Annotated in this window: 219 protein-coding genes and 7 pseudogenes (1 of these 226 cut by a window edge); 115 read left to right on the top strand and 111 right to left on the bottom strand. The window is 69.1% G+C overall.

Annotation, left to right across the window (positions count from 1 at the left end):
- Positions 1 to 822, bottom strand: partial view of an NYN domain-containing protein gene (locus PV734_RS27450; protein ID WP_319292493.1) — the 5' portion only. Its footprint begins 78 nt before the window's first position; only the first 822 of its 900 coding nucleotides appear in the window; it begins with the start codon at positions 820 to 822; its stop codon lies beyond the left edge, outside the window.
- A 210-nt stretch (positions 823 to 1032) separates the two neighbouring features.
- Between PV734_RS27450 and PV734_RS27445 the strand changes: the two genes are divergently transcribed.
- The gene (locus tag PV734_RS27445; protein ID WP_006374340.1) at positions 1033 to 1185 is read left to right on the top strand and encodes a hypothetical protein; all 153 of its coding nucleotides are present in this window, start codon (positions 1033 to 1035) and stop codon (positions 1183 to 1185) included.
- Between the two features lie 120 nt (positions 1186 to 1305).
- On the opposite strand, the gene PV734_RS27440 is transcribed toward PV734_RS27445, so the two are convergent.
- From PV734_RS27440 to PV734_RS27430, 3 genes are all read right to left on the bottom strand, one after another.
- Positions 1306 to 1911 carry a MarC family protein gene (locus tag PV734_RS27440; RefSeq protein ID WP_006374338.1) on the bottom strand — a complete coding sequence of 202 codons (606 nt, stop codon included), beginning with the start codon at positions 1909 to 1911 and terminating at the stop codon, positions 1306 to 1308.
- A gap of 78 nt (positions 1912 to 1989) precedes the next feature.
- The gene (locus PV734_RS27435; RefSeq protein ID WP_319092123.1) at positions 1990 to 2847 is read right to left on the bottom strand and encodes a PHP domain-containing protein; all 858 of its coding nucleotides are present in this window, start codon (positions 2845 to 2847) and stop codon (positions 1990 to 1992) included.
- A 279-nt stretch (positions 2848 to 3126) separates the two neighbouring features.
- Entirely contained in the window at positions 3127 to 3768 is a 642-nt protein-coding gene (locus tag PV734_RS27430; protein WP_319092124.1) for a DUF6758 family protein, read from the bottom strand.
- A gap of 210 nt (positions 3769 to 3978) precedes the next feature.
- Between PV734_RS27430 and PV734_RS27425 the strand changes: the two genes are divergently transcribed.
- Positions 3979 to 5256 (top strand): MFS transporter, encoded by a 1278-nt coding sequence (locus PV734_RS27425; protein WP_319092125.1) that lies wholly within the window; start codon positions 3979 to 3981, stop codon positions 5254 to 5256.
- Positions 5257 to 5390: 134 nt separating this feature from the next.
- Here the strand turns inward: PV734_RS27425 and PV734_RS27420 are convergent, their stop codons facing one another.
- Positions 5391 to 5996, bottom strand: coding sequence for a suppressor of fused domain protein (locus PV734_RS27420; RefSeq protein WP_319092126.1), 606 nt, complete (start codon positions 5994 to 5996; stop codon positions 5391 to 5393).
- Between the two features lie 539 nt (positions 5997 to 6535).
- Here PV734_RS27420 and PV734_RS27415 point away from each other — a divergent pair.
- Both PV734_RS27415 and PV734_RS27410 read left to right on the top strand, forming a co-directional pair.
- Positions 6536 to 7660, top strand: coding sequence for a magnesium and cobalt transport protein CorA (locus tag PV734_RS27415; protein WP_319092127.1), 1125 nt, complete (start codon positions 6536 to 6538; stop codon positions 7658 to 7660).
- A gap of 42 nt (positions 7661 to 7702) precedes the next feature.
- On the top strand, positions 7703 to 8254 hold the full coding sequence (locus PV734_RS27410) for a hypothetical protein (RefSeq protein WP_319092128.1): 552 nt from the start codon (positions 7703 to 7705) through the stop codon (positions 8252 to 8254).
- 198 nt (positions 8255 to 8452) lie between these two features.
- Here PV734_RS27410 and PV734_RS27405 read toward each other — a convergent pair whose 3' ends face one another.
- Positions 8453 to 9163, bottom strand: a complete 711-nt coding sequence (locus PV734_RS27405; RefSeq protein WP_415924274.1) for a hypothetical protein — start codon at positions 9161 to 9163, stop codon at positions 8453 to 8455.
- Positions 9164 to 9429: 266 nt separating this feature from the next.
- On the opposite strand from PV734_RS27405, the gene PV734_RS27400 reads away from it, so the two are divergent.
- The 3 genes from PV734_RS27400 to PV734_RS27390 are packed head-to-tail and all read left to right on the top strand — an operon-like array spanning position 9430 to position 12581.
- Positions 9430 to 10797: a magnesium transporter MgtE N-terminal domain-containing protein gene (locus tag PV734_RS27400; protein ID WP_319092130.1), complete on the top strand. Its 1368-nt coding sequence runs from the start codon at positions 9430 to 9432 to the stop codon at positions 10795 to 10797.
- Positions 10787 to 11404, top strand: a complete 618-nt coding sequence (locus PV734_RS27395) for a DUF1003 domain-containing protein (protein ID WP_319092131.1) — start codon at positions 10787 to 10789, stop codon at positions 11402 to 11404. The genes PV734_RS27400 and PV734_RS27395 overlap by 11 nt, the downstream gene beginning before the upstream one ends.
- A 43-nt stretch (positions 11405 to 11447) precedes the next feature.
- Positions 11448 to 12581: an Mrp/NBP35 family ATP-binding protein gene (locus PV734_RS27390; RefSeq protein ID WP_319092132.1), complete on the top strand. Its 1134-nt coding sequence runs from the start codon at positions 11448 to 11450 to the stop codon at positions 12579 to 12581.
- A 127-nt stretch (positions 12582 to 12708) separates the two neighbouring features.
- Here the strand turns inward: PV734_RS27390 and PV734_RS27385 are convergent, their stop codons facing one another.
- From PV734_RS27385 to sigE, 5 genes are all read right to left on the bottom strand, one after another.
- Positions 12709 to 13368, bottom strand: a complete 660-nt coding sequence (locus PV734_RS27385; RefSeq protein ID WP_319092133.1) for a hypothetical protein — start codon at positions 13366 to 13368, stop codon at positions 12709 to 12711.
- A 219-nt stretch (positions 13369 to 13587) separates the two neighbouring features.
- Positions 13588 to 14037: a sec-independent translocase gene (locus PV734_RS27380; RefSeq protein ID WP_319092134.1), complete on the bottom strand. Its 450-nt coding sequence runs from the start codon at positions 14035 to 14037 to the stop codon at positions 13588 to 13590.
- A gap of 209 nt (positions 14038 to 14246) precedes the next feature.
- Positions 14247 to 15920 carry a trypsin-like peptidase domain-containing protein gene (locus tag PV734_RS27375; RefSeq protein ID WP_319292491.1) on the bottom strand — a complete coding sequence of 558 codons (1674 nt, stop codon included), beginning with the start codon at positions 15918 to 15920 and terminating at the stop codon, positions 14247 to 14249.
- 143 nt (positions 15921 to 16063) lie between these two features.
- Positions 16064 to 17059: an anti-sigma factor gene (locus tag PV734_RS27370; RefSeq protein ID WP_319292489.1), complete on the bottom strand. Its 996-nt coding sequence runs from the start codon at positions 17057 to 17059 to the stop codon at positions 16064 to 16066.
- The gene (sigE, locus tag PV734_RS27365; protein ID WP_319092137.1) at positions 17056 to 17829 is read right to left on the bottom strand and encodes an RNA polymerase sigma factor SigE; all 774 of its coding nucleotides are present in this window, start codon (positions 17827 to 17829) and stop codon (positions 17056 to 17058) included. The genes PV734_RS27370 and sigE overlap by 4 nt, the downstream gene beginning before the upstream one ends.
- A 200-nt stretch (positions 17830 to 18029) precedes the next feature.
- On the opposite strand from sigE, the gene PV734_RS27360 reads away from it, so the two are divergent.
- Positions 18030 to 18728, top strand: a complete 699-nt coding sequence (locus tag PV734_RS27360; protein ID WP_319092594.1) for an O-methyltransferase — start codon at positions 18030 to 18032, stop codon at positions 18726 to 18728.
- A gap of 127 nt (positions 18729 to 18855) precedes the next feature.
- On the opposite strand, the gene PV734_RS27355 is transcribed toward PV734_RS27360, so the two are convergent.
- Entirely contained in the window at positions 18856 to 19023 is a 168-nt protein-coding gene (locus tag PV734_RS27355; protein ID WP_003966491.1) for a DUF3117 domain-containing protein, read from the bottom strand.
- A 381-nt stretch (positions 19024 to 19404) separates the two neighbouring features.
- Here PV734_RS27355 and PV734_RS27350 point away from each other — a divergent pair, with 381 nt between their 5' ends.
- On the top strand, positions 19405 to 20208 hold the full coding sequence (locus tag PV734_RS27350; RefSeq protein ID WP_319092595.1) for an enoyl-CoA hydratase/isomerase family protein: 804 nt from the start codon (positions 19405 to 19407) through the stop codon (positions 20206 to 20208).
- Positions 20209 to 20250: 42 nt separating this feature from the next.
- Here the strand turns inward: PV734_RS27350 and PV734_RS27345 are convergent, their stop codons facing one another.
- Both PV734_RS27345 and PV734_RS27340 read right to left on the bottom strand, forming a co-directional pair.
- A complete protein-coding gene (locus PV734_RS27345; RefSeq protein ID WP_319092138.1) occupies positions 20251 to 20841 on the bottom strand; it encodes a DNA-3-methyladenine glycosylase I in 591 nt (196 codons plus the stop codon).
- On the bottom strand, positions 20838 to 21188 hold the full coding sequence (locus tag PV734_RS27340) for a DivIVA domain-containing protein (protein ID WP_319092139.1): 351 nt from the start codon (positions 21186 to 21188) through the stop codon (positions 20838 to 20840). Before PV734_RS27340 ends, PV734_RS27345 begins: the two co-directional genes overlap by 4 nt.
- Positions 21189 to 21404: 216 nt before the next feature.
- Here PV734_RS27340 and folP point away from each other — a divergent pair, with 216 nt between their 5' ends.
- Entirely contained in the window at positions 21405 to 22265 is an 861-nt protein-coding gene (gene folP / locus PV734_RS27335; RefSeq protein WP_319292487.1) for a dihydropteroate synthase, read from the top strand.
- Between the two features lie 218 nt (positions 22266 to 22483).
- On the opposite strand, the gene PV734_RS27330 is transcribed toward folP, so the two are convergent.
- A complete protein-coding gene (locus PV734_RS27330; protein WP_319092141.1) occupies positions 22484 to 23242 on the bottom strand; it encodes a TIGR00730 family Rossman fold protein in 759 nt (252 codons plus the stop codon).
- Between the two features lie 126 nt (positions 23243 to 23368).
- Positions 23369 to 24448 (bottom strand): succinyl-diaminopimelate desuccinylase, encoded by a 1080-nt coding sequence (gene dapE, locus PV734_RS27325; protein WP_319092142.1) that lies wholly within the window; start codon positions 24446 to 24448, stop codon positions 23369 to 23371.
- Between the two features lie 162 nt (positions 24449 to 24610).
- Here dapE and PV734_RS27320 point away from each other — a divergent pair, with 162 nt between their 5' ends.
- Both PV734_RS27320 and PV734_RS27315 read left to right on the top strand, forming a co-directional pair.
- A complete protein-coding gene (locus PV734_RS27320) occupies positions 24611 to 25600 on the top strand; it encodes a heavy metal transporter (RefSeq protein ID WP_319092143.1) in 990 nt (329 codons plus the stop codon).
- Between the two features lie 319 nt (positions 25601 to 25919).
- On the top strand, positions 25920 to 26240 hold the full coding sequence (locus PV734_RS27315; protein ID WP_319092144.1) for an ATP-binding protein: 321 nt from the start codon (positions 25920 to 25922) through the stop codon (positions 26238 to 26240).
- A 93-nt stretch (positions 26241 to 26333) separates the two neighbouring features.
- On the opposite strand, the gene PV734_RS27310 is transcribed toward PV734_RS27315, so the two are convergent.
- A complete protein-coding gene (locus tag PV734_RS27310; RefSeq protein ID WP_319292485.1) occupies positions 26334 to 27425 on the bottom strand; it encodes a bifunctional succinyldiaminopimelate transaminase/glutamate-prephenate aminotransferase in 1092 nt (363 codons plus the stop codon).
- Positions 27426 to 27550: 125 nt separating this feature from the next.
- Positions 27551 to 27877, bottom strand: coding sequence for a ferredoxin (gene fdxA, locus PV734_RS27305; protein WP_319092146.1), 327 nt, complete (start codon positions 27875 to 27877; stop codon positions 27551 to 27553).
- Positions 27878 to 28018: 141 nt separating this feature from the next.
- Between fdxA and PV734_RS27300 the strand changes: the two genes are divergently transcribed.
- Both PV734_RS27300 and PV734_RS27295 read left to right on the top strand, forming a co-directional pair.
- Complete coding sequence (locus PV734_RS27300) at positions 28019 to 29020, top strand: GNAT family N-acetyltransferase (protein WP_319092147.1); 1002 nt, start codon at positions 28019 to 28021, stop codon at positions 29018 to 29020.
- Positions 29021 to 29036: 16 nt separating this feature from the next.
- Positions 29037 to 29900, top strand: a complete 864-nt coding sequence (locus tag PV734_RS27295) for a transglutaminase-like domain-containing protein (protein ID WP_319092148.1) — start codon at positions 29037 to 29039, stop codon at positions 29898 to 29900.
- Positions 29901 to 30029: 129 nt separating this feature from the next.
- Here the strand turns inward: PV734_RS27295 and PV734_RS27290 are convergent, their stop codons facing one another.
- The 7 genes from PV734_RS27290 to mshB all read right to left on the bottom strand — a co-directional run bounded on the left by PV734_RS27290 (position 30030) and on the right by mshB (position 37648).
- A complete protein-coding gene (locus PV734_RS27290; RefSeq protein ID WP_319092149.1) occupies positions 30030 to 30647 on the bottom strand; it encodes a response regulator transcription factor in 618 nt (205 codons plus the stop codon).
- Positions 30644 to 31834, bottom strand: coding sequence for a sensor histidine kinase (locus PV734_RS27285; protein WP_319292483.1), 1191 nt, complete (start codon positions 31832 to 31834; stop codon positions 30644 to 30646). Before PV734_RS27285 ends, PV734_RS27290 begins: the two co-directional genes overlap by 4 nt.
- Positions 31831 to 32571: an ABC transporter permease gene (locus tag PV734_RS27280; protein WP_319292481.1), complete on the bottom strand. Its 741-nt coding sequence runs from the start codon at positions 32569 to 32571 to the stop codon at positions 31831 to 31833. Before PV734_RS27280 ends, PV734_RS27285 begins: the two co-directional genes overlap by 4 nt.
- A complete protein-coding gene (locus PV734_RS27275) occupies positions 32568 to 33497 on the bottom strand; it encodes an ABC transporter ATP-binding protein (RefSeq protein WP_319292479.1) in 930 nt (309 codons plus the stop codon). Before PV734_RS27275 ends, PV734_RS27280 begins: the two co-directional genes overlap by 4 nt.
- A gap of 141 nt (positions 33498 to 33638) precedes the next feature.
- A complete protein-coding gene (locus PV734_RS27270) occupies positions 33639 to 36107 on the bottom strand; it encodes a hypothetical protein (RefSeq protein WP_319292477.1) in 2469 nt (822 codons plus the stop codon).
- 156 nt (positions 36108 to 36263) lie between these two features.
- A complete protein-coding gene (locus PV734_RS27265) occupies positions 36264 to 36767 on the bottom strand; it encodes a DUF6113 family protein (protein ID WP_319292475.1) in 504 nt (167 codons plus the stop codon).
- A complete protein-coding gene (gene mshB, locus PV734_RS27260) occupies positions 36764 to 37648 on the bottom strand; it encodes an N-acetyl-1-D-myo-inositol-2-amino-2-deoxy-alpha-D-glucopyranoside deacetylase (RefSeq protein WP_319092155.1) in 885 nt (294 codons plus the stop codon). Before mshB ends, PV734_RS27265 begins: the two co-directional genes overlap by 4 nt.
- A gap of 731 nt (positions 37649 to 38379) precedes the next feature.
- On the opposite strand from mshB, the gene PV734_RS27255 reads away from it, so the two are divergent.
- Positions 38380 to 39879, top strand: coding sequence for a hypothetical protein (locus PV734_RS27255; protein WP_319292473.1), 1500 nt, complete (start codon positions 38380 to 38382; stop codon positions 39877 to 39879).
- Between the two features lie 61 nt (positions 39880 to 39940).
- Positions 39941 to 40432, top strand: coding sequence for a hypothetical protein (locus PV734_RS27250; protein WP_319292471.1), 492 nt, complete (start codon positions 39941 to 39943; stop codon positions 40430 to 40432).
- A gap of 295 nt (positions 40433 to 40727) precedes the next feature.
- On the opposite strand, the gene PV734_RS27245 is transcribed toward PV734_RS27250, so the two are convergent.
- The 5 genes from PV734_RS27245 to PV734_RS27225 all read right to left on the bottom strand — a co-directional run bounded on the left by PV734_RS27245 (position 40728) and on the right by PV734_RS27225 (position 43690).
- Complete coding sequence (locus PV734_RS27245) at positions 40728 to 41033, bottom strand: type II toxin-antitoxin system PemK/MazF family toxin (RefSeq protein ID WP_319292470.1); 306 nt, start codon at positions 41031 to 41033, stop codon at positions 40728 to 40730.
- A complete protein-coding gene (locus PV734_RS27240) occupies positions 41030 to 41233 on the bottom strand; it encodes a toxin-antitoxin system HicB family antitoxin (protein ID WP_319292468.1) in 204 nt (67 codons plus the stop codon). The genes PV734_RS27245 and PV734_RS27240 overlap by 4 nt, the downstream gene beginning before the upstream one ends.
- A gap of 122 nt (positions 41234 to 41355) precedes the next feature.
- Positions 41356 to 41973 carry a Uma2 family endonuclease gene (locus PV734_RS27235; protein WP_319092160.1) on the bottom strand — a complete coding sequence of 206 codons (618 nt, stop codon included), beginning with the start codon at positions 41971 to 41973 and terminating at the stop codon, positions 41356 to 41358.
- Positions 41970 to 42980, bottom strand: a complete 1011-nt coding sequence (locus tag PV734_RS27230) for a helix-turn-helix domain-containing protein (RefSeq protein ID WP_319292466.1) — start codon at positions 42978 to 42980, stop codon at positions 41970 to 41972. The genes PV734_RS27235 and PV734_RS27230 overlap by 4 nt, the downstream gene beginning before the upstream one ends.
- 161 nt (positions 42981 to 43141) lie before the next feature.
- Entirely contained in the window at positions 43142 to 43690 is a 549-nt protein-coding gene (locus PV734_RS27225) for an ATP-binding protein (protein ID WP_319292464.1), read from the bottom strand.
- A 169-nt stretch (positions 43691 to 43859) separates the two neighbouring features.
- Between PV734_RS27225 and PV734_RS27220 the strand changes: the two genes are divergently transcribed.
- From PV734_RS27220 to PV734_RS27195, 6 genes are all read left to right on the top strand, one after another.
- Positions 43860 to 44735: a helix-turn-helix transcriptional regulator gene (locus PV734_RS27220; RefSeq protein WP_319292462.1), complete on the top strand. Its 876-nt coding sequence runs from the start codon at positions 43860 to 43862 to the stop codon at positions 44733 to 44735.
- On the top strand, positions 44732 to 44944 hold the full coding sequence (locus PV734_RS27215) for a DUF397 domain-containing protein (RefSeq protein ID WP_319292460.1): 213 nt from the start codon (positions 44732 to 44734) through the stop codon (positions 44942 to 44944). The genes PV734_RS27220 and PV734_RS27215 overlap by 4 nt, the downstream gene beginning before the upstream one ends.
- A 209-nt stretch (positions 44945 to 45153) precedes the next feature.
- Positions 45154 to 45471: a hypothetical protein gene (locus PV734_RS27210; protein WP_319292458.1), complete on the top strand. Its 318-nt coding sequence runs from the start codon at positions 45154 to 45156 to the stop codon at positions 45469 to 45471.
- Positions 45472 to 45543: 72 nt separating this feature from the next.
- Positions 45544 to 46866, top strand: coding sequence for a hypothetical protein (locus PV734_RS27205; protein ID WP_319292456.1), 1323 nt, complete (start codon positions 45544 to 45546; stop codon positions 46864 to 46866).
- A gap of 35 nt (positions 46867 to 46901) precedes the next feature.
- Positions 46902 to 47540: a hypothetical protein gene (locus tag PV734_RS27200; protein ID WP_319292454.1), complete on the top strand. Its 639-nt coding sequence runs from the start codon at positions 46902 to 46904 to the stop codon at positions 47538 to 47540.
- Positions 47537 to 48145, top strand: a complete 609-nt coding sequence (locus PV734_RS27195) for a hypothetical protein (RefSeq protein WP_319292453.1) — start codon at positions 47537 to 47539, stop codon at positions 48143 to 48145. Before PV734_RS27200 ends, PV734_RS27195 begins: the two co-directional genes overlap by 4 nt.
- Positions 48146 to 48605: 460 nt before the next feature.
- Here PV734_RS27195 and PV734_RS27190 read toward each other — a convergent pair whose 3' ends face one another.
- From PV734_RS27190 to PV734_RS27180, 3 genes are all read right to left on the bottom strand, one after another.
- A complete protein-coding gene (locus PV734_RS27190) occupies positions 48606 to 48896 on the bottom strand; it encodes a hypothetical protein (protein ID WP_319092169.1) in 291 nt (96 codons plus the stop codon).
- The gene (locus PV734_RS27185; RefSeq protein WP_319092170.1) at positions 48893 to 49258 is read right to left on the bottom strand and encodes a DUF6247 family protein; all 366 of its coding nucleotides are present in this window, start codon (positions 49256 to 49258) and stop codon (positions 48893 to 48895) included. The genes PV734_RS27190 and PV734_RS27185 overlap by 4 nt, the downstream gene beginning before the upstream one ends.
- Positions 49259 to 49542: 284 nt before the next feature.
- Positions 49543 to 49737: a hypothetical protein gene (locus PV734_RS27180; RefSeq protein ID WP_006375723.1), complete on the bottom strand. Its 195-nt coding sequence runs from the start codon at positions 49735 to 49737 to the stop codon at positions 49543 to 49545.
- A gap of 174 nt (positions 49738 to 49911) precedes the next feature.
- On the opposite strand from PV734_RS27180, the gene PV734_RS27175 reads away from it, so the two are divergent.
- The 6 genes and pseudogenes from PV734_RS27175 to PV734_RS27150 form a co-directional block, all read left to right on the top strand.
- Positions 49912 to 52029, top strand: coding sequence for a S9 family peptidase (locus tag PV734_RS27175; protein WP_319292452.1), 2118 nt, complete (start codon positions 49912 to 49914; stop codon positions 52027 to 52029).
- 402 nt (positions 52030 to 52431) lie between these two features.
- Positions 52432 to 53460, top strand: a complete 1029-nt coding sequence (locus PV734_RS27170) for an ABC transporter permease (RefSeq protein ID WP_319092172.1) — start codon at positions 52432 to 52434, stop codon at positions 53458 to 53460.
- Positions 53461 to 53626: 166 nt separating this feature from the next.
- On the top strand, positions 53627 to 55411 hold the full coding sequence (locus PV734_RS27165) for an ABC transporter substrate-binding protein (RefSeq protein WP_319292451.1): 1785 nt from the start codon (positions 53627 to 53629) through the stop codon (positions 55409 to 55411).
- A gap of 164 nt (positions 55412 to 55575) precedes the next feature.
- Positions 55576 to 56559: an ABC transporter permease gene (locus tag PV734_RS27160; RefSeq protein ID WP_319092174.1), complete on the top strand. Its 984-nt coding sequence runs from the start codon at positions 55576 to 55578 to the stop codon at positions 56557 to 56559.
- 28 nt (positions 56560 to 56587) lie between these two features.
- Positions 56588 to 57655 carry an ABC transporter ATP-binding protein gene (locus PV734_RS27155; RefSeq protein ID WP_319292450.1) on the top strand — a complete coding sequence of 356 codons (1068 nt, stop codon included), beginning with the start codon at positions 56588 to 56590 and terminating at the stop codon, positions 57653 to 57655.
- Between the two features lie 30 nt (positions 57656 to 57685).
- Positions 57686 to 58168, top strand: a pseudogene (locus tag PV734_RS27150) (Uma2 family endonuclease); the annotation flags it as partial.
- A 128-nt stretch (positions 58169 to 58296) separates the two neighbouring features.
- Here PV734_RS27150 and PV734_RS27145 read toward each other — a convergent pair.
- The 8 genes from PV734_RS27145 to PV734_RS27110 form a co-directional block, all read right to left on the bottom strand.
- Complete coding sequence (locus PV734_RS27145; RefSeq protein WP_319092178.1) at positions 58297 to 58674, bottom strand: VOC family protein; 378 nt, start codon at positions 58672 to 58674, stop codon at positions 58297 to 58299.
- A 173-nt stretch (positions 58675 to 58847) separates the two neighbouring features.
- The gene (locus PV734_RS27140; RefSeq protein ID WP_319292449.1) at positions 58848 to 59978 is read right to left on the bottom strand and encodes an oligopeptide/dipeptide ABC transporter ATP-binding protein; all 1131 of its coding nucleotides are present in this window, start codon (positions 59976 to 59978) and stop codon (positions 58848 to 58850) included.
- 13 nt (positions 59979 to 59991) lie between these two features.
- Positions 59992 to 61053: an ABC transporter ATP-binding protein gene (locus PV734_RS27135; protein WP_319092180.1), complete on the bottom strand. Its 1062-nt coding sequence runs from the start codon at positions 61051 to 61053 to the stop codon at positions 59992 to 59994.
- Positions 61054 to 61069: 16 nt separating this feature from the next.
- Entirely contained in the window at positions 61070 to 62047 is a 978-nt protein-coding gene (locus PV734_RS27130) for an ABC transporter permease (protein WP_319092181.1), read from the bottom strand.
- Between the two features lie 111 nt (positions 62048 to 62158).
- A complete protein-coding gene (locus PV734_RS27125) occupies positions 62159 to 63952 on the bottom strand; it encodes an ABC transporter substrate-binding protein (RefSeq protein ID WP_319092182.1) in 1794 nt (597 codons plus the stop codon).
- Positions 63953 to 64054: 102 nt separating this feature from the next.
- Positions 64055 to 65101, bottom strand: coding sequence for an ABC transporter permease (locus PV734_RS27120; protein WP_319092183.1), 1047 nt, complete (start codon positions 65099 to 65101; stop codon positions 64055 to 64057).
- 406 nt (positions 65102 to 65507) lie between these two features.
- Positions 65508 to 67415, bottom strand: coding sequence for a translational GTPase TypA (gene typA / locus PV734_RS27115; protein ID WP_319092184.1), 1908 nt, complete (start codon positions 67413 to 67415; stop codon positions 65508 to 65510).
- Between the two features lie 147 nt (positions 67416 to 67562).
- Positions 67563 to 69851, bottom strand: coding sequence for an ABC transporter family substrate-binding protein (locus PV734_RS27110; RefSeq protein ID WP_319292448.1), 2289 nt, complete (start codon positions 69849 to 69851; stop codon positions 67563 to 67565).
- Between the two features lie 351 nt (positions 69852 to 70202).
- Here PV734_RS27110 and PV734_RS27105 point away from each other — a divergent pair, with 351 nt between their 5' ends.
- The 4 genes from PV734_RS27105 to PV734_RS27090 are packed head-to-tail and all read left to right on the top strand — an operon-like array spanning position 70203 to position 74106.
- Positions 70203 to 70493, top strand: coding sequence for a hypothetical protein (locus PV734_RS27105; RefSeq protein ID WP_319092186.1), 291 nt, complete (start codon positions 70203 to 70205; stop codon positions 70491 to 70493).
- A 20-nt stretch (positions 70494 to 70513) separates the two neighbouring features.
- Entirely contained in the window at positions 70514 to 71368 is an 855-nt protein-coding gene (locus tag PV734_RS27100; protein ID WP_319092187.1) for a hypothetical protein, read from the top strand.
- Between the two features lie 18 nt (positions 71369 to 71386).
- Entirely contained in the window at positions 71387 to 73327 is a 1941-nt protein-coding gene (locus PV734_RS27095; protein ID WP_319092188.1) for a fumarate reductase/succinate dehydrogenase flavoprotein subunit, read from the top strand.
- The gene (locus PV734_RS27090) at positions 73324 to 74106 is read left to right on the top strand and encodes a succinate dehydrogenase/fumarate reductase iron-sulfur subunit (RefSeq protein ID WP_319092189.1); all 783 of its coding nucleotides are present in this window, start codon (positions 73324 to 73326) and stop codon (positions 74104 to 74106) included. The genes PV734_RS27095 and PV734_RS27090 overlap by 4 nt, the downstream gene beginning before the upstream one ends.
- Here the strand turns inward: PV734_RS27090 and PV734_RS27085 are convergent.
- Genes PV734_RS27085 through PV734_RS27075 form a run of 3 tightly spaced genes read right to left on the bottom strand, consistent with a single transcriptional unit; the run spans position 74101 to position 75452 of the window.
- Positions 74101 to 75147 carry a phosphotransferase family protein gene (locus PV734_RS27085; protein ID WP_319292447.1) on the bottom strand — a complete coding sequence of 349 codons (1047 nt, stop codon included), beginning with the start codon at positions 75145 to 75147 and terminating at the stop codon, positions 74101 to 74103. The genes PV734_RS27090 and PV734_RS27085 overlap by 6 nt on opposite strands.
- The gene (locus PV734_RS27080; RefSeq protein ID WP_319292446.1) at positions 75144 to 75308 is read right to left on the bottom strand and encodes a hypothetical protein; all 165 of its coding nucleotides are present in this window, start codon (positions 75306 to 75308) and stop codon (positions 75144 to 75146) included. Before PV734_RS27080 ends, PV734_RS27085 begins: the two co-directional genes overlap by 4 nt.
- A 6-nt stretch (positions 75309 to 75314) precedes the next feature.
- Complete coding sequence (locus tag PV734_RS27075) at positions 75315 to 75452, bottom strand: hypothetical protein (RefSeq protein WP_319292445.1); 138 nt, start codon at positions 75450 to 75452, stop codon at positions 75315 to 75317.
- Positions 75453 to 75619: 167 nt separating this feature from the next.
- Between PV734_RS27075 and PV734_RS27070 the strand changes: the two genes are divergently transcribed.
- Positions 75620 to 77179 carry a hypothetical protein gene (locus PV734_RS27070; RefSeq protein WP_319292444.1) on the top strand — a complete coding sequence of 520 codons (1560 nt, stop codon included), beginning with the start codon at positions 75620 to 75622 and terminating at the stop codon, positions 77177 to 77179.
- 142 nt (positions 77180 to 77321) lie between these two features.
- On the opposite strand, the gene PV734_RS27065 is transcribed toward PV734_RS27070, so the two are convergent.
- The 6 genes from PV734_RS27065 to PV734_RS27040 all read right to left on the bottom strand — a co-directional run bounded on the left by PV734_RS27065 (position 77322) and on the right by PV734_RS27040 (position 84141).
- Entirely contained in the window at positions 77322 to 80060 is a 2739-nt protein-coding gene (locus tag PV734_RS27065; RefSeq protein WP_415924270.1) for a SpoIIE family protein phosphatase, read from the bottom strand.
- A gap of 310 nt (positions 80061 to 80370) precedes the next feature.
- Positions 80371 to 80802 (bottom strand): ATP-binding protein, encoded by a 432-nt coding sequence (locus tag PV734_RS27060; protein WP_319292443.1) that lies wholly within the window; start codon positions 80800 to 80802, stop codon positions 80371 to 80373.
- A gap of 212 nt (positions 80803 to 81014) precedes the next feature.
- Entirely contained in the window at positions 81015 to 81413 is a 399-nt protein-coding gene (locus PV734_RS27055) for a (deoxy)nucleoside triphosphate pyrophosphohydrolase (RefSeq protein WP_319292550.1), read from the bottom strand.
- 98 nt (positions 81414 to 81511) lie between these two features.
- Positions 81512 to 81694, bottom strand: a complete 183-nt coding sequence (locus PV734_RS27050; protein ID WP_006379588.1) for an SPOR domain-containing protein — start codon at positions 81692 to 81694, stop codon at positions 81512 to 81514.
- A gap of 354 nt (positions 81695 to 82048) precedes the next feature.
- Positions 82049 to 82801, bottom strand: a complete 753-nt coding sequence (locus PV734_RS27045) for a GntR family transcriptional regulator (RefSeq protein WP_319292442.1) — start codon at positions 82799 to 82801, stop codon at positions 82049 to 82051.
- A 113-nt stretch (positions 82802 to 82914) separates the two neighbouring features.
- Positions 82915 to 84141 carry a DUF4190 domain-containing protein gene (locus PV734_RS27040; protein WP_319292440.1) on the bottom strand — a complete coding sequence of 409 codons (1227 nt, stop codon included), beginning with the start codon at positions 84139 to 84141 and terminating at the stop codon, positions 82915 to 82917.
- 200 nt (positions 84142 to 84341) lie between these two features.
- Between PV734_RS27040 and PV734_RS27035 the strand changes: the two genes are divergently transcribed.
- Complete coding sequence (locus PV734_RS27035) at positions 84342 to 85457, top strand: pyridoxal-phosphate dependent enzyme (protein WP_319092197.1); 1116 nt, start codon at positions 84342 to 84344, stop codon at positions 85455 to 85457.
- Here the strand turns inward: PV734_RS27035 and PV734_RS27030 are convergent.
- From PV734_RS27030 to PV734_RS27015, 4 genes are all read right to left on the bottom strand, one after another.
- Positions 85446 to 86318 (bottom strand): SDR family NAD(P)-dependent oxidoreductase, encoded by an 873-nt coding sequence (locus tag PV734_RS27030; RefSeq protein ID WP_319092198.1) that lies wholly within the window; start codon positions 86316 to 86318, stop codon positions 85446 to 85448. The two genes, PV734_RS27035 and PV734_RS27030, sit on opposite strands and share 12 nt — an antisense overlap.
- Before the next feature lie 159 nt (positions 86319 to 86477).
- Positions 86478 to 86663, bottom strand: coding sequence for a hypothetical protein (locus PV734_RS27025; protein ID WP_319092199.1), 186 nt, complete (start codon positions 86661 to 86663; stop codon positions 86478 to 86480).
- Between the two features lie 134 nt (positions 86664 to 86797).
- Entirely contained in the window at positions 86798 to 87028 is a 231-nt protein-coding gene (locus PV734_RS27020) for a DUF5133 domain-containing protein (RefSeq protein WP_319092200.1), read from the bottom strand.
- A gap of 323 nt (positions 87029 to 87351) precedes the next feature.
- Positions 87352 to 88749, bottom strand: coding sequence for an alpha/beta hydrolase (locus PV734_RS27015; RefSeq protein ID WP_319292438.1), 1398 nt, complete (start codon positions 88747 to 88749; stop codon positions 87352 to 87354).
- Between the two features lie 348 nt (positions 88750 to 89097).
- On the opposite strand from PV734_RS27015, the gene PV734_RS27010 reads away from it, so the two are divergent.
- On the top strand, positions 89098 to 89718 hold the full coding sequence (locus PV734_RS27010; RefSeq protein ID WP_319092202.1) for a TetR family transcriptional regulator: 621 nt from the start codon (positions 89098 to 89100) through the stop codon (positions 89716 to 89718).
- 301 nt (positions 89719 to 90019) lie between these two features.
- Here PV734_RS27010 and PV734_RS27005 read toward each other — a convergent pair.
- The 6 genes and pseudogenes from PV734_RS27005 to txtA all read right to left on the bottom strand — a co-directional run.
- Positions 90020 to 90199 (bottom strand): annotated as a pseudogene (locus PV734_RS27005) (helix-turn-helix domain-containing protein); the annotation flags it as partial.
- Positions 90200 to 90417: 218 nt separating this feature from the next.
- A complete protein-coding gene (gene txtC / locus PV734_RS27000; RefSeq protein WP_010350601.1) occupies positions 90418 to 91605 on the bottom strand; it encodes a thaxtomin biosynthesis cytochrome P450 TxtC in 1188 nt (395 codons plus the stop codon).
- 62 nt (positions 91606 to 91667) lie between these two features.
- Positions 91668 to 91745, bottom strand: a pseudogene (locus tag PV734_RS45895) (BBE domain-containing protein); the annotation flags it as partial.
- A 635-nt stretch (positions 91746 to 92380) separates the two neighbouring features.
- Positions 92381 to 92578: a thaxtomin biosynthesis NRPS accessory protein TxtH gene (gene txtH, locus PV734_RS26995; protein ID WP_010350602.1), complete on the bottom strand. Its 198-nt coding sequence runs from the start codon at positions 92576 to 92578 to the stop codon at positions 92381 to 92383.
- An 89-nt stretch (positions 92579 to 92667) separates the two neighbouring features.
- Positions 92668 to 97134, bottom strand: a complete 4467-nt coding sequence (gene txtB / locus PV734_RS26990; protein ID WP_319292436.1) for a thaxtomin non-ribosomal peptide synthetase TxtB — start codon at positions 97132 to 97134, stop codon at positions 92668 to 92670.
- A gap of 47 nt (positions 97135 to 97181) precedes the next feature.
- A complete protein-coding gene (txtA, locus tag PV734_RS26985) occupies positions 97182 to 101558 on the bottom strand; it encodes a thaxtomin non-ribosomal peptide synthetase TxtA (RefSeq protein WP_046706285.1) in 4377 nt (1458 codons plus the stop codon).
- A gap of 1569 nt (positions 101559 to 103127) precedes the next feature.
- Here txtA and txtR point away from each other — a divergent pair.
- The gene (txtR, locus tag PV734_RS26980; RefSeq protein WP_319292434.1) at positions 103128 to 104078 is read left to right on the top strand and encodes a cellobiose-binding transcriptional regulator TxtR; all 951 of its coding nucleotides are present in this window, start codon (positions 103128 to 103130) and stop codon (positions 104076 to 104078) included.
- 578 nt (positions 104079 to 104656) lie between these two features.
- On the opposite strand, the pseudogene PV734_RS26975 reads toward txtR, so the two are convergent.
- A pseudogene (locus PV734_RS26975) lies at positions 104657 to 104914 on the bottom strand (zinc ribbon domain-containing protein); the annotation flags it as partial.
- Positions 104915 to 106242: 1328 nt separating this feature from the next.
- Between PV734_RS26975 and txtE the strand changes: the two are divergent.
- Together txtE and PV734_RS26965 are read left to right on the top strand one after the other, a co-directional pair.
- Positions 106243 to 107463, top strand: a complete 1221-nt coding sequence (gene txtE, locus PV734_RS26970; RefSeq protein ID WP_319292432.1) for a 4-nitrotryptophan synthase — start codon at positions 106243 to 106245, stop codon at positions 107461 to 107463.
- A gap of 63 nt (positions 107464 to 107526) precedes the next feature.
- Positions 107527 to 108699, top strand: coding sequence for a nitric oxide synthase oxygenase (locus PV734_RS26965; RefSeq protein WP_060890801.1), 1173 nt, complete (start codon positions 107527 to 107529; stop codon positions 108697 to 108699).
- A 333-nt stretch (positions 108700 to 109032) separates the two neighbouring features.
- Here the strand turns inward: PV734_RS26965 and PV734_RS26960 are convergent.
- From PV734_RS26960 to PV734_RS26940, 5 genes and pseudogenes are all read right to left on the bottom strand, one after another.
- Positions 109033 to 109484, bottom strand: a pseudogene (locus tag PV734_RS26960) (hypothetical protein).
- Positions 109466 to 109750, bottom strand: coding sequence for a hypothetical protein (locus PV734_RS26955; RefSeq protein ID WP_010352781.1), 285 nt, complete (start codon positions 109748 to 109750; stop codon positions 109466 to 109468). The pseudogene PV734_RS26960 and the gene PV734_RS26955 overlap by 19 nt, the downstream one beginning before the upstream one ends.
- 372 nt (positions 109751 to 110122) lie before the next feature.
- Entirely contained in the window at positions 110123 to 110701 is a 579-nt protein-coding gene (locus tag PV734_RS26950) for a hypothetical protein (protein WP_046912624.1), read from the bottom strand.
- Positions 110702 to 110800: 99 nt separating this feature from the next.
- Positions 110801 to 112081, bottom strand: coding sequence for a tyrosine-type recombinase/integrase (locus tag PV734_RS26945; protein WP_050399610.1), 1281 nt, complete (start codon positions 112079 to 112081; stop codon positions 110801 to 110803).
- A gap of 36 nt (positions 112082 to 112117) precedes the next feature.
- A complete protein-coding gene (locus PV734_RS26940) occupies positions 112118 to 112300 on the bottom strand; it encodes a helix-turn-helix domain-containing protein (RefSeq protein ID WP_046912625.1) in 183 nt (60 codons plus the stop codon).
- A 1292-nt stretch (positions 112301 to 113592) separates the two neighbouring features.
- Between PV734_RS26940 and PV734_RS26935 the strand changes: the two genes are divergently transcribed.
- A complete protein-coding gene (locus tag PV734_RS26935; protein ID WP_319292428.1) occupies positions 113593 to 114156 on the top strand; it encodes an ATP-binding protein in 564 nt (187 codons plus the stop codon).
- Between the two features lie 2594 nt (positions 114157 to 116750).
- A complete protein-coding gene (gene gltX / locus PV734_RS26930; protein ID WP_046912628.1) occupies positions 116751 to 118118 on the top strand; it encodes a glutamate--tRNA ligase in 1368 nt (455 codons plus the stop codon).
- 11 nt (positions 118119 to 118129) lie between these two features.
- Here the strand turns inward: gltX and PV734_RS26925 are convergent, their stop codons facing one another.
- The 8 genes from PV734_RS26925 to PV734_RS26890 are packed head-to-tail and all read right to left on the bottom strand — an operon-like array spanning position 118130 to position 126855.
- Positions 118130 to 119122: a glycosyltransferase gene (locus tag PV734_RS26925; RefSeq protein WP_319292427.1), complete on the bottom strand. Its 993-nt coding sequence runs from the start codon at positions 119120 to 119122 to the stop codon at positions 118130 to 118132.
- The gene (locus tag PV734_RS26920) at positions 119119 to 119724 is read right to left on the bottom strand and encodes an HD domain-containing protein (protein ID WP_319292425.1); all 606 of its coding nucleotides are present in this window, start codon (positions 119722 to 119724) and stop codon (positions 119119 to 119121) included. Before PV734_RS26920 ends, PV734_RS26925 begins: the two co-directional genes overlap by 4 nt.
- Positions 119721 to 121448: a carbamoyltransferase C-terminal domain-containing protein gene (locus PV734_RS26915; RefSeq protein ID WP_319292423.1), complete on the bottom strand. Its 1728-nt coding sequence runs from the start codon at positions 121446 to 121448 to the stop codon at positions 119721 to 119723. Before PV734_RS26915 ends, PV734_RS26920 begins: the two co-directional genes overlap by 4 nt.
- A 23-nt stretch (positions 121449 to 121471) precedes the next feature.
- A complete protein-coding gene (locus PV734_RS26910) occupies positions 121472 to 122284 on the bottom strand; it encodes a radical SAM protein (protein ID WP_319292421.1) in 813 nt (270 codons plus the stop codon).
- Positions 122285 to 122299: 15 nt separating this feature from the next.
- The gene (locus PV734_RS26905) at positions 122300 to 123400 is read right to left on the bottom strand and encodes a hypothetical protein (RefSeq protein WP_319292419.1); all 1101 of its coding nucleotides are present in this window, start codon (positions 123398 to 123400) and stop codon (positions 122300 to 122302) included.
- Positions 123397 to 124518, bottom strand: a complete 1122-nt coding sequence (locus tag PV734_RS26900; protein ID WP_319292417.1) for a GTP 3',8-cyclase MoaA — start codon at positions 124516 to 124518, stop codon at positions 123397 to 123399. Before PV734_RS26900 ends, PV734_RS26905 begins: the two co-directional genes overlap by 4 nt.
- The gene (locus PV734_RS26895) at positions 124505 to 125497 is read right to left on the bottom strand and encodes a D-2-hydroxyacid dehydrogenase (protein ID WP_319292414.1); all 993 of its coding nucleotides are present in this window, start codon (positions 125495 to 125497) and stop codon (positions 124505 to 124507) included. The genes PV734_RS26900 and PV734_RS26895 overlap by 14 nt, the downstream gene beginning before the upstream one ends.
- Positions 125494 to 126855: a glycosyltransferase family 4 protein gene (locus tag PV734_RS26890; protein ID WP_319292412.1), complete on the bottom strand. Its 1362-nt coding sequence runs from the start codon at positions 126853 to 126855 to the stop codon at positions 125494 to 125496. Before PV734_RS26890 ends, PV734_RS26895 begins: the two co-directional genes overlap by 4 nt.
- Positions 126856 to 127373: 518 nt before the next feature.
- Between PV734_RS26890 and PV734_RS26885 the strand changes: the two genes are divergently transcribed.
- Together PV734_RS26885 and PV734_RS26880 are read left to right on the top strand one after the other, a co-directional pair.
- A complete protein-coding gene (locus tag PV734_RS26885) occupies positions 127374 to 128870 on the top strand; it encodes a LacI family DNA-binding transcriptional regulator (protein WP_319292410.1) in 1497 nt (498 codons plus the stop codon).
- A 135-nt stretch (positions 128871 to 129005) separates the two neighbouring features.
- A complete protein-coding gene (locus tag PV734_RS26880) occupies positions 129006 to 129650 on the top strand; it encodes a DUF6886 family protein (RefSeq protein ID WP_319292409.1) in 645 nt (214 codons plus the stop codon).
- Here the strand turns inward: PV734_RS26880 and PV734_RS26875 are convergent.
- Complete coding sequence (locus PV734_RS26875; RefSeq protein WP_319292407.1) at positions 129570 to 130316, bottom strand: haloacid dehalogenase-like hydrolase; 747 nt, start codon at positions 130314 to 130316, stop codon at positions 129570 to 129572. The two genes, PV734_RS26880 and PV734_RS26875, sit on opposite strands and share 81 nt — an antisense overlap.
- 419 nt (positions 130317 to 130735) lie before the next feature.
- Between PV734_RS26875 and PV734_RS26870 the strand changes: the two genes are divergently transcribed.
- The 10 genes from PV734_RS26870 to PV734_RS26825 all read left to right on the top strand — a co-directional run bounded on the left by PV734_RS26870 (position 130736) and on the right by PV734_RS26825 (position 142057).
- Positions 130736 to 131974, top strand: a complete 1239-nt coding sequence (locus tag PV734_RS26870; RefSeq protein ID WP_319292405.1) for a helix-turn-helix transcriptional regulator — start codon at positions 130736 to 130738, stop codon at positions 131972 to 131974.
- Between the two features lie 109 nt (positions 131975 to 132083).
- Positions 132084 to 132524 carry a hypothetical protein gene (locus tag PV734_RS26865; RefSeq protein WP_319292402.1) on the top strand — a complete coding sequence of 147 codons (441 nt, stop codon included), beginning with the start codon at positions 132084 to 132086 and terminating at the stop codon, positions 132522 to 132524.
- Positions 132524 to 132718 carry a hypothetical protein gene (locus PV734_RS26860; RefSeq protein ID WP_319292400.1) on the top strand — a complete coding sequence of 65 codons (195 nt, stop codon included), beginning with the start codon at positions 132524 to 132526 and terminating at the stop codon, positions 132716 to 132718. Before PV734_RS26865 ends, PV734_RS26860 begins: the two co-directional genes overlap by 1 nt.
- Positions 132719 to 132928: 210 nt before the next feature.
- Positions 132929 to 133930 (top strand): hypothetical protein, encoded by a 1002-nt coding sequence (locus PV734_RS26855; RefSeq protein ID WP_319292399.1) that lies wholly within the window; start codon positions 132929 to 132931, stop codon positions 133928 to 133930.
- 178 nt (positions 133931 to 134108) lie between these two features.
- Positions 134109 to 135548 carry an amino acid permease gene (locus PV734_RS26850; protein WP_319292549.1) on the top strand — a complete coding sequence of 480 codons (1440 nt, stop codon included), beginning with the start codon at positions 134109 to 134111 and terminating at the stop codon, positions 135546 to 135548.
- On the top strand, positions 135548 to 136975 hold the full coding sequence (locus PV734_RS26845) for a glutamine synthetase family protein (RefSeq protein ID WP_319292396.1): 1428 nt from the start codon (positions 135548 to 135550) through the stop codon (positions 136973 to 136975). The genes PV734_RS26850 and PV734_RS26845 overlap by 1 nt, the downstream gene beginning before the upstream one ends.
- A gap of 211 nt (positions 136976 to 137186) precedes the next feature.
- Positions 137187 to 138071, top strand: coding sequence for a phosphotransferase (locus PV734_RS26840; protein WP_319292394.1), 885 nt, complete (start codon positions 137187 to 137189; stop codon positions 138069 to 138071).
- A 64-nt stretch (positions 138072 to 138135) separates the two neighbouring features.
- A complete protein-coding gene (locus PV734_RS26835) occupies positions 138136 to 139182 on the top strand; it encodes a phosphotransferase (RefSeq protein ID WP_319292392.1) in 1047 nt (348 codons plus the stop codon).
- Between the two features lie 198 nt (positions 139183 to 139380).
- Positions 139381 to 141351 carry an ABC transporter ATP-binding protein gene (locus tag PV734_RS26830; RefSeq protein WP_319292389.1) on the top strand — a complete coding sequence of 657 codons (1971 nt, stop codon included), beginning with the start codon at positions 139381 to 139383 and terminating at the stop codon, positions 141349 to 141351.
- A gap of 142 nt (positions 141352 to 141493) precedes the next feature.
- Positions 141494 to 142057, top strand: coding sequence for an HD domain-containing protein (locus tag PV734_RS26825; protein ID WP_319292387.1), 564 nt, complete (start codon positions 141494 to 141496; stop codon positions 142055 to 142057).
- Between the two features lie 7 nt (positions 142058 to 142064).
- Here the strand turns inward: PV734_RS26825 and PV734_RS26820 are convergent, their stop codons facing one another.
- Both PV734_RS26820 and PV734_RS26815 read right to left on the bottom strand, forming a co-directional pair.
- On the bottom strand, positions 142065 to 142532 hold the full coding sequence (locus PV734_RS26820; RefSeq protein WP_319292385.1) for an NUDIX domain-containing protein: 468 nt from the start codon (positions 142530 to 142532) through the stop codon (positions 142065 to 142067).
- Positions 142519 to 143289, bottom strand: coding sequence for a helix-turn-helix transcriptional regulator (locus PV734_RS26815; protein WP_319292383.1), 771 nt, complete (start codon positions 143287 to 143289; stop codon positions 142519 to 142521). Before PV734_RS26815 ends, PV734_RS26820 begins: the two co-directional genes overlap by 14 nt.
- 87 nt (positions 143290 to 143376) lie before the next feature.
- On the opposite strand from PV734_RS26815, the gene PV734_RS26810 reads away from it, so the two are divergent.
- From PV734_RS26810 to PV734_RS26765, 10 genes are all read left to right on the top strand, one after another.
- A complete protein-coding gene (locus tag PV734_RS26810) occupies positions 143377 to 144069 on the top strand; it encodes an HAD family hydrolase (RefSeq protein ID WP_319292548.1) in 693 nt (230 codons plus the stop codon).
- A 151-nt stretch (positions 144070 to 144220) separates the two neighbouring features.
- On the top strand, positions 144221 to 145315 hold the full coding sequence (locus PV734_RS26805) for a hypothetical protein (RefSeq protein ID WP_319292381.1): 1095 nt from the start codon (positions 144221 to 144223) through the stop codon (positions 145313 to 145315).
- A complete protein-coding gene (locus PV734_RS26800) occupies positions 145315 to 147372 on the top strand; it encodes a hypothetical protein (protein ID WP_319292379.1) in 2058 nt (685 codons plus the stop codon). The genes PV734_RS26805 and PV734_RS26800 overlap by 1 nt, the downstream gene beginning before the upstream one ends.
- Positions 147369 to 148442, top strand: coding sequence for an enolase C-terminal domain-like protein (locus PV734_RS26795; protein WP_319292377.1), 1074 nt, complete (start codon positions 147369 to 147371; stop codon positions 148440 to 148442). The genes PV734_RS26800 and PV734_RS26795 overlap by 4 nt, the downstream gene beginning before the upstream one ends.
- The gene (locus PV734_RS26790) at positions 148424 to 148867 is read left to right on the top strand and encodes a hypothetical protein (RefSeq protein WP_319292554.1); all 444 of its coding nucleotides are present in this window, start codon (positions 148424 to 148426) and stop codon (positions 148865 to 148867) included. The genes PV734_RS26795 and PV734_RS26790 overlap by 19 nt, the downstream gene beginning before the upstream one ends.
- Positions 148864 to 149532, top strand: coding sequence for an HAD family hydrolase (locus tag PV734_RS26785; protein WP_319292375.1), 669 nt, complete (start codon positions 148864 to 148866; stop codon positions 149530 to 149532). Before PV734_RS26790 ends, PV734_RS26785 begins: the two co-directional genes overlap by 4 nt.
- Positions 149529 to 150323: a class I SAM-dependent methyltransferase gene (locus tag PV734_RS26780; RefSeq protein WP_319292373.1), complete on the top strand. Its 795-nt coding sequence runs from the start codon at positions 149529 to 149531 to the stop codon at positions 150321 to 150323. Before PV734_RS26785 ends, PV734_RS26780 begins: the two co-directional genes overlap by 4 nt.
- Positions 150320 to 151150 (top strand): creatininase family protein, encoded by an 831-nt coding sequence (locus tag PV734_RS26775; RefSeq protein ID WP_319292371.1) that lies wholly within the window; start codon positions 150320 to 150322, stop codon positions 151148 to 151150. Before PV734_RS26780 ends, PV734_RS26775 begins: the two co-directional genes overlap by 4 nt.
- Positions 151134 to 151901 carry a phytanoyl-CoA dioxygenase family protein gene (locus PV734_RS26770; protein WP_319292369.1) on the top strand — a complete coding sequence of 256 codons (768 nt, stop codon included), beginning with the start codon at positions 151134 to 151136 and terminating at the stop codon, positions 151899 to 151901. Before PV734_RS26775 ends, PV734_RS26770 begins: the two co-directional genes overlap by 17 nt.
- 32 nt (positions 151902 to 151933) lie before the next feature.
- Positions 151934 to 152584, top strand: coding sequence for an L-threonylcarbamoyladenylate synthase (locus PV734_RS26765; RefSeq protein WP_319292367.1), 651 nt, complete (start codon positions 151934 to 151936; stop codon positions 152582 to 152584).
- Positions 152585 to 152645: 61 nt separating this feature from the next.
- Here the strand turns inward: PV734_RS26765 and PV734_RS26760 are convergent, their stop codons facing one another.
- From PV734_RS26760 to PV734_RS26750, 3 genes are all read right to left on the bottom strand, one after another.
- Positions 152646 to 153239, bottom strand: a complete 594-nt coding sequence (locus tag PV734_RS26760) for a hypothetical protein (RefSeq protein WP_319292365.1) — start codon at positions 153237 to 153239, stop codon at positions 152646 to 152648.
- The gene (locus PV734_RS26755; protein WP_319292362.1) at positions 153229 to 154425 is read right to left on the bottom strand and encodes an MAB_1171c family putative transporter; all 1197 of its coding nucleotides are present in this window, start codon (positions 154423 to 154425) and stop codon (positions 153229 to 153231) included. Before PV734_RS26755 ends, PV734_RS26760 begins: the two co-directional genes overlap by 11 nt.
- A 727-nt stretch (positions 154426 to 155152) precedes the next feature.
- On the bottom strand, positions 155153 to 155647 hold the full coding sequence (locus PV734_RS26750) for a helix-turn-helix domain-containing protein (protein WP_046912658.1): 495 nt from the start codon (positions 155645 to 155647) through the stop codon (positions 155153 to 155155).
- 670 nt (positions 155648 to 156317) lie between these two features.
- On the opposite strand from PV734_RS26750, the gene PV734_RS26745 reads away from it, so the two are divergent.
- The 11 genes from PV734_RS26745 to PV734_RS26695 all read left to right on the top strand — a co-directional run bounded on the left by PV734_RS26745 (position 156318) and on the right by PV734_RS26695 (position 165204).
- Entirely contained in the window at positions 156318 to 157367 is a 1050-nt protein-coding gene (locus PV734_RS26745; RefSeq protein WP_319292360.1) for a hypothetical protein, read from the top strand.
- Positions 157364 to 158119, top strand: coding sequence for an ATP-binding protein (locus PV734_RS26740; protein ID WP_319292358.1), 756 nt, complete (start codon positions 157364 to 157366; stop codon positions 158117 to 158119). The genes PV734_RS26745 and PV734_RS26740 overlap by 4 nt, the downstream gene beginning before the upstream one ends.
- 133 nt (positions 158120 to 158252) lie before the next feature.
- Positions 158253 to 158876 (top strand): WhiB family transcriptional regulator, encoded by a 624-nt coding sequence (locus PV734_RS26735; RefSeq protein WP_319292356.1) that lies wholly within the window; start codon positions 158253 to 158255, stop codon positions 158874 to 158876.
- Positions 158873 to 160525 carry a hypothetical protein gene (locus tag PV734_RS26730; protein ID WP_319292354.1) on the top strand — a complete coding sequence of 551 codons (1653 nt, stop codon included), beginning with the start codon at positions 158873 to 158875 and terminating at the stop codon, positions 160523 to 160525. The genes PV734_RS26735 and PV734_RS26730 overlap by 4 nt, the downstream gene beginning before the upstream one ends.
- Positions 160522 to 160713: a hypothetical protein gene (locus PV734_RS26725; protein ID WP_046912663.1), complete on the top strand. Its 192-nt coding sequence runs from the start codon at positions 160522 to 160524 to the stop codon at positions 160711 to 160713. Before PV734_RS26730 ends, PV734_RS26725 begins: the two co-directional genes overlap by 4 nt.
- Positions 160714 to 160813: 100 nt before the next feature.
- On the top strand, positions 160814 to 161047 hold the full coding sequence (locus tag PV734_RS26720; RefSeq protein ID WP_319292352.1) for a hypothetical protein: 234 nt from the start codon (positions 160814 to 160816) through the stop codon (positions 161045 to 161047).
- 110 nt (positions 161048 to 161157) lie between these two features.
- Positions 161158 to 161676: a plasmid mobilization protein gene (locus tag PV734_RS26715; protein WP_319292350.1), complete on the top strand. Its 519-nt coding sequence runs from the start codon at positions 161158 to 161160 to the stop codon at positions 161674 to 161676.
- Positions 161677 to 161692: 16 nt separating this feature from the next.
- Positions 161693 to 163420, top strand: a complete 1728-nt coding sequence (locus PV734_RS26710) for a relaxase/mobilization nuclease domain-containing protein (protein ID WP_319292348.1) — start codon at positions 161693 to 161695, stop codon at positions 163418 to 163420.
- Between the two features lie 80 nt (positions 163421 to 163500).
- Positions 163501 to 163926 carry a hypothetical protein gene (locus PV734_RS26705; RefSeq protein ID WP_233443722.1) on the top strand — a complete coding sequence of 142 codons (426 nt, stop codon included), beginning with the start codon at positions 163501 to 163503 and terminating at the stop codon, positions 163924 to 163926.
- Between the two features lie 95 nt (positions 163927 to 164021).
- Complete coding sequence (locus PV734_RS26700; protein WP_319292346.1) at positions 164022 to 164702, top strand: hypothetical protein; 681 nt, start codon at positions 164022 to 164024, stop codon at positions 164700 to 164702.
- Positions 164703 to 164796: 94 nt separating this feature from the next.
- Positions 164797 to 165204: an HIT family protein gene (locus PV734_RS26695; protein WP_319292344.1), complete on the top strand. Its 408-nt coding sequence runs from the start codon at positions 164797 to 164799 to the stop codon at positions 165202 to 165204.
- A gap of 21 nt (positions 165205 to 165225) precedes the next feature.
- Here PV734_RS26695 and PV734_RS26690 read toward each other — a convergent pair whose 3' ends face one another.
- The 5 genes from PV734_RS26690 to PV734_RS26670 form a co-directional block, all read right to left on the bottom strand.
- Entirely contained in the window at positions 165226 to 166119 is an 894-nt protein-coding gene (locus PV734_RS26690; RefSeq protein WP_046912668.1) for a hypothetical protein, read from the bottom strand.
- A gap of 49 nt (positions 166120 to 166168) precedes the next feature.
- The gene (locus tag PV734_RS26685; RefSeq protein ID WP_319292342.1) at positions 166169 to 166531 is read right to left on the bottom strand and encodes a hypothetical protein; all 363 of its coding nucleotides are present in this window, start codon (positions 166529 to 166531) and stop codon (positions 166169 to 166171) included.
- Between the two features lie 143 nt (positions 166532 to 166674).
- Positions 166675 to 167424: a DUF317 domain-containing protein gene (locus PV734_RS26680; protein ID WP_046912670.1), complete on the bottom strand. Its 750-nt coding sequence runs from the start codon at positions 167422 to 167424 to the stop codon at positions 166675 to 166677.
- A 15-nt stretch (positions 167425 to 167439) separates the two neighbouring features.
- Positions 167440 to 167745 (bottom strand): hypothetical protein, encoded by a 306-nt coding sequence (locus PV734_RS26675; protein WP_233443721.1) that lies wholly within the window; start codon positions 167743 to 167745, stop codon positions 167440 to 167442.
- A gap of 111 nt (positions 167746 to 167856) precedes the next feature.
- Positions 167857 to 168210, bottom strand: coding sequence for a DUF317 domain-containing protein (locus tag PV734_RS26670; protein ID WP_046912687.1), 354 nt, complete (start codon positions 168208 to 168210; stop codon positions 167857 to 167859).
- 366 nt (positions 168211 to 168576) lie between these two features.
- Between PV734_RS26670 and PV734_RS26665 the strand changes: the two genes are divergently transcribed.
- The 4 genes from PV734_RS26665 (at position 168577) to PV734_RS26650 (ending at position 177164) form a co-directional block, all read left to right on the top strand.
- Positions 168577 to 172845 (top strand): hypothetical protein, encoded by a 4269-nt coding sequence (locus PV734_RS26665; RefSeq protein WP_319292338.1) that lies wholly within the window; start codon positions 168577 to 168579, stop codon positions 172843 to 172845.
- A 431-nt stretch (positions 172846 to 173276) separates the two neighbouring features.
- Positions 173277 to 173717 (top strand): hypothetical protein, encoded by a 441-nt coding sequence (locus PV734_RS26660; RefSeq protein WP_050399602.1) that lies wholly within the window; start codon positions 173277 to 173279, stop codon positions 173715 to 173717.
- Between the two features lie 356 nt (positions 173718 to 174073).
- Complete coding sequence (locus tag PV734_RS26655) at positions 174074 to 174220, top strand: hypothetical protein (protein ID WP_199813379.1); 147 nt, start codon at positions 174074 to 174076, stop codon at positions 174218 to 174220.
- Between the two features lie 313 nt (positions 174221 to 174533).
- Complete coding sequence (locus PV734_RS26650) at positions 174534 to 177164, top strand: valine--tRNA ligase (RefSeq protein WP_319292335.1); 2631 nt, start codon at positions 174534 to 174536, stop codon at positions 177162 to 177164.
- A gap of 64 nt (positions 177165 to 177228) precedes the next feature.
- Here the strand turns inward: PV734_RS26650 and PV734_RS26645 are convergent, their stop codons facing one another.
- Both PV734_RS26645 and PV734_RS26640 read right to left on the bottom strand, forming a co-directional pair.
- Complete coding sequence (locus tag PV734_RS26645; RefSeq protein WP_046912673.1) at positions 177229 to 177501, bottom strand: hypothetical protein; 273 nt, start codon at positions 177499 to 177501, stop codon at positions 177229 to 177231.
- Between the two features lie 251 nt (positions 177502 to 177752).
- Positions 177753 to 178096, bottom strand: a pseudogene (locus PV734_RS26640) (dihydrofolate reductase family protein); the annotation flags it as partial.
- Between the two features lie 825 nt (positions 178097 to 178921).
- Between PV734_RS26640 and PV734_RS26635 the strand changes: the two are divergent.
- From PV734_RS26635 to PV734_RS26625, 3 genes are all read left to right on the top strand, one after another.
- Positions 178922 to 179416, top strand: a complete 495-nt coding sequence (locus PV734_RS26635; RefSeq protein ID WP_050399601.1) for a hypothetical protein — start codon at positions 178922 to 178924, stop codon at positions 179414 to 179416.
- Entirely contained in the window at positions 179413 to 181848 is a 2436-nt protein-coding gene (gene fxsT / locus PV734_RS26630; protein WP_319292332.1) for an FxSxx-COOH system tetratricopeptide repeat protein, read from the top strand. The genes PV734_RS26635 and fxsT overlap by 4 nt, the downstream gene beginning before the upstream one ends.
- A gap of 1111 nt (positions 181849 to 182959) precedes the next feature.
- Positions 182960 to 183256, top strand: coding sequence for a hypothetical protein (locus PV734_RS26625; RefSeq protein ID WP_046917773.1), 297 nt, complete (start codon positions 182960 to 182962; stop codon positions 183254 to 183256).
- A gap of 530 nt (positions 183257 to 183786) precedes the next feature.
- Here the strand turns inward: PV734_RS26625 and PV734_RS26620 are convergent.
- Positions 183787 to 184680: a GntR family transcriptional regulator gene (locus tag PV734_RS26620; RefSeq protein WP_319292330.1), complete on the bottom strand. Its 894-nt coding sequence runs from the start codon at positions 184678 to 184680 to the stop codon at positions 183787 to 183789.
- A gap of 873 nt (positions 184681 to 185553) precedes the next feature.
- Between PV734_RS26620 and PV734_RS26615 the strand changes: the two genes are divergently transcribed.
- Both PV734_RS26615 and PV734_RS45890 read left to right on the top strand, forming a co-directional pair.
- Positions 185554 to 186042: a DUF6233 domain-containing protein gene (locus tag PV734_RS26615; protein WP_046917774.1), complete on the top strand. Its 489-nt coding sequence runs from the start codon at positions 185554 to 185556 to the stop codon at positions 186040 to 186042.
- 62 nt (positions 186043 to 186104) lie between these two features.
- Positions 186105 to 186236, top strand: a complete 132-nt coding sequence (locus tag PV734_RS45890; protein ID WP_373413176.1) for a hypothetical protein — start codon at positions 186105 to 186107, stop codon at positions 186234 to 186236.
- Positions 186237 to 186701: 465 nt separating this feature from the next.
- Here PV734_RS45890 and PV734_RS26605 read toward each other — a convergent pair whose 3' ends face one another.
- Entirely contained in the window at positions 186702 to 186863 is a 162-nt protein-coding gene (locus PV734_RS26605; protein ID WP_159026228.1) for a hypothetical protein, read from the bottom strand.
- 234 nt (positions 186864 to 187097) lie between these two features.
- On the opposite strand from PV734_RS26605, the gene PV734_RS26600 reads away from it, so the two are divergent.
- Positions 187098 to 188234: a hypothetical protein gene (locus PV734_RS26600; protein ID WP_159026229.1), complete on the top strand. Its 1137-nt coding sequence runs from the start codon at positions 187098 to 187100 to the stop codon at positions 188232 to 188234.
- A 406-nt stretch (positions 188235 to 188640) separates the two neighbouring features.
- Here the strand turns inward: PV734_RS26600 and PV734_RS26595 are convergent, their stop codons facing one another.
- On the bottom strand, positions 188641 to 189600 hold the full coding sequence (locus PV734_RS26595; protein ID WP_319292326.1) for a collagen binding domain-containing protein: 960 nt from the start codon (positions 189598 to 189600) through the stop codon (positions 188641 to 188643).
- Positions 189601 to 189832: 232 nt separating this feature from the next.
- Here PV734_RS26595 and PV734_RS26590 point away from each other — a divergent pair, with 232 nt between their 5' ends.
- Complete coding sequence (locus PV734_RS26590) at positions 189833 to 190075, top strand: hypothetical protein (protein ID WP_319292324.1); 243 nt, start codon at positions 189833 to 189835, stop codon at positions 190073 to 190075.
- Between the two features lie 262 nt (positions 190076 to 190337).
- On the opposite strand, the gene PV734_RS26585 is transcribed toward PV734_RS26590, so the two are convergent.
- The 21 genes and pseudogenes from PV734_RS26585 to PV734_RS26485 all read right to left on the bottom strand — a co-directional run bounded on the left by PV734_RS26585 (position 190338) and on the right by PV734_RS26485 (position 204603).
- Positions 190338 to 190586: a hypothetical protein gene (locus PV734_RS26585; protein ID WP_319292322.1), complete on the bottom strand. Its 249-nt coding sequence runs from the start codon at positions 190584 to 190586 to the stop codon at positions 190338 to 190340.
- Positions 190587 to 190784: a hypothetical protein gene (locus tag PV734_RS26580; RefSeq protein ID WP_225966874.1), complete on the bottom strand. Its 198-nt coding sequence runs from the start codon at positions 190782 to 190784 to the stop codon at positions 190587 to 190589.
- Between the two features lie 41 nt (positions 190785 to 190825).
- Positions 190826 to 191692, bottom strand: coding sequence for a DUF317 domain-containing protein (locus PV734_RS26575; RefSeq protein WP_053847063.1), 867 nt, complete (start codon positions 191690 to 191692; stop codon positions 190826 to 190828).
- A gap of 40 nt (positions 191693 to 191732) precedes the next feature.
- Positions 191733 to 192413 (bottom strand): HAD family hydrolase, encoded by a 681-nt coding sequence (locus PV734_RS26570; RefSeq protein WP_046917778.1) that lies wholly within the window; start codon positions 192411 to 192413, stop codon positions 191733 to 191735.
- A complete protein-coding gene (locus PV734_RS26565) occupies positions 192410 to 193570 on the bottom strand; it encodes an MFS transporter (RefSeq protein ID WP_319292318.1) in 1161 nt (386 codons plus the stop codon). Before PV734_RS26565 ends, PV734_RS26570 begins: the two co-directional genes overlap by 4 nt.
- The gene (locus PV734_RS26560; protein WP_319292547.1) at positions 193567 to 194787 is read right to left on the bottom strand and encodes an ATP-grasp domain-containing protein; all 1221 of its coding nucleotides are present in this window, start codon (positions 194785 to 194787) and stop codon (positions 193567 to 193569) included. The genes PV734_RS26565 and PV734_RS26560 overlap by 4 nt, the downstream gene beginning before the upstream one ends.
- 102 nt (positions 194788 to 194889) lie before the next feature.
- Positions 194890 to 195219: pseudogene (locus PV734_RS26555) on the bottom strand (hypothetical protein).
- Between the two features lie 47 nt (positions 195220 to 195266).
- Entirely contained in the window at positions 195267 to 196508 is a 1242-nt protein-coding gene (locus PV734_RS26550; RefSeq protein WP_046918742.1) for an MFS transporter, read from the bottom strand.
- On the bottom strand, positions 196505 to 197056 hold the full coding sequence (locus tag PV734_RS26545) for a hypothetical protein (protein ID WP_319292316.1): 552 nt from the start codon (positions 197054 to 197056) through the stop codon (positions 196505 to 196507). Before PV734_RS26545 ends, PV734_RS26550 begins: the two co-directional genes overlap by 4 nt.
- Positions 197053 to 197931 (bottom strand): winged helix-turn-helix transcriptional regulator, encoded by an 879-nt coding sequence (locus tag PV734_RS26540; RefSeq protein ID WP_319292314.1) that lies wholly within the window; start codon positions 197929 to 197931, stop codon positions 197053 to 197055. Before PV734_RS26540 ends, PV734_RS26545 begins: the two co-directional genes overlap by 4 nt.
- A 33-nt stretch (positions 197932 to 197964) precedes the next feature.
- The gene (locus tag PV734_RS26535; protein ID WP_319292312.1) at positions 197965 to 198390 is read right to left on the bottom strand and encodes a hypothetical protein; all 426 of its coding nucleotides are present in this window, start codon (positions 198388 to 198390) and stop codon (positions 197965 to 197967) included.
- Between the two features lie 9 nt (positions 198391 to 198399).
- Entirely contained in the window at positions 198400 to 198843 is a 444-nt protein-coding gene (locus tag PV734_RS26530) for a hypothetical protein (protein ID WP_319292310.1), read from the bottom strand.
- Positions 198840 to 199313 carry a hypothetical protein gene (locus PV734_RS26525; protein WP_319292308.1) on the bottom strand — a complete coding sequence of 158 codons (474 nt, stop codon included), beginning with the start codon at positions 199311 to 199313 and terminating at the stop codon, positions 198840 to 198842. The genes PV734_RS26530 and PV734_RS26525 overlap by 4 nt, the downstream gene beginning before the upstream one ends.
- Positions 199314 to 199423: 110 nt before the next feature.
- Positions 199424 to 199768 (bottom strand): SH3 domain-containing protein, encoded by a 345-nt coding sequence (locus PV734_RS26520; RefSeq protein ID WP_046918738.1) that lies wholly within the window; start codon positions 199766 to 199768, stop codon positions 199424 to 199426.
- 194 nt (positions 199769 to 199962) lie between these two features.
- Positions 199963 to 200682 carry a hypothetical protein gene (locus PV734_RS26515; protein WP_319292305.1) on the bottom strand — a complete coding sequence of 240 codons (720 nt, stop codon included), beginning with the start codon at positions 200680 to 200682 and terminating at the stop codon, positions 199963 to 199965.
- A 59-nt stretch (positions 200683 to 200741) separates the two neighbouring features.
- Positions 200742 to 201440 carry a hypothetical protein gene (locus PV734_RS26510; protein ID WP_319292302.1) on the bottom strand — a complete coding sequence of 233 codons (699 nt, stop codon included), beginning with the start codon at positions 201438 to 201440 and terminating at the stop codon, positions 200742 to 200744.
- 30 nt (positions 201441 to 201470) lie between these two features.
- Positions 201471 to 201797, bottom strand: a complete 327-nt coding sequence (locus PV734_RS26505) for a GNAT family N-acetyltransferase (RefSeq protein WP_233443786.1) — start codon at positions 201795 to 201797, stop codon at positions 201471 to 201473.
- 158 nt (positions 201798 to 201955) lie between these two features.
- A complete protein-coding gene (locus PV734_RS26500; RefSeq protein WP_319292299.1) occupies positions 201956 to 202549 on the bottom strand; it encodes a hypothetical protein in 594 nt (197 codons plus the stop codon).
- On the bottom strand, positions 202546 to 203034 hold the full coding sequence (locus PV734_RS26495) for a type II toxin-antitoxin system RelE family toxin (protein WP_046918734.1): 489 nt from the start codon (positions 203032 to 203034) through the stop codon (positions 202546 to 202548). Before PV734_RS26495 ends, PV734_RS26500 begins: the two co-directional genes overlap by 4 nt.
- Complete coding sequence (locus PV734_RS26490; RefSeq protein ID WP_402270346.1) at positions 203031 to 203678, bottom strand: DUF4913 domain-containing protein; 648 nt, start codon at positions 203676 to 203678, stop codon at positions 203031 to 203033. The genes PV734_RS26495 and PV734_RS26490 overlap by 4 nt, the downstream gene beginning before the upstream one ends.
- 169 nt (positions 203679 to 203847) lie before the next feature.
- A complete protein-coding gene (locus tag PV734_RS26485) occupies positions 203848 to 204603 on the bottom strand; it encodes a DNA-methyltransferase (protein WP_046918732.1) in 756 nt (251 codons plus the stop codon).
- A gap of 536 nt (positions 204604 to 205139) precedes the next feature.
- Between PV734_RS26485 and PV734_RS26480 the strand changes: the two genes are divergently transcribed.
- The 31 genes from PV734_RS26480 to PV734_RS26330 form a co-directional block, all read left to right on the top strand.
- The gene (locus PV734_RS26480) at positions 205140 to 206249 is read left to right on the top strand and encodes a C40 family peptidase (protein ID WP_319292295.1); all 1110 of its coding nucleotides are present in this window, start codon (positions 205140 to 205142) and stop codon (positions 206247 to 206249) included.
- A gap of 197 nt (positions 206250 to 206446) precedes the next feature.
- Complete coding sequence (locus tag PV734_RS26475; protein ID WP_319292292.1) at positions 206447 to 206812, top strand: hypothetical protein; 366 nt, start codon at positions 206447 to 206449, stop codon at positions 206810 to 206812.
- Between the two features lie 282 nt (positions 206813 to 207094).
- The gene (locus tag PV734_RS26470; RefSeq protein WP_319292546.1) at positions 207095 to 207376 is read left to right on the top strand and encodes a DUF6112 family protein; all 282 of its coding nucleotides are present in this window, start codon (positions 207095 to 207097) and stop codon (positions 207374 to 207376) included.
- Complete coding sequence (locus PV734_RS26465; protein WP_319292289.1) at positions 207376 to 208059, top strand: hypothetical protein; 684 nt, start codon at positions 207376 to 207378, stop codon at positions 208057 to 208059. The genes PV734_RS26470 and PV734_RS26465 overlap by 1 nt, the downstream gene beginning before the upstream one ends.
- Before the next feature lie 40 nt (positions 208060 to 208099).
- Complete coding sequence (locus PV734_RS26460) at positions 208100 to 209458, top strand: SCO6881 family protein (protein ID WP_319292285.1); 1359 nt, start codon at positions 208100 to 208102, stop codon at positions 209456 to 209458.
- An 85-nt stretch (positions 209459 to 209543) separates the two neighbouring features.
- Positions 209544 to 211016: an SCO6880 family protein gene (locus tag PV734_RS26455; protein ID WP_046918701.1), complete on the top strand. Its 1473-nt coding sequence runs from the start codon at positions 209544 to 209546 to the stop codon at positions 211014 to 211016.
- A 7-nt stretch (positions 211017 to 211023) separates the two neighbouring features.
- Positions 211024 to 211332, top strand: coding sequence for a hypothetical protein (locus PV734_RS26450; protein ID WP_319292281.1), 309 nt, complete (start codon positions 211024 to 211026; stop codon positions 211330 to 211332).
- Between the two features lie 57 nt (positions 211333 to 211389).
- Positions 211390 to 211845 (top strand): DUF6238 family protein, encoded by a 456-nt coding sequence (locus PV734_RS26445; RefSeq protein WP_046918699.1) that lies wholly within the window; start codon positions 211390 to 211392, stop codon positions 211843 to 211845.
- A gap of 24 nt (positions 211846 to 211869) precedes the next feature.
- The gene (locus PV734_RS26440) at positions 211870 to 212421 is read left to right on the top strand and encodes a hypothetical protein (protein WP_319292277.1); all 552 of its coding nucleotides are present in this window, start codon (positions 211870 to 211872) and stop codon (positions 212419 to 212421) included.
- Positions 212422 to 212470: 49 nt separating this feature from the next.
- Complete coding sequence (locus PV734_RS26435) at positions 212471 to 213988, top strand: ATP-binding protein (RefSeq protein ID WP_319292273.1); 1518 nt, start codon at positions 212471 to 212473, stop codon at positions 213986 to 213988.
- Positions 213989 to 215085: 1097 nt separating this feature from the next.
- The gene (locus tag PV734_RS26430) at positions 215086 to 215571 is read left to right on the top strand and encodes a hypothetical protein (protein WP_192781735.1); all 486 of its coding nucleotides are present in this window, start codon (positions 215086 to 215088) and stop codon (positions 215569 to 215571) included.
- A 23-nt stretch (positions 215572 to 215594) separates the two neighbouring features.
- On the top strand, positions 215595 to 216125 hold the full coding sequence (locus PV734_RS26425) for a hypothetical protein (protein ID WP_319292269.1): 531 nt from the start codon (positions 215595 to 215597) through the stop codon (positions 216123 to 216125).
- Between the two features lie 43 nt (positions 216126 to 216168).
- Positions 216169 to 216864, top strand: a complete 696-nt coding sequence (locus PV734_RS26420) for a hypothetical protein (RefSeq protein WP_319292266.1) — start codon at positions 216169 to 216171, stop codon at positions 216862 to 216864.
- A complete protein-coding gene (locus PV734_RS26415; RefSeq protein ID WP_319292263.1) occupies positions 216861 to 217406 on the top strand; it encodes a hypothetical protein in 546 nt (181 codons plus the stop codon). The genes PV734_RS26420 and PV734_RS26415 overlap by 4 nt, the downstream gene beginning before the upstream one ends.
- A 96-nt stretch (positions 217407 to 217502) precedes the next feature.
- On the top strand, positions 217503 to 218048 hold the full coding sequence (locus tag PV734_RS26410) for a hypothetical protein (RefSeq protein WP_319292260.1): 546 nt from the start codon (positions 217503 to 217505) through the stop codon (positions 218046 to 218048).
- 52 nt (positions 218049 to 218100) lie between these two features.
- Complete coding sequence (locus PV734_RS26405) at positions 218101 to 218850, top strand: glycosyltransferase (RefSeq protein ID WP_319292545.1); 750 nt, start codon at positions 218101 to 218103, stop codon at positions 218848 to 218850.
- Positions 218850 to 219377: a hypothetical protein gene (locus PV734_RS26400; RefSeq protein WP_319292258.1), complete on the top strand. Its 528-nt coding sequence runs from the start codon at positions 218850 to 218852 to the stop codon at positions 219375 to 219377. Before PV734_RS26405 ends, PV734_RS26400 begins: the two co-directional genes overlap by 1 nt.
- Before the next feature lie 704 nt (positions 219378 to 220081).
- The gene (locus PV734_RS26395; protein WP_319292255.1) at positions 220082 to 220573 is read left to right on the top strand and encodes a hypothetical protein; all 492 of its coding nucleotides are present in this window, start codon (positions 220082 to 220084) and stop codon (positions 220571 to 220573) included.
- Between the two features lie 455 nt (positions 220574 to 221028).
- Positions 221029 to 221382, top strand: coding sequence for a hypothetical protein (locus PV734_RS26390; protein ID WP_046916649.1), 354 nt, complete (start codon positions 221029 to 221031; stop codon positions 221380 to 221382).
- A gap of 1175 nt (positions 221383 to 222557) precedes the next feature.
- The gene (locus PV734_RS26385) at positions 222558 to 223055 is read left to right on the top strand and encodes a hypothetical protein (RefSeq protein WP_319292252.1); all 498 of its coding nucleotides are present in this window, start codon (positions 222558 to 222560) and stop codon (positions 223053 to 223055) included.
- Between the two features lie 105 nt (positions 223056 to 223160).
- Positions 223161 to 223580, top strand: a complete 420-nt coding sequence (locus PV734_RS26380; RefSeq protein ID WP_319292249.1) for a hypothetical protein — start codon at positions 223161 to 223163, stop codon at positions 223578 to 223580.
- Entirely contained in the window at positions 223577 to 224359 is a 783-nt protein-coding gene (locus PV734_RS26375; protein ID WP_319292246.1) for a hypothetical protein, read from the top strand. Before PV734_RS26380 ends, PV734_RS26375 begins: the two co-directional genes overlap by 4 nt.
- A gap of 8 nt (positions 224360 to 224367) precedes the next feature.
- Positions 224368 to 225249 carry a relaxase/mobilization nuclease gene (locus PV734_RS26370; RefSeq protein WP_319292243.1) on the top strand — a complete coding sequence of 294 codons (882 nt, stop codon included), beginning with the start codon at positions 224368 to 224370 and terminating at the stop codon, positions 225247 to 225249.
- 30 nt (positions 225250 to 225279) lie between these two features.
- Entirely contained in the window at positions 225280 to 226032 is a 753-nt protein-coding gene (locus PV734_RS26365; protein WP_319292239.1) for a hypothetical protein, read from the top strand.
- Positions 226029 to 226688: a hypothetical protein gene (locus PV734_RS26360; protein ID WP_319292236.1), complete on the top strand. Its 660-nt coding sequence runs from the start codon at positions 226029 to 226031 to the stop codon at positions 226686 to 226688. Before PV734_RS26365 ends, PV734_RS26360 begins: the two co-directional genes overlap by 4 nt.
- A gap of 35 nt (positions 226689 to 226723) precedes the next feature.
- On the top strand, positions 226724 to 227119 hold the full coding sequence (locus PV734_RS26355; protein ID WP_319292233.1) for a hypothetical protein: 396 nt from the start codon (positions 226724 to 226726) through the stop codon (positions 227117 to 227119).
- 42 nt (positions 227120 to 227161) lie between these two features.
- Complete coding sequence (locus PV734_RS26350; RefSeq protein ID WP_319292230.1) at positions 227162 to 227941, top strand: DUF317 domain-containing protein; 780 nt, start codon at positions 227162 to 227164, stop codon at positions 227939 to 227941.
- A 273-nt stretch (positions 227942 to 228214) separates the two neighbouring features.
- Entirely contained in the window at positions 228215 to 228604 is a 390-nt protein-coding gene (locus tag PV734_RS26345) for a hypothetical protein (protein ID WP_046919609.1), read from the top strand.
- On the top strand, positions 228601 to 229416 hold the full coding sequence (locus PV734_RS26340; RefSeq protein WP_319292228.1) for a DUF317 domain-containing protein: 816 nt from the start codon (positions 228601 to 228603) through the stop codon (positions 229414 to 229416). The genes PV734_RS26345 and PV734_RS26340 overlap by 4 nt, the downstream gene beginning before the upstream one ends.
- Before the next feature lie 52 nt (positions 229417 to 229468).
- Positions 229469 to 229840 carry a hypothetical protein gene (locus PV734_RS26335; protein WP_319292226.1) on the top strand — a complete coding sequence of 124 codons (372 nt, stop codon included), beginning with the start codon at positions 229469 to 229471 and terminating at the stop codon, positions 229838 to 229840.
- 84 nt (positions 229841 to 229924) lie between these two features.
- The coding region (locus PV734_RS26330) for a DUF317 domain-containing protein (protein ID WP_319292223.1) at positions 229925 to 230686 on the top strand (762 nt) is incomplete at its 3' end.

Here is a 230686-nt window from a genome sequence, read left to right as displayed (position 1 = left end):
CTGGAGCAGCCCCTCCGCCTCGACCAGCAGATCCTGGTCGACGGACCCGGGAAGATACGGATGCCCGGGCAGCAGCTCGACCAGCGCCTCACGCCCCCGCGCCGCCAGCCACTTCGCCGCGATCTGCGCGCCCACGAACCGCACGTCCTCGCGCGTGGGCCGCGCTCCACCCGACCCCTCGTAGGGCGCCGCGGTGCGCCGGGCGACGTAGGGCTTGAAGAAGTCGAGGTCGAACGTGCGCTGGCTGTCGACCTCCCACAGCAGCGGCTCGGCCTGGTTGCGGCCGTCGGGCGCCTCGATGCCCCACAGATGGACGCGCGCCCCGTACCCCTGCGCCGCCTCGACCGCCGACACCAGGTCCTCGTCACCGCCGATGAGCGCGGCGTCGCTGATCGCGCGGTGCCGGGCCAGGGACTCCAGGTCGGTACGGATCAGCGAGTCGACGCCCTTCTGCTGGTTGTTCGCGTTGAGGTTGCCCAGGCGAACCTTCACATCGGGGAGTTCCGCGATGGACTGCTGTTCGATGGTGTGGATGCGGCGCCGGGCACCGTCGTACCAGTAGACCCGCAGCAGCCGGCTGTCCGCGAAGATCGTGCGAGCCTTGTCGATGAGCGCCTCGATGAGACCCTCCGCGTCCAGCTCGTAGGAGCGGCGGTCCTCGGTCCCGGCTACGAGCCGTCCCGCCGCCGCGTACAGATAGCCCGCGTCGACGAAGATCGCATGGGTCGAGGGCGTCTTCGCCACCTCGGTGAGCATGCGGTGGAGCAGCTCGTTCGTACGGTCGATGCGGGCGCTCAGCTCCGCTTGGTCGTCGTTGTTCATATACCTCCATTGTCTCGGCGGTCACGCTTCGAACACAACCGGTCCCGGTCAGTCTCCTGAGACCCTTCGGCGCGCGGTTTTAACCTGCCGGTAGTTAGACGTGCGAAAAATTTCTTTAGCGTAGGGAATGTTCGTAACACGCGGGTAGTTGACTAGGTACGTAACCAAGTAGTTCTCCTCAGGAGGATGACCAGACGAAGGGAGAAGCCCATGCGCTTCGAAATCATGCGTCTCGACGACGTCGACGGAACCCCCGTGGACAGTACGGTCGTGGACGCCGCCTCCGTCAACCGGATCGTGCAGCAAGCAGCCTCGATAGGGCAGCGCCTCTGGATCCGCCCGGCCGACACCTCGGCCTCATAACGCGCGGACGACGCTCGCCCACAAAGACGAGCAGACTTCAGAACCCCCGTACGGCACCGATGCCGTGCGGGGGTTCTGCGTAGCCGCACCGGCTCCGCGTACGGGCCCGGGACGCGGCCGTCAGCTCTGCTGGATCACCTGGGTGATGCCGTTGATGATCTGCTGCACGGCGATCGCCGAGAGCATCATCCCCGCGAGCCGGGTCACCAGGACCACGCCCCCGTCCTTGATGACACGGATGATCAGCAGCGAGTACCGCATGACCACCCACAGCACGACATGGACGGCCAGGATCGCTGCCCACACCGACACCTGCATGGCCACGCCGTCCGCCTTCTGGACGGCCAGGATGACCGACACGATCGCGCCGGGCCCGGCGAGCAGGGGCATGCCGAGCGGTACGAGGGCGACGTTCACGTCCTTGGTCTGCTTGGGCTCGTCCGTCTTGCCGGTGAGCAGGTCGAGGGCGATCAGCAGGAGCAGCAGTCCCCCGGCGATCATCAGGGCGGGCACAGAGACATGCAGATAGTCCAGGATCTGGTGCCCGAGCAGCCCGAACACGGTGATCACACCGCCGGCCACACAGACGGCCTGGAAGGCCATCCGCTTCTGTACGCGGGCGGGCCGGCCGGCGGTGAGCGCGAGGAAGATCGGGGTGATCCCGGGGGGATCCATGATCACGAAGAGGGTGAGAAAGAGCGAGCCGAAGACAGCGACGTCGAACATGGGTGAGCGAGCCTTGCGTAGAGGGGGACGCGGGGAGGGGGAACGGTGAAGAAAGGGTCAGCCGGACCGGCCGAGACCTCAGGCTCCGCCGGTCCCGGGTACCGGGAACGCCCCGGTGGCCCGCCGAGTGATCTCCCCGTACACCTCGGGATCCGTCGTGTACTCCCCGAGGACGCAGGTCTTGCGGCTGCCGTGATAGTCGGAGGAGCCGGTACCCAGCAGTCCCAGTTCCGCCGCGAGGCCGCGCAGTCGCGCCCGGGTCTCCGGTTCGTGGTCCATGTGGTCGACCTCGATGCCGTCGAGCCCGGCGGCGGCCAGCTCCGCGATCGCGGACTCCGGGACCGTCAGCCCCCGCTTGCTCGCGGCCGGGTGCGCGAACACGGCCACCCCGCCGGCCCCCTTGATCAGCCGCAGCGCCTCGAAGGGGTCGGTCTCGTGCTTCGGTACGTAGGCCCGGGCGCCGTCGGCCAGCCAGTCCCCGGTGAAGGCGTCGTTCACGGTCGGTACGACGCCCAGCTCGACCAGCGCGGTCGCGACATGGGGCCGGCCCACGGAACCGTCACCGGCGATCCGCGCGACCTGCTCCCAGGTGATGGGCACGCCCAGCTCCCGGAGCTTGGCCACCATCCCCTGGGCCCGCGGCACCCGGTCGTCACGCACCAGCTCACGCTCGGCGAACAGCGCGGGCTCCTCGGGGTCGAACAGGTAGGCCAACATGTGCATGCTGACCCCGTCGAGCCTGCAGGACAGCTCGGCCCCGGTGACCAGCGTGAGCCCGGCGGGCAGCGCGGCGATCGCCTCGGCGTACCCCCGGGTCGTGTCGTGATCGGTCAGCGCGACGACGTCGAGGCCGGCTGCGGCGGCGTTGCGCACCAGCTCGGCGGGCGTGTCCGTACCGTCGGAGGCGGTGGAGTGGCAGTGCAGATCGATGCGCACGGTGCGGACTCCAGGCGACGACGGGACGGACAGGAACGCGTCAAGCATAGCGGCCCCGAGGGCCTGCCTGTCACACCCGAACTTGACATGAGCCCCTTACAGAAGCGGACCCCATCAGGGGCGCGGGGAACTGCGCGACAAGCCCCCACGGACCGACACCCGGCCATCCACCCCAGACACCCAGAGCCCCCGGGAACCCCAGAGACACCTGAAGATCCGACTCACCCCAGACAGCAGACACCAGACACCCCGCACCCAACCGACAGAACCACGTCAGGGCTAAGGCCGAAGCAACCGGGGCGACAGCGCCCCGCAAGGCACCAACTCCACCTCGGCCCCCGCGTCCCGCAGATCCGTGAGCACCAGCTCGTCGTACATCAGCAGCCCGGACTGCTCGGGCCACACCACCGCCCACAGCCACAGCCCGAGCGCCTCGCCCGCGAACACCGCACGGTCGTCGGGCCCTCCCGCGACATGCCACAGCGGAGTGGGTCGCCCCGCCGCCAGCACCTTCGCCTCGGCGGGCTTCTCCACGTTCATGTACGGCCCCGGGTCGGGCCCGTCGATCCCCGCATACCGCGCGCCGAGTCCGACGCCGAGTTCCTCGGCGACCAGGATCAGCTCGCCCATGCCCCCGAGCGGGCCGGGACCCGTGCAGGCCACCGCCGTCGCACGGCCGCCGCTGCGGTCGTCGCCCGCGCAGCCCACGCCCGTGAAGAGCCAGCCGACCGGCAGCGGCCAGGGCATCCACACGGGCACCTGGGTGCGGTGCACCACGACACTGAGGGCCTCGACGCTGGGCGGGATCACGGGCTGCAGCGGATGCACCGTCCCGTGCGCATCGCACTGCCAGGAGTCGGCAAAGAGGCCGGGAGCCCTGACCCGGCCACCACACTTCGGGCAACTGGGTTCGCCCCTCATAGAGCCCCACGGTCCTCCCCGTCCCAGCTCCCGTCAAGGACGATCACCCGTCCGGAGTGCACGATTTTCCACCCCTTCCACCAGCCTTCCATCAGCCTTCCATCAGATGAAATTAGATGTAGCTTGCATTAATTAGCGATGCTAACTTACTATGTGCATATACCAACGACCCATCCGCGGGTTGGGCCCGCGAGTCGTGAAGGAGCAGGCATGTACAGCAGCGCAACGAACACCGGAGCGGGAAGCACGGGAGGCCCCGCCGAAGCGGATCCCTTCGACGCGGGAGCCGGTGGGCTCCTCCGGCAGCCGAAGGCCGTCTGGGCGACCGCCGGCGCGTCCGTCGTCGCCTTCATGGGCATCGGCCTCGTCGACCCGATCCTGCCGTCCATCGCCAAGGGCCTGGACGCCACGGCGGGTCAGGTCTCCCTGCTCTTCACGTCGTACTTCCTGATCACCGCCGTGGCGATGCTGGTCACCGGCTTCGTGTCCAGCCGGATCGGCGGCAAGAAGACCCTGCTGGTCGGCCTCGCGCTGGTCGTGGTCTTCGCGGGTCTGGCCGGCACCTCGGGCTCGGTCGCCGAACTGGTCGGCTTCCGGGCAGGCTGGGGCCTGGGTAACGCGCTCTTCGTCTCGACGGCCCTCGCGGTCATCGTCGGGGCGGCGGCCGGCGGCAGCGCGGCGGCGATCCTGCTGTACGAATCCGCCCTGGGCCTCGGCATGGCGTGCGGCCCCCTGCTGGGCGCGCTGCTGGGCAACGCCAGCTGGCGCTACCCCTTCTTCGGCACCGCGTTCCTGATGGCCGTCGGCTTCCTGTGCGTCACGGTGTTCCTGAAGGAACAGCCGAAGCCGGCCCGGAAGACCTCACTGCTCGACCCGATCAAGGCGCTCGGCCACGGTGGCCTCGCCTCCGCCGCGATCTCGTCCTTCTTCTACAACTACACGTTCTTCACCGTGCTGGCCTTCACCCCGTTCGTGCTCGACATGACGCCCTACAGGTCCGGGGCCGTGTTCTTCGCGTGGGGTCTGCTACTGGCCGTGTCGTCGGTGCTGGTCGCTCCGCGGCTGCAGCGGCGGTTCGGATCGCTGACGGTGCTGGGTGGCTCGCTGGTGCTGCTCGCCGCGGACGTGCTGGTCCTCGGCTACGGCAGCCACACCGTCGCCGTCGTCTGCACGATCCTGTCCGGCGCGTTCATCGGCGTGAACAACACGGTGTACACGGAGCTGGCGCTCGGGGTCTCCGACGCTCCCCGGCCGGTCGCCAGCGCCGGTTACAACTTCGTGCGGTGGTTCGCGGCGGCGGCTGCCCCGTTCTTCGCGCCGAGGATCGAGGAGTGGAGCGACATCCACATGCCGTTCGTGGTCGCGGCGGTCACCGCGGTCCTCGGCGCGGCCGTGGTCGTCGTACGGCGGAAGTCGCTCACCCACGAGGTGGAGGAGCTGGAGGTGCGGCACGCCGCCGAGGACGGTGTGGGTGTCTTCGCGAGTTGAGCACGGTGGTTGCCTGCGGGCCGGTGGGGGCTTGTCGCGCAGTTCCCCGCGCGCCTTAAGGGGCCGCGCTGCCCAACTGGCTTCTTTCCGGCGCCGGTTGGTGACATCTGTCACTCCGGAGTCGAAGGTGAGGGTCAGTCCAGGGGGACGGACCTGCGGGACGGGTCCCGCAGGTCCGTCCCGTTCGTGAGCCAGCGTTCCTGGAGGGCCTGGGCACCGTGGACGCGCTTCCAGGCGGCCTCGTTCGCGGTCATCGGGAGCAGCGGCAGGAAGCGCACCGGGTCCAGGGGCGCGTCGAGTTCCAGGTCCTCGACCAGGCCGCCCGGTTCCGCGACCAGGACCGAGGTGAAGGGCGCCCCCGGCCACAGCGGCTCCCCGACGTCGAGCGAGGCGCCGGGGGCCACGATCACCCCCTCGACCTGCGGGGACGCGGCGAGAACCGCGAGCGGGCGCAGCAGCTTGTCGGTGTCGGCGAGGCCGGCCCGGACGGAGATGACCAGTTCGGCGCGCGGGCCCTTCACCGGGTCGGCGAGCAGCGCGGCGGGATCGGCCATCGGCTGCGCGGACATGCCGAGGGTGGCGTAGCGGACGATCTCCCCGTCCTCCCCGTCCCGGTCCTGGCCGGAGAAACGCAGCACCTCGACGCGGTCCGTACCGAGGAAGGTGACCGCGGCGCGCGCGTCCGGTTCGCCCAGCGTCGTACACAGCCGGGCCTCGACCAGAGGAAGAACATCAGACATGCCGCGAGCATAGAACTCGTCAGTTACGGGCAAACGCGCACCTTGACAGTTCAGTCGACTGTTACCCTAGGCCGGGTTCGGGGCAGCACGCAGATGGGGGTACCACCCAGGCCGTCAGGGCACTGGGGGAGTAGCGATCGAGTCCCGGCACCGCAGAAGTTCCCCCTAGGGGGCTCCCCTTGAAGGGGAATGGATCGTCCCTCACGAGGGACCGGCCGGAGGAGGTGGGGCTGCAATGGATCGAAGTCATCCGTGCAGTAGCACCCGCTCTTCCGCCCGCTGATGTAGTTGCTCCGGCTTCTACGGCTGGCTGTCACCTCTCGCATTCGCGTCATCGCGGAAGAGCACTTGGTTTCGTTTTGCCTGATCCATGTGATCTGAGTCAGTTCTGAATCAGCAGCGAAGCTCACCACCGCGACGGTGCGGTGCTCCCCGCTTTGTGGACGGTGCCAAACATCCTCAGTCAGGACGTCCCCATTCCGGGCAGTTCCAGCCGTTGTCGGCGGTCTTTCGTTGCCTGTAGCGAAGGAACCTGCCACATGTTGATGATCCACAACCTGCGTGCCGCCGTCCGCCCGTCCCGTCCTTCCCTGCGCAAGGAGGGCAGCGGTTACGACACCACCCGCGACCCCTCGACCCCCTCCGCCGTCGTCGACTGCGCCGTCTACCGCGACGGCGCCCGGGTCGACAACCCGAACCCCTCGAAGGCGCTCACCCCGCACGAGGCGCTGCGCAAGGTGCGCCGCGACGGCGGCTTCGTGTGGATCGGTCTGCACGAGCCGACGGAGGCCGAGTTCTCCGGTATCGCCAGCGAGTTCGGGCTCCACCCGCTCGCCGTCGAGGACGCGATCCAGGCCCACCAGCGGCCCAAGCTGGAGCGGTACGACGACACCCTCTTCACCGTCTTCAAGACCATCCACTACATCGACCACACCGAACTCACCGCGAGCAGCGAGGTCGTGGAGACCGGCGAGGTGATGTGCTTCACCGGACGGGACTTCTTCATCACCGTCCGGCACGGCGGCCAGGGTTCCCTGCGCGCTCTGCGCCGCCGCCTCCAGGACGACCCCGAGCTGCTCGCCAAGGGCCCCTCCGCCGTACTGCACGCCATCGCCGACCATGTCGTCGACGGCTATGTCGCGGTCGCGGACGCCATGCAGGACGACATCGACGAGGTCGAGACAGAGGTGTTCTCACCGGGCCGCAAGGGCACCCCGCGCGGCACGGACGCCGGCCGGATCTACCAGCTCAAGCGTGAGGTGCTGGAGTTCAAGCGGGCCGTCTCGCCGCTCCTGCGGCCCATGCAGCTGCTGAGCGAGCGCCCGATGCGGCTGATCGACCCCGACATCCAGAAGTACTTCCGCGATGTCGCCGACCACCTGGCCCGGGTCCAGGAACAGGTGATCGGCTTCGACGAGCTGCTCAACTCGATCCTCCAGGCCAACCTCGCCCAGGCGTCCGTCGCGCAGAACGAGGACATGCGGAAGATCACGTCCTGGGCGGCGATCATCGCCGTACCGACGATGGTGTGCGGTGTCTACGGCATGAACTTCGACTACATGCCGGAGCTGCACTGGAAGTTCGGCTACCCCGTGGTCATGACTGCCATGATCGGCATGTGTGTGGGCATCCACCGCACGCTGAAGCGCAACGGCTGGCTGTGACGGCGGGCCGCACCGCCGAGGGGCATCGCTACCCTTCTGCCCATGACTGACACGCTGCTCGACCGGGCCCTCGTCGAGGAGGCCACCAAGAAGTCCGGGCTCATCTGGGTCAAGGGCAACGGTGTGCCCGCGCTGCATGTCCCGGGCCACGGCATCCCGGCCCGTGCGATGTGGCACGTCTGGCACGAGGGCGCGGCCGTCCTGGTCGGCGACGGGCCCGGTGAGCAACCGCTGCCCGGCCTCGTCGAGGGGGCCGACGCGGAGGTCACCGTACGCAGCAAGGACAAGGGCGGGCGGCTCCTCACCTGGCCGGCGACGGTCGAGGAGCTGGCCCCGCACTCCCCGGAGTGGGAGGCCGCGGTCGCCGAGCTGAAGGGGAAGCGGCTGAACGCCCCGGACGGGGAGGCCATGCCGGACCGGTGGGCGCGTGAATGCCGGGTGGTGCGGTTGGTTCCGCGCGCCGGGGAAACGCGCCCTCTGCCGGACGGCTCGCTGTCGGCGCCGCCGCTGCCGAGCCCGGCGACGACTCGGGAGCCGATCCCGGCGGGGTTGCCGCGGCTGCTGTTCCGTAAGCGGAAGCGCTCCGCGGGGTAGGCGGTTCGTAGGTGGTTCGTTCACCGCGGCCCGGGGGGTGCTGGTCGCGTAGTTCCCCGCGCCCCTAAAGAAGCGCCCTGCTGTTCCGTAAGCGGAAGCGCTCCGGGGGTACGTGGTTCGTTCGCTGCCGCCCCGCGGGTGCTGGTCGCGCAGTTCCCCGCGCCCCTGAACGGCGCCTTGCCGCGCCGGAATTCATGATCAGGACGTCGGTAGTTGTTGGCCGTAGTCGACCGTCTCGTCCTTCGACGGTTCCTTCAGGGGGAAGTCCTTGCCCCAGTCGCTCAGGAGCAGGGTGCCCGCGCCGCCCGCGCGGACGAGGCGCAGGGGGTAGGGGGAACCCTCCAGGGAGACGTCCAGGGTGCCGCCGGAGCCCTCGTCGCCGGTGATGCGGATCGTGCGGACGCCCGACTGCGTGTGGTGGCCGTCCGTGGCGAGGCTGCCGTGCAGGGTGAGCAGGCCGTCCAGGAGCACGTCCTTGTCGGTGAACCCGCTGAACTTCTTGTACGAGGGGTCGCCCGTCGGCACCTTCACGAAGAGGCCCCCGAGCTTCGCCGCGGCTGCCGTGTCCGAGCCGCCGGTGTCGCCCTTGCCGCTGTCCTCCTCGTGGCTCCAGAACGCGGCGTCGGCCTTCAGGAACAGGTGCTCCCCGACCCGCAGCAGCCGGAACGTCGCCCCCTTCGCGGTGACCGAGCCGGTGCCGCCGTCGCCCTTGAGGCGCATGTCGAGGGTGTAGGTGGTCCCGCTGGTCACCACGGTCCCGGAGAGCCGTACGGCGTCGGCGGAGGCCGCCGCCGTGCGCGTCTTGGTCTGGATGGTGCCGGCCGGGAGTTTGCCGACCCCGTTGGTGCCCTCGTCCGGGTCGGTGCCGCATCCCGTCAGCCCTGTCCCCGTCACGAGCAGGGCGCACATCGCGCTCACCAGTCCGGCGCTGCGGGTACGGCCACGGGTCATCGCAGACACAGGTGGGGCTGCCTCTCGTACGGGTGTCCTGAGGGGGTGTGGACGGCAGCGTACCGGTGCCGTCGGCCCCCGGCGGAGCCAGTCCGTCCGGACCCCCCACCAGGGCGCGGCGGAACGGGACGGGCTAGCCTGAAGCGCACCCGAGCAGGCAATTCGGAACCCCTGGACGCAATCGACGCGCTCCCCGCAGCGCACCCCGAGGCAGGAGGCGTGGCATGGCCGCAGGCTCACCCCGTGTCTTCGTCTCGCACCTCGCCGGTATGGCCGTCTTCGACCCGAACGGCGACCAGGTGGGCCGGGTGCGCGACCTCATCGCGATGCTGCGCGTCGGCAACCGGCCGCCCAGGCTGCTCGGCCTCGTCGTCGAACTCACCACCCGGCGCCGCGTCTTCATGCCCATGACCCGCGTCACCGGCATCGAGTCCGGCCAGGTCATCACGACGGGCGTGCTGAACGTCCGGCGCTTCGAGCAGCGCCCCACCGAGCGGCTCGTCCTCGGCGAACTCCTCGACCGGCGCGTCATCCTCGGCGAGACCGGCGAGGAGGTCACGGTCCTGGATGTGGCGGTACGACAGCTGCCGGCCCGGCGCGACTGGGAGATCGAGCGGGTGTTCGTACGGAAGAAGGGCCGCGGCGGTGCCTTCCGACGCAGCAACGGCGAGACGCTGACCGTCGACTGGTCCGCCGTCACCGGCTTCTCCCTGGAGGAGGACGGACAGGGCGCCGAGAGCCTCCTGGCCACCTTCGAGCAGCTGCGCCCGGCCGACCTCGCGAACGTCCTGCACCACCTCTCCCCCAAGCGGCGTGCGGAGGTGGCCGCCGCCCTCGACGACGACCGGCTGGCCGACGTACTCGAAGAGCTGCCCGAGGACGACCAGATCGAGATCCTCGGCAAGCTCAAGGAGGAGCGCGCCGCCGACGTCCTGGAGGCGATGGACCCGGACGACGCCGCCGACCTGCTCGGCGAGCTGCCCGAGGAGGACAAGGAGCGGCTGCTGAGCCTGATGCAGCCCGCCGACGCCGCCGACATGCGCCGGCTGATGGCCTACCGGGAGGACACCGCGGGCGGTCTGATGACGACCGAGCCGATCGTGCTGCGCCCGGACGCGACCGTCGCCGACGCGCTGGCCCGGATCCGCGAGCCCGACCTCTCCCCCGCGCTCGCCGCCCAGGTGTACGTGTGCCGTCCGCCGGACGAGACGCCGACCGGCAAGTACCTGGGCGCCGTCCACTTCCAGCGGCTGCTGCGCGACCCGCCGTACACCCTGGTCGGTTCCCTCGTCGACGACGACCTGCAACCGCTCTCGCCGGGCGCCGAACTGCCGGTCGTCGCCGGTTTCTTCGCGACGTACGACATGGTGGCGGCGCCCGTGGTCGACGAGAGCGGGTCGCTGCTGGGCGCGGTGACCGTGGACGACGTCCTCGACCACATGCTGCCCGAGGACTGGCGGGAGACGGAGTTCCACCTCGACGAGGCCGGGAACGAGACCGGCAACGACAGCGAGCGTGAGGGCGTGGATGACGTCGACCCAGAGAGGGAGAGCGACGCCGAGGCCGAGGAAGCGGGTGACCATGACTCCTGAGCGCGAGACGGGCACCCGCGAACGCGCGGCCACCGGCGCCACGGCGGCCTCCCGTCCCCGGGTGCGCCTCGACCAGCCGCGTGCGCCCCGGCGTCGGCTGCTGCCCGAGTACGACCCGGAGGCCTTCGGACGCATGTCCGAACGCATCGCGCGTTTTCTCGGCACCGGACGGTTCATCGTCTGGATGACCGTCGTCATCATCCTGTGGGTGGTGTGGAACGTGAGCGCGCCGGCCGACCTGCGCTTCGACCACTACCCGTTCATCTTCCTGACGCTGATGCTGTCGCTCCAGGCGTCGTACGCGGCCCCGCTGATCCTGCTCGCGCAGAACCGGCAGGACGACCGCGACCGCGTCAACCTCGAACAGGACCGCAAGCAGAACGAGCGGTCGATCGCCGACACGGAGTACCTGACCCGCGAGATCGCCTCGCTGCGCGCCGGTCTCGGCGAGGTCGCGACGCGGGACTGGATCCGTTCCGAGCTCCAGGATCTCGTCAAGGAGCTGGAGGAGCGGTACGCGGAACGGCACGAAGACGGGCCCCACTCCGGCAAACCCGGTGTATTCCCGGCAGAACGGCCGCGGGGGCGTGACGCAGAAGACCGGTGACGGGCTTTCCGGGTGCGGTGCGCGGCCCCGTACCATCGGGGTCATGGCTACGGAAGACGCGGTGCGTGAAGCACTGGCGACGGTGAACGACCCCGAGATCCAGCGACCCATCACCGAACTCGGGATGGTGAAGTCGGTGGAGATCGGCGCGGACGGGGCGGTCGCGGTCGCCGTGTACCTGACGGTCTCCGGCTGCCCGATGCGCGACACGATCACGAAGAGCGTGACGGAGGCGGTCTCGCGGGTCGAGGGTGTCACGCGCGTCGACGTCGAGCTGGACGTCATGAGCGACAACCAGCGCAAGGAACTGGCGTCCGCCCTGCGCGGCGGCCAGGCCGAGCGCGAGGTCCCCTTCGCGAAACCGGGCTCCCTGACGCGCGTGTACGCGGTCGCGTCCGGCAAGGGCGGCGTCGGCAAGTCGTCGGTCACCGTCAACCTGGCGGCGGCGATGGCCGCCGACGGCCTCAAGGTGGGTGTGGTCGACGCCGACATCTACGGCCACAGCGTGCCACGCATGCTGGGCGTCGAGGGGCTTCCGACCCAGGTCGAGAACATGATCATGCCGCCGTCCTCGCACGGCGTGAAGGTCATCTCCATCGGGATGTTCACCCCGGGCAACGCCCCGGTGGTCTGGCGCGGCCCGATGCTCCACAGGGCCCTCCAGCAGTTCCTGTCGGACGTGTTCTGGGGCGACCTGGACGTGCTGCTGCTCGACCTCCCGCCGGGCACGGGCGACATCGCGATCTCGGTGGCCCAGTTGGTCCCGAACGCCGAGATCCTGGTCGTGACGACGCCTCAGCAGGCGGCGGCCGAGGTGGCCGAGCGGGCGGGCGCCATCGCCGTGCAGACCCACCAGAAGATCGTCGGCGTGGTCGAGAACATGGCCGGCCTGCCCTGCCCGCACTGCGGCGAGATGGTCGACGTCTTCGGTACGGGCGGCGGCCAGAGCGTCGCGGACGGCCTCACCAGGACGACGGGAGCGACGGTGCCGGTCCTCGGCTCCATCCCGATCGACGTCCGCCTGCGCGAGGGCGGCGACGACGGCAGGCCGGTCGTCCTGACGGACCCGGACTCCCCGGCGGGCACCGCGCTGCGCGGGATCGCGGGCAAACTGGGCGGCAGGGCACGAGGCCTGTCGGGCATGTCCCTGGGAATCACCCCGCGAAACAAGTTCTGACAGGGGTCGACAGGGGCCGTTCAGGGGCGCGGGGAACTGCGCGACAAGCCACGACGGCGCAGGCACCCGCCACACAACCTCATGCCCCACAACGAAGGGGCGCCGCAAACAAACGGCGCCCCAACTCTCACGCGTACTCGCCAATATCCTTGATCACGGCGAAGCCGAGCCCGTACGCGCTCATCCCCCGCCCGTACGCCCCCACGTGCACGCCCGCCTGGGTCGACCCGGCGAGAACCCAGCCGAACTCGGACTCCCGGTAGTGGAAGGGCGTCGGCACCCCGTCGACCGGCAGGGAGAGGGTGGACCAGTCGTCGCCGGCGAGATCGTCCGCGAGGACCCACGCCGTCTCGGTCTGCTGGTCCAGCCAGTCGTCGCGGAGGGTGTGGTCCATCTGGCCGGGCCAGGTGAAGGACAGCAGCCCAACCCCCGCCAGCCAGGCCGCCGACGAGACCGAGGTGGCCTCCAGCAGTCCCGTCCCGTCCGCACTGCGCCGTACGGGGTTGGCGGCCACGGTGACGACCACCGCGAACCGCTCCTTGTCCTCGCCCATCGCCTCGTGCCGCACGGAGGGTTCGTCGCCGTGCCCGATCGAACCGTGCTCGACGGCGCCGTCGGCCGCCGTACCCACCTGCATCAGCCAGCGCGGTCCCGTGAAGGCCTCGTCGAGGCCGTACCAGGGGAAGGGCGCCAGCAGATAGCCGTCGACCGTGCGCCGGGCGGAGGGGACCTGTTGTCCGCCCTCCGCGGCCGGCGCCTGTGCGCCCACCCGACTTGTCGTCTCCATGTACCCGGACGCCTCCTCGTTCTCGTCGGACCGGAGCGGCCCGCCCCCCTTCGGGCGGCGTTGTTCGCCCATGTACGGCCCCACAACAACTCGGCAGCATATCCACACCGATCCGAGCAGCAGGGAAAGCGCCCGGCGCGCGGGCCGCGCAGACGGCCTTATCGGGCCGTCCGGGGCCCGGTCGGAGTATGAATCACGTCACGCGCGGGCCTGCGACGGTCAGGTTGCGTCCGCGTCGAAGGGCGGGCGCTCGTCCGGCTCGGGCTTCTTCGTCATGTCGACGGTGCCGCCCGAGGAACCGGCGGAACCGGCCGACAAGGACGGGGACGAGGAGGACGAGTCGGACTCGCGGCTGTGCACCGCGTCCGTGACCTCGGCCATCTCCTTCTTCAGGTCGAAGCCGTTGCGGATCTCCTTGAGCCCCAGCTCGTCGTTGTCCAACTGCTTGCGGATGAACGTCTTGGGGTTCAGGTCCTCGAACTCGAAGTCCTTGAACTCGGGGCCCAGCTCCGAGCGGATGTCCTGCTTCGCGCTGTCGGAGAACTCCCGGATCTTGCGGATGGTGCGCGTGACGTCCTGGATCATCTTCGGAAGCTTCTCCGGACCGAAGACGAGCACAGCGAGGAGCACGAGCGTCACCAGCTCGAGCGGTCCTATGTCATTGAACACCTGAAGCTCCTTGCGATGTCCTCGGTCCTCGGCCCTCGGTGGTCCGTGCGGTCTTCGCGGTCTTCCGTGGTCCGGGCCGGTTCCACGGTACCCGGCCATCCTGTCCCACCGGTACCGTCCGGGGGGCCAAGAGTGGGTGTACGCGACCGGTTTTCCGGGATGTTTGCCTAATGGGAGCCAGTACGACCCCTCCACCTGTGAGGTTTCTGTCAGTTGCCGTCGGCGGAGCCCAGAACGAGGGAGATCGTCCGCTCGGTGCCGCCGCGCACCAGGGACAGTTCCAGCCGGTCGCCGGGGCGGTGGGCGCGGATCCTGACGATCAGTTCCTCGCCGGAGTGCACGCGCCGTCCGTCGACCCCGGTGATGACGTCGCCTGCCGCCAGGCCCGCCCGGTCGCCGGGACCGCCGATGGTGACCGCGGGCCCGCCGTCGTTGCCCTTGGTGCCCACACGGGCACCGTCGCCGCCGTAGTCCATGTCGAGGCTGACGCCGATGACGGGGTGGGTCGCCCTACCGGTGTTGATCAGTTCCTCGGCGACACGCCTGCCCTGGTTGACGGGGATGGCGAACCCGAGCCCGATCGACCCGGACTGAGCCCCCTCCGGACCCGAGGCGCCGTCGGCGGAGCGGATCGCGGAGTTGATGCCGACGACCCTGGCCTCGGCGTCGAGCAGTGGCCCACCGGAGTTGCCCGGGTTGATGGACGCGTCGGTCTGGAGCGCGTCGACGTACGACACGTCGCCGCCGTCCCCGCTCCCGCCACCGGCGGTGATGGGTCGTTCCTTGGCGCTGACGATGCCGGACGTGACGGTGTTGGCGAGGTCGAAGGGTGCCCCGATGGCGACGACGGGATCACCGACCCGCACGTTGTCGGAGTTCCCGAGGACCACGGGCCGGAGTCCGTCGACCCCGCTCACTTTGACGACAGCGAGGTCGTATCCGCTGTCCCGTCCGACGATCTCGGCCTCGGCGGTCTCGCCGCCGCTGAAGGTCACCGTCACCTTGCCGTCCGCGCCCGCGGCCTCGACGACGTGGTTGTTGGTGAGGATGTGTCCCCGGCCGTCGAGCACGAACCCGGTGCCGGTGCCCTCCGCTCCGGCGCCGCGCACATGCAGTGTCACCACGCTGGGCAGGGCACGCGCTGCGATCCCGGCCACGCTGTCCGGCGCCCGCCCGAGGGACTCGTCCGTCGCGGCCTGCGACAGCCGGACCCGGTCACCGTCCCCGCGATGGCGCTCCAGATACGAACCGACGATCCCTCCGACGCCCCCGGAGAGCAGCGCGAGCACCAGGGCCCCGCTGACGAGCCCCCGCTTCCGCGCCCCCGGCCGGCCACCGGCGGGGACGGCCCCGTTCTGCTGGAGAGGGGCGTCCGCACGAGCCGCCCACGGGTCGTAGCGCCGCCAGGGGTCCTCGGCGGGCGTCAGCGGCTCCGCTACGGCCGTGTCGTGCGCCGGGGTCGCCTGGGCCGCCGCCGGGTGCCGGACGGGCGGAGCGGGCGCCCAGGGGCCGGGATGGCCGTACGGAGGCGTGCTGTAGGGATCGCTGGGGGGATCGGAGGGATCGGCATCGTGGGCGGAACGGGAGTCCGCCTCGACGGCGGGTACGGCTTCGGGCACGCCGACAGGCAGCGGAAGCCCGAAGTCCCCGTCGTATCCGTCTCTGTCGTCATCGGCACCGTTGGCACCCTCGGCGTCGCGGACGTCTCCCTCGGCCTGGCCGCGCATCGCGCGAGGCCGCTCCAACTCGAAGTCGCCACCGGCACCGGCACCGGTGTCAGTCCCGGCGCCGGCTTCGGCCGAGTCCGACGTCTCCCGACCGGGCGTCGGCTCCCCGCCGGACCGGCTCCACCAGTTGGCCTTCGCGGGCTTCCCCTCGTTCATGCTCTCCCCACACCTGGCCCGCCCGACAGCTCGTCGGCGGTGTCCGCGGGGTCACTGACGCGGTGAACCACCGCTCCACCGACCGCTGTTGCGCGAACCGCCGATACGCGGTCCGCACCTCGGATTCAACCAGGTTCGTGGGGTCAGCGGACCGCGTCCGGCGTGGACGGGGACGGTGGGTAGGACGAGTCGGTCGCGGGCGCGACGAGCAGGCCCCGGAGCGCCGCCTCGGGCGCCGTCGACCAGGCGGTCAGGGCGACCTGCGGGGTTTCCAGCGGGCGTATGAGCGGGGACAGCACCGCGGCCGCGGCCACCACCGGCGCGGTCAGCGGATGCATGGCCGCACGCTCCCGGCTCCCGGAGGGCGGTGCCGGGATGCCCGGCAGCAGCGGCGCGGACGCCTCTGTCGACGCCACCGGCGTCTGGCCGAACGTCCCCTGGCCCATTCCCTGCGAGAACAGCGGACCGACGGAGCGGCGCCGCTGGTTGTCGGGCGCCGTCGAGGTCCCACCGCCCTGCGGTCGCATCGGCGTCACGTTGCTGCCGCCGGAGGTGCCCCGGGCGTCCGTCGTGTCGCCGGGCACGCCCGTCGACACCCCGCCCAGCGCGATCGCCGCCAGCGACACCGCACCGGCGGCGGCGAACGCGAACCGCAGTCCGCGCGAGGACGACCGGTCGGCGTCATGACGGCCGACGTCATGGATGCGGAAACCGCGGCCCGGCGTCGGCGGGAGCACGGAGGTGTGCGGGCGGGCCGGAACGTACCCGAAGCCCTCCCCCTTCACTCCGAAGACTCCTGAGCCGACTCCTGGGCCCCCGGGGAACCCGGAGAGTCCGTCGGTGAATCCTCCCCCGCCCAGCGGTGAGCCGCCGGAGTCGGAATCACCTCCTCCGGGGAGGCCCTGCAGACGGGCCAGGAAACTCTCGGAGGGCGGTGGCGGGGCCATCTCCGCGAACACGTTCTTCAGACGGCGCTGTGCGTCGGCCTCCGACTTGCACTTCGGACAGGTGGCCAGGTGCGCCAGGACGCGCTCACGCGTCTCATGACCGAGTTCTCCGTCCACAAGGGCGGAGAGCCGGTCTCCCAGATGCTGCTCGGCGAGCCGACGCTCGGCCGAGTACGGCCGTGATCCACTCACGCGCCCGCGCCCCCTCCTCCCAGCGCGGCCACCCGTGGCACCGCGAAGCGACGCTCGGCACGGGCCTCCGGAGAGCGGTGCGCGAGGGCCTTGCGGAGCTGGGAGCGGCCTCGGTGGATACGGGAGCGGACGGTGCCGAGCTTCACGCCGAGAGTCGCGGCGATCTCCTCGTACGACAGTCCCTCGATGTCACAGAGGACGACGGCGGCGCGGAACTCGGGCGCGAGGGTGTCCAGCGCCTGCTGGACGTCCGCGTCGAAGTGCGCGTCGTTGAAGACCTGCTGCGGGGACGGCTCACGGCTGGGCAGTCGCTCGGCCGCGTCGTCGCCGAGGGCGTCGAAGCGGATGCGCTGCTTGCGGCGGACCATGTCCAGGAAGAGGTTGGTGGTGATGCGGTGCAGCCAGCCCTCGAAGGTGCCGGGCGTGTACGTCGACAGCGAGCGGAAGACGCGGACGAAGACCTCCTGTGTGAGGTCCTCGGCGTCGTGCTGATTGCCGGTCAGACGGTATGCCAGGCGGTAGACGCGGCCGCTGTGCGTGCTGACGATCTCCTCCCACGAGGGCGGAGTCCACGCCTGCCCGTCCGCGTCGGTGGAGAAGGTCGCGGTCTGGGCTCGGTCAGCGGCGTGGCTCGGGTCAGCAGCAGTCTTGTTCACGGATTTCGGCCTACCCGCTGATCCGAGAAGGCGCCTCAGCGCTCCTCCCCGATCCACAGGCGCAGCCGCACCTCCCCTGTCGGCTCTGGTGGTGTCCAGTGGAGCCCCTACCATAGCCACCTCGCCCGTTAGCTCCGGATAAGCGGTTTTACGAGGAATTGATGTGCGCCGATCCGGGTCCCACGGCCGCGTCAGAACCTGCACGGCGTTGCCGCTGTTCTCGGTGTTTCCGGTGTTCTGGTCCATCCGCTGGTCCCCCATGTCTCACCCTGTCGGTCCCACCTCGTCCCGCACCCCTTTGAACGACTGGTCCCATCTGCGGGTTCCCGAGCTCAACGGATACAGTCACGCCCAGGCAACCGCGGGGACAGGAGAGGGTCATTACCGGCAACCGGCAGACGAGCTGGGCGTTCGCCGACGCCTTTGTCGCCGAGGACGAGGCACTGCGCTGGGCCCGTGACCGGGCCCGCGAGGCAGGGCTGCGCTCGGTGGCGCCCAGCACGGGCGCCGCGCTACGGCTGCTGGCCGCCTCCGTGGACGCGAAGGCGGTGGCGGAGATCGGGACCGGGACGGGCGTCTCGGGCATGTATCTCCTGCACGGCATGCGCCCGGACGGAGTCCTGACGACGGTCGACCCCGAGCCGGACCACCAGCAGTTCGCCCGCCAGGCCTTCCGCGCGTGCGGCTTCGCCAGCAACCGCGCCCGTTTCATCCCGGGCCGCGCCCTGGACGTGCTGCCCCGGCTCGCGGACGCGGGCTACGACCTCGTCTTCTGCGACGGTGACCGGCTGGAGAGCCTGGACTACCTAGCTGAATCGTTGCGTCTGCTCCGTACGGGTGGTCTGGTGGTCTTCGAGGGCGTCTTCGCCAACGGCAGGACGGTCGATTCGGGGCCCCAGCCCACCGAGGTCATACGGCTGCGGGAGCTGCTGCGCGCGGTGCGCGAGAGCCAGGAACTGGTGTCGTCCCTGCTGCCGGTGGGCGACGGCCTGCTGTGCGCGGTCAAGCGCTGAGCCCTGCCGGCCTCGACACGGCGGAATGGCACAACAGCGGAACGACGAGACGACGGGCAAAACAGTGCCCCGGCACCGTACGTTCACGATGCCGGGGCAGCTGAAAGGGTATGGACGCGTCCGCGCGTCAGCCGACGACCTTCTTGAGGGCATCGCCCAGCGCGTCGGCCTCGTCAGGGGTCAGCTCGACGACGAGTCGACCGCCGCCTTCGAGCGGAACGCGCATGACAATGCCCCGCCCCTCCTTTGTCACCTCGAGCGGGCCATCGCCCGTCCGCGGCTTCATGGCCGCCATGCTCGTTCCCCTTCCTGAAACCAGCTCATCGTCGCCGACGGCCCCTTGGGAGGGCACGCGCTTCCCCTCATGAGAGGCACGTCACCGGCATCGAACACATTGCTTCCCAGCCATTATCCCGCATCTCAGGACCCTATGACCAACATCAGTCGGCATCGCTTGGGCAACGCGCGCGATCAAAACCACTCAATTCGGCGATGTGACTGCGATACTTCGCCGCCGCGCCGGCTCCCGGCCGACCACTGCCGAGCCGGGATTCTTTGACGCAGGTCACATGACCGGCTCTCTCCTCGGCGCGTGATCTCCGCCATGCTGTCATGGGACGAGTACGTACTGATCAGTACGCAGGACGACGCAGCCGCGACACCGGAGGGGACCCCCATGGCCGACACCGTGCTCTACGAGGTGCACGACGGGCTGGCGACGATCACGCTGAACCGCCCCGAGGCGATGAACGCGCTGAGCATCGCGACCAAGGTCGCGCTCCGGGAAGCGGTCCAGGCGGCGGCCACGGACGACGCCGTACGGGCGGTACTGCTGACCGCCGCCGGCGACCGGGCGTTCTGCGTGGGCCAGGACCTGAAGGAGCACATCGGGCTCCTGGCCGCCGACCAGGAAGCCGGTACGGGCGAGACCATGACGACGGTCCGCGAGCACTACAACCCCATCGTGCGGGCGCTCACGAGCATGCCCAAGCCGGTGGTGGCGGGCGTGAACGGCGTCGCGGCCGGGGCCGGCTTCGGCTTCGCGCTCGCCGCCGACTACCGGGTCGTCGCGGACACCGCGGCCTTCAACACGTCGTTCGTGGGCGTGGCCCTGACCGCCGACTCGGGCGTCTCCTGGACGCTCCCGCGCGTGGTGGGCCCCGGCCGGGCCGCCGACCTGCTGCTGTTCCCGCGCAGCATCAAGGCGCAGGAGGCGTACGAACTGGGCATCGCGAACCGGGTCGTCCCGGCGGCGGAACTGCGGGCCGAGGCCGAGAAGACGGCACGGGCGCTGGCGGACGGCCCGACGGTGGCGTACGCGGCCCTCAAGGAGGCCATGGCGTACGGCTTCACCCACTCCCTCGCCGAGACCCTGGAGAAGGAGGACGAACTGCAGGCCCGCGCGGGCGCGTCGGAGGACCACGCGATCGCGGTGCAGGCGTTCGTCAACAAGGAGAAGGCGAAGTTCCTGGGGCGCTAGCCGTACTTGCCAAGGAAGCCGGAGCACGGCCAGGAGCGTCGCCTACGGGGCGCTCCTCGCCACGCACGTCTCCAGATGGTCGTCCACCAGACCGCACGCCTGCATCAGCGCGTACGCGGTCGTGGGGCCGACGAAGCGCAGGCCGCGCTTCTTCAGGGCCTTGGACAGCGCGGTCGACGCGTCGGTGACCGCCGGTACGTCGGCAAGGGTCCGGGGAGCGGGCCGGGAGGCCGCGTCCGGGGCGTGGGACCAGATCAGCTCGTCCAGCTCCCCCGGGGCCCAGTCGGCCAGCACGCGCGCGTTGGCGATCGTCGCGTCGATCTTCGCGCGGTTGCGGATGATGCCGGCGTCGGCGAGCAGCCGTTCGCGGTCGGCGTCCGTGAAGACCGCGACGGACGAGATCTTGAAGTCGGCGAAGGCGGTACGGAAGCCCGCCCGGCGGCGCAGGATGGTGATCCAGGAGAGGCCGGACTGGAAGGCCTCCAGGGAGAGCCTCTCGAAGAGGGCGTCGTCGCCGTGGACGGGGCGGCCCCACTCCTCGTCGTGGTACGCCACGTAGTCCTCCGTGGACAGCGCCCAGGGGCAGCGCAGCGCCCCGTCGGGGCCGGCCAGGGCCGTGCCCGCGTCGCTCACTGCGCGTTCCCCTCGACCGGCTTGTCCATGGTGATGCGCGGCGGGGCCTGGGCACCGGCCAGCGCGGACTCCAGGTGGGTGATTCGGGCGTCCCGTTCGGCGAGTTCGGCACCGAGGCGGGCGAGGGCGTCGTCGACGTCCGACATGCGGTAGCCGCGGGCCGCGACCGGGAACCGGAGGGACTCGACGTCGTCGCGGCCGACCGGGCGGTCGAGCGGCAGGAGGTCCTGGAGCTGCTCGGGCGCGGCCTCCGGCAGGACGGCGCTGTCACCGCCGCCCACCACGGCCAGCGTCACCGCGGTTACCACGACGGCGAGCGCGACGACCAGGAACAAGAACATCAACATCGCTGGGTCCCCACGGGATTCGGATGGATCGGGTCGGTCGGGTTGATCGGATGAATCGGGTCGATCTGAAGTGCGGTGCCTGATGCGGCAGGGTCCGATCGTGCCATGCGAGTCTGGCAGTTAGGGTCGCAGGCGGCCGAATACAGGGCTGATTGCCTGGCCGGGCACAGGGGCGGCACGGGAAACTCACGAGGACACGAGGAGAGGTCACAGGCGATGCTCAGACTGGGAGGGCGTGAGTTCGGCGCGCACGAGCCGGTGATCATGGCGATCGTGAACCGGACCCCGGACTCCTTCTACGACCAGGGAGCCACCTTCCACGACGAGCCGGCGCTCGCGCGCGTGGAGCAGGCGGTGTCGGAGGGCGCCGCCATCATCGACATCGGCGGCGTGAAGGCGGGGCCCGGCGAAGAGGTGACGGCGGCCGAGGAGGCACGGCGGACGGTCGGCTTCGTGGCGGAGGTACGGCGCCGCTTCCCCGAGGTGATCATCAGCGTGGACACCTGGCGGGCCGAGGTGGGCGAGGCCGTGTGCGAGGCCGGCGCGGATCTGCTGAACGACGCGTGGGGCGGCGTGGACCCGCGCCTCGCGGAGGTCGCGGGACGGTTCGGGGTGGGGCTGGTGTGCACGCACGCGGGCGGTGCGGAGCCTCGGACGCGTCCGCATCGGGTGGCGTACGAGGACGTCATGGCCGACATCCTGCGGGTCACCGTCGGGCTGGCCGAGCGGGCGGTCGCGCTGGGGGTGCCTCGGGAGTCGGTGCTGATCGATCCTGGGCACGACTTCGGGAAGAACACGCGGCACAGTCTGGAGGCGACGCGGCGGCTGGGGGAGATGGTGGAGACGGGGTGGCCGGTGCTGGTGTCCCTGTCCAACAAGGACTTCGTGGGCGAGACGCTGGACCGGCCGCTGAAGGAGCGGCTGGTGGGGACGCTGGCGACGACGGCGGTGTCGATGTGGCTGGGCGCGCGTGTGTACCGCGTCCACGAGGTCGCGGAGACCCGGCAGGTCCTGGACATGGTGATGTCCATCGCGGGCCACCGGCCTCCGGCGGTGGCCCGGCGGGGGCTGGCGTAGGACGTTTCTCGCCCCCGCCGCCCCTACCCGTTCCCATCCTCGGGGGCGCTGCCCCCGAACCCCCGCTCCTCAAACTCCCCCAGAGGGGGGACCCCCAAGAGGCTGACTACCAGCCCGTCCGGCGTTTGAGGACGAGGCCGTTCAGGCCGAAGCGGGGGTCTGGGGGCGCAGCCCCCAGAGATGGGCGGGGCGAAACAACCCCCCGCCGAAGCCCAGCGCTAGCGCCCCGCCTCCTTGGACACCAGTGCCACCGCCTCGTCCACGTCGTCCGTGACGTGGAACAGCATCAGGTCCTTCTCCGACGCCTTGCCCTGGGCGATCAGCGTGTTCGTCAGCCAGTCGACCAGGCCGCCCCAGTACTCGCTTCCGAACAGGACGATCGGGAAGCGCGTGACCTTCTGCGTCTGGACGAGGGTGAGCGCCTCGAAGAGTTCGTCCAGGGTGCCCAGGCCCCCCGGCAGGACCACGAAGCCCTGCGCGTACTTCACGAACATCATCTTGCGGACGAAGAAGTAGCGGAAGTTCAGGCCGATGTCGACGTAGGGGTTGAGTCCCTGCTCGAAGGGCAGCTCGATGCCCAGCCCCACCGAGACGCCCTTCGCCTCGCACGCGCCCTTGTTGGCCGCCTCCATCGCCCCCGGGCCACCGCCCGTGATCACCGCGAACCCGGCCTCCACCAGGCCCCGTCCGAGCCGGACGCCCGCCTCGTACTCCGGGGAGTCCGCCTTCGTCCGCGCCGAGCCGAACACGCTGATCGCGGGCGGCAGTTCGGCCAGGGTGCCGAAGCCCTCGATGAACTCCGACTGGATGCGCAGCACCCGCCAGGGGTCCGTGTGGACCCAGTCGGAGGGGCCGCCCGCGTCGAGGAGACGCTGGTCGGTCGTGCTCGCCTGGACCTGCTCGCGCCTGCGCAGCACCGGTCCGAGCCGCTGCTCCTCCGGGGGTCGCTTCTTGTCCTCGGGGTTGCCGTTGGACATGGCCGCTCCCTTCCTCCACCAACTGTCGTTCCACCTCAGCGTAGATCTCCGCCGGTTACGGGCGGGGGACGTGAGGATGTCCGCCGTGAAGCGCCGCTTCCCGGCGACGCCGGAACCCTTGCCGGGTCATGACGTCAGCCAGGCCCGCAACCGTTCCTCACCGGCCAGGATCTTTCCGGTTTCCACCCGTTCGTCCCGCTTGTGGGCCAAGTGCGGGTTTCCCGGGCCGTAGTTGACCGCGGGGATACCGAGCGCGCTGAAGCGCGACACGTCCGTCCAGCCGTACTTGGGCTGCGGGGTGCCGCCCACCGCCTCGATGAAGGCCGCCGCCGCGGGGTGGGAGAGACCCGGGAGGGCGGCGCCGCTGTGGTCGTCGACCACGAACTCCGTGACCCCGCAGTCCGCGAAGACCTCCCGTACGTGCGCGAGCGCCTCGGCCTCCGAACGGTCGGGCGCGTAGCGGAAGTTGACCGTCACCACGCACTCGTCGGGAATGACGTTGCCCGCCACCCCGCCCCCGATCCGGACGGCGTTCAGTCCCTCCCGGTACTCCAGGCCGTCGATCACCGGGTAACGCGGCTGGTACGAGGCCAGTTTGGCCAGGATCGGCGCCGCCGCGTGGATCGCGTTGGAGCCCATCCAGCTACGCGCCGAGTGGGCCCGCTCCCCCGACGTCTTCAGCAGCACCCTCAACGTGCCCTGGCAGCCGCCCTCCACCTGGCCGTCGGACGGCTCCAGCAGTACCGCGAAGTCGCCCTCCAGCCAGTCCGGGTGCGCCTCGGCCACGTGCTTGAGGCCGTTCAGCTCGGCCGCGACCTCTTCCTGGTCGTAGAAGACGAAGGTGAGGTCCCTGTTCGGTTCCGGCACCGTGGCCGCGATCCGCAGCTGTACCGCGACCCCCGACTTCATGTCGCAGGTGCCGCAGCCCCACAGAACCCCGTCGTCGTCCAGCCGCGACGGCACGTTGCCGGCGATCGGGACCGTGTCGATGTGGCCGGCCAGGATCACCCGCTGTGCGCGGCCCAGGTTCGTCCGGGCGACGATGTTGTTGCCGTACCGCTCGACCGTGAGGTGCGGGAGGGCGCGCAGGGCGCTCTCGATCGCGTCGGAGAGGGGCTTCTCGCTGCCGCTCTCCGACGGGAAGTCGACGAGCCACGCGGTCAGGAGAGCGGCGTCCAGCGTGAGGTCAAGCGGGGTATCGGCCATGCCGACGACCCTAACTCGCCGTCCCGCCACCCCGCCGCGCACCGCCCCAGCACCCCCGCACCGCGCCACCGCGCCGTCCCACACCGTCTCTTCACCCGCTTCCGAACCCCGTCCTCACCCGACACGCGACCCACACTCCCTACTCTCCAGTACCTTGTACGGATGCCGGAGCCGTCCCCTACTCGCACTCGTCGTGGCCGCCTTCTCCGCCGTGGGGCGTCCTTCGTGGTCCTGCTCGCCGTCGCGGGCTATCTCGCGGTGCAGTACGTCACCGGCGGCACCGGGGATCCGGCCTGCGAGGTCGTCTCGGCGGGCGGCGACGGAGCCGCGTACGAGTTCACGCCGGAGCAGGCGGTCAACGCGGCGACGATCACCGCGGTCGGCACCGCGCGCGGGCTGCCCGAGCGGGCCGTCGCCATCGCGCTGGCGACCTCGCTCCAGGAGTCGGGGCTGCGCAACATCACCCATGGCGACCGGGACTCGCTCGGCCTGTTCCAGCAACGGCCCTCGCAGGGCTGGGGTACGGCGAAGGAGATCCTGGACCCGACCTACTCGGCGGGCGAGTTCTACGACCATCTCGTCAAGATCTCCGGCTACGCACACCTCCCCCTCACCGAGGCGGCGCAGCGCGTGCAGCGCAGCGGCTATCCGGAGGCGTACGCGAAGCACGAGCAGGACGCCACCCTGCTGGCGGCGGCCCTGACCGGCCGCGCGGCGGCCACCCTGACCTGCGAGGGCCGCCAGGAGACCACCACGGCCGGCGGCACGGACGCCGTACGGGCCGCGCTCGTACGGGACTTCGGCCGCGACGTGCTCGCGGTGGCCGGGGCCGAGGTGCGCCGCAAGACCGCCGCCACCCCCACGCCGACCCCCACACCCGCCCGCACCGAAACGACGGCCACCGACCGGCGGACCGTGACGATTCCGGTGCCCCCGGACACCGACCTGGCCGCCGGGACGACGGTCCGCGAGCGTGGCTGGCAGCTGGCGCACTGGGCGGTGGCCAACGCCTCCGCGCTGCACATCGAGAACGTGTCGTACGCGGGCCGCCGGTGGACGGCCGGCAACACCGACAGCGAGTGGCGTCCGGTCGGGACGGCGAAGGGCTCGGGCGGGGGCACGGACGCGGTCCGGATCGTCACCACCCAGTAGCACGCACAGGGGTGCGGGATGTCACCCGTACGGGTTACTCCTGTCGCATTCCGGCGAGAGTCTGCGCGGGTTTGCGCCGGGGCACTCCCCCATCCGCACACTGTCCGTCGGAACCCTTGCGAACAAAGGGCTGCAACGCGTCACAGGGATTCACCCGACTTTCGGACCGGGCGGCTTTTGCCCGTTTTTATCCGCAGCCGATAATGCGACGCATTGCCAACTCTTTGCGTTGGGGCGCCGCAACCTTCAGGGGCCTTCGAGCGGTAGTCACTGCGTCCGAGTCCGGACGATCAACAGTCAACCGAAACTCAGGAGCAACATGTCCCTCCCCCTGACCCGCCGGATCGCCCGTGCAGCGCTGCTCGTCGCGGCGGGAGCGGCAGCCGGGGTCGGTGCGGCCGGCGCCGCCAGCGCGGCGCCCGCCGGGCTGCCCGCCACCCCGAGCCTGGGTGGCCTGACCGCCCTGGACACGGCGAGCGCCACCGACGCGGTCACGAAGTCCGTGCCGGCGCCCGGCGCCGACCTCCTCGGCAGCACCACCAAGACCGCCACGAAGGGCGGCCTGCCGACGGACGCGCTCCCCACGAAGGGCCTGCCGGGCGCCGGTCAGCTGCCCCTTCAGGGCCTGCCGCTGGGCTGACCGGAGCAGCGGTGACCAGGTGATGGCGGAGGGGCCCGGGGATCTCCCCCGGGCCCCTCCGTCGTACGGCTGCCAATGTGCGGGACGGGTCGGCTACAGACGGGCGACCGCAGCCGCCACCCGCTCGTCCGTCGCCGTGAGGGCCACGCGGACGAACGTCTCGCCCGCCGTGCCGTAGAAGTCGCCAGGCGCGACCAGGATGCCCAGGTCGGCGAGGTGGGCGACGGTGTCCCAACAGGACTCGCCCCGGGTCGCCCACAGGTAGAGGCTGGCCTCGCTGTGCTCGATACGGAAGCCGTGCCGCATCAGGGCCTCACGCAGGGCCGTACGACGGGCCACGTACCGTTCACGCTGCTCGCGTACGTGTGTGTCGTCGCCGAGCGCGGCCACGACCGCGGCCTGGGTGGGCGCCGAGGTCATCATGCCGCCGTGCTTGCGGATCTGCAGCAGCGGGCCGAGGACCTCCGGATCGCCGGCCAGGAAGGCGGCGCGGTAGCCGGCGAGGTTGGAGCGCTTGGAGAGGGAGTGGACGGACACGATCCCCTCGTAGGAGCCGCCGCAGACGTCCGGGTGCAGCACGGAGACCGGGTCGACCTCCCAGCCCAGCTCGATGTAGCACTCGTCGGAGAAGATCAGCACGCCGTGCTCGCGGGCCCAGGCGACCGTCCGGGTCAGCTCCTCCTTGCTCAGTACCCGGCCCGTGGGGTTCGAGGGCGAGTTGAGCCAGAGCAGCTTCAGGTTGGTGGGGTCCAGCTCGGTCGGGTCGTCGTAGACCTCGTACTCGGCGCGGGCCAGCCGGGCACCCACCTCGTACGTCGGGTAGGCCAGGCGGGGGTAGGCGACCTTGTCGCCGGGGCCCAGGCCCAGCTGTGTCGGGAGCCAGGCGACCAGTTCCTTGGAGCCGACGATCGGCAGGACGTGGTGGTGGGTGACGCCCCGGGCGCCAAGGCGCCGTTCGACCCAGGCGGTGAGCGCGTCGCGCAGTTCGGGCGTGCCCCAGACGGTGGGGTAGCCCGGCGAGTCGGCGGCCGCGACCAGCGCCTTCTGGATCAGCTCGGGGACCGGGTCCACCGGCGTGCCGACCGACAGGTCGACGATGCCGTCCGGGTGTGCGGCGGCCGTCTTCTTGTACGGCTCCAGCTTGTCCCAGGGGAAGGTGGGGAGGCGGTCGGAGACTGCGGACACGGGATCTCGCTCACTTTCGGGTACGTACCTGCGTACGGCAAACGCCTCGGTCCCGTACGGCGATCACATGACGGGAGTGATCAGGCCGTACGGGACCGAGGCGGCACAGGTTCTGCGGGCCGCTCTCAGCCGTTCTGGTTCTGCGGCGGCAGCGCGGCGATGAAGGGGTGATCACGCTCGATCAGCCCCAGCTTGCTGGCGCCACCGGGCGAACCCAGCTCGTCGAAGTACTCGACGTTCGCCTTGTAGTAGTCCTTCCACTCCTCCGGAGTGTCGTCCTCGTAGAAGATGGCCTCGACCGGGCAGACCGGCTCACAGGCCCCGCAGTCGACACATTCGTCCGGGTGGATGTACAAGGACCGGGAGCCCTCGTAGATGCAGTCGACCGGGCACTCTTCAATGCACGCCTTGTCCTTGACGTCGACACAAGGCTGCGCGATGACGTAGGTCACGCTGTCGTTCCTCCTCGATAGGGCGCTGGCGAGCCGTCTTCAGGCTCCGCCACCTGGCGCGCGGGAGCGCGGCGTCGTCGATGCCCACACCTAGTATCTCCGTTCCCGAGCATGATCCATACAGGAGGGGTGAACTGACCTGTGGAAATCTCCGCGGCAGGCCGTCTTGAGGTCCGTATTACCGCTGCTGACGTGGGCAAACGTGTCTCTGTTCGACGGCTGAACGAAGAAGCTCCCGGTAATGAGAAGTTCACCGACACGGTCGGAGTTCTCACATCATGGGACGAAGACGCCGGTGTGCTTCTGATCACACGGCGGAACGGGGAGCGTGTTCGGGTCGCGGAAACGTCCCTGGTGGCGGGCAAGGTCGTCCCGGCGGCCCCCGCCCGTCGCCGCGGTCCGGCCGCCTCGTACGAGGAACTGGCGCGGGTCTCCGCACGGGCCTGGCAGCCGGTGGAGAGCGAGCGGCTGGGCGAGTGGGAGTTGCGGGCCGCCTCCGGCTTCACCCGGCGGGCCAACTCGGTGCTGCCGGTCGGCGACCCGGGACTGCCCCTGGACGAGGCGCTGACGACCGTACGGCGCTGGTACGGCGAGCGCGGACTGCCCGCCTACGTCCAGACCGCCACCGGCGCCGAGGGCACGCAGGAGCTGCTGTGCGCCGAGCTGGAGGAGCGCGGGTGGACGCGTGAGGTGACGGCCGAGCTGTGGGTCGGGGGGCTGGCGCCCGTCGCCGATCTCGGCACCGGCGCGGCGGAGGTCGTGCTGTCCCGGGAGGCCGACGAGGCGTGGCTCGCGCGGTACCAGCGCAAGGGCGTGAGTGACGTGGCCCTGGCGGTGCTGGGCAGCGGCCCCTCTGTGTGGTTCGCGACCGTGCCGGGGGGCGAGGGGGAGGCTCCGGCCGCCATCGGGCGGTGTGTCGTGGACGGGCGCTGGGCCGGGTTCGCCGCCGTCGAGGTGGATCCCGGCAGGCGTCGGCAGGGGCTGGCCTCGGCTGTCATGGCCGCGCTGGCCGAACGGGCGCTGGCGGAGGGCGCGTCGGCCGCCTGGCTCCAGGTGGAGGCCGACAATACGGGGGCACGGGCCCTCTACGCCGGGATGGGGTTCGCGGCACATCACTCCTACCATCACTATCGATCGGCGTGAGAGGGCAGGGACTGTCATGCGTTTCCCTCATCCCCCGCCATACCCTCCGGAGCCCGGGCGGTCCGCCGAGCTGCGGCGGCTGTTCGCCGACGAGGCCAGGTCGGGGCAGCCCGACCTGACGACGCTGTGTCTGCTGATGGGCTCGGTCGCGGACAGGGCGCTCGACGAGGCGGGCGTGGACGCCGTGCAGATGGAACTCGACCGGCTGGCCGGGCAGTTGCCGTTCCGGCCGGGCGGGCCGCGCGCCTGGGCGACAGCCCTGCGTGAACTCCTGGGCGAGCGCCACGGGTTCCGGGGCAGTCCCGCCGACTACCAGCGACTGGAGTCCTCGCTGCTGCACGAAGTGCTGGTGCGGCGGCGGGGGTTGCCGATCCTGCTGTCCGTGCTGTGGATGGAGGTCGCCCGGCGGGCGGGGGCTCCGGTGCACGGGGTAGCGCTGCCCGGTCACTTCGTCGTGGGGTTCGGGCCGGTTGACGAGCAGGTGCTCGCCGACCCCTTCGACGGCGGGCGGGTGCTGAGCGGGAGCGACGCGGAGCTGCTGGTGGCGGGGGCCACCGGGGAGGCGTTGGAACCGTCGATGCTGATGCCCGCCGATCCGCTGGATGTGATGCTGCGGGTGCTGAACAACGTGCGGGCGTGGGGTGCGGCGCGGCCCGAGCGGTCGGAAGTGTCCCTGTGGGCGGTGGAGTTGGCGTTGCTGCTGCCTTCGCATCCGGCCCGGCTGCGGTACGAGCGGGCTCAGTTGCTGGTGCGGCGGGGGGAGTTCGTGGCGGGGGCGGCCGAGCTTGAGGGATACGCCGAGATCGTCTCGACGTTCGATCCACCGGCGGCGGAGCGGATGCGGGGGCAGGCCCGAGCGGCTCGAGCGCGGCTGAACTGAGGGTTGCTTTCTTGGTTCGTGGGCGAGCGCGGGTGCGTTGTGGCTGGTCGCGCAGTTCCCCGCGCCCCTAGGTCGGTCCCCGCGGCCCTTGTTGGTAGGTGAACCTGCCGCCAATCCAGCGAAAGCCCTCTACAACCAGCCCTTCTCTCTCGCTATCCGTACCGCCTCCGTTCTGTTTCTCGCCGTCAGTTTCTGGATGGCGGTGGAGAGGTAGTTGCGGACCGTGCCCTGGGAGAGGTGCAGGATCGTCGCCAGCTCGGCGTTGGTCGCGCCGTCCGCCGCCGCGCGCAGCACCTCGCGTTCGCGGTCCGTCAGCGGGTTGGCTCCGTCCGCCAGTGCGGCTGCCGCCAGGGTCGGGTCGATGACACGTTCCCCGGCCAGCACCTTGCGTACCGCTGCCGCGAGTTGGGCGGCGGGGGCATCCTTGACCAGGAAGGCGTCCGCCCCGGACTCCATGGCGGCGCGGAGGTAGCCGGGGCGCCCGAAGGTCGTGAGGACGACCAGCTTCAGGGACGGGAACTCCCGGTGGAGCTGGGCCGCCGCCTCGATACCGGTCGCGCCCGGCATCTCGATGTCCAGGAGGGCCACGTCCAGATCTGCGTGGGCACGGGCGGCCGGCAACACCTCGTCGCCGCGCGCCACTTGGGTCACGACCTCGATGTCCGGCTCCAGGCCGAGCAGCGCGGCCAGCGCCTCGCGGACCATCGACTGGTCCTCCGCCAACAGGACCTTGATCATGCGGGTCATGAAGCGGATCCTACGTCCGCCGCGTCCACCGAGTCCGCGGCGGCCGACGTGGTGCCCGTCGGCACCCTGGCCACCAGCCGGAAGCCGTGTTTCGTGCGGGACGTCTCCAGGGAGCCGCCCGCCTTCTCCAGACGTTCCGCGAGGCCGGTGAGACCGTTGCCGGGAGTGCCGGTCGAGCCGCCGCCCGGGCCGTCGTCCTCGACGGACAGTTCGAGCACCGGGCCGTCCAGGGTCTGCCGGCTCAGCACCTCCACCGTGCAGCGCCGGGCCCCGCTGTGCCGTACGACGTTCGTCACCGCCTCGCGCAGCGCCCAGGCGAGGGCGGCCTCCGCCTCCTCGTCGGCGTCGGCCCGGACCGGGTCCGTGGGCAGGGCGGCCGTGATGCCCGCCGCCGTCAACGCGACCTGCGCGCCGGCCAGTTCACCGGCCAGCCGGGGACGACGGTAGCCGCTGACCGCCTCCCGGACGTCGACCAGGGCCTGGCGGCTCACCTGCTCGATGTCGGCCACCTGCTGGGCCGCCTTCTCGGGGTGGGCGGGGAGCATCCGGCCCGCCAGTTCGCTCTTCAGGGTGATCAGGGAGAGGGAGTGGCCCAGCAGGTCGTGCAGGTCCCTCGCCAGCCGCAGCCGTTCCTCGTTCGCCGCCAACTGGGCGACCGTGGCCCGGGCCTCCCTCAACTCGATCGTCGTGCGCACGAGTTGCCGTACGCCCGCCATGGCGGCGCCACCGAGCAGGGCCGGGACGATGAGGCCGGACAGATAGGAGTGGCCACCGGGGACCACCAGCGCGACGGCCGTCATCAGGGCCGCGTTGGCGGCGATCGCCCAGCGGGACATCCGGAGCGGCAGGGCGGCGCCGGACGAGGTGGACACGTACACGAACAGGACGAGCCACTCGCGGCCCAGGGAGAGTGCCATGACGGTCGACTGGACCGCGAGGAGCGCCAGACACGCCGTCACCAGGCGGGTCGTCTCGCCGCGGCCCGTGCGGAAGACCATGGCCGCGTACCAACCGACGAAGGCCACCAGCCCCAGCCAGCCGACGACCTGTGCGCCCGTGCTGTGGCCGCCGTGGAGGAGGTCACCGGCCGGGGCGCCCAGATAGAACAGCCAGATGCCGATCCAGAGGGACTTCACCACTCGCTGCCTGCGGGTCCGCGGGGGCTGCCCGATGCCGATGCTGCTCACGCCTTCAGCGTGTCCTTCCGGTACAGCCAGGCCGCGCCGCCCGCGAAGAGGACGAACGAGACGGCCAGGATCGCCACATCCTTCATCTGCGGGGCGTCACCCAGCTCGATGGAACGTCCCAGGGCAGCGTACGCGTGCGTGGGCAGCCACTTCGCGATGTCCTGCAGCCAGCCGGGGAAGGTGGTCGTCGGCATCCACAGGCCGCCGAGCATGGAAAGGCCGAAGTAGACGATCATCGTGATCGGGCGGACCGCGTCCCCGCTCGCCAGGTAGCCGATGGCCACTCCGAGCGCGGCGAAGACGAGGCTGCCGACCCAGATCGCCCCGGTGAGCGCCAGCCACTTCCAGGCATCCAGGCGTACGTCCTTCACGGCCGCCGCGACGACGAAGACGATCACGATCGACGGGAGGCTGATCACGGCCGCGCTCGCCGTCTTCGCCAGTACGTAGCCGCGCCCCGGCAGCGGGGTGAGCCGCAGCTGCCGTACCCAGCCGCTCTCGCGCTCCTTGGCGATGCGCTCGCTGTTGCCCATCAGGACGGCCGTCAGGGCACCGAAGGAGGCCATGGAGACCATGAAGAAGGTCGGCAGGTTGAGGTCGGTGCCCGTCACCTTCGTGGTGCTGTCCGCGCTGCCCGCGATCAGCAGGAACAGCGCGGAGGGGTAGATCACCGAGAAGAACAGGAACTTGCGGTTGCGCAGGGCCCGGGTGATCTCGAGTCGGATGAGGTCGTTCATGCTGTGCGCGCCTCCTCGGCTGCGGCGGTGAGGGTGACGAACGCCTGCTCAAGGCCCAGGCCGGCCACTTCGAGGTTGCGCGGGTAGAGGCCGAGCCCGTACACGGCGTGGACGGTCGCGTCGGCGTCGGAGGACTGGATGCGGACGGTCTGCCCCGACACGTCGAGTGCGGTGAGGAAGGGCAGGGTCCGCAGGACCGTCTCGTCCACCGGGGTCTCTTCCGTCTCCAGGTCGAAGGAGATCCGGCGCGCGCCCGCCTTCGCCTTGATCTCGGCGGCCGTGCCGTCGGCCAGCAGACGGCCCCGGTGCAGGACGAGGACGCGGTCCGCTATCGCGTCCGCCTCCTCCAGGTAGTGGGTGGCGAACAGGACGGTACGGCCCTGGTCCGCCTGCTCGCGCATGGTCGCCCAGAAGGCCTGGCGGGCGGTGACGTCCATGCCGGTCGTGGGCTCGTCCAGGACGATCAGGGCGCTGTCCCCGGCCGTGGCGAGCGCGAACCGGACGCGTTGTTCCTGGCCGCCGGACAGCTTGTTGACCTTGCGGTCGGCGAGCTGGGTGATCCCGGCCCGGGAGAGGACCTCACCGACCGGGAAGGGGCGCGGGTGCAGACCGCAGACCAGCGACACGAGCTCGCGGACGGTGACCTCGTCCATCAGACCGCCGCTCTGCAGCATGGCGCCGACGTGCCCGCCGACGATGGCCTCCCTGGGGCTCCTGCCGAGGACACGGACGGTGCCGGTGTCGGGCTGCTTGAGGCCGAGGAGCAGGTCGAGGGTGGTCGACTTGCCGGCTCCGTTGGGGCCCAGGAGGGCCACGGTCTCGCCGGGCCGGAGGGTGAGCGCGAGCCCGTCGACGGCCCGTACCTCGCCGTAGCTCTTCGTGACCTGGTCGAACTCGACCACGGTGGTGGTTTCCATGAGGTCCATCGTGGCCGCGGGCCGGGCCCGCCCGGCAGTGCCGGGGGGCCTGACTCGCGGATGACAGATGTCATGTACTAGGGGCGCGGGGAACTGCGCGACCAGCCCCCACCGGGCCGCGGCAAAAGAACCGCGTACCCGGCGGAGCTCTTACGTGGGGTTCGTCTCGATGATCCCGACCCGGTTACTGCTGCTGACCAGCGCGGGGCGCATCGCGCCGATCACGTCCTCGACGGTGACCGGGGTCTTGTTGCCGTTGCCACGGGCGATGAGGACCTGGTCGAAGGTGGCGCCGTACAGCTCCTTCAGCGCGACCTTGTCGTACGCCTCGACGAGCTTGCCGTTGATCGGCTTCACCTGCAGGAACTTCCACAGGGAGTTCTTCGGACTGAACTCCACCTCGGGCACGCCGGTCTCCACGCGGACGGTGACGTTGGCGGACATCGCCGGGACAGCGAACTCCTTCATCATCCGGTCGACCTCGGCGTTCGAGATCGTCGGCTCCTGCGACTTGGTGGGCACCTGGACCGGCGTACTCGTGCCGCTCTCCACCTGGCTGCGGTAGGCGTTCTCCACCGACTCCACGGCCGCGGCGGCGTCGATGCCCTTGCCTGCCTTGCCGTAGACGGCGACGGCCTTGCCGGACACGAACTTGATCGTGCCGTCGCTCGCCGAGCCGCTTCCGCCGGCCACCCGCTGGAGTGCGGCGGCGAGCTTCTCCTCGTCGACCGGCAGGACGGGATCCACGACCCGCTGCTGTCCGAAGAGCGAGCCGACCACCGACATCGGGTTGTAGTCGCTGACGGCCGCCGCCCGGACCGTGGCCTGGGTGTCGAACTGGAGCCCCGCCTGGTCCGGCCTGAGCTCGACCGTCTTGCCGTCGACGGACAGCTTCAGCGGCTGGTTCATCCGCTTGTCGAAGGCGTCGTCGAGCTTCTTGACGGCGTCGTCCCGGGTGCCGCCGCCGATGTCGACGCCGAACACGGTGGTGCCCTTGGGCACGTCGGAGTGGTTCATCAGCAGCCCGGCGCCGTAGGCGCCACCGGCGACGAGGAAGACGGCGGCGAACAGCAGCGTCAGCTTGCTGCGGCCCTTCTTCTTCGCCTTCTTCTTGCCCTTGGGAGCGGCAGCGGCGGGCGTGTTGGGCGACACCGGCTCGGGCAGCTTCGGCGGGGTGTGCGGAAGCGGTCCGTCGGAGTGGGTACCCGGCCCGAACGGGGAGTTCCGGTCGGTCGGGACGACGGGCATGCCGCTGGTGAGGGTGGAGCTGGAGATGTTGTCGACGGAGCCGCCGTAGCCGCCGGCGCCCAGGTCGGGGGCGTGCTTCTGCGGGGTCAGGATCGCGGTGTCGTCGCTGAGCCCGCCGGCGAGCCGACCCGTGCCGGAGACACTGGCGGCGGAGGGGCTGCCCACGACGGGCGGGACGACCGGGCCGTCTCCGGTGACGGGACCGCCGGTCGGACCGGCGGGGCCGCGCCGACCCGGAGCGCCGGGCGCACCGGGCCCACCGAAGCCGTTCTGACCGTTCTGGCCGTTCTGGCCGCCGAAGTCACCGAAGTCGTTCGGCGCCGTGAAGTCGTTCTGGGCCGAGAAGTCGTGCTGGGGGCCGAATCCACCGGCCTGCCCACCGAAACCGCCCTGCCCGCCCTGACCGCTCTGCCCGTTCGGTCCGGCCTGCCCGTTGGGGCCGCCCTGACCGCCCTGACCGCCTTGGCCGCCCTGCCCGTTGTCCGAGAAGAACGGCAGGTCGTCGCGTCGCGGTTCACCACGGCCGTCGACCGTCCCGGCTCCGGCGCCCGGTCCGCCCTGGTTACGTGGGTTGCCGCCCGGCGGGTAGGAAGACGCGCCCGAGGGGCCCGCCCCGACCGCCAGTGCCCCGGTCACGTCGAAGGAACCGGTGCCGCCACTGTGCCCGGGAGCCACGGGACCGGCGCCGGTGGCACCGCCGAGTCCGGCACCCTTCGTACCGCCACCGCTGCTGGGACCACCGGCGGCGCGGGGGCCGCCCGCGTTGCCCGCGGCGCCCATGACGCCCAGTCCGGGGCGCGAAGAGCCCGTGGAAGGGCCGCTGTTGGGACCACCGGGGCGTGAAGCGCCCGCCGGTCCCGTGCCGTTGGGGCCGCCGGGGCGGGGGCCCGCCGGTGCGGGGCCCGAAGCGCCGGGCATACCCGCCCCGTTGCTCGGGCCGCCGCCCGGACCACCCGCGGGCGCACCGGACTTGCGCGGCGCGAACCAGTCGCTGGTCTTCTCCCCGGGCTGGCCCGGGGCTTCTGCGGAGGGCTCCGCGACACCGTTGGACGGGGGCGCGTCCGGCGTTCTGCCGTCGCCTCCCGTCCGGGGCCGCGCATGGGTCCCGGTGGTCTCGGAGGACTCGGTGTCCGCGACGGGCGTCCGCACGACGACAGGCGGAATCGGCCGGGATCCGGGGATGTTGATCCGGATCCGGGTCGTCAGCGTGGTCTCGGTCTTGGGTCCGTCCGGCTCCGCGGCCGAACGGCCCGCGTCCGCACCGCCGTCGGACGACGCCATGGGCGTGCCGTACGGCGGTGTCCCCGAGGGGTAGGCGGCACCTCCGCGCCCGTTGGGCCCGGAGGACGGACTGTCAGTTTCACGACTCAAGGCAGGTTCTCCCGGTTGGCTCCGCCGCCCGACGCGACCTCACGCGGACAGCTCGGCGGCGCGCACCACCATACTGGCCACGTCTGGCGCGTATCCCACGACCGCCGGAGAAACCATCACCGGACCCCCACGCGGTTGCGGCGGCGAAGTAGTACGTCACTTGCCAAGTCGGACGGTGGGGCCGTCCGGTTGCCGCGTCCGGGCGAGCGTGGCACACATCACAGCGACAGCCATGCCACCGAGGAGGAAGAGGTAGGAACCGACTCCTGCGGCGAACAGGAAGTCCCCTTCCGGGCGGCTGGCGGTGAGCAGGACGACGGCGACCATCCAGCCGGCCGCCGGCGCGACCGCCCCGGCGCGGGCACCGACGGCACGCGCCCCGCCGAGGAACAGGCCGGCCGCCCCCACCAGCGCGAGCAGCAGCCCGCCCGGGAACCACGCGGCCTGGACGAGCACGCCGGCGGCCCCTACGACGGCTCCGAGGACGAACAGGCCCAGGTAGCCCGCCGCACGCCCCGCAGAGGGCGCCACGAGCGGCTGGGCGAGCACACTGCCGCCGTCTCCCCCGGCGCCCGCCCCCGCGCCCGCTCCAGTCCCGGCTCCGGCCTTTCCGCGCGCTTTGCCCGCGGGGATCTTCCCGTTCGCACTGTTCGCACTCATCGCACACCGGCCTCGGTGACCGGGTCGGACACCCCGTCGAAGAGATCCGTCTCACGAACCGAACCGTGTTCGCCTCGCTCCCCCCGCACCAATTCGTAGTACTCGTCCACGAAGAGCGGCTGGGCCTGCTGGTTGGAGAGTGCGAACCAGGGCTCGGCCACCTCGATCTGCGTCGCGTGGGCGCGCATCGCGGCGGCCTTCGCGGCGGCGTACGCGGTGCCGTCGACGGCCGTTGTGACGAACTCCGCGTCCACGACACCCGGTACGTCGTCGATCACCCCGGCCTTGACGAAGGGCAACCCGGGCAGCGCCTCCCGGAGACGGGCGAAGCCCTCCTCGGCGACCGGGCGGGGAACCCGGTTCCAGTACACCTTGGCCACACTCCAGCCGGCCTCGGCGGCCAGCTCCACCGCGCGCATGGTGACGCGGTGGGCCTGGATGTGGTCGGGGTGGCCGTAGCCGCCGTCAGGGTCATAGGTGACAACGACCTGGGGCCGGACTTCGAGGATCACCTCGACGAGGTACCCGGCCGCCTCGTCGACGTCCGCCTGCCAGAAGCAGCCGGGGTCGTCGTTGTCGGCGAGCCCCATCATCCCGGAGTCCCCGTACCGGCCGGGTCCGCCGAGCAGCCGGTGATCGTCGACACCGAGGGCGCGCATCGCCGCCGCCAGCTCCCCCAGCCGGTACTCGCCGAGGGAGGCACCGGTGAGATGCGCGAGCTCGGGCGGAATGACCTCGCCAAGCTCACCGAGGGTGCAGGTGACGAGGGTCACCCGGGCCCCCTCGGCCGCGTACCGGGCCATGGTCGCGCCGTTGTTGATCGACTCGTCGTCCGGATGCGCGTGCACCAGGAGAAGACGCCGGTCGGGCAGTTCCGTCATGGGGTCACTTTACGAGGCGCGGGGGTGCGGGCCGATCGGGCCTGCCTGGCGGTCGGCCCTCTGGGCAACGCGGCAGGCCGGTTGTCGGGATCTTCCGGTCGGCGATGGTGACGTCCTTGCCCTGGACGAAGCCCTTGCGGGTGGCGTAGGTACCGCACCGACTGAGGGGAGGCTCCCGGCCTCGGGCAGGTGGCGGAGGGCATGACTGCGCCCAGCGGCGGTCCGGAGGGGACCAGGACCACCGACCGGAGTGAAGGCAGATCCTGCGGCCGTACCCGGCCCAGCGCCCGCAATACCGTCATCGGCTTCGCCTCTGGCATCAAAGTCGCGACCACCAACGGGAGTTCGCTGCGGACGCTGTTCGGACCCCACACCCGGCCGTCGGCGCGGTCACCCGTGACCGGGGCCTCACGAGGCACGGAGAACTTCTGAAACTGCGGCGGGATCCGGCGATTTCTGCAGGACTTGAGCACAATTTGAGCTCACCGGCAAAGCGAGTTGACCTCTATGGCAAAACGATCCCCAAGATCGTTGACCCTTAAAGTTTCGCCGGGTTAGCTACAAGTCAAGCGACGGACAGCAGACCAGTGCGCGAGGCGGGGGCACATTCAAGGGCGATCAGCCGCGCTCGCCGAACTTTACAGCCGCATTTCGTACGGCTCACTTGACCCATCGGACGACCCGGAAAAGCCGGGGGCGTCCATAAATTCGGGGATTCGGGGATTTCCTTCATGTCCAAAATATCTGGCAGACGACTGACTCTGGCCACTGCACTCAGTGTCGTCGCCACCTCGGCCGTGGTTGGCCTGGGAATGGCCTCACCGGCTCACGCCGTCTGCACGCAGAGCACCACCGAGTCCCCGGGCTGCGGCAGCACCAGCAGCCCGAGCCCGACCACAACGACGGACGACAAACCCACGGACGGCGGGGCACTGCCCTCGAGCGGACCGATCATCACCGCGGCGCCCAGCCCCGGCACCCTGGCTCCCGTGTCCGGCGCCGCGACGGTCAAGGGGGTCTTCACCCTGGGCAACGGTTCACCGCTGGCCGGCGCCACGGTGACCCTGACACCAGTGGACGAGGTGCCGGCAGACGGCAGCACGATCACACCGACGACAGTGGGCACGGCGACCACGGCATCGGACGGCAGCTGGTCGTTCACCCTGCCATCGACCCTGCCGGGCAAGTTGCAGTCCTACGCGGACGACAACGGAGGCGTGCTCTCGCTGGAGGCGTCTTTCTACGGCCAGGCCGCGGACGGCACGCTGCTGACCGGTACCGACTACGTGGATGCCGGAGTGGCCACTGGTTCCGCGACCACGGAGGGGTCTGCCGCGGCTCGCACCGAGACGTCGGACACCGTGGCGATCCACCCCGACGCGGACGGGACGGTGGTGACGCCAGCCGACTCGACCCTGATCGACAGCGCGGACACCGCAGACGGCTCGAACAATACGAACAGCGCTTCCGGTACAGCTGTGAACACCTGGCAGTCCGCGGACGGCACATCGACCACCGGCTTTACCCCGGATGTCGTCGGAGGAGTCGACTACAGCGCCGTGAAGCCGAAGCTCGGCGGGGGCTGCATACCAAGCAAGCACGTCATCAAGCAGCACGACTACTACACCGCCGTCGGCGAGGCGCACGCGTACTACGACACCACCGCCGCCTTCGAGTACAACAACACCCTGTCGAGCACCTGGGGTGTGGCGACCAGCGTCGACGGAGAGCACTGGTCGATCACCGGAAAGGTTTCCCGCAAGAGCAGCACCGGCCACGCCGTCGGCTTCGCGAATCAGGGGCCACACTGGGCCAAGCGATTCCAGATTCCGGTCGAATACCAGGACGTCGACCACCAGGTAGCCTGCCCCGAGGGCAAGGTCACACATTCATATTCCATTCTGCCGGTGAAGTACGACATTCCCTCCGGAGGCGCGGTGGCGAGGTACGGTGCCGATGTCAGCTCCAAGGACGGGCTGACGGCTTACCGGAATTCCAATCCGGCTTATCGAGCACGTCTGGACCAGAAGCAGTACGCGTCCATCACCTCCGGCACCTCCGTCACCATCGGCTATGCCGCCAAGGTTTTCGGGGTGACGATCAGCCTCGACACCGAGTACGGCACGTCGCACTTCCAGAAGATCACTGCGGGATCGGGCAGTGAGGAGCACGACATCTGGGGCGCCAAGGGCAAGATTTCAGGGAACCCCGGTGTCATCTACTCGTACTAGCCGCCGCGTTCGTGCCCGGGCCCTCGCCGTGACAGCCCTGCTGTCCCTTTCGGCAGGTTGCGTGGGTGCCACGGGCGGCGGGGCAGCCTCGGGGACGGCGCTGCAGGCGGAGGGACCGGGAACGACCGGCTCCCTCGGATACTCGGACGTGAAGGTCGGCGACGTATACCGCATGGCCTTCCCGCTCACCAGGAACATCTCCAAGCAGCCCGTCTCCGTTACCGGGGTCAGGATCCTGGACATCCCGGCTGGTGTGAAGATCCTCGGGTACGGCGTCTACTCGGTGAAGGACACCCCCGGCTACCTGCTGGGCTACCACGAGACCAGTCCCCCCGTCGCCGGTTCCGTGGACCCCGCCAAGTACCCGAACTACGCCGGGCATCCGTACACCATCAAGGCGAAGGTGCTCAGCGACAAGTACGCGATGGTACGGATCAAGGTCACCGGAAAGGTGACCACGCCTCTCTCGGGCTGCGAGGCGGATTACACCCAAGGCGGCCGGTCCTACCATCAGACCCTGACCTGCAAGTTCGGGCTCGACATGGCTGAATGAGCTTGACGGCACGGCCTCCCCCTCTCGCATCACCCACGCGTGATGCCCTGCTCCGACGGCCGGGGCGGGGCGTCACGCGCGCCCATGAAGCGGTGGCCTGGTGCCGGCTTCGTCCGGGGCGGAACCCAGTTCCCGAGAGCTTCCCGAGCCGTGACCGGACCCTCGTGCTCCAGCCGGTTCTTCGCCTTACGCAGCTGGGTGATCTCCCGGGTAGCGGCTACAGAGCGGCGTCTCGATGTGCGCCGTTCGTCATACCGGGCATCGGATCGCGCGCTGTCGCATTGGGACCAGGGCCCTACAGTCCGAGAACGGAGCGAATGGCACGCTCGATGCGCTCCATCGTCTCGGGCGTCACCGCGCCCAACTGCTTGGCGTTCTCGAAGCGCCGGGCGGCGTACTGGGTGATGTTCACGGGAACGGCGACCGCTTGCACCGGATCGGTGATCGGCACGGAGACCAGTGTGTCCGGGTAGGCGCCTGCTGGATGCAGGAGCAGACACACGGCCGCCTGGAACTTCGTATTCACCTCGTCGATGGAAAGCACCACGACCGCACGAGTGGCCTCGCCGATCGGAACCTCCCAGACGGAGCCTCGCTTCAACGGATGTCCCTCGCCGGATCGTCGTCACCGGTGTCGACCAACAGCGCACCTTCACTGTCCACAGCCGCCAGCGCCTCCCGCAGTGTCTGCTCGCGCAGAGTGCGGACCATGTAGGCGTTCAGCGAAAGCCCCGCGTCAGCCGCGGCCTTGCGCACTTCGACGTCGAGATCATCTGGTATGCGAACTGTGAATACACTCATGCCACCACTGTAGTCGTCGCACCATGCACCGCGAAGGCGATTCCGGCGACGTCTGATCGACAGTCGCGGCCACGACCGAGGTCCGCCCCCGGTCTGCTGCTGCCCAGCGGACGTCTGCGCGTTCAGAACTCGCACCCCGGGGATTCCTCGTCGCGGTAGCGCGGCAGCCCGGTGGTCGGGATCGTCCAGTCGGCGATGGTGACGTCCTCGCCGTAGACGAAGTCCTTGCGGGTGGCGTATCGGGGGCCGCCGGGAGTGGGGTGAATGTCGGTGAGGACGGCGCCGCTGCCGGTGCGGGGGTCGAAGATCGCGTAGGCGGGGATGCCGATAAGGGGATAGTCGCGCGTCTTGCCGAGCCAGTCGTTGGCCGGGTTCGAGCTGGATACGACTTCGATCGCGGCGATGAGCGTACGTGGGTCGAACGCCCCCTCGCCTTCCATGCCCGCCTCGGCGATCAGCATGACGTCCGGATGGCGCATGATGCCCTCGGGTTCGTCCTCCACGTCCGGGGTCCCGGTGTGGGCGACGAGCCCTTCCGGCATGACCTGCTCGAGTCTCCTCCGCAGGCGCGCCACAGTCAGTTCGTGGGGACCATTGGGCCGCAGCAGGTCGTGGACGATCCCTTCCTTGGTGACCTCGAATTTCCCGGGAAGCATGTCGTCCATCGCCTGAACGAAGTCCCGCATGGTCCGGTACACGTGGGATGCGCTTCGCTGCGCGCCGTCCGGGCCGGTGGTCATCGCACTCGTTCCTCGTTATTTGCCTGCCCGGTGGGCCTCATGAGATCGGATCGGCAGTCGCGACAGCGACCCGGCCCCGGCGCGCGGAAAGCACGCTCGCAGCCGTCGCAGGTCTGCAACGGGCTCCGGACGGCCGGTGTCGATGCCACCGGTGCGCGGTACGGCGCCGGAGGCGGCAGCTGGGCGGTGAGGCGGTGGGCCAGGAAGGCAGCGGGGCGGCGCATGCCTTCGGGTGGCAGGTCACGGGTCAGCGCGTGCCGTACGGCGGTGGGGCTGGCGTCGCGCTCCAGCCAGGCGGCGACGCCGGGCGCGAGGTGGGCCGTGTCGCAGACGGACAGCAGCATGTCGGGGTCGAGGCGACGGAGGCCGGCGAGGAGCTCGGTGGCCGCCTGAAGGAGACCCTCCCCCTTGTAGGCGGGCTGCGGTACGGCGGGGAGGGGCTTGCTTGGGGTGCGCTTCTTCGGCGGGCCGGGGGCAGCGGTGGTGGGGTGCGCGGGTCGGGCGGGAGGTTCGGGGATGGGGTCCTGGTCGGCGGGAAGTCCCGGCTCGGGATCCGGGTTGGGCTGCGGCTGCGGCTGCGGCTCAGCGCGGAGACCAGCGGCGCGATGGCGTTCAGGCTGGTTGCAGGAGGTCGTACGGGTGACGATCCGGCCGTCCGGGACGCGTTCGCGTGAGCGGCGCAGATAACCGTGGGTCTCCAGTTCGCGCAGGGCTGCGGCGATACGGTCCGCCCCCTCGGGGAACTTCCTGGCGAGCGTCTTGATGTCGACGAGGGCACCGGCAGGCAGCGACTGGATGTGTACGGCCAGCCCGATGGCGAGCAGCGACAGCTCGGGGTGCTGGGCGAGGTGGTTGCCGATCACCGTGAAGCGGGTGTCGTGGCGGGTGTTGTCGTGGACGACGCCGGAGACGCCGGAGGCGTTGGAACTGGATCGCCGGTGGGGGCGGTTGTTGCCCGAGCCACGGGCTTCGGGATGCGGGGGCACGCTAAGGTTTTTGGTATCCATCGGGAAGCCCTAACTTCCTTGGTGGTCAGGCCCTCGCATTGGGATGCCAGTCCCGGCGAGGGCCGTCGCATGTCTGCGGTTGTCTGTGATGTCGGTGATGGTGCTGCTGCGCTGAGCGTAGGGCAGGCAACCGGGAACGAATCCAGCCGAGTTGGCGATGTTCACTCGGGAGAGTGACGGGGCCCGACAGCAGGCGGGAGGGGGTGGGTTTGGTACCGGTTCTTTCCCTCTTGTGTTTCTTGGAAAAGAGCGCCGACGCCACCGAAGCACCCGCCGCCGGGTTCCGGTACGACGTCGACTTCCGCCCACACCGTTTTGCGTGGACGTAGCCCCGGACCCCACCCCCAGCGGTCGGCGAGCGCCTCGACCAGGAGCAGGCCCCGCCCCGACTCCGCGTCGTCGGAGGGACGTTGAGGACTGGGCGAAACGTCCCCACAGGTATCGGTCACCTCGATGCGCAGGGTGACGCCGATGACGTACATCGTGAGCCGGAAGTCCCGCCCCGGGACGCGCCCGTGGGTGACGGCGTTGGCTGCCAGTTCGGCCACGACCTGTCGCGCCGGGTCCACCGGCAGCCCCCAGGAACGCAGTTGCTCGGCGGCGAGCAGCCGGGCGAGACGGGCCCCACGGGGCGTGGGAGAGAGCCGCACGCTGAAGTTGCGGAAGCTGTAGCCGGGTTGAGCCTCAGAGGCGGCGGTTTCTTGGTTCACGTCACTCAGAGTGGCCGAATGAACCTACCGTGAGCAGTGACTCTGCCGATGCGTACGGTGACTGTCCGGAGCTTGTCCGGTCGTGTCCGGGCTGTCGGAACGGAGCGTACGGGTAGGGCGGGGGACAGTGCGGGAGCACCACAGCGCGGTACGACGGAGGAGCGCGGGCATGAGCGTGGACAGCGACGCGGGGCGACTCAAGACCGAGGCGGACGAGCCAGGTTGGGAGGTGGACCCGGACGACGAGTGGGGCGTGGCGGTCGTGGAGACGGTCGGGCGCCAGCTGAAGCTGCGCAGGGAGGCAGTGGGAATGCGCGCCGCCGACTTCGGAGCGGCCCTCGGGTACGGCGAGGACCTGGTCTACAAGATCGAGGGCGGCAAGCGGATCGCCCGCCCCGAGTACATGGACAAGGCCGACGAGGTGTTGGGGGCGGACGGCCTGATCTCCGCCATGAAGGAAGACTTGGAGAAGGTCCAGTACCCGAAGAAGGTTCGAGCGTTGGCGAACATGGAGGCGAAGGCGGTGGAGCTTCAGCTCTACGACCCGCTGAACATCCACGGCTTGCTGCAGACCCCGGAGTACGCCCGCACGCTACTGATGATGCGGCGCCCCGCGTACACCGCAAGCGAGGTGGAGCGGTTCTTCGCCGCGCGCGTGGCCCGCAAGTCGGTCTTCGAGCGGGATCCGGCGCCTGAACTCGGGTTCGTGGTGGAGGAGTGGACACTACGGCGTCCGCTTGGAGGGAAGGCTCTGCTGCGCCGTCAGCTCGAACACCTTCTGGAGACGGGACAGTTGCGAGGCACCGAGCTTCAAGTGATGCCGATGGACCGCGAGGAGCACGCCGGTGTGGACGGCAGCATCGAAGTGCTGAAGTTCGCGGACGGTTCGGCGGTGGGGCGTTCGCCCGCACTGGCAAACGGCCGACCGGTCTCCGATGCGAGGCAGCTCCGTATCCTTGAACTGCGCTACGGCATCATCCGAGGCCAAGCTCTCACCCCGCGTGAGTCCACGGCCTTCCTCGAACAACTGCTGGGGGAAACATGAACCGCGACATCACAACCGAGGGCGCCTCCGGCCCGGCATGGTTCAAGAGCAGCTACAGCAGCGGCAGCGAGGGCGACTCCTGCGTCGAGATCGCGGTCACCCCCGGTACCGTCCACGTTCGCGACTCGAAGAACGCAGAGCGCGGTCCTCGCCTAGCCTTCGCGCCCGCCGCCTGGTCAGCCTTCGTGCCGTACCCGACCGAACGCTGACCAACTCGCCACGTGGACGCAGCGAGTCGGCACGAAACCCGTTTCCCTGCAGTTCGGCGACGCCTCCACGTCGGCGTAGGCGACAGGTTTGCACGGCTTACGATCCCGCTGCTCAACAGCCACGGGATGCGCCGGCTGCCCAACCCGTAAGATCTTCGCTCATTCCAGCCGATCGGCTGATTCCGTCAGATCGACGCAACGGGGGTGCCATGTCAGGCGAAGGCGAGCGCGCTCGGCTCGATCTCGACGTGATCAGAGGAATGGGTACGGGGCTCAGCAATGTGAAGAAGGCGTTCGACGGAATCGAAAAGCTTGGGCAATACCTGGAGTATTTCGGCGACGGCGATCTCGCCGATAAATTCGAGGACTTCGTGGACAACTGGGAGATCAGCCGCGGGAAGTTGGCGGAAGAGGTCGGCGCGATGGCTGAGATCACCAAGGCGGCGGCGCAGGCGTACGAAGATATTGATCACCAGCTGGCTGAGGCGATCCGGGGCGCCCAGAGCTCCAAGAAAAAGGGGAAGTAGTTCATGGGGGGACGTCCTCGCGACTGGCATCCGGTGGCGGAAAGGGATCCCATTCCTGGAGATCCTGACCAGATGGCGTCGTTGGGCAGGAAACTACGCAAGACTGCAGATGAACTTGAGCGTCAGATCAAAAATCTGAAAGCTATTACTGAAGTTGACGCCTGGGACAGCAAGGCCGGCAAGGAGTTCCGGGAGAGGGCCAAAGGCAACACCAAGAAGCTCGAAGCCGCCTTCAAGAGGTACGACACAGCGGCTGATGCCATCGGTACCGAGGTGACAGAAGTAGGCGGTGGCTACCAGGACAGGCTGCATGCCGGACCCAAGAACTACGCTTCCGACCTGAACCGCGCCCAGGAGATCGCCGACGCAGCGCTGAAGGATGCTCGGGACGCGGAAGAGCGCAAGGGCACGGCGCAGAAGACCCTGGCCAACCTGTCCGACAAGGACGGGAAGAAGGACGACGACACCGCCAAGGAGCAGCGCAAGAAACTGGAGTCCCAACTGGATGCCGCCGGGGGCGAGATCGAGGCGGCTCGGGAGAAGATCGGCGAAGCCAAGCGGATCAGGGATGATGCGGCGAAGCGTGCCCGCGACTCCCTCGATGCCGTCATCAACCATGACTCCCTGAAGGACGGCTTCTGGGACACGTTGGTCAAGACGATCGCCGACGTCACGTCTGTCATCGCCACGGTGTGCGGGATTCTCTCACTGGTTGTCGGCTGGATCCCCGTGATCGGGCAGGCGCTGGCCGGCGTCCTGGGCGCCATCGCGATGATCGCCACATTGATCAATTTCTTGGCGACCTTCGTGATGGTCCTCCAAGGGAACGCCGAATGGCTGGATCTGGGAATGTCCGCACTCGGATTCCTGCTGATGGGCGTCGGCAAGGGATTCTCCAAGATCGCCGGGAAGTTCGCGAAGGGTGCACTCGGCAAGTTGGGCAGGGCCGGGACTGCCAGTACCGCCCGCCAAGTGGGCCGAGCGAACAAGAACCTCAGGAAACTGTCCGGAAAGTCTTTCAAGCTCGGCAAGGGTGACGCGTGGAAGTCAATGAAGGAGCCCTTCACCGAGCCGTTCTCGAAGAGCGCGTGGAGTAACAACCTCAAGATCCTGAAGCCCGGAAGCGGCAACTACGTCGCGGCACGCAACGAAATCACGGCGCGTGGCGGAGGAAAGTTCTTCACGGGGTTGGGAAAGTCACTCTCCATCGCCGATCCCGGTGTGGCCTCCGACCTCAAGTCCATCAAAATGGGCACCTCGGCGCTCGGCGGTCAATTCGACACCAACGCTGTCAACGCGATCTCCAAGACTGCCAGCCGTATGTCCCTGGTCGGCGCCGGTATTACGCTGGGCGGCTTGGGCCTGGACAGTAACCTCAACCCGCTCCTGGGCTGAGCCCAGCGACCACACCAAGGCGCGAAAGGAACAACATGACCACACCGGAAAGTGGCGCCCCACTGATCGAAGGCTTCGAGTGTCAAATCGACTTTCAGCCTGGATGGATCGACCTGACACTCAAAGAGGGCACGAAGGCCGAAGCCAAGGCGCTGGCCACGGAAGTTGTCAACAGGCTCAATCCACTCGCTCTGGAAATCGAGAAAAGCGCGGTCTTCGACGACATGGTCGAGCGGGCCGTGGACCTGAACGACGACGCCCCCTCCCTCGTGGCGGCCTACTACGCCGAGAACGGCGAGGCTCTCGCCAATCTCATGGTCGACTCCTACGGCGACGAGGGTGTGGATCGCCCCACCCCGGAAGAGGTTCAGCCGCTGCTCCTGGAGTGGGAGAACGCCGAGCCCAAGGGTGAACCACAGGTGACATATCTGGAGTTGCCCGCCGGCCCAGCCGTTCGTGTGCAGTCGATGCTTCAGGTGAAGCGCATGTTCGGCTTCGGACGGAAATTGACTGAATTCATCAAGTACGCCGTTTTCCCACACGGCATGAAGAGTCTCATTGTCGTGACGGTGACGTGGGAGGCGGTCGCCCGCACGGAGGAAATCACGGAGCTGGCCGACGAGGCGGTCCAGACCCTGCGGATCACCCCGCTCACCTCCGGAGACACCGAGTGAAGACATCCGACGAGTTCACCTCTCCTCCCCAGGACTACAACGTCGTCGTGCCGGACGGCTGGTTTCAGCTCGCGCTGGATCCCGATGACCGGGATCGAGGCATCGTCGCCCTGGCTGATCGGCAGTTCCGCGGTGTGGACAACGCTCCTCATTTGAAGGAGCAGTTCATGCGGGATCTACAGAAGCAGGCGAAAAACGCGTACAAGGTCGGCGGCACGGAGCTCTACATCTCCACCCTCGCTATCGGACCTGTGCCGCTGGCATCGTCCCTGCTGATCAGTGTTCCGGCGCCTGACGAGTGGCCCAAGTGCTCGGATGCCGAGGAACTCGCGGAACATCTGGCCGATCAGAACGACGATGACACCCAAGTAGGCGTTGTCGAGCTGGCCGTGGCGGGCAAGGCGGTGCGCCAGCGCCGCAGGGCGCCGGCTGCTCCTGAGGCGCAGATGGGCAACACCCTCCCGACGACGACGCTCACGTACTACGTACCCATTCCCGCCACCAGTCGCTGGCTGATATTGAACTTCTCCACACCGATAGATCCTCTGGCGGACCAGATGGTGGCGCTGTTCGACACGGTGGCAGGGACGCTGCACTGGGGCTGAGCCGATGGCGGTGAAGCAGCGCGAAGCGTCCCGGCTGCGTGAAGGACTCGGGATCGCCGGGTTCGCGCTCATGGCCGGCCCGCATGGAGAGGTGTGGATCCCACGCATGGCTCGCTCCGCCGCGACGGCTGTCTGCTGGGGCGGGGCGCTGGCATCCCTGAGCTGTGTACTGGGGTCTCTGCCTGGCAGGAACTGCCCGTCGTGCAAGGCATTGCCTACATCCCCGGTACAGGCAGCTCGCTCATCGCGTACGCGAGCACCACGGCCGTCGTCGGGTGGCTCGTCCACCGTGTGAGCAACGCGCGAGTCGAGGAGTGTCGGGCGCGAGAGCGCGAACGTGTGCGCAAGAAGGGGAAGGGTAGAAGCCGTGCGGCGACACGGCACGGGTAGGCAGTTGCGGGACTCGGCATGCCAGACCGAACGCTGACCGACTCGCCACCCGGACGCGGCGAGCCCGGCCTCACAGGTTGACGCGCTTGACGTATACGCGCTTGCGGTACTCAACGACCTGGTACCAGACGAGGATCGTTCCGGTGCTGTAGGTGCGTAGCCGCATGGGGTTCTGGTCCTCGTCGAGGCGGCCCTCCGGGCCGAGACCGTATGCGGCCAGGTCTGCCAGCGCAGATGCGATGACAGCGACGGCCTCCCGGTCTGGGGCCTTCATGCCGCCGACAACCCACTCGGCGTCAGGGTCGTACTCCCAGGCCCACCCGGTGATGTCGTCCTCAATGCCTTCTTGTCGTTCGTTCACCGCAGAGCGACTCCGGCCTCCTCCGATGCCGTGTCGAGTATGCGGGTGACTGCGGCCTGGGCCTGCCGGAAGGCGGCCTCCGGGGCGCTCGGATCGGCGATGACCTGCTCGGCGTCGCGCATCATGCGCGCCTGCTCAGGGTGACGCTCGATGGCGACGAGTGTTGCCCACTTCTCCAGGAACAGCCTCATGGGTGTGGTGGACGAGAGCTGGATGGCCTGGTCGAAGGCCGCACCGAGGTCGCGGTCGAACTCGGGAAGCCGCGCGAGCGCGATCTGCTTGACGGCTTCGCGCAGGGCATCGCGAGTGGTCGGCGGCTGCGGGATGAGCGGTGGCCGTGTCTCGGCGTGCTGTGCACTCATGCGTGTTCCCTTCAACGCTGCTCGCCACGACCCTAGCCGCCCCCACATGCGGAGGGCGAGCTGTTCTCAAGGCCCGGCATCCAGGACGCCGACCGCCTGAACGGCAAACCGCGTTTCAGCGCCTCGCGAGCGATCAGGTCCCCGTAGGACCTGTGGTCACCAGCGCGCCAGGGAAGCGGAGCAGGTCCGCCGGGGTCGGCTCCGGTCACGCACCCACCGGAGCCCATCGGCTTCCACCCCGACCCACCGGCAGCCCACCCAGGCGCTGCCCAGCGGACCCGGCGTCAGAACTTCAGGTCGCCGATCATGCCCGCGATGCTTGTCGTCAGGTCGCTGATCGTCGGGGCGAAGGTCGATGAGGCCATGTAGAACCCCAGCAGCATGCACACAACCGCATGGCCTCCCTTGAGTCCTGACTTCTTGATCAGCAAGAAGACGATGATCGCCAGCAGCACTACCGCCGAAATCGAGAGCGCCACGGCGGCTCACCTCCAAAGGGCCCAGGGACCGGGGGTCGGACTATGGGGGCAGTAAATCCATACAGTGGCCAGCAGGTTCATACCCACTCGCCGCCAGTGATCATAACTATTCGCCCGCGCGCATCGGTCGGCGCACGGCCGCACAAGGGGGCGCATGGCCAATATGGTCGAGCCATGACTACCGAGCCCGTCTCCTTCCCCCGTCGGCACGCCCGAACCCAGCGGTTCACGTTCGGGGCGCCCCGCGCCTTCAGCGTGGCGCCCGACGGTTCACGGGTCGTCTACCTGCGTTCCTCCGCCGGCACCGACCGGGCGAACAAGCTCTGGGTGCTCGACCTCCCGGACGGCGGCGAGCGCGTCGCAGCCGACCCGTTCGCGCTTCTCGGCGGGGCCGGCGAGAAGCTGTCCGCCGAGGAGCGGGCGCGTCGGGAGCGCAGCCGTGAGGGCAGCGCCGGGATCGTCGGTTACGCCACCGACTCGGCCGTCGAACTGGCCGCCTTCGCCTTGTCCGGGCGGCTTTTCGTGGCCGAACTACAGGCCGGGACAGTGCGCGAGATCCCCGCTTCGAGGCCCGTTCTCGACCCTCGCCCCTCCCCCGACGGACGGCTCCTCGCGTACGTCGCGGACGGCGCCCTGCGCCTCACCGACCTGGCCGGCGAGCAGTCCCGCGTACTCGCGGAGCCCGAGTCGGAGACGGTGACGTACGGGCTGGCCGAGTTCATCGCGGCCGAGGAGATGGACCGTTCACGCGGCTTCTGGTGGTCCCCGGAGTCCGACCGGCTGCTGGTCGCGCGGGCCGACGACGCGCCCGTGGACCGCTGGTGGATCTCCGATCCGGCGCATCCGGAACGGGAACCGCAGCGGGTCGCCTATCCGGCTGCGGGCACCCTGAACGCGGACGTGCGGCTCTTCGTACTCACCCTCGAAGGGGTGCGCACCGAGGTTGTCTGGGATCGGAGGACATACCCGTACTTGGCGCGTGTGCACTGGTCAGGGGCGGGGGCGCCGCTGATTCTGGTGCAGTCGCGGGACCAGCGCGGGCAGCTCTTCCTGGCCGTGGACCCGGACACGGGGGCGACCCGGATGGTGCACGCGGAGGAAGATCCACATTGGCTTGATCTTTTCCCTGGTGTGCCCTGCTGGAGCCCCTCCGGACAGCTCGTGCGGATCGCCGACGAGGGCGGCGTCAGGGTACTGGCGGTTGGTGAACGGCCCCTGACGGGCGCCCAGTTGCACATCCGGGCGGTGCTGGACGTCACCGCCGACGACGTCCTTGTGTCGGCGTCGGCAGGTGAGGCGGCCGTCGGCACCGAGATCGGCGAAGTACACGTCTATCGAGTGAACGAGCTCGGACTGGAGCGCGTCTCGCAAGAGCCCGGCGTGCACTCGGCGGTTCGCGCCGGGGGCGTGACCGTACTCCTGTCGGCGGTGCCCGACCGGCCGGGGGTCCAGGTGCAGGTGCTGCGCGACGGGAAGAAAGCGGCGACCGTCACCTCGTACGCCGAAGACCCCGGTTTGTCCCCGCGCATCACCCTCATCGAGGGGGGCGCACGCCGAATTCCATGCGCCCTGCTTATGCCGTCCGACTACGACGGCGTCACTCCCCTCCCTGTCCTCATGGACCCCTACGGTGGCCCGCACGGCCCCCGCGTGGTCGCCGCGCACAACGCGCACCTCACCTCGCAGTGGTTCGCCGACCAGGGTTTCGCGGTGGTCGTCGCGGACGGCCGGGGCACCCCGGGACGCTCGCCGGCCTGGGAGAAGGCGGTGCACGGGGACCTCACCGTCTCCCTCGACGACCAGATCGAGGCCCTGCACAGCCTCGCCGAACACCACCCGCTCGACCTCTCCCGGGTGGCGATCCGGGGCTGGTCGTACGGCGGCTGGCTCGCGGGGCTGGCGGTGCTGCGGCGTCCGGACGTCTTCCACGCGGGCATCGCGGGCGCCCCGGTGACGGACTGGCGGCTGTACGACACGCACTACACGGAGCGGTACCTGGGCGACCCGGCCACGGCACCGGAGGCGTACGCCAACAGCTCACTGGTGACGGAGGCCGGGCTGTCCTCGCCTGCCGAGCCGCATCGCCCACTGATGGTCGTCCACGGCACCGCCGACGACAACGTGGTCTTCGCGCACACCCTGCGCCTGTCCTCGGCCCTGCTGGCCGCGGGCCGCCCGCACGAGGTGCTCCCGCTGTCGGGCGTCACCCACATGACCCCGCAGGAACAGGTCGCGGAGAACCTGCTCCTGCTTCAAGTGGACTTCCTGAAGCGGGCGTTGGGGCTCGCGTAGGTCCCGCACAAGTCCCGCGCCGAGCTGGTGCGGGCACGGCAACGGGCCGGGGCTACATGGCGAGCCCCGGCCCGTTTACGGCACCCGCACGGCCGTACGTTCCTCAGAGTGGCCCGTCCATATATCGAGACCGGGTCGGCGAAGTTGCCTGCGTGTTAACGCGATTCGCGTGCTTTTGTATGGTTATTTCCATTCGTCGGCAAGATCGTCCCGGATTCCGGATCACCTCGACACCGCTCCGCCTCACCTCCGACGCCGCTCCGGCTTCCCTCCCGCTTTGGTCATGGCCGTCCAAAGCCGACCCAAGTGGCGGCCCACCCCTGAGTCAAAGGGCAAAAGTCCAGATCAAAGGCGTCAACAAAACATTGACGGCGGCTGAAGCGGCGCTGAAAAGTCCCCAATGTGACCTCGTCTATACCTTCCGCCACCGCACCCCAGGTGACGGCCGATTCCGGAGCCGTTCCGCCGACGCCCACCGCGCCGGCCCGCGGCGGCACCGGCCGCTCGCCTGGCCGGATCGCCTGGCTGCGCTTCCGCCGCGACCGCACCGGTGTCGTCTCCGCCGTCGTCGTCGTGGTGTTCTTCGTCGCGGGCATCGGAGCCCCGCTGATCTCCAAGATCTACGGCAAGGACCCGTACACCACGTACGGCCAGAACGGCACCGGCCTGCTCAACGAGTTCGGCTTCCCGATCCGGCCCAACGGCGGTATCAGCGGCGACTTCTGGTTCGGAGTCGAGCCCCAACTCGGCCGGGACGTCTTCACCCTGCTGCTCTACGGCATCCGCAACTCGCTGCTCATCGCCACGGTGACGACCCTGCTGGTCACCCTGTTCGGCATCGCCGTCGGTCTCACGGCCGGCTATCTGGGCGGGCGGATCGACAGCTTCGTCGGCCGGGTCATCGACATCCTGCTGGCGTTCCCCTCCACCCTGTTCTTCATCGCCTTCTGGCCGGTGATGATCTCGATCTTCGTGTCGCCGGAGGAGAACACCCCGACCTGGCTGACCGTCGTCAGCCTCGTCTCCGTGATGACCGCGTTCGGCTGGGCACCCCTCGCCCGACTGCTGCGCGGTGAGGTACTCGCCCTGCGTGAAAGGGAGTTCGTCGAGTCCGCCAAGGTCACCGGGGCCTCTCCGGCCCGGATCGTCTTCAAGGAACTGCTGCCCAACCTCTGGACGCCGATCCTCATCCAGGCCACCCTCGCGCTGCCCATGTACGTGACCACCGAGGCGGCGCTCGCCTTCCTCGGGGTCGGGCTCAGCGACCCCACGCCCGACTGGGGCGTCATGATCCAGCGCGGGGCGCAGGTCTACCAGAACGACATCACGTACATGCTCTTCCCCGGTCTGTCGATGGTGATCTTCGTGATCGCCTTCAACCTGCTCGGCGACTCCGTGCGCGACGCGCTGGACCCGAAGATCAGGCGCTGAACAGCGGCCCGGCCACCGCCCGCACCGGCACCACCTCGTACTCCGCGCCCCGCAACCCGCACCCCGCAACCCGCACCCCGCAACCCGCACCGCAGAAATCCGGAAACACCGGAACAACCGGAACCACCGGGAACACCCCTTCTCCCTGATTCAGGCAGGACAACCCATGTCTCTCTCCCGCAGAAACTTCGTCATCGCCACCACGGTCGCCGCCGGCGGCTCCATGGCCCTGTCCGCGTGCAGCAGCGGTGGTGGGGGCGGTGGCGGCACGTCGGGGGGCGGCGCGGCCGGGACCAGCAAGTTCGCGTCGGTCAGCATCGGCACCGCGAAGGACTCCACGGGGCCCGCGCCGGAGATCCCGGGAGCGAAGAAGGGCGGCACGATCCGGCCGATCGGCCCGCAGGACTTCTCGCACCTCGACCCGCAGCGCATCTACTACTCGTGGAACTCCGAGATCGGCAACCTCTACATCCGCTGTCTGACCGGCTACCGCATCGACGGCGGCGCGATGAAGCTCGTCGGCGACCTCGCCACCGACACCGGCACCATGTCGGACGGCGGCAAGACCTGGACGTACACCCTGAAGGACGGCCTGAAGTGGGAGGACGGCAGTGAGCTGACCGTCGAGGACGTACGGCACGGCATCGAGCGCGGCTTCGCCAGCTTCACCACCGAGGGCGCCACCTACCTCCAGGCCGCGCTGACCGGCACCAACGACTTCCGCTCGGTCTACAAGGGCCCGTACGACGGCAAGCACCTCGACTCGGTCGTCACGGACACCGCGAAGAAGACAATCACCTTCCACCTCAAGACGGCCCGCCCTGACCTCAACTGGACGCTGGCCATGCAGTCGTACGGAGCGGTGTCCGCCAAGCACGACACCAAGGAGAAGTACGACAAGGACCCGTTCTCCTGCGGGCCCTACCGGCTCTCCGCACACTCCGTCGACAAGTCGCTGACGATGGTCCGCAACACCCACTGGGACCCGGCGACCGACCCGATCCGCAACGCCTACCCGGACTCCTTCGCCTTCGAGTTCGGCCCCGAGGCCCTGCAGAGCACCGACCGGCTGATCGCGGACTCCGGGACCGACCAGTACGCGATCATGGCGTACAGCGGGGTGCCCGCCGAGCGCATCCAGAAGGTACTGACGACGCCCGCGCTGAAGAGCCGTACCGTCGACGGACTCCTCACGGGTCTGTACTACTACGCCATCAACTGCAAGCGGATCACCGACCTGAAGGTCCGTCAGGCGCTCAACTACGCCTGGCCGTTGCAGCAGATCCGGACGATCTACGGCGGCCCCTCCGCCGGCGACTACGCGACCACGATCCTCGGCCCGGACATGGCCGGCCGGGTGAAGTTCGACATCTACGGCAAGCTCACCAAGCCGCAGGGCGACACCGCGAAGGCCAAGGCGCTGCTGAAGGAGGCCGGCAAGCTCGGCCAGAAGATCGTCTACACCTACCCGCAGGGCGGCAACGACGCCTACGAGAAGACCAAGGTCGTCATCGCCAACGCCCTGAAGGAGGCCGGTTTCGACCCGGTGGTCAAGCCGGTGGAGTCGACCAGCTACTACGACCAGATCCAGCAGATCGACAACTCGTTCGACGTGATGTGGTTCGGCTGGTCCCCCGACTGGCCCACCGGCTACACCATGCTCCAGCCCCTCTTCGACGGCCGGGTGATCGCCAACGGCGCCAACAACGTCTCCCAGCTGAAGGTGAACTGGGTGGACGCCGCGATCGACAAGGCCGCCGCCATCACCAACCCGACGCAGGCCGACGCGGCCTGGGCGGCCCTGGACAAGGAGCTCATGGAGAAGGAGGCGCCGATCATCCCCGAGACCTACCAGCGCCGCTTCTACCTGTACGGCAGCAAGGTCGGCGGCACCGAGTACGACCCCCTCAACTCGTCGTTCGTCCTCTACAAGCTGTACGCGAAGTCGTAGGTCGTTCGCTTTCTGCGGGCCCGTGGGGGCTGGTCGCGCAGTTCCCCGCGCCCCTGTCGGGGCGCCCCCAGGGGCACCCCTCACCCGCCCACCCGACCACCCCCGGCACCGGTCCCGCCCACCAGGGACCGGTGCCGGGGGTTCCGCCAGGGAATCCGATCGCCATGTACCGCTTCATCCTCCGCCGGACACTCAGCGCGCTGATGATCCTCCTCGTCATCAGCGCGATCACCTTCGTCCTCTTCTACGTCGCCCCGCGCGACCCGGCCCGCAGCGCCTGCGGCAAGCTCTGCACCCCGGAGACGCTCGCGCTCGTCCGGCGCAACCTCGGCATCGACGACCCGCTGCCGGTGCAGTACTGGCACTGGCTGGCCGGCGTGTTCGTGGGCCGCGACTACGCGGGCCTCGGCCACTGTTCGGCGCCCTGCCTGGGCTACTCCTTCACCAACCACGAGCCGGTCCTCGGCCTGATCACCAACCGCTTCCCCACCACCCTGTCCCTCACCCTGGGCAGCACGGTGGTGTTCGTGGTCCTCGGTGTCGGTACGGGCATGCTGGCGGCGGTGAAGCAGGGCAAGGCGCTGGACAAGATCGCGTCGTCGGTCTCGCTGATCGGCTCGTCCCTGCAGATCTACATCGTCGGCGTGGTGGCCATGTACTACCTCTCCGACCAGTGGGGCATCCTCCCCCGCCCTCAGGACAGCATCGGCTTCAGCCAGGACCCGGTGGCCTGGTTCAAGGGCCTGCTGCTGCCCTGGTTCGTCCTCGCGATCATCTTCACCGCCAACTACACCCGGATGACCCGCTCCCAGCTCGTGGAGACCCTCGCCGAGGACTACGTCCGTACGGCCCGCGCCAAGGGACTGTCCCGCCGGACGGTGTTCTTCCGGTTCGCCTGGCGGGGCGCGATGGGCCCGATCGTCACGATCCTGGGCCTCGACATCGGCTATCTGCTCGGCGGCGCGATCATCACGGAGGAGACCTTCGGCCTGCACGGCATCGGCGCCCTGTCCATCAAGGCCGTACGGGACAACGACCTGCCGCTGCTGCTGGGGGTGGTCCTGGTGGCCGCAGCGGCGATCGTCGTGGCGAACATCGTGGTGGACGCGGTGTACGCGCTGATCGACCCGCGGATCAGGCTCGCGTAGGAACACCCCGATGACCCCGATGGCCTCGATGCCTGAGCCGACCGCCGCCGCGGTCGCGGTCGCGGTCCCCGCCGCCGATCCCTTCCTGTCCGTACGGGACCTGAAGGTGCACTTCGCCACCGACGACGGGGTGGTACGGGCGGTCGACGGCCTCTCCTTCGACGTGGGGCGCGGCCGGACCCTGGGCATCGTCGGGGAGTCCGGCTCGGGCAAGTCGGTGACGAACCTGGCGATCCTGGGCCTGCACGACCGTACGCGGACGACGCTGGCCGGGGAGATCGTGCTGGACGGCAGGGAGTTGCTGACGGCGCGGGAACGGGAACTGGAGAAGCTCCGCGGCAGCAAGATGGCGATGATCTTCCAGGACGCGCTGTCGTCCCTGTCGCCGTTCCACACGGTGGGCCGGCAGATCGCCGAGACGTACGCCAAGCACACGGGCGCGTCCCGCAGGGAGTCCAGGGCCCGCGCGATGGAGATGCTGAGGCGCGTGGGCATCCCGCGGCCGGCACTCCGGGCGGACGACTACCCCCACCAGTTCTCGGGCGGCATGCGCCAACGGGTCATGATCGCCATGGCGTTGGTCTGCGACCCCGAACTCCTCGTCGCCGACGAACCGACGACCTCCCTGGACGTCACCGTCCAGGCCCAGATCATGGACCTGCTGGGGGACCTCCAGCAGGAGTTCGGCACGTCGATCGTCTTCATCACCCACGACCTGGGCGTCATCTCCCGTATGGCGGACGACATCCTGGTGATGTACGGGGGCCGGGCGGTGGAGCGAGGCACCCGCGCCGAGGTACTGAGGACGCCTGAACACCCGTACACCTGGGGCCTGCTGGATTCGGCGCCCACCCTGACCGCCCCGGTCGACGTCCCGTTGTCCCCGATCCCGGGCACACCCCCGTCACTCCTCGACCCGCCCCCGGGCTGCGGCTTCGAGCCGCGCTGCGCGTTCCGGGAGCAGGTACCGACGGGCCGCTGCGCGACGAAGCGCCCACTCCTGCCCCGTGCACCCGCCCATGGCGCGGCCTGCCATCTGACGCCGGCGCAGCGCGGGCAGTTCTACCTGGACTACGTGGGCGCGGACGCGAGATGACACGGGGGGCCTGATCGCTACGCCCCGGGCATGGACTACGTGAAGATGCGCGCGATCGCCGAGAAGCTCACGGCCTTCGCCGAATCTCTCGAAGGGACTTGGAAGGTCGAGATCGGCCCTTCGGGCCCCTTCCTGACCATGGTGAGCCCGTCGAAACGTCGCGAGGGTACGGTCCGCCGCATCCGCACCCAGCTGGACGAGCAAGTCCTCGCCACGCACCCCGGCTACATCTGCGCGAACGGCCCCGTGATCGAGCACCCGGCCACAAGCCGCATGCGCCGGCCGGACGCCGTCGTCATTCCCGAAGACGTCCTCGACGAGGAGGGACTCGCCGTCGACGCGACCCAGGTGCTGGCGGTCATCGAAATCGTCCCGCCGTCCAGCCCGGACAGTGGCTACGGCTACGACTACGGCGAGAAGCTGACCGAGTATCCCGCGATGGGCATCGCCCACTACATGATCGTCGATCCCCGCACGGGCACCATCGAGGTGCACTCCGACCCGTGCAAGGGCCGCTACGAGCGCGGGGACCGCTACATCTTCGGCGACTCGGTGCCGGTCGGTCCATGGACCGTGGAGACCGACGCGTTCCGTCGCTACGGGAAAGCCGGCAACGAGCCCGCGCTGAACGCCCCCGACGGTCAGCCCAGCTCTCCGCGCTCCACGCAGAACTCGTTGCCCTCCGGGTCAGCCATCAGCACCCAACCGCCGCCGTCCGGCCTGCGGTGGTCCGCGACGACCCGGGCCCCGAGGGAGGCCACCCGCTCGACCTCCTCGTCCCTGGTGCGCCCGTGCGGTCGCAGGTCGAGGTGCACGCGGTTCTTCACCGACTTGCCCTCCGGCACCCGGATGAACAGCAGTGTGGGGCCGCCTGCCGGGTCCTTGATCAGCGCCTCGGGGTCGCCGGGCTTGTCGTCGTCGGCCAGCGGGCGGCCGAACACCGCGCTCCAGAAGAGGCCGAGGTCGTAGGGGTCACCGGTGCAGTCGAAGGTGATGTTGTGGATCGTGGGAAAGGACAACGAGGCCTCCGGGCCATATGAGGGACACAGCACAGCAGCTGTGAGGGTCCCGGACCCGGCACCCGCCTGTCGAGCGAATAAGCACCACGCGAAAACACGGACGCGACCGGGGGCAGGAGCACACGGCTCCGCCCCCGGTCGCGCACGTCAACAGCGGTACGCCGTCGTCGTCACTACTTACCGACGGAGTCCTCCGTGGCGTCCGTCTCCAGCGCCTTCAGCGCCGGGTCCAGGACGACGTCGGCGTCACGGGCCTCCGTCGTCGGGTCCTCCGGGAAGTGGCAGGCCGTCAGATGGCCCTCACGGTTGCCGGAGATCTGGACCAGCGGGGGCTCCTCGCTCGCGCACTTGTCCTGCGCCTTCCAGCAGCGCGTACGGAAACGGCAGCCGGACGGCGGGTGGATCGGCGAGGGGACGTCACCGGCGAGGCGGATGCGCTCGCGGCCCTCCGTCTCGTCGTCCATCGCCACCTCGGGGACGGCGGACAGCAGAGCGTGCGTGTACGGGTGACGCGGGCGGTTGTAGATCGAGTCCCGGTCGCCGACCTCGACGATCTTGCCGAGGTACATCACCGCGACCCGCTGCGAGAAGTGCCGCACGATGGCCAGGTCGTGGGCGATGAACAGGAACGCGATGCCCATCTCCTCCTGGACCTTCTTGAGGAGGTTGACCACCTGGGCCTGGATGGAGACGTCCAGCGCGGAGACCGGCTCGTCCGCCACGATCAGCTTCGGCTGCAGGGCGAGCGCGCGGGCCACCCCGATGCGCTGACGCTGACCGCCGGAGAACTCGTGCGGGAAGCGGTTGTAGTGCTCGGGGTTGAGCCCGACCAGCTCCAGCAGCTCCCGGACCCGCTTCTCCCGGCCGCCCGACGGCTCGATCCCGTTGACCTCCATCGGCGCCTTGATGATCGTACCGACGGTCTGGCGCGGGTTCAGCGAGCTGTACGGGTCCTGGAAGATCATCTGGATCTCGGACCGGACCGGCGCCAGCTGCTTGCGCGAGGCGTGCGTGATCTCCTGGCCGGAGTACGTGATCTTGCCGCCGGTCGGCTCCAGGAGGCGGGTGATGAGCCGGCCGGCGGTCGACTTGCCGCAGCCCGACTCGCCCACCATGCCGACGCTCTCGGCGACACCGATGGTCAGATCGATGCCGTCGACCGCCTGGACGGCGCCGACCTTCCGCTTGATCGGGAAGCCGCCGTAGATCGGGAAGTGCTTCGTGAGTCCCTCGACCTTGAGCAGTTCCTCGGTCGACGTACCGGTGGAATCCTGCTGTGTGGGGAGGGTGAGGTTGTCGCTCATGTCTCGGTGCTCCCTAGCGCAGCCGGGGCTGGATCTTGTCGATGAAGATGGTCTGCTTCTGCTCCGCCGACAGATGGCACGCGGAGTCGCGCCCGGCTCCCAGCGACGGCCGTACGTCGGTGCAGAGGCTGCCCGACACCTCGCTGGTGAACGCGCAGCGGGGGTGGAAGGGGCAGCCCGAGGGCGGGTTGAGCAGCGAGGGCGGCGAGCCGGGGATCGGCATCAGCGCCTCGTCGATGTCACCGTCCAGGCGCGGCATGGAGGTGAGCAGACCCCAGGCGTACGGGTGCTGCGGCGTGCGGAGGACTTCCTTCACGGAGCCGCGCTCCACGGCCCGGCCGGCGTACATCACCAGCAGGTCGTCGGCCATGTTCGAGATGACGCCGAGGTCGTGCGTGATGAAGATGATCGCGGAGCCGAACTCCTGCTGGAGGTCCTTGAGCAGGTCCAGGATCTGGGCCTGCACCGTCACGTCCAGCGCGGTGGTGGGCTCGTCGGCGATCAGCAGGTCGGGGTCGCACATCAGCGCCATGGCGATCATCGCGCGCTGGCGCATACCGCCGGAGAACTGGTGCGGATAGTCGTCGAAGCGCGTCTTGGGCTGCGGGATGCCGACCTTCTCCAGCATCTGCACGGCCCGGTCCTTGGCCTCCTTCTTGGAGGCGCCGGTGTGCTTCATGTAGGGCTCGGACAGCTGGCGGCCCACCGTGTAGTACGGGGAGAGCGCGGTCAGCGGATCCTGGAAGATCATCGCCATCTTGTTGCCGCGGAGCTGTTCGAGCTCCTTCTCCGTGGCGGTGACGAGCTCCTTGCCGTCGAGGATGATCTCGCCGTCGACGGTCGTGCTCACCGGGTTGTGCAGGCCGAGGATCGTCAGGTTCGTGACGGACTTGCCCGATCCCGACTCACCCACGATGCCCAGGGTCTTGCCGCGCTCGACGTCGAAGGAGAGTCCGTCGACCGCCTTGACGATGCCGTCCTCGGTGGAGAACTGCACCTTGAGATCGCGGACCGAGAGAAAGCTGTCCGGACCGGTCGGGGCCGGTGCGCCCTCGGGCTTGGTCAGTGTGGTCACGGTGGTTCTTTTCTTCCTAGGAGAGCCGGACGCGCGGGTCGATATAGGCGTACACGATGTCGGTAAGGATGTTCAGGAGCAGGATGAAGAAGGCCCCGAACAGCATGACGCCCATCGTCAGCGGGAGGTCCTTCTGGACCGCGCCGTCCACGGCGAGGCGGCCGATTCCCTGGAGGGAGAAGGTGATTTCAGTGACGACACCGCCGCCGAGCAGGGCGCTGATGTCGATGCCGAGCACGGTGACGATCGGGATCAGCGAACCGCGCCAGGCGTAGCGGAAGAAGACGTACTTCTGTGACATGCCCTTGGCGCGGGCGGTGCGGACGTGTTCCTCCGCGAGCTGCTCGATCATCGAGGCGCGCGCCATACGCGTGTACTGCGCGGTGAAGATGGTGGCCATGACGACCATCGGGATGGAGAGTCCGACGAGCCAGCCGATCGGGTCCTGCGTGATCGGCACGTACTTGGGGTCTTCCATCCAGCCGGTCTGGTAGACGAGGACGATCAGCGCGATCGGGCCGAGGAAGTAGATCTGGAACGAGCTGAGCACCATCGACGAGCCGGTGGCGACCTTGTCGACCAGGGTGCCGCGCTTGTAGGCGGAGATCATGCCGGCGCCGAGCCCCACGACCAGGAAGACGACCAGCGCGCCGACCGTCAGCGACAGGGTCAGCGGGAAGCGGTCCATGATCGTGTCCCAGACCATGTCGCCCGAGTAGAACGACTGACCGAGGCAGGGTGCGGAGCAGTGGCCGGTCGGGAAATCACGGCCCATCACGATGCCGGACATGAAGTCCCAGAACTGCTGCGCGATGGGCAGATTGAGCCCGAGCGCAGTACGGATGTCCTCGAGTCTCGCGGGCGTACAGTCCTTGCCACAGGCCAGTGAGGCGTAGTCGGAGGGCGCGGCGACGAACAGGAAGAACGTGACGGCGCCGATCAGGAAAAGAGTGACGACGGCACCGACCGTGCGCCGGAGGATGAACTGAAACATGGCGGGGGGCTGCTCTCTGCGGAGACGTGCGGAGTCGGGATGGGACCGGATTCACGGAACCGCGGGGGTGCGCTCCGCCTGGTGCGCACCCCCGCGATCAGCCGTAGCGAGTTACGACTTCAGGAACAGTCGGGTGACGTCGATGTAGCTCGACTCGGTGCTGTAGCGGGCACCGCCGATGTTCGAACCGTAGAGCTGGAACTGCTTGGTGTACCAGAGCGGAGCGGCCGGGTTGACCTTCTCCAGGATGTAGTGGTGCGCTTCCGTCCAGGTCTTGGAGGCCTCGGTCGGCTCCTGGGTCAGGGCCTTCTTGATGAGCTCCTGGACCTTCGGGTCGTTGATGTGCGAGTAGTTCGGCGCACCGTCGGCGACCTGGTCACCGTCGTAGATGGGCGTGATGACGGTGGCGGCGGACGGCCAGTCCTGGCCCCAGCCGGAGATGTAGATGTCGTACGGGTTCTTGACCTTGCCGATCTGCTCGTAGTAGCTCGCGGAGTCGACCTCCTTGGCCACCACGTCGATGCCGATCTTGGTCAGCGCGTCCTCGATCGCGACCTTGCGCTTCTGGCCGGCCTCGGAGCTGGAGTAGGCGAAGACGAGCTTCTTCTCGGCGGCCGGAACGTCCTTGAGGAGCTCCTTGGCCTTCGCGATGTTGCCCGCCGGCGTCTTCAGACGGCCGTAGGGGTCGTAGCTGGCCTCGTAGCCCGGCAGGGTCGGGGCGAACAGGTTCGGGGCCGGGTCGCCACCGTAGGCGCCACCCTCACCCGCGATGAGCGACTTGGAGTTCACGCCGTAGGTGATCGCGTCGCGGACCGCCTTGTTCTTCACCCGGTCCAGGTTGAACGTCAGCGTCATGACGTAGGGCTGGTAGCCCTTGATCGTGCGCTTGTTGACGGCCGGGTTGCTGATGACGTCCTGGATCTGGGTGGCGTCGACGGAGCCGGTGAACTGGATCGCGCTCTTGGAGTCACCCTGGTCGGCGATGAGCCGGCTGGTCTGGGTGGACTCGGTGACGCCGAAGTCGAAGTTGAAGCCGTCGACGTACTGGTGCCGGACGGCGTCGGTCTTCGGGTCCCAGTTCGTGTTCTTGACGAGCTTCATGGACTTGCCGGCCTTGTACTCGGCGATCTTGTACGGGCCGGTGGCGACGGGGGCCGTGTCGTACTTCGCCTTGGTGTCGCCCTTCGCGGGGACGACCGAGTAGCCGGGCATGGCCAGCGTCTGCGGCAGGTCCGGACGCGGCGTGTCGAAGTGGAAGATGACCGTCTTCGGGTCCGGGGTGTCCAGAACCGTGGCCGGCAGGTGCTTGGAGCCGAAGCCGCCGTCCTTCAGCGCGTCGCGGTACTTCGGGCCGCTCAGCCAGGTCTGCAGGTAGGTCGGGCCGTCGAAGATGAACGCGGCGTACTGGCGCTCGACGGTGTGACGGATGTCGGCGGACGTGATCACGTTGCCGTTCTGGTCCTTCACGCCGTCCTTCAGCGTGTACGTCCAGGTCTTGCCGCCGTCCGAGGACTTGCCCGAGTCGGTCGCGAGGTCACCGACGACGGACGTGCCGCCCTTGCCGTCCTCCTCGAAGTTGGTCAGACCGCGGAAGAGCAGGTTGGCGGCCTGGCCGGCGTCCGAGACGTAGATCTGGCCCGGGTCCAGGTGCGAGAGGCCCGCCTCCTGGTAGACCTGGATGGTGCCACCGCTCTTGGCGCCGGGCACCTCCTCGGCGGGACCGGTCGACGCGGCCGCGTCACCGTAGACGACCGCCTTCGACTGCTCGGAGGCCTCCGCCTGGTCCTTCTTCGAGTCCTTGCCGGAGCTGCCGCCCTTGTTGTCGGAGCAGCCGGTGAGCGCAAGCGAGCCGGCCGCGATGGCGACCACGATGGCCTGCGTTCTGCGCGAGTTGAACGACTTCATGAGGCTGAAGCACCTACCTGTCGATTGTTATCCATGAGTACTGCCTGACGCCCGGCTGGTAGGCCGACGCGGGGGCGGCAGTCACCCCCCACCAATGGACGATCAGCGCCCTGACTTGGGGTCGAACGCGTCCCGAACGGAGTCCCCGAGGAGGTTGAAGCACAGGATGAAGATCACCAGTGCCGTGCCCGGGAAGAACATGAACGCCGGATCCTGCTTGGCGTATCCGGCGGCGGCGGCGAACAGCCGCCCCCAGTCCGGGGTGGGTTCGACGAACCCGACACCGGCGAACGAGAGGAATGCGATGGTCAGAATGGTGCTGGGCAGCTGGTACGTGAACTGCACCAGGATCGGCGAGACCACGTTCGGCAGGATCTCCTTGCGGACGATCCGCATCGGCGAGGCTCCGGAGACCTTGGCGGCCTCCACGAACTCGCGCTCACGGAGCGACAGCACGGTCGAACGGACCAGGCGGGCCATGCCCATCCAGCCCAGCACCCAGAGAACGATGAGGATCGCCAGCGCGCGGAAGTACGTGGGGGTCTCTTCCTGCGGGTCGACGAAGAACGCCGTGACCACCGGCATGAACGCGATGAAGAACAGCTGTGAGGGGAAGGAGAGGAAGAAGTCCGTGACCCGGCCGACCCAGTAGTCGACCCGGCCACCGAAGTAGCCGCCGACGAGACCGATGAACACACCGGTGACCATCACCAGCACGGTCACGGCCACCGCCATGAACAGCGAGGTACGCATGCCGTACATGAGCATGGCGAACAGGTCACGGCCGTACTGCGGCTCCACACCGAACCAGTGGGTACCCGAGACACCGCCGAAGTAGCCGAGCGGCAGCCCGAAGTCGTCCAGAACAGGGCGGTCCGCGTACGTGGGGTCCTGGCCGTACAGCGTGTAGGGGTTCGTCCCGCTGAGCTTGGTGAGCAGCGGTGCCGCGAGGGCGATGACGAAGTAGAAAATCACTACCACGGCACAGATCACGCCGGTACGGTCACGCTTGAAGCGCTGCCACATCAGCTGCCCGGGAGAACGACCCTCGAGCTGCTTCGGGCCCTTGACGGGCTCGGTGTTCGTATCGAGCTCGGGGTCCAAGGCGATCGAGGGCCCGGAGCCATCGGCCTTGGCTGGACTGGTCATGTGTGTTCTTCCCCCGGGGGGTTGGAGAGCTGAGCGCAGCACAGATACCGGCGGGTTCTGTGGTTTGGGGGAACTTTCGCCAAGTAAGTCAACGCGCGTCAAGGCCGGAAGGCATAGGGATCTCCCTACCGTCGAAATTTTGAGCAAAAATTGCAAAGATTGACACCTGCGCGCGCTTGACACGTCAAACAGTAAATCCACCAAACGGACATAAAGGGATGGGTTTCTGTTTACATGTCCGAAACTTGATCGTTGGTTCACCGGTATGCGAACAGCGTCGCACAGCGCGCGGACAGGGATTCCGACAGGGGGACGAACCTGTACGCGGCGGGGCAACGCGGACATGCCTGAGGCCCGGCCCCCGTCTACGGGAACCGGGTCCTCATGACATCACATCGTCGCCGGGTCAGCCGTGCTTGGCGCGGCTCGCGGTGCGACCGCGCTCCTTCTGGTCCAGCACGACCTTGCGGATACGCACGGCCTCAGGAGTCACCTCGACGCACTCGTCGTCGCGGCAGAACTCCAGGGACTGCTCCAGGGAGAGCTTGCGCGGCGGCACGATCGCCTCGAACGAGTCGGCGGCGGCCGAGCGCATGTTGGTGAGCTTCTTCTCCTTGGTGATGTTCACGTCCATGTCGTCGGAGCGCGAGTTCTCGCCGACGATCATGCCCTCGTACACCTCGGTGCCGGGGTCGGTGAACAGCACACCGCGCTCCTGGAGGTTCGTCATCGCGAAGGCGGTGACGGCGCCCGAGCGGTCGGCGACCAGCGAACCGTTGTTACGGGTCGTCAGCACGCCGAACCACGGCTCGTGGCCCTCGTGGATGGAGTGGGCGATGCCCGTGCCGCGCGTACCGGTGAGGAACTCGGTACGGAAGCCGATGAGACCGCGGGAGGGGACGACGAACTCCAGCCGGACCCAGCCGGAGCCGTGGTTCGACATGTTGTCCATCCGGCCCTTGCGGACGCCCATGAGCTGCGTGACCGCGCCCATGTGCTCCTCGGGCACGTCGATCGTCATGCGCTCGACGGGCTCGTGGACCTTGCCGTCGATCACCTGGGTGACGACCTGCGGCTTGCCGATGGTCAGCTCGAAGCCCTCACGGCGCATCTGCTCGACCAGGATGGCGAGCGCCAGCTCACCACGGCCCTGGACCTCCCAGGCGTCGGGACGCTCGGTGTCGAGGACCCGCAGCGAGACGTTACCGATCAGCTCGCGGTCGAGACGGTCCTTGACCTGGCGGGCCGTGACCTTGCGGTCCTTGACGACGGCCTTGGCGTCCGCGCCCTTGCCGGTCGCGCCGCGGCCGACCATCGGCGAGGTGTTCGTACCGATGGTCATGGAGATCGCCGGCTCGTCGACCGTGATGAGCGGCAGCGCGATCGGGTTCTCGGGGTCGGCGAGGGTCTCGCCGATCATGATGTCCGGGATACCGGCGACGGCACAGATGTCACCGGGGCCGGCCTTCTCGGCGGGCTTGCGGGTGAGCGCCTCGGTCATCAGCAGCTCGGTGATGCGGACGTTGGACATCGTGCCGTCACGCTTGATCCACGTGACGGTCTGGCCCTTGCGCAGCTCACCCTGCTCGACCCGGAGCAGCGCGATACGGCCGAGGAAGTTGTCGGCGTCCAGGTTGGTGACGTGCGCCTGGAGCGGGGCCTCCTCGTCGTACGACGGGGCCGGGACGTGCGACAGGATCGTGGAGAAGAACGGCTCCAGGCTGTTGCTGTCCGCCGGGACCGTGCCGTTCTCCGGCTTGGTCAGCGAGGCGACACCGTCACGCGCACACGCGTAGACGATGGGGAACTCGATCTGCTCCTCGTCCGCGTCCAGGTCCAGGAAGAGGTCGTAGGTCTCGTTGACGACCTCGTCGATCCGGGAGTCCGGGCGGTCCGTCTTGTTGATGCAGAGGATGACGGGCAGGCGCTGCTGGAGCGCCTTGCGCAGGACGAACCGGGTCTGCGGCAACGGCCCTTCGGAGGCGTCGACGAGCAGAACCACGGCGTCCACCATCGACAGACCGCGCTCGACCTCACCGCCGAAGTCGGCGTGGCCGGGGGTGTCGATGATGTTGATGGTGATGACGTCCCCCCCGCTCTTCGGGTGGTACTTCACCGCCGTGTTCTTGGCGAGGATCGTGATGCCCTTTTCACGTTCCAGGTCGTTCGAGTCCATCATGCGGTCGTCGAGCGACTCGGCGGCGTGCGCGGCGAAGGCACCGGCCTGCTTCAGCATGGCGTCGACGAGGGTCGTCTTCCCGTGGTCGACGTGGGCGACGATGGCGACGTTGCGGATGTCGTGGCGCGTGGCCATATTGCGGCGTACTCCCGGCTTGAGTGGATGGCCTGCGCGTACATCTGTGTTACGCGGACCCTGCCGGGCTGAACATGCCACGGCCTTACCCCATCGTACGGGCCCGGCGCGGTAGGGGCTCGCCGGGCCGTACGGGTGAGGCGACCGTCACGGTCGGGGTGAGGCCTTGCTGCCCGCTGTCACGCCCTTCTTCAGGAAGCCCATGTCCTCGTAGAGGGGAGTCTGGAAACCGAAGGCTCCCACGTTGGCGACGTTCTTCCGCACGGCCGTGAGCTGGGGCCGCTGGAAGAGCGGGATGGAGCCGCCGGCCGCCCAGATCCGGGCGTCCGCCTTCCGTACCAGCGAGGCCGACTTGCCCTCGTCCAGGGTGGAGATGGCCTGGTCGAAGAGCTGGTCCACCTGGTCGGTGCCGACGCGGGTGTAGTTCTGCTCGACGTTGAGCGACCCGTCGGCGGCGGGCACCGGCTTGGCGTAGATGGGCCGCGCGTCGGTGGCGGGGAAGGCGGACGCGGGCCACGAGTACAGCGCCAGGTCGTACTGGCCGCCGGCGATGTGATCCTTGAAGTAGCTGTCGTCGGACACCTTGGTGACGGCGGTACGGATACCGACCCGGTCCAGCATCCGCGCGATCCGGTCGCCCACGGCCCGCAGGGTGGCGGACCCCGGCCCCGAGGGCAGCACGAACCGCAGGGTCAGCGGCTTGCCGTCCTTGGCGAGCGCCCCGGCCGCCCCGGCGGGAGCGGGCGTGCCCTTGGGCGCGTAGGCACCGGGCGCACCGCCCTGCTCGGGGTGCTTCCGGAGCGACCGCTTGCCGTCCTGGGCGAGATTTTCCTTGCCCGCGCCGTCCTGGTGCCCCTGGTGGCCCTGGGGGTCCTGAGGGTCCTGGTGGTTCTCACGGACGGGCTCGCCGTACGGCTTGTCGTCGTCGCCGACGACATAGGTCCCGTCGTCGGCGCCACTGTCCTTGCCGTCGTCCTGGGAAGCCTTGGGCTTGGGCTTGGGCTTGGGCTCGGCGGACTGGCCGCCGGTCTTCCTGCCCGCTGCCCCTGCGGCCTTCTCACCGTCCTTCTTCGTCGGTTTCCCGAGCGGGCCGCCCCGCACCCACCCCGCGTCGGCGAGCAGCGCCTCGGCCTCGTCGGTGTCCTGGCCGCCGAGCGCGCCGCTGTTGTCGGCGTAGGCGACCTGTCCGGAGAGCGCGAGATGACTGCCGACCGGTACGGCGGGCAGCCCCAGCGGCTTGAGTACGAGGCCGACGAGCTCCTCGCGGTCCAGCGCACGGGCGACGGCCCGCCGGACCCGCTCGTCGGCGAGGGGGCCGTCGGAGCCGTTGAGAGCAAGCTGTGTGTAGGCCGGTTCGAGGGACTTGCGCACCTCGAACGCGCTGAGCGCCTGCTGCTGCTCGGCGTACTTGGTGACCGCGTCCCGCTGCTTGCGCCGGGCGCTGCTCTCCGCCCCGGCGGCCTGGTCGTCGGAACCGTGCGCGAGGGCCCAGGAACGCAGGGCGCGGGCCGGGGTGAGCGCGGCGCCGGGGCCCTGGAGAGGGGTGGCCTTGCCGCGTGCGGCGAGCACGATGCGCTCGGCCTCGGCGGGATCGATCTCGGCCACGTCGACCTTGCCGCCGGCGAGCGCCTCGGCGCGTTTGTCGCGGGGGACGGCGTGCAGCACGATCCCGTCGAGCCGGGGAGCACTCCCCCACCAGCGCGGGTTGCGGACGAGGACGACGTCGCCCTCCGCCTTGGCGACCTTCTTGAGGTTGAACGGCCCCGCGGTGACCTTGAGCTTGCGCCGCGCCCCGTCGTTGAAGGAGTCCGGGGTCCCCATGACGTCCTTGGGGTACAGGGGCGAGAACAGCGACTTCCAGTCGGCGTAGGGCCGACTGAAGGTGACCTTGACCTCAAGGTCGTTCGCGCCGCGCTGCACCTTCTCGATGCGGTCGTACCCGGCGTTGCGCGCGGTCCAGTACGCCGAGTCCCTGCCGGACAGGGCACGCCACTGGGCGGCGAAGTCGGCGGCGCCGATCTCCCGGCCGTCGCTCCAGACGGCCTGTTGGTTCAGTTTGTAGAGGACGACCTGCTTGGGCTCGGTCTCGACGACCTTGGCGGACTCCAGGAAGTCCGCGTTGCGCTTGGCCCGCCCGTTCGCGTCGAGCCGGTACATCGACGGCAGCACGGCCTGCGCGACACGGGTGGTCGTCGCATCGGCGTCCGCCTGGAAGGTGTTGAGCGTCTCCGGTACCGAGTCCACGGCCCAGCGCAGGGTGCCGCCGTCGGCGAGCAGGGCTCGGTCGGCGGGCGCGATGTCCTGCCCGGCGAGCGGCTTGCTGTCTTCTTCCTGGTCACCGCTGCACGCGGTGAGCAGGGGTACGGCGAGTACGCCGGCGGTGAGGAAGGCGACCGAGCGCGTCACCGCGCGCAGTCCGACGCCGTGGTGGGACATGAGGTCTACCTCCGGTGGCGCGTTAGTTGGCTGATCAGATGTACGGCCACTGAAGAGGAAAGGGTTCGGCAGCGGAGGACGACACGGCGGCGGGGGCCACGAAGCCCAACCGTTTGGCGCAACAACATTTCCGCATTTCCAGCCCGTCCGGCGATTGAGGACAAGCGCCTTCAGCGCGGCCGGGGGCTGGGGGCGGAGCGCCCAGGACGCGCACCCCAACGCACCCCCGCGCCCCCCTTCCCCCAGCCAATCCGTGCACACCGCTTCCCACCGACAGGTGTGACACGCAACACTCTCAGGCGCATGAACGTCTCCACCCAGGGCCGAGCCGCCCGGAAGTGAGGTCACCTCATGTCCGTGCACGACGAACTGACGTCAGTACAGCGCTGTCTGGACGACCTGTTGCGTTCGATGGGCCGCCTGGAACAGCAGATCGGCAAGGGCGGTCTCGAAATGCGCCGCCTCCGCAGCGACGCCAACCACCTGCGCGAAAGCCTCGCCCTGCTCCGCGAGGCCGCCCCCGCGCTCGCTCAGCCCCGGCGCCCCGACCTCGTGACGATCCCCGACACCCCGTACGACAACAGCCTGTGGACGGACTCGGACGACGAAGGACTCGGCGCCCGCGACCGCCACGCCCCCTGAGAATCCGACCGGAGTTCTCCTTGGCCACTGAAACCGGTACCGACAGCGGTACCGATCCGAATTCCGACACAGACCCCCTTCCGAAAGGCGGCGTACGGACCCCCACGCGCGCCGCCATCGACGCCCCGCATCTGCGGACCGACCGCTGGTGGCTGGCGCCCGCCGCCACCGCCGCCGGTCTGCTGGCGTTCATCGTGTACTCGACCTGGCGGGCGTTCGCGAACGCCGACTACTACTCGGCCCCGTACGTCTCGCCGTTCTACTCGCCCTGTCTGGCGGACAACTGCGCGCCCATGCGGCACGGGCCCAACGCCGACCTCTTCGGCGGCTGGTGGGGCATCTCCCCCGCGATCATCATCCTGATCTTCCCGCTGGGCTTCCGTCTGACCTGCTACTACTACCGCAAGGCCTACTACCGCGGCTTCTGGGCCTCCCCGCCCGCCTGCGCGGTGGCCGAGCCGCACAAGAAGTACACGGGTGAGACGCGCTTCCCGCTGGTCCTGCAGAACATCCACCGCTACTTCTTCTACGCGGCGCTGCTGGTCGCCTGCATCCTCACCTACGACACGGTGCTCTCCTTCCGCGACGAGCACTACAACTGGGGCCACATGGGCCTCGGCAGCCTGGTCTTCCTGCTCAACATCACGCTGATCTGGGCGTACACGCTCTCCTGCCACTCCTGCCGGCACATCGTCGGCGGCAAGCTCAAGCACTTCTCCAAGCACCCCGTGCGGTACCGCGCCTGGCAGTGGGTGGGGAAGCTGAACGCCCGTCACATGCAGCTCGCCTGGGCGTCGTTGGTGAGCGTGGGGGTCGCCGATTTCTACGTGTACCTGGTCGCCTCCGGCGCTTTCGATGATCCGCGCTTCTTTTAGATTGGGAGGTGCCTTCTGATGTCCGTGGTCGATCGGCAGGAATGGGACGTCGTAGTGGTGGGCGCCGGCGGTGCCGGACTCCGCGCCGCCATCGAGGCACGCGAGCGTGGCGCCCGTACGGCGGTGATCTGCAAGTCCCTGTTCGGCAAGGCGCACACCGTGATGGCCGAGGGCGGGATCGCCGCCGCCATGGGCAACGTCAACTCGGGTGACAACTGGCAGGTCCACTTCCGCGACACCATGCGCGGCGGCAAGTTCCTCAACCAGTGGCGGATGGCGGAGCTGCACGCCCAGGAAGCCCCGGACCGGGTCTGGGAGCTGGAGACCTGGGGCGCCCTCTTCGACCGCACCCGCGACGGCCGGATCTCCCAGCGCAACTTCGGCGGCCACGAGTACCCGCGGCTCGCGCACGTCGGCGACCGCACCGGACTCGAACTCATCCGCACCCTCCAGCAGAAGATCGTCTCCCTCCAGCAGCAGGACAAGAAGGAGACCGGCGACTACGAGTCCCGGCTGAAAGTCTTCCAGGAGTGCACGGTCACCCGGGTCCTGAAGAACGGCGACGTCGTCTCCGGTGTCTTCGCCTACGAGCGTGAAACGGGCCGTTTCTTCGTCCTGGAGGCTCCGTCCGTGGTCATCGCGACCGGCGGGATCGGCAAGTCCTTCAAGGTGACGTCGAACTCCTGGGAGTACACCGGCGACGGCCACGCGCTGGCGCTGCTCGCCGGGGCGCCGCTGCTCAACATGGAGTTCGTGCAGTTCCATCCCACGGGCATGGTCTGGCCGCCGTCCGTGAAGGGCATCCTCGTCACCGAGTCCGTACGCGGCGACGGCGGGGTGCTGCGCAACTCCGAGGGCAAGCGGTTCATGTTCGACTACATCCCGGACGTCTTCAAGGAGAAGTACGCCCAGTCGGAGGCCGAGGGCGACCGCTGGTACGAGGACCCGGACCACAACCGCAGGCCCCCCGAGCTGCTCCCCCGGGACGAGGTGGCCCGCGCCATCAACTCCGAGGTCAAGGCGGGCCGGGGCTCCCCGCACGGCGGTGTCTTCCTGGACGTCTCGACGCGGATGCCGGCGGAGGTGATCCGGCGCCGACTGCCTTCCATGTACCACCAGTTCAAGGAGCTGGCGGACGTCGACATCACCGCCGAGGCGATGGAGGTCGGGCCGACCTGCCACTACGTGATGGGCGGTATCGCGGTCGATTCCGAGTCCGCCGCCGCACGCGGCGTACCGGGCCTCTTCGCGGCAGGTGAGGTCGCGGGCGGGATGCACGGCTCCAACCGGCTCGGCGGCAACTCCCTCTCCGACCTGCTGGTGTTCGGCCGCCGTGCGGGCCTGCACGCGGCCGAGTACGCGAACTCGGCCGCCGCCCGTTCCCCCGTGGACGACGACCAGATCGACGCGGCGGCCGCGGAGGCCCTGCGCCCCTTCTCGGCGGAGGAACCGACCCCGAGCGGGGAGGCCGGCCGCCCGGCGGAGAACCCCTACACCCTCCACCAGGAGCTCCAGCAGACCATGAACGACCTGGTCGGCATCATCCGCCGCGAGGGCGAGATGGCACAGGCGCTGGAGAAACTGGCCGAGCTGCGGGTACGGGCCCACCGGGCCGGAGTCGAGGGACACCGCCAGTTCAACCCGGGCTGGCATCTCGCTCTCGACCTGCGGAACATGCTGCTGGTCAGCGAGTGCGTGGCCCTGGCGGCGCTGGAGCGCACCGAGTCGCGTGGCGGCCACACCCGTGAGGACCATCCGGTGATGGACCGCGGGTGGCGCAACGTGAACCTGCTGTGCCAACTCTCCGATCCAGCCGCCGGGTTGGCGGCCACGGACCCGGTGACCGGCCTGATCGCCCTCACCCGCGAGACCACCGAACCCGTCCGTCCCGACCTGCTCGCCCTCTTCGAGAAAGAGGAGCTGGTCAAGTACCTCACCGACGAGGAGCTCTACGAGTGACCAGCAGCGTGAGCAGCAGTTACGAGGCCCACTTCAAGGTGTGGCGCGGTGATGTGAAGGGCGGCGGGCTCAAGGACTTCGCGGTCGAGGTGAACGACGGCGAGGTGGTCCTCGACATCATTCACCGGCTGCAGGCGACCCAGGCCCCCGACCTCGCCGTCCGCTGGAACTGCAAGGCGGGCAAGTGCGGTTCGTGCTCGGCGGAGATCAACGGGCGTCCCCGGCTGCTGTGCATGACCCGGATGTCGGTGTTCACCCGCGAGGAGACGATCACCGTGACTCCCCTGCGGGCCTTCCCCGTGGTCCGGGACCTCGTGACCGACGTCGGGTTCAACTACACCAAGGCCCGCGAGGTCCCGTCCTTCGTGCCGCCGGACGGAGTGGGCCCCGGCGAGTACCGGATGATGCAGGAGGACGTGGACCGGTCGCAGGAGTTCCGCAAGTGCATCGAGTGCTTCCTGTGCCAGGACACCTGCCATGTGGTCCGCGACCACGAGGAGAACAAGCCCGCGTTCGCCGGTCCGCGCTTCCTGATGCGGGTCGCGGAGCTGGACATGCACCCGCTGGACGCGGCGGCGGAGTCCGGCCTGGACCGCAAGCGCACCGCCCAGGACGAACACGGCCTCGGCTACTGCAACATCACCAAGTGCTGCAGCGAGGTGTGCCCGGAGGGCATCCACATCACGGACAACGCGCTGATCCCCTTGAAGGAACGAGCAGTCGACCGCAAGTACGACCCGCTGGTGTGGCTGGGCTCGAAGATCAGGAGGCGGTCATGAGTTCCGGGGGCTCGTGAGGATGCCGATGAGCTGTTCGAGGCTGTGTTCGGCGATCCCGCGCATGAAGGCGGGGTCCGGGAACGCGCCGACGTCCAGCAGCCGCAGCGGGCCGGTCGCCAGGGAGAGGTGCATGGCGAGCCGGTAGAGGAGCAGCCGGTTCGGGTCGAGGTCCGGGACAGCCAGGCTCTCGTACTGCCTGTCGTGCAACCTGTCGTACAGCGTCCCGAACCGCTGGCGCAGGAAGACGTGCTCCCACTCGGCGTCGAAGTAGAGCAGGCCTTCGATGTCGATGAGCGCCGGTTCGCCGTCCGGGGTCACCAGGACGTGGTCCGGGCCGAGTTCGCCGTGGATGAGGGACAGCGGGCCGGTCCGGGGGCGGACCTCGGCGGCCAGGTGCCGTACCAGCGCGGCCAGTTCGCCGTGCAGGGCGGCGGCTCGCGGCTGCCGTACGACGAGGTCGTCCAGGTCGTGCAGGGCGCGGTCCGTGATGATCCGCTCGCACGAACTCCCGTGGGACACCCCGCCCCGGTCGACGAGGCCGACCTTTCCGAGGCGGGGTCCTGTGGTGCTGTGCAGCACGCCGAGCAGGTCGCCGAGCCGGTCCAGGACCCGGGCGCCGGTCTCCGGGTCGCGTGCGAGCAGCACCTCCAGGTCGCCGCCGCCCGGGTGTCCCCGTACGTCCTCGACGACCGCCGCGTCCGCCGGGAGGTGGGTGTGCGCGGGGTCGGCGTACAGGAGGCGCGGGGTGCGGACGCCGACGGCCGTGAGGCGGTCGTGGGACGCGGTGAACAGGTCGAGGCCGGTGGCATGGGCGAGGGGGTCGCGGTGGTCGATCGGGCCGGCGTCCCAGAAATCCTCGTCCGGCGACCAGACGTACGCGATCACCGTCGTGCCGTCGTCGAGGGCAAGCCGGTAGACGCCCTTCTTGCTGCCGCCGCGCACCCGGGTGACTCCGGTGAGGAGACGGTTTCGGCCGAGGGCGGCGCGGGCGAGGGGCGCGAGGTCGGCGATCGTGAGCTGCCTGCGGGTCGTGCCGGTCATACGTCGAGGCGGGAGCGCGAGGACAGCAGCTGGAAGTAGGAGCCCGCCGCCATCGACAGCACACCCGTGACTGCGACGGCGCCGCCGAGGTGAGGGATGCCGTCGAACACGTCCAGCTCCCCCCACGACATGAGCAGGAACATGCCCGTACCGAACAGCATCGCTCCCTAGCCCCACAGTTCGGGGCGCAGAGTCCTGCGCCGCAGCCAGGGCAGCAGCCAACCGCTTCTGACCGCCACCGCACCGCAAACGACCAGGCCACCCTGCAACAGCGCGGCCGTCCCCCACAGGAACCAGTGCAACATTCGCCCCCCTCGAACACGTCTGCGGGGACCTTACCCATTCCTACTCTCCCGCCACCCCTGCCCCTCCCCGGTCGCGCACCCGCGATCACCCCCATACGCTCACAAACGTGACGCCCTCCCTTACCAGGGGCCGGCCTCGGCGAGCCGCGTCCCACATACCCGTGCGCGTGGCCCACACCGCCCTGGGCGGGGTGATCGGAGTGATGTGGCTGGTGCTGCCCGGGGTGACGGCCGACCCCGAGGGGTACGAGGTACCCGTGTCGGCGGTCGGCAGCGCGCCGGCCCTGTCCCCCGCCTCGGTCCCTTCGGCCGCCGCCGCCCCGGAGGAGGAGAGTTCCACCGGCGATCTGGTCCTGCCCCTCGTGGTGGCGGGTGCGGCGGTCGCGGTGGCCGCGTACGGCTACACCCGCCGCAGACGCCGTGCCAAAACCCCCACGACGCCCTCGGCCCTGCCTCCTGTCGCGCGGGCCACGACCCCCGAACTCGACCGGCAGGCCCGCAAGTCGCTGGTCGCCGCCGACGACAGCGTACGCACCAGCCGCGAGGAACTCGGCTTCGTGCAGGGGCTGCACGGGAGCGACGCGGTCGCGCCGTTCACGGAGGCCGTGCGTTACGCCGAGGCCGAGCTGTCGGCCGCCTTCCAGCTGCGTCAGGCGTACGACGACAACCCGGCGGACGTCTCCACGGCCACCCTCGACGAGATCGTCGCCCGCTGTGTGGACGCGGGTCGGCGGTTGGACGCGGAGGCCGCCGGGTTCGACCAACTGCGCGCTCTGGAGCAGGACATGAGCGGTGCGCTCCGGCACGCCGAGGTGCGCTTCCGGGAGCTGACCGGTCGTACGAGTGCCGCGGAGGCAACCCTTGCCGACCTCGGCGAGCGGTATGCGCCGACCGCCCCGCTCCTCGTCGCCGGCCAGGTCGAACAGGCCAAGGACCGGCTGGTGTTCGCCACGACCGGCCTCAACCGGGCCCGTCAGTCCGCCGATCTGGCTCACCTCGACCGGGCTGTGCTGCAACTGCGCGCCGCCGAGGGCGCGATCGCGCAGGCCGAGGTGTTCGTGGACGGCGTCGACCGCCTCGCGTCCGCGCTGGCCGCCGCCGCGCAGGCGTTGCCCGAGGCGCTGGACGAGGCGGAGGCGGCCGTCGTGGAGGCACGGGAGCGGTTGGCGGAGGGTGCGACGGAGGGGGTGCCCGTCGGCGCCCTGGAGGGTCATGTGAGCCGCGCCCGGGCCACCCTGTCCGCCGTACGGGAAGAGGCCGCCGCCGGGCCCTACGACCCCCTGGAGGCCCTGCATCGGGTCGCGGTGGTGTCCGCGCCCCTCGGGACGGTGCCCGGCGCCGTCCGGCTCGTGGCTCGCCGGGCCACCGACGCCGCCGACGGTTTCGTGGGCACGCACCGGGGCGCGGTGGGCGCCGAGGCCCGGACCCGGCTTGCCGAGGCACGCCGGCTGCTGGACCGGGACCCCGCGGAAGCCGACATCTTCGCCCGGCAGGCCCGGGAACTGGCCGAGCGGGACGTCCGCGCGCACGGCAATCCGTACGGCGGGCGGCCCGAGCACACGAACGGGGTCGCCGGAGCGGTGCTCGGCGGGATCCTGCTCGGCGATCTGCCGGACGCGGCGGCCGAGGCGCTGACCGGGGGCGCGCCGGGTTCGTTCGGCGGGCCGGCCACACGTGCGCGGCGGGGCCTGGCTCCGCCGCGTAAGAACTCGCCGGGAATCCCGTAAGAGGGCCTGAGCGGGCCGAGGCGACGGGGCCGCAGGCCCCTCCAAGGGGCGCGGGGCTGTGACATTTGCGGCTCCGCCACGTGGGCGCGACAAGCCACGACGAACCCGCAGGTTCCATACAGCCGAACCCGGCAGGGCCTCGTCAGAACAGACTCAGCAGTGCCTCCGCCGGGTCCGCGAGAACCGTTCCCGCGTCCGGCAAGGGAAGCTCGAACCACACCGTCTTCCCCCGGGGGGTCCGGCGGGAGCCCCAGGCCGCGCTGAGCAGGCCGACCAGTTGGAGGCCGCGTCCGCCCTCGTCGGTGTCGCGGGCTCGGCGGCGGCGCGGCTGGACGAGACCGGCGTCCCACACCTCGCACACCAGCATGCGGTCGAGAAGGAGCCGGAGCCGGATCTCGCCCTCGCCGTAGCGAAGGGCGTTGGTGACCAGCTCGCTGACCAGCAACTCCGTGGTGTCGATGAGGGGTTCGAGGCCCCAGGCGGTGAGCTGGGTGCGCGTGTACTCGCGGGCGCGGCCCACGCTGCGCGGTTCGCGCGGCAGGGTCCAGTCGCCGACGGAGTCCTCCGGCAGTCCTTGGACACGTGCCATCAGGAGGGCGATGTCGTCCTCGCCGTGGTGGGTGTCGAGGGTGCTGAGGACGTGGTCGCAGACGTCCTCCAACTGCGGGGAGGGGTCGCGGAGGGCGCCGACGAACGCCTGCAGGCCCTCGTCGAGCGGGTGGTCGCGGGATTCGACCAGTCCATCCGTGTAGAGCGCCAACAGCGAACCTTCGGGTAGTTCGACCTCCACCTCCTCGAAGGGCTCACCGCCGACGCCGAGCGGCATGCCCGGCGGCACGTCGAGCATCAGCGCGTCCTCGCCGGGTTCGACGAGCACGGGCGGCAGATGTCCGGCGTTGGCGAAGGTGCACCTGCGGGTCACCGAGTCGTAGACCGCGTAGATACAGGTCGCGAGGTACACCTCGGAGAGGTCGGCGTCGCGGGGCTGGCGGGCGGCACGGGTGGCCTGCTGGACGCCGCCGGGCGTGCCGAGGCCGCGCGCGATCTCGTCCAACGCGGAGAGGACCTCGGCCGGTTCGAGGTCGAGGAGTGCCAGGGTGCGGACGGCGGTACGGAGTTCACCCATGGCGACGGCGGCGCGCAGCCCTCGTCCCATCACGTCGCCGACCACCAACGCGGTGCGGTTGCCGGGGAGTTCGATGACGTCGAACCAGTCACCGCCGACCTCGGTGGCCGCGTTGCCGGGCAGGTAGCGGCAGGCGATGTCGAGGCCGGAGGCCTCCGGGTCGCCCGGCGGCAGCAGGGAGCGCTGGAGGATCAGCGCGCGCTCGTGCTCACGCCGGTACAGCCGGGCGTTGTCGATACTGACGGCGGTCCGCGCGGCCAACTCCCAGGCCAGCGCCCGGTCCCGCTCCCCGAACGGCTCGCTGCCCTTCGTACGGGAGAACTGCGCGAGGCCTACGACGGTGTCGTGGGCGACCATCGGGACGGCCAGCGTGGACTGGATGGCGCCGTTGTCCTCGGCGGGGACGAGCTGTGGGCGGGCGGTGCGCAGGGCGTCCGCGCAGGGCGAGTTGAACGGGAAGTGGTGCACTGCGCCCATGGAGACCGGATCCCCGCCGCCCGCGAAGGGCGCGTCGGAGACGGCGCTGGCGAAGGCGACGCGGCGCAGTTCGGCGCTGCCGTCTGCGAGCCCGGGCGGGGTCTCGTCGCCGGCCAGCAGCCCCTGGTAGAGGTCGACGGTCGCGAGGTCGCAGAAGCCGGGGACGACGACGTCGAGCAGTTCGCGCGCCGTCGTCTCCAGGTCCAGGGAGTTCCCGATGCGGGAGCCGGCCTCGTTCAGAAGGGCGAGATTGCGCCGTGCGGCGGCGGCCTCGCGGGCGGCGGCGCGGCGGGCGGTGATGTCGAGGCCGAGCCAGGCCACGCCGATGGGGCGGCCGGTGCCGCTGTGCACGCGGTACAGGTTGATCGACCAGTGCCGGCGCTCGTCGGAGCCGGGCACGAGGCCGGTGATGTGCATGTCCGTTATCGAGTCACCGGTCTCCAGGACCCGGCGGAGCGTCGCCGACACCCGCTCGGCCTCGGGAGAGATCAGGTAGTCGTACACCCCGCGACCCCGGTGGTCATCGACCGTGCCGCCGTAGATGGAGGCGAAGCGCTCGTTGGCGCGCCGGACCCGGAGATCGGTGTCGATCAGCAGGAAACCGAACGGCGATTGGCCGAAAATCGCCTGCGAGGCGGCAAGGTCGGTCTCGATCTGACGCAGCGTACGGACATCGACGACGATGCATACGGCGGCCTTCTCGCCCTCCTCCGTGCGCGTCGGCATCACATAGACCTCGGCGAGCCCCTCGCGCCGGCCCTCCTCGCCCAGTTCGGGCGCGCGGATGCGGAACGGGACGACGCCGGTCCACTCCCGGCCGTCGAGGATCTCCGCCATCTTCCGCTGGCCCCGCTCACGCAGATCGGGGTCGATGAAGGCCTCGATGGGGTCCATGCCCACGGCCCGCGCGGCGGAGATGCCGAAGATCTTCTCGGCACGCAGGCTCCACTGGTCGACGAGACCGTCGGCGCCGATGGAGAACGACGCCACCTTGATGTAGTCGTAGATCGAGCCGGGTGGGCTGCTCTGCCACATGGGGTCACCTGTCACATCACGCGCGTGGTCCTGCGCGGTGTCACGTGTCGTATCGCGCACCGGATCGCCCATGGTGCCACGCGTGGTTTCACGTGTCGCATCGCGTATCGCGTCCCCGTCGGCGGGACCCCTGACACCCGACGCACGGCGTGGCACACCGGCCGCGGAGTCACCCGTGGCCCTCGCACTCGCGCCGCCCGACGGGTCCTTGGACTCCGCGGCCTTCGCTGGTATCTCGCTCACGCGAACCGTCCCCTCCAGCTCACCGCGTCCGGCACCAGTCACCGGGGGCGGCTGCCCGCAGTATCCAGCACTACGGCGCCCCACAACACGGTGTTCACGATCACAGGACGATCCCGATGGTTTTCGGACCGGCCCGCGACAACACTCCCAGTCTTCTAACCAGGGGACCACCGGTCGAACCCCGATCCATGACAACTGCCAGTGGCCTGAACCACATGGTCGACAGAGCGGGGGCGGACGTACAGCCGCGGTTCACTCCGGCGCACGGTTCGCGGTCGTCACCGTGCCGGGTTCCCCGCTCGGTCGGATCTCATCCCGGCACCGACAGTTCGAACCACACCGTCTTGCCCGCGTCGGCCGGGCGGGTGCCCCAGCGACTGGAGGAGTGGGCGACCAGCTGGAGCCCTCTGCCACCCTCCTCGTCGGGGCGGGCGGCGCGCTCACGGGGCGGGTCGGGCAGCGGGTCGGAGACCTCCACCAGCAGCGTGGCGGCGCTCCCGACGGGCCGCACCAGCCGTACCCCGATGGGCCCCGTGGCGTGCCGCAGCGAGTTGGTCACCAGCTCGCTGACCAGCAGCGCGGCGAGATCACCGAGGGAGTCGAGCCCCCAGCCGCACAGCTGTCCGCGGACGACCGCGCGAGCTCCACGGACCGCGCCGGGCTCAGCGGGAAAGCTCCACTCGGCACAGTCGCCTTCGGTGTCGATCACGCCGATCACTTCCCAGGCCAGCGACCCACACATGTCCGTTTTCGTGGGGTTAATGGGCACATACCCGGTATTCGGTGTCGATTACCGCCCTTGAGGGCGCACTGTGGCACGAACGGCGTACGGGGCGCGCACATCAGGCGCCCCACAGACCCCACACGCCCCACGAGCCCGCACACAAATCCGCTTCGGCTCACGCATCGACGCGCGCCCGCACCTCACGGCGACCTCGCTTCGACCCGCGAGCGTCACCCCAGCCGGAGGGCCGCTTCCCGCACCGCCGGTACGTCCTGATCCAGCCAGTCCACGTCCCAGATCTCGGCCGGGGCCAGCCAGCGCAGTTCGTCGTGGTCCTGGAGGGACTTCGGCTCGGCCGAGCCGGCCTGGAGCCGCGCGGTCCAGACACACAGGACATACGGCGCCCGCAGCGGCCACTCCCCGGGGATGCGCTCGACGGGTTCCGCGTCGACGCCCAGTTCCTCGCGCAACTCGCGCACGAGGGCGTCCTCCGGCGCCTCGCCCGGTTCGACCTTGCCGCCGGGCAGCTCCCAGCGGCCGGCCAGCTCGGGGGGCGCACTGCGGCGGGCGGCGAGGAGGAGTCCGTCGCGCAGCAGGGCGGCGCCCACGACCACGACCCGCTCGGCCACGCACTCCGGCTCAGCCGCCGTTCGCGCCACTGAATCCGCCACCGAATCCGCCGCCGGTTCCGTCCGTTCCGTCATGGCCGGAGCCTACGGGAGCCGGATCACCGGGTTCCGTTCTGCCCGATCCGCTCGACCCAGTAGAGCTGTTTGTGGCCGCGCTCGTCGAGGCTGTCGGCGATCTTCTGGGCCTCCGCACGGGTCGCGTACCGGCCCACGCGGTAGCGATTGCCGTTGTCGTCCTGCCGTATGACGAGCCAGGGAAGAGTGATCGTCCCGTCGCTCATGGCGCCCCTCCACTTCCCGCCCCCGGCTTGCGCCGCGCCCCACCCGCTAAGGAAACCGCAATCCGCATATGCCCGACCCTACGCCTAACCTTCACGCAGCGAATACGGCTTTTCACAAAGAGGTACGCCAACCGGCCAGGGGTGAGGGGCGCACGACATCGAACGCGCCGTCGAAAGAGCACGGTGTGTCCGGTCAGCGGCACACCGCGCCCCTTGGGACGACCTGCGAGAACGGCCAGAATCCACCGGCCCGGTGGGCTGCGGTGGTCGGCGGGGCGGCGCGGCAGGGGGAGCGCTCGGGAGATCAACCGCCCCCGGGTGTGGGCTACTTCACCAAGTCCGGGGGCGGCGGGGTCACTTCACCGGCAGGTGGTACGCCACCTGGTAACGGTCCGCGGGGATCACGACGTCGGCCGTCTCGACCGGACGCCCCGAGGCGTAGTACGTGCGCTGCACGACGATCACCACATGCCCGGGCACCCCGCCCAGCGCGTGCAGTTCCTCGGCGAGGCCGGGGCGGGCGCCGACCTCCTCCGTGACGTTGTCGACGATCACGTCGATGGCCGCCATGCGCTCGACGACACCCATCCCGCCGAGCGGGCCCTCCTCGGGCAGCATCACCGGTGTACGACCCGTGACGGCCAGGGGCTCCCAGGAGGTGGACAGCATCATCACCTCGCCGGCGTCCCGGAAGACGTACTTCGTGCACATCACGCGGTCACCCGGCAGCAGGCCGAGCCGCTCGGCGACGACCCCGCTCGCCGCCACCTGCGCGCTGCTGGACTCCCAGGTGCCGCGCGCCTCGGCGTCGGCCTGCTCCTGGCGGAACGGTGTGGCGCCACCGACCGGACGGAAACCGGAGCGGGCGATCCGGCGCGGCACGGGACGCTCACGCACATAGGTGCCCGATCCGGAGCGGCCCTCGACGAGGCCCTCGGCCATGAGCACCTTGCGCGCCTCCAGCGCGACCGTGTCCGAAACGCCGTACTCCTCCCGGATCCTGGCCTGGGAGGGAAGACGGGTGTGCGGTGGGAGTGAACCGTCGACGATCTGCTTTCGTAGATCACCCGCGACACGCAGGTAGGCCGGCTGCTCACCGAATGCCACGGGCCGCTCCCATCAGGTTGTACAGACAGCAACAGCCTGGCAACCATGGGTTGTGACATGCAAGCGAAGGCCAGGGAATCACTCGATGTGATGACACTTCCCGCCGACAAACATCACACCTCGATCCCGGCGTCCCCTTCCCCGCCGCTCCCGGTACCCCCCTCGCCGCCACCGCTGTCACCGCTCGACTCGTACGGAGGCGGGGTCGTCGCCAGCCCCAGGGCCTTGCGCGGGGTGACCGTGCGGTCCACGTCGAGCAGCTCGCTGCCGGTGTCGTAGTGGTCGTAGAAGGTGTCGGCGTCGGTCGCCCGGGCCGCCGCGGCCCAATCCTCGCGTGCGCCGCGCAGGTCCTTCACCAGCGCCGCGACGCTGGGTGCGGCGGTGGCGGCGAACCGGTGCGCGGTGAGCAGACGCGTCTGCTCGTCGAGGGCGTTCGTCACCCGCTGGGCCCACTTCTTGTGCCCCGGCAGGTCGTCCTCGACGAACTCCGCGTCGGGCGCGGTGTCCATCGCCGTGTTGAGGATGTGGGCGGCCTTGAGGTACGTCAACTGGTCGGCGTCGAGCGTCGTCTCGTCCCTGCGCAGCGAACCGGTGAGGCTGCCGTTCGTGTCGACGTTGCCGAAGACGCAGGTCACCTCGTGGTCGCCGAGGCTCCAGCTCTGGCGGGTCGGGGTGAGGTAGTAGACGTCGACGTCGTCGGGGACGGCCCACGCGTCCATCGCGTACCGGTCCTCAAGGGCGTAGCACTTGTCGTCGGCGACCTCCGTGACGCGGTCGTCGCCCGGGTAGGCACCGGCCGGCATCCGGAAACTGGCGAACACCTCGCCGTCGTGCGCTCCGGAGCAGGGGACGGGGTCGACGTCGTACGCCAGGCCCTCCAGGGAGCCGTCCAGGGAGTCGAAGCAGTCGCCCTTGGTGAGGGAGAAGCTGCTGTTGTCCTCCTTCGCGGCGTCCTTGAAGCCGTCCCAGGCGGCGGACAGACCGCCGGTGGCGAGCAGCAGGGTCCAGAGCAGGAGCCCGACGGTCGACAGCGCGGATCCGGTGATCGCCATGCCCTTTCCGCGCTCGCCCCTCTTCCGGATCTGCACGAGCGCGACGATTCCGAGGATCAGACCGACGGCGGGCAGGAAGCAGAGGATGCCGAGGACGAGGGAGGCGATGGCGAAGCCGTTGACGGGGGTCGGGCGGTTGTACGGGGAGTAGCCCTGGGCCCAGGAGGCGTAGGGGCCTTGGGGGTACTGCTGGGGGTACTGGGCGTGAGCCTGGGGGTGATGCTGGGAGGGGCCCGGATACGAGGGGTACGACGGCTGATCGGGTCCAGGGGGCGGGGGTATGGCCACGAGTGCCGGGCTCCTCGTCGGGTGATGTGAACTGGCGTGCGACTTGGCGCATGGTAAGGGAGTTTCACCCCCGCCGTCCCTACCTGTCCCGTCCCTGGAGACCGCCGTTCCCGGGCAGGCTGGACGTGCGGCCCCGCGCGGGACGGACGCGGCGAACAGACGGGCAGGTGGGAAACCCCCCACCCAACTACGCTGCGTATATGACCCCACTGCCGGACTGTTACTGCCCCGTGGACGGCACCCGTGTCCCCGCAGGCACCCTCGCCTGGTGCTGCCCCCTGTGCCGAGGCCCCCTGGACCTCGATTTCGCACCCACCCCGGCGCCCCTCAAGTCCCTCACCGGCAGGGTCAACTCCCTCTGGCGCTACGCGGAGACACTCCCCCTGACCACCCCCACCACCACTCTCGGCGAGGGCCGCACCCCTCTCGTGGAGCTGCACGACGGCGTCTCGGCCAAGCTCGACTTCCTCATGCCGACCCTCTCCTTCAAGGACCGGGGCGCGGTGCTCCTGGCCGAGCTGGCTCTCCGGCTGCGGCCGGACCAGGTGGTCGCCGACAGCAGCGGCAACGCGGGTACGGCGATCGCCGCGTACTGCGCCCGCGCCCGGCTGCCCTGCACGGTGTACGTCCCCGAGGGCACCTCCGCGAAGAAGCTGGAGCAGATCGAGGCCCACGGGGCGAGGGTGCGGGTGATCGACGGTGACCGGGAGGCCGCGGCGGCGGCAGCGCGCGAGGCGGCGGACGCGCCGGGCACGTTCTACGCCTCCCACGTCTACAACCCGTACTTCCTGCACGGCACGAAGACGTACGTCCACGAGCTGTGGGAGGACATGGGAGGCCGTCTCCCGGACGTCGTCGTCGTGCCGGTCGGCAACGGCACCCTGTTGCTGGGCGCGGCGCTCGCCGTCGCCGAGCTGCACTCGGCGGGGCTGATCGACCGACGGCCCGCCCTGTACGCCGTCCAGTCGGCGGCGGTCGCCCCGCTGGCCCACGCCTGGGCGGAGGGCGCGACCGACCTGACCGGCAGCACCCCGCCCCCGCCGGAGCCCACCCTCGCGGAGGGCATCGCGATCCCCGCCCCGCCCCGGGCCCGCCAGATCCTGCGCGCGGTCCGTGACTCCGGCGGCACGTTCCTGACGGTGACGGAGGATCAGATCCGGCACGCGCAGCGGGACCTGGCGTCCCAGGGGCTGTACGTGGAGTCGACCGGCGTGGCCTGCTGGGCGGCGGTACGGGACGGGGCGCTCGGGACCCGGACGGCGGTGGTGCCGTTGTGCGGGGCGGGGCTCAAGACGGGCCTGGCGTCACCGGCCTGACAGCCGGTCACCCGCGGTTCGGTCGTCGTCGAAACCGGTCGCCCGCGCGCGCTTCTCCCAGCCGACGACGTCACCCCGTACCTGCTCCAGATGACCGAGTACGCCGGTGACCGCGTCGTCGCCGAGGGGCAGGCGCAGCGGGGCGTGCTCGGCGTCGGCGTCCAGGGCGGCGAGGATCAGGGCCGCCGCCTTCGCCGGGTCGCCGCTCTGGGCCCCGTCGTCCGCCGCGACCATCCGGCGGGTCGCGCCGACCGTACCGGTGTAGACGCCCAGGTCCCGGCTGGCGCCCGCTCGGCCGCGGTCGAACAACTCGGTCCGGAAAGCGCCCGGTTCGACGATCAGCACCTTGATCCCGAACTGCCGGACCTCCGCCGCGAGCGCCTCGGACATGCCCTCCAGCGCGAACTTCGTCGCGCTGTACGCCCCGAAGCCCGGGGCGGATAGCTGCCCGCCCACGCTGCTCATCTGCACGATCGCGCCCGACCCCCGCTGTCGCATGTGCGGCAGCACGGCCCGTACGAGTGCGGCGGGCCCGAACACATGCAGGGCGAACAGGTCGCGCAGTTCGGCGTCGGTGGTCTCCTCGACGGCTCCGACGTGCGTACGTCCCGCGTTGTTGACGAGCACGTCGATCCGCCCGTGCCAGGCGAGGACGTCCTCCACGGCGGTCTCGACCGCGGCCAGATCGGTGACGTCCAGGCGCAGTGCCTGGACCTGCCTGGGGTGGGCGGCGACGAAGGCGTCCAGCGCGCCCGTCCGCCGCGCGGCGCCGACGACCACGTCGCCCGCGGCTACCGCCGCTTCGGCGATCGCCCGCCCGAAGCCACTGCTCGCACCGGTGATGAACCAGACCCTGCTCATGAGGTCAGCCCTCCCGTTAGACCACTGTCCGTCACTGCGCCAACCCGCTCGGATGCGGGGGCAGCAGCCTAGACGGACAGCGACTTCCATCGGGTGACGTACACCTTCACAAGGCCGAAAATGGGACCCGGGGCTGTTGGCGGGGCGGCCCCAGGAGGCTCAGTCCACACCCCTGACGACGTTCCCCTCGGTCCCCGGCCAGGTCTCGCCGACGTCCCCCGCCTCTCCGTCGAGCGTCGCCCGCACGCACGTGCGCAGGCCGGATCCGCGCAGTCGGCGGGCCCTCGCCCAGCCGGTCTCGGCCCTGCGGTCGGTGGTCCTCGTCTCCTTGACTTCCGCACTCACGGTGCTTCATCTTCCTTCTGCGTCCGGCCTGATGGGGGCCGGGTAGGTCTGCTGTCACCGGTTGGTTCGCCCGGTCATGTCCCCGGGTCCCCCTCCACCCCAGCGGGAAACTCTCGTCGCCCGCTCGTGCCTTCTCAGGTGTCGGCTCCTACGGCGTGCGCCTCGGCCCGGGTGCCCGAAAGGCGGCGGCGGGCGGCTGTCAGGGCGGCGGCGACATCGCGGGTGCCGGTGGCGACGCACAGGGTGTAGGAGACGTCGTTCAGCCGCTGAAGCAGTTGGGCGCCGCCCTCCTGGGCGTGGCGGGCCCGCAGGGCTTCGTACCGCTGAAGCAGGTCGGCGAGGACGGTGGGGTGGGCCATCAACACGAGAGCTCTCCCTTGACGAGGCGGGGGGGGTACGGCGGGAGGGCTCCGGGTGACACGCAGCCGAGGGCAACCGCTTGTCGGCCGCTCCCGCGGTGGGCCTGTGATCCCAAGCACCTGCGAAACCAGGTGCCCCGGGCCCCACCCCTCAAACAGGCCCGGAGGAAACCAGGTGCTGTCACCACGCACCTGCGCGGCTTCGACCGCACCCACCACGAGGGTCCGCGGTGAGGGCCGGCCCGAGGAGGCCCGCGAGTCGAGGCTGTCGTCGGTGCCCGCCAAGGCCGGGGGCACGCTCCCGAGCGAACGCGCCCCGGCCTTCCTCGTCAGTGCCGAGCCGTCGGGTGCGCCGATCCGTCGCGGCCGACCGACAGTTGTGCCGGGCGGTACGGGATGTACGCGGCCCCGTCCAGACCGAGCGCGGTGGCCGACTTCTGGAGCGCGGCCGGGGTCGCGACCTCGTCCCAGCGGCCGGTGTCGACGCGGTGTTCGAGGGCGTGCAGGGCGGCCACGGTCTCGGCGGTGGTGAACACGCAGTGGCCCTGCCGCTCGACGTAGGCCTGCCGCAGCAGCGCACCGTCACCGGAGGCGCGCACACGGGCGGCGAAGCGGGTCTCCTGTTCCACCGGGACGAGGTTGTCGGCGGTGGTGTGGACGTCGAGCAGGGGTACGTCGAGCCCCTGCCCCGCGGAGGACGTCCGCTGCGCGGTGCGGACGGCGGCGGGATCGGCGGTGATGGTGGCACCGGCGGTCAGTGTGCGCAGGTCGGCGCGCAGGTCGAGACCGGCCGCCTGGTAGAGGGCCCGGACCTGGGGCGCGTGCTGGGAGTCGGAGAGCAGGTCGGCGTAGTCGACGCCCCGGTTCCAGGAGTTGTTGCCGCCGACGGACTGCTCGATGGCGTACCGGCCACCCTCGACGAACGACAGGATGCCCTGCGCGAACCACGCGTACTGCTGCTCCTGTTGCCCCGCCCAGTCGGTCGCGGCGGGCCGGTCCTTCCCGGGCGCCCACGCGGGGAGGTTGAGGAAGGCGGCGGCCAGCGCGATCCGGGCGCGGCCCCGCGGGGTGGCCTGGGCCGCGTTGACGGCCTTGGAGAGCAGGTCGGCGGTGGTGGCGGCCTCGGCGGAGGTGCCGAACCGTACGAGCTTCACGTCCTGTCCGGGCAGCAGCAGACGGGCGATCGTGTACTCGGCGTCCAGCTGGTAGTTGTCCAGGTCCGTGGCGCCGGCGACCAGCCCGCACTGACCGAGCGCGCCGTCGATACGCCCGCCGCCGTCCCTGGCCAGCTGAGCGTTGACGAGCCCGCCCATCGAGCTGCCGATGGCCAGCGTTCGCGAGGGCTTGCCGATCTTCGCGGTGACGGCGTCGATGGTGGCGAACTGGTCGCGTGCGGCGCTCTTCAGGGCCCACATGGAGCCGCCCGGGTCGTACGACGATCCGGCCAGCGCATAGCCCTTGGCGAGCAGTTCCACACGTACGGCCTCGGTGGGGGCGTTCCTGGCGACGAGGGTGCCGAAGCCGTGGCTGAACACCAGCAGGGTGCCGTTCCAGTCGTCGGGCACGTCCGCGATCCAGGTGGCGCCGTCGGAGAGGGTGCCGGTGAGGTGGCCGGAGACCGCCGCGTCCTCGTCCGGCTGGGCGGCGGAGGAGGGGAGGGTGGTGAGGGCGACTGACGTCAGCGTGGCGACAACGGCGAGGGCGATGCGCGAGCGGGTACCGGACATGGGCGGGCTCCTTGCGTGGGGGAGGGAGGGGGGCCTACGGAGCGGGACCGGAAGTCTGCGAACAGATACTCAGCGCACTGAACGAAGACGTGCAGGAATGTAGGGCCGATTTCTTGCGGCCGTCAAGATAATGCACAACCTTGTTCGGCGGTTGGCTCGAACACGTCGACACAGCCGCGGTCCGCATCGAGCGGACCCGGAGAACGGAGAGGCCGAGTACCGCGGGGCTCTTCAGCGGTCGCCGCGCCGCCACCGACCTACCGCCGATCGCGGAGCGCCCCGGGCAGCAGGCGCTCGTTTCCGATGAACGAATCCAAACCGAACCGTTTGGCCGCCTATCGTGTCCCTATGCCTCGCTCCGCCGTCTCCCGTAAGACCCCGAACTCGCCCACCGCCGACGCCCGACAGCGGATCCTCGCCGCGGCGAAGGAGGAGTTCGCCCGGTACGGCATCGCCGGCGCCCGAGTGGACCGCCTCGCCAAGCAGGCGCGGACCAGCAAGGAACGGGTCTACGCCTACTTCAGCAGCAAGGAGGCCCTCTACCACCACATCACCGAGCACGAAACGGCCGCGCTCATCGAGGCCACCCGTATGGACCCGACGGACCTGCCTGGCTACGCCGGCATCCTCTTCGACCACTTCACGGCCCACCCGGACCACTATCGGCTCATCACCTGGGGCCGCCTCGAACTCGCCGACGGTGAAGCCGACAGCGACACGGCCGACCCCATGCTGACCACCATCACCGGCAAGGTCGAACAGCTCCGCGACGCTCAGCGCGCCGGCCTGCTCGACCCCGCCTGGGATCCGGTCGACGTGCTCGCCCTGATCAACCAGATCGCCACCACCTGGGCAGGCCAGCCCGAGATCGGCGCCGCCGCGGCCCAGCTGGCCACGGACACCTCCGTCGGCGCACGCCGCGCGGCCCTGGTCACCGCCGTCGAGCGCCTGTTCCCCCGCCCACACTGAACCCGACCAGTCCTCGGCGACGGCGAGCAGTTCACCGGCCGGCCCTGCGAGAGGGTGCGCCGTTGACGGATCACACCAGGACGACGACCGGAGCCACGGCACGGGAAGAGCCCGGGGCCCGACTCCGAAGAATCGGGCCCCTTACGACCTGCGGGTTCGCCAGATCAGCGACGTAGTGACGCGTCGGCCGCTACACGTTGAAGCGGAACGTTAACAGTAAGGCTCTCACCTGCGTAAACGGGGTTCTGAGAGATTCCAGTCAGCACAGAATCAGCACGGCCCCCCGAGGACCGTCTTCTACCTCGACGGCGTCGACCACCGAGCCCTTGGCCGGACGCTCGCACTTCGGCGGCCGGTCGCTGGCCAATGCTCGCTTGACCGTGTTCTTCGAGATGCCCAGATGCCTCGCGATCGCCCGGACCTGCATCTGCTCGGCCCGGTGCAGCCTGCGAATCTCCGCCCAGTCCTCCACGCAGATCACCCTCTCCCTCCTGACCTCAGATCAAGATCAGGTTCGGGCGAAGATCACCAAGTGGGTCACTGTCGGCCCTCCGTGGCCCTGGCACTGATAGTGATCCAGAACCAGGATTCGAGCGACGCCGAGAGGCGGGCGCGCCGGTATGACCGCCCGCTGCGCCGCTCCCTCGGCCGACGCGTCGTAGGCACGTGACACTGGTGCTCGCCTCGCGGCAGGCCCGGTCACCAGGTCATGGGCAGCTCATGGATGCCGTAGGTGGCCATGTCGTGCCGGAACGGCAGGTCTTCCAGAGCGCAGGCGAGCCGCATGCCGGGCAGCCGTCGGATCACCGCGGGAATGGCCTCCTGGAGTTCGACTCGGGCCAGTGCCTGGCCGACGCACTGGTGGGGTCCGTAACCGAAGCCGACATGGGGCACGGACGGGCGGTCGAAGTCGAGTTCGTCCGGGTTCGGGAAGACACTCTCGTCCCGGTTGGCCAGGGGGAGTGCCGCCACCACCATCTGGCCGGCCCGCACCGTGACGCCGCCCACCTCGACGTCCTCGGTGGCGATCCTGCCCAGTCCGAGCTGCGAGACGGTGTGATAGCGCAGCAACTCCTCGACGAGCAGGGGTATCCGCTCCGGGTGTTCGTGGACGACGGAGAACTTCTCCGGCTGCAGTGCATAACTCACCAAGGACAGCGAGATGGTGCTGGCCGTCGTGTCGTAGCCCCCGACGATGAGCATGAGGATCACGCCGATGGTCTCGTGGAAGGTGAGCTGCTTCTCCTGGTACGGGCCCGTCACCAGGCGCCGGATCAGGCTGTCCTCGGGCAGTTCGGAGGGGTCCTGGACGAGCCCGCCGATGTACTCGCCGAGTGTCCGGAACACCTCGGCACCTTCGTCCTCGCTCCCCACCGCCGAGACCACGCCCTTGACGCATCGGGTGAGCAACGCGCGGTCCTCGGCCGGAATCCCCAGCAGCCGGAAGACGGTCGCGGACGCGACCGGTACGGCGAAGGCCTCGAGCATGTCCTGGGGAGGCGCGGTCTCGGCGAGCCCGTCGAGCACACCCTGGACGATCTCGCGGATCGCGGGGCGCAGCAGCTCGATGTGCTTGGGCAGGAACTCGCGTGCGATGGTGCCCCGCAGGCGCCGGTGATCAGGATTGTCGGTGCGTACGAACGGCGGTGCCGCGGCCTGCGACTGGAGCGTCGGAGTGAGTTCGGTGAAGTTGGGTCGGCGCGAGTCCGAGCTGAACCGCCTGTCCTGCAGCACGGTCCGCACATCCTCATACCCGGAGAACACGTGCGCCGGCGTGCCGTTCCACAGACCGACCTTCGCCACCGGGCAGGACTTGGCCTCCGGGTAGATGTGATAGGGCTCCAACGGCGAGTTCGCCGGGTCGACCTGGGTGGCCGGAGATTCCATGGTGTCGTTTCCTTTCCAAGACCGCAGGCCTGGGCCGTGCGGCGTCGTGACGGCGTCTCGCGTCATACCGCCTGGTCGAAACTGAAGAAGCGGTCCGGGTCACAGGCCGCCTTGACCCGGGAGAGCCGGGCGGCGTTGTCGCGGTAGTACTCACGTCAGTCCTGCAGGTCCGGCTCGGTGAATCCGCCGTAGGTGCCGCAGACGCCGGCGCTGTGCGACGCGGTCGGCTGCCCAGGAAGTACTGCGCGCCCAGGTGCCAGGACGCCGTCGCGGCCGGGTCGACGCGGCCATCACACGCTTGTGACCGCTGCGCGCGCCGTCCGTGAACACGCCGAGGACGGCGTCTACGACAGAACCGGCGACGGGTGCGGAATGGAGGTCACCCTTGATGGCGGCGGAGCCGACACGTGGCAGGCGCGCTCCTTCCCGGGTGCCCACCCGATGGCAGGCACGAACCCTCGTCGGCACCTACGCCGGACTCGCCGGGTTTCCGGAAGGTCTCCAGCATCGCGCGGAGACAGTCCGTCTCCGTCGTCCGGCGTTCGGCTGGGTGGGGCACCGACGTGCCCCACCCAGCCGGTCCAGCACCGCCCAAGCGCTTCGCCCGGCCCCGGCCGGCCTTCGGGACCACCACCGGAGCCGGTGCGGCGTCGGTGCCGTACGAGACCATCGGCAGGGACACCACGTCCTCGGAATCGGCGGTCGCCCAGCCGAGCCAGCCGTAAACGGCCCGGTTCTCGGCGACCCGTGGCCCCGCTCGATGTTATTGGCCGGGTCATTCACGGACGGACGCCGGGCGCATGTCCGTCCATTCCTTCTCGATGTACTCAAGGGCGCTTCCGCGGGGGCTCGGCCCGCTCACGGAACGCCACCCGGAGGGGATGTCGGCGAAATTCGGCCAGAGTGAGAACTGGCCTTCCTCGTTGCGGAGCACATGGAACTGCCCGTCATGGTCGTCGAAGGGTGAGGGCACGGTGAATTTCTCCTAGTCGGCAAAGAGGGCCCGGCACCGGGAATTGACGGTGCTTTCGGTGGCTTTCGCGATGATTCGGGGTCGGACGGCTACGGCCGTGGTGAGAAGGCCCGCCGTTCCGGCTCGGTGAGGATGTCCAGGGTGTGAAGGCGTGCGTCCGGGTCGCGGACCGCGGCGGACAGCAGCAGGAGATACCGCTCCAGGAGCAGTTCGACTGTCTCCTGGGAGAAGAGGTCCGAGCTGTACTCGGTACGGCCGGTGAGGCCCTGGGCGAGGCCGGCGCTGTCCCGGCTCTCGTCCCAGTTGAACATCAGATCGAAGCGGGCCGTTCCGGTGTTCGGGGGCGGTTCGGGGGTGAGGGTGACGGAGTCGGCCCGATGGCCGTCGCCGGGCGGTGCGTGCAGGACGAGGGCCGTCTGGTAGAGCGGGTGACGTGCCGGGTGGCGTGCCGGGTTGACGCGATCCACCACCTGGTCGAACGGGACCTCCTGGTGGGTGAAGGCGTCGAGGTCCACGGCCCGGGTCCGAGCGAGCAGGGTGCGGAACGTCGGGTCGCCCGAGGTGTCGACGCGAAGGACGACACTGTTGGCGAACAGCCCGACGAGGTCGTCCAGCGCGGGGTCCGTGCGCGCCGCGGCAGCGGTGCCGACGACGATGTCGGTGCCGCCGCCCAGCCGGGTCAGCAGTGCCGCGAGCGCGGCGTGCAGCACCATGAAGAGCGTCGCGCCCGTCTCCCGCGCGCAGTTGAGCAGTTCCTGATGGAGGGAGGCTTCGACGTGGGTGTGGACGGTGTCGCCACGATAGGTAGGTCTGGCCGGACGGCTCCGGTCGGCCGGCAGCCGCGTCTCGACCGGAAGACCGCGCAGCGTCCGCTCCCAGAAGGCGAGCTGGCGCCCGAAGCCGCTGCCGCGGTCCTGCGCCTCGGCTGCTTGCTCGTTGTGCCATACGGCGTAGTCGCGATAGTGAACCGGCAGCGGCTGCCACTGCGGGGCCCGCTGCCCCAGCCGCGCCCGGTAGGCGTGCGCCAGGTCCGCCGTCAGGGGGGCCAGCGACCAGGCGTCCACGGTGATGTGGTGCATCAGGAGCAGGAGCGTGTACCGGTCCTGTCCGTGCCGGAACAGGCGTGCGCGCAGGGGAAGGTCCGTCCTGAGCTCGAAGGGTTCCGCCGCGGCCCGCGCCAGGTGGCCGGCCAGACGGTCTTCGGCGGCGTCGGTCTCATGAAGGACCACCGCGGCGTCCTCGGGGGCGAGGACCCGTTGGCGGGGGCCGTCACCGTCATCGGGGAAGACGGTACGCAGGGGTTCGTGACGAGCCACGACGTCATCGAGTGCGGTCCGCAGCGCCCCGGTGTCCACCCGGCCCGTGATCCGCAGGCAGTACGGCACGTTGTAGATCCGGCTCGCGGGTCCGCCGAGTTGGTTGATGAACCACATGCCGTACTGGCTGTGCGAGAGCGGCACCGCCGCGTGGTACTCGTCGCGGCAGAGCAACAGCGGGCGGAGCCTGCTCGCCGGAGCGGTACGCCCGGCCAGGCCCTCGACGGTCGGTGTCTCGAAGATCCAGGCGATCGGAACATCGACTTCGAGGTGTTTCGCGATACGGCCGACGAGGCGCGTGGCCAGTAGCGAGTTGCCGCCCAGGGCGAAGAAGTCGGCGTCCCTCGGCACCCCGGGCAGGCCGAGCACATCGGCGAAGAGATTGGCGAGGATCTCCTCGCGCGGAGTGCGGGGCGCCTGCCCGTCAGCCCGCGGGAACAGGGCGGGAGGGGGCAGCGCCGCGCGGTCGAGCTTGCCGTTGACGGTGAGGGGGAGCGACGCGATGCGTACCACGGCGCTGGGCCGCAGGTACGCGGGGAGCCTGGCGGCCAGATAGCCGGGGAGCTTGCCCATCAGGGCGTTGCCGGTCCGGTGCGTGGTCGGCTGGTTGGCGTGGTCACCGGGCGACGTCCTGCCGCTGTCGGCGGACTCCGCCAGCGGGACGGCGCCCGGTTCACCGCCCACGGGTGTGAAACAGGCGTCCAGTCGCGTGGGGTCCTGCGCCGACCACGTGAGGTGGACCTCGCAGCCGGCGCCCCCGCCCAGGGCGTGCAGTTCCTCGGGGTCGATCCCTGCCGCCGGTTCTTGCAGCAACCGCAACGGCTCGTCGAGCGACCGGGCCGTGGTCAGCGCCGTCGCGGCCGATGCCTCACCGAGGATCCGGCTGTTCGGCACGCCGCGCAGCAGCAGCGACGTGCGGGTGCGGGCCAGCAGGCCGGACAACTCCTGCAGTCCGCTTACATCCGTGCCCCAGGTCAGTGTCTGCGCGTCCGGCGCAGCGGTACCGGTTTCCACCGGCTCCTTGATGAGCACCGCGTCGTACCGGTAGCGGGTCAGTTCGTTGTGGTGCGTGCCGCGCTGCACCGCTGTGCGTACCCCGCGGAGCTGCGGGATCCACCGGGGTACCGCGGCGAAGAACGCGGGGTCGAGGAGCAACTCCTTCTCATCCACCAGGTCCTGCTCGACCGCCGCGCGGACGGCGGAGGCAGAGGCTTCCCGCCGGGTGGCGGAGCGCAGCCGGACGGCGCTGCGCAGCGGGCGCAGCAGACGCAGGTGCCGGATGTCGCCGACGAACACCCGGCCGCCCGGCGCCAGCAGGCGTGCCGCCTCGCCCAGGACGCTCACCAGGTAGTCGGCCGACGGAAAGTACTGGATCACCGAGTTGAGGACAACGGTGTCGAAGTACCCCTCGGGGAGGCCGGGGAGGTCGTGTGCGGGACCGTGCAGCAGGTGGACCTTCTCCCGCAGCACCGGGTCGACGTCCACCTTCTTGCCGAGTGTCTCGATCACCTCGGCGGAGAAGTCGGTGGCCCAGTACGCCTCGCAGTCACCGGCGAGGCGGGACAGCAGCAGCCCGGTGCCCACGCCGATCTCCAGTACCCGGCGCGGTCGCAGGGCACGGATGCTGTCGACCGTGGCGTCCCGCCAGGCTTGCATCTGAGGCACGGGAATGGGCTCGCCGTCGTAGGTGCTGTTCCAGCCGCTGAAGTCCTCCCCCAGGGGGAGCGCTCCCACTGCGCTGTAGACCTCGTCGTAGAGCCGTTGCCATTCCTCGACGTGCTCCGAGGTGGTGTCGTCGGCCTGCCGCACGGCCGGGTGGTCCGGCACGACATAGGCGACGAGCCTCTGGTCTCCCGGAGTGTCCTCCCGGACCACCACCGCGGCCTGCGCGACCTCGGGATGGTCGCGCAGCACGGCTTCGACCTCGCCGGGCTCCACTCGGAAACCCCGTATCTTCGCCTGGTCGTCGACCCGGCCCACGAACTCCAGTTGCCCGTCGTCACGCACCCTCACCCGGTCGCCGGTCCGGTACATCCGCTCGCCCGGCGTCCCGAAGGGGTCGGCCACGAACCGCTCGGCGGTCAGCGCGGGCCGCCCCAGGTACCCGCGGGCCAGCCCCGCTCCGGCGATGTGGATCTCTCCGACCGCTCCCGGCGGTACCGGCCGGAGCCGCTCGTCGAGGACGTGGATGCGGGTGTCCGAGAGCGGACGGCCGATGGGCGGGATGCCTGCCCCGGCCAACGGTCCGCTCATGGTCGCGGAGACGGTCGATTCGGTCGGTCCGTACGCGTTCACCAGCAGCCGGCCCGGCGACCAGCGGCGCACCAGCTCGCTGTTGCAGGCCTCGCCCACATTGACGACGGTGGCCCCGGCGGGCAGAGCGCCGTCCGGCAGGGCGGCGAGCGTGGAGGCCGGCAGGGTGAAGTGGGTGATGCCCTCCTCGGCGGCGAGCGCACTGAACTCCGGTCCGGGCAGGAGCCGTTCACGCGGTGCGACCACCAGCGTGGCGCCAGTGAGCAAGGCCATCGACACGTCCCAGAAGGCGCCGTCGAAACTCGGCGAGGAAAAGAGCAGCAACCGGCTGGACGACCCGATCCCCAGGTCCCGCGCATGGCTGCCCACCAGGCTGGCGATGCCGTGGTGGGTGAGGACCACTCCTTTGGGAGTACCGGTGGAACCCGAGGTGTAGATGACATAGGCCGGATGCCGGGTCCGGAGCGGGGCGCCGCGTTCGTCGTCCGCCACATCCGCCGCGGAGCAGTCGGCCAGGGTCCGTACGACGGCCGGGTCGTCCAGCACCACCGTGCGGGAGGCCGCCTCGGCCGGCAGCTCGGGCTCGATGTCACTCCTGGTCAGCACCAGCATGGGAGCGGCGTCGGCGAGCATGAACGCCAGCCGCTGCGGAGGATAGTCCGGATCCATCGGGAAGTAGCCGGCGCCCGATTTCAGTACGGCCGCCACGGCCACCACGAAGTCGGTCGAGCGCGGCAGGGCGAGACCGACCAGGCTCTCCGGGCCGGCGCCACGTGCGATGAGCAACCTGGCGAGGCGGTTGGCCCGCCGGTTCAGTTCGGCGTAACTCAGCCGCTCGCTCGCGGAGTTGATCGCGGTGGATTCGGGGGCGGCGTCGACACGGGCTTCGAAGAGCTGTCCCCATAGGCCGGGGGTGAACTCGGGGCCGGCCTGGGCCCCGGCGGGCGAGGCCGTGGTGCGGCTTCGCCCCGGCGGCAGCATGGACATCGAGTGGACCTCACAGATGATGGGATCGGACGGGCTGGCCCTGGGAGTCACTGCAGTGGGAGGTCCTGGACGCGGAGATCGGGATCCTTCAACAACAGGGACAGCACGACTTCGTACTGCTGGGCGAGCCGGACGACCGTGTCGTCGCGCAGCAGCCCGCTCTGGTACTGGATGTGGCTGCGCAGCGTCCCGCCGTCCGCGGCGGAGGTCAGATGCTCCACGGTCCACAGCACCGGATAGCGGGCGGATTCGCTCGCCGGCCGTGGGCCGGGACTGATGGTGAGGCCCGGCAGGTCGGCCGGCGGCGCTGCGACCGTGCGCAGGACGAGTGACACCTGGGGCGGTGGCACGTCGGCCAGGCGCTCGAAGAGCAGGTCCTGGTGGGCATAGGCACCGAGATCGGTCACGCGGACCCGGTCCAGCAGTTCGCGGAAGGTGGGGTTGCCCGACGTGTCGGTGCGCAGCGCCAAGGTGTTGGCGAAGAGGCCCACCAGCGGTTCGAACTGGGTGTCGGTCCGGCCGGCCACCGCGGTCACGACGGTGACGTCCCCTCCTGCTCCCCTGCGGGCGAGCAGTGCGACGAGCGCGGCGTGCAGGATCATGAAGACGGTGACACCGTGCTCACGGGCCGCGGCTGTCAGCACCCGGTGGCCGCCGACTTCGAGCGGAAGATCGAGGGACCTGCCGGCAAAGTCCTGCTGGGCCGGCGCCGGGCTGTCGGTCTCCAGGACCGGCCTGTCGTCGGCACCGTGCAGCGTCTTCCTCCAGTACTCCGCCTGGCGCAGCGCGACGTCGCTCGGGTCGTCCGTGGCGCCGAGCAGCCGGCGCTGCCAGGCGACGTAGTCGAGGTAGCCGAAGGACAGCGGCTCCCACTGTGGTGCGCGCCCCTCGGTCCGGGCGCGGTAGGCGCGGACCAGGTCCTCCAGCAGGGGGCCGAAGGACCAGCCGTCGGCGGCGATGTGATGCATGACCAGCAGCAGTACGGACTCGTCCGGGCCGAGCGTGAACAGTACGGCCCGCAGCGGGATCTCGGTCTCGAGGTCGAAGTGGCGGCGGGCGGCGTGCGCGAGATCCTCGGACAGCCGCTCGGGCGTGGTCCTGGTCTCCGTCCATGGGATGTCGTCCGCGGTGGCTTCCGTGATCACCGCACACGGACCGCTGCCGTCGTCCTGGACGAGCGTGCGCAGCGGAACGTGCCGGGTGACGACATCGGCGAGGGCGGCGCGCAGTGCCTCGGCGTCGACGGCACCGGTCAGCCGCTGCGACAGCGGCACGTTGAACATGTCGCGACACAGGCTTCGGCGGTACTCGTGCCACATCTGCATCTGCTGGGCCGACAACGGCGCCGTGCTGCCGGAGGCGTACTCGCTCGGCACAGGCAGCGGCCTGGCCTCGTCCCCCGCGTCGAAGCGGGCGGCGAGCGCGCCGACGGTGGGCGACTCGAACAGCCACGACAGCGGCATCTCGGTGTTCAGGCGCCGCCGGACCTCGGCGGCGAGTCGGGTGGCCAGCAGGGAGTTGCCGCCGACGGCGAAGAAGTCGCTGTCGGCTGTGACGTCGGCTGTCGCGAGTACGTCGGCGAAGATCGCCGCCAGTACCTCCTCGCGGGCGGTCCTGGGCGGACGTCCCGAGGCATGGGCGGCGCGCCGCGGCCGGGGCAGGGCGCCGCGGTCGAGCTTTCCGTTCACCGTGACCGGCAGCCTGTCGAGCGGGACGAAGACCTCCGGGACCATGAAGGCCGGCAGCTTCGCCGCGACCTGCCCGGGAAGAGAGGCCATCGTCTGGGAGTCGGGGCGGGCGAACGCCGGCCTGTTGGTGAACCGGGCCGGGGAGAAACCGTCCGGCTCCGCGTCGGTCCGGGGGGCGGGACGCGGCACGAGCGCTCCGGCGCGTGTGAAGGAAGCGTCGATCAGGGCGTCGTCCTCGGACGACCAGGTGCAGTCGACCCGGTAGCCCAGTTCCGCGCCCAGCCGGCGCAGGTCCTCCGGTGCCACGCCCGCCGGAGCCTGCCCCAGGGACAGCACCTCGTGCAGGGGGCGCCGGTCGAACAGCGCGAGTGTCGCGGCATGCTCGCCGGCCACCCGGCCGTTGGGGATCCCGGTGACGCACAACCGCTCCGGTTTCCCACGACGCAGCCGATCGGCGACGTCGGCCAGGCTCGCCATCTCGCCGTCCCACCGCAGTCGCACGACCGGCCCCGCGTCGTCCGTGGGCCCGGTGTCATCGGCAGGCCCGGCATGCTTGCGCAGCACCACCTCGTAGCGATAGCGGCTGAGTTCGTTGTCGTACCCGCCCCGTTTGAGCGTGCACGACTCCAGCGTCATACCGGGCAGCGCGCCGACGGCCGTCGTGAAGAACTCCGGGTCCACGAGCAGTTCCTTCTCCTGCGCCATGGCCCGGTCGATCGCCGCGCAGACCGTCTGCGGAGTGTCGGTGTGCGTGGCCGCCGCCAGCAGCCCCCCGGCGTGGAAGGTGCGCAGCAGACGAAGGTTACGGACGTCGCCGAGGAACACCGCGCCCCCGGGTACCAGGAGCCGGGACACCTCGCGCAGTATGTCGAACAGGTAATCGCCTGAGGGAAAGTACTGGATCACGGAGTTGAGCACGACGGTGTCGAAGCCGCCGCTGGGCAGACTCCCCAGCTCATGGGCGGAGAGCTGATGCAGGACGACCCGGTCCGCGAGGCCGGGGCGCTCGGCGACCTGCCCGCGCAGCCGCTCGATCAGGGCCCCGGAGATGTCGGTGCCCCAGTAGCTTTCGCAGTCACCCGCCAGCTGCGAGAGCAGCAGACCGGAACCGCAGCCGATCTCCAGTACGCGGCGCGGAGCCAGTTCGCGGATCTGCCGCACGGTCTGCTCACGCCATTCGCGCATCCCCTCGATCGGCCGCCCGCCATAACTGCTCACCCAGCCGGAGAAGTCCTCGCCGAAGTCGGCGGTGTCGGCTCGGCCGTACAGATCGTCGTAGAGCCGTCGCCAGGCATCGAGTTGACCGTCCGGTTCCTCGCCGGCCGCCTCGTCGGCGGCCGCGTTCTCGGGTATGACGTAGGCGGCGAGGTATGGCTCTCCGGGCCGGTCCTCACGCAGGACGACGGCGGCCTGCCGGACCCCGCGGCACCCGGCGATGACGGATTCGATCTCGCCCGGCTCGATACGGAAGCCGCGTACCTTGACCTGGTCGTCCGCCCTGCCGACGAACTCCAGGTCTCCTGAACGGGTCCAGCGGCCGAGGTCACCGCTGCGGTACATACGGCTGCCGGCCGGGCCGAAGGGGTCCGCCACGAACCGCTGCGCGGTCAGACCCGGCCGCTCGAGGTACCCGCGTGCCAGGCTGTGCCCCGCGATGTAGATCTCGCCGACCGCTCCCGGCACAACCGGTGCGAGGCGGTCGTCGAGGACATGGATCCGGGTGCCGTCCACCGCCCGGCCGACCGGCGGCGCCACGTCGTCGGCCAGCGGATCGCTCATGGTGGCACAGACGGTGGACTCCGTCGGGCCGTAGGCGTTCACCATCGTCCGGTGCGGGCGCCAGCGCTGCACGAGAGCCGCCGGGCACGCTTCGCCCGCGACGACCAGCGTCACGCTCGGAGGCAGCATGTCGGGGCCCAGCGCACCCGCGACCGAGGGCGGGAGAGTGACATGAGTGACTCCGTGGTCCGCGATCAACGCGGCCAGTTCGGCGTCGGGCAGCAGCCGCCCCGGCCTGCCGACCACGAGCGCGGCCCCGGCCAGCAGCGCCATCGACATCTCCCAGAAACTGGCGTCGAAACTCGGGGACGAGAAGGCGAGCACGCGTGAGGCGCCGGTGACGGCGAGGCGACGACGCTGGGTCGCGATCAGGCTCGCGACGCCTTGGTGGGTGACGACGACTCCCTTGGGGATCCCCGTGGAGCCGGAGGTGTAGATGATGTAGGCGGGACTCGCGGGGCGCAGTGGCTCCAAACGTTCCCCGTCCTCCATGTCGTGGTCCGGCAGACGGCGCAGTACGTCTTCGGTGGCCTCGTCGTCCAGAACCACGAGGCTGCCGGTGGGCAGCTGGCCCAGAAGGTCGCCCCGGACGTCCGACGTCGTCACCAGCACCACGGGTGCTGCGTCCCGGGCCATGAAGGACAGTCGCTCCACGGGGTAGTTCGGATCCAGCGGCAGGTACGCGGCCCCGCACTTGAGCACGGCCGTCGCGCACAGGAAGAAGTCCGCGGACCTGCCCAGCACCAGCCCGACCGACCGCTCCGGCCCGGCGCCGAGGTACTTCAGCCACCGGGCGAGCCGGTTCGCACGGGCATTGAACTGCGCGTACGTGAGCGCCGTGTCCCCGGCGACGAGCGCGATGGCGTCAGGTGTGTCGGCCACCCGCGCTTCGAGGAGACTCGGCCACGTCGTGGCGAGCGCTCCCTCCGGGAGATCTTCACCGGTCAGGTGCGACACAGGTATCCGTTCCTCTCTGTCGTCGAGCCGCCCGTGGGCGCGCTCAAGCCGATGGCATGGAAAGCGGAAGCAGGGGAGGGGAAAGACGTCGGGCCTACGTGGGGCCGAGTGGCGCCAGGAGTGGTGAGCGACGACGGTTCGGGGGGCCACGGGGTACGGGTGCCGGCTTCTCCTACGAGAACCCGAGCCACCGCGTGCGGCCGACGGGCCGCCGGATCGAGAAGCGGTTGCAGGAGAACCGTTCTCAGAATGTCTTGTCCGTCCCGATGAAGCAGGTGTCGTAGCACCGGGAATCCCCCTGTGAATGGTTCTCGCACGTTGGAACATAAGCATCATGGGGTTGTTTCCGCGGCGCAGTCTTGTCGGTCAGTGACCGCGTCGTTGCCTCTGGACGCCAGGCTTCCGTTTGCAGCGGGAGCTACTGCGAGGAGGCCACGTGCCGACGATCCAGCGGGGTCGGGCAACGGTGAGGTGGTGATCCGCGCCCGGGGTCCTGCAGCCCCCGCCACCTCGCAAAATTTCGACAAACAAATTCGACACAGGAAGACCAGACTTCCGCGACCGGAGGAAAGCGCAGGGAGCTGCCTGTGACTTCCCGCATCGGCAGCGCTCGCGCTCGACGACTCCGTCCGTCCGGCGGGCCGTCGCCTCAGTCAACCACCCCGGCGTAGCGAGTGAGTGCAGTTGAGCGGGTAGCTGGTGAGGTAAACCCAACGGGCGAGTTCGATGAACGCACGTACGGCTGCGCCGACAATCCCGCAGGTGGCTTGCGCACCGCCCGCCAAGACAATGCTCCTGTGTGCGCACCCTCAGGAGCCAACACACAACTCCGGTCAATCAGTAGGTACTTGACTGGACTGCCACCCGCAGGGCACTGTCAATAAGCGGGAGCGCTCCCACAGCGCTCTCTTGTACAGCGCAGCACCTCCTGATGAGCAGTGACGGACTCGCACGGACTCAGTAAGCGAAGACGCGCACGGCCCCTTCCCCTTACGGCCGTTCGTGGCCTCGTGATGAGTGAGGAAAACCTGATGGACAAATTTGCCTCGGACAGACCTGGAAACCCGATCGCGGCGACGGAGTTTCTCTCTCCGCACTGTTTCCGGAGGCGCTGGCCACGGCATGGAGAAACGGGGCGCGACCGTTACGGCCACCCTGGCCCGGGCGGCGGCATACCGTGCGAGCGAGGCTCGCTCGGGCGTCGCCACGGACTCCGGCGCAGGAGCGTTTATGCGGTGCGATGCAGTGACCCGGGTGACTGCCTGACGCCAGCCGGCGGAGACGGCTGGCCACAGGCCTGCCAGATCACACCTCCCCTCGGTCGACGCAGCGGGTGAGCAAGTCACTCAACGTGGATCCGAGGGTCCACGCACCCACGATGGAGACGTCCGCAGCGGGATGTCAGCACACCTGACCCGTCTGCGGCGCGCGAGGAGCATCGATCGCACCCGCGGGCTGTGACCAGGACTCTCCCGCCTCCGACGCCAGACCCGATTGACCTGGTAGTTGAAATTTCAATCAAACTAAGCGGGTGAACGACTGGGTTCGTTCCTTGCGGAGGATCTCGCCGTGGCCTGTTCTGAACTGTTTGTCGCGCTCGGAGCCGAGAAGGGGGAAGCATCTTGCTTCACTCGATTTCCGGCCGACGCGCCGAGCGCAAGGTACTGCCTTTTGTCGAGCTCAGGCATGCAGATAAAATCTTTCAAGGCCGGCGGGGTCAAGGCGACGATCATAGATTCCGGTCCAGCTGTCATCGAGTTCGAGGCAATCAACTCGGAGGCGGCCTTGACGCCGCAGAGAACAGTCATATGTGTACTGTCAGGAATGGCGTTCATCGCTGGTACCGGAAATGGTACGGAGATCGACGCGGGGACGCTGGTCATGACGGACGGCGACGTTCCCTTTTCGATGAATGTGCCCGTTGCTTCGCGACTCCTCGTACTGCGTTTCGCCGACGAAGCGAAGGATGGACTCCCGGTGTCGCCTCGGGGGACTTTTATCGTGACGGATGCTGCCAAGGGTCCCGGATCCGGATTTCTTTTTTCGTTCTTGAATACCCTGGCTGTGGAGATGATGAAAACCGATGGGATTCTGTCCTCGTATATGGAGGAGGTCGTGCGCATCCTGGCGATCTCCGCGACGCGAATCGCATATGCCGAGCTCGGAAAGCATTACTCTGGGGGATGCGATCCACTTCTGATCGCGGTTCAGGAGTCGATCGACCGGCAGTTGGCCGACCCCGAGATCAGCCCGGCGACCCTCGCGGCCGAACACAACATATCGGTGCGTCAGTTACATCGAATTTTCGGACCGATCGGGGAAAGCGTCATGAGCTACGTCAAACGCCGTCGCCTGGAGCGTTTCGCATGCGATCTGAGGGATCCGAGCCTGGGGCACCGGAAGATCAATGAGCTGGCGGCGGACTGGGGGATGCTGGATGCCGCGATGCTGAGCAGACACTTCCGCTGCGCCTACGGAATGTCGCCCCGCGATTACCGGAAGCAGCACTGTTTCACCTGAAACGGCGAGGGCATGACGGCGGCAGGGACGACGTGTCGCCCACGGTTCGGCACGGGGTTCCCGGCGCCACCCCGGCCCGAGAAAGGACCAGGGCCCCGAAACGTGGTCGTGGACGAGCCGAGTCAGCACGGTCCCGGCACGGGAGGCCTGCCCCCGCACCATGCAGCTCAGACGCCACCACACGACACACCTCGGTCACTCCACCGGGACGAAGGGGAGCGTCCTGGTCACCGGAGTGCCGACGCCGCACCTCCTCGCATGCGCTCTTCGGTCGCCCACCCGGGACGTGCCCGCACTGCGCGAAGCATCGGACACCGTGGACGCCTCCACCGGCACGCACGCAACTTACGAGCACTCCTGGCCAGGTGATGTGACTTGCACCTCGGGCTGAAGCCGGAGGGTCCCCGCCTTCTCGATCGTTGCTGTGCCACTACGCGGCCCGGGGTTAGGCGGCACGGATCGATGGCCCTGGGCACAGCCGTCATGCAGCTCATGCACTGCCGACCGCCTGCGGGCCCGGTCGCGAACTCCCGCCACATCACACAGCCTTCGGTGTCCCACGTTGCGGGGCTGCGCGGTCAGTAGGGCGTAACTGCGACTCGGTCAGGGGATCCCCATGGATCCGCGTCTCGACTGCTACGGCAACTCCCTCGCGGCCTGGAGCAGGTCTGGGAGGTCGGTGTGAACCGGCCGATCCTGACCAGGGTGCGGCCGTACCGTTCCGCTTTGTACTCCAGCATGCTGAGGAACGATGGCCACCCGGCGTCGTGCACGGACTTGGTCAGCTTCGTGCGGGCCAGTCCCGCCACCGACAGGTCCTCCACGGCGATCCCTTGGTCATCACCCGGCAGCCGGCCGGCTCCTACCAGGTGGGCCGGTTCGGCGGAGCCGGAGGGCCTGGCCCGGCCGGATACACACGGTGAGTGCCTTCGGTGCCAGGTCTCAGGCCGGAAGGTTCCGGCGGTCGCGTCCGGAACACCTCGTCCGCGACCGCCGGCCTGTGCAGGGCGACCAGCGGCGGCTTCCCCGGCGGCGGGCCGGGCAGAAGGGCGGAACGAGCCACGACGGCACGGACCAACTCGACCCAGGAGAGCCCGGTCTGCGGGTCGGCCGGGGAAAGTGCGGCCGGACTGCGGCTTGCGTGTTCCCAGGCTGAGCCGGTCCATCGACATCCGGCGTCTCAGACGCTACGTCACCCGTGAGATATACGGTCAGATGCAACCGCCACCTTCCTCGCCGCCTCGTCTTCTGCCGCCTGCCGCAACATCGGGGCATCCTGAACGTTCATCTCGCTTATGGAATGCGGCAGTTCATCGCCCGGCAGGACTGGCCGACCCGCTACCGGCTGGTCTCCAACGCACCCGGCCTCAACCCGGCGGAAGGCTTCTGGTCGCCGCTGCGGTCCCGCACCGCTTTCACCACTCTCCGAGCACCTCAGCCGGACCATCGAAACGGAATGAGGAAATCCGGTATGTTTCCCACTCATCGACGGATGCCTCGCCGGAACCGGTCCGTCCCTCACGCCAACGACCTCACAAGCTCAGTCGCTGTCAGGACGAGGGAAAACCTCCAATTCCCTCCCGGCTTTACCGGGGATATGACAAGGCGCCTCGTGGTGCGGCAGCTTTCGTCGGCACCTCGCGCCATGCGCAGGCCCCCCTGTTCGCGAAGGCATCGAAGGGGCACAGCGGAACTGGCATCCAACAGCTAAGGATCGGTCACCGATCGACAAGATTTCGTCGGGGATGCCTATCCATGATGAAGGTGTGCCGGCGCACGATCTTCAAGAGAGAGGAATTCCGGTGCCACGGCGCCTCCGTCACCAGGACAGGCAACACATGTGAGCGTGGTTCTCCTGTGGGCCGCTTCTTGATCCAGCAGCCCCGTTGCTCACACGCAGTGGCTCAGGTCCTCGTCGGAGAAGCCGATCTCCGCGCCGAACGGCACCTGCGAATCACCGCCGCTCGCCACAGGATTCCTCCGCTCCGTGGCCGGGCTCGCCCCGTCGCCGGAGATCCCGCCCGGCGATGCCGCGCCGCCCGCCCTGTCAACACGTATGCGCCGCGACTGACAACCACGGGATCGAGGGCTCGCCTCCCATCCCGGAATTCCTGCCGCGATCCCCGGCTCCGCATCCCTTTTCGACTACCCCAAGGAAGCCCCTGTGACCGTCCCCTCGCCGCTCGCCAACCCGTCCATCGTGCCCGACCCCTACCCCGTCTACGCCGACCTGGCCCAGCGCCGCCCCGTCCACTGGGTCGAGCGCCTGAACGCCTGGGCGGTCTTGACGTACGCCGACTGCGCCGCCGGGCTGAAGGATCCCCGGTTCACCGCCGACCGGGGGACGGAAGTGCTGGCCGCGAAGTTCCCCGGACAGCCGCTGCCGCCGGACAACATCTTCCACCGCTGGACCAAGAACGTGGTGATGTACACGGACCCGCCGCTCCACGACGCGCTGCGCCGGTCCGTCCGGGCAGGCTTCACCCGTGCCGCGCACCAGCACTACGACCAAGTCCTCCAGAAGGTCGCGCACGACCTGGTCGCTTCCATCCCGGCCGGTGCCACCGAGATCGACGCCGTCCCCGCCCTGGCTGCCGAACTCCCCGTACGCTCCGCCGTGCACGCCTTCGGGGTCCCCGAGGAGGACCTCGGATTCCTCATCCCGCGCGTGAATACGATCATGACGTACCACTCCGGTCCGAAGGATCAGCCGGTGACGCAGGAGATAATCCTGGAAAAGCTCACCGACCTGCACACGTACGCCTCCGAACTCCTCCAGGGCATGCGGGGCAAGGTCCTGCCGGACACCGTCATCGCCCGCCTGGCAGCCGCCCAGGACGGCCTGACCGAGACCACGCCGGAACAGACCGTGCACCAGCTGGCGCTGGTGTTCATCGCGTTGTTCGCGCCCACGACGCCGGGCTCTCTCAGCAGCGGCACGCTCGCGTTCGCCCGCAACCCGCGGCAGGTCGAACGCTTCCTGGCGGACCAGGCGTGCGTGGACAACACGGCGAACGAGGTCCTCCGCTACAACGCCTCGAACCAGTTCACCTGGCGCGTCGCGGCCAAGGACGTCGAGATGGGCGGCGTACGGATCGAGGCCGGGCAGACTCTCGCCCTGTTCCTGGGCTCGGCCAACCGGGACGCCAACATGTTCGAGCGACCGAACGACTTCGACCTCGACCGTCCCAACAGCGCTCGGCACCTGTCGTTCGGCCAAGGGGTGCACGCCTGTCTCGCCGCGCAGCTCATCTCCCTGCAGCTGAAGTGGTTCTACGTCGCCCTGCTGAACCGCTTCCCGGGCATCCGGACGGCGGGCGAGCCGATCTGGAACGAGAACCTCGAATTCCGCTCCCTTCGCTCCCTGCCGCTCAGCCTCCGCTGACGAGGTCAGCGCTCTACTCCCCTGCGAGGAATCGTGACCTCCGAAGTCGCTCTGGGCCCTTCCTTGCCCGCCCCGTCCCCGACAGCGTGCCCGGCACTGGGGCCCGATTCGTCCCTTGGCCCGGTCCCGTCGGCGGAACCGGCGACGCCGCAGTCCTGCGGCGTCGCCGATCCAAATGAGGCTGAGGAGTTCCTGCGCCAGTTCCACGCGGAGCAGTCCGATCAGCCCGTCCCGCTCGCCCGGCGCCTGGAGCAGGTCCGCGCCGCCATCGACGCCACGGGCACCTACCGGCACACCACCGCCGAGCTCGTGTACGGTGCCCGCGTCGCGTGGCGCAACTCCAGTCGCTGCATCGGCCGCCTGTACTGGAACAGCCTGCGCGTCCTGGACCGCCGGGACGCCACAGCCCCCGATGAGATCCACCGGCACTTGTGCACGCACCTGCGCCAGGCGACCAACGGCGGGCGCATCAGGCCGGTGATTTCGGTCTTCGCCCCGGACTCCCCCGGCCGGCCCGGCCCGCGGGTGTGGAACGAGCAGCTCATCCGGTACGCCGGCTACCGCCGCGACGACGGCACCGTGCTCGGTGACCCGCGCACCGCCGACCTCACCGAGGCCATCCTCCGCCTCGGCTGGCAGGGCTGCCCCCAAGGGCCGTTCGACGTCCTGCCCCTGGTCATCGACACCCCCGACGACAAACCCCGGTTCTTCGAGCTGCCGCGGGAGCTGGTCTTGGAGGTCCCTATCACCCACCCCGACGTCCCACGCCTGGCCGAACTGGGCCTGCGCTGGCACGCCGTACCCGTCATCTCCAACATGCGCCTACGCATCGGCGGGATGGACTACCCGCTCGCCCCGTTCAACGGCTGGTACATGGGCACGGAGATCGGCGCCCGCAACCTCGTCGACGAGGACCGCTACAACATGCTCCCCGCCGTCGCCGCCTGCCTCCAGCTGGACACCACCAGCGAGTCAACCCTGTGGCGCGACCGCGCCCTGGTCGAGCTCAACGTCGCCGTCCTGCACTCCTTCGAGGCCGCAGGTGTCCGGATCAGCGACCACCACGAGGAGTCCCGGCGCTTCCTCGCCCACCTGGCCAAGGAGGAACGCCAGGGCCGCACCGTATCCGCAGACTGGAGCTGGATCGTCCCCCCGCTCTCCGGCGGCATCACCCCCGTGTTCCACCGTTACTACGACAACGTCGACCAGCGCCCCAACTTCTACCCCCACCAGTGAAGTGATGAGGCGTCTACAACCCCGCCCCGCAGCATCTGCTCGACGGCCGCCAGTGCCGGCGGCTGTCGAACTCCTCCAGGAAGACGAGGTGGGAATGGCCGCAGGTGTGGCTGACGACGTCTCCCAAGGCCGGAGCCTGCGCGCCCTCACCGTGACTCGATTCGCTCTAGCAGCAGCTGGGCGGTCGCCAGCCAATCCCGTCGGCGTCGGCGTCGACGCTGGTCAGCTATGGCGCGCACTGCCTGACCAGATGCGAGTCACCGTAGCGGACCAGGGCAGATGGGCGGGCACCTGAATGCCGAACCCGGCGGCGTCGGACATGGCGCCCACTGGTCAAAGCGCAACGTCTGCAGCCTGATCGCGCTCACCAACTCCCGTACCGCCTGCAATCCACCACTCCCAGCGGCCAAGCAGCCAGCACATCGCCGGGGCCGTCAACATGACCACAGGGCGGTGCTGTCGCAGCGCGGCTTCGGCGACCGCCGCATCAATCGCGTAGGTGTGCCCGCGCAAGCCGGCATCCATCAACAGCTTCGAGGCCGCCCGCGCCTCCTCGTCGCCCACCGGGACTACGCGCAGTCCGGAAAGCACCCGGTTCAGGCAAGACATGTTCGTACGGGCGTGGACGGCCTCGATGATGGTGAGCGCGCTGATAACGACCTCCATGCCGCGCGAGCGGGCCTCGGCAACCAGAGCCACCACTTGCTCGTCGTCGGCGAGCAGCTTCGAAACCCCCCGCTGCCGAGGACCAGCGTCCCCTCGTGACTCAGCTTGCGGCGGGCCACTCGGCCTCCTCGGCGAACACCTCGTCGAAGACGTGCCGCGCCCGCTGCCGGGCTTGCTCGGAGCCCGGCTCCTTACGGTTCTCGTAGTCCGCCAGGTACTCGTCCAGCACCTGGCCGCGCAGCTCACGCTCGACCGCCGCGGCGATGTACGCGGAGAACTCCCGCTTGCCCACCCGCGCCCGGATCGCCTCGGCGGTCCCCTCCGGCAGCGACAGGTTTACCCGCGTCGCTGGCCCCTCCGCGATGCCGTACGTCGTCTCAGCCATGACCCCAAGCGTGTCAAACGAGTAGGAAAAGCGCTGCGGCCCGCGCCTGGGACTCGGCACCGGAGCCGACCGCCATCCCGGCACAACCGCAGCACGGTAGGGATGAGTAGGGGTGACGGCAGGTGACGACGGGTCAGGTTTCCTGGCACCATCCCAGCACGGAAAAAAACCAGGGGCCCGACCCCGAAGAGCCGAACCCCTATTGACCTGCATGTTTGCCAGATCAGTGACGTGGCGGTACGTCACCCGCTACACATTGAAGCGGAACGTTGACTACAACGCTCCCACCTGCGGAAACGCGGTTCCGAGAGGTCCAAGTCAGCACAGAATCAGCACGGAAACACAAGGTCAGCACTCAAGCTCCGAGGCGCGTCACGCGTGTACGTCGGAGAGCCCCTGCTGCAACAGCACGAGTGCCACCCCCAGACCCGCCGCGCCAAGCGCAATACCGAGCGGGCCGCCACCCGCGGCGGCGAGGGTCCCCAAGCCCAGCGACACAGCTGCACACACGATGTAGATCCATCCGCGCATTTTTCTGGGTAGATCACCTTGCACAGCCTGCCCACCCTCCAGGCCTTCGATCTTGGTCAGGAGGGTTCTGATCTCCGCGGATGCATGCCCATCCAGCCCCTTCGCCGCATCGTGGAGCAGTGCGGGTACGTCCGTGGGGCTGATGTCGAGAGTCCAGCCCTTGAAGTGATCGAACTCCTCCAGAAAGAGCACCTCAAGCTCATCGGCGAACCGATGCAGAAGCGACACTCGCTCGTGAACTCGCCCCAGGCCAGTCGCCATGTCCAGACCAACTTTGATCAGGGCGCGTGAAGCATCTGTCTTCCCCTCCGGGACACCCTGCTCCAAGTTGGTTGTCCAAATCACGTCCAGCTCCAGAAGGCGGGTGCAGGTTGCAACGATGTTCGCTGCGTCGCGCTGTTCCGCAATGCTCAGGGCCATGGGTGCTCCGATGCCGCAGGTCTCGGATCAACCTAGGCGCGCTAGCCCCCCTCCGCCCCCCGGGGTGGGCCAATTCGGTGAGCCGAGCGCGGACCCCCGTCACACTGCCCTGTCGTACCCCTCGGGCGACTCGGATGCCTCGGCCGCCAGTTCCACCGGCACGGGCCGCATGGCGTTCTGCATGACCTCTCGGCAGCGGTGCCAGGCGCCTGGCACGAGGTGTCCATAGATGTCCACCGTGGTCTTGATCGACTTGTGGCCGAGCCAGCGCGAGACCTCGTGGATCGGGATGCCGTTCGCCAGGGCTGTCGAGGCGAAGAAGTGCCTCAGCGAGTGCGGGGTGTACTTCGGCTTACCGTTGACGTCGACTAGGCCCGCAGCCTTGCACGCCTTCCTGAAGTGGTACGCGTACGTCGTGGCCGTGGGCATGGTGCCCTTGCCTCGTTCGCGGGGTGCGAAGTAGACGTCGAGCTGCCGATCCTTGCCCGCCTGATCCTTGAACGTCACGGGAATCGGGTCCCACAGCTCCAAGTGGGCGTCAATCTCCTCGTCGATGAAGGGGGCGATCGGGATGTCTCGGTACTCCCCCTCGGCCCGGTGCTTCAGCGGCACGAAGGTGGTGCGGCAGTCTCCACGGTTCGCCTTCGAGCTGACCTGCCAGCGGACACGGATGAACTCCGGCCGCCGGCACTCGCTCGCGAATCCGAGGCACTCGCTGATCCGGAGCCCGGCCCCCGACTGCAAGTAGACGGTCAGCCGATACTGGGGCGAGATGTGCTTCGCGAGCAACTCGACCTCTCCGAGGTCGGGGATCTCGTCCTCGTCCACAGCGAGCGAACTCGTCCGAGGGATCTTGATGCCCCTCGCAGGGTTTTCGGATATGCGCTTCTCGGTGACGGCGGACTCAAGCATGGCCGCCACGAACTTCAGGCGGTCGTTGATCGTGGAGGCAGCCATGCCCTCACCGTTGCGGTGAAGCGTGGCGATGAAGCGCTCGAAGTCGCCCGTCGCGAGCCCAGCCAGGGTCTTACGGCCGAGGTGGGGAACAAGGTGGTTCTTCGTGAACCCCTCGTAGTTACGCATGGTGCCCTCGGCAAGGATCTGCCTGTCGAGCCACTCCCGCGACCAGGCGCGAAGGGTAATAGCGCCGCGCTGGGGGTCGAGGTAGATCCCCATCCCTTTGTCGTGCTCAACCTTGGAGGCGAAGGCATCAGCGCCGTCCGGGCCGGTCTTCTTGTCGAAGGTCTTCTCCCGCTGGCGCGCGGTCCGCCCGCCCGGCTCTCGGTAGCGGACCGTCCACTTGTGTCCGCATCGCCCCTTTTCGCAGGGGTAGTCATTGTTCTGCGGGTCGGTCTTGCATTTCTGAAACACCGCGGCCATGTGGCCTCCTATCTCAGTTCAGGCAGCGGGCTGCCGTCATCCGTAGTGGTCTTCGAGGTACGCGACGATGTCGCGCTCGCGGAATCTCAGGAGCCGCCCGACCTTTTGGGCCTTCAGCCCCCAGTGGCGGTACTTGTTCCGCACCGTGATGTCGCTGACCTTCAACCATGCGGCCACTTCTTCCGGGGTGAGCAGCCGGTTGCTCCCCCCGGCGGTCAAGGCGCCACCTCGCAATTGCGGGGCTCGAAATCGGCGAGGGAGACATACGGGCCTGACATCCCGGGGCGAGAATGGGTAGGGGGTATTGCGGATCGGCGCATGGGCTGGGTGTTCCTTGCAAGGGAGCGCGCGGGGCGACAGAGCGGAACCAACAACGCCTGCATCCCACGCCGACTCAGCGGAGACCCGCTGAACTTCAGCGAACAGGCGCTGCGGATTTCAGGTCAGCAGCGGGCGTGGGCCGCGAATACCTCCTCGGTGTCTTTGCGGCACTGCCTACTGAGTCCGCTACGACTCCACCGCCAAGCACAGCCGAGTGCGAACACCATCAATGCTCTGGACGATCCCCGGTTTTGCTAACCGGGGATCATGGGCTATATATCGCTCGCAGCTTGCCCGGACTACGTGGAGTCCGAAGCGGAGGGGGCTCGGTCGGGGCACCGGGTGATCGCGACATGGACGAGGACGGAGCCGTCACGACGGTAGTCGGGTTACAGAAGGTTTTTCCGAGAAGGACGGATGCGGCACGCACAGGCAGCGCACGGTGGACAGGGTGACCAAGTCGTAGCTCCGTTAGGCAGTCCAGGCGATGACGGAGTCGAGCATTCAGCGGGGTGGACTCCTTGAGTCGGGCCGCGGATGTGGCAGGGGGCCAGCTCGCGGGTAGGCACTGCGGACAGACCTGGCAATCTCTTTGACGACAGCCCGCACGCCTTCCCTGTGCGCTGACCTGGTGTTTTCGGGGACGTTGTACGTTGACATGGGTTGCAGGAACGTTCCAGTCTTGTGAGCCCCTTTTCGTCTGCCGTGGGCGAAATCGATCTCCCGCACGGCTATTGAGCTCTGGTGGCTGCACCGGCTTGCCCCCTTGGATCAGTTTCTTGGCGCTCTGGCCGAGCAGTTGCTGGGGCTGCACCAGCCGATGCCCCCTCAACTGGGCGCTGCGGCGCCAGCCTCGCGCATCCCGGTCCCACCGGACGGACCCGCGCATGGACGTCGCGGTGCGTCTCGCCCGACCCTGACGTCACTCAGGACCTGGACTGGTGGGGACTGACAGCGAATCCTGAGTCGCGAGCGGCCAAGGAGAAGGTCTGATACGAGTCTCAGCGGGGTACGGTGTCAGCGACGTTTGTCGCCCCGTATCGACTGGCTCGCTAGCTTGCTTGCATCACAACTCGCCGAAACGTCAAGGCTCCTGCGTTGCGTACCTGTGGACAGATTGTCCTCACAGGGCTCTTGCCGGGTGGAAGGCTTCATTTCACTGAGGCCGCTCCCAAGGTGAGGTAGTCGTCATGGCGCGTCGCAATCCCGAACGTCCGACGTATGGATTCACGGTTGCGGCTGCTGTCGAGGCTGTTCCGGCGGCACGCCGCCAAGTCGTTGCACTGGCCAAGAATCTGGGTCTTCCCGTGTCGGACCAGATGCTGGAGACCATCGAGTTGCTGGCCAGCGAGGTGATCGCCAACGCTGTCCTCTACACAGATGCTCCGTGCGATGTCGCTGTGACACGGACCGACGAACGGCTTCGTGTCGAAGTGACGGACACCGATCCATCACTGCCGAGCGCTGTCGACGCTGGGCCCAACGACGAGAGTGGCCGCGGCCTCCTGCTCGTTGATGCCTTGGCGGACGCCTGGGGGACACAATCAGCACCCACGGGCAAGACGACCTGGTTCGAGATCACGCAGGAGCCTTCGACCGACGGCGAGCGCAACTCCGCGGATGCACCTCCTTCGCCTCCTACGGCGGCAGATGTCGCGCGACGAACTGAGCGCCAAGCCCGCTTGGCGTCGCCGGCCAACTCCCGGTCGTCCTTCGTGCCAACAAGTGCTGGGAGGCAGCATCAAGCTGCCTGACGCTGCCGACCCCTGCGTGACTGCGTCCGTTTCTGTGGGAGTCGCGATGTCCTTCGTGATCAATCGCCAGTGAGTTGATGCCACTCCCTGGCGCAGGTGTCCGGGAGGTGCGCCAGCGCACCTCTTTGAGAAGCCGGACGGCTCTGCGATGGTCGCGTCGCGCACCCTCGGTAACAGGAAGCGGTGCCCGACCGAGAGCACGCAGGCAGGAGGTGGGTACCGGGAGCCGGAACGCGCCGACTCATGTGGCCGCAGTGGCCGTTGCCGTCCCTCCGGACCGTCCCGAAGAGCCGCCCCCTGGTGCCCTTTCAGCCTCCCTGTCGGATAGCGGTGGATGCAGGGGCGAGTGGCCCTGAGTCGAGGAACGAGCCACCCCATTGCCTGAGGACGGTCGAGGAACCCCGCCTCGTCGGCATCGAGGACGATCACCTTGGCGGGCCACCGCTGAGTCCCAACCCGACGCACTTGACGAACTCGCCCGAATAACAACGGCCAACTGGGTGGCCGAGTTCCGTCACGGGCCTGTGGCGTAAATCGCGACACTCAACTCTCGCTTGCTTGTGCGATCTGTCGCCCGTACGGGCTAACGTATGGGCCATGTTCAGCCACGGCCCGGGACGATGCACCATCGCTGATTCGACCGCGATGGACTACCGAGGCATAGGCCCTTCCCGCTCGCTCGTCAGCGTGGATCTCAGGTCTTCGCGCTGATTCACTCGGGCGGGATGACGACGCGTGCCGTCCCGTGGGAACGCATCAGAGGCCGTTGTAATCCCGCTCCTCCCTACTACGGAGGGGCAACATGCCCAAGGCGCAGCCAGCCGAGCCGGAGTCCGCACCCAGCATTCCGGAGCCCCGCCCACCGAGGCTTTCATCATCCGGCTCAGAGTCTGAAGTGAACACCTCGAAGTCCCCCTCCGCCACCAGGTCCTGGGTCGTGACGGCAGCGGTGAAGGGCCTCTGTGCGGGCGCCGGCCGCGCGGTGACGGACTTCATCCTTCGGCAGTTCTAGCCGCAGGGCCCCGCACGACGCGGGGCCCTGCGCTTCTGCCAAGCCGACATTTCGTACGCTCGAACAGGGAACTGCCTGGGGGCTGCTTCAGTTGCGATCGTCCTTGACCACCGCCCCGGAAGGGGCGGGCTCCCGCTGTGTCGACGTGCAGGCGAGAGGCAGGCGGCCTGGTAGGTGGATCGGCACCAACCCGCGCCTGCACTTTTTCAGAGAGCCCTCACGCAAGTGCGTCGGTAAACGCGCCCATCGCCAGCAGGGGGGCCGACCGTGGGCAGAAGACGGATACGGTCGGAGTAGGCCCGTAGACCTTGTCTGCGTGCATCTGATCGCGCCGGAGACCTCGGGCCGCACATCGCTCTCCACGGCGATGCTGCCGCAGCCCGAGTCGTCCTGCCCAGCTCAGGCATTGAGAGTGGGGAGTGTTTACGTGTCGCCACATGCTTCGGATGGGCATTCCGACGGCTCACCGCGGGAGCACCTCGGCGGTCGAAGGGTTCTCACGGAGGAGCTGGTTCGTGACGCCCGGCGGCAGGTACGAAGCGGGGCTTCGGTAGATCACCTCGCACGTGCGATCGGAGTGAGCAGTAGAGCGCTCTCAAAGGCGGTCTATGGCGCCACCTGGCGCCGCGTGGACGATCCACCGCCGATCAGCCGGCCCATGCCCGCTGATCCGGATCAGCCCAGCCCGACCGTCCTGAATGAAGATCACGTGCGTAGGTTGAGGCGCGAGCACGCTGATGGCGCGTCGGTGCGCTATCTCGCAACGAGAAACGGCCTTCCCTACAACACTGTTCACGATGCGATCAGGGGCGTCACCTGGGGACATGTCGGTGGTCAGGTCCCGGAGGACCTCCCCGGAGAGCCGCGTCGCCCAGGTGTGCTCCTGACCGCGGCGTCAGTGGGAGAGATGCGGCGGGCGCATGCTGGAGGCGCTTCCTTGCGATCGCTTGCTGACAAGTTTCGCCTGGAGTACGCAACGGTCCGAGCGGCAGTACGGGGGGCAACCTGGCGTCACCTCACCGATCCGCCCCCTGTTCCAGCCACCGGGCGGGGCGGACGACATGCACTCACCAGTGAACAGGAAGCTGACCTCGTAGGGATGCGTGAGCAGGGCGGGTCCACGTACGCCCAACTCGGCGCCGCGTTCGGCATCAGTGAGTCCACGGCTTGGCACGTCTACAAACGCTGTCGTGGATCAGCTCCAGACTGAACATGCATGTGCCGGGTCGCGCTGTGTGGAGCGATTCTGTCGGCGCGGACAGCCAGGGCAATTTGGTTGCTGGGCAAGACGCTGCCTGGTGAACTGAACGGCATGCCGAACCATCACTGACGAGACGAGGACTTCCTTCCGTCAGCAGGGCTTCACGGTGATTCCCGACGTGCTCAGCAACAAGCAGATCGCCACAGGACGCAGCATCACGCGCGCGGTGGATGCCCACCTCAGCCGGACGGCATCACAAGATCTCCGACGGGCCGAATAATGTGATCGTCTGCAACGGTCGAGCAGCCGTTGGAAATCGGTAGGCTTGCAGGCATGTCTACAGCCTCCACACGCGTGCGTTTCGCCCCGTCCCCGACTGGAATGTTCCATGTTGGCGGGGCCCGGTCGGCTCTCTACAACTGGGCCGTCGCACGACAGTCAGGGGGCAAGTTCGTTCTGCGGATCGAGGACACCGACGCGGCCCGCAACAAGCCGGAGTGGATCGACGGCATCATCAGCGCGCTCGCGTCCATCGGGATCTCCAAGGACGATCCCGCCTTCGAGGGTCCGTACTTCCAGTCGCAGAACGCCGACCGTCACAGCGAGGCCGCCCAGCAGCTCTACACGCAGGGCCGCGCGTACTACTGCGACTGCACCCGTGAGCAGCTCCAGGAGCGCACCGGTTCGCAGCACCTCGGCTACGACGGCTTCTGCCGGGACCGGGGTCTGGAGTACGTGCAGGGCCGGGCGCTGCGGTTCCGCACGCCCACTGAGGGCGAGACGGTCGTCGTGGACCTGATCCGGGGTGAGCCCTCCTTCCCAAACTCGGCGATCGAGGACTTCGTCATCGCCCGCGGCGACGGCTCCCCGGTCTTCCTTATCGCCAACGTGGTCGACGACCTCGACGAGGGCATCACCCTGGTCATCCGTGGCGACGAGCACCTGTCGAACACGCCCAAGCAGCAGCTGCTGTGGGAGGCGCTCGGCGCGAAGGCCCCAGTGTGGGCGCACCTGCCGGTGATCGTGAACGAGAAGCGGCAGAAGCTGTCCAAGCGCCGGGACAAGGTCGCTCTTGAGGACTACCTCGCCGAGGGTTACCTGCCGGAGGCAATGACCAACTACCTGATGCTGCTCGGCTGGGGCCCTGGGGACGACATCGAGCTCCGCCCGTACAAGGAGCTGGAGCAGAAGTTCCGCGTCGAGGACGTGAACACCTCGCCGGCCTTCTTCGACATCAAGAAGCTGACCGCCTTCAACGGCGAGTACATCCGCGCCCTGCCGCTGGAGAAGTTCGTCGAGGCATGCGAGCCGTGGCTGCTCGCCCCGTACGCCAACTGGGCGCCCGAAAACTTCGACCAGGCCGCGTGGGAGGCGATCGCCCCTCACGCCCAGACACGCGTGGCCGTCCTGTCGGACATCACGGCCAACGTCGACTTCCTGTTCCTGAAGGAGCCGGTGGAGGACGAGGCGTCCTGGGACAAGGCGATGAAGGGCGACCCTGTGGCTCTCCTCACCACGGCCCGAGCCAAGCTGGAGACGGCCGACTGGACCAGCCCCGAGTCCCTCAAGGAGGCGGTCCTGGCCGCGGGCGAGGAGCACGGCCTGAAGCTGGGTAAGGCCCAGGCCCCGGTGCGCGTCGCGGTCACGGGCCGCACGGTCGGTCTGCCCCTCTTCGAGTCCCTGGAGGTCCTCGGCAAGGACCGCACGCTCGCCCGGATCGACGCCGCGCTGGCGAAGCTCGCCGGCTGATCACTTCCTAATCATGGTCCCGCCGCCTGCGCGAGGAGGCGGGACCATGCGTCGCGGAAGTACGTCGTGTCGAAGCGGGCCAGCGTCTCGTACGCGGTCTTCGACTCGGCGGGCGCAGCGTCCGCCCGATCCCGTATCTGCTGAGCGAGCCGACGCGGATCCAGGGGCGGCTGCTCGGTCAGACGCGCGAGGTCACCGAGTCCGGCGATCGGCTGGATGAGGCACGGCATGCCCAGGAGCAGCGCTTCTGCGGCGCACCGGCTCCACCCTTCCCGCATGCGTGGGGTGAAGACCCCGACGTCGCAGGCCCGCAGCAGTTCGAGGTACCGGGGACGAGGCAGGTCGAAGTGGAGTCCCGGGGAGCCGATAGTGTTGCTCCCGGTGGTCACGAGACGGAGCCCGGGTTCGCCCTCGATGGCCGTGGCGACCGTCTCGATGCCTTTCCAGTGCACAGCTTTGCCCGCGTAGACGATGATCTCGTCCTGCGGGAGACCGAGGCGGGCCTTACTTTCGGCCGGGTCCATGCCGCGGACTCCGTCGATCTCGGCGAGGTCGAAGGCGTTGTAGATCACCTGGACGTTGTCCACTCCGCGCTCCCTCAGGAATGCCGCCCAGGATGGGGCGACGCACACCACCGCACGGCAAAAGGGCAGAACCGCGAAGAGCCTGCGCCACAGCAGCGGTTCGAGGGGCCAGGAGTCGAACTGGAGGGGCTCGTAGTGGTGGAAGACGAAGACGGTCCGGGCCCGCATCTCCGGGGTGAAGAACAGGATGCTCAGGTCGTCCCAGAGGAACGCGCCCGGCTCGTCTCTGAGTTCGCGGATGCGGGGGGCGAGGCGGGCCAGGTGGCGCACCTTCCGTCCTCGGCGGACCGTGTAGGTGCGTTTGTAGTCCGGCACCGTGCGCCATTCGATCGAGTTGGCTGTGACCTCATGGATCATGCGGAGGTAGACGCGGCCTCCGGTGCGGCCCTGCGGCGACATGGAGTGGACGACTGGGGTCACCTGCTCGCCTCCGCTTGCTGTCGGTAGTCGGCGTGGAGCACCTCGTACGCGGCTCGTAGTGGTGGACTCACATCGCGGGACGCCTCGGCGAGCGGCAGGTAGGTGCTGGTCAGGCTGTCAAGGAAGCGCGCCCGGCGGTCAGGGTCCGGCGAGTGTCGAAGGTCGCGCAGGTTGTCGATGCGGTCGGCGAGACGGATGAGCAGTTCCTCCGGGCCGAGGCACCTGATCTTGTTGTGCCAGACGTCCGAGTCCCACGGCTGCTTGGGGCGCTGCTCCAGCCGGTGATCGGGGGTCATGGAACGCAGCCGTTGTGTGAGGGCTGGGCCCAGCTGGGAAGCTATGAGGCGCTCAGCCGACGGCGCGATCTCCAGCGCGTCGTGCAGCAAGCCGAGGATGAGCAGTTCGGGATCGGTGACACCCAGTTCGTCCTTCAGGACGGTCACGACGCGCACTGGGTGGTTGATGTAGGGCGATCCCTGGTCACGGACGTGACCGGCGTAGACCGTCGTGGCGAGGATCGCGGCGAGCCGCCCACGTGCTCGTTCCGGCTCCGGCCAGTCCTTGAAGCCGAGTTCGTCTGTCACGGCGGGGGTACTGGTCATGCGCGGTCCGTTCCGTCGGGGGCCGTCAGGGCCGTGTCGAGCCGCACATGTGGGGCGAGGACCAGCGTGTCCTCCACGACCAAGGCGTCGAGACCGAGATCGACCGCGGCGGTGACGGCCTGCTCGGCAGTGCGGAGGATGGGCGTTCCCTTGAAATTCAGGGAGGTGTTCAGGAGGACGGGCACGCCGGTGAGCCGGTGGAAATCCTCCAGGAGCGGGCGCACGCCGGAGTGCCCTCGGCCCACGGTCTGGAGACGGGCGGTTCCGTCGTGGTGGACAACCGCGGGCATCCGGTCGGACTTGCAGTGCCTTGCGCGTACGACGCGGTTCATGAACGGGTCGCCGTCGCCGAGAAACCACGCGTCGGCTTCCTCGGCCAGTGCCAAGGGCGCCAACGGGCGGTAGTCGGCTCGCTGTTTGAGGGCGTTCAGGCGGGTCTTGGTCTCCGCCTTGCCGGGGTGGGCGAGGATCGAGCGGTGACCGAGGGCCCTCGGCCCGAACTCCATGCCGCCCCGTACCCAGCCGACGACGTGGTGGTCTGCGAGGAGCGCGGCGACGGTGGGGATCAGCCGTTCACCGAGGCCGGAGACGCTGCGGTAGCCGCCCGCCAGCGCTCCGTCGGGCACCGGACCGGGGAGCGGGCCCCAGTCGGCGTCCTCGGGCTTCGGCAGAAGGGGTTGTCGGAGGATGTAGTTCCAGGCGTAAAGGGCGGCGCCGACCGCGGTGCCGGCGTCGTGCGGAGCCGGGGCGACGAACAGGTTCTCGAAGCCGGATTCCTCGGTGAGGGTGCCGTTGAGATGGGAGTTCAGGGCGCAGCCGCCGGAGAAGACCAGTGTGTGGGCGGCCGTGAGGCGGCGCAGATGACGGGCCACGTGGATGACCGCCTCTGCGAAGACCCGCTGTGCCGCCGCGGCCAGGTCGGCGCGGGTGTCCAGCGGCTTCGAGTCGGCAGACCGCGCGGTCCAGATGGTGCCTTCGATCCTGAGCGGGGTGTCGGCGTCGTACGAGCCCCAAGGCGCCACGATGTGTACGTGTCCGTGCTCGCCGAGATGGACGAGGTCGCGGAGTTCCTTGTAGTAGCGGTCCGGATCCCCGAACGCGGCCAGGGCCATCATGCTGCCCTCGACTTCGTTGCCTGGCGGAATCACCCGCAGCGCGAGGTTGCGGTAGAAGTGGCCGAGGGACGGGTGGGTGCGCACGGGTCCGGACGGGCCGGGGGCGATGGCTGGTGCGACCTGGTGGACGCGGTCGATGCTGTCCGGTGTCAGGTCGTAGCCGGTGATCCGTTCGCGTCCCGATCCGATGTCCGTGCCGAGGACGGAACCGCCCGCGTCGATAACCAGTCCGGCGGCGTGTTCCTGGCCGGAGAGCAGATAGCCGGCCAGGACGTGGGCGGTGTGGTGGGAGATGAGCTGCAGCCGCTGCCCGAGCGTCTCGGGGAGCAGGGCGGCGAGTTCGGTCTGTTCCGTGGACACCCACGATCCATGCCGGGGGGAAGGCCGCATGGACGGGGTCCACACGTGGTCGATGTCGTCGACGCTGATGCCGGCGGACCGCAGGCACCAGTCGAGGGCATGGGTGGGGGTGCTGAGGATGCCCTTGCGTGTGGTGCGGTTGTGTTTGACGCCGCTCCATCGCTCCTCCTCGGCCGCGTAGATGCGCCCGTCGACGACGAGGCAGGCGGAGGTGTCGTGGTGGAAGTTCAGACCGAGCGCTGCGGGCATGGGGACCTCCGGGAAGAGGGTGGTCAGACGGAAGCCGTGCGATGGGCGAGGGAGGGGACGACCTGAAGGCCCGAGTCCCTGTACTCATGGCACTTCAGGCAGAAGTCGTAGTGCTCGCGGCGCGGCGCGAAGACCTTGGTGGCGAAGTCGTCGTCCCAGACCGTGAACTCGCTGTCGTTCTTGGCCATGGCGTTGAAGCACCGGTAGCAGTCGCCGTCGACCTCGATCATGAGGTGCTGGTCGACGTTGCGGTCGCAGAGGCCGCCGAGATCGTTGGCGGGCTGGCCGACGTCGATGTGGTGGACGTGGTTGGTGACGTGGATGGCGCCGTACTCGTCGCACAGGGCGGCCAGTTGGCTGAGGCGGTCCGGGGCGATGGCCTCCAGCACGCTGTTGATGACGACGGTCTTTCCGGCGTCACGGAGTACGGGGACGACGGCGCTGACCTCGTCGTAGTTGTCGTGCTCCTCGTCGCAGCCGATCAGGACTTGGTCGTAGTGCGCGAGGGTCGCCTGGAAGAGGCGCTCGTTGCGGGCCAGGGTGATCGCGTTGGAGCCGAGCACCATGATCTGCTCCGGGAAGCAGTCACGGGCCAGGCCGCTGAGCTCGCTGAAGTCGCGGTGGACGGTGGGTTCTCCGCCGTTGATGTGCAGCTGTCGGAATGGGATCTGTCCGAGGCGGTCGAGGACCTGCCTGAACGTGTCCAGCGGCATGTTCTCGCCTTGGCCGCCTTCGGCGAAGATGCAGAAGTCGCAGTGGCGGTTGCACTTGGTCGTGATCTTGATTTTCGCGGTCTTGAGGGTCCTTTGCGCGTTGGACAGCACGGAGGACGTCATGGAGAGCCCCTTTGGTCACGTGGAGTGGGCGGAGAGGAAGTCCTCGACGACGGAGCGGTGACGACTCCACAGGGCGAGGAGGTCGTGAAGGGTGCTCGCCGTGGTCGGGCCTGGTGGCAGCAGCTCCGTCATGGCCTTCACGAGCAGCGCGTCGTCACCGGAGGTCCGGTCGGCGAGGCGGGTCAAGGTGTTCCTGGCGGAACGGAGTTCCTTCTCCTCGCGAGCGATCAAGTAGCCGGTCGCGGTCTCCGGCGGAGGATCCAGGTAGTAGATCCAGCGTGCGGCACGTACGCGGAGCATGCCGGCGGTGGTGGTCCAGGCCTCCGCCTCCGCTTCCGACCCCTCCGGCAGCGGCCTGGGGCGCGGTGTGCGTCGCAGTACGGCGTCCACGGCGACGTGGGCCGAGCGCAGTAGCTGCGTGGGAGAAGGCTCCGGATCCGAGGACGTGGCGGACAGGCGGAGGATCGCCTCGGCAAGGACCTCGAGTTCGCCAGGATGCCACTGGCTGAGGGCTGCCGTCTTCCCGGGGCCGCGGGTACGGGTGGCGAGGGCCGCCGACGCGAACCAGCACGGCGCCACGTAGTGCCAGGCGACGCAGTGCCTTCGGTAGCCGTCGAGGTCGTGGTGGACGTTGTCGGCGCTGTCCTTGTCGAGTTGGTAGCGGCCTCCGATCCGTGCGTCGAGGATCCCGCGATAGAACCTCTCGTCCGCGCGGCTCCAGGGCATCATCTGCGCACGGGACTGCCACCGCCCGAGAGTGGCCGCGCTGCCCGTGACCAGGCTCCAGGTGGAGGTCTCGGCTGGTGACACCTGGTTCCGGTCGAGCTCGCCCGTAGTGAACGCGAACCCGGGTGGATGTTCGAGCAGTCGGCTGTGGGACGGATGCAGGAGTACCGCCCGGTGGTGGGCGGTGGCCAGCCGCTCATTCCACTCCCACCATGAGGCAGGGGTCTCGTCGAGGACGACGCGGATGTCGATGTCCGAGTGCGGTGCGATGAGGTCGCCGGCCTGCCACTTGTGCGTGAGCATGCTCGCGGTGACGTCCTGGGCGGCCAACTGCTCGGCGTAGACGACGCCGAGCTGCGCGTACGACGCGGTGGAACGAGCCCTGGTCACTCGGATTCACCTCCGGGTCGGCGAAGTGAGCAGCCCCCACCCGTACCGCTGGCCACGGGCAGCAAGGGAAGGACGGGCACGCCCTGCGGTCGCTCCATGCGGTCCCAGCGAAGGTCGTAGTCGACGTAGTGGAAGCCCTGCCAGGCCTCGTTGCTGTCCCGTTCGAGCATGGCGTTGAAGAGGTGGGCGTAGGCGTCGGCCATGGTGCCGTCCGCGAGGTGCTGCTTCAGGGCGATGTCGCGGTTGTGCAGGATGCAGGGCCGGGCGATGCCGGTGGGTGTGACCTTGATGCGGTTGGCGTCGGAGCAGGTGGCGCAGGAGGAGTTGGAGATGAACCCGATGGAGCCCGCCCAGCCGGGCGGCCGCAGGTACTGGCCCGGGCTTCGCACTCCCAACTCGGTCCGGGAGATCTCGCCGGCCTTCTCGAACCAGGCGTGGAGGCGTTCGCGGACCTCCGCCTCAGACACGAACTCCGTGGGGAACAGCGCCTCCGCCGGTCCGATGCGCTGCAGTTCGATCAGCCGTACGGCGATGGGGAGTCGCTTGGCGAGTTCGGCGACACCGAAGGCGTCGTCCAGGTACGACCGCTGGAGCACACAGTTGATCTTGACTTTGAGGCCGAGTTCGAGTGCACGGTCGATCGTTGCGCGGGCGACTCGTGGGTCGCCGCCGCCCATGATCTCGGTAGACCGTGTGGGATCGAGGCTGTGCAGGCTGATGTTCAGGTACGTGAGCCCGGCATTGTGCAACTCGTCCACTGTCAGGCCGCGGCGCAGGTTGCCGTGGCTGGTCATGCCGACGGTCGCCTCGTCGCCGAGCCCGTCGGAGAGCGCTCCGATGATGTCGAGGATGTCGGCACGCAGCGTCGGCTCCCCGCCTGAGCAGTGCGCCTTGCGGATGCCCCAGAGCCCGGCCTCGTTCGCGATGCCCGCGTAGTCGGAGACGGTGAGCGTCTTGTCCTTGTGCCCGTAGTCGGGCATGCACCGTGGCTTGCAGAAGACGCAGTCGAGATTGCAGATCGAGTTGAGAGTGAATGCCAGGTAGGGATGGTTCCGGCCCGACTCGGCGAACCGCCGCAACAGGTCGTTCCTGGGCGACTGCTGGTCAGTGGGGGGCATGTGTCCCTCCGTGGGTTGGGGTGACAGCACCGTTGAGGGGCTGGCCGGCGAGGTGAAGCCGGAGGTTGTCGACGAAGAAGGCGACCGCCTGGTCCATGTAGGCGTGGCTGAAGACGGCGCTTTTCGGTGTGAGCACGATCCGCGGGTGGTGGCGGAGCGGATCGTCGAGCGCTGGCGGCTTACGCGGCTGTACGTCGAGGGCGGCGCCGACCAGCGGGCCTTGATCGAGGGCGCCGAGGAGCGCGTCGTGGTCGACTGTGCTGGCCCGCCCTAGGTTGATGAAGACCGTCCCGGGCCGGCACGCCTTGAAGGTGCTCTCGTTGAAGAAGCCGTGCGTCTCGTCGGTCGCGGGAAGCAGGTTGACGACGGCGCGTGAGCGCGGGAGTGCTTCACGAACGCGGTGTGCCGGCACCCATTCGATCCCGTCGGGTTCGGAGCGAGGAGCGCTGCGGCGTACTCCTATGACATGCATTCCGAATGCCTGCGCCACCTCCGCGAGGCGGAGGCCGACGGAGCCGCAGCCGACGATCGTGAGCGTCTCGCCGTAGAGGTCGAAGAAGCTGTCTGCGAGGACGTCCTTCCACCAGACGGACCGGGTCTGAAGTCGTGCACTCGTGAACAGGCCCCGCGAGAAGCCAAGAATCAGGCCGATCGCGTGCTCGGCCATCGGCCTCCCGTGGTAGCCGTACCCGCGGGTGAGCGTGATGCCCGCGGCATCGAGCGCGGCGGCCGGCCAGTGATCGACGCCGGCCGACGGGGTGGCCGTCCAGCGGAGCCGTGGGGAGGTCTTCAACCACTCGGCGTCGAAGGACCAGCCGAAATAGACGTCAGCGGTGCGGATCTCGACGGGGACGTCGTGCTCGTGGGCGATCAGGAAGCGGACGTCGGGAAAGGCGGACCGTAACTGTCCGGCGTGCCGATCGGATAACCGCCAGAAAGGGTAAGGGGAATTGATGGCGACCAGCGCGGTGGTTGTCACGCTCCACTCCTCGAGGAGACGCTGAGCGCCATCGCCCAAGGGACGTACTGGCGCAGGTAGGAGTGGATCGTGGCCTCGTAGTCGTGCCGGGCCATGAGCAGGGCCCTGCCGCGTTCACGCATCTGCTCACGTTCTTGGGCGCTGATGTGAAGCGCCCGCCTGATCGCGTGGGTGAGGTCCATGGGGTCACGAGCTTCCGCCGTGAACCCGGTCACCCCGTCGACGACGGTCTCCATGAGCCCGCCCGCCCGAGTCGCCACTACCGGCGCGGCCCCCGAAGCGAAGGCTTCGAGAGGAATCCTCCCGAACGGTTCGGCCCGGGAGGGCACCACGACTCCACGGAGGGCCGGGCTCCGCAGCCATGAGCGGTACTGAGGGGAGAACCGCGGCAGGAACGTCGCGTCGATCGCGTAGTCGCGGACCATCGTCTGGAGTCGTTGCTGGTAGCCGGTCAGAGTCTCCGTGTGCGTCGTGGGCGCAAGTAGGAGGTGCGGCACCCGTTCACCCTGCATACCGAGGATGCGGACGGCCTCAAGCAGGTCCTCGAAGCCCTTGCTCTCCACCGCCCGGCCCATGGCCAGCAGGAACCCCGCTTCGGCCTGCGGCGGCAGCGGAGCCGGGGCCATGTCCTCGTGGTCGCTCAGGAGCAGGCCGTTGGGGAGATCGACCACCACGTGCCGCGGGACGCCGTAGACCTGCTCAAGATGGCCGCGCATGTGGTGCGAGATGGAGGCTACGCGTGCACCGCCACGCACTGCCGCTGTCAGCCCCTTGTGCTCCCATCGGATGCGTCGCCGGTCCTCCGGGCAGGCGAGTTCGCTCGTCGACCGAGGCAGGAGAAGGAGGCTGAACGGATCATCGGCGCGCCGATGGGGGCCGAGCCCGAGGAAGGGGATATCCAGGCCGATCAGTTGGGCCATGGGCGCGTCGGCGAGACGCTCCCGGGCGGCTTCCGTGACCTGCTCGCACAGTGCTTCGCAGCCCGCGAGGGTGGCGGTCGCCGCTCGACCACCCGGAACCGGAACGACCTTGGCCCCGGCCTGCCGCAGCATTCCCTCCGTCTCGGCCACCCACCTGGGGTCGTAACTGGGGTCGGTGCGTGAGATGTGAACGGGCATGACCAGGAGGCGTCCTCGGGGCAGTGTCCGCGCGAGTACCTCAAGGAAGGCCCTGTTGCTGAAGCCTGTGCCCGATGTGCACCCGTAGTAGCCGTCATGCAGTGCGACGGCGATCTTCGGCGAGATCGTGGTTGCGGCCAGCTCGACGGTTCCCTCCGTACCTCGCTGACGCTGAAGGGGGACCATTTTGCCGGTCGAAACCGAGGACACGTCTTCTGACCTGCGCGTACGGGCTGCCATGGGAAGACTCCTCCAGTGCGGGATAGGCGGCGGAGAGCGATGGCTCGGGCAGAGAGGCACCTGGGTCGCGCATGGGTGGTGCGGTCCGTCGGGGATTCGCGCAACGGAGTGTGAAGAGACGATTCCACTCCGCGAGTGCGACGAGCGGACAAAGTGTCCGCAGGAATTCGCCGACGACCTATTGACAGCAACAGGCTTTGTTTCCCGGAGCGTTGAGGGTTACCGAGGTCCTGAATGATCGCTTCGGGCCGGTAGGGATTGCTCGGGCGTACGCCCGCCACCCCTCGCGAATGCGCTCCGCAGGCGCGACGAGGTCCTATCGGGCTGCCTGGACGAACTCGGCAGGCCGAAGGCACAGAGTGCTGGAAACCGCCAGCAAACCTGCTCGGCTGATCTCCGCACCCTTCGTGTGACCTTGGTCGGTCTTTTCGCGTGATCTTCTCCGGCGCGTCGAGTTGGCCTTGGAGTTCCGCGGGGAGCCTGCGTGAGCCATGAGTTCGCGCGGGAGGAGGACGTAGGTGCTCACGCTCGGAATCGCCAGGGACGAGGGCGAGGTGCGACGGGCCGCGGCCGTCGCCGAGAGCAAGGGCCGGGGCGGTGGCTGGCCCGACCCGGCACTCGGCCAGGAGACCTTCGGCGAGTACGCGAACCGCTGGTACGAGGCACAGGACCTGGCCGCCTCGACCATGCAGAACTACAAGCGCCACATCGAGGAGCACCTGCTCCCAGCCTTCGAGGACAAGGCGCTCGCCGGCATCCTGCACACGGACGTCGACCTGTGGGAGAAAAAGGAGAAGGCCGTCTACGCGGCCTCCAGTGTCAGAACCTGGCGCTCGACACTCCACGTGATCTTCGAAGACGCGATCTACGAGGGTTTGATCACGACCAACCCAGCTGCCAGACGGCGCGGACGCGGCAAGCGCGCCGGCCGCTCCCGCAACCGCGGCCCGGAGAAGGTCGTCACCGACGCGCTCGGCATCCTACTGACCGCCGAACGCGCCGCCCTGCTCGCCGGCCGCGATGACGAGTTCGTCGCCGTCGTCCTGAAGGGGTACACCGGCATGCGTTGGGGCGAAATCGTCGGCCTGGAAACGGAATTCGCCCGCCCGAGCTCCGTCCGTGTCGAGTGGCAGCTGTACGAACTCGACACCGGCGAGCTGGTGCGCTGCCCGCCCAAGGACGACAGCTACCGGACCATCGACTCGATGGACTGGCTGTCGGCCCTGGTCGCTAACCACGTCACCCGCACGAAGCCGAGACCCTGCCTGTGTCACGGCAAGACCTATGTTTTCCGCGGGCAGGGCGCGGCTCGCGGCAGCGGCCACCAAGGCGCGAAACTCGTCGACGTCGCACGCCATGCAGAAGTCTCCGCGGGTACGGTGTCCAACGTCCTCAACCACCCCGACCGCGTCACCGAAGCCAAGCGGATGAGGGTGGAGCAGGCCATCGCAGACCTGGGATTCGTGCGCGGCGGTGCGGTGCCAGAGCACGCCGCCCACTGGCGCCGAAACGGCTTCGCGACGTGGCTGTTCACCCCTGCGGTCTCCGGCTGGTACCCGAAGAAGGCGCCGCAGCCGGCCCGCCCCGTACCCCTGCTCGGAGAGCCGTGGCCCGGCGTCCCGGCCCGAGGCCGCGCGGCCAGCGATCGGGCCGAGGCCTGCTGGCTCCCGATCGCCAAGGGCCTCACACCCCACGGCCTCCGCCACACCCACCGGACCGTGATGGAGGACCTCGGCACTGAGCGGGTCCTGATGGACCAGAGGATGGGCCACATCGACGGCTCCGTCTCGGCGCGCTACGCCCACGTCACGCCCGGCATGCGCAAACGACTGATGGTCGGGCTGACCGGGCAGTGGGAGGCAGCGCTCGACGCCCGACTGGTCCTGTCCCCGACTTCTCCGGTGCGCGTGCTCAACGATCTCCTACGGGGACGCGCGTCCATGGTGCGGTCGCCCTGCCATCGATCCGCACCCTGCCGCCCATCACGATGGAGCAGCCCAGCCCGGAGTCGTTGAAGCGGATCTCGTTGGTTGCACCTGACGCTCGGCGCTTCCTGTACCGGTTACCCGGCGGCTCGTTCTGGTGCGTCGCAGTGGTGCGCCTGGAAACGCGGAAGGCGAGTACCGCGCATGGGGACTTACGATGCCCCGATGCGGCCAGAGCCTGGACAGTTACTGCACTTCTCCGAGGATCCCACGATCACCCGCTTCGTCCCGCGCGCCTCCCCGACGTCGAAGGACCGGGGGGCCTTTGTCTGGGCCGTCGACGCGGTCCGTTCCCCCGACTACTGGTTCCCCAAGCAGTGTCCCCGGGCGATGGCATGGATGACACCCGACACGTCCCCGTCGGACCGCGAGCGGATCATCGGCCCGGGCGGGGGAGATCGAGTACACGCGATCGAGTACGACTGGCTGGAGGAGATCCGCGACGTTCGCCTCTACGCCTACCGGTTCGACTCCACACCCTTCCGACCCATCGGGGAGCCCGTCCCACGCGCCCACGTGGCGGAGGAACCCGTCCAGCCGCTGGGCCCACCCGAGCCCGTCGGTGACCTCCTTGCCCTGCACGCCGAGGCCGGCATCCAGCTGCGGGTTCTGGACATCCTGTGGCCGTACTGGGAGACCATCACCTCCAGCACGTGCGGGTTCAACGGCATCCGGCTGCGCAACTCCCTCGCGCACCCCGCACACCGGCCCGAGGCCCGACCGCGAACGCTACTCGGCCAGTCGCGCTCCGGTGGAGGAGCCGTGGAACGGCGGGGAGACGAGAGCACGCGGCAGCGCGGGGAGTCGTAGCCATGATTGATTGACCGTCAGCGCTGAGGCCAGTTCACGAGCCGTGGTCTTGCCGGACGCGATTCCAATCACCGAAGCGCCGCCTTCAACTCCTGTGCGGACATCTTCGAGGGAGTCTCCGATGATGACGGTGTTGGATCGAGTGAAGGCTGCCCCGAGTTTGGCCTGAGCTCGCCTTTGCGCGACGGCGACGAGAGCAGGACGGTGCTCGTCGTCGGAGGAGTACCCGCCGATTTCGGTGTCCAGGAAGTCGTCGAGGCCAAACGCTTCGAGCTTCAGCAGTGCGTTGGGCTTGAGGTTCCCTGTGACGACGGTCGGCACGCAATGCGTCTGCTCGCGCACCGCCTTCAGCGCCGACACGGCACCGGGCATGAGGACGCCCTGCTCGCGCAGGTTTTCCTCATGCGCGGCGAGGCGTTGCGGCAGGAGTTCGACCATGCGCGGCAGCAGTTGGGGGACGTCCGATGCCGACACGCCGTTGTCCAGGAGCAGGGACCGGATCGCGAGGGGCATGGTGACGCCAGTTCCCCGGGCTGGAAGGCGCTCCGCGGGGCGCCCAACGATCTCAGCGAAGGCCTCGCGGTAGACCTGCCGATCGATCTCGCCGACGTACAGCAGCGTGCGGTCGATGTCCCACAACACGAGGGACCGTTCGGCTTCAGCCACTCCCGACTCCTTGCCCTTGACCGGGACCACTCTGGAGCGGCGAGCGTACGTGGGTCACGCCCGTCCATCATGTCGACGTGAGCGCCTGGCTACTGTCTGCGGCCGGATACCGAAGGCGGGTTTCGGGCACTTGCGGGATTCGCGCGGACAAACTGTCCGTAGGTATTTCGACGCCGACCTCTTGACAGGAGGGCGACAATCCCACTCATCTCTCGCCCGCTTCATGGCGGTATGTCTTGATTCGTTCATGCGGTCGGAGGCCCAGGAGGGAGCGATAAGCCGCTTCGGGCCCGTGCCGCGGATCCATGTCGTGGGCGCAGGGCCATCGACTCTGTTAACAGTTGGCGACCAAGGGCGCAGGCTTGGACATTATCCGTACTCTGATCCAAGTGCTTCATCGCGAAGGGACAGGTCCACCGATGAGTGAAAACCTGACGCTGGGAGACCGTCTCCGTATCGCTCGTAGGACACGGAAACTGTCTGCCGCCCAACTGGCACAGAAGATCGCGGTCTCCCCGAGCTACGTGCAGAAGTTGGAGTCGGGCGCGCGCAAGGCTTCACCCTCCCTGGTGCTGGCTCTCGCCAAGGCGCTGCGCTTCGGCCCCGAGGTCCTGACCGGCCAGCCGTACTACGGCGAGCCGGAGGCGGAGGACGGCGTCCACGCCGTCATACCCGAGCTCCGCCGTCTCCTGCTCTGCTACGACAGCCCCGACGACCTGGATGTCGCTCCGCGGGCGCTTCCCGTGCTCGCCTCGGAGGTCGACCAGGTGGCGGCCCTGCGCCGTGACGCCCGTTACGCCCCGATGGGCCCCCTGCTGCCGCCGATCATCACCGAACTCACGCACGTCGCCCTCGGCGGCGACAACGGCGACCGGGCCAAGGCGTTCTGGCACCTGGCGCGCGCCTATCGCGCCGTTAACTCCCTCGCCCACAAGATGGGTCACCACGATCTGTCGAACACGGCGTTGGAACGTGTCCGTTGGGCGGCGGACCGCTCCGGCGATCCGCTGCTGCAGTTCACCGCCGGCTACCTCGTCGCCGGAGCGATGCTGCGCCAGGGCGCGTACTCTCCGGCGCGCCGCAAGCTCCTCGGACTGCGGACCGAGTTGGAGCGGTTCCAGCCCGAACGTTCCTTCACGGAGGACTCGCTCGCCGTCGACGGCGCGCTACTGCTGAAGCTTGCCGTTCTTGAAGCCCGCGAGAACAACGCCGATCGCGCCGACGACTACCTGAGGGAGGCGGAGCAGGTCGCGGCCATGGCCGGCAACCGCGACTCCCTGGCGTACGAGATGTCGTTCGGCCCGACGAACATCCGCATTCACGAGGTGCACGCGATGATCGACACGGGTGACACCGAACAGGCTCTCGCCCGCCTCGCCGAATGGTCCCCGGTTCCCGGCGGCGAGTGGGCGCCGCCCAGCACGACCGTCGGCGAGCGTTCGAGCCACCACTTCATCGACGTGGCCTCCGCGAAGCTCGCGGAGAACGACCGGGACGGTGCCTTCGCGGACCTCAAGCGCGCACGGAAGGTCGCACCCAACCACACGCGGTTCCACCCGTCCGTTCGCGAGACCACCGCCGCGCTGCTCAGGATGGACGCCCACCCCTCCAACGAGCTTTCTGCGTTCGGTAGTTGGACGGGCATTAGCACAACCTGAGCTTCTGTCAAGAACTTTGGCGAACGGACCCCACGGACAGACTGTCCGCGCAGGGCACCTTGCTGAATGGAATGGTCTCTTCACACGCAGTGGTGAGGAGGCCTTTTCCATGTCCGACGACAATCCCGCGGCCCGCGCGAACCCGCCGCGCTGGATGCCCATCGGCGAGGAGCCCGAGCTGTGCTCGGCGGGAGAGTGGTGGGATGCCGTACGCGCCGTGGAGGCCGTGGGCCGACGCGCGATCGAGATCCTCGGCGAGGGTGACGAACCGGTCGGCGCGGTGATCCTGGACCACGGAGGTCCGGAGCCCCGGCTGTACTTCCTGGTTCCCGTAGGCACCGCGGCCCGCTGGGAGGAGCCGGGTACTGTCGCGCTGGGGCAGAAGTGCCACGTCGTCGTGCCGTCCGCCGAGAGCACGACGCCTCCGGGGATGCACTGGCACGTCTTCCCCCAAGGCCCGCGATCGCTGACACGGCCCGATGCTCTGCGCCGAGCCCTGAGTCAGGCTCGCCGGGAGCGGCGAGGGCCTGCGGAGGAAGCGGCCTCCTGATGGCTCTGAGTATCTCCTTCGTGGTGCTGCTCGGCATCGTCGTGGTCGTTTTGATTCGCAACAAGTCCGTGAAACCCGGACCCGCGATCGTCTGTGTGCTCTTCGGGTTCTTCCTGGCGAGTACTTCCATGGCCCCGAGCATCAACCGGTTCATGACCGGCGTCGCCGACATGATCGGCCAGATTCGCTTCTAGGGAGCCCGGCTCGGCTTCCGAATCCCTCTTCCATCTCGGCCGGCGGTCCGTCCCAACCACTCAGCGGCCCCTTCCCCCAACCTGCTTGAGGCCCCCGATGACATTCCCTTCCAGCTCGGAGAGCACGTCTCCCCGTACAGTCCGCGCGCACCGGTCGAACGGCCCCGATCCCGTTCGCCGGCGGCCCTTGGTCCGGGCCGAGGGAGTCTGATGCGTCTCGTCTACCACCCGGCCGGCCATGACGACGACCTACGTGTGGCCTTGGTCGAACTTCAGGCGGGGCGTTGGAAGTCGGCGCGGGAGCTGCTGGGAAAGACGGCCACGCACTGGACGCTGCGAACGTCACGCACCCAGTTACTGGCCGTGGCCGCCGCCCGGTCCGACGTGGTCGACGTCTGGCTCGCAGAGGAGCCCGACAGCTACGACGCGCAACTGATGGCTCTTCGTGTCGCGGTCGAGAGGGCGCTGCGCTCTCACCGTCAACAGCACCCCCGGACGCTGGAGTTCGAGACCCGGGCGCGGCGTGCGGCTCTGCTGGCGGCTCGTCGCGCTCCGTACGATCCCGTCCCGTGGGTGTGCCTGGTGGCCCTGGCCCAGGTGGACACACGGCAACTGCGGCAGGAGCACCGGATGAGGTCCGCCGAGCCGATGCTTCCCAGCGGCCCCTGGGGGCTCCTCTACGAGGTCAACCAGCGTGATCCGTACAACCGCGAGGCCTACCATCGCGTGCTGCAGTTCCTTCTTTCCCTCGATGGTCTTCGGGCTTCCTCCCTGGCGGCGGTCGTCGACTTCGCCTGGTCGGTGGCGGGTCAGAGGCCTGTCGGCTCGCCTCTGTTGCTTCTGCCCGCGTACGCGCAGATCGAGCAGCGTCGGGCCCGGGTGGATCCGCTGTGGCGGCGGCAGTGGGCGGAGGATCCCGCGCTCGGCTACACACTGAACGCCTTCCATGACTGGTTTCGGAAGGCGCCTCCCGAACTGTGCTCAGTGGCCGACCTGAACCATCTCGCCTATGCGTTGTGGGCAGGCCATCAATACCTCGAAGCGGCCGAGGTCTTCGAGGCCATGGGCCCCTACGCGGCACGCGAGCCTTGGGCCTCGGCGCACGACGGCGCGGCAGCGGCGGACCCCGGTGAGACCCTGCTGCTTCGGGCGCGCGCCGAATCCCTCTCCTACGCCCGGAAGCGCTGGCCTCGCGCCGGACCGCACCCGTGATCAACCGTCGGCGCCCACTCAATGCCGATTGGCATGAACCTGCCTATTTGCCTCACCTTTCGATGCCTTTGGAGGTCTTCCAGTGTCCCAACCAGCTCCGCACCGCCGCGTTCAGCGGCAGAAGTCCGATGACGCGTACCTCAGGGAACTCGGTTACGAGCCCGTGCTGACCCGACGCATGGGTCCGTTCGGGAACTTCGCGCTCAGCTTCTCGATCATCAGCGTCCTGTCCGGGTGCATGACTCTCTTCGGCTTCGGACTCACCACGGGCGGCCCGGCCGTCATGCTGTGGGGCTGGGCGCTGGTGGGTCTGATGGTGCTGGTCGTCGGTGCCGCGCTCGCCGAGGTCACCTCCGCCTACCCGGTGTCCGGCGCCCTGTACTTCATGGCCAGCAAGCTCGGCGGTCCCCGCTGGGGCTACGGCACCGGCTGGCTCAACCTGCTCGGTCTGATGGGAGGGATGGCCGGCGGCTGCTACGGCACCGCCCTGTTCGCCGGCGCCTGGCTCAACCTCCAATGGGGCTTCACCCCCACCCCGGAACGGACGCTGGTGATCTTCGCAGTCATCCTGCTGCTGCTCGCCACGCTCAACCTGTTCGGCGTACGCCTGGTCAGCATCCTGAACTCGATCAGCGTGTGGTGGCACCTCGGCGGTGTCGCGGTCATCGTCGGAGCGCTCGCGTTCGTGCCCTCCCACCATCAGCCGGCGAGCTTCGTGTTCGGCGAGTTCACCAACCACACGGGCTGGAGCAATCCCCTCTACGTCGGGTTGCTGGGGCTCCTGTTGGCCCAGTACACCTTCAGCGGCTACGACGCCTCCGCCCACCTCTCCGAGGAGACCGAGCACGCGCAGGTTAGCGCGGCCCGGGGTATCGTCCGCTCGATCTTCTGGTCGTGGGTCGTCGGCTTCGTGCTGCTCGCCGGGTTGCTGTTCGCGATCCAGGACTACGCCGGAACCATGGGCAGCGCGACCGGCGTCCCGCCTGCCCAGATCTTCCTCGACGCGCTCGGGCCGACGGCCGCCAAGGCCCTCCTGCTGGTGATCATCGTGGCGCAGCTGTTCTGCGCGAACGCGGGCCTGGCCTCCGCCAGCCGCATGGTGTTCGCGTTCTCCCGGGACGGCGCCCTGCCCTTCTCCAACACGTGGCGTCGCCTGAGCCACCGCACCCAGACTCCCGTCCACGCTGTGTGGCTCGCCGTCGCCGTGCCCTTCGTACTGGCCCTGCCGAGCCTGTACAGCACGACCGCGTACACGGCGATCACGAGCATCAACGTCATCGGCATCACGCCGGCCTACGCGATACCGATCTACCTCCGTGTCAAGAACCGGCACCTGTTTCAGCCCGGCCCGTGGAACCTCGGCCGCTGGGGTGTGACGGTCGGTACGGCCGCTGTCGTCTGGGTGGGATTCGTGACCGTGCTCTTCTGCCTGCCGCAGACCCGCCCCGAGGGCGACGCGTTGGTGAGCGTCGACTCCTTCAACTACGCGCCGATCGCGCTGGTATCAGTTCTGGCCCTGGCCTGGATCTCGTGGCGATTCAAGGGGAAGCGGTCGTACGAGGTGCCCGCCCAGAGCCTCGACGGGGCGGCAGGCGCGTATGAGGACGAGGTCGTCTGATGGCCGCGCACTCCTCCGACAACGGGACGGTCGCCCGCCTCGCCACCCGTCGCAACTCCTCGCCGCACGGCCGCTCGGAAGGCCAGCTCTCCCTCACTGACCTGCGGAACCTGGTCAAGGCGGGCCGGATACGAACGGTGCTGCTGGCCATCCCCGACCTGCAAGGGCGGCTGAAGGGGAAGTGGTACGACGCTCGGCACTTCATCAGGAACGTCGCCCATGACGGAGCCGAGTTCTGCGCGTACCTGCTCGCCACGGACGTCGACATGAACCCGGTGCCCGGCTTCGCGCTGGCCTCGTGGGAGACCGGCTACCAGGATCTGGCCGTCAGCCCGGCGCTGTCGACGCTGCGGACGCTGCCCTGGATGGACGGCACCGCCGTCGTACTGGGCGACGCGGTGCACCACGACGGCACACCGATCGAGGTCGCGCCCCGCCAGATCCTCCAGGGACAGCTGACACGGCTGGCCCGGCACGGCCTGCACGTCAAGGCCGGCCTGGAGACCGAGTTCGTGCTCTACCAGGGCACGTACGCGGAGGCCGTCGGATCCGGAGACCAAGGGCTGAGGCCAATGACGACGGAAAACCTCGACTACGCGCTTGATCACCCGCCTGGATCCCACCGGTTCTTCCGCCGCCTACAGCGGGCGCTCGCTGCGGCCGGCCTTCCCCTGGAGGCGATCAAGACTGAGGGTGCCCCGGGTCAGGTGGAGGTCACCTTCCCGTACGGCGGGGCGCTAGCCGCCTGCGACGGGCACCTGCTCTTCAAACACGCGGTCCGAGTCCTGGGTGCAGGGGCGGGGATGGCACCCACGTTCATGGCGGCTCCGGAGACCGGTGTACAAAGCGGCCTCCACCTGCACGTGTCGCTGTGGAGGGGCGGCATCAGCCAGTTCAACGAGCCCGGTGACGGGCGTCTGTCGCAGATCGCACGCCAGGCCATCGCCGGACTCGTCGATGTCCTGCCGGAGTTGGCCCCGCTCTACGCGCCGAACATCAACTCCTACAAGCGGTTCCTGCCCGGCTCGTGCGCGCCCACCACGATGACGTGGGGCTACGACAACCGCACCTGCGCGGTCCGTGTCGTCGGACACGGCGACGGCCTGCACCTGGAGATCCGCGTCCCGGGGGCGGACGCCAACCCGTACCTGGCTCTGTCGGCGGTCCTGGCGGCCATCGACCACGGCATCGAGCAGCAGCTCGCCCTCGGCGCGGCCGCAACCGGCAATGCCCATGACGTGGATGCCGTAGCGGTGCCATCCACTCTCCAAGAGGCGCTCCACGCCTTCCGGAACAGCGCCCTCGCGCAGGACGCCCTCGGCGCCGAGGTGGTCGCCCACTACGCCCACCTCGCCCAGTTGGAGATCGACCACCATCACGGCCTGGTCACTGATACCGAGCGGCAGCGGTGGCTGGCGCGCGCGTGACCCATTCCCCACGAAAGGATCTCTGGTTTCTGTGAGTGCCCGCCTGACCCGCTCATCGCATCCCGAGCCCAAGATGACCAGCTCAGGCCGCACTGTCAGTGGCCCTTGGCAAGCTACTCCCCCACAACAGGACACTGAGCGCGTCCGACCTGTCACTCGTCGTGGCGCGGTCGGGCGGCCCGGCGAGCGGAAGGGCGCACCGTTGACCGACATGCCCAGCGCGCTCCACCACCTGGTGGAGTCGGCGACCGACACGTACGCGGTGGTCGCCGAGCATCCCCGGCCCGGAGACATCCGGCCTTCCGTCTGGGAGGTCAACGGGCCTGGCGGCCAAAGGTGGTTCGGGAAGTGCCACGCGGGCGCGAAGCTCCACCGACGCGAGGTGACCGCGTACGAGAAGTGGACCATGGCCCTGGGCGCAGACCGCGCCCCCGAGCTGGTCTCCGCGGACACGCAGACGCGCACCGTCCTGGTCACCGCCGTGCCCGGACGCGGCCTCGACACGCTGCGCCTGCCGGCCGAGCAGGAACGGGCGGCCTACGAGCAGGCCGGCGAACTGCTCGCCCGGTTCCATACCGCGGCGGCCGACGAGTCGATGCCGGAAGTGACCGAGGAGGCCTGGGACGAGACGGTCGCCCGACTGCTGGGCCGTACGGCGAGGAACGCGCCGGAACACGACGTCGCGATGGTGCGCACGCTCGCCAGGGAGGCTCCTCCCCGCCTTCCCTCGGTATCGCAACACGGCGACTACATGCCCAAGAACTGGATGTGGGACGAGACCGAGCAGTGCCTGCGGGTCATCGACTTCGAACGCGCCGAACTTCGGCCCGCCGCCTACCGCGACCTGAGCCGACTGCGCTACCGGATCCTGTGCAACCGCCCCGACCTCAACACCGCCTTCCACCACGGATACGGCCGCCCACTCACCGAGGAGGAACAGATCGCGTGCCGGACGTACGGGGCACTGGATGCCCTGGACTGCCTGGACTGGGGGATCAGGCAGCGCGCCATCGGACTGGTCGACGAGGCACTCACCATGCTGGAGAACCTGCGTCTGGAGACCGGCAAGAGCGTGTGGGGCGGGTGGCGTGCGTGAACACCTTCTCTGGAACGGTTCGCACGGACCGCTGTCTCTCTGTGCACGGCAGTCGGTGATCTGAATGGACGCAGCAGGCTGGGGCGAGACGCTCGCCGCTGAAGTGTTGGAGGAAAGGTACGGGCTGGTCGCTGATGTCGTCGAACCGGTGCACATGGGCACAGACACCATTAACCGGCGAGTCCTGACGGACGACGGGGTGCGGCTGTTCGTCAAGCAGTACCGCTCGATGGCTGACCTGGACGCGGCACGCAACGCGTGGGACATGTCGGAGTACTGCCGGGCCGCGAGGCTTCCCGTTCCACGGGTGTGGCACGATGCCGACGACAACCTGGTCACCATCGCGGGAGGCAGCGCATGGGCCGTGGTCGACGAGGCTCCCGGCCGGGTGACCTCGTCGGCGATGACGATCCGGCTCGCCGAGCACATCGGCGTCGTCATGGGGCGCATGCACCGTGCGCTCGCTGCGTACCCGATGCCCAGGCGCGTGCAGCACACCCGCTGGCGGACCGAGCCCGTCGAGGACGCGGTAGCGAGATGCGACACCGTGATGGCCAGGGCCAGGCGCCAAGGCCACGACCATCTGGATGAACTGCGTGTCGACCTCGACCAGCGGCGTGAGGACCTGCGCACACACGTCCCCCGGTTGAGGGCTCATCTCCCCGAGACTCTGCTCGAACAGGCACTGCACGCGGACCTGACCCGCACCAATCTGATCACCCTCGCCGACGCCGTCACCGGTGTCATCGACTTCCGCTGCGCCGGCGCGCTGCCGGCCTGGGAGCTGGGGCGGGCGGCGTTCGATCCGCGCACGGTCGCGACCAGCACCGAGTGGGCCGCTTGCGCCCTGGCCATGGCCAGGGCCTACCGCTCGGAGCACCCCAGCCTTCCGATTCGGGAGGTGCGGGCCTCCGCTCGGATCGCGCTGCTGTACATGCTGTCCAGCCTCTACGGGGCCACCACGGCCGAGTACGACCTGCCCGGAGAGGCGGAGACGGATCTGAAGCGCTACTGGCGTGAGCGCCAGATCGCAATCCGCCACCTGCTCGGCGACCTTGAGGGCCTCGAAGACGAGCTCACCGCCCTCGGAGCGAGCGGAGGCACGGCGTGACCAGCCGTCAGCTTCCCACCGTGCCGAGCGAAACGACCGACGAGCGACAACCTCAACCACCTACACCACACAGGGGGACCTCTTGGCGCATCGAACCGTGACCGGCCCGCACCCGTTACTCATCCGCGAACGGCGTGCGGCGCTGGGATCCCGTACTCCCCTGGTCGGGCACCACAAGTCCACGGAGGGCTGGAGCTGATGACAACCATCCCAAAGCCCGCCGGGACAACCGTGCCGACGGACGAGTCGGAGGTCTCGGACGAGGAACTGAAGTTCGTCATCCCCGGCGATCGTCGCATCGAGGCTGCCAACGCGATCACGACCCGCTCGATGGCCAAGCGACTGCCCCAGCTGATCCGCCGCTCCCTCGCATTGGGCTGGCAGGTAGACCGCACCGCGGTCATCGCGCTGCTCGGCGTTCAGCTCCTCTCCGGCGTGCTGGAGGCGTTCGGGCTGATGGCCACCACCGGGGTGATCAAGCCGCTGATCGCCTCGCAGCACATCAGCGGCGACCAGCTCCGCGCCGCCATACCTTCCCTTGTCGTCCTGTCGGGTGCCATCGGTCTGCGCGCCCTGGTGGGTATTGCCTCCACCGCGCTGTCGGCCCGATTGGCCCCGCGTATCGCCCGGGAGGCCGAACTCAAGCTCCTGGACGCGGCGACGAAGGCGGAACTGGCCGCGTACGACAACCCCGGATACAACGACCGCTGGGACGCGGCCGACCGGGGAGTGGAGGTGTCCAGGGACCTTCTCACCCAAGCCCAGTACATCCTCGCCGCATCGGCATCGCTGATCGCCTCAGCGTCCGTTCTGACCGCTGTGCACCCGATCCTTCTGCCTCTGCTCGTCACGGCGGCCCTGCCGAAGGGCCTGGCCAGCGTGAGGGCAGCGCGTATCAGCTACATCGCCTCGCTTGCCACGTCGAAGGACCGGCGGCTACTGGGCATGCTGCGCTGGTACATGGTCGACAAGCAGACCGCCGACCAAGTCCGCTCGGGCACCATGGCTCCGTTCCTGCTCGACAAGTACCGCACGGCTGGGTCGCGGATTGACGCGACGACCGACCAGGCCAGCTGGCGCTCTGCCAGGATCTCCCTTGTGGGTGGGGCCGCGGGAGGTCTCGCCCACGCGGTCGTGTGGGTGGCGTTGGCGTTGTTGGTGTCCGCCGGGCAGATCACGGTCGCCGCGCTCGGCACCGCGTTCCTCGCGCTGGGCCGCGTCAGCGCGGGACTGGACGGGATCGTCGGCTACGGAGCCCAACTCTTCCGCACGGGAATGTACTTGGACGACTGGGCGGACTTCATCGACGAAGCCGGCGGCCACCGCATCGACCGCGGCCCTCGGGTGCCGACCGCGCCCATGGTCGTCCGCGCCGAGAACATCACCTTCAAGTACCCGAGCGCCGACCGACCCGCTCTCCACGACGTGTCCCTGGAGGTCCGGCGAGGCGAAGTCGTCGCGCTGGTCGGCGAGAACGGCTCAGGCAAGACCACCCTTAGCAAGATCCTCTCAGCGCTGTACCTACCTGATCAAGGAGCCGTCTCCTGGGACGGCACCGACACCAGGGACTTGGACGCGTATGCCGCCTGGAACCGTGTCGCGGTCGTACCGCAGTCCTACGCGAACTGGCCTCTGTCGGCGAGGGAGAACATCACCCTCGGCCAGTCCACCGAGGAAGGAGACGACGCGGTGCTCGCCGCAGCGCGTGCCGCAGGTGCCGACGAGGTCGTCGATGGGTTGCGCAGCGGGTTGAACACCCTGCTGGCCAAGGAGTGGTGGGGCGGTCAGGAACTGTCCGGTGGGCAGTGGCAGAGGATCGCGCTCGCCCGGGCGTTCCATCGGCCGGCCGGACTGCTCGTCATGGACGAGCCGACGGCTGCCCTCGACCCGAGGGCCGAGCACCGCATCTTCACCGGACTGCGCCGCCTCGCCGCCGACCGCGCGGTCGTCTTGGTCACCCACAGGCTCACCAACGTGACCGTCGCAGACCGCGTCGTTGTATTGGACAAGGGGCGTGTGATCCAGCAGGGCACTCCCGACGAGTTGCTAGCCCAGCGCGACGGCTTGTTCCGTGAACTGTGGGACCTGCAGAACGAGCGCTCCGGGCGTGTACCAGCCCCGGCCGACTCCGAAGAGAACGTGCCGCTGAACCAGCCAGCCTTGTTCTGAACGATTCGACATCCGAGAGAAGGACCCAGAGGTGAGCAGACACGACGTCTCCCGCCAGGCGCGACATCCCGTGCAAGGTTGACGACGGAGCCGACACACCTGATCCCTGCTCCGCCGCGTGATCGGAAGGTACGCTCGCGCCATGGCTGTGGTCGGTTGGGCATACGAACTCGCGGAGTCCCTGCTCGCTGAGTCCCTGCCTCGCCGGTGGGCTCACACTCGCGGGGTGGCGGCCCGTGCCGAGTGGCTGGCGCCGGCACTCGGAGATGATGGCGAGGCGCTGGTCGCAGCCGCGGTGCTGCACGACATCGGGTATGCGCCGGTCGTGGCGCTGACGGGCTTCCACCCTCTGGACGGGGCTCGCCACCTGCGAACGCTGCCTGGGGTGGAAGAGCGGGTCGTGCGGCTGGTGGCCAACCATTCCTTCGCCCTGCTCGAAGCCGAGGAACGTGGGCTGCGGGAGATCCTGGCGGGGGAGTTTCCGCAGCTGGACGACGAAGTCCTGGTGGATGCCCTGGTGTACTGCGACATGACCACCACTCCCGACGGATCGCCAACGACGTCGTATGCGCGGGTGGACGAGATCCTCGGTCGCTACGGAACGGACAGCGTGGTCGGACGCTTCATCCGCAGAGCCGCACCCGCCATCCACGAGAGTGTGGCGCGGGTGCAGGCGCGAGCCGACGCGGCTGGGCTGACGGTATAGGCCCGGCTCAGCCCAGATACGGGTATTCGCCGGAGAGGTAGTGGCTGATCTGCTCCCGCATGCTCGCGTGGATGTCGAGGCCGTCGAGTTCCTCTGGCAGAACCCAGCGCACGCCGTCGGCCTCGTCGTTCACCGTCGGAGCGCCACTGACCGGGCGGCCGATGTAGGCGGCTTCGTACTGCTGCCGGATCTCTCCATCGGTGTACTCGATGATGTGCGCCGGGTTGGAGTAGACACCGAGGAACCCGGTGACTTCGGCGACGATGCCGGTCTCCTCCTCGCATTCGCGCACGGCGCACTGCGCGGGGCTCTCCCCGATGTCCTGGGCGCCACCTGGCAGGGCCCACTGTCCGGTGTCGCGGCGCCGCTGGAGCAGGATCGCGCCTTCGCTGTTGACGACGAGGAGGTTGCTGGCTGGGATCAGGGTGTTGGCCTTGGGTGCCATCGGGTCGTTGTAGTACTCAGTCCTGCCCACGCTGGTGGTGCTCCTGACGGTCGGGCGCCCAAGGGCGCGCGGTGTTCCATACGGCTTCGAAGCTCTCGGTGTAGCGGTCGCACCAGTCGGTGCCGTCCGTGCGTCGGAGCTGGAAGAGCGGGTTGGCGCTTGCCGGCTGGCCCCAGATGTGCGGATTGACCAGTAACTGATCGTCGTACCGGAAGATCGAGTTGTACAGCGTCGTGTCGTGCAGCCGTACCTCGCAGCCGGGGGCGCCGACCAGGGCGCGGTAGTACGTCAGTGACGCCCGGATCTTCGCGGCGAGCGTGTCACCGATCCCTTCCTCGCGGCCCCGGACGGCTACCGCTTCTCCATATGGATCGCCGAAGCACAGTCGGACCTTGACTCCGGCCTGTGCACGTTCCTGCAGCATGCGGGCGATGTGTGGGTTGGTCTGGGCGAAGAAGGTACCGGAGAAGACGAGGACGTCGATGTGCTTCACGGCGCCGAGCAGGAGGGAGATCCAGACGTCCCTGGGAACGCTGGCGCGGTTCGGGTAGACCTCGACGATCTCTGACCGTAGTGCTTCGAGGTGCACGGGTCGCTGGCGGTCGTTCGGCCAGAGGTAGACCTCGTCCACTTGCAGGTGTTTCGCGACGACGAAGCGGTGCCGGCGGTGGGGCACCCGGCCGGAGAGCCAGCGGCCCACAGTCTTGGGGTCGACGGAACAGAACTCGGCGAGATCTTCTTCGGTGATCCCCCGCTGGACGAGTGCCGAGCGCAATCGTTCATTCACTCGGATAATCCAATCGCACCCATGGTCACACTCGCAAGGACGACCGGCTCAGCGAGAGTACGCGAGCGGTGTGCTTACGCTGGCAGGATGCCGCTCATCGTGCTCTGGGACATCGACCACACCCTCATCGACAACGCCGGTGTCAGCAAAGAGATTTATGCCGCCGCGTTCACGGCTCTCGCCGGTCGGGCGCCGGTGCGTCCCGCACGCACGGAGGGTCGGACGGACCGGTTGATCATCGCGGGCATGTTCCACGATCACGGCCTGGAACCGCCTGAGTGGGAAGACGCGCTGGTCGCGCTGGAGGCGGCAGGGGCAGGCCGTGAAGCGGACCTCAACCAGCGGGGCCGGGTTCTGCCAGGAGTTCGCCAAGCCCTCAAGGCCGTGGCAGAGGAGGACGACATGGTCTCCTCCGTCCTTACGGGGAACATCGCTGCGAACGCGCGGGTGAAACTCGGCGCCTTCGGACTGGACGCCCTCGTGGACCTCGGAGTCGGCGCCTACGGTGCCGACTCCGCTGACAGGGCGGCGTTGGTGGACGTGGCGCGGAGCAGGGTCCGGGCCGTCTACGACCTTCCGGACGACACCGCCGTGGTGCTCGTCGGCGACACCCCCCGCGATGTCGATGCCGCCATCACATCAGGCGCGCACATCGTGGCGGTGGCATCCGGAGTCAACAGCGAAGACGAGCTACGACAAGCCGGCGCCCACCTTGTTCTGCCTGACCTGAGCGACGTCGACGCCCTCATGGTTCAGCTTCGCGAGTTCGCTCGCCCCTGAAACGTCCCAAGACGTCCTCGGATCGTCCCGGGATGCGGTTCTGCCGTCCCGGTGTTCTCCAGCACGCTCTTCTCTCATCGGCCCCGAGGTGGAACGGGCCGCCGATGCAGAACCAGAACCCCCATACGGCTGGCTGGGATGGAGTGCGCGCATGTCCGCAGTGCTTGGTGAACTACCCGCATCAACGGCTTCGCTCACGTCTGTTGAGCGCCTCGCGGCCCGATACGCGGTTCCCGTCGAGGACGCGCTGCTCATCTCCATCAACCTGCACGGGATCTCGTCGGACATCCCACGCCACCGGGCACGCGTGCTGGTGCGCCTTGCCACCGCTCCGTCCGTGCCCTGGCAGGTCATCGTCCCTCTGAACGCGGCTCGTTCGCCGTTCCGTCTGGAGGACGGACAGCTGACGTTCGGCGGTGAGCCGATAGGCAGTGTCGAACGCATCGATGCTGACGAGGCCGTTGGCGGATACTTCCGTGACGGCGGCCGAGCGGCGACGCTCAACCCGAACGCCCGGAGCCGCTGTGTCGGATGTGCCTTTTGCCCCAACACCCTGGAGGCCGCCGCTGATCCCCGTCTGTCGGAGGAGCGGGAGCTGAACGAGCTGCTGGCGGCGATGTCGGAACAGCATCCCCGCGGCGACCTGACCGAACTTCGTGAGATCACTGTCTCGACCGGCTGCTTCGAACGCGAGGGGGCAGCGACCGACCACCTCCGATCGCTCCGGAGCGTGCTCACCGAGCACAACATCAACGCACGGATCGGTTTCCTCACTTCGGTGCTGCGCACCGAGGAAGCGTTCGAGGACCTCGCCACGCACGCGTCCCCCTTCGTGCTTCGTCTCACCGCCGAGTGCTTCACCCGGCGCGACCTGCTGCTCAAGGCCAGCAAGGCCACACTCGCGACCTCCGAGATGGCGCAGGTACTCCAGCGCGCGCTGCGCGTCGGCCACGGCACTTCGTTCACGTACATCGTCGGCCTAGACGGACTCGAAGCACTCCGCGAGGGTGTCGCGGCTCTCGCGCCGTATGTCACGGAGTTCCCGAACTTCCAGGTGTACCAGGCCCACAACTCGATCATGGCCGGGTTGCGGTCCGAGGGTGCCCAGGAGCTGGAGTTCTTCCTCCAGGCTCGCAGGGCCATCGAGGAGATCATGGGCTCCAGCGGTCTGCGTCCCGTGGCGTGGGAGTGCTACCGGCCCTTGTGGTACTTCACTTTCGCCGGCGAGAGCCTGGTCGGTGGGTGATGGCCGAAGCCGCGGTCCTGGCCGACGCCCTCTGGCGAGCCACGACATACGCCTCGGTGTGCCAGCTGCACCTCCGTGGGAACGTACTGCTCTCCGAGCCCCTGTCCCACGAGCACGTGAAGCCCGACCCCTCCGGTCACTGGGGCACCGTTCCGGGCACGGCCTGGGCACTGGCGCATGTCGCGCTGGCCGCGGGCCGGACGTCCCCGTCGCTGGATGTGGTGCCGATCCTCGGCGCCGGCCATGCGGGGATCGTCCAGCTGTCGATGGCCTGGCTCAGCGGAGAACTCCAGGCGATCCGCCCCCAGTTCACGCCTGACGTGGACGGTCTGATTCGGCTTTCACGGGCGTTCCCGTATGTCGACGGGCTCGGTGCCGAGGTCCATCCCGCCCTGTGGGCCGGTGACTACCTCGGAGGGCGGCTCGGCGGTGCGCTGGCGTTCGCCCAGGGTGCAGCGCTCGACGCGCCCGACCGCGTTCTGGTTCCCGTCGTCGGGGACGGTGAATGCGAGACGCCCACGACGGCGGCCTCGTGGCTGGCGACGGGCGTCGTGCCGGCCGCACAGGTTCTCCCCGTAATCCACGTCAACGGATTCCGGATGGGCGGTCGAAGCCTGCTGGGAGGAATGACCGACGACCAGTTGCGCGCGTACGCCACCGGTCAGGGTTGGGACGCCCGAGTGGTGCATGTCGTCGAGGGCTCCCAGGAGGAGCACGCGGCCTTTCACGACGTGTTCCAGCAGGCCCTGGACGCGACCAGCCGTGGCCGCCGTGTCGCCGTCTTCCTACGGTGCATGAAGGGCTGGGGTGGACCGGAGACGGTGGAAGGCCGCCGGATTCTCGGCACCCCGCGCGCCCACAAGACTCCGCTGTCAGCCCCCGGACGCGTGGCCGACCAGCTGGAACTCCTGGAGCGGTGGCTCGCCCAGTACTCGCCACACGAGCTGTTCGATCCCGACGGGCGCCCGCTGGGCGGACTGGCTCGTGCGATGGCAGCGGCCCGGTGGTGCCGACTACGCCCGACGCACGCCGAACAGAGGCCAGCCGATCGCCGAACGCCGCTCGGTTACATGGGCTTTGGCACGTTCGCCGGCGCCGTGACCACCGTGATCCGCGACCACGCTGCGGACGGTGGGTTCCAGGTGTTCAGCCCGGACGAGCTGGCCTCCAACCGTCTCGGAGGCTTGGCCAGAGAACCCTGGACGAAGGAGTTGCTGGCTGAGGAGGTCCTGCTGGAGTGGCTCGCCGGCTGGACAGCCAGCGGCCGTCGCGGAGTCCTGGTCTCCTACGAAGCCTTCGCTCCGCTGCTGCTGAGCGGAGTCGCTGCTCACCTCAAACAGCGCCGCCTCGCGGCGGCGCCGGTTCTGCCCAGCCTGAACCTGCTTCTGACGTCGTACGGCTGGAACAACGTCTTCACGCACGGAGATCCGTCCTTCGCCACAGCGCTCCTGGCCATGGGCGACCCCGCTGTCCGAGTGCTCACACCTGCCGATCCGACCCGTACCGCAGTCGTCTTGGAAGAGGTGCTCCATTCGGATGGAGGTGTCAACGTCGTCGTGGCGGGCAAGCACACCGCGACCGCCCACCCCACTGACACGGTGCACGATGAGCAGGCGTACGGGCTCGCCGTCTGGCCGCATCTGAGCGATGACGGCGAACCGGACATCACCATCGTCACCGCGGGCGACCTCCCGGCGGCCGTCGCCGCTGAAGCGATCCCGCTGCTTCGCGGAAACCGTGGGTGCCGCGTCCGGGTGGTGAATCTCCTCGACCTGACCGTGCTGGGTGACCCCAAGACGTGGCCGCGAGGGTTGTCCGACGCGGACATCGTTCGTTACTTCGGCCGGCACGCCGCTGTTCTCGTGGTCACCCTCGGCCATCCGGCCGCCGTTTGGGGGCTGCTGGCGGGAAGGCTCCGCCGTCCGATCGAGGTCGTCGGCTGGCAGGAGCCGACGGGCCCGATGCCCCAGGCACAACTGGCCGACACGCTGGGCCTGACCCCGGCCGGCCTGGCCCAGGCGGCGAATCGCCTTCTCGCGGTCCGGGAGGCGGCGTGACGAGCGCGATCCGCATCGACCGGATCGAAGTCGTCGACGTACGGGACATCGAACCCACGGGTGATGACACGGCGTTCATCGCCCTTCACGCGGCTGGGGAGACGGGCTGGTACGGCCCCGTCAGTACTGCCATCGCCTCCTACGCGGACAAGGTCCTCGCGCCGACCGTGATCGGAGCCGATGCCACAGACCATCAGGCGCTCCGCCAGTGCCTGTTGGGGCCGGCGGTCGCGAGTTCGGATCCGCATGCCCCGTGGGCCATGGGTGCCATCGACTGCGCGGCGTGGGATTTGCACGGGCGCCTTGACGGTCGTCCGGTGGCGGACCTCCTGACTTCGAAGACCGCGCGCCGATCCGTACCGGCGTACGCGTCGTGGCTGACACAGGAGCTGACCGGCCCTGTCGAGTCGGAGGTCCTGAGCGAAGTCCTGGCAGGCGGTTGGGCCTTCACCAAGTGGGGGCTCCGCTGCCGAACACCACACGACGCGACGGGGGCAGCGCGGGCTCTCGCCAGGGCTGTGGAACACGCGGCCGAGGAAACAGGGGTCCGGATCGCCGTGGACGCTGTGGGTACGTGGACTCCCTCCCTGGCCATGGCATTTGCTGGACTGGTCGATCCGTCCGCCTTGATCTGGCTGGAGGATCCTCTGCCGCGTCACGATCTACGGGCATACGACCGACTGGCATCGACGCCCGTGCCCGTGGCCATAGGCGAGCGCCTCTCGCTCCGCGAGGACCCCGCCACCGTGCTCGACACGACCCGCCCTGTGGCCCTGACACTCGACGTCGTCGGATGCGGCGGTCTCACCAGGGCTGTCGAAGTCCTGGCAGCTGCTCGCGCCCGCAAGGTGCCGGTCTATCCGCATGGCCGCTCGCTGGTCCCCGGCATCCACCTTGCCGCCGCGTTCCCCGAGGCCGTCCCCGCGATCGAGTACCGCCTTCAGTGGGAGCCGGGCCGGCAGCGACTCTACGACCACACCTGGCTCCCCGAACACGGACACCTACGCCTGCCGGAAGCTCCCGGTCTCGGCACCATCCCGAGGAGGACACCATGCCGCGAACATCAGTAAGCCTCCCTGTCGAGGGATCCGTGGGGCGCACGCCCGACGGACCGCTCCTGGTGCTGACCGAACGCCTCGGCGGGCACGACACCTTCCTGTCCGGACGTCTCGACCTGGACGGTACGAACATCCCCGTACGCATCATGACCCTGGACGACGTCACCGTCCTGCACCCCACGGACCCCGGAACCGTACCGGCGCTCCGAGCGCGCTGGTCCGGGACACTGCACCTGCCGCACGGCCTGCGTCCGCAAACGGCACCAGGGGACCTGGAGTCGGCCGCCGAAGCCGAGGGGCGGATCCTCGAGGCCTTGGACGACGCGGAACTGCGCTACGCCCTCACCTTCCTGTCCGAGGCCACGACGCGTGAGATCCGTGGCGCCCGCATCGCGGCCATCGTCTCCGCACTGCCTCCCGCGAGGGGTGCCGCGTGACCCGACGGTGCCCCCACCTCATCAGCGTCGACGTCGGCGGAACGCTGGGAACCGCGGAAGGCCCGGGCCTCACGATGCGGCTGACCGCGGCATCCCCCCTGCCGGCGAAGCAGGCGCGCGAGATCATGCGCGACCGCCTGCACACGCAACCGTCGCTCGGCGACGCCGTCGTGGCCGACGTGTGCGAGGCCCTGCAGGTCGCACCCGCCGACTTCCCTCGGGATCTACCACCGGCTCCCCTCACGCTGTTCCCCGGGACCATGGACGCCCTGCGCGTGCTGAGCGAGGTGGCGACGGTCGTGACCCTGTCCAACGTGACCTGCGCGGACGCGGACACCGACGGGCTCCGGCGTCGCACAGCGCCGTGGGTGAGCGACTTCTTCCCCTCGTGCCGTATCGGCTACGCCAAGCCGGATCGGCGGGCGTTCCTCGCGGTCGCCGAACACTGCGCGGTGGATCCGGCGCGCATCCTCCACATCGGTGACGACTGGGCCTGTGACGTGGTCGGGGCCGTCAACGCCGGATTTGGGGCCGTCTGGATATCGCGTGGCCGACCAACTCCCGAGCCGGATCTAATCGTTGATCACGGTGTGCTCGTCGCCGACGACCTCTCGGCCGCAGCCAAGCACGTCAAAGCATTCTCACGCACGGAGGAAATCCCATGAACAGCCTGTTCACCGGCACCGTCGGCTTCTACCGGCAGTACCGTCCGGGCATCCCGGCCGAGGTGGCCGACGTCCTGGACCGGGCGACGGCCACCGACCGCCCGCGCCGCCTGCTGGACGTCGGTACCGGGACGGGCCTTGTCGTGGAAGCGCTCCTGGACCGCTTCGACGACATCATCGCCATCGACAACGACGCCGACATGCTCGCCGCCGCCGAGTCGGCGCTCCGCCCGGCGCTTCCGGAAGGCGCGAGTCTGTCGCTCGTCGAATGCACGGCCGAGGAGTTCACGCCGCCGTCCGGCTGGCGCGCGGATCTTGTGACGATCTGCCGGGCATTCCACTGGCTCGACCAGGCAGCGGTTCTCTCCGGTCTTGACGCGCAGGTCGCCCCGGACGGAGCTGTCGCCATCTTCGGCGACAACAGCTTCTGGGCGGCGGGAAGTCCCTGGAAGGAAGCCGTCCGCAGCGTCATCAAGGAGTTCCTCGGCGAGGAACGGCGCGCTGGTCAGGGGACCTTCCAGCACCACAACCGCCCGTACAGCGAGATCATGGAGGAGTCACCCTTCAACCAGGTCGAGGAAGTACGGGTTCCGGTCCAGCGCACCTGGACGGCCGACAGCATCCTCGGATACCTGTACTCGACCTCCTTCGCGGCTCCGCACCTGTTCGGCGCCCGCCTGGGCGAGTTCGAGTCGAGGGTGAAGACGACGCTGGCCGAGTTCAGCGACGACGACACGTTCGGCGAGGAGAACGAGTTCCTCATCCGGATGGGCCGCCGGAGCCGGACATGAGGGAAACCGGGAGATCGCGCACGTATGACCAGCTGACCGCGCCGGACGTCTCGGCGCGGCTCAGCCGCCACTCGGTCCTGGTCCTGCCGATCGGCTCGACGGAGCAGCACGGCCCCCACCTGCCGCTCAATACCGACACCGTCATAGCCGAACGATTTGCCCAGATGCTGGTCGGACGCTACAGCGACCACCACGACCTGTGGGCCCTGCCTGCCCTGCCATACGGGCTCTCCCCGGAGCACGCGTGGTCGGCCGGCGTCGTCTCGTTGAACATCACGACATTCAGCGGCCTGCTTGACACCATCGTCGGTCAGTACGTCAGCTCCACCACCGCCCGTCGGCTGCTCATCGTCAACGGTCACGGCGGAAACCGCGGCGTCCTCGAAACGCTGGCCTACGAACTCCAGCAGACCCACGGCATCGCCGTCTGCGTCATCAACCCCGTCTCGCTGTCGCCCGAGGCCACCGTCAGCGAGCTGCCCGAGATCCACGCGGGTGTCCGCGAGACCTCGATGATGCTCGCCCTCGCCCCGGACACGGTGCACCTCGGCCGAATCCCTGCCGACCACACCCCCGATCCGGGCCGACGCGAGGACATTCAGCGGCTCATACTCCGACGCGGCACCGCGTGGCCGTGGTCATCCGGCGACCCGGCGATCTCCTCACTCGGCATCATCGGCGGCGATCCCCGAAAAGCCAGCGCCGCCGCCGGCCACTCGATCATCGCGAGCGCCGTGGACGCTGGCGCGGAGGTACTCGCCCGCCTTGCGGCCCCCAATACCGATGTCCCGGACACCCTTCGGAGGACCAATGTCCCTCACCTATGAAGAGAAGGCCGGTTTCGCAAGGGACGGCGTTGCCGTCCGACGCGGCCTCGTACCCGACGACCTGATCGCCCGAGCCTCGTCCCTCATCGACGGCTGGGTCCGCGAGGAGATGGACGCCTCGCAGATCTCCGCGTACACGCAACGCACCTTCGCACCCGAACTCGGCCAACACCCGGACCTGCTGGGCCTGTTCTCGGATTCGGGAGCGGAGGAACTGGCGACCGATCTACTCGGTGACCTCCAGCCGGTCACCACGACGCAGATCCAGATCCGGATACCCGAGGACGCACTGCCAACGTCACAGCCCGAGAAGGCGATGCACATCGACGGAGTCGCCTGCCCGCATCTCGATCCTGACGAACTGCGCACCTTCTCACTGCTCGTCGGCGTGGTGCTCTCCGACATCAGCGATCCGGACGGCGGGGCGCTGCGGTACCTGCCCGGCGGGCACCAGGCCATGGCCCGGTGGTTCCGTTCCGAGTGGTCGCTCGGCGTCACTGAGCAGGTTCCCCCGCAGATCGACACCGAGAGCGGAACAGCCTTTCTGGGCAAGCCTGGCGACGTCCTGCTCATGCACCACCTCGTTCCGCACGCGGTGGGCCGCAACCACACCTCGACGCCCAGAGTCATGGCGTACTTCCGTGTGTCGCATCCCAGTCACGCCCAACGCCGCCTCGAAGCCCTCCGCGACCCGTGGCTCGACTACCCGCCCCTCGCCCCCGTCGCGGCTACCGCGCCGACCGCCCGATGAAAGCCGACCGCCATCTCGTGAGGAGCACGTCCATGCGTCTGATCCACCCCACCGACCTCGACATCGCCGCACGCGCGATCGAGGCCGGCGAGTTGGTGATCGTGCCGACCAAGCGCTGGTACATGATCTGCGCCGACGCCGGAAACCCGGATGCCTGCAAGCGCATCTTCGACGGCAAGAAGCGCCCGCCCGGCAAGTCACTGGCGTTCGTCCTGCCCTCCCTTGAGGCATGCGAGCAACGCTTCCAGCTCACGCCGGAGGCCAGACGGCTCGCCGACGCGTTCTGGCCCGGAGATCTCGCGCTCCTCCTGCCGTGGCGCGATCCGGCCGACGCCGCCGGGTACACAGCCGTCGGCTCCCCCGCTCTGACCACCTACGACTCCGGTCTCCTCGGCCGCCTGGCGTCCCTCTCCACCGCACCCGTGGCCGCGACCACGGTCAACATCTCCGGCGACGCAGGCCCGGACGACCCCGGTCCTGCCATCACCCTCGACGAGGTCAACCACTTCCTGACAACAACGGGCGTGGGCGCATCCGTGATCGTGGACGGCGGTATCTGCCCGGCCGCCAACCACATGACGATCGTGGACTGCTTCACGCCGGAGGCCCGGCTGGTACGCGCCGGACTTGTCCATCAGCGCGCTATCTCGGCTGCTTTGGGACGCGACGTCCGCGGCACCTGAGATTCGCCGAGAGTGGGGTAGCGGGCGCCGACCGCCCGCCGTCAGACCGACGGCGGGCTGATCAGCGTGCCAGCTGGAACACGGCGGCGGCCACGACGGTGCCGAGGATTGTGCCCGCGATGACTTGGTTGCGTGTGTGGTCCCGCAGCTCGACCCTGGACCATCCGACGATGACGACGAGGAGGAACCCGAGGGTCATCCACGCACCGTAGGTCTGTACGAGCATCGCGCAGGCACCTGCCGAGACGGCCTGGTGCACGGAGATCTTCCAGACGAACGTGATCACGGCGAGGATCGCGAGGGTGACCAGCATCGACACGACGAGGGCGGTCATCGTCCGCGGGGCGCCTGCAGCGGCCATGAGGAGGATTCCGGTGGCCACGGAGAGCAGGATGACGGCCATGACGACGAGCCGTGCAGGCTTGGCCCCGACGTGTCGATCGCCCCAGTGGCCCTTCCGAATTCCGTACTTGATGAAGGTGATGGGAATGATGGCGGCGAAGAGTGCGCCGACCGCTCCCCAGGCCACGCCGGTCCATTGCGCCGTGTGCCAGCCGATCAGGAGGGTGACGGCGATAATCCAATTTTTCGGCTCAAGCCAGTCGGTGATGCGGCGCGCCAGTTTGGACTCCGCGGGGTGCACGTCAGTTGTCATGGGAAGAGTCCTTTTCCGGTCCGCCTATCGGCAAGGAGGCAAGCGCGACTTCCTGGCGGGTGAATTCTGTTACGACGGGTGAAGAAGCGTAGGCGCGGGATACCCCGTGGAGCCACGCGAGTTCACTCGGCCGGTCCCTTCCAGTGACACCGAGGGGCGGGTACTCAACACCTTCAAGTTGGTTTCCTGTTCGAGCGGCACTAGCGGCCACGTGCAGCCAAGCGGCTTCTGTCACCGCATCAACTTCCTGCTCACTTACGCCTCTTTGGAAGGCGAGCGCGCGAGCCCGCTCGCGGACATCTACTGACACGTATTCACGTAGGGCCAGGCACGCGTCCTCGATTTCGATGACGCATCGTTCAAGTCGGAAGCCGACACGCTGCTTTGGAACCGATGTGGAGAGCACCACGTGGGGAGCGGCGTCTGTCAGGCGCTTCCACAAAGGCTGGAGCCGCCTGAGCATGATCCAGGATCTGACGTACTCCACGGCCACGGAGAGCGGTGGCAGGCAACTGCCGAGCGCGATCGACAGAATCGCCAACTGCTTGAGTGCGGTGGAGATCTGGTACTCCAGCGTCGAATACCGGACTCCGGTGGTGAGGTCCAGCGTGACGAAGCCGATGCGCTGCAGGGCATAGAGGCTGCCGAGCAGCGTGCCGAGCCCCATGAGGCCGAGGCCGGCCCTGCCCAGGAGGGTGCGGCTGTGCCGGACGCCGCTGAGGAAAAGCCAGGTGGCGACGAACATGGCGATGCCGATGTACAGCGTGAAGACCGCCGTGTAGAGAACCGGATAGATGGCGCGCTCGCCCTCGCCGACCCGTACTGGCCCACCTGGCATCCAGTTGGCCAGCGTATAGAAGAGGACCATGAGGGGGAGCGTGGCTGCGATCGCTGCCAGCCTGGTGCGGCGGGCCAGGCCCTGTGGGCGGACGACGGCGACGATGAAGTCCAGGAGGAAGGCCGCGGAGGTAACGCCGAGCAGGTGCTTCAGCAGCGGAGTAAGGCTGGTGACGCCGGCGTTGTCGCTGATGGCGGCTTTGACGGCGGGCACCTCGAAGGTCATGGCCGCAGCCAGGGCCGCGAACGTGAGCGCAAGGCTCCGCTGCTTGTGGGAGTGACGGATGGACGGCAGACGCCACACGGTCACGAGCCACAGGGAACCGGCGACGAGGGTCGGGGTGTTCATGAGCGGCGGTTCCTCCGGGGATGCACGAGGGCATCGTCAAGACGCGTCATAGCGCCCGGCCGCCCTGGTTCTCGGCCTGAGTAGGCCAGTTCCTCGAACAGCTCACCGAGGGACGAGGCAGCCATCTCGGCGTCATACTCGGTCTCACTGTCGTAGCTGGTCCGTCCGAGCGCTGTGAGCACGGCCGAGGGGTCGACGCCCTGCGGCATGATCGACAGGAGCGACTCCACGACGCTCGTGTTCTCGCTTGCATGCCCGAGGAGTAGGTGCGCCAATTCATGGCGGACTATTTGCGCGCGATGCCGCTCACTTGTGGCCGTCACATGAAATATGTGATCTCCACTTTCGAAGGAGATCATGAGACCGCACGGGGCATTGACACCCCCCAGGTCGGGCAATTCGTGGAGGTGCAGCGGGCGCCCACGCCTGACCGCCAACTGGCGGCATACTTCATCCACCGCGTAGGGGTCAGATATTTCGATTCCCCGCAGTTGCTCCTCGCACAGTCGCCTCAGCTGCGCTTCTTTCCGCGCATAACGCCGATTGAACATGAACGAGATCCTCGCTATGACCCCCGAGCAAGCGCAGTACGCGGTTCTCACTCGACTCTTACTCACTGACATGCGGAGAATCCCCCGCGACCAAGCGGAGCTTTACACAGCCTCGCCGGGCGACCAAGAGGATCTTGAAGGCATATCCGTCAAAACGGGATAGCGGGTGAGAGAGGTCACGTTACTGAGGGATTATCAGGCTTATCAAGGCCCTCTAGGCGACGCGCCTGTTCAATTACCGTCGTGATCATTTTGAGGCTGTCAGCCGAGAGCCCATTGGCTCGCAGTGCGAGCCCTCGCACCTTGGTGTCTCCCACGGCCGCGATCAACTCCATGGAGGCCCGGATCTTCTCGGACTCCTCGGCGTCGAAGTCAGGGAAGAAGTATTGGGGCGTGACATTGAAGTGGCGCGCCAGCGCTTCGACGGTATTCACGGTCGGGTTCGGCTTGGCTCCGGAGCGTAGCTGCGAAATGGCGCTCTCCGAGACAGTGAGGCCATCCGCCTCGCCGGCCTCACGAATCGCGCGAGACACCTCCGCATTGGTGAACTTCTTGCCCGTCGCCGGGTTTTTCACCGTTTCGAAGAGGTGGTTCAGCTTGTCGGCGAGGCTCAGCTGCCGACCGCCGGACGCCCCCGAGGGCACCTCCGCCGATCCGCTGGACTCCACCATCACTCGGCTCCTCCCATCTACACCCTGAGGCGCTGACGATACTCCAGTGTTGACGTGAGACCAACCCGCGAGGCGGAACACTACGGTGTTGACAGCTCGGGATCACTTTGGCGTATGTTCCAGGTACGGCAACACCAAAGTGTTGCAGCCGTGGCGAGGGATGCTGCTCGCATCGCTACCCGTGGCGTTCGCTGCACCCCTAGGCACGAGGACCACTCATGATCACCCGCCCCGCGTCGCGCCCAACCGTGCGACTTGTAGAGGGTTTAAGAGCCAAGTCTGGATCTTGACGCAGGGTCGTGCGTATGTTCGTCGTCCCTCCGGGCAGCCCGCCCGGCACGTCGAACACGAGGAGCAGCGGCATGCCCACACTTCGGGCTCCCTAAGCCCGCATACAGCGACGGCGCCCGAGAGACGCAACTCGCGGACGCCGAACGCCTCACGGCACAAACCGCCCCGGCAAGGGCGGATATCGCCACCATCACCACGCTGATCCCTTCCACGGGGCGTTTCAGCGCGGCAACACCAAAGGAGATTCTCGCATGCGATCTGCCCTGCGCAAAAGGCCCGACGGCCTTGCCTGCGCGGCAGCCTGTGCCCCCTCCACCTCCATCCGCCAAGGGCTGGCAACGGATCAACCGTCGGTGCGGCAGTGTGGGGGTGATGCCTGATGGCACGCATCCGCACCGTCAAGCCCGAGATGTTCGAGTCGGAGTCGCTGGCCGAGTGCTCGGTGACCGCCATGCTCACCTTCATCGGGCTGCTGACGCAGGCCGATGACTCCGGCCGACACCGTGACCACCCGGCGATCATCGCCGGACGGCTGTGGGCCCTGCGCCCGGAGCACACCGCCGCCCACGTCGCCCAGGACCTGGAGGAACTGGCCGCCGCTGGGCTGATCTGCCGCTACACCGGCTGTGACGGGCGCACGTGGCTCCACGTGATGACGTGGGAGCAGCACCAGAAGATCAACAAGCCCACGGCGTCCCGAGTGCCGCGCTGCCCCAGCCACCAGGGCCACCACCCCTGCGGCAAGTGCCAGACCCGGGACTGCCCCACGCGCATAGTGCCATCCATGACGCCTCCCGGAACCCTCCCGAATGACTCCGGGAGCCCTCAGCGCGGGGTGCACCGCCCGGTTCCGACCGCCACGCAGCCAGCGGGGACGACGGCGGACCCTGGAGAGCCGGTGTCCGTGCCGCTGGCTGGCCTAGCTGCCCCCACTGCGGCAACGCCAACGAAAAGCCCAGCTCAGAGGGATCTCCCGGAGGACTCACTGAGGACTACCAGAGGACTACGGGAGGACTCCCGCTCTGGATCTAGGATCTTGGATCCTGGATCATTCCTTACGGGGCGCGAGGCGCCCGCACCCGACGCCGTCCCCGGATCGGTCTCCGCCAAGGAGCTGGTGGCCGAGTACATCCGGGACTGCCAGCGCCGACCGCCTGAGGACTTCCTCGGGCTCCTGGGGCGCAAGATCAAGGCGCTCCTGGACGAGCGCTTCGACCCGCAGGACATCGGCACCGCGCTGGAGCGGCTGCGGGCCAAGGGCCTGCACCCGAGCGTCCTGCCGAGCCTGGTGAACGAGGTCGTCAACGCCGCCCCGCAGGCCGCCTCGGTGCCGTCGTCCGCCTCCGGCGCGGGGCCATGGGCCAGCACCTCCGGTTACACGCCCTACCTCAATCCGACCGAGCCGACGACGTTTGGAGGCCGCCTGTGACCCGCGCGCATCTCGCCGACCCCCAGCCCGCCATCGGCGAGCGGCTCCGCGCCCGCCTGGAGGCCAAGCTGGCCGAACGCGGCATCGACCCGACCGCGCCGCTGCCGGACACCCCGGAGCCGATCCCGGCCCTGGAGGCCGCACAGGCGCGCATCCCGGTCGACTACCGCCACGCCGTGGTCGAGCACCCTGAGGTCACGGCCTGGGTCCGCTCCATCACCGAGGCGGCGGTCGAACCGAACGCCGGCGGGCTCAATCCGCACTTCGGCACGGCTGGACGCCGGCGGATCGCACACGGCCCGTCGCTGCTGCTGTGGGGCAGCACCGGGGCGGGCAAGACCCACCAGGCGTACGGCGCGATCCGCGCCCTGACCGCCGCCGGATGCGGTGTGTCCTGGCACGCGACCACCGCCGCCGACATGTACGCCGACATGCGCCCGAAGTCCGGCGTGGACCCGGAGCACATGTTGCGCCGGATCGTACGGGTGCCGCTGCTGCTGCTCGACGACCTCGGCGCCGCCAAGAGCAGCACGTGGACGGAGGAGATCACCTTCCGGCTGGTGAACTGGCGCTGCCAGAACCGCCTGCCGACGATCTTCACCACGAACCTGCCGCCCGTACGCGAGCCTGGCATGCCCCCACGGCAGCCGGTCCTGCGCGAGGTGATCGGCGACCGGATCCTGTCCCGCCTGTCCGGCATGTGCACCCCGGTTCACTTCGACGGCCCGGACCGCCGCTTCCAGCGCCGCTGAACCGGCCCTTCTCGCACACCTCCCTCACCTCCGGTGCGGCATCGCCGTGCCCTCGCCCCGCCTCACCTCCGCGCCACGCCGCCCTCACCCACGCCGGCGCCGCGCGAGTGCTGAGGCGTACCCGGAGATCCTCTTGCGCACTATCACCACGAACGACACCGCGCGCCCGACGCTGCGCGGGATCGCCGACCACAGCTGGCATGCCCGGGGCCTGTGCCACGGGATGCCCGCCGAGGACGCCGACGAGCTGTTCTTCCACGCCCCGCGCGACCACGAGGCCGCCGCGGAGGCCAAGTCCATCTGCGGCCGGTGCCCGGTCAAGAAGGACTGCTTCAACTACGCCCTGGACAACGACATCCGCCACGGGATGTGGGGCGGGCTGACTGAGATCGAGCGCCGCCCCTGGCACGCCCGGGTCAGCAAGCGCCTCGACTACGCCCGGGTCAAGGCGGCCTTCCAGGGCCGCGACGTGCACCTCAGCGACGCCGAACGCGAGGCCGTCGTCCGACACGCCTACGTCCGCGGATGGAGCCCTGAGCGCCTCGCGTACACCCTCCAGCTCGAACTCGACTGGGCGCGCGACCTGATGCGCCGGGCGGCCCATGCCGTCGCCGACCGCGACCGCTACTGGGGCCTGTACGACGAGACCGCCCCCACCGCCGACGAAGACGAGGACGAGGACGAGGCCATCTCCTCGCCCGTGCCCCGGCAGGTGCAGACCCGCGCGCTGATCACCGCTCTTGGAAAGGCAGCATGACCCACCCCACCGCCATACGTCTGGCCGGCGTCTCCATCGAGCTATCGCACCTGATCACCGGCGCCGTTGCACTGTCGGGCCTCGCCGTGCTGGCGGGCGGCTGGCTGGTCCTGCGCCGTGGTGCCCGCGCGGGCAGGGTTCGCTCGTCCGCCCCAGCGGTGTGGGTCGCGGCGCTCGCCGCGCTCGGCTGCACCGCCTACAGCGCCGACACCAGCTGGCGGTTCGCCGCCGACTACCTCGACATGGCCGGCACCGCCGAGCGTGCCGCCATGTTCGGCGCTGCCGAACTGGCGCTGTTCGCCACCGCGCTGATGGCCCGCCAGAACCTCACCATCCAGGGCGCTCCGGGCCTGCCGGGGATCCTGGTCTGGATGATCACCGGCGTCCAGGTGATCCCCGCCTACGCCGAATCCGGCCCGGTCGGGGGCACCGTACGGGCGTTCGTCGGGCCCGTCATGGCGGCGATGCTGTGGCACCAGGCCATGGGGATCGAGCTGCGCCTGCGCAAGCCCGGCGCCGCCTCGCACGGCATCCTGGCCGTCCTCGGACGGGAAGCACGCGAGCGCCTGCTGTCCCGCCTCGGCATCGCCGAGCGCGACCGCGACGCAGCCCAGATCACCCGCGACCGCGCCACCGCCCGCGCGGTCACCCTGGCTACCCGCCTGGCCGGACGGTCCCCGAAGCAGGGCGACAGTTGGCGGAGCCGATGGATCGCACGCCGACTTGAGTCGGCCCTCGGACGCTCCGGCGTGGGCAGCGATCCCCAGCAGCTCCGCATGCTCCTGAACCAGCTCGCCGCCCGCCGACATGCCACCGCGCTCGCCACGATCGACCTGCCCTCGCCCTGGACGCAGCCCTCACCGGGCGCGGACCACACTCCCCTCGGCCGGCCCGCCCTTGACGGGACGGCAGCCGGGGACCAGACGAGCCAGCCACGCACGGTCCCCGACGCAGACACCGCACCGGCCGGGGATGGTCCCCATGGGGACCATCCTGATCAGGTCGCGGGGACGGCGCCCGCACAGAACGGGGACCAAGAGGAGCACCCAGTCCCCGACATCGACGCTACCGGGGACCGGGCAGACGCAGGCGGGGACCGGGACCGCGGAGACGAGGATTACGAGGCCGGGGACCACGGGGACCGGCGGATCGACGGGGGCAAAACTGCAGCTCAAAGCGCGGATAGCTCGTCCCTGACGCCGGTCCCCACCACCAGGGACCGTGGTGCCCCCGACTCCGACACGGGGACCGAGCCCGCCGAGAACCGTCCCCGACCGGTCCCCGACGACAGGGATGGGGACCCCGCAGACTCCGGCTCCGAGACGGGGACCGACCCGACTGGGGACCGTCCCCACGCGGTCCCCACGCGCAGGAGGCCGAAGGCGACCCGGAACCGGTCCCGAGGCGGGCAAGGCAAGCCGTCCCTGAAGCAGCCGCGGCCGAGCGTGGACCAACTCGTCGCCCAGCTCCGCCCCCACGTACCCGGGTTGCTGGAACGGGACGGGAACGCCGAGGTCACGCGCACCCAGCTCAGGGAGATCATGCGCGCCCACAACATCGGCATCCGCAACGACCGCCTGACGCCTGTCCTAGAACGTCTGCGCCGTGAAACGGCCACGTCCACCACGAAGAAGAGGAGTGCACGGTGAAGTCGTGCCCGCGCATGTCGCGCATCAAGTCCGACTTCGAGAAGGACATCTGCTTCCTGATCAGCTATGCGGAGCGCAACGCCGGCACCCCACCGGCCAAGACCAGCGCGAAGCAGGCGATCACGGTCAAGCACAACATGGCCCGCGCGATGAGTCGGCACTTCGCACGCTGCCGCGAGTGCGGCTGACACCTGCAAAGAAACAGGTCAGGCGACTCCATTCCACTGAATCGATCCGGTGGCCCGGCATCGTGCCGGGCCACCGCTCCCGCCACAAAAGGAAAACACCATGACACGCGCATCCGCGCCCAACCATTTCGGAAACCGCCTGATCTGGGCGTTCCTGCACACCTTCCTCCAGTACCGGCTGATCCACTCGGCCGTGGACGGCCCCGAGGGACAGTGGTTCGTCCAGATCTCCCCCACCGAGCAGATCCATCACCTCACCGACGTTGAGGACGCCTTCGACTTCGTCCTCGACATCCTGGAGATCATCCACGACGCTCAGGACGGTGGGCAGTGACGAACCCGAGCTCAAGCCCCGCCCCCACCCCTGGTGAGCCGGTCTCCAACTCGCTCCCAGTGCGAGCAAGTTATCGGCCAAGACACTCTTCCCCGTTGGGGAAGGCGTCCTTGGCCTTGCCCGCCCCAGGGGTGGCGGGAGCCGACCGGCACCGGGGGGCGCAGGTCGGACAGGCAGCGACCGAGGGCGGATCGCAGCAGGAAAAGCCCGCGCCGCAGCGCAAGCGCCGTGCCACGAAGAACCGTTCACGCAAACGCTCCCCGAAGTCCCACGCCAACAAGCGCGTTCACGTGTGCAGCGTCCGCCTCAACGACGACGAGAAGTACGTGCTCACCGCAGCCGCCACCGCCACGCGCACCAGCCTGCCCGCCTTCCTCGCCCGCAGCGGGCTGGCCGCCGCCAGTGACCTCGACGCCAGTGCCGCCGCCATCGCCGGGCGCCGCGAACTGATCACGGAACTCTTCGCCGCCCGCCGGCACCTCGGCCACGTCGGTAACAACCTCAACCAGGTCGCCCGCGCCCTCAACTCTGGTGCCCAGCCTGCCGAACTCGATGCCGTCATCGCCGCCACCGAACACGCCGTCCAACGCGTCCAGCACGCCACCAACCAGTTCCTCGCCCAGTCCTAGAAAGTCGCCTCACCGAATGGTTCCCAAGATCCACGCCCGCGGGAAGCGGACCATCGGCCTGCTGTATTACTTGTACGGGCCGGGCACCCACGAAGAACACATCGACCCGCACCTCGTGGCGTCCTGGGACAACAACGCCCCCGATCCCGGACGCGATCCGCAGGCCACGTACAAGGACCTGCAGCGGCTGCTGGACCAGCCCCTGGACGCCATCGACCAGGACGACCGGCCGAAGAAGCACGTGTGGCACCTGTCCGTCCGTAACGCCCCCGAAGACCCCCTGCTCAGCGACAAGCAGTGGGGCGACATCGCCCGCCGCATGGTTGCCGCCGCCGGCATCGACGACCCCGCCCAGGGCGCGGGCTGCCGGTGGGCGGCCGTACGGCACGCCGACGACCACATCCACATCATCGCCACCCTGGTGCGCGAAGACGGCTACAAGCCCGACCTCGACCACGACGCCGCCCGCGTCCAGGCCGAGGCTCGCCTCCTGGAGGCCGAGCTAGGACTGCGCCGTCTCAACAAGGGGGACGGCACCGCCGCCAAGCGCCCCACCAGCGCCGAACGCCACAAGGCCGAACGCCAGGGCAAGGACCGTGCCTCCCGCGAGGAGTTGAGGGAAACCGTGCGCCGCGCGGTCGCCGGCGCCACCAGCGAGAAGGAGTTCTTCGACCGGCTGACCGCCGCCGGCGTGCTGATCCGCAAACGCGTCGCGCCCTCCGGCGACCTGCTCGGATACAAGGTCGCCCTCCCCGATGACCGCAACGGGAACAAGGAACCGGTCTACTACGCGGGCTCCACCCTCTCCCCCGACCTCTCCCTGCCCCGCATCCGCAAACGCTGGTCGTCCGACGCCCCACCCCAGAACGCCGACGGCCTGTCTGACCCGACCACCGCAGCTCCCGCGCCGAGCGGACCGGCCACGGCACGCCGGCGGGCCGCTGCGGCGGCGTGGCAGGCGGTGCTGGTCATCGATGGCGGTGAGGACACGCTCGTGGCGGCGCAGATCGCGGCAGCCGGGGAAGTCCTGGACGCGCTCGCCCAGACCTCCGCCGCACACATCCGTGCCCAACTGCGCGAGGCGGCCTTCGCGTTCGAGCGGGCCACCCGCTCCCACATCCAGGCCGAACGCGGACACGACCGCGCCCTCCGCCAGGCCGCCCGCGACCTCGTCTACAGCGGCCCCGCGCTCGGCCGCGGAGAGGACGGGGCGACCACGGCGATGCTGATCGACATGGCGTTCTTTCTGGTCACCGCCGCCGCCCACTGGCATGACAAGAAGCAGCATGCCCAGCAGGCCGCCGCCGCACGCCAGGCCACCGAGTATCTGCGCGTCGCCTACCAAGCCGCGGCCGAGGTTCCGCTGGGCGTGCTGTTCCAGCGCGGCCGACGCCTGTCGCAGCCTCTTCGGCACAAGCAAGCCGCCTACCTGCGGGCGACCGTGCCGCATCTGGCCGAGCAGATCCTGGCCGAGCCGGGCTGGTACGCGCTGGCGGCCACCCTCGCCGACGCCGAGAACGCCGGCCACGACCCGGCCGCGCTCCTGACCGAGGCCGCCGAGCGGCGGGAACTGGACACCGCCGACTCGGTCAGCGACGTCCTGGTGTGGCGGCTGCGCCGCACGGCCGGCCTGCCCGGCGACGCCTCGACGATGCCCGACCACACCAGCAGCGCCTCGACCAGCTCCCCGCGGCGGACGACGCCCAGGGCGAGCCGCAGCGAGGGGCCGGGCAAGGCCCGCTGATTACGGAGTCTGAGAGTTGAAGCAGGTCAGGCGTATAAGGCACTCTCGCTGTGGCCTGTCAGACGAAAGAAGGGCACCGGGTGTTCGGATTCCAACGTGGTCGTGCCGACCGTGAGTTCCGTGAGGCCCAGCAGGCGGGCCAAGCGCTGCTGGAAGCCGTTCAGTCCTTCGAGCCGCCCGCGCCTGCCCCGGCCGCCGAGACGGTGGTGCCCGACTTCCTGCCGCCGGACCTGCGGGTGCCGTCGCGGACGGAGGTGGCGGGGCTGATGATGCGCTGGCAGCGTCCGCTCGTCATCGACGGCGAGGTCCGTGCCTGCCCGCAGTGCGGCGCGTACCGGGACTGGATCATCTTCAGCATGCGCGACGACTCGATCTGGCTGCGCTGCCGCGCCGGACACGAGACGAAGGAGCCCGGCCTAGACCCGGCCTGGTACAACCGCAACTCCGGTCCGGTGGACCACTTCCACCCCACCCTCGAAGAGGGCCTGCGCCACCTCGGCCACTAAAGCCCGCGAAACCCCAACCCCCTTATTCCCGCGTACGTCGGCGCCCGGAGGGCCGGCCCAGTCAGACCGTTCGCAGGCCACTTAGGGGTTTTCGCATGCGCCTTCCCACCACGACCGTCCTCAGCCTCAGCGCCCTCGCCGTTCTGACCGTGGCGAGCTGCTCCACCAGCCCGGCGCACTCGGCCCACTCCCCAGCAGGGCAGGACGGCACGAGCGCCTCCGCGCCCGCGCCGTTGTCCTCGGCCGCACTGGACAAGCGGCTCCTCGACGAGAGCGACCTGGGCGAGGACTACACCCGTGTGCCGCAGCGGCCTGCGGCACACGACGACGTCACCGTGATCGGCTGCCCGGCGCTGGAAAAGCTCGGCGGCGACACCGCCACCGGCACGAGCCTCGCCTTCCCGCGCAAGGCGAAGGCGTCCTTCACCTACGCTGGCGCCACGGGCTCCGAGTTGAGCGAGGAGCTCTACAGCGACACCGCGGCGAAGCTGTCGAAGGGCATCGGCGAGATCTTCGACGCGATGGTGTCATGCCCCGCCTATCAGGTGCTGTCGGGCAGTACGGCCATCGACATGCGCACCCAGGAGACGGCCGCGCCGGCACTGGGCGACGAGCAGTGGAGCCAGCTACTCACGTTCTCCGCTGGCGGGCAGCGCAGCATCGTCAAGCAGACGGCACTCCGCTCGGGCACCGTTGTGGTGATCGTCTCCGGCTCGCCGGGGCTCGTGGACGCCAACCTGAAGAAGGCGCTCGACAAGGCCCAGTCCGCACGCTGACCACCTTCCACCCGCAGTGCCCTCTGTCTTCGGCAGAGGGCACTGTCGTATCCGGTGCTCGCGGCGCCGCCGTGACGGCTCTACGGTGCAGGTCATGGCAGACGGACTGGACTGGTACTGCGCGCAGGTTCTGCCCGGGCATATCGCTGTGGACGTGGTGTGCGAGACGGATGACGTGCTGGCCTTCCGCCCTCCCGTGCCGGGATTCGGCGCCGAGCACATCATCGTCATCCCCAAACAGCACGTCCGCTCGCTGCTGGAGCTGGACGCGGACACCGCCGTGAAGCTCCTTGCGGTGCAGCAGACCGTGGCGGCGGAGGTCATCGACCGCCACGGCGGGTGTCAGGCGATCACCAGCATCGGCGACGAGCAGCACAACCGTCACCTGCACATCCACATCGCCGCCGGTGAGGGCGTCGCCCGCTTCGTTCAGCGTGCCCCGCAGGTCCCCGATACGCAAAAGCCCGGCAGGCCGAATGGGCCTGCCGAGCACGACGGTTGAACGGCGGACAGCGGAATTCGCCTATGAGGCAGGCGGGTTCGGCACGGCGCCGGGCCGTGGCCGCTGGATGGTGACCAGACGGTCCCTGCGTACGCGGACGTCGGTGACGCGTTCCTCGGCGGGGAGGTAGAGGAGGACGTCGGTGTGGCTCTCACCGGCACGGTCGGTCATGGCGACCACGAAGTGAGTCTGGGAGCAGCCGGAGAGGGTGTAGGCGTCCCCGGAGCGCAGGGAGCAGGCAGGGGCATCGAAGACATCGAGGGCGCGCTGCGCCCAGCCTGCAGCGTGCGTCTGCATGTGGGGCAGGGTGTGGGCGTGGCGTCCGGCCTGGGCTTCCCGATAGTGGCGTCGGCACGGTGCGCATTCGTTCGGGGCCCCAGGGTTGGGGCCGGCGAGGTGCCGCTCGCAGTAGGCGTTGCCCGTGACGGAGTTGCGCCGGTGCCCGGTCACCAGATTCACTCTCCCCTTGGCAGTCCACAGCAAGGTGTCGTCACCATGGCAAGGGTCGGCATCGGGCAAGAGGAGCTGACCCGCACGCCGTCGGAAGCGGTCGAGGGCAGCGCGCAAGCTGGTGCAGTTGGCGCACACCCGTCGGGCCATGCTCCGGCGGCAATCGAGGGATTTGCCGCAGTAGCCCATCAGGTGGCCCGGGATCGGCAGATGCGCGGCAGCGCCCTTGCCGGTGCCGGCGGCGGGCCGGGTCTCGGGTTCGCCGCCGGAGTGCGGCGGCGTAGTGAGGATGAGACGGGCCCGGGTGCAGCTCTGGCACAGGGAGTGCGCAGTGTCCGGGGCGATCGGCGCCAAGTCGGGTGAGTGCGTGGCGCAGGCCGTCAAGGGCTCGGAGTCAAGCAGCACACCGTGGTGGGCCGTGCCGGTGGTGGCACTGATGGCGAGCCGGATCAAGGGCAGGGGCAAGCGGACCTCCGGGAGTCGGGCGTGGGATGGGGTGACGACGGTGGTGTCGTCAGAGGGTCGGGAAGCGGCTGGGCAGAGTGGTAAGCACCCGTACGTCCTCGGCGGCTCGTTCGGCTTCCATTCGGGCGAGGGTCACGGAGCAGGCGCCGTACTCGCGCCGGTTCAGCTCCCCGGCCTCCGTACACCGGCCGTCTTCGAGGACGTAGCGGGTTACCTTGCGGACCGGGCCCGTGCCGGTGGGCACATCCGAGACCAGCGACAGCACAAATGATCCGCACCGACTCGTCGTGTCCGACAAGGCCATATCCACCAGGTGGGCCAGGCGGTCGAGCCGCTGTGCGCTCACAGGGCCGAGGGCCAGGCGGTTACCGCCCAGGTAGAGGACTTCGGCAAGTACCTCCCGGGCAATCACTGGTCGGACAATGTGCAGGTAGTGCCGTCCCGGTCCGGCCGCCGCGATGGCATCTGCGATCGCACGGCGTCCCGGGGACATGGGTGAAACAGACAGGGTCAAGTGACCTTTCCTGGAAGGGGCGCCTGCGGAGGGTGCCGTCGTCAGCTTCGGCGGACGACGGTCAGGCGGCCCTCCGCGCCGTCCGGCAGGGTGCGCCGTGGCACGGGGGCCGAGGAGGCGAGCGAAGAGGCGAAGACCGCGACCAGGTCGTGGGGGACGCTGGAGCTGAAGCTGGCGCACCACAGATACGGGGCGCCCAGAACGGGTTCCGCCCACGCCTGCCAGCCCGCAAGATCGGGGCGCGGGTCCGCGTCCTGGATCAGAGGCGGCACCTCCTCCAGCGACACGCTGGAGGAGAAGCCGGGGTCGGTGACCGTCGTGCGAGGGCGGTCCACGTCCCGTATCCAGCCCCGGGCGACCAGCGCGGTCAGGACCGTCTCCGGCTCGTCGAATCCGGCGTCGGGGCTCTCGCCGGCGTCGAGCGCGAGGAGGAGGTCGGCAAGCGCCTCGTGCGGGACGCCCGCGGTGAAGTAGGCGTTCCATTCCGTCATGGCGCTGAAGGAGTGGGTCCGGGCGGAGAGTTGCCAGGCGACGGGCAGTCCGCCGAGTTCGAACGGATAGCCCGCCAGGATCCACTCGGCTCCACGCAGCTCATCCGGGCTCACGTACAGCAGGGTGTGACGGGACGTCGGCCACATACGCCAGCCCATGCCGGCCAGGAGGTCGCAGATCCGCTCGGCGAGAGCGCCGTCGTCACCGGCCAGATGGCGCGGGGTGACCCAGTACACAGGGTCTGGCGAATCGGGGTGGGAAGGATCGAGGGGGTGATAGGGGTTCAGGGGCGCCTCCATGGGCTCGGGGGTGGTTCAGCTGCCGTTGTCAGGCCCGGTCGCCTTGCGTCGGCGGCGGGCGGGAGCCTCGGTCGGCTCGTGCCAGGCGAGGGCGACGGCGACGTCGGGCGGGAGATGGCCGATCTGTTCGGCGTCATTGGCCTCCGCGATGAAGACCAGCGGTGTGCCGTTCTCGTCCCGCGAAGGGATCACTGCGCCGATGCGGTGGGCCATAGGGAAGAGAGGGTTGATGGCGAGTTGGGCCGGCGCGTCGCGGTCGCAGGCGGACAGAAGCTCGATGAGTTCGCCGACGGTAATCTCCGGGATGGGCGGTTGATCCACGGTGGTACTCCTTGCGGTAGCGGACACACGGGTGCCCCAAGGGTCGGGCAGGGCAGGGTATGCAGTGCGTACGAGCGCCCCGTTAGGCGTGGGGCGATGGCTGTACGCCGATCAGCACGGCTGGGATGTGGCCAGGACTTGCGCCACGGCGGCGGCGACGATGTCCGCCGGGGTCTCGATGTCGAACGACATCCGGTACCCGCGGGTCTTAGCAGTGCCGGTGACCGCGATCACCCATCCCTCACCATCGGTGCCTGGACGGCCCGTCGGGAACCAGCCGAGGTAGAACCGGCCGTCCATGCTGTTCACATGAACATCGGCGCGGTCGTCCACGACCAGCTTGAAGTCGGCATCGGTGAACTGGTCGGTCACCAGCGCCGGCTGACCTGGACCGAGTTTCCAGGAGCGCAGGCGTAGGGCATGGACGGTCGTAGCGAACCCGGACTGGGCAACCTCCACGGTCACTGGCGACACCTCTCTGACCTGCAGCTTTTCCGGGAAGACGTCCACGTTGACATGCTTCGGAAGCGTTGGCCAGTCCTTCCGTGATCTTTCCTGTCTGCCCCAGGCGAACTTTTGTCCGTTCTCACTCAATCTAGGATCCGCGACTTAGTTAGCAATGAAGGCCGTTCGTTAGCAGTGGATTAGCAAATCCCTGACCGCCTTAGCAACCGTTACGGTCGGTAGTGATCGACTGTGCGGCACTCCCAGTCTCGGCCTACCTCGCTTCCATGGTGGGTCACAAGGCGCGTACTCTCGGCCGACATGAACGGCGTGGGTGCTGTAGCCGAGGTAGGCAGAGGCGGGAGCCGGTACCCCTGGATACGTCGTGTGCATGAGATCAGCTCTCCACCCGAAGTCGACCACTTCGGGTGGGTGGTCGAGTCTCCGTGGGCGCGGGCCGAAGTCCCGCTGACCAAGCGACGCGAGGACCCACTGCTCGTGGTACTGGGCGAGCGGGGATGCGGTAAGAGCGACCTGTTCATCCAGGAAGCCGCGGCGCTGAAGTCCGAGGGACACACCGTGGACCTGATCGATCTGAAAGTGCGGGGCCGGTTCTACGAAGCGGGTGGTGCGCGCCAGGAGTTGGGCGCCGTTTTCGAGCAGGCTTCGGAGGCCGAGCCAGGGTACGTCCTGTTAGACAGCCTTGATGAGGGCCTGGACCGGCTCGGGGTCTTGCATGAGGTCCTGGTCGCCTGCCTGGAGGAACTCGGCCGGGAGCGGCGAGGGAGACTTCGGTTGCGTATCGCCTGCCGTTCGGGCCGGTGGCCCAGGGGTCTTGAAGAAGATCTTGAGCGACTGTGGGCGCCTAGAGCCGTGCGGGTGGTAGGTGTGACACCGCTGAGCCGATCCGACGTGGAGATGGCTGCCGCCTGCGATGGCCTCGACGGCCGTACGGTCACCCGACGCCTCCAGCAGAAAGGCGCGGTGGCCCTGGCCCGGTCCCCGATCACCTTGAAGCCGCTGCTGGAAGCGGAACGGGCAGGACGCGCCCTGCCCGCCACGGTGGCGGACGCTTACAGGCATGCTTGCAGGCAGCTGTGCTCACATGGCCACCGCGACAGGTGCCGGGTGGGGCCCGATCATCTGACCGCACTCGCCACCCGCATTGCCGCGGCCTTGCAGTTCGGCCACTGCGAGGCAGTGCATGACACCCAGGGTGACCCCAAGCTGAACGACGTGGCGCTGCATGACCTGGAGGGCGGTAACGAGCCGGGCTCTGCCGGTACGTCGTTTCGCTGTGGGGCGGAGGAACTGCTGGCGCTGGTGGATTCCGGGTTGATGGTCGAGGTCGGGCTGCGGCGCTGGGCCTTCGCCCACGACAGCTACCAGGAATACCTTGCCGCCCAGTTCTTGGCTCGGCACGGCATAGGCAGGGAGGCGCAGCGGCAGCTGCTGTGGATCGGTGACGGAGCGTCCCGGCACGTAGTGACGCGGCATCGTGAGGTCGCTGCCTGGCGGGTGGTGGACGATCCTGAGCTGTTCGCAGAGGTCCTGCAGGACGACCCTGAGGTGCTGTTGCTGGCGGACCTTACCGCGCTCCCCGATGGGCAACGCGAGTATGTGGTGGACCGGCTCCTCGACCTGGTGCGCAGCGATGACACGGTGGGTCTGGACCGGTGGCTGCTGCACCGACTGGATCATCGAGGGCTGTCCGCCCAGCTGCGGCCCCTTCTACGCCCCGATACAGCTGGTCCTGTGCTTTCCGCCGCGCTCAGTATTGCCCGCGCCTGCCGACTGTCGGAGGTCAACGATCAGTTGCTGACCGTGGCAGAGGAGCAGACGGTCGATTCGAAGTTGCGCCAGCTAGCTATCCAGGCACTGAGTGAGGACCTCGAAGCGAGCCACGCGACCCGGCTGAAGGCGCTGGCCGAGCGTAACGACGCGGACCTGGGCCGGACGCCGGTCCAGGAGCTGGCCCCGGAGCGAGTGGCTTGGCTGAGGGCGTTGGCCTGGCGCGGTGATGCAGACCTTGTCGCGACCGCGCTCGAGCGGTTGTGGCCGCAGTACCTGCGGCTGCCCGACTTCTTGGACTTGATCCCGCCCTCAGGCGAGCCCACCCAGTTCCATGCCGCGTGGCTTCTGATCGAGCGAGCTCTGCACCGGCTGAGGCCGGAGGATATCGACGATGCTGTGGGCTGGGCGACACGGGTTTTGGGTTCCCGGCACCCCCGAGCCGGCCTGACCCCCGCGGGTGAATCACAGCTGTCCGTGCAGCTTCCAGTGCGTGTACTCGCCAGGGCGATCGCGCTCCTCGACGACGCCGCAAATACCGATCACGCACCGCGCGACCGGCGGCTCGCCCAGATCGCCGAGGCCCTGCTCACCCTGGCAGGACGTGCCGATTTCGATGACCGGCACCAACTGGCCGAGGCGGTGGGCGAGGTACTGGAGGACCAGCCGAAACTGCGCCGGGAACTTGGCCGCCGCGTCCTAGAACGCGCCGACGACCACCAGGTCGCCCGGCTCATATCCCGGCCGGGCAGTCCCGCCTTGTTCGCCACGGACGAGCCGGTGTACTGGGCCCTGCAATGGCCCACGCTCGCCCCCAAGGCTCGCCGACACGCTGCACTCCTCGTAGAGAAATCGCCGGACCTGGCGGACCCGGACCTGCCGCGCGCTCTTGAACTGCGCGAGTGCGACCCGCAGCTTAAAGCCGCCACCGTACGGTGGGACACCCGCGCGGCAGAAGAAACCGAGCACCGGCGCGAGCAGGAAGAACAGCACCACCGCTCGGCATTCGACGAGACCCGAATGCGGCAGGCACTCACCGCAATCAGCGCCAGCGAGGAGTCACCGGAGCTCCGGTGGCAGGAGATTGTCGCTGAGCTGTACCGCACCTCGGACGGCAGTGAGGCGGCGACGCACCACGGTTGGCTGGGTCTCGTGGCGGCGGCTCCGTCGTTCCCGTCCAAGGGCAGCGAGCTGCATCACCTGCTACTCGACGCGGCTACGACTGTCGTTCACCGCTCACCGCTACTCAGCGCAGGTGCCTCCGACCCAGTCGGCACGGAATGGAGTCAGGACGTCAACACCTGGAGCCAGGCCGTCACCACACTTACGGCGCTCGCCGTGCTGAACCCATCCCGTCTGGCGGACGCATTGAACGATCCCCGCCGCGCGGCCGCAGCCTCGATCGCGGCTGCGGCCAGCCCCTGTTATACAGAGGACGACGTCGCCCTGCGGCGTACGCTGATCAACCGCTGCAACAACCTGGCCGGCCGAGAGCTCTCGATTCTGCTTACGCAGGCGCTGGACGGATGCGATTACTCAGTCCTCAGCTACCTCACCCACGTCTACGAGAGAGCGGACGCGACCTCTGCCGTCGAGGCTGTGCTCACGTGGGCACAGGCTTCCGGACGTGAGGTCTGGCAGTGGAACACGGTCCTCACGTCTCTCGCCCTCGCTGGCAACCAGCAGGCCGACGAAGCCTTGGGCGCAATCGTGGCGGACTCGGAATTGCAACGCAGCGCCGCCGAGTCCCCACGGTGGATCTGTGCCGCCACCGCAGTCTTGGCAAGCCCCCGGCTGCACAGCCTCTGGCCCACCCTCAAGAACATTCTGCTACGGCCAGGTGTCCTGGCGGCTCTGCTGGATCAGTTCTTTGCGACCTTTGACAAATGGCCGCCCGAGGTGGCAAGCCTCCCGGAGGCTGACCTGGCGGACCTGTATGCCATGGTCACCGACCACGTCGGCCTATCACCCGATACCCGTGCCTCCGTAACAGGGGCCGTCCGTGACTGGAACCGCGAGCTGCAAAACAGCCTGCTTGTCCTGCTAATCGACAAGAACACCATGGCAGCAGCCCGGCAATTGGATGCCCTTGCAACCCGTTTTCCGGATCTTGCTTATCTGCGCAAGCGCGCCAAGGAGGTCGCCTACTCTGCCGCCGACCGTCAAGCCGTTCCCGTGGCCCCGTCCACTCTTCTGCGCCTGGCCAGGGACGCCAGCCTCCGGATCATCTCCGATGAACGCCACCTTCTGGACATCGTGGTGGCCAGCCTGCAAAGACTCGAAGCGGTCCTCCAAGGTCCCAACGGCCTGGTAGTGGCCCTGTGGAACCGCCAGAAGGGGCAAGTGGACCACGCTGAATGGTGGCCGTGCTGGGAAGAAGACTTCAGCGACCTGGTCGCCGCCTTCCTGCGCCAAGACATCGGTGGCCACCGCGTAGTGATCAACCGCGAGGTCCAAGTTGCCCGTCCCGGATTGGCCGGCAGACGCACCGACATCCAGATCCAGGCCACCGCTCCGCCCGCCGACGGTGACGACCCGCTGACCGTCGTCATCGAATGCAAAGGATGTTGGAACCAGGACCTGCCCACCGCGCTGGCCAACCAACTCGTCCGCGACTACCTGCGCACCCCCCGAACCGCAGGCATTTACCTCATCGGCTACTTCGACTGCGACCGCTGGAACGAAAGAGAGCGAAGGAAGCGACACCGGGCACACACGATCCTGTCCGTGCAACACGAACAGGATGCGAGCGCCCAGGAACAACGCGATCAGCACGGCGCCATCGTCGCGGCGAAAGTCCTCGACTGCCGCCTCCCCGGACCTGACGAACCGTGGCGCGCCGAGCCCGGCACTCCTGTCATGTAAACAGCCCGTCTCGGCGCGGACAGCGAGCTTCGGCCCCATCCCTGTAGATGAGCCGAGCCGTACCCGTCCGACACTACCCCGCCCGCCCGAACCAGCCTTCTCTGCTGAACAGCTGTGAGCGGAACCGGCATCCCTACCGACCGTGACTGCCAGCGGCCGTTCACATGCGAGATTGCTCATGCCAGACCGACTCAGCCAGTGCTCACGGAGCTCGGATTTCGGCATCGTCGCAGGACGCACTGCTCACGAAGTCGTGGACCCTACACTCAAGTCAGCCGTCGTCTCATTGATGTCCGGCCGCGCAGAGGACGTCCGTCGCCGACTTGCCCGGAACGCGTCCACGAGTCACGGACAATTGCGTCGGATAACCTCCCAACGCGACAATCGCGAAATGACGGCCGGTCCGTGCCGGTCCTTCCGATAGGGGATTGATGAGCACCGTCACTGAGTCCGCGGCCCCGGCTGGCGAGCTGACCCATGCCGCCGCGCTCACCAAAGCTGACGTCGACGCACTGGAAGCCTTCCTCAGCGCGCGGTTCGACGCGATGCGGTCTGCGAACCACTTCTCCAGCGACGCGTACAACGCGGCGGCCGCTCTGGCGCGTGTCCTGCGGGACCTAGTCAAGCCGGTGCGCGCCTCGTTCCGCTACGACGACGGCTCGCCCGAACTCCTCCGGGCTCGGATGCGTCACTGGAACCGACTGCGCGGCCTCGCAGAGCCCTGGGAGAACACCGACGGCTACGACCGGGGCCGCTGGGACTATCTCGTGCACCTCGACGCCTCAGAAGTCGCGAGCTCGGCGGAGTACGCACGTCGGCGCGAGGAGGAACAGGCCGCGTACGAGCGGGACCGTCTGCTGCGGAGCCTGTGATGACGCAACATGATGCCCGCCCTTCAGGTCAGCCGACTGGATTCGATGAGACGGCGGCTGGCTTGGGTGAGAACGGACAACTTTGCCCTCTGTCATAGATCGTCATAACCGTTCTCCGGATCTGCCACCTCTGGCCAAGTCGTGTTGGCTACCGTCCCCCGATGAAGTCACAGGTCGCCGAAACCACCGAAGCTTGTAGCTGCACTGCGAAGGGCAGCTTCTGTCAGGACTGCAAAGGCGAAGGGTGAGTGACGCCGCTGCCTGAAGACGGGCGACGACGAGACGCCACCGGCCGCTGCACGTCGTGCGCTAGGCGGGGAGGCCACCGCCTGCCACACGAGCCGACGTGCCCCGTGATGCGGAAACACCCTGGGCTTGAGCACTTCGCACCCCAGCTCATCAGCGACTCGGGCAACATCACGTTCTTCAGCGCCGGCAACGCTCTCGCTCGACCAGAGGTGCGGCAGCGCCTCGCGCAGATCCTGTTCGGGCCCCGGCCCTGACGACCGGGGTCACGGCAGCAGTCCTGCGCGTCAGCGGCCGAGGAGAACAACAGCGGCGACCACGTCCGCCCCATGAACCAAGTGGATCACAGCGTGCAGCCGCAGCCGCCGACGAGCTCCTCCAACTATGTGAGTCGCCACCACCCTGCAGAAGGACGGCCCCGAAGGCGGTAAACTGAGAGTGGCCGTACGGGAGCGTTCTTGGTCACACTTGAATCGTATCCGTGCGGCCTTTTGCATGGCCTGCCCCCTGTCGATCTTGAGACGAAAAGCCAGGCAAGTGCAGGGACGCCGGGCCCATAGAATGGCCGTCGTGACCGACAACACTCAGCGCCCCGACAGCGGGCCGAACAGCGCCCCCGAACTGCCGACCCAATATGCGCCGGCCGAGGTAGAGGGAACGCTGTACGAGCGCTGGGTAGAGCGCGGTTACTTCGAGGCTGACGCGAAGAGCGACAAGCCCGCGTACACCATCGTCATCCCACCGCCCAATGTCACCGGCTCCCTGCACCTGGGGCACGCCTTCGAGCACACGCTGATCGATGCCCTCACCCGCCGTAAGCGCATGCAGGGCTACGAGACGCTGTGGCAGCCCGGCATGGACCACGCCGGCATCGCCACGCAGAACGTCGTCGAGCGGGAACTCGCCAAGGAAGGCAAGTCCCGCCACGACCTGGGCCGCGAGGCGTTCGTCGGGCGGGTCTGGCAGTGGAAGGCCGAGTCCGGCGGCCAGATCGCCGGGCAGATGCGGCGCCTGGGCAGCGGCGTCGCGTGGAGCCGCGACCGCTTCACCATGGACGAGGGCCTGTCCCGTGCCGTTCAAACCGTCTTCAAGAAGATGTTCGACGACGGCCTGATCTACCGCGCCGAGCGCATCATCAACTGGTGTCCGCGCTGTCTGACGGCCATCTCGGACATCGAGGTCGACTACCAGGACGACGACGGCGAGCTCGTCTCCATCAAGTACGGCGAGGGGGACGACACGGTCGTCGTCGCCACCACCCGTGCCGAGACCATGCTCGGCGACACCGCCGTCGCCGTTCACCCCGACGACGAGCGCTACAAGCACCTCGTCGGCCGGCGCATCAAGCTGCCGCTGACGGGCCGCACGATTCCCGTCGTCGCCGACACACACGTCGACCCCGAGTTCGGCACCGGCGCCGTCAAGGTCACGCCCGCCCACGACCCCAACGACTTCGCCATCGGCCAGCGGCACGACCTAAAGTCGCTGACCGTCATGGACGAGCGCGGAGTCATCACGGCCCACGGGCCTTTCCAAGGGCTCGACCGCTTCGAGGCGCGCTCCGCGATCGTCGCCGCGCTGCGCGCCGACGGCCGGATCGTCGCGGAGAAGCGGCCGTACGTCCACTCGGTCGGCCACTGCTCGCGCTGCAAGACGACCCTGGAGCCGCGGCTGTCCCTGCAGTGGTGGGTGAAGGTCGAGACGCTCGCCAAGGCCGCGGGAGACGCGGTCCGCGACGGCCGGGTGAACATCCACCCCGCAGACCTGTCGCAGCGCTACTTCGACTGGGTCGACAACCTCAACGACTGGTGCATCTCACGGCAGTTGTGGTGGGGCCACCGCATCCCCGTCTGGCACGGCCCGAACGGTGAGACCGTGTGCGTGGGCCCCGACGAACAGCCGCCGAGCGGGGAGGGCTGGGAGCAGGACACCGATGTCCTCGACACCTGGTTCTCGTCCGGCCTGTGGCCCTTCTCCACGCTGGGCTGGCCCGAGAAGACCGCGGACCTGGCCAAGTTCTATCCGAACTCGGCCATGGTCACCGGCTACGACCTGATGTTCTTCTGGGTCGCGCGGATGATGATGTTCGGCCTGTACGCGATGGATGGCGAGATCCCCTTCCACACCATCGCGTTCCACGGCATGGTCCGTGACGAGCACGGCAAGAAGATGTCGAAGTCGTTCGGCAACACGGTCAATCCGCTGGACTGGATGGACAAGTACGGCTCCGACGCTCTTCGGTTCACGCTCGCGCGGGGCGCCAACCCCGGTACCGACGTGCCGATCGGCGAGGACTGGGTCCAGGCGTCCCGGAACTTCGCCAACAAGATCTGGAACGCGACGCGGTTCGCGATGATGAACGGCGCCACGATCGAGGGCGAACTGCCCCCGGCCGAGCAGCTGTCGGCCACGGACCGCTGGATCCTGTCCCGGCTGAACACCGTCGTGGCCGAGGCGGACGCGTACTACGACGACTACCAGTTCGCGAAGCTCGCCGATGCCCTGTACCACTTCGCGTGGGACGAGGTCTTCGACTGGTACGTCGAGCTGTCCAAGACGACGTTCATGGCCGGCGGCGACGCGGCCAAGGTCTCGGCACGTGTCCTGGGCGAGGTCCTGGACGTGACGCTGAAGCTGCTCCACCCGATCGTCCCGTTCGTGACGGAGACGCTGTGGACCACGCTCACCGGCCGCGAGTCCGTCGTGATCGCCGACTGGCCGGCGGACAGCGGGTTCCGCGATGCCGCAGCCGAGGCGGAGATCGAGAGCCTCCAGCAGGTGATCACCGAGGTTCGGCGCTTCCGCTCGGACCAGGGCCTGCAGCCCGGCCAGAAGGTCCCTGCCCGCCTGGACCTGGCGGGTACGCAGCTCGCTGCCCACGAGGCGGCCATCCGTCAGCTGCTCCGGCTCCAGCCGAAGGGTGACGGCTTCAGTGCCACGGCGACCCTCCCGGTTGCCGGCGCCACGGTCGCGCTCGACTTGTCCGGCACGATCGATGTCGCGGCCGAGCGCAAGCGGCTGGCCAAGGACTTGGCTTCGGCGGAGAAGGAGAAGGCCCAGGCGGAGGCCAAGCTCGGTAACGAGGCGTTCTTGGCGAAGGCGCCGGACAACGTGGTCGAGAAGATTCGTACCCGTCTCGCGAAGGCCGAAGAGGACATCGTCCGGCTGCAGAACCAGATCAACAACCTGCCGCCTGCCTAATAGCCAGACCAGCGAGGAAGCCCCGGACGCATCGTCCAGGGCTTCCTTCATACGGCGGGCACCACTACGGAATTCCCAAGCCCTCGAACGGGCTCGACAGGGAGAACTGCCGCTGGCGGGCGACCGTCAGGGCCTGTTCGAGGTCGAACTCGGCCATCCGGATCAGGTCGACGAGCCGGGACGGCTTCGAGGCGAGGACGAGGCGCGTGATGTCCTCAGCCGTGTCATCGCGGTTGAAGCGGTGTCGGAACAGGTCGAGGTTCTTCTGCACCACCAGCAGGGTCATGTCGAACGCGGAGATCTCGGCGTTGGAGCGCCCGTTCGGCGGCCAGGCCACGTTCCGATGAGGCGGTGTCAGCTCGGAAAACTGACAAGATCGATGAGATTCCACCGCGCGGGCTCTCTGTAGTTCTGTCACTTGCCTGGTCGGCGCTCACCGGAGCTGACAAGACCATTGGGACATTGACCCCGTGACGGCCAAGCCCATTGATCCCCAGCCGGATCGCTCGCCCGTCTTGTCTCAAGGCAGTTGCCAGTGCGCAGCTCGCCGACATGGCTCCCTGACACGATGGATGAGAACGGACAGGTGGCCTTGAGCCGGGTGATCTCGGCGACCGCGTCACCGGTGACCAGGCGGGTGTTCCAGTCGACCTTGTCGATCGTCGAGGAGAACACCACCTTCGACATGTCCCGCCAGCGGCGCGCGAACTCGATCTCCGCCGGGGTGGCGCCCGGCTGCTGGTCGCCGGCGGCCAGTGGGAGCTCATCGTCTGCCACAGCTTGCGCCCATACAGCGTCAGGTCGGTCGCCTGCAACTGGTCGGACCAGAATTGGAACAGCTCGTCGCTCGGCACGCCCCAGCCGATGTCGTCGCCGGGCGCGGCGATGTAGCCGTCCAGGGTCAGGTTCATGCCGTAGATCAGTTTCCGCATGGCGCCAGCCTTCCGTGAGTCGGTCTCACGCGTACAGACCGGCGCGGCGCGGGAAACTCATCGGTGCGCGATCTGAGCACACATGTAGTCCTCGTGCTCGGGGCTCAGCGTGGCGTACTCGGCCGACTCGGACAAGCCGCCCGATCTCGACCTCGCCCTCGCCCTCGCGAGGAATTGCAACGGATTTGAGACTGGTCATGGGTGACAAGGCCGTGAGACAGCCAAGAACGCCCAGGTCACGCAAGATCGACATGTCACGAGCGGCGAGACCCTACAGGCGAAGTGTGGGATCTCAGATTCCGTGGCCGAATCTCACGGCCGATGGCCACTCGGCGGCCGATTGGCCACGATTCAGAGACCGGATGGTTGTCCTGTCACATTCAAGCTGTCGGATTCTCCCCCGTTGTCGTTCGTGTTGGCGGATTCTCATCGCGGCGCGTGCCGAGCGGCGGCGTTTGCTTCGTTTACGGGGTTCGAGTTGTTTTTCCAGGCCCGGTCTTCCGCCCCGCCACGTACGAGACTTCTGCGAAAGCCAAGTTGTTTGAGAACAAATACCACCGGCGTTCTCAAACAACTTGACTCCTCCGCAGGCCAGGGAACTGTTATCTGCCAGCTGCACTTCGACAGGACACTGGTCAGCCTGTTCACTCTGTGGCGTCGGTTTCGCCGAGCGTCCAGCCGGCCGACGGTTGCGCTGCCCGCAGCGCCCGCGACGTGGCTGTCCAGCCTCGTCGGCGGAGGGGGACCGTACGCGATCAGCCCCCAGGGCAGGGGAGTTACTGCCATTGTGGTCGTGGATGTGACGGCTCGGATCGAGGGGGAAGTATGCGGCGAAATCTCCGCTGGGCGACTGCGGGACTGGTCACGGCCGTGGTCTTCGCGGTACCCACGTGGCTGTGCGGTGCCGTGTTCCTGCCGTCGATGGTCACAGATGCCGCGGTCCGCTGGGGGCTCTCGTCGGCGCTAGGGGTGGTGCTGGCCACGCTGGCCGTCGCGTGGGGCCAGAGCTTCGCCACCCGCGCCCACCCGGAAGACGCCCCGCCTCCGCCGTCCGACGGTCCGGTCACAGCGTCCGGCCCGCGCAGCGTCGCCGTCAAAGGCAGCCCGACGGGCAATATCTCCACCGGGGACACCGGGGTGCGCAGTGCCCCGGACAGCTCTCCGGCCCGCCCGGAGCCCCAGGCCCCGGCCCCCCCTGCACCCCAGCCCGAGCCTGGGCCTGGCTCGGTGGCCGCGTCCGGAGAACGGTCGATCGCCATCAACGGCAACCCCGGGGGCACCATCTCCACCGGCGACCAACTCGGCGAGGACCCCGCGTGAAGTGGCCTTTCAAGAAGCAGCCCGCGCAGCCGCAGGCATCAGAGCCCGATGTCCTCCCCAGCGTCGAGGCATCCGGGACGCGGTCCGTAGCAATCGACACCGGCGGCGGCGACTTCCTGGGGACCGCCCTGACCGGGGACAACGCCACAGCCATTCAGTTGCCGCCCGAGGCGCTCGTGCCCCCGGCTGAGATCCAGGCCCCACCAGGACTGGACAACTTGCCGATACGCCCGGATACGTTCGTGGGCCGCGCCCGTGAGCTGGAGCGGTTGGATGCCACACTCTCGTTCGGGGGCCAAACGGTGGTCCAGGCGGTACATGGGCTGGGCGGGATCGGCAAGAGCACTCTGGCCGCGCACTGGGCCGCCACCCACCCCCACGGCCGTGCCCCGGTCCGGTGGATCAACGCCGAGAGCCCCGTCGCCGTCCAGCAGGGCCTGGCCGACCTCGCCACCGCCCTGCAACCCGCCCTGGCCAAAGCCCTGACCGCCGAAGCACTCGCCGAACGCGCCGCACAGTGGCTGGCCACGCACACCGGCTGGCTGATCGTCCTGGACAACGTCAACGATCCCGCCGACATCACCGGCTTACTCGCCCGCGCCCCCGGCGGACGCTTCCTGATCACCAGCCGGCTCGCCGCCGCCTGGACCATCGCCACCACCGTGGTCCGCCTGGACATCCTGGCCCCGGACGAGTCCCTGGACCTGTTCACCCGCATCACCACCGCCACAAACCCCGGGCGGGACCTGGACGGCGCCGCCGACGTGTGCGAAGAACTCGGCCACCTGCCCCTGGCCATCGAGCAGGCGGCGGCCTACCTCGCGCAGAACCCGCTCATCACCCCCCGCGCCTACCTGCGCCTGCTCGCTGAGCACCCGGCGGCGATGTACCGCCACGGCGCGGCCACCACCCCGGCCGAGCGCACCATCGCCCGCATCTGGAACGTCACCCTCAATCGCATCACCGAACTCCAGCCTCAGGCCGCCGACCTGCTGCGCACCCTGGCCTGGTACGCCCCCAACCTCATCCCCACCACCCTGGCCGACGGCGGCCCCGCCGACCCGCCTGCGCTACACGCGGCACTCGGCCTGCTGACCGCCTACAGCATGATCACCCCCGACAACGTCACCGGCACCCTGGCCGTCCACCGGCTCGTCCAGGCCCTCGCCCGCACCCCCGATCCCGAGGATCCTCACCGCACCCCGCACCACATTGCCCAGGCCCGCGAACAGGCCACCGCCAACCTGCGCACCGCCCTGCCCGCCAACTGGGAAACCCCCGCCACCTGGCCCACCTGGCGCACCCTGCTCCCCCACATCGACGCCCTCGCCGATCACACCACCGCCGACACCGACACCGCCACCACCGCAGGTATCCTCAACCACACTGCGGGCTTCCTCGGCGACCAAGGCCGGCCCGCCCACGCCATCAGACACCTCCAACGCGCCCTCACCGCCTGTGAACGGGTACTGGGTGAGGACCACCCCGACACCTTGAACTCCCGCAACAACCTTGCCCTGGCCTACCGGTCGGCTGGCCACCTAAAGAAGGCCATCGCCCTATACGAGCGGACCCTCACCAGCCATCTGCGGTTGGACGAAGACCATCCCTCCACGCTGACCGTCCGCAGCAACCTCGCCAGCGCCTACCGTGAGGCGGGACTCCTCGAAGAGGCCATCGCCCTGTACGAGCGGACTCTGATTGGCCAGCTACAAGTGTTGGGCGAAGACCACCCTGGAACCCTGGCTTCCACCAATGGCCTCGGCCGTGCCTACCAGTCGGCGGGAGACCTGAAGCGCGCCATCTCCCTGTTCAGGCATGCTCTCACCGGCCATCTGCGGGTGTCGGGCGAAGACCATCCCTCCACGCTAGCCGTCCGCAGCAACCTCGCCGGCGCCTACCGTGAGGCGGGGCACGTGAAAGGCGCCATCCTCCTATGCGAACAGAACCTCGCCATTCGGGAGCGGGTTCTGGGTAAAGACCACCCCGATACCCTAGCTTCCAGGAACGACCTCGCTGGCGCCCACCGGGCAGCAGGGCACCTGAAAATCGCCATCTCCCTGCACGAGCAGACCCTCACCGACCAGCTACGGGTGTTGGGCGAAGGCCACCCCCACACCATGGCTTCCCGCGGCAACCTCGCCGAATCCTACGAGTCGGCGGGAGACCTGAAGCGCGCCATCCCCCTGTATGCGAAGGCCATCAGCACTTATGAACAGGTGTTGGGCGAAGACGACCCCCATACCTTTGCTCTCCGCCGAAGGCTCGCTAGCGTCTACCGCTCGGCGGGGTTTCCCGACCGCGCCATACCCCTGTACGAGAAGATCCTCGCATCCTGCGAACGGGTGATGGGTAAAGAACACTCGCTCGCGGTGATGGCCCGAGACGATCTCACCGCTGCAATCGCCGAACGCGACGGTGCAAGATCGTAGTGACCGCCGTGTCACAAGCACGGATGTGACACAGGCGGCCGACCGCCGGACCGTGATCACGTTCCCGCAGGTCGCCTTGTGTCAGAAGCTGACGTCACCAGGCTTGGTTCAAAGCCCGCGTCATGGCGCCAAGCCGTGGGATCGATCTCGCCTATTGCCGTGTCAGTACGACCAACGGCGTCACTGCCGTGCGCGCGATGGGAGTACTCGAAGGTGCCGGGCAGTTCGAGCAGCGCGAGGTTCCCTCTGATGAGAATCGGCCGATCGCGGCGGTTCTCAGGTCCCTACGGGAGCTGCGGGGAATGGACTCCGACGATCCGGGCAGCACGGAGTACGGACAGCGACTCAGCCTCCAGATCCACGCCTTGGACTTGCTAGCTGCCTCTGACACCACGGCCCTCGTTTACACGTACGCACACCAACTGTCTCCAAGCGAAGCTGTGGAGCGCTTCCCCCACGGGCGGTGGCGGCGTTTCCACGAAGTGCGAACAGACTTCGTCCAAGCGGCTCGCTCGCATCTCGATGGCAGCACCTGAGCGTGACCGCCGGTCAGGGCGCTGGTAAATCGTCGCTCGCTCAGGCCGATCCGAGGATTCGGACACGACCGTGAGCCTGGCTGGCCGGGAAACGGCGACAGACTTCAGGCGAAGGGGACAGCGTGCCGCCGCCCCCTTTCCTCACTTGGACCGGTCAGCGTTAGGTAAGGATCCAGCGCCCGGCAGGCGTCACCGCTGTGACTGAGCCGTCTTACATTGGCCACCTGAGCATCCCAGTTGGCCACGATGACCGGACGCGGTCAGGGCGTTCCTCGGCCAGCCAGAAGGGCCTGGTAGACGAAAAGGGTGGAAGTCTCTCCGCATGCCCAGTCCCAGCGGCGAGCGTCCCGGCCGACAGACAGGGCCGCGTCTACCGTGCGTCCATGCACGGAGTTCGCGTCGACAGTGGTCCCACGCCGGCAGACTGGCTGAGCGCCTGGTCGACAGCCTTTGCGGCGGTCGGCACCGTGGGTGCGTTACTCCTCGGCTTGCTCCTCTGGCGACAAGACCGGAAGCAGCAACGCCGTGCCCAGGCACGCCGCGTGCACGGCCATGCTGTCCCAACGGAGGGATACATGCAGGGCACGGACGTCAGTGCGGCGGAGTACGTCATCGAGAACAAGAGCGATGGTCCGATTTACATGGTCCACCTGCCCCGAGAGGGGGGCGCCGTGATCCAGTTGAGCAACATGGTCCCGGCCGAGGCGAGTATCCGCTACGCGGTCGAGAACGTCACCGACGTTGAGCGCCTAGGGCTGGCAGACGGGACCGTGAGTGCCGTGCCCATCACCTTCTCTTTCACCGACCAAGACGACACCCGGTGGACGCGCTTCGACAACGGGCACCTCAAGGAGACGGCAGACGCTCCATGACCGGGCCAGCACATGCTCAGAATGACCAACCGAAGCGCTCCGTGGCCAGGTAAGGCGCTCAGTCACAACCGCACCCGCGCAACCAGATGTGACCTCCACCGGTAGATAGCCAATCCGTCCAAACGCGTCGCAGGCCACGGGCTCGCGCTCAACCGCAACTGGCCACTTTGCTCAATGATGATTGGCCAACTGGGTCACGGACTTGGGTCCAATTGGCGTTTGGGCCCGTGGGCCGTCAGTGACATCCGGGACGGCGGTCGCATGCCTCACCGGCGGCGGCCAGGTGCCACGGCTCCTCCTTCAGTCCGAAATCTCGCCGTGCCGCTGGCCGTCGGCTAGGGCTCTGACGTGGGATGAGTCGACTGCGGAGCGGGACCAGTCCAGCGGCGAGGCCGCGCCGAGTTCGGTGAGCAGGGCCTCGGGCCGCTGCTGCCACACGTCGGCCGATCGGTAACGCCACGGCGGCAACGAACGTGAACCCACCAGGGGCTGTCCGCCGGTACTACCGCGAGGCGGCACCGCCCAGCGGCCTACGTGAACGACATCTCAACGGAGATGGTCTCCCACATTGCGTTGAACCAGAGAACCGACTGCTCAACGAAGTCTGTGTCTGGACCGTTTTCACCGGCTCCGAAAACCCGCACCAAGCCCATGGGACCCGCGTCATACACTTCCATGATCCGTTGATCGATCTCTATCTCACGTCGCACCATTGTGTAGTACGAAAACAGTGCGGTGCTGTCATTGATGAGGTACAGCTTCGCCATGGGGGCAAAAGGAATCGCCCGATACGCAACTTGCACATCGATGCCGTGAGTTGCGCGAAGTGATCGCAGCGAGGTCGCCATCGACCTTGCATGAGCGTTACGCTCACTGAGCCACGCCTGGTGGACATGGCCGTCTTCGTCATCGTTCGGCTTCGCCGCGCGAGGGAACGCCAAATCAATGTCTCGGCTGGGAAGCAGCACTCGAACGTTGATCCTTTCTGGCTTCACCTCCCCAGCATGAATCGCATGAATGGGATCTCCCATTGCAACTGCCAACGACTGGCCGTTGAGACACATGGCGTCAATCCAAACCTCTGGCGCCGCGAAAGCGGACCTGAGGTGGTCACGGAGGGCCACAACGGAAGAGGCGAATGGAACCTGGGGAGCGTCTGCGACTGCCGGAGATTCCATTAGTTGTCGCCAGCGGCGTTCGACCGGCGGATCCTGCTTCGCCCATCCACATAGCAAACGGACCACTTTCAGCAATTCCTCTGCGTCCCGTGGTACGTGGTTACCTCGGCGCCAATCGCTGAGTGTCGCCACCGGGACACCTGATTCCCGGCTGACCCGGGTGAGCGTCAACCGGCCTCCAGACTCGGCCTGCGCCACCTCCCACAACTTGGACAACTCGACGACCACGGGGGGAACCGCGCTCACGCGGGCAGATCTATCCAGCATCCAAACCCCCACCGTTCGTGGCTTGCTTCCGAGTCGGAAGTTCCGACTCGTGTGCCGAGCCTACGGCTCGCCAACGGCCTTTCCGAAGTACTTCGAGAGCACTGCCGTTGGACCGCCGAAGCACCATCAATGGACCTCAGGCGCAGCGGCATTGAGGGCCGCGACCCACCTGGGGAGGCTGCAATGAAGAGGAACAGTCCAACTGGTCAGCGACTCGCACGCACCGCGTTGTTCGCGTTGGTTCGTGGAGCGGGAGCGGCTGTGGGCTCAGCCGCCGTCGCAACGGTCGTCTGGTGGGTGCAGACGCGGTGATGCTCCCCCCTTAGCCGGTCCAGAGCGCGGCTGGCAGCACATAACCCACGTTCATGCAGCGAACGATGCATGAACGTGGTCTTCGCCGCAGGAACGGCGTTCCTCATCGGCAGAGCGAGCGTCCTCGGCTTCACCGCAGTGGTCACCATCGGCCGACGCCACCTTCGGATACACGCCGTCTCTCGAAGGTGACGGGGGCCAAGTAGCACTGCGAATGGCCAACCATCACTGCGAGGCACACCAGACGGCGAGAGATGCGCCGAGAATCGAACAAATGATTGAATATGGCCATGGAGTTTGCGCCCTACCCTCGTGACCTGCTGCAAGCGCAGCATGACTGGTATCGCACGTACGACGCACTTGCCGCACTGCCTCCCACGGTGGGGGCCACAGCCCTGCGTCGACGGCTCCTGGTCTTGTCCTCCCGGATCGCGTGGCATCGGCACTGGTCAGTCCAGCCGTCTCCTCCTGCCGCCCGCGTGGAACTGCGGCGTCAGGCGCGGGCTCTGGAGACCGAGGCCCTATAGAGGAGGGACCGTCGTGGCCGCCTCCCCGTCGCAGCCGTTCGCCTTGATAACGCTGGTCTTGCCGGATGAGCAGGCCGTGCAGGTCCGCCTGTACGAGAGGTTGCAGACGACGGGAAGACACCCATGGAGGTACCGCATCGGTGTGCCCTCCTGGGTCGCGACGGAGGACGGGGTGGAGCCTGCCGAGTACTCGGTGTGGGTCACGGACAAGCAGCTCCAGCCGATCGATGGTGTAGACCTGTCGATCGTCCCAACACATCGGCGCCTTGATGCTCTTCCGCTGCCGAAGCCGTCGGGGTGGGTCGTACGGCCGGATCCGCAGCGTCGCGGCGGCACGGTCGTCCATGATGCCGTTTGCCGCCATGCGACGGTCGGAGGCAAGGAGTTGGGGACCATGGAGGCGCTGGACGCGCTGATGCGGCCCGGCGCCTCAGCGTGCCACGAGTGCGTCGCGGCCGAAGTGCTCGTCCCCGCACTGGAGTTGGGTAAGGGTTTCGGGTAACTGCCACGGCGGTGCCGGAAGCGGCAGCACTGTCGATCCCGCGCCCCCTACCGTGTCGAGCCATGACGGTCCTGATCATCCGCGGCAGCGGCTTCCTGGGAACCGAACTGGCACGCCAGGCCACGGCGGCGGGGCACGAGACCGCCGCGACGTTCGCCACCACCCGACCCGGCACGGTCTCGGAAGTCCCCTGACATCCCCTCGACGTCTGGGACCCCGCGCAGGTTGACGGAGTGATCGACGACGTGGCTGCCAGCATGTCGAGGACCTGGCTGCCGCGCTCTTGGAACTCGCGCTGCCCGATGCAGCGGGGGTGTTCCACCTCGCCTGGCTGGAGGCGCTCAGCCGTGGCGACCTCGGCCGACTGATCGCCGAGCGCGAAGGGCTGGACGCCGCGCGGCTGACCCCCGGGCCGCGAACCGACACCCCGCTGCCGGGACCCCTCGACGTGCGCCTTGACGGCCGCGCCACGCAGGAATGGCTTTATCCACGAGAACGGGAGTCGTTTGTCAATGAGCGCGGGAAGCACTTCAAAGCCGGCCAAGTCGATGTTCACGAGTTCGGGAGGCACCCGCGGTGCCGCCCTGTTGGGCACAGAGCGGCCAGGGGCACCTGACGGCGCCGGTGGAGGGTGCCAGCAGCCCCCTCCACCGGTTTCGCTACGCCACGAGCTTGTGCAGGGCGAGCACCGTCGCGCCTGCGGCACCGAGCCCGGGCAGCGGGCCTGCCAGGCTCAGGACGAGGGCGCCCGCCAGGACGCCGGCGAGCAGAATGATCGCCCAGCGCTGGGGCAGGGGCTGGGGGTCATTGGAATCTGCCACGTACTGTTCTCCTTGAAGGAATCCTCGAGCAGGCGGCCCCGGCTGAACCCCGGGGCCGTTCGCGTCTGTGCGAACGACGTGACCGCCGAGCCCGCGTTGAGCGGGCCTAAAGTCCATGGTGAGGGGCCTGGAAGTCCCTTCGTCGGGACGTGACTAACGTTTTGATCCGGGTAAAGGCTCTTGAGGGTCTTTACCCGGATCAAGACGGTGGGATCAAAACGCTAATCTTTCTTCGTGGCTGATGCACGGGAGACGAACGAGCGCAGACTGCGCCGACTGCAGCAGATGCGAAGGACCGGCTCGGTAACGAAAGCGTCTGAGGCCCTGGGCGGAATCTGGAAGGCAGGGAAGAAGCCGGACTCGATCGTCCTGCGCACCGCTTTGCTGCGGGCCGACGGGGAACGGTCGAGACTCACCAAGCTAGTCCTTCCGCGAGGGATAGCGCTGCGCTTCTACCTGCTGGCCCTCTTCGAGGCGCAGTGCCGACTGGACACGGGGGACCCCTGGCAGAACGTCCGCCCGCTGAAGGGTGCCGAATCGTGGTCCGCCCTCGTTGCCATCGACGGTGCGTACGACACGGCGTCGGGGGCGTACGACGCCGCGTTCAAGCACATGCCTCCAGAGCTCCGCGGTAGTACGCGCGCGGAGGAGCGGTGGCGCACGAGGAAGCTGGAGGACCTGCGGCTTCGGCAAGTCAAGGGAGCCCTGAGAACTCTGGAAGAACTCGGCCATGAAGACGCCTTGGTCTCCCTGCCCCGGGGCGCGCGCGGACAGCGGTTATACGAGGACTTCTCGCTCATGGAGGAAGGCGGGCGGGGCGATATGCCGACCCCAGACATCTACACCGTCCCCGTCCGTAGCTGGACAGCCGCCAGGACGATCACGCTCCCTAAGGACTTCTTCCTGAAGGGCTGGATCCAGGTGCTCAATCCTTCCGAGGTCGCCACCTGGCTCATCCTGAGATGGATGAGCCAGTGGGCGCCCAGGAAGCACCGCGTGTCGGGCGTCTTCCTCACCACGCGGCCCCGCATGCAGGCCTTCGGTCTGCGTGACGATGCCTGGGAAGACGGGTGTCAGCGCCTTCTCGAGTTCGGTCTCATCCGCCACGCCGAACCTCCCGAGGGGCTAAAGGCTGCCCTGGACGCGATCGCCGACCCCGTCATAACGGCGCTCTTCTCTCAGCCCACTCGCGTCCGCCAGCCTTACCAGCCACATTTTTGGCAGATGACCGACGATGGGCTCGCTGAGAGCGCCGCGCAGGCGCTCGACCGGGAACTCACCCATCGGCGAGAGGCACTCGCCGATGCCGCCATGAAGCGCGTGCAGCACGATCCCGAGCGGCTCGCCGGCCATGCGCCGGCCGACGAGTGAGGCGCGCGCCGCACGCGACTGCCCTGAGCCCGGCCCGCTTTGCCGAGGGGGACCCTCGAACCGCCGACCCGGCCGTCAGCGACTCCCGAACTCATCGACATTGATCAAGCGGCGGGGGTCTCGCAGTGACTCCGGGAGTCGTTGATAAACGACTCCCGTTCTCATGTGCAGAGCCACAGGAACGCCTGCGGACCAGGATCCGAGGCGCCCGCGAGCCTTCGTGACGGCGGTCGCGCCGTCCGCCACTTCCGCAGGTTCCGTCGGCCGTCGTAGGTCGCCCGCGCATGCTCCTGTGGGGTCCGGCCAGGTGGCGGCTCCCATCCGTAGGCCCGTCTACCGGGCACGCGAAAGCCCCCGAAATCCGTGACGGAATTCGAGGGCTGTGGCGGGTGCCGACGGGGCTGTATCAGCTGTGAGCGGGGCCGTCGCTGTCGTCGATTCGGCGGCGGCGTGCCGCGAAGATGGCGCCTCCGCCAGCGGCGAGGAGGAAGCCGGCGCCGCCGAGTAGCCACGGGGTGGCGTCGGCTCCGGTGTGGGCGAGCGTGCCCTCGGCGGTGGGGACCGCAGTGCTCGACGCCGTCTCGGTTACGACCGCGCTGTCGGACGGCGAGACAGACGGCGAGGAAGTGGTGTCGCCCTGGTTCGGGATCGGCTTGTCCGACGTGGACTCGTCGGCCGGCTTGTCTGACGGCTTCTCGGAGGTGGCGGGCTCCGGTGTCGTGCCGGTGGTCTTGGCGTTGGTGACGGTCACGGTGACCGGGCTGCCGGGCTTTGCGGTGAAGCTTTTCGAGGGCTTGTACAGGTCGTATCCGTCCGTTGCCGTCGTTTGCTTGACCCAGAAGTGACTGCCGGTGCGGCTGTTGATGGGCAGTTTCGCGGAGGCGGTGCCGCCTGCGCCGGTGGTGAGGGTGAGGAGGGTGGTGTCGCCGGTGCCGATGTTGACGGTCGACCCGGGCAGCAGCTTGTCGCTCTTGCTGTCCTTGGCCTTCAGCGTGACCGCGGCGGGCTTGAAGGGGTCGGTGATCGTCAGCGGACTGTCCGCGCCAGGGGTGACGATGACGTCCTGGTCGTCGACGACGTCATGCAGCGGGCTGCCACTGGACACCTCCTTGAGCCGGTAGACCCCCGGTGCCAGGTGCTCGAATGCGAGCTGGCCGTCGGCATCGGTCTTGCCGCGGGCGGCCTGCTGACCCGTGGAGTCGAGCAGGGTGAACGAAGCGCCGGCGAGGACGTCACCGCCGGGATCCTTCTTCAGGATGGTGACCCCGCCGGTCTCAGCCGCGTTCAACGGGACAGTGGACGTGGACTGCGTCGGCTCGGGGATCTGTGCCGCGGCGGCCGGAGCCAGGGACACGGTGCTGGCCACAGCGGCGATGGTTACCGCTGCGGCAGGAAGACAGCGGGCAGAGCGGGTGTGCAAGAAGGGGACTCTCCTGGATAGGGCGCGGGCAGGACTGCCCGTCGGCAGAAGGGGGTTGGGCCGGTCAGCGGGTAGGGCGCGGAGGCTGGACCAGTGGGGCGGCCGGTACCTGACGGATTCGGGTCCGGCGACGTGAGGGCATGGTGCTCGCGTAGCGGCGGGCCGCTACTCGTACGAGATGTTGCTGGTCGTCGATGGGACGTGTCTCGATGTGGGCCAGGCCCTGGGCGATGGAGGGGCCGAAGGGCGAGCCCGCGGGCAGGCCGGCGGCTTGGACGATCTGCGCTGCGGCTTCGGCTTCGACTTCGACTTCGACTTCGACTTCGACTTCGACGAGGATGCCGTACTCGGCGGGGATGTTGCGCAGGTCGACGGCATGGTGGCAGAAGCCGTCGATGGCTTCGGTCTTCGGTCAGGGTGAAGTCGTCGTCCATGACGTCTTCGATCAGGTCGAGCATGGTCAGCGTGGCGGATTGCAGCCGGGCGCGGAGGTGCGGGTCCGTGAGCCAAGGGCCCTGCGGTGCCGACGGGGTGTGGGCCTCAGGCTCGGCGGTGCGTGTGGCCTCGGGCTGTGGTCGGTGCCGGAGGGACAGCCAGCGGGGCGGGGCCATGTATCTCCGTGTTTGTGTGGTGGGTCAGCGTGTTCGTCTTGCAGTGGGGCTGGCCGGGGCGGCGGGGACCTTCTACACGGTGCAGGCTGCTGGCCGGGAGCGTGCGGTGGTCGTCCAGGCTCCGGGGAACCAGACCTGTGTGTACTGCTCGATCGCGGCCAGTAGCCCGCCGACCTCGGCGCCGGTCCACGGTGGCTGGCGGTTGTGGCCACGCAGGTCGAGGATGCGGGCGTAGCCGCTGTAGCCGGGCTGGTCCTCACGGGCGGCGTCGCGCCGCGTAAAGGTGCCGTGCTCGTCGAAGGCGAGGACCACGGCGTCCACTTACCCCTTCTCAGGATGGCGAACGGCAAGGCGCAGACCGTCGTACTCGTTTTCGCGGATGGTGCGCGAGAAGTCGATCCGCAGCCGCAGAGAGGAGCTGGGCAGCGGGGTGGCGTAATAGGTGTTGCCGATGACCGAGCTCTCGGCGAACGGGAGCGTGAGGTGCTCGGTGAAGAACTGCTGGGCGTGCAGGGACACTTACGGAAGACCTTCTGGCGTGCGTGGGCAGGAGAGATCGTTCAGCGGCGTGGGCCGGTGCGGGCGGCGGGAGTCGCGGCAACGGTGGTGGTACTCCAGCGGGGGACGCTGCGGGTGCCGAGGGCCGGTCGGCGGGCGGTGGCGCGCTGGACGTCGAGAGGTGTGGGTACCGGGGGTGCGGGTGGTGTGACGGGGGTGAGCTCGGCGGCTTCGCGCAGCGAGGAGAGCATCGAGTCCTTCCAGCGCGGCAGGGGTGCCGGGTCGGACACGCTCTGGGTGATGGCTTTGACCAGGGCGGTCGGTGTGTGGGTGGAGGCAGTGGCGTACCAACGGGCGTGGCCGCTCTTCGGGCCGCCCCACAGGTACCAGCGGGCCTCCAGGGTGGTGAGTTCCTTTGCCGGGTCGAGGCGGCCGGTGGTGTATTCGAGGGTGGCCATTCCGTCGGGGGGCTGGAGTTCCATCACGCCCCAGCGCGGGTGCTGGAACTGCCAGCCGTTCTTGATCAGCGGGACCACGGCGTCGAAGGCGCCGAGTTCCGGGTCCTTGAGGTCGGGCGGGGCCAGATACGTGTCAGGTCCGGCCGTGTATGCCTCGGCGAGGGCGGTGGTGAAGGCGGTCACGAACTCCGTGGGGGCGGAGTCGTTGAAGCTGACGCCCCACGCGGGCGGGCCGAAGCGGTCGCGGTGGGCGTTGATCCGCCACAGCCCGTCGTCGTCTCCCTCGGGCAGGTACCCGAGGCGGACGCGGTGGTCGGGCGCGGTGACGTAAGCGTTGCCGAGGTCGTCGTGACGCAGATCAAAACCGAGCGTGAGGAGAGGCTCCAGCGCGGGGTCGCCGATGAAGGTGCTGCCGGCAAGGTAGCGAGGGGAGACGTAGACGTCGCCATCGATCTCTTCGGTATCGGGCACAGGGGTCCTGGGGGTCGGGGTGGAGCAGTGGCAGGCGATATCAGGTGCTGGTGCCGCGCGGAGCTGCCGGCGAGCACACGGCGGCCAGACCGGCGGGGTTCAACTGCTTCTCCAGGTCGGCGGGTTGGCCGGTGTAGTGCAGGTTGCGAAGACCCAGAGCGGCTGCCGCCTGGCAGTTGTCTTCGCGGTCGTCGATGAACAGGACGCGTCCGGGATCGGCGACGCCGGTGGCCGCGAGGGCGTGTTCGTAGGCGGCCGGGTGAGGTTTGCACAGGCCCAGGCGGGCCGAGTACAGGGCGTCGGTCATCAGCGTGCGCCGCCAGTCGGTGGCATCGAGGATGTCGCTCAGGAAGTGCGGGGCGTTGGAGAGGAGCACCATGGGCAGGCCCGTCTGGTGGGCGCGGTGCAGGATGTCGAGGACGCGGTCGTCGGTGCGGGTCCACATGGCGGTGTCGGCGGTGCGCAGGGTGCGCAGCCAGCGCGGGCCGGGGTGGTGGCCGAGGACCTTGGCCCAGTAGGCGAGATCGCTGAGCTCTCCGGCGTCGTACGCCTCCCGGGGAGCCCAGAAGGCGTCCTGGAAGGAGTCGAGTTGCCCGTGGGGCCACTCGGCGAGGTCGGCGAGGCGTCTCCACATGATGGGGGTGGGCTGTCGGCCCAGAACACCGTTGTAGTCGATGATCAAGGCGTCCACACCGGTGGGCGTGAGGGAAGTGCTGGTCAAGGGGCGGTCTCCAGAGCTTTGCGGGACAGGGCGGCGACGGCGGCTGCGAGGAGGGCGGGCAGCAGCAGCGCGATCGGCAGGGCGGTGAGGGTGGCGAGGGCGCCGATGAGGGCGGGGCCGGCGAGCAGGCCGACGTAGCCGGTGACCGCGACGGTGGCGACCGCGCGGGGTCCGCCGACGCCGGCGGCAGTGATCAGGCTGGGGATCGTGACGGACAGCCCGAGGCCGAAGGCCGCCCAACCGGCCAGTGCGAAGGCGATGGTGGAGCCGGCCAGGCCCGTAGCGAGACCGAGCCCGGCCAGGGCTGCGCCGGCGCGTACGACGGCGGGTGCGCCGTAGCGGGCGGTGAGCCGGTCTCCGGCGAGACGTCCGGCGGCCATGGCCGCGCTGTAAAGGGCGAATGCCGCCGCGCTGGTCGCGGCCGTCGCGTCGAGGCTGTGCAGGTGGATGGCGGCCCAGTCGGCGGCGGCCCCCTCCCCCAGCAGGGTTGCGGCCGCCAGCGTGCCCAGCAGCCACAACCGGGAACGGGACATTCCCCCACGCCCGTCCGGGCTCGCGGGGTTGCGGTACTGGGCGGGCTCGAGTCCGGGGGCGGCAACGCGGCGGGTGAGCCGAGTCGTCGCACAGGCCGCTGCCGTGGCGGCGGCCGAGACGCCGGCGAACAGGACGGTGTGGGGTGTGTGGGCGGTGGCCGCGGCCACCGCGGCGCCCAGGAGGGCCCCCAGGCTGTAACTCGCATGGAGCCCGGCCATGATCGGGCGCCCGTGGGCGTTCTGGCATCGGACCGCAGCAGCGTTGACTGCGACGTCGAGGACGCCGTGCGCGGCGCCGAAGACGAACGCCGCCACAAAGAGGGTGTCCAGGCTGCGGCAGGCGCCGAGGGCGGCGAGGCAGGCGGCGAGAGCGATGGCGCCGCCGGTCAGCAACGCGGGCAGGCGGGCCGGGTGGGCGAGGCGTCCTCCGGTCTTTAGTCCGGCGACCATGCCGAGGGCGGCGGCCAGCAGGACGAGGGCGAGTTCGGCGGTACTCAAGTCGGCGGTCTTTTGGACGGCGGGCATGCGCGCGCCCCACACGGCCATCACGACACCGAGACCCGCGAAGTACCCGGTCAACAGGCGGCGGCTGCGCACCAGATCGGTCGCCGCGGTGCCGCTCACGCTGCGAAGTCCTCTTCGGCCGACTCTTTCTGCGCAGCCGCGGTCACCTGGACGTCGAGGTTGCGGTACGCCTCCTGGGCGCGGGCCTGGGCGACGGAGGCGTTCGGGCCGGTGGCGATCAGGAAGCCGATGCGCGCGGTGAACAGATCGCCTCCTTCGTGCGGCAGCACCAGCCGGTCACCGGCCTGTCGCTGGAAACGGACGCGCTCCAACCCCTGGGTGCGTTCGGTCAGGCGGCGGGCGGTGAGGGTGCCGGAGTAGGCGGGGTAGATGAAGCGGATCGCTGCGGCCTGGTGGCGGGTGGGGGTCAGGTCGGGGGCGCGTCCGCAGGCGATGTCGGCGGCGGTCCGGGCGAGGTCGATGCCGGTGGCGAGGTGGACGAGGTGGCCGATCAGGTCGCCGGCGAGGCGCGCGTTGACCTCGATCAGTCGTGGGCGGCCGTCGACCAGGCGCATCTCTACGTGGCTGATCCCGTCGGTGATGCCCAGCGCGGTGATCGCGGATTCGGCGACGGGCGTCACGGTGGCCAGCAGCGGGTCGGCCGCGTCCACCGTGTGGGCGAGTTCCTCGAAGTAGGGTTCCAGGCCGACGGTCTTGCGGGTGACGGCGACCACCGTGGTCTTGCCCTGGAACGTGGCGCACTCGACGCTCACCTCGTCCCCGTCGAGGTACTCCTCGACCAGGACCTCGGTGCTCTCCACACCGTGTCCTGCCGTCTGGGCGGCGATCGCGTACGCGGAGGGTAGGTCGCCCGGGGCGTTGACGCGGATCACGCCGATGCTGGCCGCGTACGCGGCGGGCTTGAGGACGACCGGGTAGCCGATCCGTGCGCCGGCCTGCGCCGCCTCTTCGACGGTGCGGACCCGGGCGGACGCGGCCGAGGGCACCCCGTGCCGGGCGAACAGGGCCCTGGAGGTGGCTTTGTTGCGGCAGCCCTGCATGACCTCTGGGCCGGTCGTGGGCAGGCCGAGGCGGCGGGCGAGGCGCGCGACGGGCACGAGGTACCACTCGGTCCACGTCATCACCCCGGCCACCGGGTGCCGCTCGGCCAGGGCCAGGGCAGCAGCGGTCAGGGCCGCCTGGTCCGTCGGATCGGCGACCTCCCAGTCAAGAAGGTGCGGGCGTTCCCAGGTTGGTTCGCTACAGGTGATCAGGACGACGTCGTAGTGGGCGGCGACGTTCTGAAGGCAGTCCGCGCGATACGCCTCGGCCTCCATGTCAGCGGCGGCGACGACCAGGACGACGGGACGAAACAGCAACAGAAGGCTCCAAGTGCGTATGTGCGAAAAAGGAATTGATGTGAGGGCACGCCGGTCACGTCAGGGGGTGCGGCGGCGCAGTTCGAACGCGGGCGCGCCCAGGGGGGTGATCGGCGTCCCATTTGCGGGCGTACAGGGAGATGAAGTTGATGTTCAGCCCGGCCACGCCCTGCGGGAGGCGCCAGCGCAGGGCTTCGAAGAGGTCTTTGAGGCCGATGCGGGTGGCTCCGCCGCGAGCCGGTCTGCGGTCAGGCGTTCCAAGGCGCGGTAGACGTGGGGGCGTTGGGCGTCGAACGCGAGGAACTGCTCAGTGATCGTGGGCCGGCCGGTGGTGCGGCCGGAAACAGCATCGGAAAGGGACAAGAGGTCCAACTGGGGAGCGTGGGGCATGGGTGTCGGGAAGCCCTCCGGGAAGCAGTTGAAGAGGGCGGGGCGGGTCAGGTGGCCGAGGGGTGCAGGTCCGGGAGGGTGCGCAGCCGGGTGAAGGCGGTGGCCAGGCCGATCGCCTGCACGACCGCGCAGGCGGTGATCACGTGGCCGAGCCGGCTGGGCGAAACGGCGGCGACGAGCAGTCCCGCGATCGGGAAGGGCAGCAGGAGCAGCAGGATCGTCACAGCGAGGGTGTTGCCGAAGACCTCGGCGGGGATCAGATGGGAGCGCAGGGTGCGCAGCACGACGGTCATGCCGCCCTCGCCGGCCAGGGCGAGGGCGATCAGTACCAGATAGGCGTGGTAGGTGTCGGCGAGTGTGAGGGCGAGGCAGGCCGAGCCGGTGATCGTCGCGCAGACAGCACCGACCGCCCAGAGGCCGTAGCGGTCAATGGCACGCTGGCACAGGATGATCGCGACGAGGCCGGCTGCGGCGGCGGCCGACCAGAGCAGGCCGACGTCGGTGCTGGAGTAGCCGAATCGCTGGACGACGATTACCGGGGCCGCGGCCTGCAGGACGCCGACGGCGAGGTTGGACAGCGTCAGTCCCCCGACGAGCCAGCCGAGTGCTGGCAGGGAGCGCAGTGCCTGCCAGCCGGTCCGCAGTCCCCGGACGACAGTTGCCTGGGAGGTGGTGTGGGGAGCCATGTTCTGTCGTGGGGCGAGTGCGGCGGCGAGCAGGGAGAAGGCGGCGGTTGCGGCGAGCATGCCGGTGGCGCCGCTGTGGGTGAGGAGCAGCCCGGCGAGCGCGGGACCGATCAGGGTGGCGGTCTGGTCGATGCCGAGGAGGACCGACTGCACCCGGTGGGCACGCGCACCTGCGGTGCGGCTGGCGATCCCGCCGGCGGTTTCGGCGGCGAGGTAGCTGAACTCGGTGAGCACACCGGTGCCGACGGCGAGCGTCATGACGGTAATCGTCTCGCCGGGCCCGTCGGCCGGAGACCCAAGGATGAGCGCGGCGGCCAGCACGAGGGCGGCCCGTGCCGTCGAGGCCAGACGGAACACGTGGGTCGTGCCGTAGCGGTCGACCAGGGCTCCGGCCAGGGCGAACGCCATCAACCGTGGCAGCCATTCCAGGGCGAAGGCCAGGCCCGTGAGGGCTGCGGAGCGGGTGGTGGCGAGCACCAGCAGGGGGATGCCGTACGTCGTCATGGCGAACGCGGCGGCGTCCATGCCACGCGGCAGGTAGATGCCGCGCAGCAGTGCGGAACCAGGTCGGCGGGCGTGCCGGGATCCGGTACGGATTCTCACGCAACAAGCTCCGTCTCGTCCGCCGCCGCAGTGGAGCGCGGTGCCGCGGCGGGCAGGGACTGCGGATGCGTCTGGAGCCACTCGTCCAGCGCGGTCCTGAGCCCATGGAGGGCGAGGTCTGCCTCGGTACGCCGCACTCTGGCGTCGGCGGGGTCTCGCGTCGGCGCGTCGGCTGGCAGGCCGAGCAGTTTCAGGGCGTGCTGGACACGGGTGACGAAATCGCAGACGGCGTGGGGGCGTTGGTGCGTGCGGGACCAGCGGGCAGCGGTGTCGTAGAACTCGGCGAGGTCTGCGCCAGCCTCGGTGAGCCGGTAGCGGGTGGTGGCGTATGGGTCGGCGTGGACCAGGCCGAGGGTGCGGGCGACGTCGATGGCGTAGCGGAGCTGGTGGGTGGTGAGGTCACCGAACGCGCTCTGCAGGCTGCCGCGGCGGCGGCTGATGGGGCCGTTGTCGTCGATCTCGGTGACCAGGCGGATCAAGGCCGGCAGGGAGAGGGCGTGGATGACCCGGCCAGCGAGGGGGTGGCTGAGGTGGAGGGTCGTGGTCATCGGCGCTGGCCTCCTGCCGGGGAGACCGACAGGGGTCGGGCGGGTATCCGGTGAGAGAAGAGGTCGCCGGTCTTCCACGACAGGGCCTGGGCTTGGGCAGGTGCGGGCGAGGCAGGCGGGTCCGAGAGCCTGGACTGGGTGGTCAGGTACGGGCCGGACCGGGTCTGCGAGGGCGTCGGGACGTGTCCCCACAGCGGGTGCGTGGCCTCGTCGGTGAGGGGACGGCCCGCTGCCCAGGCCGAGAGTGCCTGGTAGACCGGGGCGAGGGCCTGGCCGCTGGCGGAGAGCTGGAAGTCACCAGACCCCGTGACCTGGACCAGCCCGTCGTCGATCACCCGGCGCAGCGGCGGGTAGACGCGGCTGAGGCTGTAGTGCGGCATGACCTCGGCCGCCAGCGCCTTGGCGCCGGCCGTCCCGCGGGCCCTGAGCGCCCACACCAGTGGCGTGGAGTGCCTGGGGCTGATCAGGGCGATCGCGTCCTCGATGTTCTGGGCCGCCGCGACCGACTGCGGCTCCAGCACCCCGGTGCTCTTGTCCGGCGCGAGGGGCTTCTCCAGATGCGTGTCCGCCCAGGTGTTGAGCGCAGGCAGGACAGGCATCAGAGCGGCGCCGCGGCTGCTCAGCCCGTAGGTGACGTTCCGCGGGCCGTGTTCGGTGCGCTCGACGAGACCGGCGTCAACCAGCTTGGTCAGCTTCGGGTGGAGCTGGCCGTCGGCCAGCAGGGCGAGCTTGGCCTTGACATCGCTGTAGCGCAGGTGCCCCGCGGAGAGGGTCATCAGCACCCACACGCTCCAGTTGGGGGCGAGCATCTTGAGGCTCTCGGTGACGCGCGAGAGATCGGTCAGGGTGGTGCGGGACAGACCGGTGGCAGCCAAGGGAAGGGACTCCTCAGACAGGAAAGGGAAAGGTCAGCGGGTACGGGCGACGGCACGCGCAGGAGCGGGAACCGGTGCGGCGGAGGTGGCTGGCGCGGACTCGGGCCGCACGTCCGGGGCGGGGACGCGGTGGAGGCTGGCCAGGACGCCGCTCAGGGTCTTCGCGTGGGCGTCGCGGGTGGCGAGGCACTCGACGATCCGGCGAGCGCAGTCGAGAATGTGGCCGGCGCTGAAGCGGCCGATCTCACGCTCCGGGTCGGTGAGCTCACGCAGCCGCTGCACCTGGAAGGCGATGTTGCGCTCGGCCAGCCGCAGCTCGGCCAGGCCGATGAGCAGGGCGGCGAGCATGCTGGGGTCGGGACGGCCGTGAGCGAAGACTTCAAGGTCGGCCAGCGGCTGGGCGTACAGGGTCTCGATGCGCTCGGCAATCGACTGGGCGGTAATGGGGGACGGGGGCAAACGGGGCTTTCACGATGGGGCCTTGCGCACCGCCCCGGCGCAGGTGTCTGCCGGGGCGGGCGGAAGGCTGGTGGTGATCGTCGGCTGGGTGAGTCGTTCGGCGCGGCGCGCAGCCGGGCCGGGCGGGGGCATCGCGCGCAACAGCCGACCGAGGGCGGCGACGTAGCCGGCACGGCCGGCCAGCGCCGCCTCCATCCACTGCGCGTCGAAGCGCAGGTCGTCGGCGGACAGCTCGCTCGTGTCTCGGTCCGCGGCGGTGGCCTCATGGACCCGGTCCCGCACCCGGGCCACCTGCTCCTCGGCCACGACCAGGAAGCTGCGCAGTTCCAGCGCGCGCACCAGGGCCGCGGACGCACCGGGGCCCATCGCCTGCGCGTACAGATCCCGCACCGGGGCCCCGAACACCTCCTCCAGCAGGCCGTCCTGACTGGAGGCCTTCTCGACCACGTTCACCGGGCCACCCCGCGCGCGGGTGCCTGCCCGGTGGCAGGAAGGGACGGCGAGCCGGTAGGCAAAGCCGGTCCCCGGCGGACCAAGGGGGATGGGCCGCGCCACACCCCCGACCGGTTTCCGATCGCCTGGGGATCGAGGAGGTGACGCACCGTCATGGCCCGCCCCTGCCGTACGGTGTGGGCGCTGTTCACCATGTCCGCGAGGTACATGACGTGCTCGGGCAGCTCGACGAACTCACCGTCGGGCACAGCGTCCACGTGCTGGGCGAGGGCTTCGGCGAGGGCGTCCTCGGCCCTCTCCAGCACTTGCTGGGCCTCGGTGAGCATCCCGTGCCAGCGCACGATCGTGGTTGCCTCCGGGTGGGCCTGCGGGGCGGCGGCCACGGCACGGCGTAGCTCGGCGATCGGCATCTGGAAGCGGGTTTCGACCTGCTCGGTGAGGACGCCCATCACCTCGTCGGCGTCAGGCACAGCAAAACTCCTTTCCGTCACATTCGGGGAAATAGGGCCGGACACTCGCGGCCCAACCGCGCTGCGGGTAACGGCGGTTCAGAATCCACTTCGACGCTCCGGTGGGCGGATTAGTCCAGGCACATGCCGACAGTGCGGTAGACGTACTTGGCGGACACCCAGCCCTTGACGCCGGTGGTCTTGTCGGTGATGTAGCGCCACTTTCCGCTGGTCTTGTGGACGGTGAACTTGTGGCCCTTGTAGAGGATTCCGACCGCGGTGGACTTGGCAGATGCCTTGGAGCGGATGGTGACGGCCTTGGTGGCGATCACCCACGGTCCCGGATCAGTACACGACGCGGTGACCAGGGATGCCGGGGCCTGGGCGGGCGTGGCGCTCGCCGCCGTTGCGGAGACCAGCGGCAGAGCGAGGGCGCCGAGGACAGCGGCGGAGACGACTATTCGAGTTGAGCGCATGGGAATTGGGCTCCATGTCAGTGAGGGAGGAAATGGCAATGCAGCCCGGGCAGTTGCCGTGCGGGCTGGACTAAAGAGTCCAGAGAATCCCCGGTTTCGCTAACCGGGGATGGGGTGCTATGTTCCGCTACCGCCGGAGCAGAATCGGTGCAGCTGTCCGGAAATCCGGCGGCACGGAATTGAGTTCTTGGGTTTCAGTGGCCGGGCCGACGCGGCGACGGTGGCACGGCGCTCGCCGCTGCCGCGGGCGGCGTGCTGTGGCGGGTGGTCGGTGACGTGGTGGGCAGCGGGACGTCCTCGCCGCTCCAGTGCGCTTCCCACCACGTCGTCGCGGCCTCGAAGGTGGCGAAGCCGCCTTCGCGCAGGGTGCGTGTCCAGGTGTCGGTGTCGACTTCTTCCAGCAGCACCCGGAACGGCAGGGGCACCCGCTCGTCCAGCGCCCGCAGCAGCACCGTGGTCTGGAAGGGCTCGTCGTCCCGGGTGTAGCTGGTCAGCAGGGCGAAGTGGTCGCCGTCGCCGCGCAGCCGCGCCTCCAGGGCCCGGGTGGCGTCGTCGGAGGGTGTCCCGCCCAGGCGCTCGGACAGAAGGATCTTCTCCTCGGGGCAACCCCGGGCGATCAGCCAGGACTGGGCCATCACCGGCAGGGGCAGTTCCGCATGGTCGAAGCGGAAGGTCCGCGCGACGGTGTCGCGCTGGAGGTAAAGGGCGACGAGTTGGGGTTCACCCGGGATCCCCCAGGTGACGGCCCCGTTGTGCAGGACGAAGAAGCTGCTCCGGCCGTCGCTGGTGTGGTGCTCGGCCAGGACGGTGAGCTGGTCCTCCTCGATGCCGATGTGCTGCCAGAACTGGTCGTCAACGCGGTCGTTGACGGCCTGGTAGCCGCCGAGGCGGAAGTCCGGGGGGTGTGAGGGCATAGGTGCTTTCGGGTCGATCAGGGGGAAGAATCGGCTGTCCTCGCGCCGCGCCGGAGATGTCAGCGGCGCGGCGCGGAGGAGGCCGGCCAGGCTCCGGCCCGCTGCACCGGCGGCGCGGCCGGCGGGGCGGGCACGCGGCGTGAGGCCAGGAGGGCGCGGCCGGCATCGGTGAGGGTGACTGGCTGCCCGGCGTGCAACGGATGGGCCTCGTCGCGCACGACGAGACCGGCTGCCTCGAACCGCTGGAGGTGGCTGTAGGCGATACGGACACCGGAGGCGGTCACGACCGACAGGCGCTGGGTGAGAAGGTGTTCGCGCAGTTTGGCGCCCTGGGCGATCGCCAGCAGGGTTGCCTGGTCCGGTGCCGGAAGCTCCGGCCCGCCACCTGCTCCGCGCGTGCGGGTGGCGGCTTCGACGGATTCCAGTGCCGCCTTGACCTGGGTCTCGCGCTGGTCGCGGGTCGCCGCAGCCTCCTTGAGCGCGGCAACGGTGCGGTTGATCCGCGTGAACAGCGCCTGGTCGACGGCGAACTCGTCGGAGGCCAACCGCCGGAGCTGAACCCGGTAGAACGTGACGGCCTGTTCGGCCTGGACCAGAGCACGGTGGGCGTCGGCCAGGCAGGTGCGCGGCTCGTCGAGGAGGTTACGGCCGCGGTGCTGCCACAGCTGATCGATGCTGTGGCCGATCGCTGCCTCGATGCGGAGATCGAACTGCGTGAGCGCCTGCTTCGCGGACGCGCGTGCGGGATGAGAGGGCATGGGTGGGGTGGTTTCGTCTGGAGGAGGCGATCAGGGCCGCCGTCCTGTGGTGGGCCTCTCGCCGAGGAGGATGCGGACGTCCAGGTACGTGCCGTGACGCGTGTGCGCGGCCGGGCCGAGGCGATCGAGGAGGCGCAGCATCGGCGTGTTGGCGGCGTGGAGGTACGCGGTCAGCGTGTGGGCGCCGCGGCGTCGGGCGTGGTCGGCGGCGTGCCGGGCCAGCAGGGTGCCGATGCCGCGGCGCTGATGGGCGTCGGCGACCTGTAGTCCGAGATCGACGACACCCGCTTCCCGACTGACGAACCCGGCCGAGACGATCCCGAGCGGAGCGCCGTCGGCGTCCAGACCGATCCAGATCGTGCTGTGGGCCAGCAGCCGGGAAATATCGCGCCGGGTGATCCTGCTCCGGCCCCAGCGGCGCAGCAGGCTCTCCGGACAGCAGCCCCGGTGGAAGGCGTCGATGAAATGCCAGTCCGCCTCGCTCCCTCGGCGGATCGTGGAGAGCGTCGGGTGGCTCAGCAGGGGTAGCCGTACAGCGCGATCGTCAGGGCACTGCGCCGGTACCCCTTGCCCCGGCCGTCCGACAGCGAGCAGGGGTGGACGGTGTGCACGGCCAGGAGACGGCCGAGGTGGCCCTGGGTGAGGTGGACGTAAGGGTTGGGCCCTTCGGCACTGCCGGGCAGCGCGCGCAGGTGGTCGACGATGTCGGCTGCCGGCAGCGCGGGCGGGTCTCCGGCGGCGGCGAAGGCGTCGAGGCAGGCGTGCACGATGGTTTCTGGCCGGCCCGGCCCGCCCGGCTCGCCCTCCGCGTTGTCCTCCGGGTTGTCGGTGCTGGCGGTCTCGGTGGCGCAGCAGCAGGACTGGGACACCGCCTGGGTCAGCTGGACTTCGAGGGAGAGCCGCTCGGCGAGGAGACGGGTGAACCGCTCGGGCTCTGCGATGGCCAGGACACCGTCGGCGTGGTCACCGACGAGGGCGTCGAGCTGCTCGTCAAGGTCGTGGCACATCTCGGCGATGTCCAGGATGAGCAGGTGATGCTGGTTGGCCTTCGGCGGCTCGACGGCGAGCACGTCGCTGACGCGGTCGAGGATGAAGGGGAGACGGGTCAACGGGTGGGGCCCTTCGGGATGGTGGATGCGGGTTGGGGGAGGCCGGGCATCGTGTACGGGGACGGGCCCGGCTTGGGGATCGGCGGCCGTTGGGCGTCCAGTTGCGGGGAGCGGGCGCGGGCGGCGTGGGTGCGGGCGCCGGTCGGGCGGCGGGTGATGCCGAGACGGGCCCGGGCGGTCTCATACACGTCGTGCCGGGCGCGGGGGCGTACGGCGACGACGTGGATCTCGGTGCGGTGGGACGCGCCAGGCGGGGCCGGGCGCTGGGCGTAGACGATGCGCCAGGCGTTGCGGTGATCGACGTAGAGCTTGCGGTACCCGGTCAGTTCCTCGGTCAGCTTGCCGCCGAACAGTTGGGCGTTGACGACCTTCTGGAGCTGGTCGAGGGCCAGGTCGCGGATGTCGGCGGGGGCCTGGAGCAGGTCGGTCAGCGCGCGGGGGTCGAAGGACAGGCCGAAGGCCGGCCGGGGTTCGGGGCCGCTCATGCTGCGGCCTGGCCCGGCTCGCCGACCCTCTCCGATCCGTCGGTCCGGGAACTCGCCGCCCGTGTGGAGGGTTTGGGGCCGGGCAGCAGGCGGTGGGCGTGACGATCCGGGTCGGTCATGCATGCGGACAGCGGCCCGCCTGGGGCCCGAACGGTGGCCATGGCGTGGGTGAGGAAGTCCCGGTGCCAGACGAACAGGCCCGACAATCCTGCCTCGGGGTCCTTGTGCTGCTGATAGGCCAGCCATAGGGCATGGAGCCAGGCGACGACACCGTCGTGTTCCTGCCACTGCGCGCACCACGGCGCGGCGGTGGTGACCTCCGCGCCGTAGACGGGCATGAGGAAGTCGTCCACCCAGTCGGAGAGGCTGTCGAGTTCGTCCTCGTACTCCTCACCGTCCAGTTCCAGGATCGGGCGAGGCTCTGGTGGGGCAGGCGGCAGCGGCAGGCCGGCGAATCCCGGCATGCCGAAGCCGTCGAACGCGCGCGGTCCGGGCTCGGTGGACAGGCTGTCGAGCTGCTTCGCCTGCTCCGCCGACTGCTTGAGCAGCTTGCGTACGCTGGCCTCGATGCTTTCCAGATCCGTGTCCGGCAGCCGGACCGGTTCCATTTCCCCGTTGTCGTTGGGGTTTATGGATTCAGGCACGAAAGGGTCCTCCTTGAAGCCGCTTCCCATGGGCTGGGATGGCGACTCCAACCATCCGGACGATTCCCGGTTTCGCCAACCGGGGATCCAGTGTTATAACGCCTGCATGCGGCGCCGGAGGGGAATCCGGGCATGCGGAATTCCGGCCGTGGCCAGCCGTCGACTCGGGTCAGGAGGACAGGACGAAATCGTCCTGCTTCAGGGTCTGTTGCAGGGTCTCAGTCAGCCGGTCGGCGGCGATCGCCGCGTAGTGCTCGGTCTTCTCGACGCCGATGAAGTCACGGCCTTCCAGAAGAGCCGCCACACCGGTCGAGCCGGAACCGGCGCAGAAGTCGAGCACCGTGCCCTGCTCGGGGCAGATCTTGACGAGCTCGCGCATCACCTCGACTGGCTTCTGCGTGATGTGCTGCCGGTTCTTGCCCGACGGCTGCGAGGCGCTGTAGAGGCCCGGCAAGTAGACGGGGTTGCGGGAGGCGTCGATGGCGCCCTTGGACGCCCAGACGATGAACTCGCAGTTTTGGGTGAAGCGGCCCTTCTGGGGCCTGGCCTGCGGCTTGTGCCAGGCCAGCACACCACGCCACAGCCATCCGGCCGCCTGGATCGCGTCCGTCGTGGTGGGGAGTTGACGCCAGTCGGTGAACAGGAGCGCGGTGCCGCCAGTACGGGTGAGCCGGTGCGATTCGGTCATGATCTGCGTCAGCCAGAACCCGTAACTGCGCTGATCCATGTTCTCGCCGGTGAAGTCCGGCAGGTTGTGGCCGGCGTCGGCGGAGGTGTACTTCTGCTTGGCGCTGCGGCTCGTGCGTTCCTTCGCAGTCCGGCCACCGGAGTTGTATGGCGGGTCGGTGATGACGGAGTCGACGCAGCCATCCGGCAGTTCAGCGAGGGCGTTGAGCGCGTCGCCCTGGTGCAGGGAAAAAGGCAAAGAGGTGCCCCAATTTTCGGGTCGGGTGAGATGAGGGTGAATACCTCCGGCTCACGCACGTAACCCCGGGCAGGCCGAATGCGGGCATGACGGCACCGCTGACCTACGAAAGTGGGGTGGCGAGGGGAGGAGCCAAAACTGTAAGGCACGATCCCCGGTTGAGACGCATCGCAGCCTCCCAGCCCCGGAAATCAGGGCTTGATCACCCGCGATTTCGGCAACCGGGGATCCGCCCTTACTGTTTTGGAACTGCCCGGCGAACACCGCCGATGGCGCAATCCCCTGCCCGTGCCCTCATGGAGACTCCCCGTGCCCCGGTACACGTGACCTGACACTCACGCGCCTCGTGAGCTGAATTCAACGCTCGCGAGACACGCCCCGACTCACTCAAACCCCGTGCCGCAGCGCCCTTTCCACCTCTGCAGCCGCGCGGCCGGGACCTTGCCTTCGAAGGACCCCCTTGTGACAGCTCCCTACGCTCCCCTGCCCGAACACCGGCCCCCGGACCGTGATTGCCGCTCGGGAGGCATCGCCGGTTGAAGGGCGTAGCCGCTGGCATCGGCCTCTTCGTCCTCTCCCCTCTCCTCCTCGCTGGCACGGCCATGCTGATGGCCTCCTCCAGCGAGGCCGCCCAGACCACCTACTCGTCCTTCAGTTGCGTGGGCGACGTCGATACCGACGCCGTCGTCGAACAGGTCACCAAGATCCTCAACGGCGCGTCCGCCAAGACTGTCCACGTCGAGGGCCTGACCCTGCCTGAGGAGCAGGTCCCCAACGCCCAGACCATCGTGGCCACCGGGATCAGCCTTCACGTGCCGAAGAAGGGCCAGGTCATCGCGCTCGCCACCGCGATGCAGGAATCGCGGCTGCGCAACCTGAACTCCGGCGACCGCGACTCGTTGGGCCTGTTCCAGCAGCGGCCGAGCCAGGGCTGGGGCACCGCCGAGGAGATCCGCGACCCTGTCTACGCCTCCACCCAGTTCTACACGCGCTTGTTGGCGGTTTCCGGCTGGCAGCAACTGACCGTCACCCAGGCCGCGCAGAAGGTCCAGCGATCCGCCTACGCGGACGCCTACGCCGACTGGGAGGACCTGGCGACCGCCTTTCAGAAGGCAATCGTCGCCACCTTCCCCGACGCCTCCGGCACGGACACGGACAGCACCCCCAGTACCGCGTCCTGCATGGGGACCGAGGACGGCTCCGGCTACGGCACCATCCCCGAAGGTTCGGTGCCGAAGGGCTACTCGATCCCCAAGGACGCTGATCCGAAGGCGCGCAAGGCGATCGCGTGGGCGATGCAGCAACTCGACACGATGTACCAGTGGGGCGGTACCTGCACGGCGCCGCACGGCCCGGATCCGATGGGTCGCTGCGACTGCAGCTCGCTGACCCAGCAGGCGTACGCGCACGCCGGAATCCAGCTCACCCGCACCACGTACACCCAGATCAACGAGGGCAAGGCCGTCTCCTCCAAGGCGCTCAAGCCCGGTGATCTGATCTTCTCCCGCGGCAGCGCCGCCCGCCCCGAACACGTTGGCCTCTACATGGGATCGGGACTCGCGATCGAGGCACCCCGGACTGGAAAACCAGTTCGAATAACCCCCCTGGCGGACTGGGACATCCTCGCCGCCCGCCGCGTCATCTGACCCCCAGTCGGGGCGCAGAGACCCCACCTGCCGCCTGCATCACCAGTTCAGCGCGGGAACAGCCGCGCACGGCACCTGAGCCGGATCGCCGCCCCCAATCCCCCTGGGCCGCTTCCTTACTCCCCCGCAGACGGCTCATCGGCAGGACGACACCTGCCCACTTCTCCCCCTCTCTCTCGACACCACGGAGCATCTGAGTGATACCTCACCACCGCGTCCGGCGCACCCTTGCGGCCGCCTCGATGGGACTGGCCGTCGCAGCCGGCGGCCTGGCCACCGCCGCCACGGCGCAGGCGTATGACACCGGCCACACGACGATCTCGTGCAGCGCGGTCAAGGTACGCAAGTCCCCGTCCAAGACCGCCACGGCGCTGGGCGTCGCCTACCGGCACGACAAGATCGCCTACGACCAGTGGGTCTACAAGGCCAGCCAGAAGACCTGGTTCACCCGGGTCACGGTGACCCGTAAGTCCGACGGCAAGAAGATCCGCGGCTACGTGATCTACCAGTGCGCCAACCCGTACGCCAGCAACGGCGCGCCCACCCCGCCGATCCCGAAGTAGGGCGCCCCGACAGCCGGATCAACGGTTGAGTCGTAGCGCCGTCGAAGCGGCACCGGCCCAAGTTGCGGCTTCTTCCCAGCCTCGGCACGAGCGCCGTGCCCTCGCGCGCGCCACGACGCTTCGCATGCGTCGACCGGCTCGGCCGGACCTCGCACGGCTGCCGGCCCGCCTCCCCGAGGCCGCCGCCTCGCACCTCCCCCTCTTCTCTTCATTGATTCCCACGCGTCGGCTTCGGCGCGCGCAAGGAGCCTCCCTTTGCACCTACTCGACACCGTGCAGTACATGGCCTACGACCCCGGCATCTCCCCAAAGGGCGGTGGCCTGCCCGGCCTCGCCGTCCTGAAGAACGTGGTCAACAGCATCAATCTGTTCGCGATCGTCGCCGTGGTCGGCGCGCTCGCCGTCTCCCTCGGCGTGTGGGCCTGGGGCCATCACACCGGTGGCCACCAGGCCGAGGCCAACGGCAAGAAGGGCGCGGTCGTTTCGGCCGGCGCCGCTCTCGGCCTCGGCGCCGCCAATGGCGTGGTCGCGTTCTTCTCCGCCCTGGGGTCGCAAGTCCACTGATGCCGAAACGATTCCCCTCCCTGTCCGGCTACGGCATCGGTTGGTCGTCCCGGCAACGCATCACCGTCAGCGCGATCGGCCTCGCCGTCCTGCTAGCCCTCGCCGCCATCGTCGCCCTGCTCACCGGCCGCACCGGAACCAGTGACAGCCAGAGCGCCACTCCGTCCGAGCGGAGCAGCACCGCCTCCGCGTCCGCCGGTCCCACGGCGTCGGCCGGGGCCGGTGCGGTGGCGAAGCCTCCGGCGGTGGCCGATCCGGTCGCCTTCGCCCAGGCCGCCGCGGCGATGTTGTGGTCGTATGACACGCGCACCACCAGCCGTGATCAGCAGCTCGCCGGGATGAAGGCGTGGCTGACGTCGGAGACGAAATACGCCGACTGGTCCTCTCTCACCGCGCAGGTGCCGGATCCGGTGTTGTGGTCGCGGATGGCCGATCAGGACCAGTACGCCACCGCCATCGTGGACGAGGCCCACTACCCGTCCGCGTTCAAGCAGGCCCTGGCGGACGATCCGTCGGCGATCACCGAGGCGTACATCTACGCCGTCACCGTCACCGGCAAACAGCAGATCGCCTGGAAGAAGGGCGGAGCCGGCTCCGAGGACCGCTCGATCACCCTCGCAGTGCAGTGCCGCCCGAACTCCGACTGCTCCCTGGTCTCCATCGCTCCCCGCGTCGTGCCCTGACACGCCCCGAGCCCACTGAAGAAAGGAGGGGTGACTCCCCTTGGGCTTCTGCGACCTCCCCCTCGCGGACAAACTGTGCGCGGTCGGCGACGCGGTCGACTTCGCCTCCGACCCTGGCGCAGCGATCGGCAACTGGATGGCCAAATCGGCGGGCGAACTCGCCGCCGCTGCTGCCGACTTGGCTGCCGAGGCCGTCAACACCACCACCAAGGTCGATTTGAATGCCGGGTGGTTCCGCGACAACTACGAGATGATCCTGCCGATCGGCTTGGTCGTCCTCGTCGCCACGTTCTGCGCCCAGCTCGTGCGCGCGGCGATCCGACGCGACGGCCAGGCCCTCACCCAGGCGTTCACCGGCACCGCCACCGGCGTGCTGTTCGCCTTCACCGCGATCGCCTTCACCACTGTCGCCATCGAAGTCGTCGATGCGTTGAGCGACGGGCTGTTCAAAGCCGCCAACCTCGACGTCGCCACCGCGGTGCGGCGCATCGTCAAGGTCGGCCAGATCGCCTCCCTTTCCGGCCTGGGCTGGCTGGTCACGGTCTTCGTCGGCATTGGCGCAGCGATCGGCGCCTTCCTCTACTGGTGCGTGATGATGGTCCGCAAGGTCGGCATCCTCGTCATGGTTACCCTCGCCGTCTTCGCCGGAGCCGGTGGCGGCTGGGAGGTCGCCCGGCGCTGGCGCAAGGGCTGGATCGAAGCCACCGCCACCCTCGTGGTCAGCAAGCTGCTGATGACTGTGATCTTCGTGCTCGGGATCGCGGCCATGGGCAAGACCGAGGCGAAGGACGGCGTCGCCGCTCTGGCCGACGTGATGGCCGGCATCGTCATCCTGGCGTTGGTGTTGTTGTGCCCGTACGCGACGTTCAAGTTCGTCCACTGGGCGGCCTCCGAGGGATCGGACGCCGAGACGCTGCACCGCTCCGGCGGCGCCGGCGCGCAGATGGCCCGCCAGCACGCCGAACGCGCCGGGCGTAAAGCCGCCGCCGCGGTCGCGACCGCAGGGACCGGCGGTGCCGCTGCTGGAGCGGGCGCCGCACCCCAGGGCCCGGACGCGGTGCCGGGCGGCTTCCCGGGCGACATCGCCGCCACCCCCACGCCGGACACCGGCAAGCAAGGCGGCGGCTCCGGAACCGAGTCGTCCGAGAGCGGAGCGATCAAGAGCGGTCCGGACAAGGCGGTACAGCCCCCGCCGACCAGCCCGCGCGACGACACCAGCGGCCACCTCGGCGGCGCCCACAGACCAGGTGGGTCGAGTGCCGGATCCACCAGTCACGGCAGCGGATTCATGTCCTCGCCCGCGTCCGATGCCTTCACCCCGCCGCCGCAGGGCACCCCACCGGCCCCGAACTCCGCCAGTTCGGCCGGCAATCCGCCGCCCCCGCCCACCGGCCTCTGACCCTGCCCCGCGCCGGGACGGCACCCCGCATTCCCCGTGCGACTGTGCCGTCCCGGCCCCGCCCCGCGCTCCCCGGAACCGGCCCTTGTCTGAACTCTCCGTCTCCCCGATCACGGTCAAATTCCCGCACCGCTCCCGGCGCGGCATCCTCCTCGGCCTCTCCCTCCCCCAACTCCTCCTCGTATCCGGCGCGTTGGCCCTCCTGCTCATCACGGTGGTGACCACCGGACTGCTCGGCGCAATCGCGCTGACCCCGCTCTGGGCGAGCGTCGCCGCCCTCGTCACCATCCGCCGCAACGGCAGGTCGCTGATCGACTGGGCTCCGGTCGTCGCCCGCTACGCCCACCGCCGTCGCACCGGCCAGACATTGTGGCTGGCCCGGCCGGTCTCCCGGCCCCGCCAGGACGGCGTGCTGCACCTGCCCGGCACCGCCGCCTCGCTGAAGGTCGTCACCCCCGGCGACTCCGCCAACCAGGCTGCCGCCGTCCACGACCCGCACCACCAACGGCTCACCGCCATCGCCCGGGTCAGCAGCCGCGCATACGCCCTGCTCGATCCCGTCACCCAGAACTCGAACGTGGCGGGCTGGGGCAGGGCCCTGGCCGGCATCGCCCGCAGCGGACACGTCGCCACCGTGCAGGTCCTGGAACGCACCGTCCCCGACTCCGGCGACACCCTCGCCCGCCACTGGGCGAAGCACGGCCAGCGCGGCACCCCCGTAGCCGGGCAGGTGTACTCCGAGCTAGTCGCCTCCGCCGGCCCGGCCGCCGCCCCGCACGAGGCATACCTCGCCATCTCGTTGGACCTCAAGGCCGCCAAGCGCCTCATCAGCCAGGCCGGTGGCGGGCTGCCCGGCGCGTTCACGGTCCTGGAGCAGACCACCTCGGCGATCGCCCTCGCCGCCCGCAGCGCGGGACTGATGGTGACCGGCTGGCTGGGTGCACGGGAGATCGCCGCAGTCATCCGCACCGCCTACGATCCCCACGCCCTCTCCGCCCTCCAGCAATGGTCGCCGAACGGACGGGCCGAGGCTGACCCCGATGCGGCCGGGCCGGTCGTCCAGGTCGAGGAGTACGACCGCCTCGGCACCGACAGTGCCCGCCACGCCACCTACTGGATCGAGAACTGGCCCCGCACCGAAACCCATGCCGGGTTCCTGCACGGGCTCATGTTCACCGCCGGGGTCCGCCGCAGCCTCTCCCTTATATACGCGCCGCAGGGGCTCGAGTCCGCGCTACGCGACGTCCAGCGCAAGAAGGCCGCCATCATCGCCGACGCCAACGAACGCGCCCGCCGCGGACAAGTGGACTCCGAGGCCGACTCCGTCGAGTACGCGGACGTCAAGGTCCGCGAGCGCCAACTGATCGCCGGCCACGCCGACGTCGCCCTGACCGGCCTGCTCACCGTCAGCGCCGAGTCCGACGCCGCCCTCGACGCCGCGTGCGCGCAGATCGAGACCGCCGCCGTCACCGCCCAGGTCGACCTGCGACGGCTGTACTACCAGCAGCCCGACGCCTTCGCCCTTGCCGCCCTGCCGCTCGCCCGTACCGCCCTGTAGTGCGCCGATGACCCACGCCCTCGACCAGACCACCGCAGACACGGTGTTCGCCGCCGCCCGCACCGCCCGCTTCACCGCCACCAACCTCGGGCAGATGGCTACCGTGCCGGTCGACGGATACGACTACCGCGTCATCGTCACCCCGGCCTACCGGGCCTACACCGACTGCCGCGGAGGCTGGGGCGCCACCGAGTACACCTTCGCCAGCGCCACACCGGCCCAGGACCGGGCCATACGCACAGCTCTCGCCCTCCAAGCCGCCCCGGCCACGACGCCCCACAGCCGCCCGCACACTCCCCGTCGGTCGGCCCCCTGACCGACCGGGCTCCGCCACAACGTTGACCTCGCCCCGCTCAGGGCTGCAAGGAACCCCTTGACCACTCCCCGCACCATCGAGGCGCACCCCTACCTCCGCGCCGCTACCGCTGGCCTTCGCCACCACACCCGGGCCCACGCCGCCTCCGTCACGCCGGCCGACCGCCTGCATCTGGACACGCTGCACGCCCACCTCACCGCAGCCCACCACCTGCTCGACCAGCTCACCGACACCACCCGGCCCCCGCATCCGGCCGCCGGGCGTCATCTGGCCGCAGCCCACCTGCGCCTGTGGCAGGCCACCGCCGCCGTACACGACGCCTTCCACGCCGTCCCCGCCGAGGACGAAGGCACCGCCGCCGAGGAGTGCCAGCCCGAGCGTCTGCCGGACGGCCCGCTGGTGCTGACCATCTGCCAGCGGCACCTGGCGGCCTCCCACGCGATCCGCCGCAAGGCCACCCCCACCGACCTCAACGCCCCGCTGCACGGCCACACCACTACCTGCAGCAAGTAACACCCGCCGACGAAAGGGCATTGCATGCGCACGCTTCAGCGCGCCACTTCCACCACGATCGTCCTCGCCGCACTCGCCGCACTCGCCGGCAGCGTCGCTCTCGCGACCGCCTCCCCCGCCACCGCGGCCGACTACAAGTGCACCACCAGCAAGAAGAGCATCGATGACGCCGCGTACTCGGGGCCGTGGGCGGACAACTGGGACGTCACAGTCCGCCTGTGCGCGAAGCGTTCCGGCTCCACCGTCTACACCTACGCCAAGATCAGCTGGGACGGTCCGGTGTACGGGCAGGTCGACGACAGCACCATATTCGACGACGCCTACTTCAAGCTGCAGGTCAAGCGCTCGCAGTCCGGTACCGACCCGGTGAAGAAGTCGGCGAAGTACTACGGCATCGAGTCGCGGCTGGAGAACAGCGACTCCAACGCCAACTACAACAACAGCTACACCACACCCGTCCTCAGCTACACGATCGGCTCCGCTCGCGGCCTGGCCGACGGCGAACTGCACCTCGACTGGAACAGCGACGGCAAGGGCTACGGGAAGCACCTGTTCAGCGCCTCACCGACGGTCTGAGCCACATCCCCCCTGCTCGCAGACGCCGTCACGTGAAAGCCACTCCGCCATGACCCACCGGCCCGCGCGCCGAGCCCGCCGCGCCAGCGCCAGTCCCCTGTTCACCCCGCACAGCACCGACCGGGCCAGCCGCAAGGCCGCCCAGCGTCAACTCGCCGAAGCCGCCGCCAAGGCCCGCTCCGAGGCCGCCGCCCACCCGGACGGCCACGATGCTGTTTTCGAGACCGAGATGCCGCCACCGCTGTACCCACCCCGCGGCCGCCCCGGGCCCGGCTCCGCCCGCGGCGGACGGCTGAAACTGCCGCAACACCGCATGACCACCGCCACCGCATCCGGGGCGTACCCCTTCCTCGCCGAGGGCGGCCTGGGCGCCGAGGGCATCTACATCGGCCGTGACGTCCACGCCGAGGCGTCGTTCACGTTCGACCCGTTCTCCCTGTACGGGCGCCTCGAAGGGTTCACCAACCCCAACGTCCTGCTCGCCGGGGTGATCGGCCAGGGCAAGAGCGCGCTGGCCAAGTCCTTCGCGCTGCGGTCCATCGCCCACGGCTACCGCGTCTACGTGCCCTGCGATCCCAAGGGCGAATGGACCCCGGTCGCTGCCGCGCTCGGCGGCACTTCCATCGCGCTGGGCCCCGGCCTGCCCGGCAAGCTGAATCCTTTGGACGCCGCGCCGCGCCCGGCAGATGTACCGGAGGCCGACTGGGCGGGCGAGATCCGCAAACGCCGTCTGCTCCTGCTCGGCTCCCTCGCCCGTACCGTCCTGGGCCGTGACCTGCTGCCGATGGAGCACACCGCGCTGGACGTTTCCCTCGACGCGGTCGTCGCCCAGGCCGCCGCCACACGCCGCACCCCGCTCCTCGGGGACATCGCGACCACCCTCAACAACCCCGACCAACTCGACGCCGCCGCAGGTCTCATGTCCGGCAGGCTCGGTGAGGCCGCCCGCGACCTCGCCCACGCCATGCGCCGCCTGGTTCACGGCGACCTGGCCGGAATGTTCGATGCGCCCTCCACCGTGCGCTTCGACCCCACCTCGCCGATGCTGACCATCGACCTGTCCAGGCTCGGCGGCTCCGGCGACGACACAGCCCTCGTCCTCGCCATGACCTGCGCGAGCGCCTGGATGGAATCCGCTCTCACCGACCCCCACGGCGGACGGCGCTGGATCGTCTACGACGAAGCCTGGCGCCTGATGCGCCACCCCGGCCTCCTCCAACGCATGCAGTCTCAGTGGAAACTCTCCCGCGGCCTGGGCATCGCCAACCTCATGGTCATCCACCGGCTGTCCGACCTGCTGAGCGCCGGCGACGCAGGCTCCCAGGGCCGCGCCCTCGCCGAGGGTCTCCTGGCCGACTGCTCCACCCGCATCATCTACCGCCAGGAAACCGACCAACTCCACGCCGCAGCCGCCCTGCTGGGCCTGACCACCGTGGAAACCGAGGCGATCGCCCACCTCAACCGCGGACGCGGGCTCTGGCGCGTCGCCGGACGATCTTTCATCGTCCAACATCAGCTCCACCCGCACGAGCTGGCCCTGTTCGATACGGACGCCCGTATGCACTAAAACCCCAGCGGGTTCATGCATACCGACATCCCAGCCTTCAAGGGCTCTCGCGCGCCAACTCGGCGCCGCACACCCGAAAGTCCCTTCTACGGAAACCCTCGTTCCCAGCCCCACAACAGCGCCTGCCCCGGCAGTGCGGTCTGCCATACGTCGGCCGTCCCATGCCGCCGCGAGGCGAACCCAAGCCCCCACTGAGAAAGGAAGGCCGCCCTGCAGCACCCCGACTTCGAGCTGTACGACAACGTAGGCCGGACCGCCGACCAGATCCACGCCTACCACACACGCTCCGCCACCAAGGACGACCTGCGCCGCTGGGCCGATCGCGACGCGGAAGCCTTCCGCACGCAGCACGCCCTGCCGCCCGAGCCCTTCCCCACACCGGACCTGAGCCCGTTCCGCGAGGCTCTCAACGCGGCCGATACTCCGGCCGAGTTCAGCACCGTCCTCAACTCCCTGCTGGACGCGGTCGAGCCATTCCTCAACGAGGTCATCGAGCACCTGGCCGCCACGGCCCAGTGGAAGGGCCAAAACCGCGGAGCCGAACCCGAGTCACCGCCCTGGCTACTCCGCGGCGCCGCCAGCAGCATCGCTTCAGCGCTGGCCATGGCGACCGATGCGGATCTGAAGATCCTCCGCGCGCACTACGACCCGCCCCCGGACCGCGACGCGCTCCTGAAGCAGACCCGCACCGCTCCCGGCACACCCCCGGCACCGCCCAGACCGCAGCCCGGGTCGGGAGGACCACGGCGCTGACCGCCGACGGATCAACCACACGCCTCGGCACCTCAGGAACCCATGCCCACACCCCGCACCGACCTGTCCGCCTTCGCTTCCGCACTCGCCGAACGCCTGCCCGGCACCTGGACCAGCGAGTATCACAGCCACCCTGCGTACAAGGACCAGTTCCCCACCGTCGAACGGCTCTGGGACGCCGACCACGTCGACCACATCGTCAGCCAGTACGTCCTCGGCCATGACGCCGTCCTGAACGGCCCCCACGCACAGCAGCTCTACGTCACCGACCGACCCCTCTACCGCCACCAGTTCGTGGTGACCCCGCTGGAGCCCGAGGGCTTCAAAACCACCCGATCTCCCCGGTGCGTGAGCCGAACGGCATCGCCGTCTCCAACGATCCGGTCCGAGCCGCTGCCGCAGTCATCCGACGCGTGCTGCCCCGCTACCGGGCGGCCCTGGATGCTGTCCGCCACAACGCCCTCATCCAGCCCGAGCCGCCGCACCGCCAGCCCGCGCCCGAGGTCGCCCAGACCCTCACGCTGGTCTGGTACCCGGACGGTGTGGTGGGAGCACCGTACGACTCGGTGCCTGAAGAGGCGCGCATGACGCTGTTCGGTTGCCGCTTCCAGTACAGCCCGCACGAGTTCGCCTTCGTGTTGCCGGCCTCCTACAGTCCCAAGGAGCGCGCCCTGCTGGTCCAGTTCGCCACCCAGCGGCTCACGCTCCAGGGCATCGGGGTCAACTTCCGCCGCGCCGCTCCCCTCCCGCCTCCCGCTCCGGCATCAGCAGCCGCGACCAAGGCACTGCCGACGGTGTCCGCAGCTTCAAAGTCCGCCACCCTGCGGTAGAACCCGGGCCCCATTTCAAGGAGTTGCCGCTGTCCGATCCCGACCAGCGGATGCTGCTGCACGACGTGGCCGACCGGCTCAACACTGTGGCCGATCACCTTCCGCTCCCCGACCAGATCCGCCCGGATCCTGCGCTGAGCGAGATCCTGGACGATGAAGTCCGCCATCTGGCCCGCCTGCTGGGATTCCTGGCCGGGGAGAGCGCCTTCCGTCACCGGGCCGCCGCCCGCTACCCGGCCCGGACCACGGCCACGGTGCGCCACACGACCCTCGCGCTCGCGAGCGCCGCCGAACCCACCGGGCTCGCGCTCGCCGCCCTCGGCGCCGCCGTCCACCACCTCGGCCATCTCGCCGACCTCACCCGCCAGGCCCCCGGCCCCGCCCGCGACCGAGCGGTCACCGCCGCGCACCAAGGGCTCGTGGACCACCTCGGCAACAGTCGCATCCACCTCGCCCGCGCCGCGAAGCACTTGCGTGCTGCAGCCGACACTCGCACGGCACCGGCCGCGACCACCGTGCCCTCGGCCACCGCTACCCCATCCCGTTCTCGCTGATCCCCGCGGCCACCCCGACTACCCACCAGATGAGGAACCGCCCTTGCACATAACCGAGTTCACCCGAGCGCTCGCCGACCGTCTGCCCGGCTGGCAGCCCTCCTCGACCGCGGTACCCATCGCCACCGACCCGGCCAGCGACCGGATCTGGGACAGCGGCCCGCTGCCGTACGCCGCGTTCGAAACGGACGGCGTCCAGCGAAGCGTGCTTACACACCACTGGGGCCTGCAGCTGTACGTCATGCCCCGCCCCTACCGCCCAGCCGAGTACCTGGGGCTGCCGATGCTGCCCGCCAACACCAGCCACCAGCACGTCCAGGGCCTCAGAGCCCCGCGCGGCATCGCCGTCCCCGCCGACCCCGTCCGCGCCGCGGCCCGGCTGCACCGCCGGCTGCTGACCGACTACCGCCTTTCGTCGGCCACCCCGATCCGGCGCAGCAGCCCCGGCCACCTCCAGGTCCACGTCACCCTCGACGCCCAACAGCGTCCGCGGATCCGCACCGGCTACGTCGGCGCCGTCAGCGAGCTGCTCGCCCGCGGTGGGTTCCTGCTCGACCTTGCCACCGGCGAATGCCACCTCCCGGACGCCTTCACCCCCGAGGCGGCCCGACGCCAGATGGCCATCAGCGTGCACCGCCTGCGCCTCCAGGGCTTCCACATCACCATCCCCTCCCCCGACGGCCCGCGCTCTTACCCGCCCCTTGCACGCGTCGCGCCGCGCAGGGGGCAGCAGCGATGAGCCCGACCAACGACGACTTCGTCCACGCCCGCCTGACCACCTGGCAGCACCACATCGAGGAGACCGCCGCCGGCCTGGTCCCGCCTCAGACCGGCAGCGCGCAGGCTGCGCTCGTGCCTGTGCTGGACCAGCTGGTCGCCGTGTACAACCTGGCAGGCGGTCTCGTCGCCGACCTACGCCAGTGCGCCGACAGCACCCTCGCCACGAGTGACGCAGGACGCGCGTACCTGTCCCAGCTGGCCACCGCGCTCGCGCAGAGCAACCGTGCCGCGACCCACCTGAGTACGGCCGTGATCGGTCTCGCCGACGCCCACCGACTCGCGCCCCGCCCCGGCACCGCCGCTCCGGTGGAGAGCCAGCTGGGTGTCACGCTCGGCCACGCAGCCGCGCTGCGCAGCCTTAAACGGGCACTTGAGGCGGTCACCACCCCAGTCGCTGACGCTCAACCAGGCACAGGGCCTGCCCCCGCGCCCGCTGTCGGCGAGCAGCACCGCCGGGCCCCCGACGGCCCAGGCGCCCATCCCGTACGCCGACGCCCCTGACGCACGGGCGTCACCCCCCACCATCCGAACGATCTTGGAGAACTTCTGGCCACCCGTTCCTTCATCGCCCGCCCCACCGACACCGGGTACGCCGGGGTGTACGTCCACTGGGACGGCTACCCCAGCCATCACCTCCCCCTCCTGCTCGGCGCCTACCAGTACCGCTTCGGCGCTGACCTCGATGCCCTGTGCCGCCACCTGATCAACGAGGCGCCCGAGGGCTGGTCCCAGCTGGGCACCGACCTGCTCGAAAGTACTCCCGAACCCCTGCGCGCCGAACTCGTCGGCAGCGACGAACACCCCAGCAGGAAGCTCGACAACGTCCACGTCATCACCGTCGGCGCAGCCGAGCCAGAGCCATGGACCGTCACCGAGAAGTCCCACGGGGGCCTGGACTGGGGGTACGTCCTGCACCCGCACCACGGCATCGAAGTGATCCCCCTCGACGCGGAACACCGCGGTCCCGTCGTGGCCTGGAACACCGACCCACGGGCTCGGTTCAGCAACGGCACCTACCGCTGGCGCCCCGGCCACCCGATCCCGGCCACCGTGCCGCCCCGGTCCACCGCCCCCAGCACATCCGCCACCGCGCCCGCCCCAACGTCGTCGGCCGCCACGCCTCGCACCGCGCCCCGCCGCTGACCCCTTCTCGCCCCCTGCCGCGGAGAACCTCCTGCCCTCCCCCACCACCAAAATCACCGTCGTCATCGCCACCCGGCTCCAGCCCGACCGGCTCGGCTACCTGACCGCCCTGCATGAAAGCCTCACCAGGCAGAGCGTGTCCTGGGAGGCGGTCATCGCACTCGATGGCGCCAACCCCTCGAGTCTGCCGGAGCCCCTCGCCGACGACCCGCGCGTCCGCGTCGTCGTGCTGCCCCGGCCGGTCGGGGCAGCCTGCGCCCGCAACCTCGCCCTGGGCGACGTGCGCACCGAGTACGTCAACTGGGCGGACGACGATGACGAGTTCACCGACGACGCAATGGCCGTACGGCTGCGCACGCTGGAGACGACCGGCGTGGGCTGGTGCGCGGGATACAGCCAGGACCTGTATCCGGACGGAACGACATCCTTGTGGCGGTGCCCGACGCCGCCCGGCTGGCACGCGGCCGGCAACGTGTGGACGTACTGGAAGAACCCTGAGGACACGATCCCGATCGGGCCGACCACGATCCTCGCGCGCACCGATCTCGTACGCGCTGCCCCGATGGGCGGGCTCGTCCAGGGCGAGGACTACATGGCCGCGATCGGCGTTACCTGCCTCGCACCGGGCATCATGCTGCCCGTCCCGGTCTACCGGTACCGCAAACACCCAGGTCAGATGACCCGCCAGGACTCCTACGACGTCCTGGAGGCGCGGGCTCGGCGGCATGCGTGGCATTACGGACGCAGTCTGCGAGCCGCCCTCTCCACCCGGGAGACGAGCGATGCAGCCGGGGCGGTCTGATGTCTTCCTCCGTCACCCCGACCACCCTCGATTACCTGGCCCGGCGTCTGGACGAACTGGCCGCCCAATTCCCCACCAATCCCGAGGCCGTCGACCTGGTCACGCTCACCGACGACATCGCCATGCTGACCCACCATCTGCAGCACGCCACCGAACGCGCGCAGGAACGGTTCACCGCACCACTGACGGTCCATCCGCCCGAACGCGTCACCTTGGTCCAGCTCACCAGAGCCACCGCGGGCATCGCGAAAGCTCTGGACACGCTCGCCGAGGCCCTGACGTACGCCACGACCGGCTTCCAGCGCGAGGCGGTGGAAGACCTCGCCCGCTCCCCTCTGCGCAACGACCCCCAGGTCCTGCGGATCATGACGGCAGAGAAATACGTCGCGGCCCGCGCCCGCCTGCGCCACACCGCCGCCGCCCTGCGTGCGACGTCCCCACGGACCGCGCGGTCCACGCCGCGAACGGCCAGCCTGCAGACCCAGCCACCTGCCGTCCCGCAGCCACGGCAGTCGAGTCGCCCCTGAGCTCACCGAAAGACCCGAGATGCCCCCAAACTCTCCTGCCGAGATCACGCTCGCCTACAGCCGCGCCGCCGGCCTGGTCGCCATCGCCCACGGCGAGCAGTACCGGTGGGCGCACACCGCTCTGGAACACGCCGGATTCACCAAACGGGACGACGGCACTTACAGCACACCCGGCCCGGACATCCGAGCCGCCGCAGCGAAGCTGCTGCCTCTCGCCCACCGCCACCGCACCACCGTGGACGTCAGCCCTCGTCCGTTCCTCGGCGACATCGCCGACCGGATCGCTGTACTACTGCCCGGGACGTGGACCGCCCAGGTCGAGATCTACAGCCATCCCGTCTGGCAGGGGGACCTGCTGCCCTGGCTGTGGGACCGTGGTGAATTCGTCCGGGCGGTGGAGAACCAGCGGGTGCCGTACGCGGCGAAGCTCACCAGCGACATGGGCGTCGAGCTATTGCTCGCCGAATGCGGCTCAGATCCCCAACTGGGCTATCCGGTCGGGGCACTCTCCTCCCACCAGGAGTTCGACAACAGCTACAACAACCCCTACGCCCCCTCCAGCATCGTCCTCCCCCCCACGGCCGGACCCTGCGGCCAAGGCCATCACGGACACGTTCCTTCCCTCATACCACCGGGCCCTGCACGCCCGGCGCCTGGGCGCCGTCGTCTCAGCGCTCGACCAACTGCGCGACGAGTACGACGCCGTGACGGCGATCTGGGAATCCGGCCGCTCCAGCGACGGCACCAGTCTCACCGGTCACGACATGGTGGAGGTGAACAGGACCTTCGCCGAGTACGCCTGGCGCATCTTCCGAGCCGTCCTCACTCACGCACCCGGCCTGCTGCAGCAGTGCGGTGCCGCGGTCGCGGACCGTTCCGCCGACGCCGACACCGTGGCCCAGCTGAGCGAGGCGCTTGCCTCCAGCCAGGCCGCACTCAATGCCTGGCGGCGCAGCCAGAACCCCGCCGCCGCCCAGCCTTCCGCCCGCCTGCTGCCGCCGGTCCAGGTCCGCACACGGCTCGGGCTCGAGGCAGTGCCGGCCATCGAGACCTGGCTCGCCGCGCGTGATGCGTTCGTGCGCATCGCGCATTCCGCCGTGCCCGCCAGCCCCGCGCAACCGGCCATCGGTGAAACCACCTCGGCGGGAAAACCGGGCCCGCCCGCCCACTCCCATCGGCCATCTCCACGCCGCTGACCAGAAGAAAGGCTCCATCCTCTGTCCGACCACTTCCGCTTCCACACCCACCCCGAGCACGGCTACGTCGCCACAGCCACCCCCCAGATCCCAGCCCACCTGGCCGACTGGTTTCTTACCCACGAGCAGTTCGAGCCGGTCCCCGACACCCCGGGCCTGTACCGGCTCACCGCCCCTGAGCACGACGGACAGCGACGCGCCCGCCAGGTCGTGCACGATCTGCGCAGCCTCGGCTACCAGGTACGGGCCGAGTCCGCACTCGAACACACTCCCGCCCCGGGCACACCCCAGCCAGCCGCCCGCAACGAACGCACCGGACGACGCTCGCAGATCGCGCAGGCCGCCGCTGTACGCCCCTCCCGCATCACCGCCCTGGCCACCGCCGCGCCGGCAGCACCGCCAAAGGCGGCCAGAACCGCCCAGCCGGGCTCTGGGCACGGACGAGGCAGGCGAGCATGACCGAGCCGATCCGCATCACCCGCGGCGAAGGCGGCGAGGTCGAAGTCGAAGGACGCTACGACGCGTTCGCCGCGAGCATCCTGGCCCACGCTGGTTTCGAGACCTACCCGACGCTGCGCGGGCAGTGGGTCCGACTCCCCTTCGACCTCGGACGCGCATGGGAAAACGACCGCGCGTCCTGGGCCGCCGCTATGCTCACCGCCGCCCGGTACACCGTCGGCCTCGACCCCGACCTGCGCAGTTCGCCGCCGGATACTCCTGCTGCGCCGCCGGAGCCACGTCGCGCGATGACGGCGATGACGGCGATGACGGCCCAGCCTCCTCCATCCACTGCCCCGCGACGGTCCTGAACGCTCATGGTCGCGGAACGCACTGGCGCGCCGAAAACACGGTGGAGCGTGTGTCCCACCCCAGCTCCGGATGCGGTCGTTTTTGAGCAGGTCAGGGACGGGAGCCTCGCGCCTGGACGGAATTGAATGCCCGTCACTCGAATGGGTGCTCACCACTCCACAGCCGCGCCGGGCGCCGCGAGCCGCCCCGGTCACCCGGCCATCGGCCGGACCTGCGGACATCCGCAGTACCTCTCGCTCACGGCCGTGGGAAGTGACGCAGCCTCACCCGAGAAAGCACCGGCGACAAACATGACGCCGTCACACATTTGGGCGGCCAGGGCAAAAAGGCCAGCCTGCCTCCCCATCATTTGACACCCGACAAATCAAAGTTCAGGGCGATGATTTAGATTTCACATCGACCATTTTGGTGATGCGGCGAAAAATGTCGGGGACGCATTTCCACTTCGGTAAAAACACTTCGGTGGTAGAGTCTTAAGCGTCATCCACAATGACGGCGGGGCCTGCCCGGCCTCCAACCAGTACAGACCCCGCCAGGGTTTGACGTGGATGCCACGTAGGGGCCCTTCGCGTACGGCGGGCCCCTACGTGGACACCCTGGCTAGGGCAGCCAGGACTTGACCAGTTGCGCGATGCGCACAGTGATCAGCCCGAGTTGCACCATCAGGACACCAGTCCTCAAGCGTCGAAGCCAGCGCGCCCGCAGGCGACGCCAACTCCTCGGCCGCTTGACCGGCCCTTCATTGTCCAGGGTCACGTCTATCACCCCCTTCCGAATCTCGCTGGAAAAGGGCTTTGCGGGGATCAACTTACCACCCCGAAGGGTGCTCGACTCGCCGCTGAAACGCGCGACCTCTGACCACTCTGTGGGCGATTGAGTAAATTAGTGAATGGCCCCCGCCTCCCCCCAACGGCGATATCAATACCAGCTTTAGACCGGACCCGCAGGTCATCCCCTGTTTCCTGCAAGCCTTAAGAGTCATTCACCGATCCGGATGACCCTGATCCGGTTTCGGCACCCCCTCGACATATGGCGCAGGTCACATTGCCTGCCCTCGGCCTGAGCACCTCGGACCCGCGCGGCCTCGTCACACCTCTGCTGCGCCCAGCGCCGTTCGTCACGGCCGACTGCACCACGTGCTCTGACCCGATTCCCCACAACTATTTGGAGTTCTATGACCGTCCGTACGACGTGGCCTGTTCAGCACAGCTGCGGTCACGAGATCACGCACGACCTCTCCGGCCGCCCGGCCGATCAGCGCGCCGGTTTCGCCCGCTGGCTCGCCTCGAAGGACTGCATCGCCTGCTGGCAGGCGGCACGCGACGCCGACACCGCCGGCAAGGAGGAATGGCTCGCCGCCCGGCGCGCCGAAGAACAGCAGGCCGCCGCCGACTGGGCCGAGCAGTTCGAGATGCCGCCGCTGGAGGGTGCCGAACGCGCCCTCGGCTGGGGCGAGCGCTCCCGCCACCAGCTCGCCACCCGCGCCTACACCGCTCTGGTCACCGAGGGCACCTGGGACGAGGCGGACTGGACGGTGCTGGAAGAGAAGATCCGCGCCGTCACACGGGCCGGATGGTGGATCGACCAGCGGGCTGCCGAGGGCGCCGATCTGCCCGAACTCCTGGATGCCGCCACCGAGAACGACCGCGGCACCGAGAACCCGTACCGGTAGCCGTCCCGCGCGTATACCGGACGATCCCCGGTTAGCGAAACCGGGGATCCTCCGGAGCATTGAGCCTCCCACCGCCACCCCGCACTGCTCGTGGAAGGACTCTCCGTGCCCGACGTCACCCGTCCTCCGTACGTTCCAGGTGACACCCTGACGCCCCAACGCGACATCACCCACCAGCATTTTCGGCCCGGCGACCGGGTCGTCGTCCTCAAGGGCGTCTCCGGCGACCGGTTGTGGGGCGACGAATTCAAGGTGGTCACGCCGTCCTGGCACACACCCACCGACGAGGACGGCTGGCGCCTGTACGACCCGCACGGCGGTCAGCGCTCCTTCGTCACCGCCCACCCCCGCTACCTCGTCCACCTTGGCCGCACCTGCCCGGACTGCATGATCTACCAGCGTGCCCTGGGCGACTTCCTGCTCCCGCAGTTCGGCGGCCAGCGGCAGATCACCGACTGCGGCTGGTACACCTTCACCCGCCTCAACCAGCTCGTGCACATCAACGATGCCCGGGGCGGCCGATGACGCTCCCCGTCCGCCGCCCCGGACGCGCCCTCGCCCTGCTGCGTGTCGGCAGCCGCGCGACCATGGAGTCCGCCGACGTCCTGTGGCCCGCCCAGCTCGCCGCCGACCTGCGGGAACTCGACGCCACCTGGCAAGAGTCCGCCCAGGTCTGCACGGATGCCGCGTGGGCGGCCAGGGCCGCCGGACGCAGCGTGCTCGGCTTGCTGCGCCCCGAACAGATCCGCGCGCCCGGGCCCGACCCGATCACGGACCGCGCCTTTCGGCATCTGTACCTCAGTGGGCTGCGCTTCGACTTCCGCTGCCCCACCCTTCAGTCGCTCGTCGATCAGCTAGAGCCCGCGGTCCGCGAAAGCATGGACTGCTGCAGCCGCGCGCTGTACGCCTTCGCGCTGCTGGGCCAGTCCCGGCCCGAAGGTCTGGCCCTGATTGACGACGTCCTGGTCGAGGCCGGTGATCATCCCAAGACGCTGCAGGTGCTGCTCCACGGCCTGTGGCTCGGCCACCAGCTGCCCGGGCGCGCGCAGCGGATGCTGGAGATCGCCGCCCGGCCGCCGTTCGCCTCGCGCACCGACCCGATCGTGCTCTTCCGCGAGTCCGGCGCCCTGCGGCAACTTGGCCGACACGAGGAGGTGTTGGAGGCGATCGACCGCGCGCTGGATCTGCTGCCGCCCGGCGATGTGTCCGTGCACGCCGATCTGGTCCGCGAGCGGTCCCTGATCACCGCGAGCCAGGACCTCCACGAACTCGCCGGACGCGCGCCTGCGGGAGGCAGCAGGTGATCGTGCGCGTGGCGCCCCGCAGCGACGACGCCGGCGAGGAACTCGGTGAGGCCCTGGGCCGTCCCGTCTGCATCCATGAAGGGCTGACCGAGCACACCGTGGTCGCCCACTGGCCGGGCCTCGCTGACTACCTCGACCCGGACGGTCTCGACGGAGCCCGTGTCTGGAAGTCCGACGAGTGGGCCGGGCACCTTCACGACACGTACCGGATGTGGCCCGCCACCACGGATCCGCACGGCAGCCGGGATGCCATCTGGCACGCGGGGGTGCGTCTGCACCCCGACGACCGGGTACTCACCGGGGCCGAGTGGGCGGAGATCGCCCACCGGCTCGCCCGCACCGCGGACATCGCCGTCCCCGGCGACGAACGAGGCTGTCGCTGGATCGCCGTCCAGGCCCAGCCCGGGCGCCTCGACTTGCTCGCCAGCCTCATCCGCGAGGACGGCACCTGGCAGAAACAGCCGCACGACCTCATCCGGAAGCTGGCGGCCGAAACGCGCCGCATCGAATCCGATCTCCGCCTCATCCCCCCGAAGCCCCCCGCCCCCACACGGTCCGCAGCAGCGCGCACACCTTCCCCGCCGCCCGCCGCCCCCACGGCCGCCGTCCAGTTCTCGGCGCTGCTGAAGCAGCTGAGCGACGAGAGTGACGGACCGCTGGCGGCGGTGCGCAGCGTCGTCGAGCACACCGCGCACCGTCTCGCCCGGCCGGACGGTTCGGCTCAACTCGACCCGGCCCGGCATCGCCTGGAGTGGATCGCCCGCCGACTGCACGGCATCCAGCAAGACCTCGACAGCACCGCAGCACAGCTGGCCGCCGCACCGCGCCGTCCGGTTCCCTCACCCGCGCCGGCCGTTCACCGCCCGCCAGCCGCTGCCCGCCGCATGTGACCCACCACCCCCGCTCTTCCGAGGAGACTTTTGCCCGCCCCTGACGACTCCCTCGCCTCCTTCGCCGCCGTCCTCGCCGGCGAACTGCCCGGCCAGTGGAGCCACCACTACCACCCGCCCCTCGGCGCCAACACCGGCCACGACGATGTCACCGCCGAGGTGTGGGACATGGACCAGGTGGCCGCTGCCGTGGCCGAGCACACCGTCGACCACTGCGCGGTCCTGACCCGCACCGACGACGGCACCCGGCTGTTCGTCATGGACCGCAAGGGCCAGGACGACGTCTTCCTCATCGCCGCCATGGCCCCCAACGGCCTGCCCGTCGAGGCGTTCCGTGGTGTCCGCGAGCCGGACGGCATCGCCGTCGATGCCAACCCCTTCCGCGCCGCCAAGCACGTCCGGCTGCGTCTGCTGCCCCACTACGACGCGGCCCTGGCACAGGTACGGGACAACGCCTCCCGCCTCGACACAGCCCAGGCCGACGCTCAGCGTGTCGTGATGACCTGGTCGGGCGAGGACCTCGTGGTCGCCAAGCCCGAGCGGGCCGACATCGCCCAGATCCTGACCGGCGCCGGCTTCGCCTTCGACGCGGACCGGAACGTGTTCGTGCTGTCCGACGGTGACTCGTTCCGCGTGGCCGCGTCCGTCCGCGCGGCCGGTGACCGCCTGTCCGAACTTGGCGTCGGCGTCCTGCTGTCCCGCTCATCCGGCCGGCCCGCGCCGGACACCGCGCTGGCCCAGCCGCCCGCCGCACCGGCTCCGGCCGCGCACCGAAGTCGGTGACGAACCAGGCGCCCGGCGACGAGCCGGTGTTCTTCGTCCATACCTACGTGACCATCACGCGGGATCCCCGAACCCAGCTCGTCGTCGCGATCGGCGGCGACGACCGTGCGGCCAGCATCCTCCAGAGAGGCGGCGGTTTCCTCGACGCCCCTGGCCCGCGCGGCCCATACCACCGCCAGCCCCACTCTCTGCCCGCCGAGGAACGGCGTCGCGGTGCCACCGCTGCGGCCCTGGCCCTGTTGCAGGCCGGATACAGCGTCCACCTCGACCCCGACCTCAACACCCTGAGCACGCGGGACGAGGGCCGGCAGGCCACCCACCGATACCTGGACCTACTCGCCGAACGCGCCCGCAACCCCAGCGACGGCCACGAACTGGCCGCCATCCTCACTGAGATCGTCGCCCCTGGCGACGGCGTGCTGCTTCGCCTGCGCGACATCCTGGTGTCCCTCTGGGCGAGTTGGGACGACCGCCTTCCCGACGCCGGACACCCTGCGGCCCCCGCCGAGCAGCTGATCGACACAGTCAACGGCCTGGCCCGCCACACCCAGCGGCTCGAAGACATCCGCAACCAGGCCGCTCGCATTCCGGCATCCGCTCCATCCCCCAGCGCCACGGCCAAGCCCGTCCCCGCCACGCCCGGCCGGGGCCGCTGACCGCCCCTCCCTTCCGACATAGGAGCACCCACCCGATGGGCAACCGTGCCGACGACGAAGGCACCGACGTCGAGATCTACCGCAAGCCCTTGACCGACACCGTCCACGCCGACACCCCCACCGGCGCCCCGGAACAGCTCCTCGCCCTGCTCGACCGGATCGGCTTCGAACGCAAGACCGTCTCGCCCGCAGGAATCGCGGGCCCGACCTACGTCTGGCACGAGGCCCCGGGCCACCTCAGCGAGGACGAGAAGAAGAGGTTGGCCACCCGCGCCGTCCCCCCACTGCTCACGGCCGGATACGTCGTCCACATCCCCGACTATCTCTTCGACCAAGCCGCCTACCGCAGCGCCGCGGAGGAACTCCGCACCCAGCGAGCGGCACCGGCTGCCCTCGCGGCGACTGCCCGGCCCCGCCGTACGCGTGGCTGAATCACCCTGCCCTTGGCCCGTCTGTAAGGAGTCCACGCCCCGGTGCCCCAGTGTCCGCCGCATGCCGTCCCGTATGTCCTGGCCGCGCCCGGCTACCTCGCCGGCGGCGGCGACTGGGAACACCTGACCGAGCTGCTGCTGTACGGCCACGGCTGGCGCAACGTGTCCACGATCGACCAGCACACCGCCCTGGCCAGCCCCGACGGACGCCTCCATGTCGTCCTCAACCGCCGCGCGGACTGGACCTGGACCCTGCACGAAACCAGCCCGCACGGGCAGGACTGGGCAGCCCTTCTTGGCGCGCACATCCCCGTCGAGTACCTCACCGCCATGGTCGACGCCATGCTCCAGCCGCCGTCCACTGGCCACCCGACGGTCCTCGACCCGTTGCACGCGGCAGGCTGGACCGAGCAGGCCGCCGGTCCCGGGGCCTCGGCCGTGTCACCGGACGGCCTGGTCCACTTCACCGCAGAAGACCCCGCTCACCCCGGCGCGCCGAGACCGTGGCGCGCCGCCTGCACCGTCAACGGGTACCGCTGGTGGACAGCCGCCTTCAGCACCCGCACCCCGCCCGGCATCGTCACTGCGTTCACCCGCAGCCTCGCCCGCGACGATCCGCTGGCGCGAATGGCCATCGGAACACCGCTGTACGGCTGCGGGCCCTACACCCGTCTCACCCCGACACCACACACTCATGTGGACGAGCAGGCGCTACTCAAGGCCCGGATCGCCGACGTTCGCAACCGCCGCGTCACCGGATCGAGCCCCGCCACACCGCCGCCGAACCCCATCGGACGCACGCCAGCCACCCGCGCGCGGTGAGCCGCACGCCCTCGCGGCCTCGACGTGCACCGCACCACCCCGTTCAGGAGCTTTCCGTACCCCGCACATCCCCTCGCCCCACACCGCCGCCGATCACCGCCGAGCGCCGGCCTCGTCTGGCCGTCTTCCTCTTCCGCCGCTACCTGCGCGCCTGCATCGTGCGCCACCCCGGCCACGTCAGCCCGCTGGCCGGAGGCCGGCCGGAAGCCACGCTGGATGAATCCCGCCGCCTCAGCCACCACACCTGACCCCCGCCCTGTCGCCAGGAGGCCCGTGACCGACCCGTCCCTCGACCCCGTCCCCTTCGCCCGCGCCATCGCCGCCCAGATCGGCCAGCTCAGCCAGTACCTCGCCCAGGCACCGCCGCGTGAGGCCGCCCACATCCTCGCCACCGTCCTCGACCGCGACGTCGGCATCCTCGGCCACGTCACCCACCTGATGGAAACCGGCTCCCGGTTCGCCAAACACACCTCCGAACTGGGCATCCTCCCGCCCGAGGTCTGGCTCGCCGTCGGCCGTGCCGCCAATGAACTCCACAGCGTCGGTGGGGACTTGGACGAGCACACCGACGTGCTCGACGCCCTCGCCTCCACCGTGGCCCCGGCCCCCTCGACCACGCCGAAGCCGGTCCCCTCCGCCATGGTCGTCCGGAGGCGCCGATGAGACGAAACCAGTGGGCCAGCTGGGGTGGCCGGCGCTCCGGGGGCGAGCAGGCCGAGCAGCACTACCTCATCGAACCCCGCCATCTCGCCGGCGGCGGCAACCTCGGGCACGTCACCGAGTTCCTGCGCGCCTCCGGCTGGAAGGACGCCTCCCGCTCCGGCGGCTCCGTCGTCTTCGACAGCCCCGACCGCACCGTCCGCATCGGATACGCCCCACACACCCAGCCCGGCGGCTGGACCATCTCCGGCCACGCCACCGGTACAGCGCCGGCGTGGCACGCGACGCTCGGGCGGCGGACTCCGGTGGAGATCGTGGCCGGCGTCACCGACGCCCTCACCCAGCCCCGCGCCGCGCACGCGCCCAACACCTGGACACCGCTGGAGCAGCAGGGCTGGACGAGCGAGCGCGGCGAGGACCAGTCGTACGAGGCGGTCCACCCCGACAACAACAGTTGGCTTCGGTACTGCCAGAACGAGCGCGGTCAGGCGGTGTGGTGGGCCGGTGCCCGTACCGAGCACGGCCAGGTCTGGGACGCCGTGTTCACCCCGACCACGCCACTGCACCTCATCGAGGCATTCGCCACAACGCTGGCCGACCCGCAGCCGGTGATGCGTCCACGCGGCCACGTCCCTCCCACCAGCCGGGTCCGCACGACGTCCGTGTCGGTCCTGCCCTCCCAGCTCACCGCCTGGCAGCAGGCCCGTGTCGCCGCCGCCCGCGCCGCGACCTGGGCCCGCTTCGCCACCACCCACCCGCGAAACCATCGCCGCGCAGCAGGCCCTCACGCCACGGCCGCGGGCCAACGCCGCTGACCACCAGCAGCCTCACCCCACCCACAAGTGAGACCCCTTTGCGAGGAGGTTCATGACTGCCCCGACCTGCGACGACACCCTGACGGCCGAAGATATACACAGGGCTGTTCACCGCCTGTGCCAGCTCACCGCCCATCTGCGCACCAGCCCCCACCCGGCCGAAGCCGCCGTGCTGCTAGGCCCGCTCCTCGACGCCGACCACGGCCTCATCACACGGCTGGCTCTGCCCCTCCGCGAAGTCTCCCGGCTCCTGGCCCAGCACGCCGCTGTCCCCTGGGACCGGACGGCCGCCAGCCTGGTAGGCGAGTACTTCGACGCCGCCGACGCCGTGGACCAGCTGCGCCAACCCCTGCACAACGCACTGCGCGCGCTGGAGCCCCGTACGGGACACGGTCAAGGAAGTGGGAGCGGCGTATGCCAGTGACCGAGCGGCAGTTGGCCAGCTTCAGACGCGACCACGAGTCGACGATCCTTCATTCCACCAGCCCCCGGCACCTCGCAGGTCCCGGTGACGCCCGCCACGTCACCCACGCCCTGCTCGCCGCCGGCTGGACCATCACCTCCGACCCTGCTTCCCCCGAGACTGAGGTCACCAGCCCCGACCTGCAGGCCCGGCTGCAAGCCGCACCCCAGTTTCAACCCGTCCGGCACCTGGTGGCGCATCACCGTCAACCCGCCCAACTCCCATAGTTGGTATGCCTCGTTCACCCAGCAGGTCCCGGCCGAGATCCTGGCCGGACTCACCGACACGCTCCTCACTCCTGCCCCTGCGGACCCGCCCGATCCGTGGGACCTCTTCCGCACAGCGGGCTGGAGCGTCACCCAGAGCGAGAACGGAACCGGCTTCGAGGCCCGCTCGCTCGACCGGCGGGCGGTCGTTGAATACAGCCGCCCCTACGACGACGAGATCTCCTCCTCGTTCTCCTGGCGGATCCGCACCCGGGAGTACCCCGCCGACGCCGCCGAGTCCGCTTTCGACGGTCGCCCGGTCTGGAGCGGCTGGCTCGACGGACACGCCCCCGCGCAGGCCATCGCCGGTTTCGTCGCCGCCTTGACCAGCGCTGAACCGCTGCTGCGCGGCTGGGGCCGGCACAACTGGCACCACGACGTCCAGCACGAGCGAACCAGCCGGACCGGCACGGATGTCGCCGACGCTCACCAGCAGCGCCTTAGACCGTGTCCTACATGGTCAGTTGACAGTTGTCCTGGGCATGGGGAGTGGACGGTGGGGATGGATCGTTCCGGACGGACTGTGGGAATTAGCGAGGCC

Source organism: Streptomyces sp. AK08-02 (assembly GCF_033795085.1).
GTDB classification, from domain to species: Bacteria; Actinomycetota; Actinomycetes; order Streptomycetales; family Streptomycetaceae; genus Streptomyces; species Streptomyces echiniscabiei.
The sequence above is the reverse complement of the archived record's forward strand: the minus strand, read 5'-3'. Positions and strand labels throughout refer to the sequence as shown.

Excerpts from the sequence above, each read along its gene's own strand:
- PV734_RS27445 (WP_006374340.1), top strand. The coding sequence starts at position 1,033 with ATGCGCTTCGAAATCATGCGTCTCGACGACGTCGACGGAACCCCCGTG.
- PV734_RS27440 (WP_006374338.1), bottom strand. The coding sequence starts at position 1,911 with ATGTTCGACGTCGCTGTCTTCGGCTCGCTCTTTCTCACCCTCTTCGTG.
- PV734_RS27430 (WP_319092124.1), bottom strand. The coding sequence starts at position 3,768 with ATGAGGGGCGAACCCAGTTGCCCGAAGTGTGGTGGCCGGGTCAGGGCT.
- PV734_RS27425 (WP_319092125.1), top strand. The coding sequence starts at position 3,979 with ATGTACAGCAGCGCAACGAACACCGGAGCGGGAAGCACGGGAGGCCCC.
- PV734_RS27420 (WP_319092126.1), bottom strand. The coding sequence starts at position 5,996 with ATGTCTGATGTTCTTCCTCTGGTCGAGGCCCGGCTGTGTACGACGCTG.
- PV734_RS27415 (WP_319092127.1), top strand. The coding sequence starts at position 6,536 with ATGTTGATGATCCACAACCTGCGTGCCGCCGTCCGCCCGTCCCGTCCT.
- PV734_RS27410 (WP_319092128.1), top strand. The coding sequence starts at position 7,703 with ATGACTGACACGCTGCTCGACCGGGCCCTCGTCGAGGAGGCCACCAAG.
- PV734_RS27405 (WP_415924274.1), bottom strand. The coding sequence starts at position 9,163 with ATGTGCGCCCTGCTCGTGACGGGGACAGGGCTGACGGGATGCGGCACC.
- PV734_RS27400 (WP_319092130.1), top strand. The coding sequence starts at position 9,430 with ATGGCCGCAGGCTCACCCCGTGTCTTCGTCTCGCACCTCGCCGGTATG.
- PV734_RS27395 (WP_319092131.1), top strand. The coding sequence starts at position 10,787 with ATGACTCCTGAGCGCGAGACGGGCACCCGCGAACGCGCGGCCACCGGC.
- PV734_RS27390 (WP_319092132.1), top strand. The coding sequence starts at position 11,448 with ATGGCTACGGAAGACGCGGTGCGTGAAGCACTGGCGACGGTGAACGAC.
- PV734_RS27385 (WP_319092133.1), bottom strand. The coding sequence starts at position 13,368 with ATGGAGACGACAAGTCGGGTGGGCGCACAGGCGCCGGCCGCGGAGGGC.
- PV734_RS27375 (WP_319292491.1), bottom strand. The coding sequence starts at position 15,920 with ATGAACGAGGGGAAGCCCGCGAAGGCCAACTGGTGGAGCCGGTCCGGC.
- sigE (WP_319092137.1), bottom strand. The coding sequence starts at position 17,829 with ATGGTAGGGGCTCCACTGGACACCACCAGAGCCGACAGGGGAGGTGCG.
- PV734_RS27355 (WP_003966491.1), bottom strand. The coding sequence starts at position 19,023 with ATGGCGGCCATGAAGCCGCGGACGGGCGATGGCCCGCTCGAGGTGACA.
- PV734_RS27350 (WP_319092595.1), top strand. The coding sequence starts at position 19,405 with ATGGCCGACACCGTGCTCTACGAGGTGCACGACGGGCTGGCGACGATC.
- PV734_RS27340 (WP_319092139.1), bottom strand. The coding sequence starts at position 21,188 with ATGTTGATGTTCTTGTTCCTGGTCGTCGCGCTCGCCGTCGTGGTAACC.
- folP (WP_319292487.1), top strand. The coding sequence starts at position 21,405 with ATGCTCAGACTGGGAGGGCGTGAGTTCGGCGCGCACGAGCCGGTGATC.
- PV734_RS27330 (WP_319092141.1), bottom strand. The coding sequence starts at position 23,242 with ATGTCCAACGGCAACCCCGAGGACAAGAAGCGACCCCCGGAGGAGCAG.
- dapE (WP_319092142.1), bottom strand. The coding sequence starts at position 24,448 with ATGGCCGATACCCCGCTTGACCTCACGCTGGACGCCGCTCTCCTGACC.
- PV734_RS27320 (WP_319092143.1), top strand. The coding sequence starts at position 24,611 with ATGCCGGAGCCGTCCCCTACTCGCACTCGTCGTGGCCGCCTTCTCCGC.
- PV734_RS27315 (WP_319092144.1), top strand. The coding sequence starts at position 25,920 with ATGTCCCTCCCCCTGACCCGCCGGATCGCCCGTGCAGCGCTGCTCGTC.
- PV734_RS27295 (WP_319092148.1), top strand. The coding sequence starts at position 29,037 with ATGCGTTTCCCTCATCCCCCGCCATACCCTCCGGAGCCCGGGCGGTCC.
- PV734_RS27290 (WP_319092149.1), bottom strand. The coding sequence starts at position 30,647 with ATGACCCGCATGATCAAGGTCCTGTTGGCGGAGGACCAGTCGATGGTC.
- PV734_RS27280 (WP_319292481.1), bottom strand. The coding sequence starts at position 32,571 with ATGAACGACCTCATCCGACTCGAGATCACCCGGGCCCTGCGCAACCGC.
- PV734_RS27275 (WP_319292479.1), bottom strand. The coding sequence starts at position 33,497 with ATGGACCTCATGGAAACCACCACCGTGGTCGAGTTCGACCAGGTCACG.
- PV734_RS27265 (WP_319292475.1), bottom strand. The coding sequence starts at position 36,767 with ATGAGTGCGAACAGTGCGAACGGGAAGATCCCCGCGGGCAAAGCGCGC.
- mshB (WP_319092155.1), bottom strand. The coding sequence starts at position 37,648 with ATGACGGAACTGCCCGACCGGCGTCTTCTCCTGGTGCACGCGCATCCG.
- PV734_RS27255 (WP_319292473.1), top strand. The coding sequence starts at position 38,380 with ATGTCCAAAATATCTGGCAGACGACTGACTCTGGCCACTGCACTCAGT.
- PV734_RS27240 (WP_319292468.1), bottom strand. The coding sequence starts at position 41,233 with ATGAGTGTATTCACAGTTCGCATACCAGATGATCTCGACGTCGAAGTG.
- PV734_RS27235 (WP_319092160.1), bottom strand. The coding sequence starts at position 41,973 with ATGACCACCGGCCCGGACGGCGCGCAGCGAAGCGCATCCCACGTGTAC.
- PV734_RS27230 (WP_319292466.1), bottom strand. The coding sequence starts at position 42,980 with ATGGATACCAAAAACCTTAGCGTGCCCCCGCATCCCGAAGCCCGTGGC.
- PV734_RS27220 (WP_319292462.1), top strand. The coding sequence starts at position 43,860 with ATGAGCGTGGACAGCGACGCGGGGCGACTCAAGACCGAGGCGGACGAG.
- PV734_RS27215 (WP_319292460.1), top strand. The coding sequence starts at position 44,732 with ATGAACCGCGACATCACAACCGAGGGCGCCTCCGGCCCGGCATGGTTC.
- PV734_RS27210 (WP_319292458.1), top strand. The coding sequence starts at position 45,154 with ATGTCAGGCGAAGGCGAGCGCGCTCGGCTCGATCTCGACGTGATCAGA.
- PV734_RS27205 (WP_319292456.1), top strand. The coding sequence starts at position 45,544 with ATGGCGTCGTTGGGCAGGAAACTACGCAAGACTGCAGATGAACTTGAG.
- PV734_RS27200 (WP_319292454.1), top strand. The coding sequence starts at position 46,902 with ATGACCACACCGGAAAGTGGCGCCCCACTGATCGAAGGCTTCGAGTGT.
- PV734_RS27185 (WP_319092170.1), bottom strand. The coding sequence starts at position 49,258 with ATGAGTGCACAGCACGCCGAGACACGGCCACCGCTCATCCCGCAGCCG.
- PV734_RS27175 (WP_319292452.1), top strand. The coding sequence starts at position 49,912 with ATGACTACCGAGCCCGTCTCCTTCCCCCGTCGGCACGCCCGAACCCAG.
- PV734_RS27165 (WP_319292451.1), top strand. The coding sequence starts at position 53,627 with ATGTCTCTCTCCCGCAGAAACTTCGTCATCGCCACCACGGTCGCCGCC.
- PV734_RS27160 (WP_319092174.1), top strand. The coding sequence starts at position 55,576 with ATGTACCGCTTCATCCTCCGCCGGACACTCAGCGCGCTGATGATCCTC.
- PV734_RS27155 (WP_319292450.1), top strand. The coding sequence starts at position 56,588 with ATGCCTGAGCCGACCGCCGCCGCGGTCGCGGTCGCGGTCCCCGCCGCC.
- PV734_RS27140 (WP_319292449.1), bottom strand. The coding sequence starts at position 59,978 with ATGAGCGACAACCTCACCCTCCCCACACAGCAGGATTCCACCGGTACG.
- PV734_RS27130 (WP_319092181.1), bottom strand. The coding sequence starts at position 62,047 with ATGTTTCAGTTCATCCTCCGGCGCACGGTCGGTGCCGTCGTCACTCTT.
- PV734_RS27125 (WP_319092182.1), bottom strand. The coding sequence starts at position 63,952 with ATGAAGTCGTTCAACTCGCGCAGAACGCAGGCCATCGTGGTCGCCATC.
- PV734_RS27120 (WP_319092183.1), bottom strand. The coding sequence starts at position 65,101 with ATGACCAGTCCAGCCAAGGCCGATGGCTCCGGGCCCTCGATCGCCTTG.
- typA (WP_319092184.1), bottom strand. The coding sequence starts at position 67,415 with ATGGCCACGCGCCACGACATCCGCAACGTCGCCATCGTCGCCCACGTC.
- PV734_RS27110 (WP_319292448.1), bottom strand. The coding sequence starts at position 69,851 with ATGTCCCACCACGGCGTCGGACTGCGCGCGGTGACGCGCTCGGTCGCC.
- PV734_RS27105 (WP_319092186.1), top strand. The coding sequence starts at position 70,203 with ATGTCCGTGCACGACGAACTGACGTCAGTACAGCGCTGTCTGGACGAC.
- PV734_RS27095 (WP_319092188.1), top strand. The coding sequence starts at position 71,387 with ATGTCCGTGGTCGATCGGCAGGAATGGGACGTCGTAGTGGTGGGCGCC.
- PV734_RS27085 (WP_319292447.1), bottom strand. The coding sequence starts at position 75,147 with ATGACCGGCACGACCCGCAGGCAGCTCACGATCGCCGACCTCGCGCCC.
- PV734_RS27080 (WP_319292446.1), bottom strand. The coding sequence starts at position 75,308 with ATGCTGTTCGGTACGGGCATGTTCCTGCTCATGTCGTGGGGGGAGCTG.
- PV734_RS27075 (WP_319292445.1), bottom strand. The coding sequence starts at position 75,452 with ATGTTGCACTGGTTCCTGTGGGGGACGGCCGCGCTGTTGCAGGGTGGC.
- PV734_RS27060 (WP_319292443.1), bottom strand. The coding sequence starts at position 80,802 with ATGTGTGGGTCGCTGGCCTGGGAAGTGATCGGCGTGATCGACACCGAA.
- PV734_RS27050 (WP_006379588.1), bottom strand. The coding sequence starts at position 81,694 with ATGAGCGACGGGACGATCACTCTTCCCTGGCTCGTCATACGGCAGGAC.
- PV734_RS27035 (WP_319092197.1), top strand. The coding sequence starts at position 84,342 with ATGACCCCACTGCCGGACTGTTACTGCCCCGTGGACGGCACCCGTGTC.
- PV734_RS27030 (WP_319092198.1), bottom strand. The coding sequence starts at position 86,318 with ATGAGCAGGGTCTGGTTCATCACCGGTGCGAGCAGTGGCTTCGGGCGG.
- PV734_RS27015 (WP_319292438.1), bottom strand. The coding sequence starts at position 88,749 with ATGTCCGGTACCCGCTCGCGCATCGCCCTCGCCGTTGTCGCCACGCTG.
- PV734_RS27010 (WP_319092202.1), top strand. The coding sequence starts at position 89,098 with ATGCCTCGCTCCGCCGTCTCCCGTAAGACCCCGAACTCGCCCACCGCC.
- txtC (WP_010350601.1), bottom strand. The coding sequence starts at position 91,605 with ATGGAATCTCCGGCCACCCAGGTCGACCCGGCGAACTCGCCGTTGGAG.
- txtB (WP_319292436.1), bottom strand. The coding sequence starts at position 97,134 with ATGTCCATGCTGCCGCCGGGGCGAAGCCGCACCACGGCCTCGCCCGCC.
- PV734_RS26955 (WP_010352781.1), bottom strand. The coding sequence starts at position 109,750 with ATGGCTGAGACGACGTACGGCATCGCGGAGGGGCCAGCGACGCGGGTA.
- PV734_RS26950 (WP_046912624.1), bottom strand. The coding sequence starts at position 110,701 with ATGGCCCTGAGCATTGCGGAACAGCGCGACGCAGCGAACATCGTTGCA.
- PV734_RS26945 (WP_050399610.1), bottom strand. The coding sequence starts at position 112,081 with ATGGCCGCGGTGTTTCAGAAATGCAAGACCGACCCGCAGAACAATGAC.
- PV734_RS26935 (WP_319292428.1), top strand. The coding sequence starts at position 113,593 with ATGGCGCGTCGCAATCCCGAACGTCCGACGTATGGATTCACGGTTGCG.
- gltX (WP_046912628.1), top strand. The coding sequence starts at position 116,751 with ATGTTCCATGTTGGCGGGGCCCGGTCGGCTCTCTACAACTGGGCCGTC.
- PV734_RS26920 (WP_319292425.1), bottom strand. The coding sequence starts at position 119,724 with ATGACCAGTACCCCCGCCGTGACAGACGAACTCGGCTTCAAGGACTGG.
- PV734_RS26915 (WP_319292423.1), bottom strand. The coding sequence starts at position 121,448 with ATGCCCGCAGCGCTCGGTCTGAACTTCCACCACGACACCTCCGCCTGC.
- PV734_RS26910 (WP_319292421.1), bottom strand. The coding sequence starts at position 122,284 with ATGACGTCCTCCGTGCTGTCCAACGCGCAAAGGACCCTCAAGACCGCG.
- PV734_RS26900 (WP_319292417.1), bottom strand. The coding sequence starts at position 124,518 with ATGCCCCCCACTGACCAGCAGTCGCCCAGGAACGACCTGTTGCGGCGG.
- PV734_RS26890 (WP_319292412.1), bottom strand. The coding sequence starts at position 126,855 with ATGGCAGCCCGTACGCGCAGGTCAGAAGACGTGTCCTCGGTTTCGACC.
- PV734_RS26880 (WP_319292409.1), top strand. The coding sequence starts at position 129,006 with ATGCGGCCAGAGCCTGGACAGTTACTGCACTTCTCCGAGGATCCCACG.
- PV734_RS26870 (WP_319292405.1), top strand. The coding sequence starts at position 130,736 with ATGAGTGAAAACCTGACGCTGGGAGACCGTCTCCGTATCGCTCGTAGG.
- PV734_RS26865 (WP_319292402.1), top strand. The coding sequence starts at position 132,084 with ATGTCCGACGACAATCCCGCGGCCCGCGCGAACCCGCCGCGCTGGATG.
- PV734_RS26860 (WP_319292400.1), top strand. The coding sequence starts at position 132,524 with ATGGCTCTGAGTATCTCCTTCGTGGTGCTGCTCGGCATCGTCGTGGTC.
- PV734_RS26855 (WP_319292399.1), top strand. The coding sequence starts at position 132,929 with ATGCGTCTCGTCTACCACCCGGCCGGCCATGACGACGACCTACGTGTG.
- PV734_RS26850 (WP_319292549.1), top strand. The coding sequence starts at position 134,109 with ATGGGTCCGTTCGGGAACTTCGCGCTCAGCTTCTCGATCATCAGCGTC.
- PV734_RS26845 (WP_319292396.1), top strand. The coding sequence starts at position 135,548 with ATGGCCGCGCACTCCTCCGACAACGGGACGGTCGCCCGCCTCGCCACC.
- PV734_RS26840 (WP_319292394.1), top strand. The coding sequence starts at position 137,187 with ATGCCCAGCGCGCTCCACCACCTGGTGGAGTCGGCGACCGACACGTAC.
- PV734_RS26835 (WP_319292392.1), top strand. The coding sequence starts at position 138,136 with ATGGACGCAGCAGGCTGGGGCGAGACGCTCGCCGCTGAAGTGTTGGAG.
- PV734_RS26830 (WP_319292389.1), top strand. The coding sequence starts at position 139,381 with ATGACAACCATCCCAAAGCCCGCCGGGACAACCGTGCCGACGGACGAG.
- PV734_RS26825 (WP_319292387.1), top strand. The coding sequence starts at position 141,494 with ATGGCTGTGGTCGGTTGGGCATACGAACTCGCGGAGTCCCTGCTCGCT.
- PV734_RS26810 (WP_319292548.1), top strand. The coding sequence starts at position 143,377 with ATGCCGCTCATCGTGCTCTGGGACATCGACCACACCCTCATCGACAAC.
- PV734_RS26805 (WP_319292381.1), top strand. The coding sequence starts at position 144,221 with ATGTCCGCAGTGCTTGGTGAACTACCCGCATCAACGGCTTCGCTCACG.
- PV734_RS26800 (WP_319292379.1), top strand. The coding sequence starts at position 145,315 with ATGGCCGAAGCCGCGGTCCTGGCCGACGCCCTCTGGCGAGCCACGACA.
- PV734_RS26790 (WP_319292554.1), top strand. The coding sequence starts at position 148,424 with ATGCCGCGAACATCAGTAAGCCTCCCTGTCGAGGGATCCGTGGGGCGC.
- PV734_RS26780 (WP_319292373.1), top strand. The coding sequence starts at position 149,529 with ATGAACAGCCTGTTCACCGGCACCGTCGGCTTCTACCGGCAGTACCGT.
- PV734_RS26775 (WP_319292371.1), top strand. The coding sequence starts at position 150,320 with ATGAGGGAAACCGGGAGATCGCGCACGTATGACCAGCTGACCGCGCCG.
- PV734_RS26770 (WP_319292369.1), top strand. The coding sequence starts at position 151,134 with ATGTCCCTCACCTATGAAGAGAAGGCCGGTTTCGCAAGGGACGGCGTT.
- PV734_RS26765 (WP_319292367.1), top strand. The coding sequence starts at position 151,934 with ATGCGTCTGATCCACCCCACCGACCTCGACATCGCCGCACGCGCGATC.
- PV734_RS26760 (WP_319292365.1), bottom strand. The coding sequence starts at position 153,239 with ATGACAACTGACGTGCACCCCGCGGAGTCCAAACTGGCGCGCCGCATC.
- PV734_RS26755 (WP_319292362.1), bottom strand. The coding sequence starts at position 154,425 with ATGAACACCCCGACCCTCGTCGCCGGTTCCCTGTGGCTCGTGACCGTG.
- PV734_RS26750 (WP_046912658.1), bottom strand. The coding sequence starts at position 155,647 with ATGGTGGAGTCCAGCGGATCGGCGGAGGTGCCCTCGGGGGCGTCCGGC.
- PV734_RS26745 (WP_319292360.1), top strand. The coding sequence starts at position 156,318 with ATGGCACGCATCCGCACCGTCAAGCCCGAGATGTTCGAGTCGGAGTCG.
- PV734_RS26730 (WP_319292354.1), top strand. The coding sequence starts at position 158,873 with ATGACCCACCCCACCGCCATACGTCTGGCCGGCGTCTCCATCGAGCTA.
- PV734_RS26720 (WP_319292352.1), top strand. The coding sequence starts at position 160,814 with ATGACACGCGCATCCGCGCCCAACCATTTCGGAAACCGCCTGATCTGG.
- PV734_RS26710 (WP_319292348.1), top strand. The coding sequence starts at position 161,693 with ATGGTTCCCAAGATCCACGCCCGCGGGAAGCGGACCATCGGCCTGCTG.
- PV734_RS26700 (WP_319292346.1), top strand. The coding sequence starts at position 164,022 with ATGCGCCTTCCCACCACGACCGTCCTCAGCCTCAGCGCCCTCGCCGTT.
- PV734_RS26695 (WP_319292344.1), top strand. The coding sequence starts at position 164,797 with ATGGCAGACGGACTGGACTGGTACTGCGCGCAGGTTCTGCCCGGGCAT.
- PV734_RS26680 (WP_046912670.1), bottom strand. The coding sequence starts at position 167,424 with ATGGAGGCGCCCCTGAACCCCTATCACCCCCTCGATCCTTCCCACCCC.
- PV734_RS26660 (WP_050399602.1), top strand. The coding sequence starts at position 173,277 with ATGAGCACCGTCACTGAGTCCGCGGCCCCGGCTGGCGAGCTGACCCAT.
- PV734_RS26655 (WP_199813379.1), top strand. The coding sequence starts at position 174,074 with ATGCGGAAACACCCTGGGCTTGAGCACTTCGCACCCCAGCTCATCAGC.
- PV734_RS26635 (WP_050399601.1), top strand. The coding sequence starts at position 178,922 with ATGCGGCGAAATCTCCGCTGGGCGACTGCGGGACTGGTCACGGCCGTG.
- PV734_RS26625 (WP_046917773.1), top strand. The coding sequence starts at position 182,960 with ATGCAGGGCACGGACGTCAGTGCGGCGGAGTACGTCATCGAGAACAAG.
- PV734_RS45890 (WP_373413176.1), top strand. The coding sequence starts at position 186,105 with ATGACGGTCCTGATCATCCGCGGCAGCGGCTTCCTGGGAACCGAACTG.
- PV734_RS26590 (WP_319292324.1), top strand. The coding sequence starts at position 189,833 with ATGTTGCTGGTCGTCGATGGGACGTGTCTCGATGTGGGCCAGGCCCTG.
- PV734_RS26560 (WP_319292547.1), bottom strand. The coding sequence starts at position 194,787 with ATGGAGGCCGAGGCGTATCGCGCGGACTGCCTTCAGAACGTCGCCGCC.
- PV734_RS26545 (WP_319292316.1), bottom strand. The coding sequence starts at position 197,056 with ATGACCACGACCCTCCACCTCAGCCACCCCCTCGCTGGCCGGGTCATC.
- PV734_RS26520 (WP_046918738.1), bottom strand. The coding sequence starts at position 199,768 with ATGCGCTCAACTCGAATAGTCGTCTCCGCCGCTGTCCTCGGCGCCCTC.
- PV734_RS26515 (WP_319292305.1), bottom strand. The coding sequence starts at position 200,682 with ATGCCCTCACACCCCCCGGACTTCCGCCTCGGCGGCTACCAGGCCGTC.
- PV734_RS26510 (WP_319292302.1), bottom strand. The coding sequence starts at position 201,440 with ATGCCCTCTCATCCCGCACGCGCGTCCGCGAAGCAGGCGCTCACGCAG.
- PV734_RS26495 (WP_046918734.1), bottom strand. The coding sequence starts at position 203,034 with ATGAGCGGCCCCGAACCCCGGCCGGCCTTCGGCCTGTCCTTCGACCCC.
- PV734_RS26470 (WP_319292546.1), top strand. The coding sequence starts at position 207,095 with ATGGCCTACGACCCCGGCATCTCCCCAAAGGGCGGTGGCCTGCCCGGC.
- PV734_RS26465 (WP_319292289.1), top strand. The coding sequence starts at position 207,376 with ATGCCGAAACGATTCCCCTCCCTGTCCGGCTACGGCATCGGTTGGTCG.
- PV734_RS26450 (WP_319292281.1), top strand. The coding sequence starts at position 211,024 with ATGACCCACGCCCTCGACCAGACCACCGCAGACACGGTGTTCGCCGCC.
- PV734_RS26440 (WP_319292277.1), top strand. The coding sequence starts at position 211,870 with ATGCGCACGCTTCAGCGCGCCACTTCCACCACGATCGTCCTCGCCGCA.
- PV734_RS26435 (WP_319292273.1), top strand. The coding sequence starts at position 212,471 with ATGACCCACCGGCCCGCGCGCCGAGCCCGCCGCGCCAGCGCCAGTCCC.
- PV734_RS26415 (WP_319292263.1), top strand. The coding sequence starts at position 216,861 with ATGAGCCCGACCAACGACGACTTCGTCCACGCCCGCCTGACCACCTGG.
- PV734_RS26400 (WP_319292258.1), top strand. The coding sequence starts at position 218,850 with ATGTCTTCCTCCGTCACCCCGACCACCCTCGATTACCTGGCCCGGCGT.
- PV734_RS26390 (WP_046916649.1), top strand. The coding sequence starts at position 221,029 with ATGACCGAGCCGATCCGCATCACCCGCGGCGAAGGCGGCGAGGTCGAA.
- PV734_RS26385 (WP_319292252.1), top strand. The coding sequence starts at position 222,558 with ATGACCGTCCGTACGACGTGGCCTGTTCAGCACAGCTGCGGTCACGAG.
- PV734_RS26375 (WP_319292246.1), top strand. The coding sequence starts at position 223,577 with ATGACGCTCCCCGTCCGCCGCCCCGGACGCGCCCTCGCCCTGCTGCGT.
- PV734_RS26355 (WP_319292233.1), top strand. The coding sequence starts at position 226,724 with ATGGGCAACCGTGCCGACGACGAAGGCACCGACGTCGAGATCTACCGC.
- PV734_RS26340 (WP_319292228.1), top strand. The coding sequence starts at position 228,601 with ATGAGACGAAACCAGTGGGCCAGCTGGGGTGGCCGGCGCTCCGGGGGC.
- PV734_RS26335 (WP_319292226.1), top strand. The coding sequence starts at position 229,469 with ATGACTGCCCCGACCTGCGACGACACCCTGACGGCCGAAGATATACAC.